Consider the following 230,686-nt stretch of genomic DNA (forward strand, 5'->3'; position numbering starts at 1 on the left):
TTGATCAACACGAACCGCACCAAACGAAATGCAGCGAGGGCCACCATGATTGATCATGCTGCCCTGACAGTTGTACCGCGCGACGGTGCCTTTGGTGCCGGAATACGCAACGTGCAGCTTGCGCCCGCAGTGACCGCAACGAAGCAGTCCCGCCAGAAGCGAGCTCCCGCGCTTGACAGCGCCGCGGACCATGCTGCCCTTCATGTTCGCGTTATTGGTAATCAATTTGCGGTTCGCCTCGTACTCGTCCCAGCTAATGTAGCCCGCGTGGTGCTCGATGATCAAGGCCTGCCATTCCTCGCGCTGAAGGGGGTTGCCCGCAAACACTCGCTTGCGTCCGTTCACAATGCGAGCAATAGTCCGGGTCTTGCCAAACGCGTATGCGCCGCCATAAGTCGGATTCGTCAGGATGTGCAGAAGGGTGTTATAGACGGGAAGCTTCCATACAATGTGGCGACCGTCCGGGCCGTAGTTCACCGCGGGTAGCTCAATGCATTCCTGTCGAATCCATAGGAGGACCTGCCTGACGCTACCAAACTCGCGAAACTTCCGGAACGCCAGATCGAGCGCTTCCCGGACGCGGGTATCAGGATCCTTCTCGATACGATTTCCTTGTGCACGCACATAACCGATTGGCACCGACGTGAACAGTTCACCGCGTTTGGCTTTCTGATCAAGAGCCGCCTGTGAGCGTTGGCGAAACGTCGAAAGCTCCATCTCGGAAAGCGTGCCCTTCATGCCTAACAGGAGGCGATCGTTAGGCTGTCTCGGATCGTAAATTCCATCTTCGTCAATCAGCAGGCATCCTACAAGACGGCAGAATTCCAGAAGCGTGTGCCAGTCACGACCATTGCGCGCAAGACGCGAGGCTTCGATGCAGAATACGGCACCCACTTCGCCGCTGCACAGTGCCACCAATAGGCGCTCGAATCCGGGACGATGATTGCCAGAGCCGGAGCGACCCAGGTCGTCATCGATAACCGTCGCATCTGGCCAGCCAAGTCCGCGTGCGCGATCGGCAAGCCCGTATTGGCGCAACTGGCTCTCGCGATTGTGGTGGACCTGATCCAGCGTTGACTGACGGACGTACACGTATGCACGACGGGAAAGGTGTTCAGCGCCGATCTTGCTCATCACGCGCCTCCGCTTCGATGACGTCGATCAACGCGAACATCAGCAGCGCCAGTTGCGTCACCAGCTCGGCTTGCATCTCCTCTGATACTAACGCCTCCGGCACAGTTTCCTCGAACAGATCCTTCTGCCTCGTCATCTGGTTGCGCATCTTTGCCTCCCTCAGGTGTTACCGCCGCAAAGCACGATAACGCCGTGTCGACCAGGCGCAGAAGTTCGATCAGCACCGCATGAGGCAACTCCGGCTGGACGACGACAGACATGCGGGCAGCATCCTCGCCTGCCATCCACGGCGGAAGATGCGTCAGAGTGCCATCGGGCTGCCTGATAGTCAGATACGACTCGCCCCGGTAATTGTTCATCCCGATGACGGTTATCCGTTCACCGCAGCGAGGGTGAAACGGATAGCGGATGATCACATCATCGCAATGATGATGGGCAGTGTGTAGTGGGTTCGCCGGGCACTGGCAAGACGCACCTTGCCTCGGCAATCGGAATCGAGGCCGTACAGCGCCACGGCAAGCGTGTGCGTTACTTCTCAACTGTCGAGCTGACCAACGCCCTGGAGCAGGAGAAATCGGCGGGCAAACAAGGCCAGATCGCACACAAGCTGATGTACGTCGATCTGGTGATTCTCGATGAACTTGGCTATCTGCCGTTCAGCCAGACCGGTGGCGCATTGCTGTTCCACCTGCTGTCAAAGCTGTACGAGCATACGAGTGTCGCGATCACCACCAATCTCAGCTTCGGCGAGTGGGCAACGGTGTTCGGGGATGCAAAGATGACGACAGCGCTGCTGGACCGGGTTACGCATCATTGCCACATCGTCGAGACTGGCAACGAATCGTGGCGCTTCAGGACCAGTTCTGCCAAAGCGAAGGCAACGAGAAAAAGGGCAGCAAAACCGGCTGGAAACGAAGAGTTATCCACACCGGAATAGATGTACTACGCTGTCTCGAGGTGGGTCAAATTTAGATGAAAACGGTGGGTTAAGACTCCGTGAAAATCAACAGGTGAGAAGTAGTCTGACAGCGCGTCCATGCGTTTCGGCCCGACGCGGTTGCCTAACCACTCGGCCACGTCGTTATCGAAGAATGGGAAGCTCTTCTTCGAAGGCCGATGGACGGCGATCGCCCTCAACTTCGTGGTATTGATGATGTCTGATACGTCGCCGTCAAAGCTCAGCACCTCCGCCACATAGAAGTCCACGTGAGGAGCCTGGTCGGGAGTCGCGGAGGTCAAGGCATCCAAGGCACGAGGAATATACATGTCCCAAGCGCAGTTTCTAACTAGAGCCAAGGGATTGCCATGGTTCTGGATCGAATTGAGCTTCTTTGAAATTCTCGATCCGTTGCTGCGACGTAGAATGTCACCGCAGACGATTAGTTCCCGCAGCATCATTGTGGACAGTTCTTCGTGCATGTAAGCAACCAACTGCGCCAGCTTGTGCTCCTTGGCCCGATTCGAACTCAGCTCAATAATCTGGCTCCGAACCAGAACGGCCTCCACCAAATCGAGCTGGTCCTCCAAGCCGGCGAACAGACCAGCCCTCAACTCCCGTTCAAATTCTGCAATCAGTCCGGTGGCAAAATTCTCCGCGCTCTGGCGAAACACCGCGCGATAGCGCCGGCCCCATTCCGCAGTCAATTTGCTGCCAGAGGACGATAGAGCATGAATAGCGGCGATTGACTCTGTACATCTGGCAACCGTCGCGCCGTTCCAGAATCTGAGCGACTCCCACAAATAGAGATATGGGTTGAGCTGTTGCAGCCGTGGTCCGATCTCGTTAATTAGATGAGCCCAGTTCAAGACTTCGGGAGATGGGTCATCTTGGTACGCAATCTTGCGAATATAGGAGGCAGCGTTGGAGTCTACGAACATGGCCGAGCCGCCGTGAAAGCCCATGGGTCCAGATTGCGACACAAATGGCGCGTCCATCAGCCAAAGCGATCTCCCGCGGAATACTGACGTCGCAACGCCTGATGAGCCTAGTGCTTTGTCGAGCAACTTAATGGACCCGGCATCACTCTCCTCCGCAAAAATGATCTGCCAATCCGCCAATGCTGCCACGTTCTTTTCAAACCGGCGGTGGGCTTCCAGCGCATTGGAAGCTGAACATATCTCCTGCACCAGTCGCTGCTCTGAGAACTGTTGAGATAGTGTTCCTTCGGTCGCTTTAGTCATTGGAAAGGGTCGGGAAAAGGTAGTTGAGGCCCAGCGATTCCTCGGCGGGGACGCCAGCCTGTCCAACATCGCCCTGTGATATACACCGACTCTTGTATCTGCGGCACATGGCCGAAGCCAGCGAACCTGACTGACGTCGAGATCGGATTTGTTTTCGCGGCCATCTAGCCGAGTTTCCGACAATGGCCAGTTTTTGTGCGTGCCTGGGCAGATCAGAAACAGCGACGGCATAGCCAACTGCTCGAGCTGTCGACCCTATGAGTACTTCGACAACGCCTCTCGGATCTTCATCCCACAGGGCCTGCGCGAAAAATAGATGTGTTGGTGGAACAAAAATGTCCTTGCATTTGCAAAGATAGGTGCTTTCCGACCCACTACTTTTCTTCCAAAAATCTTCCCTCCCATTCGGCGAAAAAGAGCGTGGAGCGATTATGCCCTCGAACTGAGCTCACATCCAAACCCCTAACGGCAGCACGCCCCGCGGCTCATCGCACCTGTGGTCCACTTCCTTCATCAACTTCGTGATGATGCGATGGATATCTTTGAGGCTAGACGCGCGCGCAACAGCTCTTCAGTCGTTGCCTTGGCTTCAAGGACATCATCGTATGAAAGGTACAACCTACGATAAAGTCGCAGCGAAGGCTGCAACTCTGGAGCTATCGCGACACGATCAAATTCGTCAGATTTTTCTGTAACGCTCATTTAGGCAAATCCCTAAAATTCCTAGGCTAAATGTCAACTACCTCTCCTACCAATTGAGGTCAGCCAACACTCAGCCACAACAGCCGCGAATCGGACGGCGTTAATGGATGCTCCGACGACGGGACAGAATAACGCGCGAATTTTCAGCGGTTCGGTGCCGCCGCCAGCCAGTCCAACAGCACCCTATGAAATTCCTGCGGATCCTGCATCTGCGGCGCGTGCCCAAGTCCCGCGAACTCGACGAGCGTCGCATGCGGAATCGCCTTCGCGGCCGCGCGGCCCAGTTCCGGATAATGGCCGAGCTTCGCGCGAACCTCGGGCGGCGCGGCATCCTTGCCGATCGCGGTGGTGTCCTTCTGGCCGATCAGCAGCAGCGTCGGCATGCTGAGCTGCCCCAGTTCATAAACGACCGGCTGCGTGTAAATCATGTCGTACAGCAGCGCGGAATTCCACGCGACGATCTGCTTGCCCGGCCCGCGATACATGCCCGCGAGCATCTGCACCCACGGTTCGTAGTCCGCGCGCCATTGCCCCGCGTAATAGGTCGCCTGTTCGTAGCGGCGGATGCTGTCGGCGGTGGTCTTCAGCTCCCGCTGATACCACTGATCGACCGATAGCGACGGCACACCCTTCGCCTTCCAGTCCTCGAGTCCGATCGGGTTCACCAGCACCAGTTGCTGCGTTTCGCGTGGATACATCAGCGCATAGCGGACGGCGAGCATGCCGCCCGTCGAATGGCCGACCACCGTGACGTCGCTCACGCCGAGCGACTCGAGCAGCGCGTGCGTATTGCGCGCGAGTTGCTGGAAGCTGTACTGGTAATGCTCGGGCTTGCTCGATTTGCAAAAGCCGATCTGATCCGGGGCGATCACGCGATAGCCGGCATCACTCAGCCGGCGAATCGTCGCGTCCCACGTCGCCGAGCAGAAATTTTTGCCGTGCAGCAACACCACGGTGCGGCCGTTCGCATGCGCGGGCTTCACGTCCATGTAGGCCATCTGCAAAGGCACGCCCTGCGACGTGAATTCGAAGCGTTCAACCGGCGCCGGATAGTCAAAGCCCTGCAGCTGCGGGCCGTAGGCCGGGCCGGCATCGTCGGGCGAGGCCGCGGCCGCGGCGCTCGCGGCGGCCGGGCTCGTTTCGCTCGCCGGCGTGGCGGCCACCCCGACAGACGCCGCGCACAGCAAGGCACAGGCGCAGACACTCGACAAGGCAAGCACGAATGGGCGGCGAAGATTCATCGGGATGCTCTGGAAAAAAACGCAACAGGGAACGCGCGAAGCGCACGATTCTACGATGCGCCGCCGAACTCTGGCGCCAGTCGCGCATCGCGGGCCGGGCGATCGGTCGCGGCGATGTGGCATGCATATTGCGTCCTCCCGGATCAGGACAGCGTTCACGTACGAGCTGGTGGTCAATGTGTTGCGCCGCACCGAAAAACGCGCCGTAACAGGCGATCGTTCAGGATGGTCCGCTACGCGGCCCCCGCAATAAACATTATTCGCTCGCGTCCAATCGGTGCTAGAACTGACTGACGGACCCGCGAAAACAGGCAGCGAAGAACGGCAACGCAACACGACTGCCAGGCAGCCCAAATCATCAGCGGAGAGGACGCGACCAGATCATCCGGGGGTATACCAATCAGGCAACCATCTTGCATAAGATCGGCGTGAGTGCTGACGGGCCCACGCCGATCGACAGGAGACACAAATGAATACTCCGGCACGGCTGAACGACTTACAGCGCACTACCCTCGCGATCGTCCTCGCCGGCGGACGCGGCACCCGGCTCGGGCCGCTCACGAACAAGCGCGTGAAACCGGCGGTGCACTTCGGCGGCAAATACCGGATCATCGACTTTGCGCTGTCTAATTGCCTGAATTCCGGCATCCGCCGCATCGCGGTGGTCACGCAGTACAAGGCGCATTCGCTGCTGCGGCATCTGCAGCGTGGCTGGAGCTTCCTGCGCGGCGAGATGGGCGAGTTCATCGACCTGTGGCCCGCGCAACAGCGCGTCGAAGGCGCGCACTGGTATCGCGGCACCGCCGACGCGGTGTTCCAGAACCTCGACATCATCCGCTCGATCCGCCCGAAATACGTGGTCGTGCTCGCGGGCGACCATATCTACAAGATGGACTACACGCGCATGATCGCCGATCACGCGGACAGCGGCGCCGACTGCACGGTCGGCTGCATCGAGGTGCCGCGCATGGACGCGGTCGCGTTCGGCGTGATGGCGGTCGACGAAAATCGCCGCGTGACCGGCTTCGTCGAAAAACCCGCCGACCCGCCCGCGATCCCCGGCCGCCCCGACACGGCGCTCGCCAGCATGGGCATCTACGTGTTCAACGCCGACTACCTGTACACGCAGCTCGAAGAGAACATCGCCGCGATCGATACCGATCACGACTTCGGCAAGGACATCCTGCCGCGCGTCGTCACCCAGGGCGTGGCGATCGCGCATCCGTTCAGCATGTCGTGCGTGTCGTCGGACCCGAGCGTCGAGCCGTACTGGCGCGACGTCGGCACGATCGACGCTTACTGGGCCGCGAACCTCGACCTCGCGTCGACGATCCCGACGCTCGACCTGTACGACGAGTCATGGCCGATCTGGACCTACCAGGAGCAGTTGCCGCCCGCCAAGTTCGTACGCGACATGAAGGGGCTGCAGGGCTCGGGCAACAATCTGATCGTCTGCGGCGGCTGCGTGATCTCGGGTTCGCAGATTTCGCGCTCGGTGCTGTCGTCGAACGTGAAAGTGAGTTCGTTCTGTAATATCAATGAGGCAGTCTTGTTGCCGCAGGTCACGGTCGGCGCGAGTTGCCGGCTGCAGAAGGTGGTGATCGACCGTGGCTGCACGATTCCGGAAGGCACGGTGATCGGCGAAGACCCGGCGCGCGACGCCGAGCGCTTCTATCGCACCGACGAAGGCGTCGTGCTGGTCACGCCGGAGGCATTGCGCAATCATCCGAAGTAGCGCGTGCGCCGTAGGCCCGCGCCGGCGGTCGCGTGCCGCCGGCCGCGCGCGGCCTGGCTTCGCCTTGCTTCACCTTGCTTCACCTGCATCACCGCCCAACCCCGAGCAACCCTGCCACCCCGACAGAGACCCGGCCTATGACGATTCGCGCCCTGCACGTCGCAAGCGAGCTGTATCCCCTCCTCAAAACGGGCGGTCTCGCCGACGTCGCCGGCGCGCTGCCGTCCGCGCTGATCGAGCGTGGCGCCGACGTACGGGTGCTGCTGCCGGGCTTTCCGGCCGTGCTTGCCGGCCTGCACGATCTGCAGCCGGTGGCGCAGCTGGGCAGCCGCTTCGGCGCGCCGAACGTGACGCTCGAACGCGGCACGCTGCCCACCAATGGGCTCGCCGTCTACGTGATCCGTGCCGCGTCGCTGTACGACCGGCCCGGCAACCCGTATCTGAACGACCAACACGTGCCGTATCACGACAACGCGCAGCGTTTCGCGCTGCTCGGCTGGGTCGCCGCGCAACTCGCGCAGCAGCTGGACCAGACGTGGTCGCCGCAGATCGTCCATGCGCACGACTGGCATGCGGGTCTCGCACCCGCGTATCTGAAGGCCGCCGAGCGTGAGCACGGCCGCGCGCCCGCGCGCAGCGTGTTCACGATCCACAACCTCGCCTACCAAGGGATCTTTCCCGCGCACCAGTTCGGCCTGCTCGGCCTGCCGCACGATTTCTTCAACATGCACGGCGTCGAATTTTATGGACAGCTGTCGTTTCTGAAGGCGGGGCTCTACTACACCGACCGCATCACGACCGTCAGCCCGACCTATGCGCGCGAAATCCAGACTCTGTTGCACGGCGGCGGGCTCGACGCGCTGCTGCGCCATCGCGCGCACGATCTGAACGGGATCCTGAACGGCGTCGATTACACGGTGTGGAATCCCGCCACCGATGCACTGCTCGCGTCGCGCTACAGCGCGTCGCGGCTGGCCGGCAAGCTCGCCTGCAAGGAAGCGCTGCAAAAGCGCTTCGGCCTCGCGCAGAAAAGCGACGCGCTGCTGTTCGGCGTGGTGAGCCGGCTGACCGAGCAGAAGGGCCTCGATCTGCTGCTCGGCGCGGTGCCCGAGATCGTCAAGCGCGGCGGCCAACTGATCGTGTTCGGCACCGGCGATCCGGCGCTCGAGAACGGCCTGAAGATGGTCGCGCAGGCGCATCCGGAGTCGGTCGCGGTCGAGCTCGGCTTCGACGAAACGCTCGCGCATACGATCATCGCCGGCAGCGACGTGGTCGCGGTGCCGTCGCGCTTCGAGCCGTGCGGGCTCACGCAGCTCTACGCGCTCGCCTACGGGTCGCTGCCGCTCGTGCACTGGGTCGGCGGTCTCGCGGATACGGTCGCCGACGCATCGCTCGAAAACCTCGCCGACGACTTCGCCACCGGCTTCGTGTTCGAACGCTTCGATCCGAAGGGGCTCGCGGGTGCGATCCGCCGCGCGTTCGCGCTCTACGCGCGCCGCACCGAATGGAAGGCCACACAGCGGCGCGCGATGCGCCAGGACTTCGGCTGGGGCGCGTCGGCCGACCGCTATCTGGACTTGTATCGCGAGCTCGTCTGAAGCATCGGCCGCGGGCGGAACTGTCAGGTTTCGCAAATCTTCAGGCGTGTTTGATGGTTCGACGCAACAGCAGGGGGACGGATCGACTCGCGGCCGTGAAACTCCTGTATCGTTTGCTGACTTGCCGACTATGCAGTTCGTGTGTTTTTCCTGCACCATCTGTATCAGGCATGTCTGCCGCGCGGCGCCAGGGCCATCGGCTCGCACGCGCGGGCCTCCCCTTCCTGATTTGTTGATCGCGCATGACCGGTTGCGCGAGCCTTACCATGACGAAAAACGTTCTGAGCATTCAGTCCCATGTCGTGTTCGGTCACGCCGGCAATAGCGCGGCGGTGTTTCCGATGTGCCGGCTCGGCGTCAACGTGTGGCCGCTGAACACCGTGCAGTTCTCGAATCACACGCAATACGGGCACTGGAGCGGCAGCGCGATCGAAGCCTCGCAGATCGAAGAGCTCGTCGACGGCATCGGCGCGATCGGCATGCTGCCGCGCTGCGACGCGGTGCTGTCGGGCTATCTCGGCACGACGGAACAGGCGCGGGCGGTGATCGAAATCGTCAAGGCGGTGAAGGCGGTCAATCCGCGCGCCTGGTACTTCTGCGATCCGGTGATGAGCGCCGCGGGCGGCTACAAGGTCGAGCCGGGCATCCAGGAATTCCTCGTGCGCGAGATGCCGGCGGTCGCCGACGCGATCGCGCCGAATCACATCGAATTGCAGCGCCTCGTCGGCCGCGAGATCGAGACGTTCGAGGAAGCGGTGACCGCGTGCCGTGAAATACTCGCGCGCGGCCCGAAACTCGTGCTCGTCAAGCATCTGCTCGATCGCAACAGTCTCGCCGATCGCTTCAACATGCTCGTCGTCACCGAGCGCGAAGCGTGGATGGGACAGCGCCCGCTCTACCCGTTCGCGCGCCAGCCGGTCGGCGTCGGCGATATGACGAGCGCGGTCTTCGTCGCGCGCACGCTGCTCGGCGATTCGATTCGCGAGGCCTTCGAGCACACGCTCGCCGCGGTCAACGCGGTCGTCAAGGCGACCTGGCAGGCCGGACGCTATGAACTCGAACTCGTGGCGATGCAGAACGAAATCGCCCAGCCGCGCGAGTGGTTCGATGCGTGGGTCGCGGAGACGGCTTAATTTCCGTCAGTCGTCGCCCGTTGGCGAGCGCCCTCGCCAGCGCCGCGCCAGCCGTCGTCCTATAATGCGTGCCGCGTGGACCAGGGCTTGCGCCCGTGCTCCACGGCATTTTCAGCATCCGGCATATAGCAGACGAGGCATCGATGGACGGTCATATCCGCAGCGAGCGGGAAGAATTTTTTGAGCAGTTGTGCATCAGCGTCGATGCGGACGAAGCGCACGAACAGGAAGCGATCGAGTTCTTCGAGAACCAGTTCGACCAGCCCGACTTCGATCCCGCGCAATGGCTCGATATCGCGCTCTACTACTCGGCCGCCGTCGCGCGCGGCATCGTCGACATGGTGACGGCCGACGACAAGGCACGCAGCAATATCGCCGAAATCATCGCCGACAATCTCGACATCTCCTATGGCGAGGACGAGTGCCAGCAGTTTGCCGAGACGATCGAATTCGCGCTGAACAACGGCGTGCCGGTCGATCTCGACGTGGTGCTCGACGGCTGCCAGCGCGCGATCGACGATCTCGATACGTGGGCCGACGAAGACACCAAGGCACCGCTTTTGCGTCTGCGTGAAGAGCTGCTGCGACAGCAAGGCGAGCGCTAGGCATAAGGCTCGAATCTCTCCGCGCGCAAAACGCAACTGCGCAACCCCCGCAACCCCGCAACTCCGCACCACCGGCCGGCGCGCTCGCGCCGGCTTCTTAAGCATATGCCGTAATCCGCAGCACAGGCGGACCTTCGCACGGCAAGCCAGCTTGCATCCCTCGCGCACGCTCCATGTGCACGTGATGCACCTGTCGCGGCCTATGCCGAAATGCTCATCCAAAACGCCACGAATTGCCAAGACGACGGCAATTTGGCTTTCTATATTCGCCCCAGATTGATCGCGTGAGCACGCTGCGAAGCGCAACGCCAATGGGCGTATTCCAGCATTGTGAGCGGCGAGAGATCCTTCGTAGCCTTGCGATGCGCGAGGGCTTTGCCCGGCCTCACGTGTCGTACCGCATTGCTGTCGTACCGCTTTCATAACAACCGTCGATGCAAGGAGAGACCATGAGTCTTCGCAACACGCTCAAACCGCTGGCCATGCTCGTGGGCGCGATGTTTGCCGTCGCGCCTGTTGCCAGTTTCGCCGACGACCTGCCGGTCAAGATCGGTTTTGCCGCGCCGCTGACGGGCGCCAATGCCGGTTACGGCAAGGATCTGGAAAACGGCGTGCGGCTCGCGATCGACGAAGCCAACGCGCAGAAGATCAAGATCGGCGGCAAGGTCGCGCACTTCGAGATCGTCTCGCAGGACGACCAGGCCGACCCGCGCGTCGGCGTGCAGGCCGCGCAGAAGCTGGTCGACTCGGGCGTCGCGGTGGTCGTCGGGCACTTCAACTCGGGCACGACGATCCCGGCCTCGCAGGTCTACGAGCAGGCCGGCATTCCGGTGCTCGATCCCGCCGCGACGAACCCGATCATCACGGGCCGCGGCTTCGCAAACACCTTCATGGTGATTTCGACCGACGCGCAGAACGCCGGCAACGCGGGCGTCTATGCGGTCGACGTGACGAAGGCCAAGCGCATCGCGATCATCGACGATCGCACCGCGTTCGGCCAGGGCGAGGCCGACGAGTTCGAGAAGGCCGTGAAGGCGCACGGCGGCACGATCGTCGCGCGCGACTACACCGACAACCATGCGGTCGATTTCAGCACGCAAATCACCAAGTTCAAGGGCGCCAATGCGGACCTCGTGTTCTTCGCCGGCCTCGACAGCCAGGCGGCGGGCTTCGCGCGGCGCATGAAGCAGCTCGGCCTGAACGCACAGCTGGTCGGCGGCGGCGGCGTGATGGACGAGGACTTCATCAAGCTCGCGGGCGATGCATCCGACGGCGCGATGGCCTGGGAATACGGCCGCCCGCTCGCGCAACTGCCGGGCGGCAAGGACTTCAACGCGAAGTTCAAGAAGCGCTTCGGCGCCGATGTGCTGTCGTATGCGCCGTTCGGCTATGACGGCGCGTGGGTCGCGATCAAGGCGATGCAGCAAGCCAAATCCGACTCGCCGAACGTGTACCGTCCGGTGCTCAAGACGATCGACTACGACGGCGTGACCGGCAAGATCTCGTTCGACAGCACCGGCGCGTTGAAGAGCGGCGCCTCGACGCTGTATCAGGTGAAGAACGGCGCATGGGTGCCGGTCGTGACGAAGAGCGGCACCTAAGCTCCGCGTCCGGTGAAGCGTAGCGGCCCTGCACGGCTTGCGGCCGGCGCGGGGCGCGCTACGGCTTTGCGCTCGCCGCCCTGACGACCACCTCGGCATCGAGATCGCGCTCGATGCGCACGAGGTCGTCGCGAATCGCCGCGAATTCGTTCGGCGTACACATCTGATGGCCGAACGCGGCGCGCAGATGCCGGTTGACCTGCAAGGTGCGGGTTGCCGGATCGAAGACGTAGCGCGACGCAAACGTCAGCAACGGGTCTTCGACCCTGGCGTCGGTCGGCAGGTCCATCACGCGCACGAAGCGCGGCAAGCTCATCTCCAGCGTTTCATCGAACTCCCCGCCGATGCACGCCCACGGCTGCGTTCTGACGGGCTCCGCGAGCCACGCCTCGACCTGCGAGCCCATGCCGCCGGCGAAGCTCGTCAGCGCCGGCACGGCGGTCGTGCCGTCCGGCCAGATCAGATGCGGCACGCCGCCTTGCATCGACGTCGCGAACGCTCCGCCGGTCACGGCGACGTCGTCGGTCTCCAATTGCGCGGTGCCATGCAAGCCCGTTTGCAGCAGACGGCTCGCGGCAAGCTGCTGCGCGCCCTGACGCGTCGCGCGCCGGAACGTGTTGCGTTCGAGCTCCGCGGTATAGCCCCGATCCTCGACGCGATACGCGTAATGCGCGGTGCCGTTTTCATCGATGTCGATCTGCACGCGCGCGTTGCGTTCGCGCCGTTGGGTCGGCGGTGTGCGCGCGAGCTCGCCGGCGTCGACCAGCAGCACCGGCCGGTCCATCACGCCGCCCGGCAGATAGCCGAACGCGGTGCCGCCCGCCGACGTGTCCGCGAATTGCGCCAGCTCAGGAATCCAGATGATCGCGTGATTGATCGCGCTCGCGCCGTAGCCGGGCACCTCGGGCAACGAATAGTACGGGCCGAGATTGAGCAGCACCGGCTCGCTGCGAATGCCGGCCGCCGCGAGCAGCGCGCCGTACAGCGCGACGTGGTCCTTGCAGTCGCCGTAGCGGTTGCGCAGGATGTCGGCCGCCTTGTGCGGAATCGCCGCCGTCTCGCCGAGAAAAAGCGCCACGTAGCGGATGTTCAGACGCATCCAGTCGTACAGCGCGCGGGCTTTGTCGCGAGGATCGGTGAGGCCGGCCGTCAGTTGCTGCGCAAGACTCACGATCGCGGGATCGTCGCGGGTCGCGTCGTTGTCGGCGGGACCGCGATAGCGGGCGGCGAAGCTCGCGAAGTCGGGCACCGTCGACACCATCAGCCGGTCGCCCCAGTTCGCGTAGCCGACCGCGCCCGCTTCCAGCCGCGCATACGGACCGTGGTGGTAGTCGAACTCGTAGCGGGTGCGGCCGTTCGCGGTGACGGGCGGCACCGCGACGTAGCCGCGCGCGTCCGCATAGAGCGGCACGTCGGCGGGCAGATCGAAGATCAGACGCTGCTCGTCGACGGGCTCGAGCGTCGGTTCGACCAGATACGCGAAGGTGCCCGCCTGCAGCGCCTTCGCGCGTGTTTTGCGAAACGCGAGATGCACGCGCGAACCGGTCTGCACGCCGGGGAAGATCACGGTGCGCAACACGCCGTCCTCGAAGCTCGGCGCGCCCGCCGAGCGCGGCTCCTGCACGTCGCGGATCGCCTCGGGTCCGACCGCATGCGCGGTGCCGTCGGGATCGATCGTTTCGGCGGCCAGCAGTTGCACCTGCTCGATGTCCTTGTTGAACCACACGTAGCGTTGCGCGATATCGTCGACACCGCTGGCCGTGTCCGCGCGCATCAGCGTGTCGTCGTGTTCCTCGATGGAGCCGTCTTTCTGGATCACGAACAGATGGACGTCGCGCTCGATCGTCGCAGGGGCGCGGTCGTCGGCGGAGGTGGCGATCTCGCTGGCGGCCGCGCCAAGAGGCAACGCGATGCCGCCGGCGGCAGATAACGCGGCAAGCAACGCCGCGGCGCGCACGCGGCGCTCGCGGCGCTCGCGGCGCGCGTGCGCGTCGATGCGCGCGACGAGCCCGCGTGTGCGCGTCATGAGCGACGCGCCCCGCTCCATGCATGCCATTCGCGGCACGCGAGCCCGATCCCCTCGATCGACGTGTGCGCCAACGTGACGACGATGTTTCCCAAGATTGACCCCGGTCAGATTCGTGTCGTCGTTGTAGCACATCGCCGGCCCGTGCGCGTCGGGGTTGGGGTCGGGAGCGGGGCCGGCATTGCCGCGTCGAGTTCGAGCGGCCCTCGCCTCAGCGGCACACCTGCGACGCAGCGGCCACCGTCACTCGCAGTCAGTCGCCGTTGTCGAGCTGACTCAGCAGCGCCTGCAGCTTTTCCACGTGCCGGAGCAGCATGTGCCGGTGCTTGTCGATCTGTTCGAGCCGGCCTTCGAGGTCGGCCTGAATGCGCTCGTCGAGTTCGGCCGCGGCCATGACGTCCTCGACCTTCGCGCGCATCGACGCGAGCTCCACCGGCGCATGCAGCAGATGGCGCTCGAAGCGCCGCACTTCCTGCGTCGCGAGATCGCGCACCTTGCGAAAATGCGCTTGACGGCGGTGCGCTTCGACATCGAGCGTTTCTTCCTCGACGCGTCGCGCGGGCCCCGGCTGGCCAAAAATCGGCTCGGGCCGCAGCACCGTCTTCTTGCGCACCGGATGCGCGGTGCCGCGAAAGCGCGCGAGCGGCTGCTCGTTGTCGATCGCTTCGCGCGCGTTCGGCGGGATCTCGTGGTCGGTATGCGGCACGTTCATCCAGCCGCCCGGCAGACCGGTGACGGCCTCGACGCCGCGCACGAATTCCTCGCTGAATTCGCGCTGGCCGGACAGCATCAGCTTCAGATAGCTCGCGGAAAACGTCATCATGCGCGCGAGCCGGCTCGCGGCGCCGACCTCGCTGGTCAGCAACACCAGGTTCGCGCGCCAGATTGGCAGCAGCAATTCGTCGGAATCTTCCATCGCTGGGTCTTCCATCTTTTCGCCTGATGAATCGATGAACGCGACGCGCACGTCATCGTTTTGAAAGGGTAGTCGTCTCGCGGTGTCGTATGCAATGCCGGTATGTCGCTTTGCGTGCGGTGCGACCCAGTGCCGAAGGTACACGCACGACACCGCCCGCACCGGCGAATTCAGCGCAAAGCGCGTTAAAACAGGGCTTACGACACATCGCGTGTTGCATTGACACACGCATTCGCGCGCCGTTCCTACCAGCGGCCACGTGATGTGGCATGCTTACACGCCGATGCGGCACACGTCGTGCTGCATTGGTTGCTCCACAACACTGACTTAAGGGTTTTGTAATGAAGAAAATCGTTCTCGCCATCGCCGCAGCCGTCGCCACCCTGAGCGCGATCGCTCCCGCTCAAGCTGATGAGCATCACCACGAATGCCACAAGGTGAAGGTTCATCATCATTGGGAAAAGCGCTGCCACTAATGGCGGTGAAATCGCGTCCAACGGGCGCGGTGCACATCAAAAAGCCCCGCTTTCGCGGGGCTTTTTTTCATGGCGCGCCGCGTCGTGAAACAGCCGGCGCACGATACGCTGTGCGCGCTCGACGCTCAAACCATTCCATATGAACGCGCCGGCACGCAATCACGGACACATGCTGTTACACCTTCGCGATACGCTAACTGATGCAGGCCGACGCGGACCGCGGTGCCGCGCGTTCTTGCAGCGATCGTGATCCGCGTGGTGACGGAGAAGTAGAAGAAGCGAAGCGGCGCGTTTTCGTAATAGACCGTCTTCGCGGCGCCTGTCAGGGCGCCTTTGCGTCAGGCCGCGTTCACGCGAGCGAGAGCCGTCGTCAGCAGCGCTTCGAGTAGCGGCTCGACCTTCGCGGCGAGGTCCTCGTCGTACGCATAAGGCAGGCGCTCTTCCATGTACGTGATCTGCGACAGTTCGAGTTGCACCGCATGCACGCCTTGCTCGGGCTGCCCGTATTGCCGCGTGATATAGCCGCCCTTGAAGCGGCCATTCGCGACCGCCGTGTAGCCGCCGTGGCGGGCGACCAACGTGGCCAGTTCGTCGGCCATGCCCGGCGCCGCGCTCGCACCGTTCGACGTGCCGAAGTTGAAGTCCGGCAGACGTCCGTCGAAAAAGCGCGGCACGTGCGAGCGGATCGAATGCGCTTCCCACAGCAGCACCTTGCCGTGCTTCGCTTTCAGCGCCGCGAGCTCGCCGGCGAGCGCGTCGTGATACGGCTTCCAGTACGCATCGCGACGGCGCGCGACTTCGGCGTCGTCGGGCAGATGGCCGTCGCGATAGAGCGGCTCCTTGTCGAACGTATCGACCGGCAGCAGACCCGTGGTGTCCTGCCCCGGGTACAGGTTCGCGCCGTCGGGCGGACGGTTCAGGTCGACCACGTAGCGCGCGTAGGTCGGCGTCAGGATCGATGCGCCGAGGCGCTTCGCGAATGCATACAGGCGATCGAGGTGCCAGTCGCAATCGTCGGTGCGTGGCGCGACCGGCGTCATCGTCGCGGCGATGTCGGCGGGGATCTGCGTGCCCAGATGCGGGATCGAGATCAGCAGCGGCAGGCTTCCCTGATGCAGCGAGAAAACCGGCGTGAGGTTCGAAGCAGTCATGTCAGTCCGGAATCAGTGGAATCGGAGAATCGGTTCGGCAGTCATCGCCGCTATTTGAGCAGTTCCGCGAGCGCCACGCGATAGCGCGCATACGCGCCCTCTTCGTCGCGATGCCGGCGATCGTCGACGACCTTGACGCCGCCCGCATAGACGTCGCGGATCGGCGTGTCGCCGTGCTCGCAGAATACGACGCCCGACAGCCACGCCTGTGGCGCATGCTCGGCGATGCTCGAATGATCGGCGTCGAGCACGAGCCAGTCCGCGCGATGGCCGGCCTGCAACGCGCCGACCGCGCGGCCGCTCGCGTGCGCGCCGCCGTCGAGCGAGGCCGCGTACAGACGATCCGCGACGTGCGTGGCCTGCGCGGACGCCAGCACGTTGCGCTGCCGGCGCGTCAGACGCTGGCCGTATTCGAGCAGACGCAGCTCCGCGCGCCAGTCGACGCCGATATGGCTATCCGAGCCGACGCCAATGCGGCCGTGCGCGTCGAGATACTCCTGCGCGGGGAAAATGCCGTCGCCGAGATTGGCCTCGGTGGTCAGACACAAGCCCGCCACCGCCCCGCTCTGCGCGAGCGCGAGCGTTTCGTTCGCATCGACATGGGTCGCGTGCACGAGACACCAGCGGCTGTCCACATCGAAACGATCGAGCAGCCATTGCACCGGCCGCGCGCCTTCGGTTTCGATGCACGCATCGACCTCGGCGGTCTGTTCGGCGATATGGATATGCACGGGCGCGCTCGCGTCGATGCCGCCAAGCAGCGCGCGCAACGACGCCTCCGACACCGCGCGCAGCGAATGCGGCGCGACGCCGTAACGCAGCGCCGCATGCTCGGGGCGCGCGGCGCGCAGCGTTCCTAGCAGATCGAGCAGGCTCTCCGGCGTATTGATGAAGCGCCGCTGATCGTCGCGCGGCGCACGCGCGCCGAAGCCGCTGTACTGATACAGCACCGGCAGCATCGTGATGCCGATGCCGCTCGCCCCTGCCGCATCCACCACGCGCTGTGCAAGCTCGGCCTGATTCGCGTAGCGCTGGCCGTCCTGCGCGTGATGCACGTAGTGAAACTCGCACACCGACGTATAACCCGCCTTCAGCATCTCGATGTAGAGCCACTGCGCGACGCTCGCGAGGCCTTCCGGCGTGATGCGCGCGGCGAAGCGATACATCAGGTCGCGCCAGGACCAGAAGTTATCGGTGGCGTTGGCGCGATATTCGGTGAGCCCCGCCATTGCGCGCTGAAACGCATGCGAGTGAAGGTTGGGCATGCCAGGCATCAGCGGGCCCGCCGCCTTTGGCACACCGGCCGGCGCTTCGGCTTGATCCGGCGTGACGGCGCTCAGCGTGCCGTGCGCGTCCCATTCGAGCAGCACGTTGCGGCGCCAGCCGTCGGGTAAATACGCGTGTGCGGCGAACAGCGATTGTTTGGATTGGGTCATCTCTCAGGCTCTAGTTCAGATCACGCTCGACTCGCGCCGCGTATAGACGGTTTCGCCCGCGCGCACGACGCGCGCGCACAGCGGCCGGCCAATCCAGTAAGCGAGCTCGGCCAGCGAATCGACCGACCACACCGCGAAGTCGGCCGCGCGCCCCACCTGCAGCGCGCCGTGCCGATCGTTCTTGCCGAGCGCGCGCGCCGCATGCGTGGTGACGCCTTGCAGCACCTCCGGCACGGTCATGCGAAACAGCGTGCTCGCCATGTTCATCATCAGCAGCAACGAAGTCGCCGGCGACGTGCCCGGGTTGCTGTCGGTCGAAATCGCGATCGGTACCTCGTAGCGCCGCAGCAGTTCGAGCGGCGGCAACTGCGTCTCGCGGATGAAGTAATACGCGCCCGGCAGCAGCACTGCAACGGTGCCTGCTTCCTTCATCGCGGCGACGCCGGCCTCGTCGAGAAACTCCAGGTGATCCGCCGACAGCGCGCGATGCCGCGCCGCGAGCGCGGTGCCGCCGCCGTTCGACAACTGCTCGGCGTGCATCTTGACCGGCAGCTTGTAGCGCGCGGCCGCGTTGAACACGCGCTCGCTTTGCTCCAGCGAAAAACCGATGCGCTCGCAGAACACGTCGACCGCATCGACGAGGCCTTCGTCCGCGAGCGCGGGCAGCATCGTATTGCAGACTTCGTCGATATACGCGTCCGCGCGGCCCGCGAATTCGGGCGGCAGCGCGTGCGCGCCGAGAAACGTCGTATAGACCGTGACCGGATAGCGCTCGCCAAGTTGCCGCGCGACGCGCAGCATCTTGCGCTCGCTCGCGAGGTCGAGGCCGTAGCCCGATTTGATTTCGAGCGCGGTCACGCCTTCGGCGAGCAACGGTTCGAGCCGCGCAGCCGCCTGGCGCAACAGCGACGCTTCGTCCGCCGCGCGCGTCGCGCGCACCGTCGACACGATGCCGCCGCCCTGGCGCGCGATTTCTTCGTAGCTGACGCCCGCGAGCCGCTGCGCGAATTCGTCGGCGCGCTGGCCGCCATACACGAGGTGCGTATGACAATCGATCAGGCCCGGCGTCACCCACGCGCCGCGAAGGTCTTCGCGCGGCCATGCGGCGTATTGCGCGGGCAGTTCGCTCGCAGCGCCGAGCCACGCGATGCGGCCGTCTTCGACCGCGATCGCGGCATCGGCGAGCGTGTGGTGAGGATCGCCCTGCGGGCACAAATTCAGGTGATGCCAGACGGTTTGCTTCATCGCGTGCTCATTGCCGCTGGTTGCGTGTCGGTGGAAGGGTTGTCCGTGATGGAGCGCATGCGATCACGGTTGATTCGTCAGCGCGTGTAGCGGATGGTGATCGCGAGCACCGCGCCGTCGCCCGCTAGCGTGCAAGCGAGCGCGTTCGGCCCGTCGATGCGCAACGTGTCGCCGGTGTCGAGCCGCACGGCTTGTGCGTGGTCCGCCGCCAGCGCGACCGTGACCGCGCCGCCCGCGCAAAACAGCAGCGCCACGTCGCCGTCGAGTACGCGCGGCGCATCCGGCTGCGCGCCGGTGAGCCACACGTTCAACTCGCCCTGCGCCACGTCGCGCCTCACCATCAGGTTGAAGTCGCGCGTCGCGCCGTCGACGAGCCGCGTGTCGATGCGCGTCTCGCCGCTAAAGCGCGCGAGCTCGAGCGGCTGCCGCAACGCATGCGTCGCGACCGCGCCCGCGTCGCCCAGTTCGTCGAGCAGCATGCCCGCGCCGGAGAGCAACACGAGCGTCCGGTCGACGCCGTCGAAGCGCGAGAACGGCCCCGCCTGCGCGACATCGGCGACGCTCACGCGCCACACGAAGTCGGCGCTCGCCGCGCCCTGCCCGCCGCTCGGCGGCGGAAACGCGGCTACCTCGCGCGTGACGCCGCCGCCGTTTTTCCACGGCGCCGCCACGAGATCGGCGCCGCGGATCAGCGTGACGCTTGCCATGCTGCCCGCGTCGTTGGCAACGCTCACGATCAGCGGCCCAGCATCGGCAGGTTGAGACCGGCCTCGCGCGCCGTTTGCTGCGCGAGTTCATAGCCCGCATCCGCGTGACGCATCACGCCGGTGGCCGGGTCGTTCAGCAGCACGCGGCCGAGGCGCTTGTGCGCGGCTTCCGTGCCGTCCGCGACGATCACGACGCCCGAGTGCTGCGAGAAGCCCATGCCGACGCCGCCGCCGTGATGCAGCGAGACCCACGACGCCCCGCCTGCCGTATTCAGCAGTGCGTTCAAGAGCGGCCAGTCGCTGACCGCGTCCGAGCCGTCCTTCATCGATTCGGTTTCGCGGTTCGGGCTCGCGACCGAACCCGTGTCGAGGTGATCGCGGCCGATCACGATCGGCGCCTTCAGTTCGCCGTTCTTGACCATTTCGTTGAACGCCTGGCCGAGGCGATAACGATCCTTCACGCCGACCCAGCAGATCCGCGCCGGCAGACCCTGGAACGCGATGCGCTCGCGTGCCATGTCGAGCCAGTTGTGCAGATGCGGATCGTCGGGGATCAGTTCCTTGACCTTCGCATCGGTCTTGTAGATGTCCTCGGGGTCTCCCGACAGCGCGACCCAGCGGAACGGGCCCTTGCCTTCGCAGAACAGCGGCCGGATGTACGCCGGCACGAAGCCCGGGAAGTCGAACGCGTTTTCCACGCCCATTTCGAGCGCCATCTGACGGATGTTGTTGCCGTAGTCGAGCGTGGCCGCGCCGCGTTCCTGCAGCGTCAGCATCGCCTGCACCTGCTTGGCCATCGACTGCTTGGCCGGCGTGACGATGCTTTCCGGCGCGGTCTTCATGCGCTCGCGCCAGTCCTGCACCGTCCAGCCTTGCGGCAGGTAGCCGTGGATCGGGTCGTGCGCGCTGGTCTGGTCGGTCACGCAGTCCGGCGTGATGCCACGCGCGACGCACTCGTTGAACACGTCGGCGGCATTGCCGAGCAGACCGACCGAGATCGGCTTGCCCGCCTTCTTCGCTTCGTCGAGCATCGCGAGCGCTTCATCGAGCGTCTTCGCTTTCTTGTCGACGTAGCGCGTCTTCAGACGGAAGTCGATGCGCGTCTCGTCGCATTCGACCGCGATCATCGAGAAGCCCGCCATCGTCGCCGCGAGCGGCTGCGCGCCGCCCATGCCGCCGAGACCGCCGGTCAGGATCCAGCGGCCCTTCGGGTCGCCGTTGAAGTGCTGGTTCGCGACCGAGAAGAAGGTTTCGTAGGTGCCCTGCACGATGCCCTGGCTGCCGATGTAGATCCAGCTGCCCGCGGTCATCTGGCCGTACATCATCAGGCCCTTGCGGTCGAGTTCGTGAAAGTGTTCCCACGTCGCCCAATGCGGCACGAGGTTCGAGTTCGCGAGCAGCACGCGCGGCGCATCCGCATGCGTGCGGAACACGCCTACCGGCTTGCCCGATTGAATCAGCAGCGTTTCGTCTTCGTTCAGGTCCTTCAGCGACGCGAGGATCTGGTCGAAGCAATCCCAGTTGCGCGCGGCGCGGCCGATGCCGCCATACACGACGAGCGCGTGCGGGTGCTCGGCGACTTCGGGGTCCAGATTATTCTGGATCATCCGGTACGCGGCTTCCGCGATCCAGGTCTTGCAGGTCTTTTCCGCACCGTGCGGTGCGCGGATCGTGCGAGTCGGATCAAGACGCGGATCGATGTGTTTCGGATTGTTCATGGTGTCCCTCGGAATGCGTGAAGATGTTCGATAAAGGTTCGGCGAAGACGAAAAAAGGCGAATTCAGAAATGCCCAGTGAAGCGGTAACGGGTGCCTGGATGCCACAGATTCGCGATCGAGGCGACCTCGCCTTGCGACCACGTGCGCCGGTGCAGCACCAGACACGGCTCGCGTTCACTCATGTTCAACAGCTCGCGCGTCGTGTCGTCGGCGGCGAGCGCCTCGATGCGGTACTCGACGCGCTGCAGCGGCGCGACGCGCACGAGGTACTGGTTCGGCGTAGTGTTCGTGAAGTCCTGCAAGGCGTATTCGGGCGCGACCGCCGGATTGACCCAGCGTTCCTCCAGCTGCACCGGCTCGTCGTTTTCGAAATGCAGCAGGCGCGAATGAAACACGGGGCTGCCCTCGCTCACCTGCATCTCTTCGGCGAGCGCCGCATCGGCGATGCTGGCGCCGACGTTCAGCACCCTCGCCTGATAGCGATGACCGCGCGCGACGATTTCATCGGAGATGCTGCGGATCGCCACCAGCGTCGACTCGTACTTGGGACGGGCGACGAAGGTGCCCGAGCCCTGGACGCGTGTCAGCACCTGCTCCGAGGTCAACTCGCGCAACGCGCGGTTGACCGTCATGCGCGCGACGCTGAACTCGCGCGCAAGCTCGTTTTCAGAGGGCACCTGGTCGCCTTCGGCCCATTCGCCCGCATGAATGCGCGCGAGGATGAAGTCCTTGATGCCCTGATAAGCGGGTGCGTTCATCGGTGTGATCCGCGCTCTCGACGAATTATTGTTCCGACGCGAACGAGAACGGGCTCAGCTTCGCGACAGCGCCGGCCTGCACGAGCTTCGTGACCGCTGCGATATCCGGTGCGAAGTAGTGATCGAGCTCGTAGTGCGGCACGTCCTTGCGCACGAGGTCCATCACCTTCTGCAGGCTCGGGCTGGTCTTGTGCGGTGCGCGCAGATCGACGCCCTGGGCTGCGGCCAGCAGTTCGATCGACAGGATGTTCGCGGTGTTGTCGGCGATATCGCCGAGCTTGCGCGCGGCGAACGTCGCCATCGACACGTGGTCTTCCTGGTTCGCCGACGTGGGCAGCGAATCGACCGAAGCCGGATGGGCGAGCGTCTTGTTCTCCGACGCAAGCGCGGCGGCCGTGACGTGCGCGATCATGAAGCCGGAGTTCACGCCGCCATCCTTGACGAGGAACGGCGGCAGGCCCGACAGCGTCGCGTCGATCAGCAGTGCGATGCGACGCTCGGCGAGCGCGCCGATTTCCGACACGGCGAGTGCGAGGTTGTCCGCCGCGAACGCGACCGGCTCGGCGTGGAAGTTGCCGCCCGACAGCACTTCGCCGGTGTCCGGGAAAATCAGCGGATTGTCGGAGACCGCGTTCGCTTCGAGCAGCAGCGTTTGTGCGGCCTGACGCATCTGGTCGAGACACGCGCCCATCACCTGCGGCTGGCAGCGCAGGCTGTACGGGTCCTGGACCTTGTCGCAATCGGCGTGCGACACATTGATCGCCGAGCCTTGCAGCAGCGAGCGATAAGACGCCGCCGCGTCGATCTGGCCTTGATGGCCGCGCAGTTCGTGGATGCGCGCATCGAACGGCTTGACCGAGCCCATCGCCGCGTCGACCGACAGCGCGCCGGCGACGAGCGCCGTGCGGAACAGGTCTTCGATCGCGAACATGTTGTACAGCGCGAGCGCGGTCGAGGCTTGCGTGCCGTTCAGCAGCGCCAGACCTTCCTTCGCCTGCAGCGTCATGGGCTTCAGACCGACGAGCGCGAGGCCTTCGGTGGCCGGCATGCGCTCGCCCTTCGCGAACACTTCGCCGACGCCAAGCAGAGTCGCCGACATATGCGCGAGCGGCGCGAGGTCGCCCGAAGCGCCGACCGAGCCCTTGACCGGGATCACCGGCAGTACGTCGGCGTTGAACAGCGTGATCATCGCTTCCATCACTTCGCGGCGGATGCCCGAGTGACCGCGGCCGAGGCTCGACAGCTTCAGCGCCATCAGCAGACGCACGACCGGACGCGACATCGGCTCGCCGACGCCGACCGCGTGCGACAGCACCAGATTGCGTTGCAGCAGTTCGAGCTGATCGCGCGGAATGTGCGTGCTGGCGAGGCGGCCGAAGCCGGTGTTGATGCCATAAGCCGGCTCGCCCTTGGCGGTGATGTCGGCGACGGCCTGCGCGCACGCGTCGATAGCGGCGTGGCTCGCGGGATCGAGTTGCAAGGTGACCTGCTCACGCGCGATCTGGCGCAGTTGCGGGAGGGTCAGGTAGCCGGGCTTCAGAATCATGGTTGTCTTCCTGTCTATACAAGTTCAAATAAGTCTAGCCGGCGCGCCTTGTATATACAACTTATTTTTCGAGATTTCGTGCCTGGGGATTTCCATTATTCGGCACGTGGCTCGGCGACAGATCGGCGGGCGTGGCGGCGGATCGCAGGCGGCGACTGCAGGGCGCAGGAGTCGGCCTAGCTGCCGTGGTTTCGCCCACAGTTGTATATACACCTTCGTGGCGCGGGCCGCCATCTGGCCAGAATTGGCGCGCCATGGATGGCGGGAAGCCGGACACGCGAGCCCGTCCGATCTCTGAGTTATAGGAGAGAAGGCTTTGCGGCGCGGCTCAGAGCTTGACCCGCGTGGCGATGAAATCCAGAAAGCACTGCACGCGCCCCGCGAGCGATGCGCTCTGGTAGTACACCGCATGCACCGGCTGCCGTTCGTCGACGAGCAGGTTGCCGAGAATCGGCACGAGGCGCTTTTCGCGTACGTCGGCGGCGGTCATGAAGTCGGCCAGACAGGCGATGCCCCAGCCGGACAGCGCCAGTTGCCGCAAGGTTTCGCCGCTCGACGCGGTGATCGACGGCTCGATTTTCAGCAAAGCGGCTTCGTCCCGCTGTCCGTTGGCGCGCTTCATTGCCCTGCCCCCTTCTCTGAGTGGCCAGCGATTCAGATGCTCCGGCGCCGTAAAACCGATCAGCCGATGCGCGCGCAACGCGTCGAGCGTGGTCGGCTCGCCGTGCTCGGCCAGATACGCCGGACTCGCGAGTACGCGCAGCCTGCTTTCGCCGAGCGCACGCGCATGCAGCGTCGAATCCTGCAGCGCGCCGATGCGAATCGCGATGTCGACTTTCTGTTCGAGCAGGTCGACGATCCGCTCGTTGCTGGTCAGTTCGAGCCGGATCTCCGGATACAGCGCCGAAAACGCGGTCATATGCGGAGCCACGCAATGCAGCATGAACGGCGACGCCGCGTCGACGCGCAAGCGTCCCGACGGCCGTTCGCGGCCGCGCGCGACCGATTCCTCGGCCTCTTCGAGCGCGTCGAGAATCGCGCGGGCGCGCCGCAGGAACGCGTCCCCCTCTTCGGTCAGATGCAGACGCCGCGTCGTGCGCCGCACCAGCGCGGTGTCGAGCTTCTGCTCCAGACGCGTGAGCGCGCGGCTCACGCCGGACACGGTCTGCCCCAGCTTCTCGGCCGCCGCCGTGATCGAGCCGCTGTCGATCACGGTGACGAACACCAGCAATTCGTCGGTGGAGGTTTTCATTGTTGACTTCAAATCAAGATTGATTTGAGACTAACACGCTTTTTGCGAGAATCCGCGCGAGCGATACTGCGTGCCTGTCGATCGGTGTTGGAGCAAAGCTGCTACTCCGATCCCACGCAAGAAATTGCGGTTCAGCATTTCCCTCAGGAGAACGTCTTGAAGATTTTCATTACCGGTGCAAGCGGTTTTATCGGCGGCTCGGTCGCGGCGCATCTGGCGCGCGCCGGCCATCAGGTCCGCGGGCTGATCCGCAAGCCCGAACACAGCGCCGAGTTGCAGCGGCTCGGCATCGAGCCGGTTCCCGGCACGCTCGACGATCGCGCGTTGCTGATCGCCGAGGCGCAAGCGGCCGACGCAGTGATCAACGCCGCGAGCAGCGATCACGAAGGCGCGGTGCGCGCGCTGATCGACGGGCTCGCGGGTTCGGGCAAGGTGTTCCTGCACACGAGCGGGTCGAGCATCGTCGGCGATGCGTCGGGCGGCGAAGCGGGTGAAGCGCGCATCTATCACGAAGACGCGCTGCCCACCCCGACCGCCGACAAGGCCGCGCGCGTCGCGATCGATCAACTGGTGCTCGACGCCGCGCAACGCGGCGTGCGCTCGGCCGTGCTGTGCAACACGCTGATCTACGGTCACGGCGCGGTGGCCGGCAGCGCGAGCGTGCAGTTGCCGCGGCTGGTACGCCAGGCGCAGAAAAGTGGCGTGGTGCGTCATGTGGGCAGCGGCGGCAACATCTGGTCGAACGTGCATATCGACGACGTCGCCGAGCTGTATCGGCTCGCGCTCGATAAAACCCCTGCCGGCACGTTCTATTTCGTCGAAAGCGGCGAAGCGTCGTTTCGCGACATGAGCGCCGCGATCGCGCGCGCGATGAAACTCGGCACGCCGCAGGACTGGCCGCTCGAAGAAGCGAAACAGGAATGGGGCTACGAAATGGCCTCATACGGTCTCGGCTCGAACAGCCGCGTGCGCGGCGAACGCGCGCGCAAGTTGCTTGGCTGGCAACCGCGGCGCACGTCGGTGATCGAATGGATCGAACGCGACATGATGGTGCCGCAAAGCACCGTTTGACGCGGCTTTGCGCGCCGCGCGCCGTAAGCTGTGTAAGGGCGGCCGTTGCGAATCCGTAAGCTCTGTTCGATAAAATGACATCGACCCGACGGTGCGATTCGCACCGTCGCACATGAGCCTGGATTCGACCGATGACCCTCGCGCTGAACTTCTACTGGCTGACGAACTTCCTCGCGATTCTGTTCGTCATCGCATGTCTGTACGACACGCGCTACGACGAATATGGCGTATTGACGCTCTCCGCCGCGGCGATGAGTCTGATCGTGATGGCGATCGAGGTGTTTCTCAAGCCCGCCTTCGAGATGGCGCTATAGCGCGCTCGCGCGGCGCTCATGCCGCAAGGCGGCGGCGCCTGCCGGTGCGGCGCGCGCCCCTCGCTCTCTTCAACTACCCGCGTCACCACTTCACACCGTGTACGATCCGCACGCCGGGCAGGCGCCGCGCGCATGGTCGTCATAGCGGTCGTGATGCCTGACCCAGTCGGTCAGATTGCTCTGCTCGTTGCGGCCTTTCGGCGCGATATCCAGCAGCGCGTAGGTGTTCACGAAGCGCTCGTCGCCGCGCCCGTAGCACGAGTACGTGTGGTACACGTCGCCGTTTTCGTCCTTATAGAACACGCTGTGGCCATGCTGTTCGTCGATACCGACGTCCTGCTCGGTGAAGTTGTAGAACGCCTTTTTGCTCGCCAGCTGTTCGGGTGTGAACGACACGTGGTAGTCGAAATTGAAATCGCTGCCGCTCGACGACACCCACGGGAAGGTCCATCCCATGCGCCGTTTGAACGCGTCGATCTTCTCGATCGGCGCGTGTGACACGGTCACATAGCTGACGTCGTGATGGACCAGGTGCGTGAGAATGCCGGTCATATGATCCGACAGGAACGAGCAGCCGACGCACCCCTCCTCCCAGTCCGGGCCCAGCATGAAGTGATAGACGATCAGCTGGCTGCGGCCGTCGAACAGCTCCGCGAGCGTCTTGCGGCCTTCCGGCGTATCGAACGTATAAGGCTTGTCGACCTTGACCCACGGCAATTCGCGACGCTTGCGCGCGAGTTCGTCGCCGGCGCGCATATGCGCTTTTTCGTCGGCGAGCAGCGCGCGGCTCGCGGCGAGCCACTCTTCCCGGCTGCCGATGTGATGTTGCGGTTCCATCTGCGTCTCCTTTCCTGCCGATGCAGGACTTGACCATAAGGTTATGGTTTAGAAACGCTGGCGCGAAAGTCAAGGACAGGTGGGCGCTTTCGTGAAACGTGCCGAGCGCGCGCAAAGCGCGTGGCCAAAAAAAGATACGCGGCACACCGCGGATCGAACCGCGACGCGCCGCGTCAAGGTGGAGACCAACGACTACCTGCAACGAAACTCAGATCGCCCAGCCGCCTACATAAAAACCGACCAGCACCACCGCGATCGCCACGGTGCCCACATTGAGCTTGCGATACTCGCCGCTGACCACGCGACCGATCACGAGCGTCGCGAAGCCGAGCATGATGCCGGTCACGATGTTCGCGGTCAGCACGATGAACACCGCGCACACGAGCCCCGCCATCGAGTCGACCATGTCGTCCATATGCAGCTTGCTGACGTTTGACAGCATCAGCAGCCCCACGTACATCAGCGCGGGTGCGGTCGCATACGAAGGCACCAGCGCGGCGAGCGGCGAGAAGAACATCACGACGAGAAACAGCAGACCGACGACCGCCGCCGCCATCCCGGTCTTCGCGCCCGCGGCAACGCCGACCGTCGACTCGATATAGGCAGCCGCCGGCGCGCCGCCGAGCAGGCCCGAGAAGATCGAGCTCAGCGAATCGGCGGTAAGCGCGCGGCCGCCGTTGATGATGCGACCGTTCTCGTCCAGTTGCCCCGCCTGGCCGGCGACCGCGCGGATCGTGCCGGTCGCGTCGAACACGGCGGTCATCACGAGAGCCAGCACGCTCGGCAGCACCGCCATCGAGAGCGCGCCCTTCACGTCCATCGCGCCGATCAGCGACGCATGACCCGGCGCGCTCAACGACGGCACCGCGAACACGCCGTGATACGCGACGGCCGGATCGATCGCGAGGCCGATCGCCGAGATCGCGACGATCACGATCAGGATCGAGCCCGGCACGCGCCGCCGCACGAGCCCGAAGATCGCCGCGAGGCCCGCGACCGACATTAGCGCCGGCAATGCCGTGATATTGCCGAGCGACACCGGCAAGCCCGCGCCCGGATTCTTGACGACGAGGCCGACGTCGTTGGCGGCGATCAGCAGCAGGAACAGGCCGATGCCGATTCCGGTGCCGTGCGCGATGCCGGTCGGCAGATTGCGCAGGATCCACGAACGCACGCCGGTCACCGAAATCGTGGTGAACACGACGCCCATCAGGAACACCGCGCCGAGCGCGACGGTCGGATGCAGGCCCTTGCCGAGCACGAGGCCGAACGCGGTGAACGCGGTCAGCGAGATCGCGCAGCCGATCGCGATCGGCAGACGCGCCCACACGCCCATCAGCAGCGAGCCGAACGCGGTGGTCAGACACACGGCGACGAACACCGCGCTGGTATCGAAGCCCGCCTTGCCGAACATGCCCGGCACGACGAACACGGAATAGACCATCGCGAGGAAGGTCGTGATGCCCGCGACGATCTCCTGGCGCTGGGTGCTGCCGCGCGCGGAAATGTCGAAGTAGCGGTCGAGAAAGCCCTTACCGGGTAGTGACTCGGTGTCGAAGGATTCGCTCGCGACGTCGGAATTCGCGAGGGCCTGGGGTTCCATCATGATGAGTACCTCCTTTATCAGCGTACTGAAACGGCCGCTAGAGCGGCCGTCATCAGGGTTCGTCTCGTGGATTTGTTGGTGTGGGTAACGCTTTTCTGAGTCGAAATGTAGGTGAAGAGAACTATGTGTCCAATCGCATGAATGGCATGCCGGACATGTCGCGCGACTTATAACTTTTGCGCGACGGCCGCTCGCGTGAGCGCTGCGCGCGTTTACACCTACGGCATTCGAGCGGCCGCAAGACGTGCCGAACTCACTTCGGCGACGGCATTCCGGGCACGCGGCGTGCAGCGCAATCCCGCCAGAGCATCGGCGAAACCGCCTTCCACGAAGCCCGCGAAAGCCTGTCCGCGCGGCCGCGCGGGTTAAACTCTGGGCCGTACCCCATCTAACAGCGGCGGCTCAACGCGTCCGTCCGCACCTGCTCGTGGAGTTTTTCCTGATGACTGGCGGTTTTCCGCGCCCCGCCCGGCGCCTGCCGATTGTCCCGTTTGGACCGCTTGGACCGCTTGGATCGCTTCGCCCACTCGATTCGCCTGATTCGCCTGATTCGCTCGATGTGCTTCGACTGTTGCGCTGGCTGTGCACCGTGGCCGCGCTGTTCGCGCTCGCCGCGCTGTCCGGTTGCAGCAGCCTGCTGTGGGGTACGCAGCAGGCGCCGATCGTCGACGCGACGGTGATGCCGGTCGAGCCGGCGAGCGCGCCGGTCGCCGCGTCCGCGCCCGAGCCGGTCGAGACCGAGGCGAACGCGGGGCCCGAGGAGCCGAAGAAACCGAAGAAGCCGGTCGTGAAGCCGCACAAGGTCGAGCCGCCGCCGCCCGTCGTCGCGCCGGCTCCGCCGCCTCCCCCGCCGCCGCCGCCGCTGATCGTGCTGCGCACGATCGAGCGCAGCGACGCGCACACGCTGCTCGACAGCCAGGTGCAGAAGCCCGACGGCAAGGTGGTCGGCCGCGCGATCGACATGACCGCCGACGCGGCCGGCAAGCCGCGCGAGATGATCGTCAATCTGCAGGGCTTCCTCGGCGTCGGCGACCGCAAGGTGAACTTCCCGTGGGGCGCGTTCCATTTCACGCCGTCCGCGAAGGGCGCGCCGATCACACTGAACGCGGCGGCCGTGCCGGCCGGCGCGAACAAATCGAACGCGCTGGAACTGGCGCTGCTCGATGCGACCGTCGAGCGCGCGAACGGCGCCAAGGTGGGCCGCGTGGTCGACGTGCTGATCGACGGCAACGCGCAGCCGCAGGCGGTCGTGCTCGACGTCAGCGGCATGGTCAGCACCGACCGGCGCACGATCGCCGCGAACTGGTCGGCGCTGCGCTTCGTCACGCGCGACAAGGAACTGCATCCGCAGATCGATCTGAGCGACGCGCAGATCAACGCGACGCCGCCCTACGCGAGCGACAAGCCGATCCGCGCGGTGTCGCCGGCGCCGCCGCCCGCTCCCGCGGCGAGCGCCGCGCCTGCCGCCTCGGCGCCGCAGACGGCGTCGACGGCCGTCGCGGTCTCCAACGCACGGGCGGTCCGATGACGGTCCGCACTATGGTCACGGCGCGAAGTCTGCGCGCGCTCGATTGGCTCAACTTCTTCGTCGCCAACGTGCAGACGGGCTTCGGACCGTTCATCGCGTCGTATCTCGCATCGCACAAGTGGACCCAGGGCGAGATCGGCATGGTGCTGTCGGTCGGCACGATCAGCGCGATGGTCAGCCAGGTGCCCGGCGGCGCCGCGGTCGACGCGCTGCGCAACAAGAAGGGCGCGGCCGCGTGGGCGATCGGCGCGATCATCCTGAGCGCGATGCTGCTCGCGGTCAGCCCGACCGTGTTGCCGGTGATCGCCGCCGAGGTGTTCCACGGCTTCGCGAGCTGCATGCTGACGCCGGCGCTGGCGGCGATTTCGTTTGCGCTGGTGGGTCGCGCGAATCTCGGCGACCGGCTCGGGCGCAATGCGCGCTGGGCGTCGATCGGCAGCGCGGTCGCGGCCGGTCTGATGGGACTGTTCGGCGAGTATTACTCGCCGCGCGCGGTGTTCTTTCTGACCGCGGGCCTTGCGGTTCCCGCGCTGATCGCGCTCGCGATGATCCAGCGCACCGACACGATCGAGCTGCCGCAAGCGGCGCCCACCCCCGAGCAGCTCGAGCGGCGCGAAAGCCTGCGCGCGTTGCTGCGCGACAAGCGCATGCTGCTGTTCGCCGCGTGCATCGTGCTGTTCCATCTGTCGAACGCGGCGATGCTGAACCTGGCCGCCGGCGAAGTGACGGCCGGCATGGGCGACAACGTGCAGCTCGTGATCGCGGCGTGCATCATCGTGCCGCAGGCGATCGTCGCGATGATGTCGCCGTGGGTCGGGCGCTCGGCCGAACGCTGGGGGCGCCGGCCGATCCTGCTGCTCGGCTTCTCCGCGCTGCCGATTCGCGCGCTGCTGTTCGCGGGCATCAGCAGCCCTTACCTGCTCGTGCCGGTGCAGATGCTCGACGGCCTGAGCGCCGCCGTGTTCGGCGTGATGCTGCCGCTGATCGCCGCCGACGTCGCCGGCGACAAGGGCCGCTACAACCTGTGTATCGGCCTGTTCGGACTCGCGGCCGGCATCGGCGCGACGCTGAGCACGACGGCGGCCGGCTTCATCGCAGATCGTTTCGGCAACATGGTCAGCTTCTTCTGCCTCGCGGCGGCCGGTGCGCTCGCGGTGCTGCTGGTGTGGGCGGCGATGCCCGAGACGCGTGACGCGGCGACGGCCAGCAACGGCGATGGCAATGGCGCGACGGTGCCCGGTCGGGGCAAGTCGGCGGCGAGGTGAGTCGCGTGAGCTGGATGAGTCGGGGCGTGATCTGACAGTCAGAGTCGGATCACGTCGCAAGCGGCTTGACCGTTCCAGAGGCTGAACGGTCAAGCTCGCCGCTTGCCGTCTTAAGAGCCTTCATGACTGTGGCTTGCCCCGACAGCACAAGAAGTTCTTTGCTCGAAGGCGGCGGTGCGCGCAGCGACTTTCCGGGAAGCGGCGCCGCGAGAGCGAACTCTTTTCTTTTTCGCAAACGTTTGCCGTCAGGTATCAAGTCTCAGCTTCCGCAGCCGAAAACCCGTACATCGCCCCGAAACTTTGGAGACTCCGACGTGACGCGCGTTGTGCTTTTACTTGCCGTAATGTTGATAACAGGCTGCGCACAACTGCCGCAGCCCACTACGGCTCAAGCCGAGAAACCTGCGGTGTCGAACGTGATCATGAAGTTCGACATTCCCGCCGATGCACTCGGCGCGCGCGATCCGCAACTGAGTACGGTGCTCGCCAAGGCGGGCGCGCTCGCCGCCGCGCAAAAGCAGCCCACCGTGATCCGCGTGACCGCGCTGGGCCAGGACTTCAAGTACATCAACCAGGCGATCTGGCGGGGCGTGCCGCAGCAGGGGCTCAAACCCACGCTCGAAAATCTGACGACCGGCGCGAACCAGACGTACAGCGTCTCGATCCAGCCGCTACATGCGGGGAGCTGACACGATGCGCCTGATTGCTTTCGCCGCGGCATCGCTATGCTTAAGTTCGGCCGCATGGGCGACCCAGCCCGCCGCCGGCGCGCCTGCCACCGCGGCCGCCGCTGCCGCCACGGCGACCACGGCCTCTGCGGACAAGGTCTACCCGCCGCTGCCTACGCTCGCCATGCTGCCGCCCTCCACCGGCGACGACGACGACCTTCCCGCGCCGCGCTCGACGTCGCGCAACAAGAAGAAGACGCGTCAGCACGATTGCCACTGCGCGATGCCGACACCGCGCTTCGTCGTCTCCGATGAGTCGCGCACCTATCTGAAGGACATCGAGCGCCAGCTCGATTCCGCGCTGGCACAGTAAAGCAGGACCCGGAGCCCTGACCCATGCACGAGTACAAGACCGACGCCTTCCGCTTTTTGCGGTCGTGGACGATATGCGCCTGGACGGCGCTGCTGGCGCTCGGCAGTTCGGCCGCGCAAGCCGCCCCGTCCGCCGACGATTGCTTCGACAAGGCCGGCGCTTATCAGGGCGTCAATCCGCTCGTGCTGCGCGCGGTGGCATGGCATGAATCGAAAGGCGACGCGAGCGCCATCAACCGCAACGCCAACGGTTCGATCGACGTGGGACAGTTGCAGATCAATTCGATCCACTTTCCGGAACTCAAGAGCCAGGGCATTCCGCACCGCGCGTTGACGGACCCGTGCGTGAATATTTTTGTGGCCGCCTGGCTGCTCAAGCAGAAGATGGTGCGATACGGCAATACGTGGCGGGCGATTGGCGCGTATCACTCGGAGTCGCCGCACGAGCGCGATGCTTACGCGCATAGCATCCAGACGATTCTTGTGAGTTGGGGGTTGTTGCAGCCGGAGCGGTGAGGGTCGGGCGTGGGACCGGCGAGGTCGTTGCCGGCACGGTGGGCTTGCTGGCCGCGCGGCTGGGTCGGTGGCTTGAGCGCGTGCCGCGCGACGGCCGGGTAAAGCTCGGTGCACTTTGGCAAGGCACCGACCGAGGCTGGGGTTTTGCCACTTGCAAACCGCCCACTTCAGTCAGACAGCTTTCTCCAAATCGGTCAGTCAGCCAAATCCAGATTTTGCAAACTGGAGTGCACTAAGCGTGCCGTTGGCGACCTCACCCAATCGGCCACGTTCTGCCGTTCACCGTACACGGAAGACGGGCATTCAAGCGGCCGCTACTTTTCGGACAATGGACGCTCGTGCAAGGCCACACATCCGATCTGACGGATATGTGCGCTACAGCACACTTGGGCTCCCGTAGCGAGAATAGGCTGGGAGTCAAAAATTTGCGACCGTCTAATTTGCCACGCAACACAGATCCCGAGATCCAATTTGCGTTCTCGGCAATTGGTCGCGAATTCCAGTCTTCGCAGAAATATCGTCTTTGATATTCGATGCGGCCCGTGGTATTGCCGTGGTGACGGCCCCCCCACAAAGTTGATAAGCCTCGCTGGAAGGCGTCGAATCGCTGTGGAGGCGGCAAACGTCGAAGCAGTCCGTAGCGGAGGACGAAATGTCATACCTGCCCTGGCTTTCGCAATATCCCTCCGGCGTTGCGGCGGACATAAGCCTCAATGACTATCCTTCAATGGCAGCCCTCCTGGAACAGGCCGTCGCACGCTACGGTAACCGCGTCGCCTTTCATCAGTTCGGAGTGGATCTCACATATCGCCAACTGGACGAGAACTCCGCTCGCCTTGCCGCCTATTTTCAGAAAGACCTCGGGCTCAAACCCGGGGACCGCATCGCGCTAATGTTGCCGAACTCCCTGCAACACCCCATCGCAATGTTTGCCGCGCTCCGGGCCGGGCTCACCGTGGTCAACGTCAACCCACTCTACACCGCTCCCGAGCTGGCGAATTTGATCAAGGATTCCGGTGCGCGTGCGATCGTGGTCATGGAGGTTTCCGCGGCCACTGTCGAGCAGGCGCTCGTCCATGTCACCATTGAACACGTTATCGTCGCGCGCGTCGCGGAGATGCAGAACTTCCCGAAGTCCGTCCTTGTGGACTACGTCGTTCGAAAAAAGAAAAAACTCGTCCCGGACTGGACGATCGCCGGTGCGATCGCTTTCAGGACCGCCATGACCGCGCGCCTGGCGGCGGACTTCACCCGGCCGGCGCTGAACCGCGAGACAAGAGCGTTCCTGCAATACACCGGGGGCACTACTGGTGACCCCAAAGGGGCCGTGTTGACACATGGCAACGTACTCGCGAACGTGCTGATGTTTGCGGCATGGATGAAGCCGGCGTTCCGGGAGAGCGGCGAAATCTCACTCGTCGCGCTGCCCCTGTACCACGTGGCGGCCCTGGTGTGCCAATGCCTGGTCTCGCTTCACATGGGAAACCGCTCCGTTCTGGTGATGAACCCACGAGACATTCCCGCCCTCGTGAAGGATTTTGCGACGCACCGGCCAACCTTCGTTGGCGGCCTCAACACGCTATTTACGGCGCTGATGAACAACCACGATTTCGGAGCGCTCGATTTCTCGGCATTGCGCAACACCTTCGCGGGCGGTACCGCGACCCAGCCTGCAGTTGCCGAGCGCTGGCAGAAGCTTACTGGCAGCCGGGTGCTGGAAGTCTACGGGCTGTCGGAAGCCGCCGGCGCGCTGACGGCCAATCCCGTAACGCTTACGGCTTTCGAAGGTACGATCGGTGTGCCGTTGCCTTCCATCCGCATTGAAATCCGCGATGAAAGCGGCTTGGCCGTACGCACCGGGATGCCAGGTGAAATCTGCGTCGCCGGGCCCGTCGTCATGCAAGGCTACTTCAACCGGCCCGAGGAAACGGCGCATGTGATCGGCGAGGATGGATTTTTCGCGACCGGCGATATTGGGATCATGGACGAGCGTGGCGTGATCAGGATTGTCGATCGCAAGAAGGACATGATTCTGGTCTCCGGCTTTAACGTCTACCCGAACGAGGTGGAGGGCGCGCTCTTTCGACATCCGGACATTCTGGAGGTCGCAGTGGTTGGTGTGGCGGATCCCCAATCCGGCGAGACTCCCGTCGCCTTCGTGGTGAAAAAGGAACCGGGGCCGACCGAGTCGGAACTGATCGAGTTTGCGCGGACGAGCCTGGCTGCCTATAAAGTGCCGAAGCATGTGGTCTTTGTGAACGATCTGCCGAAAACCCCGGTCGGCAAAGTGCTGAGGCGACAATTGCGAGAGCGACTGGTGAATCGAATCTGACGCAGAGTGCCTACGTCTGATGACCGGAGGATGTTGTGTAGACCGACGGTCCTTGTGGAGCCTCGCTAACAGCCGCCAAACGCTCAGGCTTATCGCAAGGCAAGCAGCGTTGAGTGATTGCCGGAACTCGATAATCTGCCTATGACATCGCATAGGCTCCAGTGGCCGCCCAGGGTCGGCTGCGGGCGCTCGCCAGTCGAGTCGGGCGCGCCGCACATTGGCTTGCGCTGGACTTCCGGGTTCGGGCGAAGAGTTCATAGCCGGAAAGCGGCCAGTCCGCAGTGCGTACTCCCGACCCGTTTCGGCCGACCACCGTTCCACAAAGCGGACGCTCAGTGTCCACCTTCAAGGTGTCGCTCGACGTGCACGAGGTCGTGCCAATCGCCGTGCAAATGCATGCTGCGTTTCGCAACACCGTATCGGACGAATCCATTGCGCTCCAGGACGCGAGCGGAAGCGCGATTTTGAGGACGGACAGTCGCCTCGATTCGCCACAGCCGCAGGTCCAACCGAGCCGTTTCCAGCACGAGCCTTACCGCTTCGGATGCGTATCCATGCCCCGCGAAACGCTCGCCAATGCGATATCCAAGTACGGCTTTGTTGAAATACGGACGTACGACCCCGACAAGATTCACCCTCCCAACGATGACCCCCTCGCATTTCACAAGGAACTGATACGCCTTGTCGCCTTCGATATCGGTCTGTGCAGCCTCTATCGCGTTTCGCACCGATCCGATGTTGTAGTAACTGTCCTCGCGGGCGTTGATCCAATGCTCGAAGTAGGCGCGATTGTCAACTTCAAACTGTAGCAACGCTTGCGCATCGCTCAATGTCGGGTGGCTGATTTCTACCATGTGCGAATGAAAATGAATGGATTGGAAGACAGGTCACGCGGTGACTTTGCTTCATGTGTCCGTCGATTGTCGGCCATCTACCGCCCGAAGTCGAACGTCCCTTCATGGCCGAACGCCGCAAACCAATCAGCCGCTGCTCCCTGCTTTCGCCTTCGTCCAGCCCGGTTAAGCAGACGCGAAAACAACCCCGCCAGAAGCAGCTCAGTTCCGGAAGTTTTCCTCGCAATCTTCCCAGTACCGAAGCGGGTCGAGATGTTGTGGATAGCGCGACTTTAGCCACGCTGAGAGCCTGGTCCAATCTGGATGGTTGGTACCCGTTTGAGCAGACCAGATCGACGACCTTTCCAGAATCTGGCCGTTCCCGCGATCACGGACCAGCAAACTGCCTAGTCCGCTTAAACTGTTCGCCTGCGTCTCAACCAGATACCTTGGCAGGACCCTGAGCTCAGCATCTTCGGCCCATCCGTATAAGGCGCGGACCACTCCGGAGGGATCTCGCAGCTCTATGGGTCCGCTTTGCGGGCGAATGGCCGTCCATCCTTCAGGGAACTCGGTGACAACCTCGTTTTTGCCTTCCCTCACCCACTTCACGCGCCATGCGCGCACCAGCGACTCGCGCATGCGAGACACCGACTCGTAGCCAGCAGGCAACTCGATCGCCATCGGAAGAGTAATGAGGTTGTCTTTCCAGAGTTTGGTTTCGTCGTCGACGCGCTCAGCCACGTCGAACATCCCAGGCTCGAACGGGTTCTCGGGCCGGCTGGATACGCTTGCCTTCCCTTCGGGCAATCCCTCGAAAAGGCGCTCAGCATCATGCCGGGTAAGTTTCGTCTTCCCTTTTTTCATTGTGTGTCCCTACAGTAAGGATGTCGCTAGTGCCTGGGCCCTCACGACCGAAATCAGGCGCCACTTTCTCTCACGCGCTTTTGAACTGGCTCGCGATCTTATTGTGCGCCATTCGCTTGTTAATGGATGAACGGAGGGAGTAAGGTGGGCGTCCGAAGCTAGTCCGTTACACCCACTGTTAGAATCGCGAACTTTTTCCCGGGAGCGACGAATGTCTTGGTTCATCTATGAAGTGCCTGAATACAACGAAGACGGGGCGCGCATCGAACCCTTCAGCGACCTTCGCAGCCGCGTCCTGAAAGTCAGCGGGCAGGCAATGGCTGACGAACTGGAAAGCGTCCGCGAGAACGCCGCGACGACGGCGGACACGCCCACGCGCCCGCTCCGCGCCCCGGAAAATCCTCACGTATTCCCGATCCCCTATGCCGACTCCATGATCCTGGTCGGCTTCATTTTCGAACTGAAACGTGAGTTGCGACATCTTGTGGTGTCACCCGTGGAAATGCCTTGGCTGAAAGACGCGTAAAAAACGGGACCATCGAGGCAGCCCCAACCCGGCGAGGCAAACCACACCGAACTGAACCGGACGATCCAACATCATCTGCACGATCCAGTCCAAACTTCCAAAGGCGAGCGATGCCGGCGTTCGTTCAAACGCCGCGTAGCAAATGACAAAAGAGGCGCGATCAAAAAAATCGCGCCTCTTTTTTTGAGCCGATCGCGGCCCCGGTCACATCAATCGATCGCCCTGCCCGCCGTCTCCCGCATAAACGGCAACGGCAGTAACGACACCACACTGCAGCCAATCAGATACCAAGCCGGCGCAAGATTACTGCCCGAAATCTGAATCAGCCAGGTCGCGAAAAACTGCGCGAACCCACCAAAAATCGACACCCCAAGGCAATACACGATCGACATACCCGTCGCGCGAATCGCGCGCGGAAACAGCTCAGGCAGCATCACGATATTGGGCACCGCGGTGAACGTGACGAGCAGCGCGAGGCCCGCAACCACCGCGAGCAGCACCGGCACTGTCGGCGACGCGTTGATCGCCATGAATGCCGGGTAGACCGCGAAAATCAGCAGCACGCGCGACACCCACAACACGCGCTTGCGGCCGATCCGATCGGACAGCGCGCCCGCGAACGGCGAGCAGATCACCGTGACCACCGCGCCGGTCCACGCGGCCCACAGCGCGGTCCCCATCGGCAGATGCAGAATACGGATCGCGTACGTGGACAAATAGAACAGCACGATGTAATTCGCCGCGGTGCCGCCGATCGTCGTCAGCACACCGGTCGTGATCGAGCGCGCGTGATCGCGGAACAGGTCGCGCACCGGCAGCGACGGCGCTTGCGCGGGGGACTTCGCAACAGTATTCGAGGCGGCCTGCGCAACAGCGCCGCCAGCCGCGGGAGGGCCATCCTCAATACCGGGAAGCGTCTCGTCGAGATGCCGCCGGATATAGATGCCAATCGGCCCCATCGCCATGCCGATCACGAACGGCACGCGCCAGCCCCAGCTTTCGAGCGCCGCCGGCGACAGCGTCGCGGCCAGCGCGACGCCGAGCAGCGACCCCACCACCGTGTTCATCCCCTGGCTCACGAACTGCCAGCTGCCGTAAAAACCGCGCGTGCGATCGCTGCCGTATTCGAGCAGCAGCGCCGTCGATGCGCCCACCTCGCCGCCCAACGCGAAACCCTGGATCAACCGCGCGAGAATCACCAGCAGCGGCGCCGCGACGCCGATCGCCGCATAAGTCGGCGCAAACGCGATGATCGCGGAGCCGAGCGTCATCAGCCACAGCGTCAGGCTCATTGCGGCCTTGCGTCCCGCGCGGTCCGCGTAGCCGCCCAGCACGACGCCGCCCACCGGCCGCATGATGAAGCCGACGCCGAACGTGCCGACCGCGAGCATCAGTTGCACGAGTTGTCCTTCGACCGGGAAATACAGCTTGCCGATGATCGTCGCGAAGAAGCTGTAGATCGTGAAGTCGAAAAACTCGAGGCCGTTGCCGAGCGTGATCGCGGCGATCGCCTTCGCGTGGCCGAGGCGCTTGCGGGGCTCATCGGCCACGCGCTGCGCATCGAGCGCATCTGGCACTTCGAGCCCATTGGCGCTCGCGCGCCGCGGTGTGGCGGAATAGTCCATCTGTGTCTCCATCGTGATCTTGTTGCTGCCAGGGCAAAGCGCTCGCGCGCCGCCGCCGCGTCAAACGAGGAACGTCTGCGCGAGCTTGACCCAGTAGGCCGCGCCGGTCGCGAGGCAAGCGTCGTTGAAGTCGTAGCCGGGGTTGTGGACCATGCAGCCGCCCTCGCCGTCGCCATTGCCGATGATCAGATAGCTGCCCGGGCAGCGTTCGAGCAGGAACGCGAAGTCTTCACTGCCGGTCAGCGGTTGCATGTCGCGAATCAGTCCGTCGTCACCGAGCCAGTCGAGCGCAACCTGGCGCGCGAGCGCGGTCATGGCGGCATCGTTGACGAGCACCGGGTAGCGGCGCTGATAGTCGACCTCGGCACGCGCGCCGAACACGGCCGCCTGGCCGGTCGCGACCTCGGTGATGCGTTGCTGAAGGTGGTCGCGCACCTCGGGCCGCAGCGCGCGCACCGACAGACGCATCTCGGCGGTTTCGGGTATCACGTTCGGCGCTTCGCCCGCGTGAATCGCGCCGACCGTGATGATCGACATATCGAGCGGCGCGATGTTGCGCGACACGATCGACTGCAACGCGAGCACGATCTGCGCGCACACGACGACCGGATCGACCGCCTTGTGCGGCACCGCGCCATGACCGCCGCGGCCGATCACCTTGATGATGACCGTATCCGAGGACGCCATGAACGAGCCCGGCAGGAAGCCGAACTTGCCGGTCGGAAAGCCCGGCATGTTGTGCATCGCGAACACGGCGTCGCAGGGAAACTGCTCGAACAGGCCGTCGTCGAGCATTTTCTTCGCGCCGGCAAGGCCTTCCTCGGCCGGCTGGAAGATCAGATTCAGCGTGCCGTCGAAGCTCTTTTCGCGCGCCAGATGCTTCGCGGCCGCGAGCAGCATCGCCGTGTGGCCGTCGTGACCGCATGCGTGCATCTTGCCGGGCAGCTTGCTCGCGTACGGCAAGCCGGTGGTCTCGTGGATCGGCAGCGCGTCCATGTCGGCGCGCAGACCGAGCCGGCGCGTACCGTTGCCGAGCTTCAGTTGCCCGACCACTCCGGTCTGGCCCAAGCCGCGATGCACGGTATAGCCCCACTCCTCCAGCCGTTCGGCGACCAGATTGCCCGTCGCGAACTCCTCGTAGGCCAGCTCCGGGTGGGCGTGGATGCTGCGTCGCAGCGCGATCATTTCCTGTTCGACTTCGGCGATGCCCGCCGGAATGACCATCGTATTCATGCCGTCTCTCTCCATGTGAGCGTGAACCGAGCATAGCCGCGCCGATATTCGAGCGGCAGGCGTAGAATCGTTGCCGGTGCCAACTACTGGTTGCCCCCATCACCCGCCTAATGCCGATGAAACTGCATCAGCTCAATACCTTGGCAGCAATCGCGGATACCGGAAGTATCCGGGCCGCCGCCCGTTCGCTGGGGCTGTCTCCGGCCGCCGTGACCAAGGCGATGCGCGAGCTCGAAGCCGATCTGCACGCGCCGCTGATCGTGCGCAGCGCGAGCGGCGTCGCGTTCACCGAGTTTGGCCGCGCACTCGTCGTGCATGCTCGGCTCGTGCTCGGCCAGTTGCAGCGCGCTCAGGCGGAAATCGAGGCGTTGCGCGGAGCCGCGGCCGGCAAGCTGTCGATCGGCGTCACGCCATGGATCGCGCTGACCTTTCTGCCGCCCGCCGTGCAGCGCTTTCGCGAGCGGATGCCGGAGGTGCAGCTGGAATTCTTCGAAGGCCTGCTCGCGGTCGTGCAGCCGCGTCTGCGCGACGGCAGCCTCGATTTTTCGATCGGTCGGCCGCCGCCCGCATCGCCGCAGTCGGAGTTTCAGAACGCGCCGCTCTTTTCGACGCATGCGGCGGTGGTCGCGCGGCGCGACCATCCGAAGGCCGGATGCCGCACGCTGCTCGACCTGCAAGACGAGGAATGGATCCTGAACTGGGACCCGGCGAGCCGTGAGTCGATGTCGAACAATCTGTTCGTCAAGCGCGGCATGCGGGTGCCGCACACGATCGTGCTCGCGCATTCGCTCGCGATCGTATTGGGCCTGCTCGCGCACACGGACATGGTCAGCATCTTTCCGTGGCCGCTCGTCGAGGTGATACGCGCGAAAGAAAACCTGTGGGCGCTGCCGCTGCGCGAAACGCTGGACGAAACCATCATCAGCATCACGTCGCGGCGTGGCGCGCCCACCAGCCCGGCGGCCGCCTGCTTTCTCGACTGCCTGCGAGAGACGATCGACGAAGGCGCGCGCTCGCAAGACCCCGAGCAGCGCCGGCTGTTTCATTCGATCGAGCTGTTGCTCTAGGGGTCGGCGCGTTCGTGCCTGCGGCACCGCCGCGCAGTCAATCGAGAAACTCCCCCGCCCGCTTTCTGAGCATCGCGCTGAAATCGTCGAGCCAGCCGATCGACAGCCGCCAGCTCTGCCAGTACAGATCCACGTCGATTTGCTTGCCCGGCGCGACCTCGACCAGCTCGCCGCGCGCCAGATGCCCGGCGATCATCCGCTCTGGGCACATGCCCCAGCCGAGGCTCATCACGCACGCGCGCAAAAAACCGGCGACGTGCGGAATCCAGTGCAGCGGCGGATCGAGTTCCGCGCGCGTGATGCGTCGCATGAAACGCTTTTGCAGCTGATCCTTCGGATTGAAGTCCACGCACGGCGTGCGCCGCAGGCTGTCGCGCGTGACGCCGTCGGCGAAATAGCGCGCGAAAAACGCGGGCGAGCACACCGCGAGGTAGCGCATGCGGCCGAGGCGCGTCGAGCGGCAGCCCTGCACCGGTTCGGCCTGGGTCGTGATCGCGCCCTGCACGCTGCCGTCGCGAATGCGCTGCGCGGTGTAGTCCTGGTCGTCGATCACGAGGTCGAGCAGCATCTCGCGTTCGACGCAAAACGGCGCGACCGCGTCGATGAACCAGGTGCCGACGCTGTCGTCGTTGACCGCGACGCGCAGCGCCGGCCACTGCTCGACCAGCGCGCCGGGCAGTGCCGGCAGTCGACCGTTCAGCTCCGCTTCGAGCAGTTGCACGCGCTCGGTATGGCGGCACAGCAGCGCGCCCGAGGTGGTCGCCACGCACGGCTGACCGCGTTTCACGAGCACGCTGCCGACGCGCTCCTCGAGCAGCTTGACCCGCTGCGACACCGCGGACGGCGTGATATTGAGCTCGCTCGCGGCACGGTCGAACGAGCCGTGGCGGACCACGGCGGCCAGCGCGTCCAGCAAGGCGTAGTCGAGCATTAGCGCTCCTTAATCGGCATTAAGTAAATTAGCTTCTCTTATGAGATGCCAACACGCAGACTAGCGCTGTTGGATTTTCCCGTCTATCCCCGCTGCTTCCCTTTTTCGGACCATCTATGAACTGGTTGTCTTTTTCCCACGGCGCGGCGCTGTGCGCGTCGCTGATCGTGACGATCGGCGCGCAGAACGCGTTCGTGCTGCGGCAAGGCATCATGCGCTCGCACGTCGGCAAGATCGTGCTGTTGTGCACACTGTCGGATTTCATTCTGATCGGCGCCGGCGTCGGCGGCGCCGCGGTGCTGATGGAGCGCTTCCCGAACTTCGTGCACGCGATGCTCTATGTCGGTCTCGCGTATCTCGCCTGGTTCGGCATCAGCGCGCTGCGCCGCGCGGTGCGGCCCGGACACGCGGTGCTCGATGCGTCGAGCGGCGCGTCTGCCGATCAGGCACCGCCCACGCAACGCGCGCTGCCCATCATCCTGATGACGCTCGCATTCACGTGGCTCAATCCCCACGTCTATCTGGACACGTTCCTGCTGATCGGCACGGCTGGGGCACGCGAGCCTGAAGGTGCGCGCGTCGCCTTCGCACTCGGCGCGATGGCGGTCAGTGCGGTGTGGTTCGTCGGACTCGGTTATGGCGCGCGCATGCTTGCGCCGCTGTTTCGCCGCGCAAGCGCATGGCGTGTGCTCGATGGTGCGATCGGCAGCATGGTGTTGCTGCTGGCGGTCACGCAGTTGCGTTGAGACCGCGACACAGGGCTCATTTCACTTCAGATTCATGCGGCGCACCGCGCGGCGCTTGCACATCGGCTACATCGCGCGGCACCAGATTCATCAGCCGCGCGAGCACCGGCCACTTCAGCAGCGACTGCTGGTAGGCCCCCTGCGCCTGAGCATCGAAATAGCGGCGCGGCTCGACCTCCGGCAGACGCAGCGCAAGGCCGCTGATATCGTCGACGGGCCAGCCCCGCGCGGCGTTTTTCGAGGTGTTCCGCGCATTCGTCATTTGCCGTCCACCCACACGCCGTCCGGCGTCTTCACCACATAGCCGGACGCGGTCTTCATCGTCACGGTCCCCTCGTTTTCGCCGACCATCTGCGTTTGCGGTAGATTCGTCGCGTACTGCGACAGGCTCACACCCGGCTTGAACGGGCTATTCGATACGAGATTCGACAGCAGCTGCGCGAGCGCGAGGAAGCTCGACGGATTGTCGATCACCGTGGTCGCCCCATGACTGCCCTGGAAGCCGACGACGCGCACGCCGACCGGCCCATGCACGATGCGCGGCGTCGGAATTTCCCGCAGGCCCGCGATCTGGTTCGTGTCGCCGCGCAGCGCCGCACCGTGCTCGGGCACGAACACGATCACCGCGCGCCGCCCCGACGACGCGATCAGATCGGCAAAGCGGTCGAAGTCGCTCATCAGCTTGTTCACGCGCAGCGGATACGAATCGATACTCGACAGATTGTTGTTCGGCAGCCGGTTGCCGTCGTGCAGGCTGATCGTGTTGTAGTACAGCGCGACCGGCCCCGCGATGCTCGCGCGCTGCGCGTACCACGCCGCGAGCGTCTCATAGTCGTCGCGGATCGGCGAGCCGTCGAACGCATGCATCGCGACCGGCACGCTCGTGTTCGGAATCAGCGGTACGTTCGGCATCCCGGCGTTGTCGCGGATCAGCTCCAGGAAGTTGTCGAAGTGGCCGTCGTGGTTCAGCATCGTCTGCGGCGTGTAGCCGGCCTGCGCGAGATCGGCGAGCAGATAGCACTGCTGCGGCGCGTTCTTGTACAGGTCCGCGTGCGCCTGCTGCCCGCAGCTTGCGCGCAGCACGCGAATCGCGGCCGGGCCGCTGTAGCTCGCCGCGGTGCTGAAGTTCGTGAACAGATAATCGAAGTGAGAGAGCAGCGGATGGTTGCGCGCCTTCGCGACGTCGAGGTCGTCCCACGACAGCGAGCAGATATGCAGCACGATCACGTCGAACTGCGTGTTCGGGTCGGCGGCGAGATGGCCGAAGCTGACCTGCCGTTGCGACTCCTGGGTGCGGAACGCGGCGAGCGTCGCGTTGTGGTCGAGCGGCTGCGCGGCGAGCGGGTTGTTCGTTCCATTCGCGCCGGGATTCGTTGCCGCGTTCGCTGCTGCACCGCGCAGTTGCGCGAGCACCACCCCGCCCTCGTGCCACAGCGGAATCGCGACCAGCGCGATCAGCACGAAGGTCGCCACACGCACCCAGCGATTCACGATCAGATAGCCGACCAGCGCGCCGAGCGCCGCGAGCAGCAGCATCGGCGGCAGGAAGCGCTGCGCCAGTTCGAGCCAGTAGCCGAAGCTGAAGGTGGTCAGATTGCCGAACTCCTCGGTCAGACGCGAGAACGGCGGCACGTTCGCCTCGTGGTACATCAACGGCACGCCGAGCGCGAGGCCGACCAGGTTGCGCACGATGCGCAGCGCGCGCCGGCGCAGCGTCGAACTCGCGACGAGCGCGAGCGCCAGGCCGAGATTCGCGAGCCACAGCGGCTGCAGATGGCCGCCCGCGAACAGGTACAGCTTCAGGATGAAATACAGGTTCCACAGAGTCATCAACGGGTTCTCTCATTGGCCTGTGCGCAACACGTCGCGCACAGGCGCCATCAATATCGGGTCCGGTCGAGCGCGAGCAGCGTCTGGCAGGCACGCGCGAGCCCGCCCCACAGCCGCGAGTAGCCTTCGACACCCATCTCGAGCACTTCCTTCAAGCCGCGCAGCGGCGCGTCCTCGGTCGTTTGCTCATCCCAGTCGAGCCACGCGTCGGCGCGGCCGAACGTGCACTGCACCAGCTGCCGCTCCTGTTCGAGCGTGAGGCCGTCGAAGCGCACGCCGAGGTGCCGGCCGGCGCAGCGGCTCACGTACACCGGAAAATGAAACTGCCGATCGCCGCGGCTCAGGCACACGCCGAGGCTGTCGCCGGGCGCGAGGTTCAATCCCGGTTCGACATCGAGACCGAGGCCGCCGGTCGAATAATCGCTGGTCGTGCACGCGAGCGTCGTGCCGTCCGCGAGCAGCAGCGTCGCCGCCGCGCGCATCGCGATCCGATGCGTGACCCGCACCTGCTTCGCCTCGCGCGCGACGCTCGCGGCCGCGCCGAGCATCACGAGGTTGTAGAGCGTCCAGAACACGTTCATCAGGATCGTCGCCGTTTCGCCGCCCTGCCCGAACGTCAGCCGGTATACGCCGGCGGCGAGCGCGCCGGTGTTCAGCGCGAGCAGCACCAGATACGGTTTCGAGGTCGACCAGTCGAAGTAGCCCTCGCTGATGCGCCCGCCCTTGTCGGTCACGTTGAACTTGCCATGCTTCGGGCTGAAAAACGCGATCGTGGTCGGCAGCGCGATGTACCACGCGAGCACCGACTCGTAGACTTCGGCCCAGAACGAGTGACGGTACTTGCCCTGCATCCGCGAGTTCGCAATGTTCGCGAGCACGATGTACGGCAGCACGAATCCGGCGATCGTCGTCGCCGATGCGTTGATGAAGTACATCTGGAAGAACAGGTACGCCATCGGCATCGTCAGGAACACGAGCCGCGGCACGCCGTAGAAGAAATGCAGCATCGCGTTGCCGTAGCACAGCCGCTGAAAAAAGCTCAGCCCGCGGCCGACGAACGGATTGTCGATGCGGAAAATCTGCGCCATGCCGCGCGCCCAGCGCGTGCGCTGCCGGATATGGCTCGCGAGGCTTTCGGTCGCGAGACCGGCGGCCTGCACGGTCGGCAGATAAGCGGTCGTGTAGCCGCGCCGGTGCAGCTTGAGCGCGGTGTGCGCGTCTTCGGTGACGGTCTCCACCGCGATGCCGCCCACTTCTTCGAGCGCCGCGCGTTTGAGGATCGCGCACGAGCCGCAGAAGAACGACGCGTTCCACAGATCGTTGCCCGACTGCACGAGCCCGTAGAACAGATTGCCTTCGTTCGGCACGCGGCGGAACGTGCCGAGGTTGCGCTCGAACGGGTCCGGCGAGAAGAAGTGATGCGGCGTCTGCACCATCGCGCAGCGCGCGTCGCGCAGGAACGTGCCCATCGTCGTTTGCAGGAACGAGCGCGTCGGCACGTGATCGCAATCGAAGATCGCGACGTACTCGCCTTGCGTGCTGGCGAGCGCGCTATTGATGTTGCCGGCTTTCGCATGACGGTTGTCGGCGCGCGTCAGATAGCCGATGCCGCAGGCCTGCGCGAATGCTCTGAATTCCTCGCGGTGGCCGTCGTCGAGCAGATACACGCGCAGCTTGTCGGCGGGCCAGTCGATGCCTTGCGCGGCGAACACGGTCGGCCGCACGACGGCCAATGGCTCGTTATAAGTCGGGATATAGATGTCGACGCTCGGCCAGCTCGACGTATCGGCGGGCAAACTGGCGACCGCGCGCTTCAGCGGCCACGCGGTCTGCACGAAACCGAGCAGCAGAATCACCCACGTATACGCTTCCGCGCCGAACAGCAGATAGCCGAGAATCGCCTCGCCCGGCGTCTGGAACGACAGCGTCTGCGTGACGCGCCACCACACGTAGCGCACCATCGCGAGCAGCGCGAGCGTCGTCAGGATCAGCACCGGCATGCGGCCCGGAAAGCGCCGCACGATCAGCGCGACGACCACGAGGACTGCGAAGAACTCGAACTGACCTTCAGATTGCAGCGGTGACGTGCCGATCACCGCCCACAAACCCGCACCCGCGACCACCACGAGCGGCAGCAGCCAGCGAACGTGGCCGACGCGCTGTGTCGCAGCTTCGAGCCGTGCGCCCCAGCGCTGCCACGGCAAGCTCGCCAGCAGCGCGTCGACGCGCTCGCGCCCGCGCCGCCCGAGCAACCAGAGCGGCACGAGCCAACGGTCGATCCAGGCGCCCAGCGCCCGTACCGTCGCCGCCGCGCTTCGCGACGACGAGCGTGGCGCGCGCACGAACGCGCGCCACAGCCATGCGCGCAGTCGATGCGGTTCGAGCACACCCCATTGCAGCGCGAAATGCAGCACGGCCGCGCGAATCCAGCGACGTACGTAGTCGGGCTTGCCCGGCGCGGGTGGCTGGAAGAACAGCCGCACGAACCAGTCGAGCGGCGTGCGCGTCGCGGGCACGCCGAGGCCGCGCGCGAGCCAGTCGAGCGCACGCTCGCGCAACGAACGCGTTTCGCGCGCGCTCATCACGCGCCGTCCTGCCGATCGAGCGGCGCCGCGGCCTCGGTGAGCCACGCGTCGAGCCAGTTCGCGAGCCCCTGCAGATCGTGCGATGCCTGCGAATGCGGGGCGTCGTCGAATGGCCACGTGCCGCGCGCGAACGACTCGGGCAACGCGACATCGAGATGCACGCGCTGCGCGAGCGGCAGGTTATCGCCGAGCGCCGCGCCGAGCATCGCGAGCACGTCGCGCTGCATGTCGCGCGCGGGGTTCAGCCGGTTCACGATGACGCGCAGCTGCGCGCAAGCATCGCGCAGCGCGGCGAGCCGCGCGACCAGCGTCGCGCAGGCGGCCGGCTCGGGCGGCGTCACGCACAACGCGAGGTCCGCGCAACGCAGCGCGTGCTCGGCCTGCTGCGACGGATAGCGCGCGGTGTCGATCAGCACGACGCCATCGCGCGGCAGATCGAGTTCGGCGAGCGCATCGGCGAGCCAACGCGGCTCGGCGGCGAGACGCGCGTCGCATTGCGTGCTTTGCGCGGCGGATACCGCGCCGTACGGCACGAACAGCACCCCGTCCGCATTGCGCCACGTGTACGCATGCCATGCGGTGTCCGCATCGAGCAGCGCTTGCGACAAACCGGTCGCCGCGAGCCCGTCGATGCCGAGCTGCGCGCCGAGCATGTTCTGCGGATCGAAGTCGAGCGCGACGACCTGGCGGCCGCGGCGCGCGAGCAATACCGCGAGCGTGGCAGTCAAGGTGGTGCGGCCCGTGCCGCCCGCGGTGGAGACGACGGCGATCGTTTTCATCGCGCCACCTCGTCTGGCGGCGTATCGAGCGCGGGCAGCAGACGCGCGCGCAGCGCGACCGGCTCGATCCCGCACGGCACCACGTCGCGCGGATCGAAGCCGCGCATCGCCGCGAGACCGCGCCGTGCGCCGACGCGCTGCCAGACGATCCACACCGGCAGCGCGACGACCATGCCGGCCACGAAACAGATCAGAACCAGTTCGATCATTCGATGCTCCTCGCGCGCACCGGCATCGCGCTGGGTTCCGCGCGACGGCGCGGCGGCGTGGGTTGGATTGGGGAGCGCTGCGTAACCAGCGGCTTCGCTGTCGTTACTTCGACATGCCTGGCAGTTGCGTTCGCCGGCACGGGCGCGCGGGGCGCCACCTCGCCATCGGCTGCGTGTTCGGTACGCGCATGAACCAGCGCTTCTTCAACCTGCGCCAGACGCACGGCGGCCACGTGCGCCGCTTCGCGCGCGGCGTCGTCCGGCGAAGCGGCCAGCGGCGAGCGCAAAGGCACGCCGTCGCGCGCGGATGCCGCAAGCGCGGATGCCGCAAGCGCGGACGCCGCGAACATATCGCTGTAGTCGGCGATCCGCGTGCGCCGGTTGGCGGCGTCCAGCGCGTCGAGTTCGGCGCCGATGCTCCCCTCAGCCAGATGCACCAGCGTATCGGCGAGCCGTTCGACCGGCACATCGATGATCCGCGCCAGCGCGGCGTCCGCATCGGCGAGCCGGCAGGCGAACAGGAACACGTACAGATGCGACCCGTCGACGGTCAGCACGTCGCCCGCGCGGCGCGGCACGCAGTGCTTCAGCGCATCGACGTGCGCGCATTGCGGCAGCAGCGTCAGCTTCACGAGCACATGCGGCAACTGCAGCACCGCGCTGCGTGCGAGCACGAGGCGCACGCGCTCGCAGAACGCGCCGGCCGGCAGATAGCCGCGCACGTCGTCGCTCAACGCGGCGCTCAAGGCGCTGCGATAGTCGGCGGCGACGGGTCGCGTATGGAGCTGCCCCTGCAGCGACTGCAGCAGCGACTGCATGCGCGAGAACGGCAGGTCGCGGCCGAGCACGAGGTTCGCGCCGAGCGTCAGCACGAGCAGCTCGTATTGATGGCGCAGCACTTCTCCGCGCTCGACGACGACGATCTTGAGCGCGCGCCCGGCCTGGCGGCGCAGCGCATGAATCGTCGCGCACAACGCGTCGAGCTGCGCGCCGCCCGCGTAATCGAGCACCACGGTGGCGGCCTGCGCATGTGCGCACGCGCTCAGCACCGCGGCCTGATCGGCGCACACTTCCCAATGCGGCGGCAGCCACGCCTCGTGACCGCGCACCACCGCGCGGCTCACGACGACCCGCTGCTCATCGCGCGCGAGCAGGCGTTCGCCGCGCGCGACGCCGCCGGCCGGTGCAGCGGGCGCGACGCTCAGGCGACCGCTATCGGTAAAGCGCAGCGAGCGGACTTCGCCCGTCACCAGCGTGCGATCCGCGCGCCAGAAGTCGGCATGCCACAGCAACTCGCCGTGCGTGCGCTCCATCCGCGCGACGCCCGCGCATGCCGCATGGAACGCGTTGCGGCGTGGCGCATCGACGACGCCATTCGGCGCGCCGCGCGGGTCGAGTGAATCGGCGTCGCCATTTCCATCGACGCCGAGCAGCAACACCAGCGTGATACCCCTTGCTGCGCACCAGTTCGCGAGCATGCGGCCTTCGTGCGCGAGCGCGGCGGCGTCGTGCCAGTTGAACCAGCGTTCGGCGCCTTCGATGAAATACAGCGAGCGCGCACGAAAACCGAAGCGCTTCAGCGCGCGCAGACCGCCGAACAGTTTGCCGTGCGTCGCGGCGCCGTCGGTGTGCTGTTCCAGCGCTTGCGAGTCAGCGGCGAGCGGCATCGCGAGCACGTTCAGATTGCGTGGCCAGCCGGCGGCTGGCGCGCCGGCGCTAAAGCCCAACTCGCGCAAACGCCGGGCAACGGCCGCGCGCTCACGCGCGAGCACGAGCGTCACGTCGCGTGTGAGCGCGGCGCGCGCGCTTTCCCAGATCAGTATGTCGACGCCCAGCGTGTCGACGCCCGGCGTATCGACGCCCGACGTGTCGACGCCCGGCGTATCGACGCCCGGCGCATCGCCCCCTGGCGCGCGCGGCGCCGCGTAGATCGCATACAGCTTGCCCGCTTCGAGCGCGGCCCATTCGTCGGGCAATGCCTCGATCGCCAGACGGCCGACCTGCTGCGCGCGACGCTGCGCGGCACTGCCGCCGAACACGCGCAGCCAGCGGCGCAGCAAAGCGCGCACACGCGGTTGGGTTGGATTCGAAACGGTGTTCACGTCTGCTGTCCCCGATCTCGTTGCATCGCCGTTCAATAGCTCGAATAAAGCCGTACCGGCTGCGGCGACAGACGGTTGTCCTGCTTGCGCGCATCGAACGTGTAGCGCAGATAGACGAGCGCGGCGCTCGGTGCGTAGTCGTGCGAACGGTCGATGCTCAACTGCGCGCCCAGCACCAGATGCGGATCGAAGCGATACTCGACGATGCCCGCGAGTCCGTACGAAAACGCGACGCCGCGTGTCGAGCTGCCCGCGTTGACGAGACTGTCGAGCCCCGGCGCCGCGCCGAGCCCGGCGGGCAGACCGTTCGGGTAGTACGGCGAACTCCTCTCGTACGAGTTCGACACGCCGACGGTCGCGCTCAGATCCCACTTCAGCGCGCCGCTGCGCCCCAGCCATTCGACCGGCACGCCGAGCGACAGATAGCGCTGCGGACTGTAATAGCCACCCTGCCCGAACGAATAGAAGCGCAGGTTGTTCGTGTAGTGCCACGCATTGCCGACGAGGCCGGTGCTCACCAGCGAATTCGCGCGCCGGTACACCGGCATCGTGAAGCCGGTGCGCAGCGTCAGTTCCTGATTGCCGGCGACGTTGCGCCCGCTCAGCTCGCCCGCGCCGAGATCGGCGAACAGGTTCGCCGCGCCGAGATCGAATGACGAATGCAGGTCGATGCCGTCGCGTCGCACACCGCCCCACACCGTGCCGGTCACCGGATCGTGCATGCCCGCATAAGACAGCTGACTGCCCGTTTCCGGACGGCGCGAGCCGCTCAGCGAAAAGCTCGCCGGTCCCGCATCGAACCGATAGCGCACGCCGCCGACGAGGTAAGACACGGGGAAACCGAGCGGCGTCGTGCCGAAGTCGAAGCGCCACGCGTCGGATGTGTAGCCCGCTCCGAGCGCGACGCCGGTGGCCGTCTGATGCAGATAAGGCAGGCTCGCGGCCAGCGTGGCGAGTTGCTGTGGCGTAAAGCCGAGCGACGTCCCCAGTTTGTCGGCCGCGCCGAAGGTACCGAAGGTATCGCGCGTGAACGCATTGGCGTCGCTGACGTCGAGCGTGCCCGCGTCGAGACGCACGGTGTCGATGTGCGCGAAGAAATGGCCGTCGTAGCGATACGGCATCTGCACGTATACCGGCACCTGCCACGCGCGCAGTTGCGAAATGCCCGCGTCGCCTGACTTATACGCGGGCAGCCAGCCGGTCTCGATCGACGGATTGCGGCGCTGCTCGAGATCGTCGAGCGCGGCTCGCGCGGGCGTGCCATCGGGTCCCGCGCTCACCCCCGCGGAGCGTTCCTGCGCAAGCGACAAACGGTACAGCGAAGCGGCATCCTCGTACTGCCCGAGGTCTTCGGCGATGCGGCCGCTTTGCACCGTCACGTCGGGCCGCGTCGGATACGCGACGCGCAGCGCCGCCGTGATCTGCTGTGCGTCGCCCGCCTCGTTCAACGCGGCGAGCCGGCGCGCGGCGGACAGGCGCGTGTCGATGTCGTCGGGCGCGGCGCCGTCGAGCACGTCGTGCACGACCCGCAGCGCGGCGCCGCGCTCGCCGCTCTGCTCCAGCACGCGCGCCAGCGCGAGTTGCGCGTCCGCATCGTTGGGCTGCGCGGCCAGCAGTGGCGCCAAGGTCGCCCGCGCGGCCGCGTAATCGCCCTGCACGCGCTGCAGATCGGCGAGTTCGAGCGCGTAGCGTTTGTCGCGCCGACCGGCCGCGCCGACCGCCGCGAGTCGCTGCCGGGCCGCTTCGTAGTCTCCATGATCGATCGCGTCGTCGGTTTGCCGTAACGCCACGCGCAGCGCCTGATCCTCGAGGCGTGCGCGTTGCGCGGCGTCCAGCTTCAACTGCGGATCGTCACGCAACTGCTCAAGCCACAGGGACAGTTCCGCGTCGCGTCGCGCGCTGCCGAGCAGGTCGCCATAACGCAGCCGCACGTCCGCGTCGGCCTCGTGCGGATGCGCATCGATCCAGTCGCGCAGCAACGCGAGTCCGCGTCCGGCGTCGCCCGCATCGATCCACTGCGCGGCGACCGACGCGAGCAGATTCGGATCGTCGCCGGCCAAAACACGCGCCTCGTCGACGAGGCGCACCGCGTTGGCGCGATCGTCGCGTGCGAATGCGGCGCGCGCGTCGGCGAGCCTTCGTTGCGTTTGCAGATTGCGATCGAGCGCGCGCATCCCATCGGTGCGGTCTTGCTCCGGGATCAGCGCGAGCACCGCTTGCGCGCCGCTCAGGTCGTCGAGCGAATTGCGGTAGAGCGCGCTCGCGTAGCGCATCTCGGGCGACGGCGCGTGCGCGAGACCTTCGTCCATCACGTTGCGGCCGAGTTGCGGCAGACCCAGATCGCGGTACAAACGCGCGAGCGCGAAACGCGTCCACGGTGCGTCGGGCTCGGCGCGCAAGGCCGCTTCATAGCGCTGCGCGGCAGGACCGCGCTCGCCGTCGGCGAGCAACCGGTCGGCCTGTCCGCCGAGCAGATCGGCGCGCAGACGAGCGATGCTCTGGCGATCGTCCGCGGCGGTAAAGCGGCTTTGCAAAGCGTCGATCAACGGCTCGACCTGCGCCGCCCGGCCGGTGTTTTCGTAAAGCGTCTGCGTGCTGCGCAGCGCCGCCACGCTCGGCGCATGGCCGTTCAGCATGTCGCGCAGCAGCGGTTCGGCCGCGCTCCAGTCGTGCTGCGCGAGCAGTGCGTCGGCGAGCATCAGCTTCGCGTCGGCGTTGTCCGGCTCCATCGCGAGCGCCGCGCGCGCCGCCCGCTCCGCATCCTGCGCGTGGCCCGTCGCGGCGGCCGCGCGGCCTTGCGCGAGCGTTCCCCAGAATTGCGCGGTGCGCGCGAGGCTCTGCCATTTGGCGCGATTGTCGGGCGAGAGCGCGGCCGCGCGCAGAAACAGCGTGCGTGCTTCGTCGTGCCGCCCGGCCCGCATGCGCGCGACACCGAGTCCGCCGACTGCGTCGGCATCGTCGGGACGCGCGCTCGCCGCGCGCGCGAGCAGCGGCTCGGCGGCCGCGAGATCGTTGCGTGCAAGCGCCTGCAGACCGCGCTGCTGTGCGATGTAGTCGGGGTTGCGTTCGAGTTGGCGTTGCGCGTCGAGCCGCGCTTCGAGCGTGGCAACGCGCTCGCGGAACTCGGTGTCGTCCGGCACGAGTTGCAGATACGCGCGCAACGCCGGCAGATACGCGAGGTCCACGCCCGCCGATTGCAGCACGTGACGCCACGTATCGAGCGAGGCCGTGCGATCGGAGTCGGGCCGCGTCGCCAGATTCCACGCGATGCGGTTAGCCTCCGCGCGCGTATCGCCGCGCGAGTTCAGCAGATTCGCCAGCACGAGCGCGGCATCGACGTCGGACGGATCGGCGGCGACCCGCCGATGCAGTGCGACGAGCGACTGCTCGCGACCCTCGGGTGTACCCGCGAGGATCTGGTAGTACTCGGCGCCGAGCGAGCCCGACGGCGCGCCATGCGGAAACAGCAGTTGCAAACGCCGCGCCGCTTCGGCGGATTGGCCGCTACGCGCGAGCAGACGCACGGTCGCGAATTCTTCGCGGCCGTTGGTGGCGACGCGGTATTCGTCGTCGAGCTGCTGGATCACAGCGCTGTCGGGCGCTTTGGCGCGCAAGCGCGCAAGCGTCGTCTGCGCGGCTTGCGCATGGCCGAGACGCAATTCGATGCGCACCTGCTCGGCAAGCAAGGCCGGATCGCCGGGCGCGGCTAGCAGCGCCTTGTCGATCGCCTGCAACGCGAGGTCGTCGCGATGTTTGGTCGACCACATGCGCGCGGTCGCGAGCAGCCGTTGCGCAGCGGCGTTTTGTGGCAGCGCCATGGCCGGAGAAGCAGCGGGCGCCGCCAGCGTGCCAGCGACTGCCGTGCGCGCGGCCGTCGGACGCGCCGCTTCGGATTCCCTGGTGTTGCCCAATGCGTGTCCCGTCATCGCCGCGGCGGCCGCGCACGCGAGCACGCCAAGGCGCGCCGCGCGCGTCACTGCGGCGCCGCGCGGCACGACGTGCTCCACTGCGGATCGAGGGTGCCGTCGGCCGCGAAACGGTAGCGGCCTTCGCGCCAGCCGAGCGCGAACAGGCTCAGCACGCTCGTGTAATAGCCGGCGGCCGTCTCGCGATCGAGCGCCGCGACGCGCGCGATCTGCGCGTCGGCGAGCGCGCGTTGGCCACGCGCATCGAGAAACGGCGCCGCCGCCGCCGAGAAACCCGCGTTGCCCATGTTGATGTCGGCACGGCCGTTCGTCGCGTCGACTTTCTCCGGCGGCGCGCCGTGCGCCGCGATGAAGCTCGCGAACGGTGCGAAGCGCGCGAGCAGGGTCGGCGCGAGCGGATCGCGCCGGTCGAGCATGCCGGCCCACAGATACACCCGAATCGCGTTATAGGCGCTCTCGGCGTGGGTCTGCGCGTCGGGCGCGAAGCCGCGGTTCGCGCGGTACAACGCCCAGTCCGGCGCGAAGCCATGCGGCGCGGTATCGATCAGGATGCGGCTTGCGCTCGCGAGCAGGCGCGGCCAGCGCGGATCGTCGGGCAGCCGCGTGGCGAGACCGCGCAGCACTTGCGGCGGCGTATAGCTCGGGTTGACCCGCCACACGTCCGCTTCCGGATGAAAGCCCACCGGGCCCGGCAGCAAGGTCAGGCCGAGCCCCGGCGCGTTGGCCGTTTCCTCGTCGAGCACGCGCCGGGCGAGCACCGCGCCGCGCGCCGTATAGCTGCGCTCGCGCCACGCGTCGCCCGCTTCGAGCAGCGCATAGGCGATCCACAGATCGGCATCCGACGACGCATTCGCGTCGAGCACCGCCCAGTTGCCGTCGTATGAGCGGCCCCACAGCCACGCCGGCAGCCGCGCGGTCAGATCGCCTTGCGCGAGATGCTGCTCGGTCCAATGCAGGATCGTGTCGAAGGCCGCGCGGTCGTCGGCGACCAGCGCGAAAAACAGTGCATACGATTGCCCCTCCGACACCGTGCGCTCGTCGGGTGAGCCGACATCGATCACGCGGCCATCGGCGGACAGGAAATCGCGCTTGAATTGCTGCCAGCGCGGCCAGGGCGTCGCGGTGCAAGCGGCGACGTCGGCGCGGTTGGGCTCCGGCGCTTGCGTGGCGAACGCGTCGTGACTGCCGGCGAGCGTCAGCATCGTGGCGAGTACCGCGGCCGGCACGCTTGCGGCTAGCACGCTCGCCGCTGTTCGCACGCGCCCGCTCGCAAGCTTCGCGCGCAGGCCTGCTCCACTTGCGGCGCTCAGCCCCTCGCGCGTAGCGATTCGCACGCCCACCCCGCCGCGCGCTCCGCACCGCGGCGCCCCGCCCTTCGTCTGACTCATCGATCAGACTCCCCGGCGCCGCGCGGCCAGTTCCTGCAACGCCGTGAACGCGCCAATCGCGAGAGCCAGGCCGGCGAGCGCGCCGAGCACGCCGAGCAGCACTGGATGCTGGATCGCCTTACTCCACAACCGCGCATACCAGGGCACGTAACCGACCAGATAGGTGTCGCCGACGCGCATGCTGTCGACCTTGCCATCGCGCAGCAGCGCGACGTCGCCCTGCAATTGCGCGACGCGGTCGGGCTTTTCGAGCATGTCGAGCAGGTGCGACAACTGCTGTTGATCGGTGGCGCTCAGCGCGACGACGCTGCGTCCGTGGCTGCCCGGCAGTTCGAAGCCCATCAGCGCGGCGAGCGGTCCGTCGCGTTCGATGCGCGCGCCGCCGTCCGACCGATGCGCGTCGTTGCGCCGGGCGCCGCCGCGCCACTGCTCGTCGACTGCGAACGAGGCGCGCGCGAGCGGGCTCGGCGCGGCGGCGCCCGAAGCATCCGCGTCGCCCGACTGGGCGCCGATCGTCAGCGGCAATGCATGCGGCCAGCGGGCGAGCCACGGCGCCGAGCCGTTGCCGCCGATCACGAGCAGATCCTTGCCACTCAGCTGCGCGAGCTCGCGCGGCCGCGCAACCTGCACGCGCAGCGCCGGATAGCCGGTCCACTGCCCCATGTGACCGAGCATGGTCAGCAGGCTTTCGAGCTCCTGCGGCGCGGGATGCTCGGGAATCACGACGGCCGTCTGCGACAGGTCCGCGTAGCGCGTGAACGGAAAGCCGCTGTTCGCGAAGAACGCGAGGTTCGGCATCTGCGCGAAGTGGACGAAGTCCGAGAAGTCGATCGTCGAATCGGGATCGACCGCGGCCTGCACCGGGTTCGTCGCGACGCCCTGGCATAGCCCGGTTTTCTGCGAATCGAGATTGAAGCGCAGCTGCAACTGGTTCGAGCTGCCGACGCGGAATGCCGGAATGTCGAGCGCGCTCGTCGAACGGTTGGCGCTGTTCGACAGCACCGGCAGTTGCAGGCGGCCCTGCGCGTCGTCGGCGCTCGCGAGCGCGAGCCGGTACGACTTGACCAGCTGCTCGTTGATCTGCACCGCGAGCGCCGAATTGTTCTGTACGGTCGGCGCCGTGTAGCGGTATTTCAGATTCAGCGGCACACCCGCGCCGTTCCATGAGTACAGATCGGCGGGCACGCGCAGGTTCAGGCGGATCGCGTCGGGCGTGCTGCCGCGCACCTGCAGTTGCGACGGATCGTCGATCAGCTCCTTGAACGCGACCGGCCGGTCGACCGGCAGCCAGCGCGGCGCGTCGTACGGCTTGCGCGGCGCGCCGGCGGCGAGCTGCGTGATACGCACCGCGGGACCCGCGAGCGCGGTCGTGCCGAGCACGAGCGCGGTGCTCGCTTCGTCGACTTCGGCGGCGCTGCGGCCGGTCACGATCAGCAGCTTGCGGTTGGGCGCGACGGGATTGTCGGCGACGATCAGCATCGGGCCATTGATCGGCGGCAGCGTGAGGCCGGCGGGCAATTGCTCGCTGCGCGCGACGACGACCGCGTGCGAGTCGGTGGGCAAAGTCGACAGCGCCGGAAAGCGCGCCTGCCGGTAATCGGCCTGCGCGCCGAACCACGAAGCGAGCACGCCCGCGCTGCGCAGCGTCGCGTTGTCGGCGGCGGCCGGCAGCACGAACGGCAGACGCAACCGCGACGCATCGCGGTGATCGAAGAACGGCGCGGGCAGCAGCGCGAGATCGTCGGGCAAACGGATCGGCGCGGTATCGACGATGAATTCGCTCGACGGACTCACGTCGGCCCACAGCGCCGAGTTCTCGGGGTCTTCGCAATGCTCGAGGGTGTAATGCGCGATCAGGCGCAGACCGATCTGGTTGTAGTCGGTCAGAAACCGCGGATCGAGCGCGATGTCCTGCGTGACGAGCTTGCCGGCGTGCTCGCGGTCGAACGGCACGGTCGCGACGACTTCGTTGTTGACCGACACTTTCAGATGTGACATCGCAAACACGAGCGACGGCGAATACGTGTAGCGCAAGCGCAGGCGCGCGGCCGTGACCACACGATCGAGCCGCACGCCGAGATTGACGGTGCGTGCGTCTTCGACACCGCGCAGCGTCAGCGGCTGATACGCGCCTAGCGTCGCGAACGAAACGCGCGACGTGCTGGAGCCGGATGCGGGCGTTGGGATGCTGGCGTCGTGCTCGACGTAGTTGGCGTTGGCGTTGGCGCTGGCATTGCCGTTAGCGGCAATCGTGCTAACGATGGTCGGCGCGGCCGGCCCATTCGCCGCCGCGACGGCGACAGGCATCGACGGCGCGGCTCCCGACCCAGCCGCGTATAGCGCGACGACGACGGCGGTCAGCGAAAGGCACAACGACACAACTGGTTTCATGAACAGCTCAGCTTGTTGGACCTCGACCGTGCGCGCCCGAGCGCGCCGATGACGGTGCGAATCCGGTCTGCCGCGCGAGCGCGCGAAGTGGGAAAACGGACTGCCGGGCGCACGTCGCAGCAGTGACAGGCGGCGGCGCACCATTCCTCGTATACGGAAAATCCGGCGAAACCTTGAGCGGAACGAGCGACGGGGATGGCCAGCACATGAGCGCAAGCGGCAGCAGCCCTAACCGGTTATGCGTTCTGTTTGTTTTTCCGAAGCCGGTCGGTCAGGCGAGAAGGTGCCAGGCGCCTGCCGCTGTTGGGCGGCGCCAAGATATCACAATTTGCAACGTTATTGACATCTTGTAACATTTACGGTCATTTGCTGCACTTCAAAAGCCATCCCGAACCATGCAAGAACCGGCCGACTCCTCCGCGTCCCCCTGCACCGCGCATTCCCCCGCGCATTCCCCCGCTCACTCCATCGCATCGTCCACGAAGCGCAGCGGCCCGCTGCGCGGGTTGTTCGCGTTGCGGCATTCGTACGCTGGCGTCGTCGCGACATTGCGCGCGGAAAGTGCGTTCCGTCAGGAAGCCGCGCTCGCGGCGATCCTCGTGCCGGTCGCGTTCGCGATACCGGTCGACCCCATCGCGCGCGTGCTGCTGATCGGATCGGTGCTGCTCGTGCTGCTGGTGGAGCTACTGAATTCGGCGATCGAGGCCACCATCGACCGGATCTCGTTCGAACGGCACGAATTGTCGAAACGCGCAAAAGACTGCGGCAGCGCGGCCGTGACAATCGCGCTGCTCATCTGTGTGCTGAGCTGGGGTGTGCTGTGCGGGCCGCTTGCGTATCACTGGCTGCGCGGGTGAGGCACGACGCGTTCTACCGTTCTGCGTAGTCCCTGCCATGGTTGGCGTGTTGCGGGTCCATTGACGCGGGTGCAAACGTTGGTGCGGGCTTGACGGCCATTTCGCGCGCCGCGAAGCATCCCTGCCGCAAACGTTGGCGGCAATAAAACGATGGCACGTCTATTGCTGAATTCCGCTCGCCGGCATCTCACCCGCGAAGCCGCGTGACGTACGCAACGGGGCGCCGTTCAAGCGTCATTTCAACAATCCACCGGTGGAGGCACCATGCTTCGATACGCTGTGATTTTCTTCATCATCGCCATCATCGCCGCAGTGTTCGGCTTTGGAGGCATTGCCGCGGGCGCGACCGAAATCGCCAAGGTCTTGTTCTTCATCTTCCTGGTGATCTTCCTCGTCACCCTGCTGATGGGCGTGATCCGACGCTGACGGCTGCACACAGCGTTCGGAGAATGCACGCCTCGCCCGATGCGAACCGGCGGCGCCGCGGTGGTGCCACGTCGCGGTTTGCGTCGCCGTTATCGCCATTGCAATACTTGCCGCAGCATATTGCAATTGTTGCCGACGCATCGGGCGCTTCACTTCTCATCCTGCTCCGCTACTTTTCTTCGCATGCCGCAAACCGCGGCGGCATCGCCTCAGGCCGCACGCGCAATCGGCGGCGTCGCGTGTAGACGGCGCGACCAGTTCGCGAGCGCGCGCATCGCAATCGGCGGCTTGCTCAGAATCGCGCTGTCGTAGCGCTTGCCCGCGAAGCGCATGAAATCGACGATACGAAACCCCTGCCCGCGATAGAACGCGATCTGCCGCGCGGCCGGTTGCGGCGTATCGAGCGCAAGTTGCGCATAGCCGCGCGTCGCGGCCCAGTGTTCGGCGAACGCGATCAGCAACGTGCCGATGCCGCGCGCCTGCCACGCCGGATCGACCGCGAACTGCCGCAAGCTCGCGACATCGCCGTGCCGGTACAGCTCGCACGATGATTCGTCATCCGAAGCATAAAGCGTCATCGTGCCGACGATCTGTCCTTCGCATACCGCGACATGGCAGTCGCCGCGCAGCGCGCGTTCGCGGGTCGTCCCGATGGTCTGATCGACGCACGTGCAATTGAGCCCCTGCGCGCCGAGCGGTGCGAACGCGCGATGCAGCAGCGCCGTCAACGCGACGAACGAATCGCGCGACGCGTCGAAGCGTCTGAGTTCGACGTGGCCGGCGCCACGATACACATAGCGGACTGGAACGGATTGCGGACGGCTTGTGCGACGCTTCACGTTGAGCACCTCGTGCTGACTGGATGCCCGAAGTGTAGGGACGGCCCGTGAGCGTCTCAAGAAAAAATGTCGTAAAAACTCGGGCCGCTCACCGGTCGTTCAAGAGATGTTTTCCGCTTCGTACAGGCGTCGACCGGCCGCGTCCTTGCTGCCGAGGATCGGCTGAAAGTCGATCGGCCACTCGATGCCGATGTCGGGATCGGACCACAGCAGGCAGCGCTCGAGTTCGGGAAACCAGTACTCGGTGGTCTTCCACACGCACTCGGCGACATCGGACAGCACGACGAAGCCGTGCGCGAAACCGGGCGGCACCCAGATCTGCCGCTGGTTGGCTTCGCCCAGATACTCGCCGCACCATTTGCCGAAGCTCGGTGAGTTCAGACGCACGTCGACCACGACGTCGAAGATCTCGCCGCGCACGACGCGCAGCAGCCGTCCCTGCGGACGCTGCACCTGGTAGTGCAAGCCGCGCAGCACGCCATGCACGGCGCGCAGATGGCGATCCTGGACGAAGTTGAAACCTTGCGCGACGTCGTCCGCAAACTCGTCCGCGCTGAAACTCTCGAAGCAGAAGCCGAACTCATCGACGAACACTTCCGGCTCGATGAGTTTCACCTCCGGCAATGCCGTCGCCATGACCCTGTTGCCCATCGCCACTGTGCTCGTAAAAAGGCTGGCCATTGAAGATACGGCCGCTCTCGCGACCGCGTCCGACAGACGAGGCGCGCCCGCGACGCGGGCGCACTATCGCATGCTAAAGCGACATCCTACGCCTCAGTGGCCGCCCTGCTACGGGCGCGATACTCGGTTGGTGACAATGCCATGCGTTTGCGGAAGATTTTCGCGAGACGATCGCCGTTGCCGGTGCCGCTGCGACGCGCGATCTTGTCGACCGGCAATTCGGTCTCGGTCAGGAAGTTGCAAGCGATGCGCAGCCGCACCTGCAGCAGGTAGTCCGACGGCGTGACCTGCATCTCGTGCTTGAAGCGGCGCAGGAAATTGCGCTCGCTCATTGCGGCGACCTGCGCGGCATCGGCGACCGATACTGGACGGTCGCAGTTCGCCTCCATCCAGCGCGCGGCCGCGCGAATCTTTTCGGCGACGCTCAGCGTGCCGCCCTCCGCCGGCAGCGGCACCCACGTCGCGGCCATGCCGGGCATCACGCGATCGGCGACGCTGCGCGCAAGCTCGGCGCCCAGGTCGCGCTTGATGAACATCAGCGCGCTGCGGGCGCAGTCGTGACGGTCGTTGGCCGCGCTGAACGCGCCTTCGCTCGCGCTCGCACCCGGATAGCGGCTCATCAGGCCGTCATGCTCGGTCGGGCCGGCCGCTTCGAGCACGAGGCGTCCCTCGCCGATCGTTTCGATCGCGCGTGTGCGCGATTGCACCGCGCGCAGCCAGTTCAGCAGACGTTCGTCGCGCGCGGCCACATGGGCGCCATAGCCGCCGGCGATGAACAGCACGTCGAAACCACCGCCAAAGCGCGTATCGATGCGGTCGGTCCAGATGCGCGCCGACGACGAACTGGCGACATTGCCGCCGTCCATCGACAGGAACTGCACGTCGTAGGGCGGATCTTCCCCGTCGCGCGTGCCCGCGAACTCATTGGCGGTCTGGAACATTTCGACGACGGTACCCGGGCCGAGCAGCCAGAATCCATCGAACAGCAGAATGCCGATTCGCCGCGCTGCAGTACGGACGTTCAAGGCGGGCGTGTGCAGCCACGTAATTCTCGTTGTATCAAGGTGCATGTGCGGCATGATCTATCCCCAAACGGTCATACGTTGCGGACCCCGATTTGCCCCGTCATCAGACGAAACAAGAGAATGCACTTATTACGGCGGAAAAAGAGACTAACGCCGCATAAAGGATTAATCGTGATGTTAGCGGAATGGACCGCTATAGTAAATTTGAAAAGCAAATTTCATCACGACGGCCCTTGTCTGAGGAAAAGTTGTTATTGAGCGATTGATATGAGCGCTCGACAAGTCAAACAACTATGCCAGGCCGCGTGGAGAGCTTATCGACATCTTACCGCAAAGCCTTGATGGACGGCACTCTCGCGCATTCCGGCAAAGTTACCGATAATGCGAAGCGTTTGATTCCGCGTTACCGAGTACGTTTCTTGCCCGGTTCAAAAATGTTTCAATTATGAACTGCTTATCGCCCCGTTAATACCAGTGCCATTCGGTATTTTATTCGCAAAGCGTAAATTTATCGCCCGTGGCATTAGGCATTTCGGCGGCATTCGTTCCGAACCTCAAATTAATATATAAATGCAGATTTATTGCGGGTTCTGAAAATGTTTCGATATTGAAACATCGCCGGATCTTTTCGTATGATTTAAAGACTCGCCTGCGCCGCTTTGGTCGAACCCGGGGTGATTGGATGCAGTGCAGCAATCACGTCTGACGGACACGCCAGAAGGCGCGCGCGTCGCAACCTGCGAGGTTGCAACGGCAGATCCGAAGCGCGCGCCTGGAATGCGGGCAAACCGCTGGCTGGTGAGCGGAATCGCGGCGCGCCGCCGCGCCGCCGCTCGTCACCCGCTCGTCACCCGCTCGTCACCCTGCCTCAGCCATTCGTGCCTTCGCCGGCCAGCGTCGCCGTAGCCGCCGTGCGCGCGAGCACCGGCCGCAAGGCCGCGCCCGTATGGCTCGCGGCAACGCGCGACAGGCTTTCCGGATCCGTTGCCGCGACGATCGTACCGCCGCCCACGCCGCCCTCGGGACCGAGGTCGATGATCCAGTCCGCCTCGGCGATCACGTCGAGATCGTGCTCGATGACGACGACGCTATGCCCGCCATCCACGAGCCGATGCAGCACCCGAATCAGCTTCGCGACGTCCGCCATGTGCAGGCCGACCGTCGGCTCGTCGAGCACGTACAGCGTGTGCGGCGGCTTCTGGCCGCGCCGCGTGATGTCGTCGCGCACCTTGCTCAACTCGGTGACGAGCTTGATGCGCTGCGCCTCGCCGCCCGACAGCGTGGGCGACGGCTGGCCGAGCGTCAGATAGCCGAGCCCGACGTCCTTCATCAGTTGCAGCGGATGCCCGATGTTCGTGATCGACGCGAAGAACTCGACCGCCTCGTCGATTTCCATCGTCAGCACGTCGCCGATGTTCTTGCCGCGCCACGTGACCGCGAGCGTCTCCGGATTGAAGCGTTGACCGTGACAGACGTCGCACGGCACCTTTACATCGGGCAGGAAGCTCATGCCGATCGTGCGCACGCCCTGGCCCTCGCACGCCGGGCAGCGGCCCTCGCCGGTGTTGAACGAGAAACGCGACGCGGTATAGCCGCGCGCGCGCGCCTCCAGCGTGCCCGCGAACAGCTTGCGGATCGCATCCCACACGCCGATGTAGGTGGCGGGACACGAACGCGGCGTCTTGCCGATCGGCGTCTGATCGACTTCGAGCACGCGGTCGATGCTTTCCCAGCCGGTGACCGAGTCGCACCCCTGCCACGCGTGCGTGACGTTCAGCGGTGCGCGCGGCGCCGAGCGCGCGAGCACGCTCGAACGCCGGTTGGCGGCCGGCTTCTGCTCGGCGGCCGCACGCGCGCGCCGCGTGGCCGGCGACGACAGCACCGAGCGCCCGACCGCATCGAGCAGATTGGTCATCAGCACGTCGCGCGCGAGCGTCGACTTGCCGGAACCGCTGACGCCCGTTACCGCGACGAGCCGCGCGAGCGGAATGCCGACCGTCACGTCGCGCAGGTTGTGCAGCTTACCGCCGTGCACGGTCAGCCAGTTCTCCGGCGCCGCGGCCGCACGCTTGCCCGGCGCGACGACCTCGCGGCGCGGCTGCAGCGGATGCACGATCGGCTGCGCGAGGAAACGCCCGGTCAGCGAATTAGGCTGCGCGGACAGGTCCGCGACACTGCCCTGCGCGATCAGCGTACCGCCGCGCTTGCCCGCGCCCGGCCCGATATCGATGATGTGATCGGCGCGCCGGATCGTGTCCTCGTCATGCTCGACGACGACGAGCGTATTGCCCTTGTCGCCGAGCTTGCGCAGCGCGTTCAGCAGGATCTGATTGTCGCGCGGATGCAGGCCGATGGTCGGCTCGTCGAGCACGTAGCACACGCCCTGCAGGTTGCTGCCGAGCTGAGCGGCGAGCCGGATGCGCTGCGCTTCGCCGCCCGACAGACTCGGCGCCGCGCGATCGAGGCTCAGATAGCCGAGCCCGACTTCTTCGAGGAACTGCAGCCGGCTGCCGATTTCGCTGACCACGTCGCGCGCGATTTCGGCGTCGCGGCCCGTCATGCGCAGCGTATCGATCCACGCGCGCGTGCCGGACACGGTCCATTGCGCGACATCGACGATCGCCTGCGAGTCGAACGTGACCGCGCGCGCGACCGGATTCAGACGCGTGCCCGCGCAATCCGGACACGGCTCGTCGACGAGCCCTTCCGGTTCCTGTTCCTCCGACGGCAAGCTCTGTTCGCGGCCGCGATTGTCGTCGACGACGATCGTGTCGTCGTACGCGGCGCGCTGCTCGCGCGTGAGCGACAGCCCCGTGCCGACGCAGCTCGTGCACCAGCCATGCTTGCTGTTGTACGAGAACATGCGCGGGTCGAGCTCGGGGTAGCTGGTGCCGCACACCGGACACGCGCGCTTGGTCGACAGCACCTTGACGTCGCCGAGCTTCGCGGTGGACCGACCGCCGTTGATCGCGTCGTGCAGACCGTCGAGCGGCGCGAGCAGATGCATGATGCCCTTGCCGATGTCGAGCGTCTGATCGAGCGCTTCACGCAGCTCGGCTTCATGATCGGCCGAGATGACGAGGTCGGCGACCGGCAGTTCGATCGTGTGCTCGCGAAAGCGGTCGAGCTTTGGCCACGGATCGACCGGCACGAACTCGCCGTCCACACGCAGATGCGTATTGCCGCGCGCTTTCGCCCATTTCGCGAGGTCCGTATAGACGCCCTTGCGGTTCACGACGAGCGGCGCGAGGAAGCCGACATGCTGGCCCTTGTGATCGCGCAGCAACTGCGCCGCAATCGATTCGGCGCTTTGCGCCGTGACCGGCGTGCCGTCGTGAATGCAGTGCTGCAAGCCGAGCTTCACGTACAGGAGACGCAGGAAGTGCCACACCTCCGAGGTCGTCGCGACGGTACTCTTGCGGCCGCCGCGCGACAGTCGCTGCTCGATCGCGACGGTCGGCGGAATGCCGTACACCGCGTCGACTTCGGGCCGTCCGGCCGGCTGCACGATCGAGCGCGCGTACGCGTTCAACGATTCGAGGTAGCGCCGCTGACCTTCGTGGAACAGGATGTCGAACGCGAGCGTCGATTTGCCCGAGCCCGACACGCCGGTGATCACGCTGAACTTGCCGTGCGGAATATCGACGTCGAGCGCCTTCAGGTTGTGCTCGCGCGCGTTGACGATGCGCACGACGTCCTCGCCCTCGATCGCGCGACGGGCGCGGGCCGCGCTCAGGGCTTTTTGCAGCGGGATGCCCTGGGGCTCCGCTTCGGCCGCGCTGTCCATCGCGCGGTCGTATTGCAGCAACGCCTCGCCGGTATGCGACTCGGCGCACGCTTTCACTTCGTCCGGCGTGCCGGCGCACAACACGCGGCCACCGCCGTCGCCGCCTTCGGGACCGAGGTCGATGATCCAGTCGGCTGCGCGGATCACGTCGAGATTGTGCTCGATCACGATCAGCGAATGACCGCCCGCAAGCAGCTTGCCGAACGCCTGCATCAGCTTCGCGATATCGTCGAAATGCAGACCCGTGGTCGGTTCGTCGAACATGAACAGACGCTTCGCGACCACCTGCTTCGCGCCACGCGTGCTGCGCGCCTGCGCCGATTCCGCGAGAAAGCCCGCGAGCTTGAGCCGCTGCGCCTCGCCGCCCGACAGCGTGGGCACCGGCTGGCCGAGCTTCACGTATTCGAGCCCGACGTCGACGATCGGCTGCAGCACGCGCAATACTTCGGCGTCCCTGGCAAAGTACGCGGCGGCTTCGCTGACGGTCAGTTCGAGCACGTCGGCGATGCTCAACGCGCGCGCGGGCTCGCCACGCTCGATCTTCACCTCGAGGATTTCCGCGCGATAACGACGCCCGTCGCAATCGGGGCAGCGCAGGTACACGTCGGAGAGGAACTGCATTTCGATGTGCTCGAAGCCCGAGCCGCCACAGGTCGGGCAGCGGCCGTCGCCCGAGTTGAAGCTGAACATGCCGGCGCTATAGCCGCGCTGTTTCGCGAGCGGCGCCTTCGCGAACAGCTTGCGGATTTCGTCGAACGCGCCGACATAGCTGGCCGGATTCGAGCGCGCGGTCTTGCCGATCGGCGACTGGTCGACGAACACGACGTCGGTGACCTGGTCCGCGCCCTTCAGCGCCTTGAACGCACCCGGCGCTTCGGTGGCGAGGCCGAAGTGGCGCGCCATGGCCGGATACAGCACGTCCTGCAGCAGCGTCGACTTGCCCGATCCCGACACACCGGTCACGCAGACGAGCCGCTGCAATGGAATTTCCACCGTGACGTCGCGCAGATTGTGCTCGCTCGCGCCTTCCAGCACGATGCGCGGCGTGCTCGCGTCGACCGCGCGACGCGACCAGTGCGCGGCATCCGCGACGTGACGCCGGCCGCCGAGGTATTCGCCGGTCAGCGTGCCAGTGGAACGGATCGCTTCGGGCGCGCCGTCGAAAATGATCGAGCCGCCGCGCTCGCCCGGTCCCGGCCCCATGTCGATCAGCCGGTCCGCCGCGAGCATCACCGACGGATCGTGCTCGACCACGACCAGCGTATTGCCCGCGTCGCGCAGCCGGTGCATGGCCTCGACAATGCGGTTCAGGTCGCGCGGATGCAGGCCGATGCTCGGCTCGTCGAGCACGAACAGCGTCTTGGTCAGCGACGTGCCGAGCGCGGTGGTCAGGTTGATACGCTGCACCTCGCCGCCCGACAGCGTGCGGCTTTGCCTGTCGAGTGTCAGATAGCCGAGACCGACGTCGCAGAGATACTTGAGGCGCGTGCGCACCTCGGCGAGCAGCAGCTTCAGCGCGTCGTCGAGCAACGTGCTCGGCAGCGTGATGTCGTCGAAGAAACGGCGGATGCGCTCGATCGGCATCAGCATCAGGTCGTGCACGGTCAGGCCCGGCAACGTTTCGAGCTGCGCGCGCGACCACTGCACGCCGCGCGGCATGAAGCGTTGCGCCGGCGCGAGCACTTCGTTCGCGTTGGCCTTGCTGCCGAGGCGCCACAGCAGCGATTCGGTTTTCAGACGCGCACCGCCGCAGGTTTCGCATGGCGTGTAGCTGCGGTACTTCGACAGCAGCACGCGGATATGCATCTTGTACGCCTTCGACTCGAGATAGTCGAAGAAGCGTTTGACGCCGTACCAGTGCGTCTGCCACTTGCCGTTCCAGTCCGGCGAGCCGTTGATGACCCAGTCGCGTTCGCGCTCGCTCAGCTCGCCCCAAGGCGTGTCGCGGCGGATGTCGGCTTTGGCCGCGTAGCGCATCAGATCGTCCTGGCACTCCTTCCACGCGGGCGTCTGCATCGGCTTGACCGCGCCTTCGCGCAGCGTCTTGCGGGCGTCCGGAATCACCAGACCGAGATCGACGCCGATCACGCGGCCGAAGCCGCGGCAAGCGTCGCACGCGCCATAGGCCGAGTTGAACGAGAACAGCGCGGGCTGCGGATCGGCATAGCGCAGATCGCTTTCGGGGCTGTGCAGGCCGGTGGAGAAGCGCCAGATGCGCGGCTCGGCGGCTTCGCCCTGTGGTTCGTCCGAGGTAGCCGGCAGCACGTAAATATTGACGCGCCCACCGCCGCGCTTCAGCGATGCTTCGATCGCCTCGATCGCGCGCGCTTTATCGACCGAGCGCAGCCGGAAGCGGTCGGCGACGACGTCGAGCAGCTTGCGCTTGCCGGTGGGTGAATCGACTTCGCGCTGCGCCTGCACGCGCGTATAGCCGCTTGCCGACAGCCACTGCTCGACCTCCTGCTCGGACGCCGACTCCGGCAGCTCGACCGGGAACGTGACGACGAGCCGCGGCTCCTCCTGCACGGTGCGCTCGAGCAGTTCCGCGTAGATCGTCTCCGGGGTGTCGTGCCGCACCGGATGCGCGGTCTGGCGGTCGAACAGCTCGGCCGCGCGCGCGTACAGCAGCTTCAGGTGGTCGTTGAGCTCGGTCATCGTGCCGACCGTGGAGCGCGAGCTGCGCACCGGATTGGTCTGGTCGATCGCGATGGCGGGCGGTACGCCGTCGACGCGGTCGACCTGCGGCCGATCCATCCGGTCGAGGAACTGGCGCGCGTACGCACTGAAGGTTTCGACGTAGCGGCGCTGGCCTTCCGCATACAGCGTGTCGAACACGAGGCTCGACTTGCCCGAGCCCGACGGCCCGGTGACGACCGTCATTTCGCCGGTGCGCACGTCGAGGTCGACGTTTTTCAGGTTGTGCTGGCGGGCGCCGCGAATGCGGATCGTGCCGTGGATCTTGTTGCTGCTCGGGTTGCCGCCGTGGGGGGTGTCAGCGAGGGTGTCAGGGGTTGCGTCGTTGGAGGACAATTTTTCCGACCGTCTGAAGGAGTGGGTCACCTCTCACGGCCGGCTCTCGCGACCGCGCAAGTTCGGTGCAGCCGGGTCGGCGCGGAGGCGCCCGGAAGCCTGGCTGTAGGGGGATACTATACTGTATGTTTATACAGTTTTCCATGACCGGCGCGGGCGCGCCTCGGGTCTGGATCGACGGGGATGCGCAAATCGCCGCGCCGCGGCCACGAAGCCCGACTAGCCGAGCGCGCTTTCCATCGGCGACGGGCACCCTGCCGCCGCCAGCATTGCCGGGCTCGCCTGCGTGTCGCGCGCGGCACCGTCGCCGAGCGCATGCGCGACGCAGCGCCTCGCCAGCACGTCGGTCGGATCGACGAGCCGCACCATCCGCCCGCCCTGACACGCGAGCACCGGCTCGCGCAACAGCAACGGCAGTTCGGTGCACGCGAGCACGATGACCTGCACGCCCTGCGCGACCAGATCGTCGACGGCCGCCGCGAGGTCGTCGCAGCATTGGCCCGACGTATGACCGGCCTTCGCGCCCTGCGGCCCGTAGATCGCGTTCATCAGACGCGCCTGCGCGGCCGCGCGCGGCGCGATCTGCACGAAGCCGCACGCGTCGAGCGCCTGTTCGTAGACGCGGCTCGCGAGCGTGCCCGAGGTGGCCAGCACGCCCACTTCGCGCAGATCCGGAAAGGTCTCGCGCAGATAGCCGGCGGTGCAACTGAGCATATTGACGATCGGCACGCGCAGCGCCGGCTGGAGCCGTTCGACGAACGCATGCGCGGTATTGCACGGAATCGCGATCAGATCGGCGCCGCCCTCCTCGAGCGTCTTGCAGGCCGCGTACAGCGCGAGCGTCGGGTCGTCGCCGCGCTCGAGCAGCGCCGCGGTGCGATCGGGGATCTGCGGGTTTTGCTCGACCATGATCCGGAGATGGTCCTGGTCGCGCGCGGCCGGCGTGTTGCGCACGACCTTGGCGAGGAAATCGACGGTCGCGGCCGGCCCAATGCCGCCGACCACGCCGAGCCGGAACGCCCGCTCCGGCTGCGTGTACTGCGCCTGCGCGACGTAGCCCGCGTACACCTGGTTCGTATCGACGAGCGGCACCTCGATGCGCCCGAGCGCGCGCAGCACGAGGCCGATCTCCGCCAGCCCCGGCACGATCACGTCGACGCCCTGCGCGACCAGGTCCGCGCACGCCGCGCGCAGCAACTCCAGGGGACGCTCGTGCAGGCGGCCATCGCGAATGCCCTCGTCACCAAACACGGCGCTCGTCACACCGTCGACACCGGTGTCGTCGCGCGGATGGCACACGTCGAACCGACTGGCTTCGAAGTAACGCTCGAACAGGCCGTTCGCGCGAATCGCCGCCGACGTCAGCACGCCGATGCGCCGCGCCGACGGATACGTGCGCCGCACGTGCGCGGACAGCGCGGTCATGATGTTGGCGACCGGCACGCAGAGGTTTGCCGTGAGTTCGTCGATGAAGGTGTGGCTCAGAAAGCATGGCAGCACGATCGCATCGACACCGCGTTTTTCGAACGCGCGCATCGTGTCGAGCATGTGGATCTTGAACCGCGCGTCCGTCGGATCGGGCGCGGCGGGCCCCTGCCAGGCGCGCGGTTCGAGGATCAGGTCGAACGGGCACCCCGCGCCTGGCCGGCGCGACGCCGTGCTCATCCTGCTGAGGATGTCGGCGCTGGCGAACTGCGCCGCGCCAGCCGCCACACCCAGCGAACGAAATCGATTCATGATCGGATCCCCCGGTCGTTCTTTGCGTCCACCCTCGATCTCGGGTGGCTTTCTGCGCGCTTGAGAATGACATTATGCGAGGCGCAGATGTTCTGGGGTTAACCACGAAATAGCATTACCTTGCGTTTGCTCAGGCGCGAGGCCACGACGCGCCCGCGACGGCGGCGCTCAAACCGCCTCGGCCACCCCCGGCGCCAGATTGCGCTTGCGTCGCTCGAGCGTGCCGATGCAGACCAGCGACACCCCGGCGAGGCACGTATAGAACACCGCGAGCGGCCACCACGCGCCCGGATACTGATGCGCGAGCAAGGCGCCGATCAGCGGCGTCAGACCGCCGGCCAGCGCCGCGCACACCTGATACGACAGCGAAATCGCCGAATACCGGACCCGCACCGGGAACGCGGTCGACATGAACCCGGCCATCACCGCGTACGAACTCGACATGCACATCACCGCGAGCGCAATGCCGACGACGATCGCCACCGGCCGCCCGGTCGACACCAGCGCGAACATCGGATACGGCGACAGCATCGCGAGCGCGGCCGCGCCCTTCAGAAAACGTCCGGTGCCGATGCGCTGCGCGAACCAGCCGGAGCCGAGTTGCGTGAACAACTGGATGAACGCGACGACGAACAGGCAATCGAGAATCAGCGAACGGTCGAGGCCGAGCGTCTGGGTCGTGTAATTGAGCATGAACGTGTTGACGAACCACGCGCCCGCCACGCCGATCACGTTCGCGCCGAGGCACAGCAGCACGGTGCGCCACGCGTCGCGCAGCACTTCGGCGATCGGCAACGCGGCGACGCGGCGCTGCTCCTTCACCGCGCTGAATTCCGGCGACTCGCTGACGCCCGCGCGGATCACTAGACCGACCAGCAGCAGCACCGCGCTCGCAAGGAACGGCAGACGCCAACCCCAGGTGAGAAACACGTCTTTATCCATCGACGCGACCGCGCGAAACGCGAGCAGCGACAGGATCAACCCCGCCGGGCTGCCCAACTGAGCGAACGACGCGAAGAACGTGCGCTTGCCCTGCGGCGCGTGTTCGCTCGCCATCAGCACCGCGCCGCCCCACTCGCCGCCGATCGCGATACCTTGCGCGACGCGCAGCAGCACGAGCAGAACCGGCGCCATCACGCCGGCGCTCGCGTAGGTCGGCAGAAAGCCGATCCCGACCGTGCCGACACCCATGATGATCAGCGTCGCGACGAGCGCCTTCTTGCGGCCGATGCGATCGCCGAGGTGGCCGAACACGAGGCCGCCGAACGGCCGCGCGAAGAAGCCGACCGCGAACGTGCCGAACGACGCGAGCGTCGCGAAGAACGGATCGCTGCCGGGGAAGAACAGCTTGCCGAAGATCAGCGCGGACGCGGTGGCGTAGATGTAAAAGTCGTACCACTCGATCGTGGTGCCGACGAACGCGGCCGCGGCCGCGCGCGTCGGTTGCCGCGCGTGGTGAACGTGATGGGCGTGATGGGCGTGATGGGCGTGCTGGGCGTGGTCGTCTGGCTCGCGATGCATGTCTGTGTCTCCTGTCCGCGGCAACGGGATTGCCGGGTCCTGCTGATGAATGGCGCGGCTTCTGCGTGCCGTCGCCGGAAAGAACGCGGCAAGGCGTCAGGTTTTGAGCGCGTGCGCTTCGGCTTCGGCTTCGGCACCGGGCACCGCCGACTTCAGCACGCCCGCTTCGAACAGACGCCGCTGCGTGTCGCCATCGATACCGAGCGCGTCGAGCACCTCGCGCGTGTCGGCGCCGAGCGTCGGCGGCGCGCTGCGGTAGGTGGCCGGCGTGCGCGACAGCTTGATCGGCGACGCGGTGCCGCGGTACTCGTCCATCTCGACCACCAGGCCGCGATGCAGCGTGTGCGGATGCCGCGCGACGACGTCGACGGTCTGCACCGGTCCGCACGGCACGCCGAGGTGGATCAGCTGCTGCGCGAGCGGCTCGCAATCGTGCTGCACGAGCAGACTCTCGAGCGCCGCTTTCAGCGGCTCGCGATGCGCGCAGCGGCTGCGGTTGTCGGCGAAACGCGGATCGCCGGCGAGTTCGGGGGCGCCCAGATGCGCGCACAGTTTGGCGAACTGCCGGTCGTTCCCCACCGCCAGAAAAATCGGCGCGCTCGCCGTGCGGTAGCTGTCGTACGGCGTGATGTTCGGATGCGCGTTGCCGGTACGCTGCGGCGTGCGGCCCGAGCCGAAGTAGTTCGGCAGATGCGGATGCAGCAGCGACACGCCGCAGTCGTACAGCGCGATATCGATCGACTGGCCGCGCCCGCTCTTCGCGCGCTCGGCGAGCGCGAGCAGGATGCCGGCGAGCGCGTTCAGACCCGTGACCATATCGACGACCGGCAGGCCGACGCGCGTCGCGGACCCGTCGTGCTCGCCGTTCACGCTCATCAGGCCGGTCATCGCCTGGATCGCCGCGTCATAGCCCGGCAGGCCGCCGAGCGGGCCGTCGGGGCCGAAGCCCGACACCGCGCAATGAATCAGCTTCGGGAAGCGCTCGCGCAGCACGCCTTCGTAGTCCATGCCCCAGCGCTTCAACGTGCCGGGCTTGAAGTTTTCGACCAGCACGTCGGCATCTTCGAGAAGCTTCCACAGAATCTCGCGGCCTTCGTCGCGCGACAGGTCGACCGCGATGCCCTGCTTGTTGCGATTCACGCCCGCGAAGTACCACGCGGTGTCGCCGTAGAACGGCGGGCCCCAGCCGCGCGTTTCGTCGCCGTCGGGCGGTTCGAGCTTGATCACCCGCGCGCCGTGATCGGCGAGTGCCTGGGTGCAGTACGGGCCGCCGAGCACGCGGCTCAGGTCGACCACCTTGATGCCTTGCAGCGCGCCGTCGCAACGCTGCTTGCCGTGATGCGCCGCGACCGTCATTGCGCACCTCCGGCCGGCAGCACGCGCAGCGCCTGATCGAGCGTGACCGGACGGTCGTTGACGAGCGCGTCGATCACTTCGACTTCACCTTCCGCGCCGCGCAGATCGAGCGGATCAGCAGGCAGCAGCTTGTGCCGCACGACCAGATGCGCGAGCGCGAGACGGCGGTAGTCGGGACCGAGTTGCGCGCCTTCGCACGCCATCAGCACGGCGGTGCTTGCGTTGTAGAGCGCCGAGCCGGCCTGGCGCACCCATTCGTCGCGGCCTGAATCGGCGACACCGGCGAGCGCGTCGCAGGCGCGTGTCAGCGTCCAGCGCAGCAGCGCGAGGCTTTCGGCGGGCAAGCCGGCCGCGCCGAGCAGATCCTGCAGATACGCGCGCAGCGGTTCGAGCGCGCCGTCGCGCTTCGCGGCGCGCGCGATGTCGAGCGCGACGATATTGCTCGTGCCTTCCCAGATCGAGCCGAGGTGCGCATCGCGCACCAGCCGCGCGTCGCTCCACTCCTCGATGTAGCCGGTGCCGCCGCGGACTTCCATCGCGTCACCGGTCACCCGGCGCGCGTCGCGACACGCACGGAACTTGATCAGCGGCGTGAGGATGCGTACGCACTTCGCGGCCTGGCGATCGCCCGCATCGGCCTGTTGCAGCAGCAGCGCGATGCGCATGAACATCGAACGCGCCTGCTCGGTGGGCAGCATCATCTTCGTGAGCTGCCGCTGCATCAGCGGCATCGTGATCAGCTTGCGGCCGAACGCCTCGCGATGGCGCGCGATGTGCAGCGCCTCGGTCAGCGCGCGCCGCATCAGACCGGCCGCGCGCACGCCGTTCGACAACCGCGACATGTTGATCATGTCGGCCATCTGGTGGAAGCCGCGCCCCACTTCGCCGATCAGATACGCGAGCGCGCCTTCGAGCACGATCTCGCCACTCGCCATCGAACGGCTGCCGAGTTTGTCTTTCAGACGCACGATCCGGTAGCTGTTGCGCGAGCCGTCCGGCAGTGTCTTCGGCAGCAGGAACAGACCGAGGCCGTTGATGCCGTCGGGCGCGCCCTCGGGGCGCGCGAGCACCATCGCGAGATCGGCATCGGCGTTCGAGCAGAACCACTTGTCGCCATACAGACGCCACTGCTTTTCACCGTGCGCGTCGGCTTCGAGCGCGGCGCGCGTCGCGATGCGCGCGACATCGGAGCCCGCCGCCTGCTCGGTCATGAACATCGCGCCCTGGTACAGCGTGTCGAAATCGCGCGATGCGAGCATCGGCAGAAAGCGTGCGACCAGTTCCGGCGCGCCGAACTTGCGCAGCGTGCGCGTCAGTGAATCGGTCATGCTGACCGGGCAGCACAGGCCGAACTCGGCCTGCACGAACAGGAACGTCAGCGCGTATTTGACGAGCGGCGGCGAGGTCTGTTTGCCGTCGCGCGTGTCGTGGCTCATCGACGCGAGGCCAAGCTCGGCATAGGCGACGCGTTCGAGCGCGACGTAGTCGGGATGCTTGTCGATGCTTTGCAGCGCCTCGCCGCGCCGCGTGCGGTGGCGCAACGTGGGCGGGTTCTTGTCGGCCGAGAGCGCCCACAGATCGAGTTCGTCCGAGGCGCGCTGGCCGAGCGAGACGAACTGGCTTTCGAGTTCCTGGTAGAGCGTATCGCCCAGATGCAGCCTCAACAGGCGCGCGAGTTCGGGATCGCTGGAGAAGAAGTTGATGCCGCGGCTATCGGGGATGTTGGACGAGCCGTGGGCCGGCTCGGCGATGATTTCGCTCATGCTTGTCTCCTGTTGTGGAAAGCAGCATAGGAGCGGCTTCGATAATCGTCTAATACAACTTATATCCGGTACGATAAGTGGCACTTATCGATAAAAGAACGGAGACGACGATGGATCTGAAGCAGTTACGCTATTTCGTGGCGGTCGCCGAGGAGCTGCATTTCGGGCGCGCGGCGAAGCGGCTGTTCATTTCGCAGCCCGCGCTCAGTTTCGATATCCGCAAGTTCGAGGAGCAGCTAGGTGTCCAACTGCTCGCGCGCACCAACAAATCGGTCGCGCTGACCAACGCGGGCCAGGCGCTGCTCGGCGAGGCGCACCGGCTGCTGCTGCAGGCGAGCGAAGCCGAGCGCATCACGGTGCGCTCGGCGCACGGCCTCGCGGGCCGGTTGCGGATCGGCTTCGTCAACTCGATGCTGTACCGCGGCATGCCGCAGGCGGTGAGCCGTTTCGAGGCCGATCATCCGGGCGTCGAGATCGTGCTGAAGGAAATGAACACGAGCGAGCAGGTGCAAGCGATCCAGCGCATGCAGATCGACATGGGCTACGCGCATTGGGGCAACTTCCCGTCGGACGTGACGTCGACGACGGTGTTTTCGGAGCCGTTCCTGTGTTGCCTGCCCGTCGATCACGCGCTCGCGCGCAAGCGCAAGGTCGATCTGCGCGCGCTCGCGCAGGAGCCGTTCATCCTGTTTCCGCGCACCGTGTCACCGCATTATCACGATCTGATCATCGCCCAGTGCGTAGGCGCGGGCTTCAGTCCGCTGATTCGTCACGAGGCGCGGCTGTGGCAGACCGTCGTCACGATGGTCGGCTTCGGCATGGGCGTCGCGCTCGTGCCGTACACGTTGCGGCAGATCCACGATCCGCGCGTCTGCTTTCTGCCGCTCAATGGGCCGACGCTGCTCTCCGAAGTGCTGCTGCTGCGGCGCAGCGGCGACACGGAGCCGGTGGCGGACCGCTTCATCGAATATCTGCGCGACGCGGGGCATCGTGCGCCGGCACGGTCCGCCTGAACGCGCGGTTTTGTTGCTTCAACTCACCGCTTCGAAAATCTCCCGCAGCCACTGCGCGAACACCCGCACCCGCGACGACAACTGCCGGTTCTGCGGATACAACACCGACACCGGCATCGGCGGCGGCGGATAGTCTGCCAGAATGACCCGCAGCCGCCCCGTGGCCAGCTCGCCATCGACACGGTAGCGCGGCACCTGCACGATGCCGAGCCCGGCGATGGCCGCGCCCGCGTACAGGTCGGCGCCGCTGACCGACACCGCCGACGGCAGCACGAGCGCGGTATCGCGCCCGTCGACGCGGAATTCGAGCGGCACCGGCTTGCCGGTCGCGCTCGACACGTAGTTGACCGCACGATGCGTCGACAGCGCGGCGGGATCGGCCGGCTCGCCATACGCGGCGAGATACGTCGGACTCGCGACCGTGACCTGCTGCAATTGCGCGACGCGCCGCCCGACCATCGACGAATCCTGCAGCACGCCCGCGCGAAGCACGCAATCGATGCCCTCGCGCACGAGGTCGACGAGCCGGTCGTCCTCGCCGATCATCAGCTCGATGTCGGGAAAGCGCGCGAGAAACGCGGGCAGTTCCGGCACCACGAAGTGCCGCGCGAGCGTGCCTTGCACGTTCACGCGCAACAGCCCCTTCGGCGCGAGATTGGAAAACGCCCCCTCGGCCTCCTCCATGTCGGCGATCAGGCGCACGCAGCGCTGGTAGTGCGCTTCGCCGTCGGGTGTGAGCCGCACCGTGCGCGTCGTGCGTTCGAGCAGCCGCGCGCCGAGCCGCTGCTCGAGACGCTTCATCAGGTTGGTGACGGTGGCGCGCGGGATTTGCAGATCGTCCGCGGCGCGCGTGAAGCTCTGGCGCTCGGCGATCCGCACGAATACCCGCATTTCCTCGAAACGGTCCATATCGGCGGATTATTAAAGCGAATGGAATGATGATGGCCAGTCTAACCGGATTATCTCAACGCGGAAAGCGCTCATGATCCATCTCACCGAACCACCACCCTTCTGTGAGGAAACGAATCATGAGCACGAACCAACAACCGAAAGTCGCCATCGTGACCGGCGCATCGCGCGGCATCGGCACCGCGATCGCACAGCGGCTCGCGAAGGACGGCTTCGCGGTCGCCGTCAACTACGCATCGAGCGCGGGCGAAGCCGACGCGCTCGTCGGCAAGATCCGCGAAGCCGGCGGCAAGGCGGTCGCGGTGCAAGCGGACGTATCGAAGCCCGACGACGTGCGTCGCATGTTCGAGATCACCGAACGCGAACTCGGCCAGGTCGACGTGCTCGTCAACAACGCCGGCGTGATGAAGCCCACGCCGCTCGCCGACACGCCCGACGCGCTCTACGACCAGACCTTCGACATCAACGTGCGCGGCACCTTCAACACGCTGCGCGAAGCGGCCGCGCGCCTCAACGACGGCGGACGCATCGTCAATTTTTCGACCAGCGTGCTCGCGCTGAACCTGCCGGGCTACGGCATCTACACGGCGACCAAGGCGGCCGTCGAAGCGTTCACGCGCGTGTTCGCGAAGGAGCTGCGCGGACGCAACATCACGGTGAATGCGGTCGCGCCGGGACCGATCGCGACCGCGCTGTTCCTCGAAGGCAAGACCGACGAGCAGATCGAGACGTTCGCGAAGATGCCGCCGCTGCAACGCCTCGGCGAGCCGGAAGACGTGGCGGGCGTGGTCGCGTTTCTGGCCGGCCCGGATGCGGGCTGGGTCAATGGGCAGACGTTGCGGGCCAATGGCGGTCTGGCTTGATGCGATACGGTGGCCCGGCGCAATGCGCTGGGCCACCGCATTGCGCCGGCTACGGCGCGTGAAGCTCGATGACCTCGCCGCTCAAACCGCCTTCGGATTGCGTTCCGCGAAGCCTTCCTGATGCCAGTACGGATACGCGGGGCGCACCGTGCTTGCCGCGTCGAGCTTCGCAACCTGCTCGGGCGTCAGATTCCAGCCGACCGCGCCGAGGTTCTGCCGCAGTTGCTCCTCGTTGCGCGCGCCGATCAGCAGCGTCGCGACGGTCGGCCGTTGCAGCAGCCAGTTCAGCGCGATCTGCGGCACGGTCTTGCCGGTTTCGGCGGCGACTTCGTCAAGCGCGTCGAGCACGCGGAACAGATACTCGTCCGGCACCGGCGGGCCCATGTCCACGGTCTTGTGCAGACGGCTCGTCGCGGGCAGCGGCTGGCCGCGCTTGAGCTTGCCGGTGAGACGCCCCCAGCCGAGCGGACTCCACACCACGGCGCCGACGCCCTGGTCGACGCCGAGCGGCATCAGTTCCCACTCGTAGTCGCGCCCGACCAGCGAGTAGTAAGTCTGATTCGCGACATAGCGCGGATAGCCGTAGCGCTCGGCGATATCGAGCGACTTCATCAGATGCCAACCGGAAAAATTCGACACGCCGATATAGCGGATCTTGCCCGCGCGCACGAGGTCGTCGAGCGTGGACAGCACTTCGGGGATCGGTGTTTTCGCGTCGAAGCCGTGCAACTGGAACAGGTCGATGTAATCGGTTTGCAGACGCTTGAGCGCGGCATCGACCGCACGGATCAGATGGAAGCGCGAGGAGCCGACGCCGTTCGGATCGTCATCGAAACGAAACGTCGCCTTGGTCGAGATGATCGCCTTGTCGCGCTTGCCCTTCAGCGCCTCGCCGAGCACCGACTCGGACGCGCCCTTCGAATAGATGTCGGCGGTGTCGAACATCGTGACGCCCGCGTCGAAGCAGATGTCGATCAGACGCCGCGCTTCGGCGACGTCGGTCGCACCCCATGCCTGAAAAAATTCACCCTTGCCGCCGAACGTACCGGTGCCGAAACTCAGCACCGGCACCTTGAAACCCGATGCACCCAGATGTCTGTATTCCATTGAAGAATCTCCGTGGCCTTGCCGTCGATGAACGGAGGTTCAGTCTACGCGCGTGCGCGAAAACTCGTCACGAAGACGACGCGCTCAACTCGGTCAATGCATCGCGCGCGGCGTCGATCACGCTGGCCCAGTTGCCGAGCGCCGGTTGACGGAATAGCCGCGCGCACGGATACCACGGCGTGTCGCTGCGTTCGAGCAGCCAGCGCCAGCAGGTGTCGAAGCGGTTCAGGATCCAGACGGGTTTGCCGAGCGCGCCGGCCAGATGCGCGGTGGACGTGTCGACCGAAATCACCAGATCGAGACTGGCGACGAGCGCGGCGGTATCGGCGAAATCGTGCAGCAGCTCCGTGTAATCGGCGACGCGTTCACGGTGTGCGCTTTCGGCTAGTTGCGCTGCGGCCGCGCCCTTCTGCACGCTGAAGAAGCGTACGTTCGGCACATCGAGGAGCGGCACGAGTTGCTCGAACGCGAGCGATCGACGCGCGTCGATCTTGCGCAATTCCGCGACATGCGCGCGATTCTCGCCGGCCCACACGAGGCCCACTTTCAGCGGCCTGATTGCGTTGGTATTCGCGTTGTCGTCGAGGTCGTGTTCGATACGCTCGCGCCATTCGCTGACGGCCGCTGGCTGCGCAAAAAGATACGGCGTCGCCGCCGGAATGCTCGCTTCGTTCGTCGCGAACGCAAGCGGCAAGCTCAGCAGTGGGCAATGACAATCGAACGGCGGCAACGGCTGCCCCGCTTCGACCAGCTGATCGACACCATCGAGCGTCGACAGCAACCGCAACAACGCGCGCGGCACTTCGAGCACGACCTTCGCGCCGAGCTTCGCGACGAGCGGCGCATAGCGGCAGAACTGCAGCGTGTCGCCCAGGCCCTGCTCCGCATGCAGCAGGATCGTTTTGCCGTCGAGCGGAAATTCGCCGAGCCACAGCGGCTGTGCGAACGCACGCCTGCCGGCCTTGATGCGGCTGCGCTCCCAACGCCATTCGTATTCGCGCCAGCCGGTATCGAAGCGCCCCATCTGCAGCAGGCACAGCGCCTGGTTCCAGTGCGTTTCGACCGACGCCGGATTCAACGCAAGCGCGCGCTGATAGCTCGACAACGCTTCGTCGCGTTGATTCAGATCGATCTGCGTGAGACCGAGGTTGTTCCATGCATCGACGAAAGCAGGCGCGAGTTCCAGCGCGCGTTGGTAGCAGCGCTGCGCTTCATGCGGCTGGTTCAGATCGCCGAGCACGTTGCCGCGATTGCTCCACGCGTCCGGATAGTTCGGCTGCAACGCGAGCGCCTGGTCGCAGCTATCGAGCGCATCGGCATAGCGGCCGAGATCGCGCAGCACGCACGCGCGGTTGCTCCATGCCGGCGCGAACTCCGGCACGAGCGAAAGCGCGCGTTCGTAGCTTGCGAGCGCATCGAGCGGACGGTTCAGCGCCGCCAATGCATTGCCGCGATTGTTCAACGCATCGGCGAATTTCGGCTGCAGCGCGAGCGCCCGCTCGACGCAGGCGAGCGCTTCATCGTGACGCTGCAATGCGTTCAGCGCATAGGCGAGATTCGAATGCACGGCCGGCTGTTTCGCGTTCACCGCGAGCGCTTTTTTCAGCAGATCGACGCCTTCCTGCAAGCGGCCCGTTTGCAGCGCGAGTTCGCCGAGCCAGCGCAACGCGTCGCCATGCTTCGGCTTCAGTTCGAGAATCTCGCGATACATCTCCTCCGCTTCGACGAGCGCGCCGTTCTGCTGAAGCGCGACGGCTTGTCGAAGCAGGTGGTCCAACTGTTGCGGCAGACTGGCTTGCTTGCTCATGCGGTACCCGGAATCAAGGCGCGGAGAATCGTCGAAGGAAGCGCACGATTATCGCCGAAATGCCCGGCTTCGAAGTACCGCCGCTGCCGCGTGGCGACGCAACGCCGCTTACTGCGCGGTCACCGAAAGGTGCTTGCGCTTGGCGAGCTCCTGCGCCATCGCATAGTGCTGCTGGATCGTCGGCAGCGCCTCCTTCGCGGCGGCCTTCAACTGCTCGTCGCGGCCCGACGCGATCTCCGCCTGAAACGCGGACAGCGCTTTCTGTTCACCCGCAAGCGCGACCTGCTCGATGTACTTCTTGTCGAAGTCCGCGCCGCGCAGATTGTTGATGCTGGCCAGCACGGCCGCATCGGGATCGTTCTTCGGCACGTCGACACCACGCGGACTCGCCGCGCGCAACGCGTCGGTGATCTTCGCGTCGTCGTTCGACACGCGTTCGGCGAAGGCCTTCACGTCGCGGTCGGCCGACCGCGCGGTCGCGATACGCGCGGCATCGCGCTGCGTAGCGACGGCTTGCGTGCCGTCCGCGATGAAGCTCTGGTCGGCGGCATGCAGGCGGGCCGTGTCCGCGGGCGCGGCGCTCTGCGCGCTGGCCACCGAAGCGACCGTCAGAAGACCGCCGAAGCAGGCAGCGGCGGCGAGGCGGGTCAAAGCAACGGAAGTGGCGGAAGGCAGGCGGATCATACGTTCTCCTTGAGGTGAAAGCATCTGAAAGCAAAACGAGAGGCACGTGTGCGCCGCGAACAAAGCGTGCGATGCAAAACGCGCTGCGGACTGCTTGCGAGCCCAGCGCGGCGCCACGCTTTTATCGCTGCCGATTCTAGAAGCCACGCCGTCGCGCAGGTGAAACGCTGCTGTCGCTTCTGTAACCTTAGGTAACCTTCATATGATTGCGCATACGTTTGCCTTATTCGCGTGAATCACGTGCCGCTCGAAACTGCCACGCAGTGCTGAATTTTTCGCCGTCGACGCCGATAACCAGAAACAGGCACCGCTCAGCACCGCCGCTCAGCACCGCAATTCTGGAGAACGATTCCGATGGCAGACGATCACCGTGCCAATCACGAGCGCAACACCGAACGCAGCAATCTGACGAGTTCCAACAAGTTCGAGCTGCTGCTATACCGCCTCGGCCGCGTGCCGGGCAGCGACGCGCACGAGCTGTATGGGATCAACGTGTTCAAGGTGCGCGAAATCTCGACGATGCCGACCGTCACGCCGATCGCCGGATCGTCGCCGTACGTGATGGGAGCGGTCGACATTCGCGGGCAGATCATCCCCGTGATCGACCTGCCGCGGCTGATGGGCTGCGAGCCAACGCGCGGCCTGAACATCCTGCTCGTCACCGAATTCGCGCGTTCGACCCAGGCCTTCGCGGTCGAGGAAGTCGACGACATCGTGCGGCTCGAATGGAACCAGGTGCTGTCGGCCGATGGCTCGGCGGGCGGCAAGCTCGTCACCAGCATCGCGCGGATCGACGGCAACACCGGCGACTCGCGGCTCGCCCAGGTGATCGATGTCGAGCAGGTGTTGCGCGACGTGTTCCCGTCGCAGCATCCGAGCGTCGATCCGACCTCGGTCGGCGAAGCGCTCGGCATCCGCCGCGGCACGAAGATCCTCGCCGCCGACGACTCCGGCTTCGCGCGCAAGCTGATCGAGCAGGCGCTCGCCGCGATCGGCGCCGACTACATCATGACGAAGACCGGCGAAGAGGCGTGGCAAACGCTGCAGCAGGTCGCACGCGAAGCGCAGCAGAAGGGCGCTCGCGCGAAAGACAGCATCGCGCTGGTATTGACCGATCTCGAGATGCCGGAAATGGACGGCTTCATGCTGACGCGCCAGATCAAGGCCGACGAACGCACGCGCGATATTCCGGTGATCATTCACTCGTCATTGACGGGCGCGGCGAACGAGGCGCATGTGAAGAACGCGGGCGCGAACGGCTATGTCGCGAAGTTCGCGGCGAGCGAGCTCGCCGATGCGATCCGTCAAGCGCTGGGCGCCGCGCCGGCGAAAGCGGCGGCGGCCTGAGGGTTGGCCGCGTCGAGCAGTCGATCGGAGCGCGGCAGCCGGTGCTAACGGGCCGTACGCCGTGTCCCGCCGCGCTTAGCGATGCGCGGCAAGCTCGATCGAGAAGTCCATCCGGCCGATCTCGACGCCCATCGTATTGAGCCGCTTCGGTGCATGAAAGCCGTCGAGCGCCGCGCGTTGTTCAGGCGTGCCGATGTCGAGCACGGCGAGCAACTCGGCGGTGAGCGCGTAGAGCGCGGCGAGATTGCCGTCCTCGACCTTCAGCGCGATGCCTAGCGCGCCCTTCGCGCCGAGGCGCGCGGTCTGCCGCGACGCGCGCACGCCGATCGCATAGCTGCCGTCCGCGCCGACCTTGCCGACCAGCGCGCCATCGAAAGCCTGCATCAGCAGTGTGCAGAAGCGCCCTTCCCCACCGACCAGTTCCGGGTACGACGTCATCGCGCGATAGATGCGCGCGAGCGCGGCCGTGCGCGGCGGCAGCGCGGCAGTGTCGGCTTGCTGTTGATCCTGCGCCGCCGCGAGCTTCGCGAACAGACGCGCGAGCCGGTCGAGCGGAAACGCCGGCGTCGGCAGATTGCAGCCGTCGATCGCCCATTGCACGCCGTCGTCGGGCAAATCGCACACGCTCGCGACCGTCTGCTTCACGCGCACCTGCAACGGATGCCCGGGCAACTCATAGCCGGCGAGCGCCGCGCCGATCGAACCCGCGCCGGCCAGCATGCCCGCGTGCTTGCCCGAACAGTTGCTGCACACGCCGGTGGGCGTAAAGCCGCGCCGGATCCAGTCGACGTACACCGCGTCCGACAACGGCGGATGACCGCCGCACCGCAAATCGGCCTCGCTCGCCTGCGCCTTCGCGAGCATGCTGCGCGTACGTTCGATATGACGCGGTTCGCTGCTGTGCGATGCGCACATCAGCGCGAGGTCGGCCTCGTCGAAGCCGCAACGCTCGAGCGCGCCGGTTTCGAGCACTGCGAGCGCCTGGGCCGGTTTCGCCGCGGAGCGCGCGAGCGTCATGCGCGCGGCGTCGCCGAACGAATACAGCAGACGACCATCCGCATCGACGACCGCGACGTGCGCGAGATGCGTGTTCTCGATCGACTCGCCGCGATAGATGGTCGCCGCGACCGGCGCGGCGGATTGCAGTTCGGACTGGCTCATCGGTATCGTCTCCTCGTCATGTCGTTGATCGGGCGCTGGCGCCCAAGGCCTCGCGATCAGGCGCTCGCCGCGAGCGCCTCTTCACGCTCGAGCGTGCGCGTGTGCCGTAGTTCGGGAAAGAACCGCATCCACAACAGCGCGATCGCGATCGTCGCGACACCGCCGACCAGCACCGCCGGCTGCGCGCCCCACCAACCTGCCGTCAGGCCCGATTCGAACTCGCCCAATTGATTCGACGTCCCAATGAACAGCGAATTGACCGCGCTGACGCGGCCGAGCATTTCATCGGGCGTACGCAATTGCACGAGCGACAGCCGCACCACCACGCTGATCGTGTCCGATGCGCCGAGCACCATCAGCGCGAGCAGCGACACGAGGAACTGATGCGACAGCCCGAACACGATCGTCGCGAGGCCGAACGCGATCACGCCGCCGAACATCGCCGCGCCGGGCCGATTGCGCAACGGAAAATGCGCGAGCCAGATGGTGCCCGCGAGCGCGCCGATCGCCGTGCCCGAGCGCAACAGGCCGAGTCCGATCGGGCCCGCGTGCAGCACGTCGCGCGCGAAGATCGGCAGTAACGCGGTCGCGCCGCCGAACAGCACCGCGAACAGATCGAGCGACAGCGCGCCGAGAATCACCGGCTCGCGGCGAATGAACGCGATGCCCGAAAAGATCGATTCGAGCGTGACGGGCGCGCGGCTCGCCGGTTTCATCTGCAGCGGAATGCTCCATACCGATGCCGCCGCGGCCGCGAACGACAGCGTGCACGCGAGATACGCGGCACCGGGACCGATGCCGTACAACAGACCACCGAGCGCGGGCCCGGCGATCTGCGCGGTCTGATTGGCGGACGTGGCCCATGCGGTCGCCTTCGGCAGATAGCCGCGCGGCACGACGGCAGGCAGCAGCGACGCCACCGCCGGAGATTCGAACGCGCGCGACGCGCCCACGCAGGCAGCCAGCACGTAGATGACCGGTGCGCTGATCCAGCCGCCGAAGGTGCCGATCGCGAACAGCAAGGCGGCGACGCTTTCGAGGCTCTGGCAGACGGCGGCGATGCGGCGGCGATCGTAACGATCGGCGACATGGCCGACCACGAGCGTCAGCAGGAACATCGGCAGAAACTGCGCGAGACCGACGAGACCCAGTGCGAACGCGCTATGCGTAAGCGCGTAGACATGCCAGCCCATCGCGACCGCGAGCATCTGGAACGACAGCGACGACAGGATGCGGGTGCACCAGAAACGCTGGAACGGCGGGTGTTTCGGCAGGCTGAAATTCGGGGAATCGGCGGGATCGGGGGAGGCTGGGGGCATCGGTTGTTGCTCGTGACGGGGCGCATCGGGGCGTGGGTTGGGCGGGCGCTAGTTTAGAGCAAGATCGGAGGGCCTGCAGAAAGCGGGCTGGCACAGGCGGCGCGATGGCGAGGCGGCCGGTGCCGGCTTGATGGCGGCTAGAGGCGGGACGACCCGAGCGTCGCGCGCAGAGGCTGATCGGCGTGGGGGCGCTCGAACGTGCATGCTCCGGTGGAGGCGGAACGTCAGCCTGCACGGAAGCCTTTGCGCGCGACGTCGCACGCGAAGGCGTGCGACACGCATTAGCGTCGATTTTGCCGAAGCAGGCCCGCCCTCGCCTGCCTCGGCGCCATGCGCGACTACGGGCGCAGCGGCCGGCCCTCGGCGCGGCCGAACTCGACGAAGTGATCGATCGCGTCGACCCCGGCCGCGGCGACGTCGGGATTCGCTTCGAGATAGAGCTTCGGATCGAAACCGTCAGGCAGTTCGGCGAGCCGCGCCTTGCGTTGTAACGATGCGGCGCTGTTCAACGGGCGGCCTTCGAATCGACCGTAGTAGATGTAGTGCTGCAATGCATTGCCGCCGCTCGCCGCCACGTCCGGATTGGCGTCGAGGTACGCATCGCCGTCGAAGTTGACGATTGGCGTGAGGCTCGACGGCATGCCGGTCAGGTCGTGATAGCACAGACAGCCATCCGCGAAGAAATGGCAAACCAGTGCCTTGCGGCTCACGTGCTCCGGATCGCGGATCTTGCTGCCGCCGTGCAGCAGGTTCGCGTGCCACAGCAGCACATCGCCCTTCTTCGGGTAGAAATACTTCGGGCCCGACGAATGTTCAGCGATCTGCTTCTGAATCGCAGGTTCGTAGATGTCGTGATAAGCGGAATAACCGCAACCGAACGGCATGCCGAGTTCCGTCGACATCAGATACGGCAGCTTGTGCGTGCCGGGGTGATAAACGAGCGGGCCCGAGTCCGGATGAATGTCCTCGAAGGCGATCCAGTTGGCGACCAGATAGCCGTTCGGATAGGTCGACATGTGAATCGAATCCGAATGCTCGAGCTGCTCGCTGCTCTTGTGACCGCCGATCGTCTGGAACGGCGCCGATTTCGCGCCCAGCAACAGGCTCACGATCTCATTCATGCGCGCGTCGAACAGCATTTCGCGAACGGCCGGCACGTTGAAATGCGGATTCAGCGTGCGCCCGGGCAGCGTATCGCCTTCGAAAAGCGGCTCGTGCGGCGGCCGCAGCGTGCCGTCGGCGATCGCGCTTTCATAGGCTTGCCACGTCGCATCGAGCTGTTCGTCCTTGAAGAAACCTTCAATGATCAGGTAGCCGTCGTTCACCCATTTTCGGCACCATTCGGCTTGCTGCTCGTTGATCACTTCCTGGGACAACAACTCGGCGACGCGCTCCAGCGCATCCGGTCGATCGAGCCAGGGAGTCGGCCCCGCCGCGGGAAATTTTTCGAATTTGAAAACCTGAGTCTGACTGTCGATCGGAACGTCCGCGACTACGGGCTGATCGAAAAAGCGCTGATTCTCGAGAGTATCCATGTTTTTACGGAAAGCTTTCCAGGTTCGCGTTTCAGGGTAGCTGGTTTGAACAGGACGCGCGCCGTGCGGTGTCGATCACCCGAACGAGCGCCCTTCCGCACGGCCATAGCGGATGTAGTGTTCCGCGCCAGAGCCGATGTGCTTTTGCGCTACGGCTTCTGCTACGTCGGGGTTGAGCTGAAGATATTTCGCTTCGTTGAAATTCGGAATATGCGCAGCATAAAGAAGAATTGACGGGCCGGCCGGATGTTGATCGCGATCGTCGAGACCGACGATCACCGTCATACCGAGGGCGTCGAGCACCGCCATCAGACTCTCGCGGGTCATCCAGTTCGCTTGCGGCGCGGTCCCGCCGATAAATTTCGCGTTGTTGACACTGTCGAAATAGCTATACCGATGGGTATGAACTTCGCGGCCGCGAAACTCCGAGATGGTTGGCGTCGGATCGACATGGTTCTGCATGTTCGAATTCGTGCGCGCGACCTCGGCATCGTAATAGTGAGTCCAGATGCAGATCGAGTCCGACGCGTGCGCCATGTTTTCCAGTAGCGATACCGGATCGATCATGTGATAAAGCACGCCACTGGCGAGAATCATATCGAATCGCTGATCTCGCTTTTTCAGCAATTCTCTGAAATCGCCATACATGAATTCTGCATTGAACTTCAATGCATTCTGCACGAGCAGGCATTTCAGAAAGGACTTGGAATTCGCCTCGACCGCAAGGACACGAGAAGCGCCGCCTTTGGCCATCATGAACGTGTGGCCGCCTTCCATGGGGCCGAGTTCGAGCACGCTTTTTCCGGAGAATCCGCCGCACACTGTCTCGAACCAGTGCAGCCGCCCGTCGTCGAAATGGGGTGCCGTGCCTAAACCGTAACCCGGCACGTCCGACACCCATGTGCCATTGAAAAGATTGAAAGCCAGAGCGTGGTCTGGTTCTTCGGTGGAGTACAGATCCAGTTCAGTTCCTGTCAATTTGGCGCCTCGATCAGTCGTCAAGTTTGCCGATTATGGCACGATCGAAACTCGCCTTAGGAAAGAATGGGCCGCGGCGCCGCGGCTCGCACGCCGAGAGTCGCGAACGGACGGCCGGTTGGCGCTCTGGCGGCAAACGCAGCCTCGAACCCGGTGCCGATCGGGTCGATACCGGGCGCCAACGCGCCCGGATCGTTTGGCTTGCGTGATTGCGTGGTCTGCGTGGCTTGCGCTATGGGCTGGGCAAATCAAAGATCACTGATTTCTTTTTGAAGAAGTACTGCATGCCCATCGCATAGGGTCCGCCTTTGCCATCGCCTTCGACAAATGCGCCGGCTGGCAGATCGTAGCTGCCCGCGATTCTGGCAGGCGGCATTGGCGAAACAGTCATGCTGTCACCCGACGATAATCCGGACTCCCACATGGCGATGCGGGCATCCATAATCGCCCGGTAGTGTCGATAATCGTTCGCGATGCCCGATATTTCCGTCGATAAGGGCAGCAAAACGGAGACGATCAACAACCAGAGTCCAGCACGCGGTGCGCGCACTGGACGGAACCTTGCCGCAAAAAGACCCAGCGCACCAAGTGCGATGTAAAAATAAGCCTGCCGCATGGTCGCATGACGTTCACAACAAGCCATGCCGAATTGGAAATAAGCCGCCGCGAGCATCAGGAAGGCCGCGCCGATCAGCGAAATAGCGAGCCCGAGCCGCATCAACTGGCTTCTGCCGAGAGTCGGCTCTTTCTCCAGAGAGAAAAGGAAATACGTACCGCAGAAAAACGCGAGCTTCGAATGGTAGACGGCCAATGTAGTGAGGGTTGACGCATTCTGCACGTCGGTACCGAACAGTTCCCCCCAGAAGTTGCTGGCTGCGGCCCACAAGGCTGCGGCTGGATGATGAACGATGGAATGATCGCCGAACATCTCGATGTTCTTTTCCACTCTTCCCGTCACCATCATGTAAAGCACACCGAGCGAGATCGCGAAAGGCACCAACCACCACAGCTTGAGCCGGTCTTTGGTGATGACCGAAACGACCAGGGCAAGCACGCAATAGCCCGCCGCGAACAGCGCGCCGATTTCGGTCGACGTGGCCGCCGTCACGAGCGCAATCAGCGTGACGACGCGGCCCGCGGTCGTATCGGCAAACCCGGCGAAATCGATCGACAGAAGAATGGCCATGGCCGCCACGGTCGGCACATAGGCCAACGCGCCGACAGGCCAGTAAAAAACCTCGTCGACTTTGTGACCGACGAGAAGAAGTATCAACAGAACCGCTGAAGCAACGAAGCCCTTGCGCGTTTTCGCCGATGGGCCGAGCACGGCGCAAAAAAGCAGCACCCAGGTCGGCAGCAATGCGGTGGCGATCAAAGGCCGATTGGTTTTTTCGACTGCTATGCCGTACGCCCAGAGGAACATTTCGGACAGTGGACGTGGGCTCCAGTGCAGAAGACGCTCCCTGATGATCCCAAATCCGTCTTCCCTGACGTGACCGAGCGTGATGAATTCATCGTGCCAGACGCCAAGCGGCGTGAGCCCTAGATAAGCGAGGAATGTAACGGCACAGACGAGCAGCGCGACAACGATCAGCGAATTGTTATTTTGATTGGTATTTTTCATCGATTGAAATTGCTTCGGGAGTTTCTCCGCCTTTGTAGAAGTTGCGCACGATATAAACGGGGCGCCGTTTCGATTCAACGTACATCCGCCCGACGTACTCTCCGATGACGCCGATACCGATCAGTTGCATGCCGCCGAGAAACAGGATCGCCGTGATGATCGACGCATAGCCGGGCACATCGATACCGTGTACGACGGTCCGGACGATCAGATAAGCCGTATACAGAATGGCGAGCAGTGCCGTGGCGCCGCCAATGTAGGTCCATACCCGCAGCGGCAGCGTGCTGAAACTGGTGACGCCTTCCAGTGCGAAGTTCCATAGCTTCCATCCGGAGAACTTGCTCGCTCCTGCCGCTCTTGGCTGCCGCACGTACTCGATGGCCGCGGTCTTGCCTCCCACCCAGGCGAACAGGCCCTTCATGAACCGACGCGTCTCTGGCAACTGCTTCAGCGCATCGACCGTGCTGCGCGACATCAGGCGAAAATCGCCCGCATTTTCGGGGATCGGCAACTCCGATATCGCGTTGTGGACGCGATAGAACATGGATGCCGAATTGCGTTTGGCGTAGCTGTCGGTAGTGCGCTCGGCGCGCATCGCAAGCACGACGTCGTATCCTTCGCGCCACTTGCTGACCAGATCCGGAATCGCGCCGGGTGGGTCTTGCAGATCCGCATCGAACGGTATGACCGCGTCACCGGTCGAATGGTCGAGGCCAGCGGTCAACGCAGCTTCCTTGCCGAAGTTGCGCGAAAGGTCGATGACCTTGATTCTGGAGTCGTGCGCAGCCTGCTTGAGCAAAAGAGGAAGCGTCGCGTCACGGCTTCCGTCGTTCACGCAGACGATTTCGAACCTGCTATTGGGCACTGTCTCCATGACGGAGCAGACTTCGCGGAAGAACCGACCGATCATTTCTTCCTCGTTGTAGAACGGAACGACGATCGACAGCAGGTCGGTGTGGCTCGATTGGTTTGCCACGGGTTACGCCCCCTTTCCGAAGAGGCGCCGAGCCGATCCAGATTGCATTGGACTAGTGGCTAGCGAGGCGCCGACGGGGTTCAACAAATGTGAACCGTTAATTTTCATTTTTAAATTGGCATTTGTTTAATAGCCGGTTTTCGAATGATACCCCCAAGCAGATGTCTCGAAATTAAGCTGCCTATCGACACCGAAACGTCATCTGCCGCTGCCGAAGCTCAGGCCACGCGAGAGTTGGTTGCGGCTATGATTGTGTGCCTTGGGCAGCCGTCCGGAAGGCGAGATTCCCGCCTGCCCCACCGGCCAGCCACACCGTCTGACACGCACCGGAACTCCCGGAGGGGATCGAATGGCACTGGGGTGGCTCGTCGCAATTCCATTCGTAGCAGCGGCACTGATTGCGCTCACGCGGCGCCACGCTGACGCGCTCTCTACCGGGATCGCGTTCGCGGCGGCGCTGTTCGGCTGCGGGCTGCTGCTGAGCGAACGCGTAGGCATGGCCGACCACGACGTGCTGCAATGGCGCCATCAGTGGGTGCCCGATGTTGGCCTCGCGCTATCGCTGCGCCTCGACGGCCTGTCGTTCATGTTCGCGCTGCTCGTGCTCGCGATCGGTCTGCTCGTCTTCATCTATGCACGCTACTACCTCGCCGGCAGCGATGCGTTGCCGCGTCTGTACCTGCTGCTTCTGCTGTTCATGGGCGCGATGCTCGGCGTCGTGCTGTCGAACAACCTGTTGCTGCTCGTGATCTTCTGGGAACTGACGAGCCTCGTCTCGTTCCTGCTGATCGGCTTCTGGCCTTCGCGGCCCGACGCGAGGCGCGGCGCGCGCATGGCGCTCACCATCACCGGCGCGGGCGGTCTCGCGCTGCTTGCGGCGGTGCTGCTGCTCGGCCATGTCTGCGGCAGCTACGAGCTCGACGAGGTACTCACGCAGGTCGGCAAGGTGCAGCACGATCCGCTCTACCCGGCGATCCTGCTGCTCACGCTGTTCGCGGCGTTCACGAAGTCGGCGCAGTTTCCTTTCCACTTCTGGCTGCCGCACGCGATGTCGGCGCCCACACCCGTCTCGTCCTATCTGCATTCGGCGACGATGGTGAAGGCCGGCGTGTTCCTGCTCGCGCGTCTCTATCCGGTCTTCGAAGGGACCCAGCTATGGGCATACACGGCGACAGTGGCCGGGCTCGTCACGCTCGTCGGCGGCGCGGGGATGGCGTTGGTCCAGCGCGATCTGAAGGGCCTGCTCGCCTATTCGACCATCAGCCATCTCGGCCTGATCGTGCTGCTGTTCGGCCTCGACACGCAGCTCTCGACCGTCGCCGCGCTCTTTCACACGGTGAACCATGCCGTGTTCAAGGCGTCGCTCTTCATGGCGGCGGGCATCATCGATCACGAAACCGGCACGCGCGATCTGGGCCGTCTGCGCGGCCTGCGCCGCTACATGCCGCATACGGCCGCGCTCGCGAGCGTGGCGTCGCTGGCGATGGCCGGCGTGCCGCTGCTCAACGGCTTTCTCTCCAAGGAAATGTTCTTCGGCGAAACCCTGGCGCAAAGCATGTTCGGGCCGCTGAACCTCGCCGTGCCGGTCATCGCGATCGTGGCGGCCGCGCTCTCCGTCGCGTACTCGCTGCGTTTCGTCTGGGGCGTGTTTTTCGACGGCGAGACGCCGCGCGATCTGCCGCACTATCCGCCGCACGAGGCGCCGCGCTTCATGAGGCTGCCGGTCGAGATTCTGGTGGCGCTGTGCCTGCTGATCGGCCTGTTCCCGCAGCAAAGTATCGGCAGGCTGCTCGAATCGGCGGCGTGGATCACGCTAGGCGGCAAGCTTCCCGACTACAGCCTGAGCCTGTGGCACGGCATCAACACGCCGCTCGTGATGAGCGTGGTGTCGTTCGCGGCGGGCGCGGCGCTGTTTTTCCGGCGCCGCAATGCGTTCCGCCATCACCGCACGCTGCTGACCGAGCTGAACGCGAGCGAGATTTTCGACCGCCTCGTACAGCGGCTCGAACGAAGCGCCGGCGTGATCGTGCGCATGTTCGAGACACGCTCGTTGCCGGCCTACCTCGCGTGGATGATCGCGGCGACGCTGATCGTGCCGGGCGTGTCGCTGATCGCGCTCGACGCCTGGAGCGGCAGCCACGCGCGCCTGCCGCTCGATCCGTTCACGCTGGTCGGCCTCGCGCTGATGTCGCTGCTCGCCATCGGCGTGGTGCTCGTGCGTGCGCGCACGCTTTACGCGCTCGTGATGCTGAGCACCTGCGGACTGCTCGTGTCGCTTGCCTTCGTGCGCTTCTCCGCGCCCGATCTCGCGCTCACCCAGATTTCCGTCGAAGTGGTCACGATCCTGCTGCTCGTGCTGGCCGTCTATTTTCTGCCCGCACTGCAAGGCGCCGTCGAGCCGCTGCCGGTGCGGCTGCGCAACGGCGTGCTCGCGCTCGCGGGCGGTGCGCTGCTCGGCGGCGTGACGTACCGGATCATGACGAGCGCGCCGCTGCCGGGCATCGCACCGTACTTCCTCGCCAACGCGCTGCCCGGCAGCGGCGGCCACAACGTCGTCAACGTGATCCTGGTGGATTTCCGCGGCTTCGACACGATGGTCGAAATCAGCGTGCTCGTGGTGGCGGGGCTCGCCGTCAAGGCGCTGCTGCGCGGGCTGCGCCTGAAGTCGCCCGATGCGGGCCCGGACGGCCGGCCGTGGTCGTCGCAATCGCATCCGCTGATGCTGGCGATCCTCGCGCGACTGATGCTGCCGCTCACGATGCTCGTCGCCGTATTCGTGTTCCTGCGCGGCCACAACCTGCCCGGCGGCGGCTTCATCGCGTCGCTGATCGTCTCGATCGCGCTGTTGATGCAGTACGTCGCGAGCGGTGTGCTGTGGACCGAGTCGCGCATCCACCTCAACTACCGCGCGCTCGCGGGCCTCGGCATTCTGATCGCGGCGACCACGGGGCTCGGCAGTCTCGCGTTCGGCCAGCCGTTTTTGACCAGTGCGTTCGGGCACCTGCACCTGCCGCTGATCGGAGAAGTCGAACTGTCCACGGCGATGCTGTTCGATCTCGGCGTGATGGGCGCGGTGGTCGGCACGACGCTCACGATCGTCTCGCACCTCGGCGTGCGCGACAAAGACATGCAATCCGTGGAGAAGAGCTGATGGAAGCCGTCTTTGCCGTCGCGATCGGCGTGCTTTGCACGTGCGGCATCTACCTGCTGCTGTGCGCGCGCGTGCTGCCCGTGATTCTCGGCATCACGCTGTTCTCGTATGCCATCAATCTGTTCCTGCTCGGCATGGGACGGCTTGCAATCGGCAAGCCCGCGGTCATCGCGGCGGGGGCGCAATACGTCGATCCGGTGCCGCAGGCGCTCGTGCTGACCGCCATCGTCATCGGCTTCGCGATGACGGCCTTTACCGTGGTGCTCGCGCTGCGCTCGTTTTCGCTCACGGGCAACGATCACGTCAATGGCGAGGAGACGCGCGGCGAATGAACCACGTTCTCCTGCTCCCAATCCTGATTCCGCTCTTTACCGCGGGTGTCATCGTCGCGCTGCCGCTGCGCGCAAAACGCCTGCAGCGTGCGCTGAACGCGGTCGCGATCGTCGCGCTGCTGCCCGTCGCGTGCCTGCTGATGGCGCGCGCGGCGCAAGGCGAGATCGTCAGCTACGCGCTCGGCGCCTGGCCCGCGCCGTTCGGCATCGTGCTGGAACTCGACCGGCTCGGCGCGCTGATGCTAGTGCTCACCGCCGTGCTCGCGGTCTGCTGCCTGCTCGGCACCTCGAGCGAGGACGCGAGGCGCGGCCGCTATTTCCGCGCGCTGTTCCAGTTCGAACTGATGGGCCTGAACGGCGCCTTCCTCGCGGGTGATCTGTTCAACCTGTTCGTGTTCTTCGAACTGCTGCTGATCGCGTCGTACGCGCTGCTGCTGCATGGCGGCGGCGCGCGACGCGTGCGCAACGGACTGCACTATCTGTTGATGAACCTCGTCGGCTCATCGTTCTTTCTGATCGGGATCGGCGTGCTCTATGGCATCACGGGCACGCTCAACATGGCCGACATGGGCGAACGTCTGGCGCGTCTGGGCCCAGAGTCGCTGCCGCTCGCGCAGTTCGCGGGCGCGACGCTGATGCTCGTGTTCGGCCTCAAGGCCGCCGTGTTTCCGATGTCGTTCTGGTTGCCGCAGGCCTACCGCAGCGCCATCGGCCCGGTGGCCGCGCTGTTCGCGATCATGACCAAGGTCGGCATTTACGCGATGCTGCGCTGTGACGCGCTCGTGTTCGGCGCGGCGGGCGGGGTGCTCGATGCATTCATGCAGCAATGGGCGTGGTGGCTCGCGATCGCGACGATCGTGTTCGGCGCGCTGGGTGCGCTCGCGGTATCGAGTCTGAAGACCACGACGGGCTATCTGGTGCTGGTGTCGGTTGGACTGCTGATCGCGGCGATCGCGCAACAGACGCCGCTTGCATGGAGCGCACTGCTCTACTACCTGATCAGCACGACGCTCTGCACGGGCGCGTTGTTCCTGCTCGCGGACACGCTCGAACCCGAGCAGGCGCCGGCGCCGCGCGCCGCCCATGCCGCGGTTTTCGCCGATGCCGATGTGAGCGAGCCCGGCTCGCTCGAAGCACTCGACGACGCGTCCGGAGCGGCCATCTCGCCCGCCCCGGACGGCGAAGCGGTGGCGACGCTTGCGCGCGTGCAGCCGCTGGAGGTCGAGGCGGCCGACGCGCTCGCCGTGCTTGCCGAGGAGCCGGCCCACACCGAAGCCGAAGCTTCCGTTGAAGCGGTTCCGCGCACGCATACAGCGTGGCCGTCGAACCTCGCCGCGCTGCTCTATCTGATCGCCGCGGTGGGCGCCGCGGGCCTGCCGCCGCTGTCGGGCTTCCTCGGCAAGGCAATGGTGCTGGCCGCCACGCCGACCGGCGCGGCAGCCGTGCTATGGCCGGCCGTGCTGCTGTCGAGCCTGCTGTCGATCGTCGCGCTGAGCCGCACCGGCACGCGCCTGATGTGGGCCGCGCCGGCCGCGCGCGCCGCCGCCGGCAAGGAGGAGCGCGCACCGCGCGGCAGCAATGCGAAGCTCGCCGCCTGCGCACTGCTGCTCGGCTGCGTCGTGGCCATCACGCTCGGCGCCGGCGCGGTGCGGCACTATCTGACCGATACGGCGACTCAGCTGTTCGATCGCGCGGCCTACGTGCACGCGATCCTGCCCGCGGCGCGATCCTCGCCGCCAGCGGCCGCTGCGCCCACGGCCGATGCTCAGGGGAACTGATGATGCTGAAAAGGCTCTTCCCGCACCCCTGGCTCACCGTCTTGCTGATCATCTGCTGGGTGCTGCTGATGAACGACGTCTCGCCGGGCAATCTGCTGCTCGGCGCCGTGCTCGGCTGCGTGATCTCTTATCGCGTAGCCGAAGGCTTGTGGCTGCGGCCGGTGCATTTCGGCCGGCCGTGGCTGCTCGTGCGGCTCGCCTGGCATGTATTGGTCGACATCATCGTGGCCAACGTCGAGGTCGCGCTGCTCGTGCTCGGCCCCACGAAGCGGCTGCGCCCGGCGTTCATCGAAGTGCCGCTCGACAGCACCCACGAGATCGCGCTGACGATCCTCATCAGCGTAGTCTCGCTGAGCCCCGGCACGCTGTGCGCCGAACTCAGCGACGACCGCACGCGCCTCGCCGTGCACGTGCTCGACCTCGACGACGAAGCGGCGCTCGTCGCGCTGATCAAGTCCCGCTATGAAGCCCCTTTGATGGAGATCTTCGCATGCTAGCCATCGTGATTTCGATCTCGCTCGCGATCCTCGGCCTCGCGTTCCTGCTCACGTTGTGGCGCCTCGTGCGCGGGCCGTCGCTGCCCGATCGCATCGTCGCTCTCGATACGCTCAATATCAACGCGATCGCGCTGATCGTTGTCTACGGCATCAGTCTGCGCTCGACAGTCCTTTTTGAAGTTGCGTTGCTGATCGCGGTGATGGGCTTCGTGGGCACTGTCGCGCTGACCAAGTACCTGCAGCGCGGCGACATCATCGAACTCAACTAGCGGAAGGTATCGCGATGCAAACCTTTGTCGAAGCGATCGTTTGTGTGCTGCTGCTCGTCGGTAGCCTGTTTACGCTGATCGGGGCGGTCGGGCTCGCGCGGCTGCCTGACTTCTTCATGCGGCTGCATGGTCCGACCAAGTCGACTACGCTCGGTGTGGGTGGCATCGTGCTTGCGTCGGTGGTGTATTTCAGCGCGCAGCAGGAGTTCGCGAGTCTGCATGAGTTGCTGATTCCGGCGTTTTTGTTTCTTACCGCGCCGATTAGTGCGCATATGCTGGCGAAGGCTGGGATTCAGCAGGGGCTGCCGTTGTCGGAGGCTACGCGGGGGCGGCCGCCTGCTACGGGAGCTTGTGCTGAGCACGGGGACACAAGGCAGGTGCGGGAGGGAGATGAGGGTTGAGAGTTGTCGAATCTCGGGCTTTCCATGACCTTCCGGCGTGTGCAAATCCATCACTCACCAGATTGGAAAGTAAATTGACGGCCGAAATAAAAAGCCCTTGATTCCGAAACCGGCCCTCCAATCACCCCACCACCGCCTGGTCATAACTGGACCTAAAGCTTTTCGAATGGTCGCCGTAATACAGAGGAGCATAAAGTCAATTCGACTTGACTCAAATACACGCGAGGACCAATTGAGAAACTTTAGAATGACTGCCGTTGCAGGTTGCATCGGATTAGCCGCTGTGACTTTGCTCTCCGGTTGCCAAACCACCAATGCGTCGATTCCCTATGAGGTTTCGACAGAGAATGTTGTAGCAATCCAATCCGGGTTGCAAACCAAAAAGGTCAGTGTGAGCAACATCACGCTGGCTGAGGGCGTCAGCGAGCATCTGATGTGCCGCATGAATGGCGACGTTATTGTCTCACCCGGAAAAACACTGTCGCAGTACGTTAAAGACGCTTTCCAGAAGGAGTTGTTCACGGCCCAGGCCTATGATGTGCATGGTGCGAAAATCGAAGGCCGTATTGAAGAACTGAGCTTCAGCTCGGTTACTCCGGCCAGCTGGACGATTAAGATGCGCGTGAACTCTCCGACATCCAAGGGGTATTCCGTTTCGATCAAGTACCCTTTCGAGACAAGCTGGATCGCGATGGAGGCTTGCAAGAATACGGCGAATGCGTTCGCGCCTGCCGTTCAGGCTCTCCTCAAGGAAGTCGTCACTAATCCCCAATTCTCGGCATTGGCTGGTAGTTGATTTAATGCGCACTGGAGCCACGTGGTATATGGCTCCAGTCGGCGTTGGAATGACTCATTGAAGCCTTCAATGGTTATCCGTTGGCTCGCGGGATTCTGATGCCGCGAGCATTCAGACATCACCAATTGTCGGGCTGCAGAATCGCTAATTCAACCGCAGGCAATTGCAGCGGTGTACATGAGCCGGCAAAGGCAGTCACCAAGGAAGCAAGGCCGTGCACGAGGACACTGAATTGATCAACGATGCCTCACGGGTTTCTCGCCAGGCTCTTCGCCGCGTCAACCATGTCCAGCTTGTTTTCGCTCGCTTGTGGACATAATGGGCGAACGACGAAGATGGGCCAATTGATCGGGCCCAAAAACAAAAACCCCGTAAGCCTTTGAACTTACGGGGTTTTTGGCGATCTTTTCTGGCGGAGAGAGGGTCCGCCAAACTGTACTCCAAGTTAATCTAGCTTCACCTTGAACTCCCCATGCCAGACGGGAGTTTCAGGGGATCGTCGCCTTGATTTACCCCAGTTCGTCTAATAGAATCTAGCGAATAGGTGGGGGTAAAAGTGAGGGTAGATTATGGCGTCCAAAGCGGGTAAGGGAATTCACAAGCTGGCGGCAGTCAGCGTCACGAAGCTCAAGGAGCCGGGCTATTACGGGGACGGCGGTGGCCTTTATCTGCAAGTCTCGCCGAGTCTTTCGAAGTCGTGGATCTTCCGGTTCAAGCTGCACGGACGATCGCGCGAGATGGGCCTGGGCTCGCTCAATGCCCTGAGCCTGTCGGAAGCACGCGAGAAGGCGGCCGACTGCCGGCGGCAGTTGCTCGATGGGATTGACCCGATCGAGGCCCGGAGGTCGAAGAAGGATCAGGAGCAGCGCGATGCGGCCCTCAGGGTCGCCACGTCGATGACGTTCGCGGCGTGCGCGAAGGCCTACATCGAAGCGCACTCGCCCGGCTGGAAGAACGCCAAGCACGCCTCCCAGTGGACGAACACCATCGAGACCTATGCCAATCCGGTGTTCGGCTCGCTCGCAGTCCAGGACGTCGACACGGGGCTCGTGCTGCGCGCGCTCGAAGCAATCTGGACAGAGAAGCCCGAAACCGCCAGCCGCGTGCGCGGCCGTCTTGAGAACGTCCTCGACTGGGCGACCGTGCGCGGATTCCGCCGCGGCGAGAACCCGGCACGCTGGCGCGGGCATCTGGAAGCACTCCTGCCGTCGCGCGAGAAGGTGCGCGCAGTGCGCCCTATGCCGGCCCTCCCATTCACCCAAGCCGGCGCATTCATGAGCGAGTTACGCGCCAGGGAAGGTCTCGCAGCGCTCGCGCTCGAGTTCCAGATCCTGACGGCTGCGCGTTCCGGCGAAGTGCGCGGCGCCACCTGGGAGGAGTTCGACCTAGAGGCGAAGGTTTGGACAGTGCCGGCCGCGCGCATGAAGATGAAGGCTGAGCACGCGGTGCCGCTCTCGCCGCGCGCCGCGACGATCGTCGAGCGGATGAGCAAGACGAAAACGGGGCCGCTGGTCTTTTCTACGGGGACGAAACCACTCTCTGACATGACGCTGGCGTCCGTCATCAAGCGCATGAATGCAGACAGTGAGCCGCCGACGTGGCGCGATCCGAAGCAGCAGAATGCCGCAGTTGTGCCGCACGGGTTCCGGTCGACGTTCCGCGATTGGGCGGCCGAGCGCACGAGCTACGCGAGCGAGGTCGTCGAAATGGCGCTCGCGCACGCGATCGGCAACAAGGTGGAGGCCGCGTATCGCCGCGGTGACCTGTTCGAGAAGCGTCGTCGACTGATGAACGAGTGGGCTCGCTTCTGTGCCGAAACGACTCGCGCGGCAGCAGTCACCCCGATCCGCAAATCGGCCGCCTGAAAGCGCATTTTTCCTGTGTCCGCCGACGAGTTCCCGCCTGGAGTTTTGCTGATTTATACTTTCTCCACGTTACTACAGTAAGCACCGCGGAGCATCACAGTATGTTGAAACAGAGGGCCTTAGCGGGCCTTAAAGGAGAGCTGATGAATAAATAACGTTGGGAGATTAACAAGATGAGTATCAATCACGCATGGCTGCGGCCTAAGCAAGCTGCAAAGCACATTGGCCGTTCAGCGAGTGGGTTTTGGCTGCTATGGAAAGATGACCCGGATTTTCCTCGGGGCGTTCTCCTGTCACCGCGTTGCCGCGTATTCGATTCTGTTGAATTGGACGCGTATATCGCGCGAAAGGCGGCGGCACTGTGAGCGCACGTCTGCCTGTGGATCTGTCGGGATCGGCACCGACAAATAAAAAGGGCGCCCCTGACAAGCGCCCTTCCCGTGCAACCCGGAACAACAAACTACCTGGTAATTGTAGCATCAAGCTGCCTAGAAATTTCGGCGGCTGTGTTGAGATAAGCACAACTAAATTTATCCGTGCGGTAGGCGGGAGCTTGATCGCCGCTGGCGGCGGGATTGTGTGCCTTGAGTTCGTGCGTGTGCTCAGCGCTCTGATCGTTCGGGGGTTTGCATCATGACCCTTGATAACGCACTCCGGGCACTGAAGAACACGCCGGACAACGGCTTCGAATCTCGCATGCGTGCTGGCCTAGCCGCGCGCAAGGCGGGGCTCGATCTTGACGATTGGGCCGCGTGGATGGTCAAACATGGCCATGCAATCGATCTGGTCGAGCTAGAGCGCAAATGGTGGCTCTTTGGGCTGGTGTCCGATCATGCCTTTCGATGCCTGTTCCTGATGCCCGAGTTTGCGGAGGCCGCATGACTGACGACATGATGATGCCTCCGCCGGATGACTTCCCGCGAGACTACCTATACGACGATGAGCCGATGCTCCATGCTGAGAAGTTACGCACTGAACTGGTGACGGCCGAGTCACATTCGACGCCGGCGAAAACGAAGCGCAGGAAGGCAGAAATCGTAGAACCTCCGACGCACGGGAAAGACGGTAGAGCCGTGATTATCTTTGCGCAAGGTGAGCGCGCACGGGTAACACGCGGCCTCGCCCAGGCACTGGCGAACGGCGGAGGTATCTACTTTTCCCGTGGTGGCGGCCTCGTACGACTGTCGCTGCGTGAAGACGATGACGACGTCGACGCTCCGGTCCGGAAGTTCAAGGGCAGTGTGTCGATTCAGGAACCGACCGTGCCGGCGATCATTGCGGATGCCTCGCGCGTTGCGACGATGTACAAGCTCGACAGCCGCACCAATAGTTGGGTTCCGACCGACATTCCGGACAAGGTGGCTCAGTCGCTTATCGCGATCGGTCCGGAAATGGCGGAGTTTCCTTTGCTAACGGGGATCACCCAGTGTCCGATCATTCGGGATGATGGTTCGATTCATGGGGCCGCCGGCTACGACCGCGACTCGAACCTGTATCTGAGTTCTGATGAGGACTGGTCACGGCTCAGGGTGCCGGCCCGTCCTACGCGCACGGATGCCTACGGCGCAATGATGCGGCTCATCGTGACCACCCTCAACGACTTTGCATTCGATAGCGAGGTGTCGCTGTCATCAATGCTATCCGCGATCCTTACTGCGGTAATTCGTCCTACGCTCGACGCGGCACCCCTGCATGGGTTCTCCGCGCCTACATTCGGCGAAGGCAAGTCGCTGCAGGCGTTCGCAGTGTCAATGATTGCTACGGGCGGCATGGGAGCCGTTGTCAGCCCCGGGCACAATCAGGAGGAGTTCGAGAAACGCGTCGATTCCGTGATCCTGTCGGGCTCGCCGGTTGTCACGCTGGATAACGCGTCACGTGCGATCACGGGCGACAACCTCTGTATGGCGCTCACGTCTCCGTCGGCCACTGTTCGGATCTTCGGTACTCAGGTGCAGCGCACGATCGAGACGTCAGCTTTCTGGATGACAAGCGGGGCGAATCTGACGATTAGCGCGGACATGGTGCGGCGTACGGTGGTCTCGTATATGGACGCAAGTTTGCGCGGCGGGAAGGACCGAAAATTCCTTCGCGCAGACCTACTTGCCTATATACGCGAGAACCGAGTCGATATATTGGAAGCCGTGTTCACGATGCTCCGGGCTCACGCCCAGGCCGGCTACCCTAACGTGACCGGCGATAAGCCGCTCGGAAGTTTCGGGCAATGGTCGAGACGAGTTGTCAATCTGCTTACGTGGCTTGGCATGCCGAACCCTGTCGAGTCTCAAAAAGGCTTGCTGGAAAACGATCCGTACCTCGAAAAGATCGGCGACATGCTCGATGCGCTGTACGAGTGGCAGGTGCTCGTTCACGAAAAATGTACGGGTCGCGCAACGTGGAAAGTGAAAGACGTTCGCGAAGCTGTTTCCGTGCATTCAGTCGACGAACGCGTTAAGGAGATGCGTTATGCACTGGAATCCAACAGCAAGGATGGCGTGAAAGCGCTGCCGTACTGGCTTCGTAAAAACCGGAATGTCCAGGCCCGAGGAAAGCGTCTCGTGTGCGCGTCGGAAGACGGTTCAAACGGTTCGTCTTGGATTGTCGAGCTGACATAGGGGGATCAAAGGGGGATCAAAGGGGGATAGTTTGACCCATCCCCCTAAGCGCAAACCCAATGCAGAAAAGGCGTTTATGAATTTTTAGGGGGATCAGGGGGATACTTCAAACTCCTACGCGAGAAAGTGTCAGAGGGTGAATGCGTGTTGCCAGTTTAGGTAGGGTGGGGTTAAACATCCCCCTTATCCCCCTGATCCCCCTATGAGTCGAGACGCACACCAAAATCTGCCAATTCAACAGCTCACAGTAAGGAGTACGAAATGGCGACCGCTGAAGAAGAAATGAATATCGCTTCGAACGCCGCTCTCAAGGCGCGTCAGGAGGGGCTTCGGTCCGACGCGAACGTGCTGGTCAAGAACATCATTGCCGAGCTCGCGAGATCGGGCGACGAGATGCCGGAATCGACGCGGGATGTGCTGCGCATCGCGGCGATGATGACGCTCATGCTGAAGATGGAAAACTGAATGAACGTGAACAGTCAACGCGACGAACTGCTCGGCGCACTACAGGAGCGACTCGAAATGATTGACGGGCTGCTTGCCGTGCCCCCGAAGCGTCGGTAGAGCCATCCTCAGGCGGACGCACGCTCCGCCGCACAGCCTTATCTGGAGCTGGTTTCCGGCCGGCTGCCCGCCCCTACCCACGTTCCTACCCACTGCCCGCGCGCTCGCATGGGCTCGAAACAATCCCCTAATAACTCGCCTTTTATTGCGCGTAAATCATTGGAATTCGAATTTTATGCTGTAACATAACCTTATTACGACGCATTTGTTCGGAGATTGACATGGCGCGACCACGACTTCCGCGCGACCCGGCGGGCAACCCGATCCGCGACAGCGAGGACCCGTACCTCATGGCGCGTCAGACCGTTCGTGACAACTTCAACGATCTGTTGCGGGTCGCACTTGAGCAAGCCAAGTCGGGGGACAGTGCGTTCCTGGTGCGCCTTTTGGGCCATTTGGAATCGCAACCGACCCGCGTGCCTGGAGTCAGCGCTGACGGCGATCCTGCGAATATCGCATCGGACATTGCACGCTGGGCTGCCGTCGGTGGTGTGAGCGTCGAAACTGCCCGCAAGATGATTGCCCTGCTGCGCGAGACGCAAGCGTTCGTGAAGCGATCGAAGACCATCGACGCGCTGATCCACGCCTATGAGACGTCCGGACAGACTGTCCCGCCGCGCGTGGATGCGATGAGGGGCGTCGCGTGAACGATCTGACCGCACTCGATCTGGAGATGGCCCGGCGCGCCCTAGAGACGGCCCGTGCGCCCGTGTTCAGCCTTGCCGCTGCGATCGAAGCTGCACGCAAACGTCACCTGCGTGGCGAGGCCCAATCGCTCACGCTGCTGGATCCGTCGACACGTCCGAGCAACGCCGCAGATGCCGCGCTGTGGGATCGCATACAAAGCGCACGTGCTCGCGTGATGGCCTGCCTCGCACAGCATCCACAAGCAGCCGCCGCGCGTCCCGATGAGCCGATCGAACAGATGACAGACGACGAGCTGCGTGCGCGCATTGCAGCCCTTCGGAGAGGTCAGCAATGACCGAACTCGAACGGCTCGAAGCCGAGCTTGCCGCACGGACAACGCCAGTCAGGCCCGCCGCGGCTCGCGCCGAACAGGAGCGCCTGGAGCGGGACGAACGCAACCTGCGCGCGAAGCTGCATCGCGATCTGGAGCGCCAGAAGATGCTCGACGCGATGACCATCCGACACGCCGAAGAACGCCGCGCCCGCGAAGCTTTTTTCGATGAATCACCTTACTGGAGAGACACATGACCCCCGACGACATCGCTATGCAGGCGATCTTTGGCAAGGGCTTCCGCGCTGACCAATCCGCCGTTGCTGCCGAAGAGTCCGCGCGTAGTGCTGCCGATCCAACGCGCCGCACCGTAGTGGAAAACGTCAACGCTGGCTCGGGCTGGTACAAGCCGTCCCGATCAATCCAGGGTGCCGACGTCGACGAGGGCCTTGGTTTGCGCCCCGGTGTCGCCGGCCTTCATCCGGACGACGATCCGGATCGCCATGACCACGTCGAGATGGTTGTCGACGATCTGCCCGAAGTCGAAGCCGCGCCCGCCATCGATGCGGACATTTGCGCCTACATCGAATCGAACCCCGAAGCCGTGCTGACGACCGCGACGCTTCTCACTGGCGCGCTGCATATGGACGCGGAACACATCGGCCGAGGCGACGAAATGGAACTGGCCGAGGCCATGGGCCGCCTTGGCTACGAGAAAACGCAACGTCGCATCGACGGCGCGCGCGTATGGGTGTGGGTGTCACGGACCCTGACCGACGCTGTCACGAACCCCAACGACGAGGAATAAGCACCATGGAAATCCCCCGCCTTCAACACGCGCTCGCCGTGCTCGAAAACATGTACGAGACGCAGTCCCATCAACTCACTGAGCGCCAGGCCGCCGAGCGGGAATTCTTCAATGCCGCCGCAGCAGCCATCGAGGCGTTGCAACCCGTTGCAGGAGACGCGCAATGACCACTCCGACACTCGAACAACTTCGTGCCGACCTCCAGAAGCTCCAACGCGAGGCCGTCGCGGCTCATAGCCGCGCTGCCGGTGGCGACAAAACCGCGTCGACGCGCCGCGCGCAGCTCATGGACGAAATCGCATTCGCGAAGGTCCAGATCGCTGAGGCTGAAGTCGCCGAGCAAGCAACGCAATCCGATCGGGAGTTGCGTCGACTGAAGGAAGCCGCGGAGGCATCGCGCGCACATAGCGCCGCGGTTGAAGCCATTCTGGTGCCGCGGGTTGCCCTCGGCCAGAAAGCGGACACCCTGATCCGCGAACTCGGCGAGACGCTGGTAGCACTGCAACGCACGTATGACGAGGCGCAAGCCTCTGTCGCGCGCGGGATGCACCCCACCGAGTCCCTGGCGTTGATCTGGAATCACGAGGCGATCGGGCACGCTGCCATCGGTGCACTGTTCCGCGCGACCGGCTGGGACGCGGCGGTGCTTCAGGGACTCAGTTCGAACGGGCTTTCGCTGCTGCCGCAGGCCGACCCGCTGGCGGTCGTTGCAGGTCATCAAAACGCACTCTTGACCTCGATCCGCGGCCAGCGTGACATGCAATACGCGATGGCGCTTGAGCAGGCCGAAGAACGGCACCAGGAGGCCGCGTAATGGATGCCCTTGCTGCCCTGTATCCATCGAGCAGCTCGGGCGTGGGCGCGACGATCAGTCCGCTCGCGACGCCTGCGCCGGCGGTGGCGCCCGTGACCGTTGCGCCCGCAACAGCAGCGCCAGCCGCCGCTACGCAAGCCCCGGAATCATTCGACTTCGATGCCCACGACCGCGAACTCGGAGTCGGGAACTACGTGCATGGGGATGGAGGTTCCGACGTCGACGAAGGTCTGCACGATGCCATCGACACTCGCGTGGAGCAGCCCGTGATCGACAAGCGCGATCGCATCGAAAGCGCGCTGCGTGACATTCGGGACACTGAGCCCGCAGCCACCAGCACGACGGATTTGAACGCTGCGACGAGCCGATATCCCGACGGCATCACGCCCTATCCGGCAGAGCGCGAACAAGCGCTCGCTGCATTCGTTCATGCCGGCATCGGCGTCAGCGCCGCGGGGGCGCTGTGGAGCGCAGGCATGGCCGCCCTTAAGCAGCCCGTCACGACGAATCAGGCTGGGGCCATGGCGGCCCTGGGCGATAACGCTGATACGACCGTGGCGGCTGCGAGAGCAGTCGTTGCGCAAGCGTCGACAAAGTATCCCGGCCTGAAGGATTTCTTGAACAGGACCGGCTTGGGCAACGACCCGAGCGTGATCCGCTATCTCGCGAGCAAGGCGAAAACCTAAGGAGTTTCACCATGACACGTGGCACATTGAACAACGTCGGCAAAGCACCAGCGGGCATTCAACCGGGCGAGCCCGGCGAGGACTCGCACACTTACAGCCGATTGATGGCGAAGAAACCGGCCGCGCCAATCGTCGGCAACACTGCGACGAAGCAGGGTCCGCACGAGAACGGCAAGTCGAACGCCGCGGGCAAGCAGAGAACGGACGGCGGCAAGCCCAACGGCAGCCTGAAGGCCAAACCCAAGCCCGCAGGCGGCACGACGCGCACCGAGTCGCCGATGGGCCACGCGGCGAAAAAGCTGTATCCGTCAGCAAAATGAGTCTCGCCTTTGACGACGTGCACAGGGAATTGCACACGACCTGCGACGCCTCCAATTGCCTACGATTTTTGATTGACCGATGGCCGTACATGGATCGTGACAAATGGCTGTACCTGCTCACGAGCATATGGCACAGGATGAACGGCATTACGGCGGCCGACGACGACGCAATCCGTGAAACGCCGTTCGGTGAGTGGCTCGACGGCCGGCCCGATCGCGAGATGTGGTCGGATGAAGCTCAAGGGCTTTACGACCGGTTGCCGGATGTCGTCACGATCTACCGGGGTGGCTACGAGACCAACATACGCGGACTGTGTTGGTCGCTCGATCGTGAAATCGCCGAGAGCTTCCCTACTCTCAACGGACACAGGAAACCCGGGCAGCCGCTGCTCGCGGAAGCCCGTGTTCGAAAGCAGGACATCGCCCTGATTGTCTTGGAAGCGGATGAGCTTGAAATCGTGACGGCTCGCGCAAGAGTCGTTTCGACTTCGCATATCGTGGCGCGAGGTGTAGCGCTAGGCCAGGACGACAAATGACCGACGACAAACGCAGGCTGTTGCTGGCCGAACTGGCTGAGACGCGGGCCGCGCTGGAGACGATCTGGAAGGCGCGGGTCTGCATTGCCGATGAACTACCGACGGCGGACAGGGAGCGCGCGCACCGGCTCAGGCAGAGGGATGCTGCGTTGCTGGAACGTGAGGTTTCGCCGACGTGGCGACTGGTCGAGTTGGAGTTTCAACTGAGCGTTGCCGTGTCGAGGTAAATCGGATTTGAAATCGGATTTTCCAACCCGCGTTTCAAACGCGACTTGGCCAGCATAGGAGCCGCCGTGGACTGGACCGTATTCGTGAAACTGATGATGCAGCAGATCGAAGCCGGCAAGCGTGAGCAGGCGGAGCGCGATGCCGTGCTGCAGAAGATTAACGACCGAGCCCGACGGATCAGAGAGGCTCGCCTCCGGACGATGGCGGCCAAGAGGGAAAAGACCGCAGCCAAGGGCGCTGCGAGCGCTTGTTGATCTGGTCAACGCTTACTCAGAAGCTCGCGCACGAGAAGCGGCGCCGCGATCCATCCAAAAAGAATTCCGACCAAGAGATCAGCGAGGGTCACGCGCCCTTCGCGAAAATCCTTGATTCCGATGATCAACACAGTCACGACGCCGACGACAATCCAAGCGAACAAGCAGGCGGCGAACGTCATGAAAATCGCGCGATCTAACCACGGCGGGCCAAATGCCATCGCGAGCATCACCGCGATCAGGGGGACGTATATCGTCAAGAGCGCCTTTTTCATTGACTACCCCGCGTCAATCATTCGAGAAAATTCCCAGAGCGTACTGGCTTGGATGGCCAAGGCTTTCGATTTGATCTTCGTTTCTGTGACGGTCCGCCCCCAATTGTAACGCCTTTCAAACGCGACTTGGCCGGCGCAGGAGTGGCCCATGAACTGGGCAGTGATCGTGGAGCAGGACGTGGTAGACGATGGCGGCCAAGAGGAACCACACGAGGCGGCGTATCGCTTCTGCTTCTACGTCGACAAGCGCATGGCCGGTGTGCTCGCCGCCGGAGGCTGCATCATCGCAAAACGCCTTGTGCACGGTCTGCGGGCTCACGGGAGGCTGCATATCAGAAGCACGAACGAGCTATTGCGAGCCTGCCAGAGGCACCTGAAGCGGTTTTGACGAACTCGGGCATCGGACAAGCAGCTACCGACGTTTTGGGAATCCCAACAACCTCAATTGGAGTGCTATAGTTACCTCACAGGTGCGAATTTGGTGCGCTTTTGGTGCCAAACCGCCAGTCCTGAGGAGGCATAATCATGGCAAAACTGACGTTAAACGTATCGGATGAAGTGGTTACGCAAATCGAAAGATTCGCGGAACGCGAAGGCGTGACCAAAACGGAGGCTATGCGGCGCATTCTGTCGCTAGTGAAGGTGTCAAACGAAGAGGCGAGCAAGGGACGAAGTCTTGGGGTAATACAGGATCAGGCAGACGGGAAAATGGCTGTTGTCGCCAAATTAATTGGCGTGTAAATGGGAACGCCCGGCGTGGAGAAATCGCTGGATCTGACTGAAGCCGGTGATGCTGGGTTCAGTTCCGGGTCCGTGAAGAACTTTGACATCGAAAAAGAGAAAATCTATCTCGCCCGATGGGTTCTCGCCGGTCTTGCCAGCCTTTTCTTGATGGCTTGTCTGCTCTATATCGCAAAGAGCGATTACATCGACAATGCTGCGGCCAAGGAAATTTTCGACTTCGTGAGAGAAGCTTTCCCACCGATTGTTACCCTCGTCCTGGGTGCCTACTTCACCCGCAAGAGCGAATAGCCCCGCCCCGATCGGGGCTTTTCATTTGCCCCCCGCGAAGTCTCTTTGCCGAGTCGCGCCCGGAAAACCCGATCTATGATGCTCTTCGCAGACAACGCACTCAGCGGCGACTCTCCGGCTGTGCCGTGCAACAAGAATGGAGTGATGCCTAGCAGTACGGCTTCGACGGCATGCCTCTGCTCCAGCGCGAGCCCAATGAGTCGACGGTCGCCTATCTGGTGCGTATTTCCTACGCGATGAGGTCATGACCATGGGTGAGAGGAAGAGTACCTTTACGCGGCACGAGGCCGCCATCATTAGAACGCTGTTGGTTGAACTTCGGGACGCCGGTTCACAAGGTGAGCAAAAGAGGATACGAGACAAGCTGCGTGCGATGGGCTTCTATATCTCCGAGTTCAGCGCCTCGAAGAAGGGCTTCACGGAGGCCGCCTTCATCAAGTTGGTTGAGGACGGAACGGTTACGGTCCTGACGTCGCCAAACACCTAAAAATCAGCCTGATACCTTCGAACCAACTTGATCGCGGTTGCATGTCGCACGCCGACGCCACGCGCGATCCTCGAAGTGCATACGATGTTTTGCGGCGAGGAGTTGATGGCACAACGCAGACGGGAAGCTCGGCTAGTCGCGTAACGGCGTAGCGAAAGGACTAGGCCCGGTTCTCGGCGATGCGACGTTCATAAGCATCTCGCGCGTCGTCGATCTTCTTTATCACGTTCCGCAATTCTTCGTCCCGGCACCACTCGCCCGGCTTCGGCTCTTCGAATGGCATGCCAGCAAGCTTGCGAAGTCGGCGCGCCAGATCTGAAGCGAGGAGCCCCAGTTCGGCGTAGTCGCGTCTTCTGGCCCAGAAATACTCCGTGTGGTAAGGGTAGTCGTCGTCGTAAAGTGCGATACCCGCGAGCCTGTTCTCGATTTGCTCGCGTTGGTCGGGAAGTTGCAGGATCGCGTACATGAGGTCGCGCTGCAGCACCTTCCATTCGACGTCGATGTCCAGCGGCTGAAACTTAGGCGGTTTTGTTGTCGGCGCGTACTCTTCGCCATTGTCACCGGCAGGGCCGTACTCCTCGGTACCGTCATCAAGCGCGACATGGAAGCAGCCATTGGCGAACCGGTCGAGATGGGAGACGACGATGATCGCGAGGTATGCCGTGTCCTTGCGACGCTTGGACCGACTTACCAGCCACTCCTTGACGGCAGCGAACGAGTTGCCAAGCAACACACCGGTGATGCCCGCTGCAGCAGAGATGACGGCAGAGACGTTGCCAGTGTCCATAATTCGCATGCGGGCGCGCTACGTGTGGGTAGCGGTGTGGGTAGAAACGAAAAACGGGCCGAGAGGCCCGTATTCATTAATGTCCTGGCGGAGAGAGGGGGATTCGAACCCCCGATAGGCTATTAACCTATACACGCTTTCCAGGCGTGCGACTTAAACCGCTCATCCATCTCTCCGGCGGGAGTCGAATTATAGCAAACTTCGCGCCGTGCGCTACACCCCCGCCAAAGCCACCCGCAAACCGCCTACGGATGCCGGATATAGTCGACCAGCGCGATCGTATAAGCATCCGCCTTGCGATCGATCAAACTCACCCCGATCGCCACGAGAAACCCCGCCGGCACGCCGAACACGCCCGAGCTGATCGGCTCGATGCCGAACCAGCGCGCGCCCGTGAAGCCCGTCATCTGCGTGAAGAACGGATACGTCGACACGATGTAGTAGATGCACACGACGAGCCCCGCGATCATCCCCGCCACCGCGCCGAGCCGCGTCGTGCGTTTCCAGAACACGCCGAGCACGAGCGCCGGAAACAGACTCGACGCCGCCAGCGAAAACGCCGCCCCGACCAGAAACAGAATATTCCCCGTATTCAGCGACGCCACGTACGACGCGAACAGCGCGACACCCAGCAGCAGAATCTTCGAGATGGTCACGCGCCGCTGGCTCGACGCGTTCGGATCGACCATGTGGTAGTACACGTCGTGCGACAACGCATTGGCGATCGTCAGCAGCAGACCATCCGCGGTCGATAGCGCCGCCGCCAGCGCCCCCGCCGCGATCAAGCCCGACATCACGTACGGCAGCCCTGCGATCTCGGGTGCCGCGAGCACGACCATATCAGGCTGCATCTGGATCTCGCTCCAGCGCACAATGCCGTCCCCGTTCGTATCGGCGAGGCTGATCAGGCTCGGTTCGACCTTGCGCCATTGCATCAGCCATTGCGGCAGATCGGCAAAATGATGGCCGACCAGATTCGACAGCATCTCGTACTTGATCAGCACCGCAAGCACCGGCACCGTCAGATAGAACAGCGCAACGAAAAAGAGCGTCCAGCCGACCGAGCGGCGCGCCGACGCCACCGAAGTCGTCGTGTTATAGCGCGTCAGGATATGCGGCAGGCTCGCCGTACCAAGCGACAGGCACAGCAGCAGCGACAGAAAGTTACGTGCATGCGTGCTCCGGTCTTCATCGCCGACAGCAGGAAACGGCTCGTGCATCGGCACCGGCGCGGTCGCGCGCATCAGCATGTCGTCGCGCTGCTGGCTCCAGACGATCTGCGCGGCGGCGGCGTCGCGTGGAAACTGTTCGAGCGCGCGCTCGCGCTCCTTGATCTCGCGCAGCGGACCGTTATGGCGGCGCAGATCGCCGACCTCTTGCGTGAGCCGGTGCTTCTCGTCGATGAACGATTGCGGCAGCGTATCGAGCCGCAGTTGCATCAGCTCGGCACGGCGTCGATAGTCGTCGCGCACACGCTCCTCGAGCGGCGCGTCGCGCACCTGTTTCTCGAGCCCTTCCATGCGCTCCATCAAACGTCCGTAGCTGAACTGCGGCACCCAGCCGAGGCCGTCCTTGTGCGCGATCATCGACACCGGTATCAGCATCGCCAGGATCAGGATGATGTACTGCGCGACCTGGGTCCACGTGACGGCACGCATCCCACCGAGAAACGAGCACACCAGAATGCCCGCCAGTCCGCAGAAAATGCCGACCGCGAAATCGACACCGATGAAACGTGTCGCGATCAGCCCGACGCCCTGGATTTGCGCGACCAGATAGACGAACGAGCACAGGATCGCGGAGAGCGCCGCGAGGCCACGCACCGCATTGCTCGAATAGCGCGTGCCGAGAAAGTCGGGAATCGTGTAGCGCGCGAGCTTGCGCACATACGGCGCGAGCAGGAACGCGACGAGGCAGTAGCCGCCGGTCCAGCCCATCAGGTACGCGAGGCCGTCGTAGCCGGTCGCGTAGATCGAACCCGCCAGACCGATGAACGACGCGGCCGACAGCCAGTCGGCCGCGGTCGCCATGCCGTTGAACGCCGACGGCACGCGCCGCCCCGCCACGTAGTATTCGACCAGATCGGAAGTGCGCGACAGCACGCCGATCACCGCATACACCGCGATCGGCACGAACAGGAACACATAGCCGATCCACACACCGGGACCGGTGCTGCGCTCGATGCGCCACATCACGTAGATGAACAGCAGAAAGCCGAGCGTATAGAGCGCGTACGAGCGGATCAGCCGATGCGTGAGCTTCATCGGCTCAGCGTCCGCGCGCGGCCGGCGCGTCTGTGCCGATCTTGACGTCGTCGTTCGCGCCGCTGGTGGAAACCGCGGCGGGACCGCTTGCGGCATCGCGCTGCGAATCCGCTTCGAACGCGCGCTGCAACTGACGATCGGCGCGCTGCATCAGCACGATATAGACGACGATCAACGCGAGGTAGATCAGGATCGCGCCTTGCGCGCCGAAGTAGAACGGCAGACTGAAGCCGCCGACCCGCACCTGCGCGAGCGCGGGCGCCAGCAACGGCAAGACGAAGGAGACGAAGAAGCCGAGGGTCATCAGCGCCGCAATCAGCACGAGGTTGAAACGCCAGTACCTGCGATGCGCGAGCGCCATCGCCGCCGAGACCGGTGGCGGTTCGGGCGCGGGGTTCAACGTGGCATGGGAGGATCGGTGCGGCGCGGCCATGCGCCTATGTATCAAAAAGGCATCGGCGAGGCAATTGGGATTGTCCGCGCAACACCGTGATGTCAGCCATCCGCTCGAACGACGGGGCTGCGCAAGACGCCTGCAAGCGTGTCGATCGACACACCGCCGCCATCCGCGCAGCCCCGCTTACAACGCTTTAAATCGACTCGCCGAGCTGGTCGAGAATCGCCGGGTTCTCCAGCGTCGACACGTCCTGGGTGATCTCCTCGCCCTTCGCGAGCGAGCGCAACAGTCGACGCATGATCTTGCCCGAACGTGTTTTCGGCAGGTTCTCACCGAAGCGGATGTCCTTCGGCTTCGCGATCGGACCGATCTCCTTGCCGACCCAGTTGCGCAGTTCGTTCGCGAGCTTGGCGGCCTCTTCGCCTTGCGGACGCGCGCCCTTCAGCACGACGAACGCGCATACCGCCTCGCCGGTCGTCGCATCGGGGCGACCCACCACCGCGGCTTCCGCGACGAGCGGATTGGCGACCAGCGCCGACTCGATCTCCATCGTGCCGAGACGATGGCCCGATACGTTCAGCACGTCATCGATGCGGCCCATGATCGTGAAGTAGCCGGTCTCCTTGTCGCGCACCGCGCCGTCGCCGGCGAGGTACAGCTTGCCGCCGAGTTCTTCGGGGAAGTAGCTCTTCTTATAGCGGTCAGGATCGCCCCACACGTTGCGCAGCATCGCCGGCCACGGACGCTTGACCACCAGAATGCCGCCCTGCCCGTTCGGCACGTCCTGCCCGGTTTCGTCGACGACCGCGGCCATGATGCCCGGCAGCGGCAGCGTGCACGACCCCGGCACGAGCGGCGTCGCGCCCGGCATCGGCGCAATCATGTGACCGCCGGTCTCGGTCTGCCACCATGTATCGACGATCGGGCAGCGGCCGCCGCCGACGTTCTCGTAGTACCACACCCACGCTTCCGGATTGATCGGCTCGCCGACCGTGCCGATGATGCGCAACGTCGACAGGTCGTAGCTCTTCGGATGCACTTTCGCGTCGGCCTCGGACACCTTGATCAGCGAGCGGATCGCCGTAGGCGCCGTATAGAACAGCGTGACCTTGTGCTTCGCGATCATCTGCCAGAAGCGCCCTGCGTCCGGATAGGTCGGCACGCCTTCGAACACGACCTGAGTGCCGCCGAGCGTCAGCGGTCCGTAGGTGATGTAGCTATGACCCGTGATCCAGCCGATGTCGGCGGTGCACCAGAACACGTCGGACGGCCGCCAGTCGAAGGTCCACTTCAGCGTTTGCGCGGCCCACAGCAGATAGCCGCCGGTGCTGTGCTGCACGCCCTTCGGCTTGCCGGTCGAGCCCGACGTGTAGAGGATGAAAAGCGGATGCTCGGCGTCGACCCATTCGGGCGCGCACTGGTCCGACTCGCCCTGCGTGAGTTCGTGCATCCACAGGTCGCGTCCCGCATCCCACGCGACCTTGCCGCCGGTGCGCTGGTACACGACCACGCTCTTGACCTTCTCGCAGCCGCCGAGCGCGAGCGCTTCGTCGGCGATGTTCTTCAGCGGCAGTGCCTTGCCGCCGCGCATCTGTTCGTCGGACGTGATCAGCGCGACCGCGCCGACATCGACCAGCCGCTCGTTGAGCGACTTCGACGAGAAGCCGCCGAACACGACCGAGTGCGTCGCGCCGATCCGCGCGCACGCCTGCATCGCGACGATGCCCTCGATCGACATCGGCATGTAGATGACGACCGGGTCGCCCTTCTTCACGCCGCGTTTTTTCAGCGCATTCGCGAAGCGCGATACGCGTTGCAGCAGGTCCTGATAGGTGACGTTTGTGACGGTGCCGTCGTCGGCTTCGAACACGATCGCGACGCGCTCGCCGTTGCCGGCCTCGACGTGACGGTCGAGGCTGTTATACGACGCGTTCAGCTGGCCATCTTCGAACCACGTGTAGAACGGCGCCTTCGATTCGTCCAGCACCTTCGTGAACGGCTTGTGCCAACTCAGCGTCTCCTTCGCGAGACGCCCCCAGAAGCCTTCGTAGTCGCGCTCCGCCTCGGCGGCGAGCGCCCGGTACGCATCCATGCCGGAGATCGTGGCACCCTTCGCAGTGTCAGCGGAGGGCGGAAAAACGCGGTGTTCCTGAAGAACCGATTCAATCGCAGACATCGACAACCCCTTGGTGAAGATGAAAAACGTAAAACCTGTACCGGCGCGGGTCGCGCGCGGGCCTTATCCTGTTCGAGCCGCCGCGAGCGGCGCTGTCTCCCACCTCGCCATGCCGACAAACGCGTGTGCGTGCGGCATCGCAACATCCGTGCATGCGGGCGCCCTGCTCGATCTCATCCCGCGTTAAGGCCTAACCATAAGCGCTGCAACTTACCGGCCACTTACGCGCATCGTGTTGATCTGCAAGCGAAAACCCTTAGAGCGCGCGAGCCATTGACGCGCTTACGCGTTGATCAGACGAGACGCGCGCGGAAAAGATCGCCCGTGCTATCGAACGTTTTACGTTCACTCGCAGCACATCGCATACCGCTGATGGCGACTCGACGCACCGCTCGTGCGCAAGCTTTCATACCCTTACGCTCTGTCGCACGGCCTCTTACAATGCTAACTGAACTAGCCGTCCGGATTCCAGCTTGAATCGCTACGCCCTGCTTCTCATTACCTCGATGCTGCTGGTCGGCAGCAATGTCGGAATCGGCAAATCGATCGTCGCCTTCGTCCCCGTCCCGCTGTTCGCGCTGCTGCGATTCGTGATCGCGATGGCCGTGCTATGGCCGCTGTTGCGCGTTGCCAAACTGCGCCGCGTCAAACGCGATGAATGGATCAACCTGTTTTTGCAGGCGCTATTCGGCACCTTCGGCTTCACATTGCTGATGCTCAACGGCGTCGCCCGCACGAGCGCGGTCGCGGCCGGCGTGATCACGAGCACGATCCCGGCGGTCGTCGCGCTGCTGTCGTGGCTGATCCTGAAGGAGCGGCCGGATGGCCGCTCGCTCGCGTCGATCGTGCTGGCGATCGTCGGCGTCGTCGTCATCAATGTCGCGCACGCCGAAGCGGGCGCAGATGCGACGGTCGGCACCGGCTCGCTCGCGGGCAACCTGATGGTGCTCGGCGCCGTATGCTGCGAATCGATCTATGTGATCCTGTCGCGCCGTCTCACGCAAACGCTCGCGCCGATCGACATCTGCGCGTACACGCACCTGTTCGGCCTGCTGCTGATGCTGCCGCTCGGTGCCGGCGCGCTCGCGCATTTCGACTATCGCGCGGTGCCGTCGAGCGTCTGGATGCTGGTGCTGTGGTACGGGCTGTCTGCCAGCATCTTCTCGTTCTGGCTGTGGATGAAAGGCATCCGTCACGTGCCGGGCAGTCTCGCCGGCGTGTTCAGCGCGGTGCTGCCGGTCGCTGCGGCGCTTTACGGCATGGTGTTCCTCGGCGAGCGGCCCACGCTCGCGCACGGCATCGCGCTCGCCTGCGTGATCGCCGGCATCGGCCTCGCGAGCCTGAAGGCGCGCAACGTGCCGCCGGTCGCATCGTAAGTCCGGTGCGGCGGCAGGCTGCCCGCCGCAAAGCAGCAGAATCGAGCGACGCTGTACAATAGCGCGCCTGACGCGAGTCTCGCGACCCTTCGATGGCCGCACCCCGCACCACCGTGGGCGCCTGGCCCCGTGTTCCGTCACCCGCGCTTCATCTGACCGTTGCCTATGTCCGCTCCGCGACCCGCCTCCGCCCCTTCGCGCCGCCCGATGCGCGCGCTGCCCCACCTCATTTTCATGAGCCGTTGGCTGCAGGTGCCGCTGTATCTCGGGCTGATCGTCGCGCAGGCGGTCTACGTCGTACTGTTCCTGAAGGAAGTCTGGCATCTGGTCACGGACGCGATGCGGCTCGACGAAACCAGCATCATGCTCGTCGTGCTAGGCCTGATCGACGTGGTGATGATCTCGAACCTGCTGATCATGGTGATCATCGGCGGGTATGAAACGTTCGTGTCGCGCCTCGGCCTCGACGGACATCCGGACGAGCCGGAATGGCTCGATCACGTGAACGCCGGCGTGCTGAAAGTGAAGCTGTCGATGGCGCTGATCAGCATCTCGTCGATCCATCTGCTGAAGACCTTCATCAGCCCCGACCAGAACACGACGCACACGATCATGTGGCAGGTGATCATCCACGTCGCGTTCCTCGTGTCGGCGCTCGTGATGGCGGCGGTCGACCGCCTCACCACGCACTCGCAGCCCAAACATTTCGAAGAGCCCGCGGCGCTGCACGCCGTGGGCGGCATCAAGGTTTCCACTCCCATGAAGGCGCAAGACTGACCGCACCGCGCTGCGATCCGACAACAAGCGCCACTCCCCACTGAGCTAGCCATGACCGTCATCAAACAGGAAGACCTGATTCAGAGCATCGCTGATTCGCTGCAGCACATCAGCTACTACCATCCGCTCGACTACATCGAAGCGCTCGGCCGCGCGTACGAGCTCGAACAGAGCCCCGCAGCGAAGGACGCGATCGCGCAGATCCTGACCAACAGCCGCATGTGCGCCGAAGGCAAGCGCCCGATCTGCCAGGACACCGGCATCGTCACGGTGTTCGTGAAGGTCGGCATGGACGTGCGCTGGGACGGCGCCACGATGAGCGTCACCGACATGATCAACGAAGGCGTGCGCCGCGGTTACCTGAACCCGGACAACGTGCTGCGCGCATCGATCGTGAGCCCGCCCGAAGGCGCGCGCAAGAACACCAAGGACAACACGCCGGCCGTGATCCACTACGAGATCGTGCCGGGCAACACCGTCGACGTGCAGGTCGCGGCCAAGGGCGGCGGCTCGGAGAACAAGTCGAAGTTCGCGATGCTGAACCCGTCGGATTCGATCGTCGACTGGATCCTGAAGACCGTGCCGACGATGGGCGCGGGCTGGTGCCCGCCGGGCATGCTCGGCATCGGCATCGGCGGCACCGCTGAGAAAGCGATGGTGATGGCGAAGGAATCGCTGATGGACCCGATCGACATTCAGGACGTGATCGCACGCGGTCCGCAGGACTGGATCGAAGAGCTGCGCGTCGAACTGCACGAGAAGGTCAACGCGCTTGGTATCGGCGCCCAGGGTCTCGGCGGTCTGTCGACCGTGCTCGATGTGAAGATCATGGCCGCGCCGACGCACGCCGCGTCCAAGCCGATCGCGATCATCCCGAACTGCGCGGCGACGCGCCACGCTCACTTCACGCTCGACGGCTCGGGCGTCGCCAAGCTCGAAGCACCGTCGCTCGACGCGTGGCCGAAGGTGCACTGGGAACCGAACACGGAAACCAGCAAGCGCGTCGACCTGAACACGCTGACGCCGGAAGAAGTGGCCGGCTGGAAGCCGGGCCAGACGCTGCTGCTGTCGGGCAAGATGTTGACCGGCCGCGATGCCGCGCACAAGCGCATCGCCGACATGCTCGCGAAGGGCGAGAAGCTGCCGGTCGATTTCACGAACCGCGTGATCTACTACGTCGGCCCGGTCGATCCGGTGCGCGACGAAGCGGTCGGCCCGGCAGGCCCGACCACCGCGACGCGGATGGACAAGTTCACCGAGACGATGCTCGCGCAAACCGGCCTCATTTCGATGATCGGCAAGGCCGAGCGCGGCCCGGTCGCGATCGAGTCGATCAAGAAGCACAAGGCTGCTTACCTGATGGCCGTCGGCGGCGCCGCCTACCTCGTGTCGAAGGCGATCCGCAGCGCCAAGGTGCTCGCGTTCGAAGACCTCGGCATGGAAGCGATCTACGAGTTCGACGTGCAGGATATGCCGGTGACGGTCGCCGTCGATTCGACCGGCACCTCCGTGCACCAGACCGGCCCGAAGGAATGGCAAGCCAAGATCGGCAAGATTCCGGTCGCCGCGGCTTGATGGGTCGCGATTAACGCCGCTCAGGTCAGTCGAAAAGCCGGGACCGCGGTCCCGGCTTTTTTATTGCCGTGCGTCATGCGTGGACAGGACGGCGCGCGAAGCCAGCAACCCGACCAAAAGTTGTGTCGGATTTCTTGGCTTTTTTGGGTGAGGCGTTTATTGTTGTTGGAAATTCAAGGTCCCCGAAAAAGGAAATAACATGCAAGGCGACAAGAAAGTCATCGAATATCTGAACGCGCAGCTGAAGAACGAGCTGACCGCGATCAACCAGTACTTCCTGCATGCGCGGATGTACGGCCATTGGGGCCTCGAGAAGCTCGGCAAGCACGAGTACGACGAGTCGATCGGCGAAATGAAGCATGCGGATCTGCTGATCGAACGCATTTTCATGCTCGACGCCCTGCCGAATCTGCAGGACCTGCACAAGCTGCTGATCGGTGAGGAAACCAAAGAGATCCTCGAATGCGATCTGAAGCTCGAACAGGTTTCGCAAAGCACCTGCAAGGAGGCGATTGCCTACTGCGAATCGGTGCGCGATTTCATCTCGCGCGAAATCTTCACGAAGATTCTCGACGACACCGAAGAGCACATCGACTGGCTCGAAACCCAGCTCGACCTGATCGACAAGGTCGGTATCCAGAACTACCAGCAAAGCGCGATGGGCTCGGTCGAGTCCTGATCGAGGCACGCTGAAACATCCCGCGCGGTGGCGGCACGACGCCTGCCCGGCAGGCATTCGCGCCGGACCGCAGCGCGCGGGCGATATACTTGCGCGCTTGCTCGCGCATCACCCTGGCTTCGCCCCTTTTTCGCCGACCGCCACGTCACGCTCGTTTTCTTCGCCTATGCCCGCCCCCTCGCCGTCCCCGACTATCCGCAGTGTTGCCGCTGGCGCCGCGTCGCAGGCGCCTATCGGTATTTTCGATTCGGGGCTCGGCGGACTGTCGGTGCTGCGCGCGGTGCGCGCGCAACTGCCTGACGAGACACTGCTGTATGTCGCCGATTCGCTGTACGCGCCCTACGGCGAGCGCGACGACGACTTCATCACCGACCGCACGCTAGCCATCGGCGAATGGCTCGCCGCACAGGGCGCGAAGGCGCTCGTGGTCGCGTGCAATACGGCGACCGCGCAATCGATCGCGCTGGTGCGCGAAAAGCTGCCAATTCCGCTCGTCGGCGTCGAACCGGGCGTCAAGCCCGCGGCACTGCAATCGAAAAGCCGCGTCGCCGGCGTGCTGGCGACCCAGGCGACGCTGCGCAGCGCCCGCTTCCAGGGGCTGCTCGAACGCTACGCCACCGATTGCCGCTTTCTGTGCCAGCCCGGCCACGGGCTCGTGCAGGCGGTCGAGCGCTGCGACGTCGGTTCAGCCGAACTACGCGCCCTACTGCGCAGCTATCTGGAACCGATGCTCGACGCGGGCGCCGACACGCTGGTGCTCGGCTGCACCCATTACCCGTTTCTCGATGCGGCGATCCGCGACATCGTCGGCGAGCGGCTCGCGCTGATCGACACGAGCGTGGCGATCGCGCGTCAGCTCGAACGCGTGCTCGAGCAGCACGGCCTGCGCGCTGCCACGTGCGCCGGGGCCACGCCGCTGCCGCGCTTCTACTCCACCGACGACGGCGTCCACCAGCAACAACTGGCCGCCACGCTGCTGCAGATCGAAGCCGCGGTCGAGCAGGTGCTGATTCCGTCTCCCCGCACCGCCACCCCGGATTCGCGGGCTGCCTAGAAGCGGCAGCCGACGCGCACGACGCGCCCGCTGGCGGCCCGCGCCACCCTTCCGTCCGACGAAATCCATTCTAAGCGTCTGGTTTTGTTACAAAAAAGCGCACGGAACGCTTGCCAAACCGACCAAACAAAATGATAATAATTCGCATTAACGTTAGCTATGACGCCCGCCATGATCGTCTGTGTCTGCAAATCCGTTTCCGACCGAACAATCCGCTCCTCGATTGCGGACGGCATCGACTCGTTCGACGAGTTGCAGTTTGAACTCGGCGTCGCCTCGTGCTGCGGCAAATGCGAGGAAACCGTGCGCGACGTGATGCTGCAAAGCGGCGTGTGCGCGAGCCGTTGCGGTGTCGGCATGGTCGAGCATCAGCAGGTGCAGAGCGTCGCCGAGGTCGTGCAAGTCACGTTCTACGAGCGCAAGGCGGCCTGAGTTCAGCTTGCGCGGTACGGCGTGAGCCGTGCCCTCCGCGTCCCGGCGCCCTATGTTTCACTTACATTTAATGCCACGCTTGAACCGGCATTGAATGTCCAGCATGCCTGCAACACAACCGCGGTACAGTCCGCCGTACTGCGCGCCGTACTGCGTTATCCCACTGCCGTCAGCAAGCCAGTATTCGTACCAGCCAGCTACCCCACTCACCCCTTGGAAAGGAGTTCGAGATGGAATTGCTGATTGGTTTCGTGACTACTTTGTTCATTTCGCTGCTGATTTTCCGAACATGACGATGCCCTGTCCGACGCGCCGCCGTGGCAGCGCGCTGCCACACTGACCATGCAGGCTCCGCATCCCGTTTCCGCCGGCGCCCCGCTGGCGTCGTCCACCCGACCGAATTCCCGCGCACTGACGGCCACTGCCATGGTGGCCGTGGTTCACGTCGCGCTGCTCGCCGTGATCATGACGCTGCGCCACGAGCCTCCGCCAGTAGCACTCGAATCGCACGTGATGAGCGCCGAACTGCTGCCGCCCACGCCGCTCGCCGCGCCGGTCGCGCTGCAATCGATCGCACCGCCGCCGCCCCAGCCGACGCCGCCCGTCCATACGAAACCGAAAGTCCAGCCGAAGCCAGCGCCGACGCCAAAGCCGACGCCGACTCCGTTGCCGCAGGCCGCCGCGCCGTCGCCGACGCCGGTCGCGGCACCCGATCCGACGCCACCCGCGCCCGCCGCACCGACGACGCCGCCCGCCGCGGCGGCACCCGCGACTGGCAAGCCGACGATGGAGATCAGCGCGCCGAAAAACGTGTCGCACCTCGATTGCAATATCACCCAGCCCGACTACCCGGCGCTGTCGCGGCGCCGTGGCGAATCGGGCACCGCGTACGTGCACTTCGTGGTCGGTCTGACCGGCAAGCTCGAGAGCATCGAGTTGAAAAAAAGCAGCGGCTTCAGCCGTCTCGACGACGCCGCCGTCGCCGCCGTGCGCGCAAGCACGTGCAAGCCGTATCTCGAGAACGGTGAGCCCGTCAGGGCCGCATACACCCAGCCTTACAACTTCAATCTGACCGACTGAAGCAGGATTTCAAAAACAAGGAATTGCGATGCAAAACTACGGATTGGCGCACGTGTGGGCGCAAGGGGATTTCGTGACGCGCGGTATCGCGCTCGCGCTGTTGATCATGTCGGTGATGTCGTGGAGCGTGATCGTCGTCAAAGGCTGGAACGTGATGCGCCTGAAGCGCCTGACGAAGAACGCCGAGCAGGCGTTCTGGCATTCGGACGACCTCGCCGACGGCGTGAAGAAGCTCGGCGGCGGCGCCTCGACGCCGCATGACAATCCGTTCCTCGCGCTCGCTCGGTCGGGCCAGGAAGCGGCCGACCATCATCACCAGACGCAGCCGCATCTGCATGACCGCATGGACGTGTCGGACTGGATCACTCGCTGCCTGAAGGACACGATGGACGAAAGCGTCGCGCGCATGCAGAGCGGTCTCGCGATTCTCGCGTCGATCGGCAGCACCGCGCCGTTCGTCGGCCTGTTCGGCACCGTGTGGGGCATCTATCACGCGCTGCTCGCGATCGGCGCAAGCGGCCAGTCGTCGATCGACCAGGTCGCCGGCCCGGTCGGCGAAGCGCTGATCATGACCGCGTTCGGTCTGTTCGTCGCGATTCCGGCAGTGCTTGGCTACAACGCGCTGACGCGCGCCAACAAGGCGATCGTCGCGAAGCTGAGCCGCTTCGCGCACGGCCTGCATGCGTTCTTCGTGACGGGCGCGCGGCTGTCGTCGATCAAGCGCGGCGACGGTCTGCGTCTCGCGACCCGCGCCAACTGATCGACGAGGCATTCCAATGGCAATGAGCCCTTTCGCCGGAGACGATGACGACGGCCTGATGAACGAGATCAACATGACGCCGCTCGTCGACGTGATGCTGGTTCTGCTGATCGTCTTCATGGTGACGATTCCGGTGATCCGTCACGCGGTCAAGATCGATCTGCCGCACGCGAGCAGTCAGAAGGAAGACACGAAGCCCGCGCAGGTGACGGTGTCGGTCGACGCGGACGGTGACGTGCTGTGGGACGGCACCAAGGTCGACGACGCGGCGCTCGCCGCGAAGATCGCCGCGGCCGCGCAGGCAAGCCCGCAGCCGGAGCTGCATCTCGATGCGGACCGCAAGGTGCCGTATGAGAAGGTCGCGCAGGTGATGTCCGCCGCGCAGGCCGGCGGGCTGACGAAGATCGGTTTCGTCACGCAGCCCAAAGCGAAGTAACGGGTAACGTGGCACGCGGAGCAGGACGCTCGTCCACGCGAAAAACCCCTTGAAACAGGGCCAAAAAGTAAAAGGCCTTCATCGTCGGATGAAGGCCTTTTTTTGTGCGCGCTCGGCGCCTTCGGGCGGCGGGATCATTTGCCATCGGCCGAAGACTGATAGCTTGTATCACCGCATGCGAGGGCCGTGGTCGACACGGACAACGCGGTCAGCCCTATCAGGCCCGCTATGATAGCGGCCATGAGTTTTCGCATAGGAGACTCCGTTGCGAAAGGGATTTCACTATATTCCTGTGCGTGCGCGCATTCAAGCAAACGGCCATTGAAAGTAATCATGACAAGCCACGCTTAAATGCTAAAAACGATTTGCGCCGCGCGATAGCAGGCGGCGGCGCAGCTTGTCCCCCTCAAGTTGCCACAGAGTCTTAGGAAACCGCCGCCGACGCAACCACGGAAGCCGCCGCCACCGATCCCCGCGCCGCCGCTTTCTCCGCGCGCACAGGACACTCGCCCATGATGTGCTTGCCTTCATCCGGATCGAGCATCTCGACCAGATAATCGACGAACGCGCGCACGGCCGGCACCATCCCCTGACGCGATACGAACACCGCGTACAACTGCGGCGTCGGAAAACTCCAGCCCGGCATCACGGGCGACAGTTGCCCCGCTCGCAAAGCGGCTCCGTACATCATCTCGGGCAAGGCGGCGATGCCGACGCCGGCGAGCACCGCCTCGCGGATCGTCATCAGATCGGCGGTCACGAGGCGCGGCTCGTGTTCATGAGCATGGCGCGTGCCATCCGGGGAGATCAGGTTGTACACGTGGCGGCCGTCGCTCGTCGGCACGTCGAGTGTTTCGAAGCGGTTCAGGTCGGCCGGCGTCAGCGGCGGCGCATTCTGCTGCAGCAGGCTCGGCGCGCCGACCAGCATCTGCTCGGTGCGCCACAGCGGCCGCACGACGATGTTCGCGTTCTCCGGCGGATCGGAACGCACGCGCAGCGCGACGTCGATCGAATCCTCGAACAGATCGACCACGCGATTCGTCACGCGCATCACGACGCGCACCTCCGGATAGCGGTGCATGAACTCCGGCAGGATCGTCGACAGAATCGTCTGCGAGATCGTGACCGGCACGCTGACTCGCACCGTGCCGCGCGGCGATGAGCGCAGCTGCTGCACGACGTTGACCGCCGCCTGCGCTTCGCTGAGCATCGCCTGACAGTGCTGGTAGAACAACTGCCCCGCTTCGGTCAACGCGAGCTTGCGAGTGGAACGCTGCAACAGGCGCACGCCGAGCGACGCCTCCAGTTCCGTGAGCCGGCGCGAGAGCCGCGACTTCGAGATGCCCAACACCCGCTCGGCAGCCGAAAATCCGCCATGTTCAACGACCTGCGAAAAGTACATCAGGTCGTTCAGATTGTGTGAATCGATCTTCATCTCATCGTTCCATTAACAGAACAATCCATTGCTGAGGGGCGGCTGGCACCGCGAAAAACGGTCCCTATAATAGCTCCATGTTTCAAAAATAACGCTATTCCCCATTTTTCGAGGTGATATTGATGACTACGTCACGCACGATCGAACGCACGTTCCCGTCGGTTCGCACAGTGGAAGGCGGCGGATTTATCGTTCATCGACCGTTTCCCACGCGTCTGCTGATGGACTTCGATCCGTTCCTGCTGCTCGACGAAATGGGCCCGGTCGACTATGCGCCCGGCGAGGCCATCGGCGCGCCCGATCATCCGCATCGCGGCTTCGAGACGGTCACCTATGTGCTAGAGGGCCAGTTCGGCCACAAGGATTCGGCGGGCCATTCGGGCACGCTGCACGCCGGCGACGTGCAATGGATGACCGCAGGCGCGGGGGTCGTGCATAGCGAAATGCCGGACCCGGAATTCACGCGCACCGGCGGTCGTGTGCACGGCCTGCAGCTATGGGTCAATCTGCCGCGTCGCGACAAGATGATCGCGCCGCGCTATCAGGAGATCCCGTCGACGCGCATTCCGGTTGCGACGTCCGAAGACGGCCAGGTGCGCGTGAAGGTCATCGCGGGCGAAGCGCTCGGCGTCAAGGCCGCGGTCGAAACGCGTACGCCGATCCTGTATCAGCATTTCTCGCTGCAGCCCGGCGCGACGCTCCGCCAGCCGGTGCCGGCCGACTATCGCGTGTTCGCGTATGGGCTGTCCGGCAAGGGCGTGTATGGCGAAGGCGACGCGCGCGCGGAGATCGACGCGCGCACGATGGTCGTGTTCGCCAACGACGGCGACGCGGTGACCATCACGGCTGGCGACGAGCCGCTCGAAGTGCTGCTGCTCGGCGGCGTGCCGCTGAAGGAGCCGGTAGTGCGCTATGGTCCCTTCGTGATGAATACCGAGGACGAGATCCGTCAGGCGGTGCTCGACTATCAGGCCGGGCGGATGGGCGCGATCACGCACTGACGGGCATTGACAGACTGAAGCACACCGCGGGCAATTCGCGCCTGTCGACGCGAGTCAAAACACGCGGCCGGCTGCCCACGCGCCGCGAAACCCCTCACCTCGGGGCGCGAACGCCGGTAAATTCGTTCACAATACTGGCTCATGTCGCGCGGCACGCGCTGATTGCCACGGGCCGCGGCGCGCGACGTACTTCCTTTCCCCCATAGGAGCGCGCATGGCAGAGGCCACCGTCACCGCCCACATCGGTTCGACGAATTTCCAGGTCGTGTTCGACGACGGCAAGCACACATGGCTTGCCGACGAGCCCGAATCGTTAGGCGGCGGCGACCGCGGCCCGACGCCGGTCTCGCTGCTGCTGTCGAGCCTCGGCGCGTGCACGTCGATCACGCTGAAGATGTACGCGCAGCGCAAAGGCTGGCCGCTCGCGAGCGTACGCGTCAAACTGTCGATGGAAACCGGCGACGCAGGCTCGACGATCGACCGTCAGATCATTCTCGATGGCGATCTGTCCGATGAGCAGCGGGAACGGCTTTTGCAAATTGCCAATGCGTGCCCGGTGCACAAGATCCTCACGAACACGATCTCGATCCGCTCCGCGCTCGCCGTCGCTTAACTGGCGCGGCAGACCAGTTCGGGACGGTCGGATGCCGCCCGATCGGGCCACGGGTATTGCAACATTTTCATAGGACGCAGTCGTCTTGAATTTCGAACACCTCATTCAGATCAACGATCCGTTGAATCCCCTCGTCGAATCGATGACCCGCGAGCAGTTGTGGGAAGGGCTCGTGCTGCGCGCCGAACAGCCGCAACTGTTCGTGATGGGTCTCGACAGCTGCACGATCCTGTCGCGCGACGGCAATGTGCTCGAGCGCGAGTTGCACTATGGTCAGGCCACCGTGCGCGATCGCGTCACGCTGCAGGATAGCGAAAGCGTGCGCTACGACATCCTGCCGACCGCCGAGCACGTCGGCGGCTCACTGACGATGACGATCGAGCAGCCCGACGAGTTGCAGCTATTCTTGCGCTTCGAGTACGCGACCACACTGCCCGTCTCGACCGATCAGGACGCCGTGCGGACGCAGGAGATCGTCAAATCCGCGTATCGCGAGAACGATATCGACACGGTGCGTCTGATCCGCCAGTACGTTGCGGCGGGGCAGGAACCGGGACCGTTGCACTGAGATGCCGCGCGGGCGCCCTGCCCGCGCTGTCGCGGGGCCATGTCCAGGATGGCCCCCATAGTCGTCGTCTGCCCGCACTTTCATTCAGCTATCAGAAGTCGAATCCGATCAATTTCTCGATCTTGTAAATAGGAATAGTTATCATTTAGAATCATCACATCGAATCGACGAACAAGCTAAAACGAATGACCGATATGACTCGCCCTTCCACGCTCAGCCTGCGCCGCTCGGCTGCCGCGCTGACCAGCCGCCCGAAATCGACGACGGCCGTGCCGGCGGCCAAACCCGCCGCGGAACGCACCACCGGCCAGGGCGAGACATCGGAACGGGTCGTGCGCAGCGACGCGCTGCTGCAAGGCCATAGTCACATCAGCATCGTGCACAACGGCGAGACGTACCAGCTGCGTGCGACGCGCCTCGGCAAGCTGATCCTGACGAAGTAGCACCGCAACACGAAGTACGTACCGGGTATTGTGGGGACCACCTCCCAGAGAGGTGTTAGGCATTAGCCAGCCACGACGGCTTGCACGCGAGAACTAGACCCCTTCGTGCAGACACCAAGCCAGCCGTCGCAGCAAGCCAGGCCGTTTTTTTGGTTCTCACTCGGAAGCGGATGCGCGCAACGGCGTACATCGCTGAAAATGAAAATGAAAAAGCCGTGGGATGTCACCATTCCACGGCTTTTTTTGCTTGCGCCTGCGTTCGCAGCGGTGACAGGCCAAAGACTTACTTCGACGCCCAGCCCCAGAACATCAGCCACCACGCGCTATTGACGACCGCCAGCGCCGCGACGAACCACAGCATCGCCAGCGCGCGCTGCACGAAGCGTTCGCTATAGCGGCGCGTGACGAGCCACGCAAGCCATGCGCTCCACGCGCTCGCAATCACCAGAATCGCGATGCGCAGATCCGACGCCCACCACAGCGCAACGTGCTCGGCGCGCAGCAGCGACAGCGTCGTCGCCGACAAACCGAGGAACACACCCGCGCCCGCGATCGGAATAAGCCCCTGTGTCAGATGGTGCAGCCGGGTGGCGCTGAAGCGCCCGAGCATGCGCGTCGCGCCCGTCAGCAACAGCAGCAGCGCCGTGCCATAGACGAGTGCCGTCGCAAGGATATAGCCGATCAGCAGTGAGCCGTCGAGCCACGAGAACACATCGTTCTGGTCGGGGTAATGCGTGAACAGGAACCACGGCGCGTTGGTGTCGAGCGGCCACGTGATGTCGTGATCGACGAGCCACGTCGCGGAGAACATCTTCAGGTCGATGAACCAGCGCGACGCGGTCCAATGGAATGCGCCGATCGCAATGCCGAGCAGGCCGTACAGGATCAGCGCGGTGTCCCACGGATTCGCCTGCTTGTCGCCCAACTGCACGACTTCGGTCGACGGCTTGCGCCACGTCAGCGCGATAGCGTCGCGGTGTCCGCTGCAGCGGCCGCACATATGGCAGTCGGCCGCGCCCTTCATGTTGCGCAACGGCACGAGCGGCGCGCAGTTGATCGGAATCACACGATGCCCATGCTCGCCGTTCTTATATGAGCGGCGCCATGCGTCTTCGTCAACCTTGTAGTGAAACGGCGCAAGCCGTGACAGAAGCGAAAAAACCCCGTTGACGGGGCACAGGTATTTGCACCAGACGCGCTTCTCGCGCCCGTAAAGCAGTCCGATCACGATCGCCGCGAAGGTCGAGCCGCCGAGCACCAGCAGCACCGCTTTCGGATACTGATAGACGCTGACCATCTGCCCGTAGATCGTCGTGATGCCGAACGCGACGAAGGGCCAGCCGCCCCAGCGCATCCAATGCGGAATCGCGCGACCGCGCCCGAACTTGCTGGCGAATTCGGCGAGCGCCCCCTCCGGACACAGCACGCCGCACCAGACGCGGCCGAGCATCACCATCGACAGCAGCACGAACGGCCACCAGATGCCCCAGAACACGAACTGCGCCGCGAGCGTCAGGTTGTTCCACAGGTGTGCGGTGTCGTCCGGCAGCGGCAGCAGCGCGGGCACGATGATCAGGAACGCGTACACCGCGACCACGATCCACTGGATGCCACGGATCACCGTGCCGTGGCGCTGCATCCACTGGCCGGCCGCCGCGAGGCGCCCCGGCCGCGGAGCCATCACGGCGCTCATGCGGCGCGCCCTGCCGTCTGCTGCGCGGGCTTGCGACCAGCGCGGCGTACCAGCAGATAAACGACCGCCCAGTACACGGCATAGGCAAGCAGATTCATCAGCGCCGGATGCGCACGGTAGCCGGTCAGCGTCGCGACGAGCGAACCGAAGGTGCTCGAATCATCGAGGATCGCCGACGAATTCCACAGCTGGTCGACGAGCGTCGGCAGGAATTCCTTGTCGATCAGCTTGTCGACGCCGGTCTGGAACAGGCCCGCACCGAGGAACAGCAGCATGATTTCGGTGACGCGGAAAAAGAGCCGCCACGAGATGATCTTGCCGCCGAGTTGCAACACATAGAAGGTCAGGAACGCGAGCGCGAGACCGATCACGACAGCGAGCATCTGGCTGCCGTCGACATGACCCGACTGGCCGAAGCCGAGGCCGTACAGGAAGATCACCGTTTCGCTGCCTTCGCGCGCAATCGCCAATGCGACCAGCAGCGCGACGCCCCACCAGTTCGAATCGCGCTGGCTCTTCTGCAGCGACTGTTCCATGTCGCGCTTCAGCGTGCGGCCGTGTTGCTTCATCCACAGCACCATCTGCACGATCAGCACGCAGGCGACCAGCACCATCGCGGTCTGAAAGTAATCCTGCGCGTCACCGGAGAGCACCTCGGTGAACCCCACCAGCGCCGCGCCGAGTGCGACCGCCGCGATCACGCCGGCCGCCACGCCGCCCCACAGGTACGGCAGGCCGCGGCGCGCGTCGTCGTCGCCATTTTTCAACCACGCGTACAGGATGCCGACGACCAGCAGCGCCTCGACACTTTCCCGCCACACGATGAACAGAATCTGACCCATTCAAGCTCTCCCTTCGATCCTTCTACTGCCCGCATCCGTTGCCTCGCGCGACCGACAGCGCCCGCTTGCCGCGGCGCTTGCGGTCGATCGAGATCACGGCTTACTTCGCGACGATCACGCCCTGCGCCTGCTGGTGAAAGTCGTCGAAAAACTTGTATTCGCCCGGCTCCAGCGGAGCGATCACGACGAACGAATCGGCGCCCGGCGCCAGCACCTTCTCTTTACGCAACTGCACGCTTTCGAATTCGGCCGCGCCCTTGCCGGTGTTGCGCACTTCGATCTTGATACGCTGCCCCGCGGGTACTTCGATGCGAGCCGGGTTCAGCTTGCCGTCGTTCATTTCGAGCTTGAAGGTCGGCAGGTCGGCTGCATGAGCCGTGGCCGCCAGGCAAAACGTGGCGGCGAGCATCGCGATCTTTCGGTTGATTCCCATTGGCCTTTCCGGAAAACGCGACGCGCCGACGCCGGGTATTACACCGACCGTCCGCGCGCCGTCTGCTGCATTCACTGTTACGTTGATCGACCGCATTGGCACCATGCGCCGATCAGTAACCGCCCTTCTTGCCGATGCCAGCGAAGGTGAAGTCATATTCGAGCGTGATCGGCTTGAACCACGGACCCACGCCGGTTTCCTTGTCGACGTGGCGGCCGAATGCCATGTGGCCCATTTGCATCGGCGCTTCGACGATCAGCTTCAGGTGGTACTTGCCCGGGCCTTGCAGCTTGACGTTGTCGCCGTAGTGCGGGCCATCGTTCGCGACCATCGGCATCAGGTCGCCCTTCAACGGCTGATTCGAGCCGGCCTTCGTCAGCTCGTAGTGCACCTGCAGATACGGCATCCAGTCGCCTTCGGCGAAACCGGTCGGATTGTTCTTGACCGCGTGGATGTCGGACTCGAGGTGGATGTCCGAATCCGACGCCTTGCGCATCATGCCTTCGGGTTCCATCGTGATCGGCTGCAGATAGACCGCGCCGATTTCCATGCCGCCCTGAATCTGCTGCTTGCCGATCGGATATTCGGCGGCCGAGGCCGACAGCGCCGCGACAGCCGCTACTGCTGCCGCGCCGCCGCGCGCAAAGGAAGAAATCCGCATTGAAACTCCTTGTTTTTATCAGACTGGAATCGATTTCATTGGAATACTGCGTCCGCAAGCCAGATGCATATTTAAATGCGAACCATTCTCAATATTAGATGAGTTTATCATCGATCGCTGATCAGAACAAACCTGCCAGCACGCTCTGCCTGAAGGCAGCAGGGTCTTAAGGCTCGCTTAAGAAAGCCTTCGTGCGGCGGTGAACAGGGACCGAATTCGCGACGGCCAGGTTGGCCGCGCCGACGGCTGAAGCAGGAGCTTAAGCGTCAGCCGATGTGAACAGGCGCGGCGGATGGCCGCGCCTTTCGTGGTGGACGTAGGCGGTGGAGAGAGGCGGTAGTTATTCGAGGCCCGACACGTGGTCGCCGACGTTCGCGCCGAACACGCGCTGACGCAACAACGCCAGCTGATCGCGAGTCTGCGCGGCCTTCTCGAATTCGAGATTCTTCGCGTGCTCCATCATCTGCTTTTCGAGGCGCTTGATCTCCTTGGCGAGTTGCTTCTCGGACATGTCCTCGAACTTCGCGCGGGTCTGCTGCTCCTTCAACTCGGCGCGCGCTTCGTCGACGTTGTACACGCCGTCGATGATGTCGCGAATCCGTTTCACGACCCCGCGCGGCGTGATGCCGTTTGCGGCGTTGAACGCGATCTGCTTCGCGCGGCGGCGCTCGGTTTCGTCGATCGCGCGACGCATCGAGTCCGTGATCTTGTCCCCGTACAGGATCGCCTTGCCGTTCACGTTACGCGCCGCCCGGCCGATGGTCTGGATCAGCGAGCGCTCCGCGCGCAGGAAGCCCTCCTTGTCCGCATCGAGAATCGCGACGAGCGACACCTCCGGAATATCGAGCCCCTCGCGCAGCAGGTTGATGCCGACCAGCACGTCGAACGCGCCGAGACGCAAATCGCGGATGATCTCGACGCGCTCGACCGTGTCGATGTCGCTGTGCAGATAGCGGACCTTGATGCCGTGGTCGGCCAGGAACTCGGTCAGCTGCTCGGCCATCCGCTTGGTCAGCGTCGTGACCAGCACGCGATCGCCGGCCTTGATGCGCTCGTTGATTTCGCCGAGTATGTCGTCGACCTGGCTGCGCGCCGGGCGCACCTCGATTTCGGGGTCGACGAGTCCGGTCGGGCGCACCAGCTGTTCGGCGACCTGCCCCGCGGTCTTCTTCTCGTAGTCGGCGGGCGTCGCCGACACGAACACGACCTGGCGCATCTTGCGCTCGAACTCGTTGAATTTGAGCGGCCGGTTGTCGAGCGCCGAAGGCAGCCGGAAGCCGTAGTCGACGAGATTTTCCTTGCGCGCGCGGTCGCCGTTGTACATGCCGTTCAGCTGGCCGATCAGCACGTGCGATTCGTCCAGCATCATGATCGCGTCGGGCGGCAGGTAGTCGACGAGCGTCGGCGGCGGCTCGCCAGGCGCCGCGCCCGAAAAGTGCCGCGAGTAGTTCTCGATGCCCTTGCAGAAACCGAGCTCCTGCAGCATTTCGAGGTCGAAGCGGGTGCGCTGTTCGAGCCGCTGCGCCTCGACGAGTTTGCCGTCGCTATAGAAGAATTCGAGCCGCTCGCGCAACTCGGCTTTGATCGTTTCCACCGCGCGCAGCACAGTGTCGCGCGGCGTCACGTAGTGCGACGACGGATACACGGTAAAGCGCGGAATCTTCTGCCGCACGCGGCCGGTCAGCGGATCGAATAGCTGCAGCGTTTCGACTTCGTCGTCGAACAGCTCGACACGCACCGCCATCTCGGCGTGCTCGGCCGGGAAGATATCAATCGTATCGCCACGCACGCGGAACGAGCCGCGCTGGAAGTCGGCTTCGTTGCGGCTGTACTGCATCGCGATCAGCCGCGCGATCACGTCGCGCTGACCGAGCCGGTCGCCGGTGCGCAACGTGAGAATCATCTGGTGATATTCGGACGGATTGCCGATACCGTAAATCGCCGACACCGTCGCGACGATCACCACATCGCGCCGTTCCATCAGGCTCTTGGTCGCCGACAGCCGCATCTGCTCGATATGCTCGTTGATCGACGAGTCTTTCTCGATGAACAGGTCGCGCTGCGGCACATACGCTTCAGGCTGGTAGTAGTCGTAGTACGAGACGAAGTATTCGACCGCGTTGCGCGGGAAGAACTCGCGGAATTCCGAATACAGCTGCGCGGCGAGGGTCTTGTTCGGCGCGAACACGATCGCCGGGCGGCCGAGCCGCGCGATCGTGTTGGCCATCGTGAAAGTCTTGCCAGAGCCGGTTACGCCGAGCAGCGTCTGGAACGCGAGACCGTCCCCGACGCCTTCGACGAGCGTCTCGATGGCCGTGGGCTGGTCGCCGGCGGGCGGATACGGCTGGTAGAGCTTGAACGGCGAACCTTCGAACGTGACGAATTTCGATTCGTCGAGCGTATCGTCGGCTTCAGTCAGATGGTGTTCGGACATGAGGGGCGGGACCGGGCCTTGGGCAAAGAATCATTCTAACGGGTTGCGGAAAGCGAAGATCGAGCGGGGTTACGTAGGGCGGCGCCGGGCGCCCGGGAGGTCGTGTGTTATGGCCCTTTACAGACTTGTGCGCCGTGAGGCGTCGACCGGGGACTCACGTGCCGGGCTGTGTGCCGCATGCCATGCGGCATCGTGGCTCAGCGAGCGCCAATGCATGGTGCACTTCGTCCGCTTCGTGCCGTCGCCATCGCCACGCCCGCTCGAATTCCTTACTGCCACATGGCTCCCAGTGCCTGTTTTTCAAGCAAATAATTGCCGTTCGCCCGTCTGGTCGTCCGAAAAAAGTGCCCGGATTCGTTACAATGCGAAGTTGCGCTCGCTCGCCGCTGTCCATAGGCCGTCCCTGTTTTTCGCGTTTGGTCGAACTCACGCCGCACGCCCAAAACGCCGCCGACGCTCCAGATGAGGCCGCCCGCGCGCGAAGCCGCCCTCTTTTCACTACTGCTGCCCACCCATCATGTCTCTGTTCTCCGCCGTCGAACTTGCTCCCCGCGACCCGATTCTGGGCCTGAACGAAGCTTTCAACGCCGATACGCGCGCCACCAAGGTCAACCTCGGCGTTGGCGTGTACTTCAATGAAGAAGGCAAGATTCCGCTGCTGCGCGCCGTGCGCGAAGCGGAAAAGGCCCGCGTCGAAGCCGCGCTGCCGCGCGGCTATCTGCCGATCGAAGGTATCGCCGCCTACGATGCCGCCGTGCAAAAGCTGCTGCTCGGCAACGACTCGCCGCTGATCGCGGCCGGTCGCGTCGTTACAGCACAGGCGCTGGGCGGCACGGGCGCGCTGAAGATCGGCGCGGACTTCCTGAAGCGCGTGAATCCGAACAGCAAGGTCGCGATCAGCGATCCGAGCTGGGAAAACCACCGTGCGCTGTTCGAAGGCGCGGGCTTTGTCGTCGAATCGTATCCGTACTATGACGCGCAAACGCACGGCGTGAATTTCGACGGCATGCTGAGCGCGCTGAACAGCTATGCGGCGGGCACGATCGTCGTGCTGCACGCTTGCTGCCACAACCCGACCGGCGTCGACCTGAGCGTCGAGCAGTGGAAGCAGGTCGTCGAGGTCGTCAAGGCGCGCAACCTCGTGCCGTTCCTCGATATCGCCTACCAGGGCTTCGGCGACAACATCGAAGCGGACGCGGCAGCCGTGCGTCTGTTCGCCGCGCAGGAACTGAACGTGTTCGTGTCGTCGTCGTTCTCGAAGTCGTTCTCGCTGTACGGCGAGCGCGTCGGCGCACTGTCGATCATCACCGCGAACAAGGAAGAAGCGGCGCGCGTGCTGTCGCAACTGAAGCGCGTGATTCGCACCAACTACTCGAACCCGCCGACGCACGGCGGCTCGGTGGTCGCGGCCGTGCTCGCGTCGCCGGAACTGCGCGCGACGTGGGAAAGCGAACTGGGCGAAATGCGCGACCGTATCCGCGCGATGCGCAATGGTCTCGTCGAGCGTCTGAAAGCAAGCGGCGTCGATCGCGACTTCGGCTTCGTGAACGCGCAGCGCGGCATGTTCTCGTACTCGGGTCTGACGGCCCCGCAAGTGGACCGTCTGCGTGAAGAGTTCGGCATCTATGCGGTCGGCACGGGCCGTATCTGCGTGGCTGCGCTCAACACGCGCAACCTCGACGTCGTGGCCAACGCGATTGCGCATGTGCTGAAGTAAGGCGATTCAAGGCGCGGAGGTTTGCCGCGCCGGTGCAGCAGGTTCGCCGCTGCCACCGCCTGTAAAAACGGCGCCCTTTTGTGAAAAGGGCGCCGTTTTTTATTTCCTGACTGTTCGGCCGGACCGGGCGCTGCGACGGCTCTCTTCGCGAGGAATCAGCGCGAGTCCCGATGAATATCATGCGTGACGAACCCGGCATCGTTCTCCGGCATCTCGAGCCAGTCGGGCTGCTCGAGCGAACGGAGAATATCTTCGAGACCGCTCCTCCAATGCTCGCGCATCGTCGATAGACCGAATTGAAAGTCCTTGTAGTGTCCTTCGTATTCCTTGTGCCGGTAGATCAGGTGAATCACGTTGTAGCGCTTCGAACACGACAGATCTTCGGCCAGCTTGCACCACGGATCGTCGCGTTGCTCTTCCGGCACGCGATCCAGAACCTCACGCAACACGTGGCGGAAACGCTGCGAGCGCTGCAGCATGTCGGTCACGAGACGCGTGCGGCTCGAATACTGAATGTCTTTCATGCGCCCCTGCACGTCGGTGATGTTGTCCGGCACCGGCCCGATCGCGCTCCATAGATCGACCTGAAACGCGAGCGTGTCGCGACGCGGCGTGGACTGGAGCACCTCGTAGAGCGGCGTATTCGACATCAGGCCGCCGTCCCAGTAGAACTGACCGTCGATCTCGACGGCCGCGAAGCCCGGCGGCAACGCGCCCGACGCTATGAAATGCTCGGGCCTGAGCGTGGTGTGCGTATTGTCGAAATATGCGAAATTGCCCGTGCCGCAATTGACCGCGCCCACCGACACGCGTATTTCGCCGGAATTGATCCGGTCGAAATCACACAGCGACTCGAGGGTGGCCTTCAGCGGCGTGGTGTCGTAGTAGCTCGCCAATTGCGGCGGACCGGACACCGTGGGCAACGGCGGGGGGAAACGCGGCACGAAAAAGCCCTTTTGCCCTTCGACGATCGCGCTCATCGCCTGCGCTGCGGTAAATGCCTTGCGCACCGCTTCGCTCGAATTGAACAGCACGTGTTCGATCGGCGCCGGCAACGGCGGTCCGAATGCCGGCTGGCAGATCGTTTCCCAGAATTGCTGCAGACGCTCGACGCGTCGTTCCGGCGGATTGCCCGCAATGATCGCCGTGTTCAGCGCGCCGATCGATATTCCCGCGATCCAGTTCGGTTCGATGCCGGCTTCGTAAAGCCCCTGAAAGACGCCGGCCTGATAGGCGCCGAGCGCGCCACCGCCTTGCAGCATCAGCGCGACGGTTTCGTAATTGGGTAACGGGAGATGACGGCGCGGGCGCGCGGCGACCGCCGGACCCGGACCCGCACCCTCCCCGTCGCCGGACACGCCCACGCGCGCCCGCTTCAGATTGCGTTGCGCCATGGGCCGCCCCTTAATGCATGTACCAGCCGTGGCTCACGACGAACGACTGGCCGGTCAGCGCCGCGCTCGGGAAGGTCGACAGGAACAGCACGGTCTGCGCGACGTCTTCGACCGTCGTGAAGATACCGTCGACGGTACCGCCCAGCATCACGCGCTTGATCACTTCCTCTTCGCTGATGCCGAGTTCCTTCGCCTGCTCGGGAATCTGCTTGTCGACGAGGGGCGTGCGCACGAAGCCCGGACACACGACGTGCGAACGCACGTTATGCGCAGCGCCTTCCTTGGCGAGCACGCGCGACAGGCCCAGCAAAGCGTGCTTCGCGGTCACGTACGCCGACTTCAGCGGCGAGGCCAGATGCGAGTGGACCGAGCCCATGTAGATCACGACGCCGCCGCGATTGTCCTTGTACATGTGCTTGAGCGCTGCCTTGGTGGTCAGGAATGCGCCGTCCACGTGAATGGCCTGCATCTTCTTCCAGTCCGAGAACGAATAGTTTTCGATCGGATTGACGATCTGGATGCCGGCGTTGGAAATGAGAATATCGATCGAGCCGAATTCCTCCGCGACCTTGTCGATACCCTGGTTGACGGCGTCTTCGCTCGTCACGTCCATTGCCACGCCGATCGCCTTACCGCCGCCCTTTCTGATTTCTTCAGCCACGGCGTTCGCGCCGTCCTGGTTCAGGTCGGCGATCGCGACCGCCGCGCCCGCGGCCGAAAGAGTCAACGCGATCTGTTTGCCGATGCCACTCGCGGCGCCAGTGACGACGGCGACCTTGCCGTTCAGATTCGAGTTCAGAGACGACATCCAGAACCTCCATGCAGTTGATGAGCAATGAGACCACGAGACCGCGCGCGGCGAGAAGTCGGCCAAACGGTATAGACCGTTCGGCGGATGCAGCGCGGCGGCCGACTTTGCTATTGTGCATGAACCCTGTGAACGACATAGGTAAAACGCACATCGAACCGTATCTCTTTACACTGGACGCTTTCGGGCTGAATCCGGGCTCAATTCCCGTGGCACAACCAATCAGGAGACATGCATGAACTATCGACGTCTGGGCCGCTCCGGCCTGCAAGTGAGCGAGTTGTCCATCGGCTCATGGGTCACGTACGGCAACCAGGTGGATCACCGCGCCGCGCGCGAATCGCTTGCCGCCGCGCGCGACGCGGGCGTCAATTTCTTCGACAACGCCGAGGTGTACGCGGGCGGCAAATCCGAGGAAATCATGGGCCATGCATTGAAGGAACTTGCCTGGCCGCGCGTGAGCTACGTCGTGTCGACGAAATTTTTCTGGGGACTCAACGAAGCGCCGAACCAGTACCACACGCTGAACCGCAAATACCTGATGAACGCGATCGACGGGTCGCTGAAGCGCCTGCAACTCGATTATGTCGATCTCGTGTTCTGTCATCGTCCCGACCCGAACACGCCGGTCGAGGAAACGGTCTGGGCGATGAGCGACATGATTGCGCGCGGCAAGGCGCTGTACTGGGGCACCTCGGAATGGAGCGCCGACGAGATTCGCGCCGCGTATGAGATCGCCGAGCGGCATCATCTGCACAAGCCGGTCATGGAGCAGCCGCAATACAACCTGTTTCACCGCAACCGCGTCGAGCAGGAATACAAGCGGCTTTACGAGGACCTCGACCTTGGCCTGACCACGTGGAGTCCGCTTGCATCGGGTCTACTCACCGGCAAATACCGTGACGGCGTACCTGCCGACAGTCGCGCGCAGTTGCAGGGCTATGACTGGCTGCGTCAGCAGCTCACCGACCCGACGAGGAACAACGTGGTCGGACAGCTCGGCGCGGTCGCCGACGAACTCGACTGCACGATCGGTCAGCTCGCGATCGCGTGGATTCTGAAGAATCCGAATGTCAGCACGGTGATCACGGGCGCCTCGCGAGTCGAACAGATCGGCGAAAACATGAAGTCCGCCGAGGTGGCCGAGCGCATCACGCCCGAGATCAAGCAGCGGATCGAGGAGATCATCGGCGACGCGCACGAGTAATCGCGCGCCACGCCCGGCACTGAGCGGATAACCGGGCACGCGCGGTCGCGTACAATACGCGACCGCGCGTCACCGGCTCCTTCGGGCCAGCCTGCGCTCTTTCAGCGTCCTCTCATCATGCTCAGCTACCGCCACGCCTTTCATGCCGGCAATCACGCCGACGTTCTGAAACACGCCGTCGTGTTGCAGCTCCTGCGCTACCTTGGCCAGAAAGACAAGGCCTACTGGTATATCGACACACACGCGGGCGCGGGCGTCTACTCGCTGAAGGAAGGCTACGCGACGAAGACCGGCGAGTTCGAAACGGGCATCGCGAAACTGTGGGGCCGCAACGATCTGCCGCCGCTGTTCGCCGAATACGTCGACGAAGTCAGCGCGCTCAATGCCGATGGCCAGTTGCATTTCTATCCGGGCTCGCCGTATCTCGCGTGGCGACAGTTGCGCGCGCAGGATCGCATGCGGCTATTCGAATTGCACAGCACCGAAATCGACGTGCTGCGCCACAATTTTCGCGACGCTGGCCGACGCGCGATGCTGTACGCCGGCGACGGCTTCGACGGCATTCTCGCGCTGCTGCCGCCGGCGCCGCGCCGCGCGCTGATCCTGCTCGACCCATCGTACGAAGACAAGCGCGACTACGGGCGCACGCTGCGCTGTGTCGAGGAAAGTCTCAAGCGGTTTCCGACCGGCACGTATGCGGTCTGGTATCCGCAGGTCAAGCGCCCCGAGTCGCAGCGTTTCCCCGATCAGCTCAAGCAGTTGCAGAAGGACAACTGGCTGCACGTCAGCCTGACCGTAAGCAATCCTCCGGAAGACGGCTATGGGCTGTTCGGGAGCGGCATGTTCATCCTGAATCCGCCGTACACGCTCGCCAAGACGCTGAAGGATCAGATGCCGTGGCTCGTCAAGACGCTCGGCGAGGACAAGGCTGCGACGTTCAAGGTCGAATATCGCGGCAATTGAGCGTGACGAGCGGCCCGTGAGCGGGCCGCGCCCGGTTCCCCTTCACCTGTCTTGCGCAGACCGATCTGCGCATACGCTCACTTGAATTGCGCGGCCGCCCTGGTCGCGAACTGGTTCGTATAGGTCGCACTCAAATCGATCTTCTTCGGATCGAGCCGACTGTCGAACGACGACAAAGCGCGCAGCGACGTAGCCGGCCCATCCGCCGGCATCAGTCCATCCGGCGAATAAGCGTCGCGCACATTGTGAAAGGCGTCGAGATAAAGCGTCGGGTCGCCCAGCAGATAGGCTTGCGGCACCATCTTCAACAGATCCGCATCGCTCGCGGTCTGCAGCCAATGATTGGCGCGCACGATTGCGTTGGTCAGCGCCTGCGTCGTCTTCGGATTTTTCTGGATGAAGCTTTCGGGCGCGTATAGCGTCGCCGCGGGCATCATGCCGCCGAACACCTCCTGCGTGCCTTTCACCGTACGCGTATCCACCAGCACCTTGATCGCGCCGCTACGCGTGAGCTTGGTCATCATCGGATCGACATTGGACAGCGCGTCGATCTGCCCGCTGCCCACCGCGGCCAGCACCGTCGCGCCGCTGCCGACGCCGATCGCCGAAATGTCACTGCGCTGCACGCCGGCCTTGCGCAACGCAACGGTGAGCACGAGATCCGTCGACGAACCCGGCGCGCTCACGCCGACCTTCGCGCCCTTGAAGTCCGCGAGCGACTTGATCTGATCGGCCTTCGACTTCACCACGCCGATCACGATCTGCGGTGCGCGCCCCATCAACGCGAACGCGCGATAGTGCTGCCCCTTCGCCTGCATGAACAGCGTGTGCTCGAACGCGCCCGCGCCAACGTCTGCGCTGCCGCCCACCACCGCTTCGAGCGCCTTCGAGCCGCCTGCGAAATCTTCGAGCGTGACGTTCAGCCCTTCGTCCTTGAAGTAGCCGAGCTGCTGGGCAGCGAGGACCGGCAGATAGTAGAGGCCGGGCAAACCGCCGACGGCCATCGTTAGTGTCGGCATCTCCGGCGTGTCCTTCGCGAACCCGGCGCCGGGGAAAGTGGCCAATGCGAGCAGCATCACGCAGGCGCGCATCGCACGCTGCATCCAGTGATTCGGCATGGTGACGTCTCCTTGTTGTGTTTTCCGTTCGAAGCGGTGACGCAGGCGCACATGCCGCGGTCGAAGCTCACGGCGACGAGGCGCGCAACGATTGTCGTCGGACGGTTTCACGGGCGCCATGCGCCCAAACCCGAATGGGATGTCGGGTGCGAGGCAAGCTGGCGGTGGGGCAGAAACGGGATCGGACAGGAGCGTCACCAACGCGCTTTCGCGCCGTCGCTCGCTATTGCGGAAGCGGCACCGGTCGGGGCATCGGCCGCGGCGGCATGCCACCGCCCGTCGGCAACTGGATATACGGCGCAACCACGAACGGCGGCGACGATTCCGCCGGCAGCTCGACCGGTGCCGCGATCGGTGGCGCGGCGACGATCGGCTCCGGCGCGGGCGGCGAGCTCAGCAGCACGGTGCCGCTTTGGCCATTGTTGACACCGCCGAGCGTATCGAGAATCACTGGAGGGCGGTCGTTATCGGAAACCGCAAATGCGTCCGACGCAATGCAGAGGGTCGCGAGCGTCGCCATCGTGGCCGCGGCCATCACGGATCGGAAACCTTGGAGCGAATGGACGGAGGACATGGGCAGCCCGATTGGTTATAAATGCCGTCTTGCGCGAAAAACGCCCTACCTTACCGCGGCCCGCGTTGCGAAGCTAGTCGATATTCACCATGAATAGCCTCGTTGCGCCGTTCACGCGAAAAACGCCGCCGGCACGTGCTTCTCGGTCTCCAGACATGACAAAGCCCCGCTTTGACGGGGCTCGACATTGGTACTGCAATGGCCGCGCGATAGCAGGCGCCGCCGGGTCAAACTCGAAGGGGAAACTTACAGCGAATAGCCGTTGGTTTCGAGCGAGCGGATCCGCTGCTCGAGCTGGACGATATCCGACGACGATGCCAGATATGCCTCACGACGGCTACGTTCCGCGGTTTCGAACCAGGTGCTCAGCTTCTCAAGAATGAATGCAAACATGATGTTCTCCAAGGATCAGATCGAATCCCCGGTGATTTGGCATCAGGGATTTCCCGTAAAAGGGTTAACCCGCATTATAGCCCTCCGGTGCAACCTGAACAGTGAAATGCCCGCATGACGTGCATTCCGTTTTGGAATGATGCACCAGCTCGGCGCATTCTGATGTCTGATTTTATTGAGGTTGATCTCCACTCTCTAGGCGAACGTCATTGCCCTAATTTGTATTCGCACATTATCGGTGCATAAATCACGAGCCCGAATGAATCGGTAGCCTGGGTTGACTTTCGCTCCGTGAGCAGCCGCTAAAGCGGATGGCAACCTTGCCCCGAAACAAGATCGGTGTCCGCGAGCCGCTCGATAATCGGGCAGTCTGGCCGGTCATCGCCGTGACAATGGTCGGCCAGATGTGCGAGGGTGTCGCGCATGTCGGTCAACTCAGCGATGCGGCGATCGAGTTCGGCGACATGTTCCAGGGCGATTCGCTTTACTTCGGCGCTTGCACGCGAGCGGTCATGCCATAGGGCAAGCAGTCGCCGGATATCCTCGACCAGAAATCCGAGCCGCCGCGCCTGGCGAATAAAACGCAGAGAATGCACTTCCTGTGGGCCATACACGCGATAACCAGCGCTCGTGCGTGCCTTCGCAGTCAATAGACCGACACTCTCGTAGTAGCGAATCATTTTCGCCGTAACGCCCGACGCGCGGGCCGCTTCGCCTATGTTCATGACTGTTTCCCCCAAGGTTCGGCTGAAATCGAATCGATCCTACACCTTCCCATACTGGGAAGGTCAGCCGCCCAAACACGGAACGGCAGGCATAATTCAACTATCCGAAATCCGATTCCGCCGAGGTCTTTGCGATGACAATCGAACTCCACGTAGAAGGCATGAGCTGCCAGCATTGTGTTGCCGCCGTCACGAACGCGATTCGCGAGCACGACGCCGCCGCGCAGGTCCAGGTGGATCTCGCGACCGGCCGCGTGCTCGTCGAGTCGACGCAACCGGTCGAGGCGGTGAAGACCGCGGTTGACGACGCCGGATACACAGTCACGTCGGTGCGCTGAGGGCGCGGATCATGTTCAAGGTTGTCGTAATCGGTGGTTCGGGGCTGCTCGGCCGTGCGCTCAACGACGAACTCGCGCGCCAGACCGACTGGCAAATTGTCTCCACCGCATTTAGCCGGCCGTCTTCGCATATGGTCGCGTTGGATGTTCGAGATCGGCTCGCGGTCGAGCGCTTCATCGACGACGTGGTACCCGATGCCGTTGTGATTGCCGCGGCGGAGCGCCGTCCCGACGTATGCGAGCGCGATCCAGCGCTCGCTCGCGCGCTGAACGTCGATGCCGTGCGGACGATCGCGGGAGCGGCGAACCGACACGGCGCGTGGACGCTGTCGATCTCGACCGACTACGTGTTCGATGGCACACACCCGCCCTATCGTCATGACAGCCCACCAGCGCCACTGAACGCGTACGGACAGAGCAAGCTCGAAGGCGAGCGAGCGCTGAGCAAAACGGCCGAGCGCGGATGTGTGCTGCGCCTGCCGCTGCTGTATGGGCCGATTGTCAGTTGGTCAGAGTCGGCCGTGACCAGCCTTGTGCCTGCAATCGCGGCGTCGGCCGCGCCGGCCGCGCCGGCTGCCAGGATGGACGCTTGGGCGATCCGGTATCCCACGTTCACGCCCGATGTCGCAGTCGTGATCCGACAGATGCTCGAGCGGCACGCGCGCGGCGAAACGATTTCCGGCATCGCGCAATGGTCGGGCGACGAACCGATGAACAAGTACGAGATCGCCGTGCGCCTCGCGAAAGCACTACAACTCGACGCGTATCTAACGCCCCAGCGTACGCCGATCGACTCGACGCCGCGCCCGTACAACTGTCATCTGGCATCGAGCCGCCTGGAGGCACTTGGAATCGGCCGGCGCACGCCCTTCGACGTGGCGATCCGGCAAATGCTAGCCGCGTTTCCCTGGCGCGGGCAAACGACTTCCGCTTGATCCAGTGGATTGCGTGCAGAGGGGATTGCCGAAGCAGGAGGCTGGATAGAAGAAAGAAGAAATGACACTGAAAAGTCATCTCTTCCGATTTCGGCCGCGTAAACGCAGAAACCCCACCGCGGTGGGTGGGGTTTCTGACTTGGGAGGAGCCTGACGATTACCTACTTTCACACGGGCAATCCGCACTATCATCGGCGTGGAGTCGTTTCACGGTCCTGTTCGGGATGGGAAGGGGTGGGACCGACTCGCTATGGTCATCAGGCATGACGGGTTGCTGCGTCGCAATGGTATGCGCCACAGCCAATCGGGAAGAAGCGTAAAGGATTCGTGTGTGGGGGTTGCGTTGTTTCTGGCACAACACCGATCTCAACCGTGTGCGTGTCGCTCCCCCTGCTGGGGGTAAAACACACCGGTTATAGGATCAAGCCTTACGGGCAATTAGTATCAGTTAGCTCAGTACATTACTGTACGTGCACACCTGACCTATCAACGTCCTGGTCTTGAACGACCCTTCAAGGGGCTCGAAGCCCCGGGGATATCTCATCTTAAGGCGAGTTTCCCGCTTAGATGCTTTCAGCGGTTATCTCTTCCGAACATAGCTACCCGGCGATGCCACTGGCGTGACAACCGGTACACCAGAGGTTCGTCCACTCCGGTCCTCTCGTACTAGGAGCAGCCCCCTTCAAATATCCAGCGCCCACGGCAGATAGGGACCAAACTGTCTCACGACGTTTTAAACCCAGCTCACGTACCTCTTTAAATGGCGAACAGCCATACCCTTGGGACCGGCTACAGCCCCAGGATGAGATGAGCCGACATCGAGGTGCCAAACACCGCCGTCGATATGAACTCTTGGGCGGTATCAGCCTGTTATCCCCAGAGTACCTTTTATCCGTTGAGCGATGGCCCTTCCATACAGAACCACCGGATCACTATGACCTGCTTTCGCACCTGTTCGACTTGTCAGTCTCACAGTCAAGCACGCTTATGCCATTGCACTATCAGCACGATTTCCGACCGTACCTAGCGTACCTTCGTACTCCTCCGTTACACTTTGGGAGGAGACCGCCCCAGTCAAACTGCCTACCATGCACTGTCCCCGACCCGGATTACGGGCCAAGGTTAGAACCTCAAACAGATCAGGGTGGTATTTCAAGGACGGCTCCACGCAGACTGGCGTCCACGCTTCATAGCCTCCCACCTATCCTACACAGACCGGTTCAAAGTCCAATGCAAAGCTACAGTAAAGGTTCATGGGGTCTTTCCGTCTAGCCGCGGGGAGATTGCATCATCACAAACACTTCAACTTCGCTGAGTCTCGGGAGGAGACAGTGTGGCCATCGTTACGCCATTCGTGCAGGTCGGAACTTACCCGACAAGGAATTTCGCTACCTTAGGACCGTTATAGTTACGGCCGCCGTTTACCGGGACTTCAATCAAGAGCTTGCACCCCATCATTTAATCTTCCGGCACCGGGCAGGCGTCACACCCTATACGTCCACTTTCGTGTTTGCAGAGTGCTGTGTTTTTATTAAACAGTCGCAGCCACCAGTTTATTGCAACCCTTTCACCCTCCTGGCGCAGGCCAGTCAAGCTACAAGGGCGTACCTTATCCCGAAGTTACGGTACCAATTTGCCGAGTTCCTTCTCCCGAGTTCTCTCAAGCGCCTTAGAATACTCATCTCGCCCACCTGTGTCGGTTTGCGGTACGGTCACTGTGAAACTGAAGCTTAGAGGCTTTTCCTGGAACCCCTTCCAGTTGCTTCGCTTCCGAAGAAGCTCGCGCCACACCCTTGAGTCCTGTGCCCGGATTTGCCAAAGCACCCTCTTCAATGCAGCGACCGGGACTTCCAACACCCGGACAACCTTCCGCGATCCGTCCCCCCATCGCATTTCACAATGGTGCAGAAATATTAATCTGCTTCCCATCAGCTACGCATTTCTGCCTCGCCTTAGGGGCCGACTCACCCTACGCCGATGAACGTTGCGTAGGAAACCTTGGGCTTACGGCGAGGGGGCCTTTCACCCCCTTTATCGCTACTCATGTCAGCATTCGCACTTCCGATACCTCCAGCACACTTTCCAGTGCACCTTCGCAGGCTTACGGAACGCTCTCCTACCATGCGTGCAAAGCACGCATCCGCAGCTTCGGTATATGACTTAGCCCCGTTACATCTTCCGCGCAGGACGACTCGATCAGTGAGCTATTACGCTTTCTTTAAAGGGTGGCTGCTTCTAAGCCAACCTCCTGACTGTTTTAGCCTTCCCACTTCGTTTCCCACTTAGTCATATTTGGGGACCTTAGCTGGCGGTCTGGGTTGTTTCCCTCTTGACACCGGACGTTAGCACCCGATGTCTGTCTCCCGTGATTGCACTCTTCGGTATTCGGAGTTTGCTATGGCGTAGTAATCCGCAATGGACCCCACAACCATGACAGTGCTCTACCCCCGAAGGTGATACACGAGGCACTACCTAAATAGTTTTCGGAGAGAACCAGCTATTTCCAGGTTTGTTTAGCCTTTCACCCCTATCCACAGCTCATCCCCTAACTTTTCAACGTTAGTGGGTTCGGTCCTCCAGCACGTGTTACCGTGCCTTCAACCTGGCCATGGATAGATCACCTGGTTTCGGGTCTACACCCAGCGACTGAACGCCCTGTTCGGACTCGCTTTCGCTACGCCTGCCCTAATCGGTTAAGCTTGCCACTGAATGTAAGTCGCTGACCCATTATACAAAAGGTACGCCGTCACCCCTTGCGAGGCTCCGACTGTTTGTATGCATGCGGTTTCAGGATCTATTTCACTCCCCTCCCGGGGTTCTTTTCGCCTTTCCCTCACGGTACTGGTTCACTATCGGTCGATCACGAGTATTTAGCCTTGGAGGATGGTCCCCCCATCTTCAGACAGGATTTCACGTGTCCCGCCCTACTTGTCGTACACCTAGTTCTTCCTCGCTGTTTTCGTCTACAGGGCTATCACCTGCTATGGCCGCACTTTCCAGAGCGTTCGACTAACAATGAGAATAAAGAGTACAGGCTGATCCCATTTCGCTCGCCACTACTTTGGGAATCTCGGTTGATTTCTTTTCCTGCGGTTACTTAGATGTTTCAGTTCACCGCGTTCGCTTCACATGACCTATGTATTCAGTCATGGATACTCCATTAGGAGTGGGTTTCCCCATTCGGACATCTCCGGATCAAAGCTTGTTTGCCAGCTCCCCGGAGCTTTTCGCAGGCTACCGCGTCCTTCATCGCCTGTGATCGCCAAGGCATCCACCACATGCACTTGTTCGCTTGACCCTATAACGGGTGTGTCTCTCAATGATTGCTCACCGCAGATCACTTCCGCTACAGGTTGAGTATTCGTGTTGCGCCGTATTCCAAAGCAATCTTTCGATCACTTAAAAATACATCGATACAATCACAACCCTGATTCACCTACTCACGTACCCATCTCTAAGTACGCTTTCGTGAATCTCTTTACTACTTCTTCCTGATTGTTAAAGAACGACAGCCGATATCACAGTCACACTGTGTACCGCTCTGACTGGCTCAATCGCCAATGCAAAGTACTCAGCATCCCACTTCGTGCTGAACCCTTGGCATTGAGGATTGGTGGAGGATGACGGGATCGAACCGACGACCCCCTGCTTGCAAAGCAGGTGCTCTCCCAGCTGAGCTAATCCCCCTCTCATAGCCACGCAAACTTAGCTCATTCGCTTAACCCCCTTCGGGGGTGAGATGCTCGTAAGTGCTAAAGCACTAACGATCATCGCAAAGGATGGTGGGTCTGGATGGATTCGAACCATCGACCCCCGCCTTATCAAGACGGTGCTCTAACCGACTGAGCTACAGACCCCTGAGCCTGTCTGCGTTGCTTCTACTAACCACAGCCGATAAGCGTGAGCGCTTGCGCAGCAATGCAAGCTCTGGAAAGGAGGTGATCCAGCCGCACCTTCCGATACGGCTACCTTGTTACGACTTCACCCCAGTCATGAATCCTACCGTGGTGACCGTCCTCCTTGCGGTTAGACTAGCCACTTCTGGTAAAACCCACTCCCATGGTGTGACGGGCGGTGTGTACAAGACCCGGGAACGTATTCACCGCGGCATGCTGATCCGCGATTACTAGCGATTCCAGCTTCACGCACTCGAGTTGCAGAGTGCGATCCGGACTACGATCGGTTTTCTGGGATTGGCTCCACCTCGCGGCTTGGCAACCCTCTGTTCCGACCATTGTATGACGTGTGAAGCCCTACCCATAAGGGCCATGAGGACTTGACGTCATCCCCACCTTCCTCCGGTTTGTCACCGGCAGTCTCCCTGGAGTGCTCTTGCGTAGCAACTAGGGACAAGGGTTGCGCTCGTTGCGGGACTTAACCCAACATCTCACGACACGAGCTGACGACAGCCATGCAGCACCTGTGTTATGGCTCCCTTTCGGGCACTCCCACCTCTCAGCAGGATTCCATACATGTCAAGGGTAGGTAAGGTTTTTCGCGTTGCATCGAATTAATCCACATCATCCACCGCTTGTGCGGGTCCCCGTCAATTCCTTTGAGTTTTAATCTTGCGACCGTACTCCCCAGGCGGTCAACTTCACGCGTTAGCTACGTTACCAAGCCAATGAAGGCCCGACAACCAGTTGACATCGTTTAGGGCGTGGACTACCAGGGTATCTAATCCTGTTTGCTCCCCACGCTTTCGTGCATGAGCGTCAGTATTGACCCAGGGGGCTGCCTTCGCCATCGGTATTCCTCCACATCTCTACGCATTTCACTGCTACACGTGGAATTCTACCCCCCTCTGCCATACTCGAGCGATGCAGTCACCAATGCAGTTCCCAGGTTAAGCCCGGGGATTTCACATCGGTCTTACATCACCGCCTGCGCACGCTTTACGCCCAGTAATTCCGATTAACGCTCGCACCCTACGTATTACCGCGGCTGCTGGCACGTAGTTAGCCGGTGCTTATTCTTCCGGTACCGTCATCCCTCACGGATATTAGCCACGAGGTTTTCTTTCCGGACAAAAGTGCTTTACAACCCGAAGGCCTTCTTCACACACGCGGCATTGCTGGATCAGGCTTGCGCCCATTGTCCAAAATTCCCCACTGCTGCCTCCCGTAGGAGTCTGGGCCGTGTCTCAGTCCCAGTGTGGCTGGTCGTCCTCTCAGACCAGCTACAGATCGTCGGCTTGGTAGGCCTTTACCCCACCAACTACCTAATCTGCCATCGGCCGCCCCTTGAGCGCGAGGTCCGAAGATCCCCCGCTTTCCTCCATAGAGCGTATGCGGTATTAATCCGGCTTTCGCCGGGCTATCCCCCACTCCAGGACACGTTCCGATGTATTACTCACCCGTTCGCCACTCGCCACCAGGATTGCTCCCGTGCTGCCGTTCGACTTGCATGTGTAAGGCATGCCGCCAGCGTTCAATCTGAGCCAGGATCAAACTCTTCAGTTCAAACCTGTTACTGTTTTCGGTCTCTCTCGAGACCGGTCGCTCACTCAACGTACTGACGATGATCAATCCGTCTTTCGACAGATAAACCTTCCTCTAATACTGTGTGAGGCTTCTGATACTTTTGCCTTGCAGCAGACTCCGGAGAATCCGCCGCCGCATTCCGCATCAAGCGCCCACACTTATCGGCTGTTAGTTTTTAAAGATCGATCCGCCAACCCGCAGCACCTGAACCACAACCACCCGGCACCGCTTCGTTTGCGTCGCTGCGTCTGCAGCAGAGAAACGAGATTATGGAGAACTTTCACCGGATCGTCAACAGGTTTTTATCACTCGCTTAACCTGCCCACACCGCTGAAACCCTCGCCATCCAAGGCTTCCCGCTTCTCCGCGCCCCGGTGTCCGGAGCACGAAAGAGCGAAATTCTAGTCGCAGCAACGGAAACTTGCAAGCGAAATCCTAGGGTTTTCCTTAGGGGGTCTTTCCGATACGGCCCGGATCGTCGATCGCTGGTGTTTTCACTTCGGACGCCAGGGTCTGGGTGGCGGATGCGCCGATCGTCCAATCATGCAGCACGGTATAAGCGACTGCCAGCAACGTCGGGCCGATGAAAACGCCAAGGAAACCAAACGCAAACGCGCCGCCGAGGATGCCAAGCATGACCAGAATCAACGGCATGTCACTGTTCTTGCCAATCAGGATCGGCTTGATGACGTTGTCGGCCATGCCGACTACCAGCAGACCCCATATGACCAGAAAAATCGCCCACCCAGTCGATCCACCCTGATACAGCCAGATCGCTGCGGGTAACCAGACAATGACTGGACCGCCCGGAACCACCGACAGAAAAAACGTCACCAGCCCAAGCAATGCCGGCGCCGGTACGCCCGCCATCCACAAGCCGAATCCCGCGAGAACCCCCTGTACGAGGGCCGTACCAAGAATCCCGTAGACCACACCCTTCACCGTGCTGCCCGCCAGTGCGAGCAGATACTCGGCGCGTTCACCAGCGACTCGACGCATGCCGGCATTCAGCCACGCAGCCGCCCCCTCGCCCCCGGTATAAAAGAAGAACGCGAGCACGATGCTCAACGCCAGCAGCCCGAGCCCATGCGTCACCGCAAGCGCCGCCGCCAGAATCCACTTGCCGGCCGGCGCGGCGAGCGTGCGTAACTGCGCGATCAGCTCAGAATTGCTGCTGGTCAAGCGCTCCCAAAATGCCTCAAGACTAGAACCAACCAGCGGGATCCGCTGCACCCACGGCGGCAGATCGGGCAGCCCCGAATCGAAGAGTCTCTGCACCAGCGCCACGATTTCGTGAACATGCGCGCCGAACGCAAAACCCGCATAGACGAACGGCCCGAGCACCACGACCAGAATAATCAGCACGATCAACGTCGCGGCCAGTTTGCGCCGCCCGCCAACCACACCAGTGAGTCGCCGGTAGAGACCCCAGGAACTGTAGCTGAGGATGGCGCCCCACAGCAGCGCAGTCGTAAATGGCGCCAGCACCAGCAACGACCCGCCAACGAGCACAATCAATGCGAATACTGCGGCGAGCCGTTCGATCAGTTGGTCCGATTTCACGATGGATCTCCTATTGCGCCAGACCGTGGCAATGACTTGACACACACGCCCGTCAGGCGCCCGCCGAACGCCGTCAGTATAGAAGCGAGTCGGGCGTCCGGGGTGTCTTATACCATCCGGCCAGCGCGGCGTGCGTCGCCTGCGACCGTGCCGGCGGCGAACGCAATTTTGAGATGAAAGCGCCCGAATCGACCGGAGATTGCCGACCAACCGATATAGCCGCCTGGAAAAGACTAGAATATAAGGTTCCGTGCCCCCAATTTTTCTGGATTTATGCGCTCGCGAATCGCCAAACGTCTCCCTCCCGACGCTGACAAGCTCGTCGGTCTCTCGCTCGCGCTTTTCGCGTCGGGCAGCCGTACCGAAGATCGCTTCTGGGAAGCGAAGCTCGACGCGCTGCTGGCCAAAGTCGTGCGCAACGCCAACCAGACCACGCTGGACGCCGCGCTCGACCATCTGCAGCAAAACCATCCCGATGCCTACGGCGCGCTGGCCGACATGGCGGAAACGCACAGCGAATCGTTCGTGATCGAACACGAAGGCGTGTCTTACGAAGCGCTGCTGATCGCCGCGCCCGTGCTCGCGTGGACCCGCTACGTGATTCCGTCCGGCCCGCTCAAGTCCGACGCCGCCGACGCGCTGCGTGCGCACCTGCAAGCGCACGTGCTCGCCGCGAACACGCGCGTGGCAATGGCTCCGTTCCTGTACAGCATCGACCAGTTGCCGCGCCATCACGTCGAAACGTGGCGCATCGCGCAGCAACTCGCGCAAGCCGCGGTCAGCGGCGGCAACGCGAAGCTGAACTACGGCGAGTTGCCGGACACCTCGCCGATTCTGGCGGACCCGCGCTTCTTGCTCGCCGTCGTCGCCTCGCCCGTCGGGGAAGCGACGTTCCGCTGGCAGGAAGAAGAGCACGGCACTCGCATCGAGCGCGGCCAATGTCTCGAGCAGTGGGCCACGCAAGGCGGCGCCAATCTGTCGGTCGTGCTGCCGGGCTGCGAATTCGAATGCCTGCTGCCGGATGCGTACTACTCGGCCTGCCGCGACGCCGACGAAAGCGTGCGTCCGCACACCGTACGTACCGCCGTGCGTTATCTTTTCGACACAATTGGCGCGGCGCCGCAGGACCTGCGCGCGGTGGTCGCCGGCTTCGGCGAACGTCGCATCGACGAGTACCGCGTCGGCTTCACGCGCAAGGGCAGCAACGACGTGATCTACGGGGTCGTGTGGCCACTCTACGGCCGCGAAAACGGCGAGGCGGGCATCGACGAGGAGCCGGAGGAAATCACCGGCTCGGACGAACCGCTCGAGGAAATCGTCGCGCTGCTCAAGGAAACCGGCATCACTGACGTGCGCCGCCACGCGGGCCGCTTCGAGCCGGAATATTGCGACGACTGCGGCGTGCCGCTGTACGCGGACCCGCTCGGCGAAATCGTCCATGCGGAAATGCCTGAGGACGCTGAGCCCGCGCAACCGCATTTCCACTGACCCCGACGTCGACATCCACGCCTTATCGCGAAAAAGCCCCGTATATGCGGGGCTTTTTTCATTGAATGTCCGCTTTTCTTATGCCTTTTGGACAGCCGTCAAAACGAAGGGAATTTGTCATCATAGGCACGGTGACGCATCGCCGTGATCGAGTCATTTTCACGAGCCGCACAGATGCGTCGCGCCATTTCGCCCGATACATCTGGAGACATGCATGCGCTTCGCGATTCTCAATTCAAACGCAGAACGACGTGATGGACTCAAAGCCTTGCTGCGGCAGATCGACCGGCTGGCGCGCTTCACCGAAGCCGATGAATGGCGTCTACTCGAACGTCCGTTCAAGCGTTACCGGCCGGATCTCGTCGTGATCGACTGGGAAGACTGGATGTCGGTTGCGCAGGTTCGCGCGTTGCTGAGCCATTTTCCCGACCTACGCGTCAGCGTGCTCACCGACGGGACGTTGCCAGCGCTCGTGCGCGGGCTGATGGACGAGGGTGTGCTCGGTGTCGTTCCGCGCGACACCGATCCGTGCCTGATCGTGCGCGCATTGGAAATGGTCCTGCTCGGCGGACATTACGTGCCGCCCGGCGCGCTGGCGATCGACCCGCCGCTACCCACCGACACCGCGATCCGTACGTTCGATGAAGAAAGTCCGCCGCCCCGCCGCAATAAGCTCTCGAGCGGACTGTCACCGCGGCAGGAGCAGATCATGAGATGCGTGCACATGGGCAGCACCAACAAGATGATCGCGCGCACGCTCGGCATTAGCGAAGGCACAGTCAAGATCCACCTGACGAGCATATTCCAGCAACTCGGCGCGCCCAACCGCGCCGCCGCGGTCGCGCTGTACAACGGCTGGCTCACGAATCATTTGCAGGTTCTGCGTAACAACGGCGAGAACAGCGTGCGGCCCGTCATCCGTGGGCAGCCTGGCCCGGTTCCGCTCCGGCGTCACAAGCGCGCGCGCTTCCAGTATCCGTTGCCCGCCAGCGACACCAGCAGCGCGCTGCCGATGGCCGCGGAGCCCGCCACGTCGTACGGTGAAGCGCCGCACGGCCAGCCCGCGCGGAAGTCGGTCAGGCCGGGCTCCGCCTGACGCGGGTCGCGCCGCGGGTCTCGGTTCGAACATCCGAGTGCGCGCAGCGTTGACGGTGGCTGGCATGGAATCCGCTCACACCTTTTGCCGTCCAACGAGTAATATGAGACTCATGGGTTTCCTCTACACACCGCTTCCGTTCTGGGTCGCTGTCGGTGGCTGGATTGCCACCGCCATGGTGATCGCGCTCGCGCTGTGGAAAAATCCTTTCAAAAGACTTCAGGACGGCACGCTCCAGCACGTCTGGCTCGCGATAATCGTTGCGGTGTCGGTGCTGTGGGCGAGCAACGCCTGGCTCGACGACGGCACCGTGATGCACCTGCTCGGCGCCACGCTCGTCGTCACTCTGTTCGACTGGGGACTCGCCCTGATCGCGATGGCAGTGGTCACGGGTCTGGCCGCCGTCGTCTTCGATGCGCCGTGGCAGGGCATCGCGTTGACGTTCCTCGTGTACGGCGCGCTACCCGTCGCCATCTCGACCTTGATCCAGCGCATCTGCACCGCGTGGCTACCGCGCAATCTCTTCATGTTCATCTTCGGCCAGGGCTTCGTTTCGCCCGCCATCGCCGTGTCGTTCACTGCCGCGGCGGCGCTCGGCATTCATATCGCCGTGTCCGGCGGCTCGATGACCGTGGTGCCGGTCGGCTACGCGCTCAGCGTGCTGTTGCTCGCCACCGGCGAAGCCTGGTTCACTGGCATGGCGACCGCGCTGATCGCAGTCTACCGTCCGGCATGGGTCACCACCTACGACGTGCGGCGCTATCGCCTGGGCGGCCCGCGCACCTGAGAACGTGCGCTTTGACGTCGCGTGCGGCGCACCTGTGGTAATCAGCGCTTCGTCGCTGGAGGCTTCCCGGGCGCTCCGACCAGGACAGACAGAATATTTGCGGCAACATTGAACTCAACCCTTGCGCGGGGCATCTTATTTGCCTCATCTCCCATTTGCGTCTAAAGAACTAGATGGATCGCACCAACGTACCGCGCGGGTTGCTGCGGGTGATCGGCCGGTTGGCAGCCTGCGCAGCGAGCCTCTCGCTCATCTGCGCGACTCCCGCATTCGCTGATCAGCTCGAACAGCACAACGACCTCGTCAAAAAATTTATCACCGACATGCACGCGGACCCGCTCGTCGCGGACTGCGCCGCGCACGGCGACTTCGTCGCGAGCACGTCGACCGCGTTCGACCACGTTGAATTTCCATCCAGTTCGTTCGACAGCGCGCACTCGTCGGTCACGCCGTGGAACGATTCGTTCGACGAAGGCAAGCAGCGCGTCAAGGTCGACAGCATCGTCACCGTCGAGGGCGTCGGCGTGCGCCAGAACAACTCGGGCGAGCCGGCCGATCTTAAATTCCGCTGCGGCTACGTCGGCTCGCAGATGCTCGCGTTCAGCTGGAACGATCCGGTACCGCCGAACCGCGCGCACAGCGAGGGATCGGGCAAGCACAAAGGCGGCAAAGGCAAGCACGCGGTCGGCGGCAAGACGAAGAATCCGTCGAAGACGGGCTCGGGCAAATCGTCGCGCGCGACATCGAGCAAATCGGCGAACAAGAGCTCGAAGAAAAAGAGCCAATGACATCCGGCGCCGGTGGGCTTGCACCACAGCCCGCTGCGTCGCCCCAATAAAAACGAGGCCCGCACTCTTTCCGTGCGGGCCTCGTCTTTTGGGGTCCATCCGTGCGCGTGTTTAAGCGAACGTCTCCACGTGACGCAGAATCGCCTGCAGCATCGCGGCACCCAGCGATGCGCTGCGCTCGCCGTTCCAGCCCACGCGCTCGTCGGGCAGATTCGCGTTGTCCTTGAACGGCATTTCCAACGTCAACGACAGACAGCCGAATTCGTTGCCGATGTACTTCGACGCGAGTTTCAACGCGTCCTCGCGATACTTGCTCGCCGCGTAGCCATACTTGTCCTGAAAATCCGGACTCGCGTGCTTGAACGCCTCGATGAACGCCTTCTGCTCGCGCCCCTGCCGCTCGGTAAAGCCCGGCAGCATTTCGGAGCCCGCCACGAACACATACGGCAACGCTTCGTCGCCATGAATATCGAAGAACAGGTCGCAGCCCGTCGCATGAATCGCGTCGCGCACCACCAGCACCTCGGGACTGCGCGCGGCGTCCGGCTCCATCCATTCGCGATTCAGGTTCGCGCCGGCCGCGTTGGTGCGCAGATTGCCGCGCACGCTGCCGTCCGGATTCATGTTCGGCACGATGTGGAACACCGCGTGATCGTACAGCTTGCGCGCGACCGGATCGCCCGCCCAATCGCCCCAGCCCGCGAGGCGCTTCACGAACCCCTCGATAAACCATTCGGCCATCGTCTCGCCCGGATGCTGGCGGGCAATCAGCCAGATGTTCTTTTTCGGCGCGACGTTGGCGGCATCGTCCGCGGGCGGTGTGCCGAGCGTGAGCAGCGAAATCGGCCGGCCTTCGACCGTCTTGCCGAGCTCGGTCAGCAACGCGTGCGGCATCTGCTGCACGGCACCGAGAAACTCGGCATGGCGCTCCTCGCTGTACGGTTCGAAGTACGCGTAGTAGATGCTGTCGAAATCGGGCGTATGGTCGATCGTCAATACCTTGCCGTCGTACGACGTCGGCACGCGAAACCAGTTCACGCGGTCATAGCTCGCAACCGCCCGATAGTCGCGCCAGCCCTCCGCGAACGCGCATGCGGCGGCGTTCTCGAAGTTCATCACGCAGCGCTCGCCCGCCGCGCCCGACAGACGGAAATAGAACCACTGCGCGAACTCGGCGTGGCTGTCTGGCCGCACGCGCAGGCGTATATTGCCGGCGTCCTCGCAGGACAGCACATCAATTGCGCCTGCGTCGAAATTGCTCGTAATCGATAACGTCATCAGAATCTTCCCTGCCTGTATGCACGCCGCCTTCCTGGCGCAGCGACGCGCTTATTCCGCAACGCGGCGGCGAAATACGAAAGTGGAGTCGTTCGAAGCTTCAGCGGTGAACGCATAGCCTTCGGTGTCGAAGTCCTTCAACTGCTCGGGACGATCGAGGCGGTTTTCCACCGCGAAGCGCGCCATCAAGCCGCGCGCGCGTTTTGCATGGAAGCTGATGATCTTGTAGCGGCCGCCCTTCCAGTCTTCGAACACCGGTGTGACGACCGGGGCGTCGAGCAGCTTCGGCTTGACCGACTTGAAGTACTCGCCCGACGCGCAATTGACCAGCACGCGCGAGGCCGCCGCGTTCTTCTTCAGCTGCGCGTTCAACGCGTGCGTGATGCGTTCGCCCCAGAACGCGTACAGATCCTTGCCACGCGGATTGGCGAAGCGCGTGCCCATTTCGAGCCGGTACGGCTGCAGCAGATCGAGCGGGCGCAGCAGGCCATAGAGACCCGAAAGCACCCGCACATGTTTCTGCGCATAGTCGAGATCGGCCGACGACAAGGTCTTCGCATCGAAACCCTCGTACACATCGCCATTGAAAGCGAGCACCGCCTGCTTGGCGTTGTGCGTGCCGAATTGCGGCGACCAGTCCGCGTAACGCTGAAAATTGAGGTGCGCGAGCTGATCGGAGATGCTCATCAGCGAAGCGATCTGTTGCGGCGACAAACGGCGCAGGTCGCCGATCAGTTCGGCGGCATCGTCGACGAAATCGGGGATCGTGTGCTTTTTGACGTGCGGCGGGGTGTCGTAGTCGAGCGATTTCGCCGGCGACAGAACGATTATCATAGAGGCTTGCAGGCACGCCGTGCCTGGCGGTCAAAGACGAAAGCCCGATTGTAACGAATGCCCGGTTCCCTCGCCTCAAGCGGCGCATTGCGCGTCGTACTCGATTCCAACGTATGGATCGATATTCTCGTATTCGACGACCCGCACACGCGGCCGATCGCCGCCGCGCTCGAAAGCGGCACGCTCGCCGCGCTGATCGACGCGCGCTGCCTCGCCGAACTCACCTACGTACTCGACTATCCGCAGTTCGCGCACCGCAACGTCGACAAAGCCGCGGCGCTCGCGGTCGTCGCGCGGCTCGCGCAACTCGTCGAGCCACCCGCGCCGACCGAGTCCGCCGACAACGTACGACCGCTGCCCCAATGCAAAGACCGCGACGACCAGAAGTTTCTCGAGCTTGCGCATGCGGCGCAGGCCGACTGGCTCGTATCGAAAGACCGCGCGGTGCTGAAGCTCGCGAAGCGGATCGCCCGCGATTTCGGCTTTCGGATCGCGCAACCGGCGCCGTTCGTCGCGGCGGTCGGTATCGAGCAGAAGGCCGCAGACGTGCCCGTCACCGTGTGAATCCGGTCATCCGTGCGCCGCTGCGAGCCGGCCGCACGTTGACGGCTCACCTCGGGCCGGCCAGATGGTCAACGTGAAACTCGCGGCGCGCACAGCGTGTCGCGATTCCCTACAATCAGACTTCGCCCTTCGCAACGACAGTTCGAGACTCGTCCCACCTTATCGCCCTGCTACCCACGACGCCATGAACGCACCGCACGACACGCCCACGAGCCCCACGTTCCCATCTCGCCTGCCGGACGTCGGCACGACGATCTTCACCGTGATGAGCGCGCTCGCCGCGGAAAAAGGCGCGGTGAATCTGGGTCAGGGCTTTCCCGACTTCGCCTGCGATCCGCGCATCGTCGACGCGGTCGCGAACGCAATGCGCGACGGCCACAACCAGTATCCGCCGATGGCCGGCGTGCTGCCGCTGCGTCAGGCGATTTCGGACAAGATCGCGAATCTGTACGGCCGCCGCTACGACGCGCATAGCGAAATCACCGTGACCGCGGGCGCCACCCAGGCGTTGCTGACCGCGATTCTTTGCACCGTCCATCCGGGCGACGAAGTGGTCGTGGTCGAGCCGACCTACGACAGCTATCTGCCGTCGATCGAGCTCGCGGGCGGCAAGCCGGTTTTCGTCACGCTCGACGCACCCGACTACGCGATCCCGTTCGACAAGCTCGCCGCCGCGATCACGCCGAGGACGCGGCTCATCATGATCAACACGCCGCACAATCCGACCGGCACCGTGTGGCGCGAACAGGACATGCGCAAGCTCGAAGAGATCGTGCGCGGCACCAACGTGCTGATCCTGTCCGACGAGGTGTACGAGCACATGGTCTACGACGGCGCGCCGCATGAAAGCGTCGCGCGTTATCCGGAACTCGCGCAGCGCAGCTTCGTCGTGTCGAGCTTCGGCAAGACTTACCACGTGACCGGCTGGAAAGTCGGCTATGTGGCCGCGCCCGCCGCGCTCACCGCCGAGTTCCGCAAGGTGCACCAGTTCAACGTGTTCACCGTCAACACGCCGATGCAAATCGGCCTCGCTGATTACATGTTGGACCCGGCGCCGTACGTGGATCTGCCGGCGTTTTATCAGCGCAAGCGCGACTTTTTCCGCGCCGGCCTCGCGAATTCGCGCTTCAGGTTGCTGCCCTGCACGGGCACGTATTTTCAATGCGTCGACTATTCGGCGATCAGCGATCTGCCCGAAGCCGAATTCGCGCAATGGCTGACCGGCGAGATCGGCGTCGCGGCGATTCCCGTGTCGGCTTTCTACCACGAGGCGCACGAGTCGGGCGTGGTGCGCTTCTGCTTCGCCAAGCAGGAAAGCACGCTCGCCACCGCGCTCGAACGGCTCGCGCGACTCTAGGACGCTGCGCGTGATGTCACGAACGAGCCCACGTTCCTTGCCATCGCGCGTTGCGGCACGGGTGTGCGCTTCACACCCTCGCGCGCTTCACGGCACTGCGCTCACTCCCTCAGGACGCACGCGACGCCGCGACGCAGGCCTTGCGGTCCTCGGTCACGCGCTGCGCGGCCGGCCGCGCGTTGATCGTCTTCACGTAGCTCTTCCAGTCGACTCCCGCTTCGAGCAGAAAATCACGGCCGTAAATGGTCTGCGTCGCCATTCCGACAAGCGGCAGGCTCACGTAGCCGGCGGTATCGGCGATGCTGAACTGCTCGCCGCACAGATACGGCGAGAACTTCGCGATCCGTTTGAAGCCGGCGATGTGATGCGTGAGCAGTTTCTCGACGCGCCCTTTCGTCGCGTCCGTGATCGTTCCGCCGAAAAACGCTTCCTTGTACAGATTGCGCGCCGTCAGCTCGAGATGCACATCGACGAAAAAGATCATTTCGCGCTCCTTGGCGGCCTGCCACGGATCGGCGGAGAAGATCGGCTTGTCGGGAAAACGCGCGGCCAGATATTCGACGATGCACTGCGACTCGCACAGATCGCCGTGTTCGGTCTGCAGATAAGGCACCTTGCCGAGCGGCGAATGCTCGAGCAGCGCTTCGTCCTGGCTCGGCTTCACGAGATGCTCCTCGAACTCGATGCCATGTTCGAGCAGCACGAACTTGACCTTGTTGTAGTAGTTGGAAAGCGCAAAACCGCACAGCTTGATCATCGGGTGTCTCCTTGTGTCATGGTGTGTGAGACCGCGCGTCGAAGTTGAAGCAGCGGCTTTCCATCAAATCATCCAGGAAATTGCACGATCGTGCTATTCTAAAATAACCATGGAGTCAGGCATCGCAATGAACTCTCGCAATTTCAGTATCGAGACCATCGGCATCGTCGGCACCGGCGCGATGGGCCGCGGCATCGCGCAGATCGCGGCGCTCGCCGGCCTGCGCGTGCGGCTCTACGACACCAACGCGGCCGCCGTCGGCGCCGCGCGCGACTATCTCGCGGAGACTTTCGCCAAATTGACGGCCAAAGGCAAGCTCGAGCAGTCACGCTCGCTCGCCGCGCTCGCCAATGTGAGCGGCGTGCAGGCGGTGAGCGAACTGGTCGGCTGCGATCTCGTCATCGAGGCGATCGTGGAAAAGCTCGACGTGAAGCAGGCGCTCTTTCGCGAGCTCGAAACCGTGGTCAGCGGCCGCTGCATCCTCGCGTCGAATACGTCGTCGCTGTCGATCACCGCGATCGCCGCGGGTTGCACCGACCCGTCGCGCGTGGTCGGCTATCACTTCTTCAATCCGGTGCCGCTGATGAAGGTCGTCGAAGTAATCGACGGCCTGCGCAGCGACCCCAAGGCCGGCGACGCGCTGATGGATCTCGCGCGCCGGATGGGCCACACGCCGGTGCGCGCGAAGGACATGCCCGGCTTCATCGTCAATCACGCGGGTCGCGGCATGAATACCGAGGGCTTGCGCGTGGCGGGCGAAGGCGTCGCGAGCTTTGCGGACATCGACCGCATCATGCGCGAACAAGCCGGCTTTCGCCTCGGGCCGTTCGAGCTGCTGGACCTGACCGCGCTCGACGTTTCGCATCCGGTGATGGAGTCGATCTATCACCAGTTCTACGAGGAACCGCGTTACACACCGTCGCCGATCACGGGCACGCGGCTGTCGGGCGGACTGCTCGGCCGCAAGAGCGGCGAAGGTTTTTATCGCTACGTGGACGGCAAGCAGCAGGTTCCCGCCGAAGCGCCCGCGCCGGCCGCGCTGCCGCAAAGCGTATGGGTCAGCCAGCGCTATCGCGACGCGTATGAGGCCGTCGTGCAGCTGGTCGGCAACGCGGGCGTGAAGCTCGACGAAGGCGCGACGCCCGCCGCCGGTTCGCTGATTGTCGTCACGCCGTTCGGCCACGACGCGACCACCGCCGCGGTCGACGAAGCGCTCGACGCGAGCCGCGTCGTCGCCGTCGACGCACTATTCCCGCTCGCCGGCGCGCAACGCCGCACGGTGATGACCACGCCGGCCACGACACGCGCCGCGCGCGACAGCGCGCATGCGCTGTTCGCCGCCGACGGCATCCCCGTCACCGTGATCCGCGATTCGACCGGCTTCGTCGCGCAGCGGGTGGTCGCGACGATCGTCAACATCGGCTGCGACATCGCGCAAAAGCAGATCGCGACGCCGCAGGACATCGACCTCGCCGTCACGCTCGGCCTCGGCTATCCGCGCGGACCGCTCGCGCTCGGCGATGCGCTCGGCGCCACCACCATTCTCACGATCCTGCGCAACATGCACAGCGTGCTCGGCGAGCCGCGCTATCGCCCGTCGCCGTGGCTCGCCAGACGCGCGCAACTCGGCCTCTCGCTCACGCAGCGCGACGCCGCCGACACTCAATCGGAGACCCAGGAGACCCAATCATGAGCGCCGCCCTGCTCGCTTCACGCCCGGCCAGCAGCGAATCCACGCTGGTCCTCACGCTCTCGAACCCCGGCGCGCGCAACGCGCTGCATCCGGACATGTACGCGGCCGGCATCGAGGCATTCGATACCGCCGAGCGCGATCCGTCGATTCGCGCTGTCGTGATCACCGGTGCCGACAACTTCTTTTGCGCGGGCGGCAACCTGAACCGCCTGCTCGAAAATCGCGCGAAAGATCCGTCCGTGCAGGCCGATAGCATCGACATGCTCGCTCAATGGATTTCGGCGCTGCGGCTGTCGTCGAAGCCGGTCATTGCCGCGGTGGAAGGCGCCGCGGCCGGCGCGGGATTTTCGCTCGCGCTCGCCTGCGATCTGATCGTCGCCGCGGACAACGCCAAATTCGCGATGTCGTATGCGCGCGTCGGCTTGACGCCCGACGGCGGCGGCTCGTGGTTCCTCGCGCAGTCGCTGCCGCGCCAGCTGGCCACCGAGGTACTGATCGAAGCCAAACCGATCGGCGCCGCGCGTCTGCACGAACTCGGCGTCGTCAACCGGCTTACCAAAGCCGGCACCGCGCTCGACAACGCGCTCGCCTGGGCCGACGAACTCGGCACGATTTCGCCCAATTCGGTCACGCGCATCAAGGGGCTGATCGCCGCGGCCGGCACGCAGTCGCTCGCCGATCACCTGGTCGCCGAGCGCGATAACTTCGTCGCATCGCTGCACCATCGCGACGGCCTCGAAGGCATCACCGCGTTCCTCGAAAAGCGCGCGCCGATCTACAAATAAGCGACGGGAGAGCCGCCCGACATGTCCGACTACCAACTGCCGAAACGTCGCCGCATCTTCCTGATGCGTCACGGCGACGTCACCTACTTCGACGATTCCGGCCGCGCGATCGATCCCGAAACCGTGCCGCTGAACGCGAACGGCCGCGAGCAGGCGAGCGCGGCGGGCCGCGTGTTCGCCGAACAGCAACTGCGCTTCGACCGTGTGATCGTCAGCGGCTTGCCGCGCACGATCGAAACCGCGCGGCGTGTGCTGGCCGAAACGGGCCAAGAGATCGAACCCGAGATCGACCCCGCTTTGCAGGAGATTCGCGGCGGCCGGCTCGGCAGCATTCCGCCGGGCGATATCGAGGCGGCGTTTCTCGGCGTGTTCGACGGCATCGTGCCGGAGAGCATGCGCTTTCTCGATGGAGAGACGATCGGCGAGCTGTTCGATCGCGTGTTGCCGGCCGTCGCGGCGCTACGCGAGGACACGTCGTGGGACACCGCGCTGCTGGTGCTGCACGGCGGCGTCAACCGCGCGATCCTGTCGCACGCGCTGACTGCCGGCGGCCGCACGTTCTTCGGTCATCTGTCGCAGGCGACCGGCTGCATCAATGCGCTCGACGTCGGCGCCGCGCCGCGCGACTGGGTGCTGCGCATGCTCAACTATTCACCGCCGTCGCCGTTGCACCGCGACGTTCGCAACACCACGATGGAAATGCTCTACGCACAATTCATCCGATACCAGCGTAGCTGACACCGAACTGGAGGAGACACATGGCGCAAGCCACGCAGACCGGCGAACCCGCACGCACACAGGACTACTCGGCTTTCGAAGGCACCCGCCCGGTCAACGAGCGGCAACGCTTCGACACCGACGCGCTGGCCGCGTGGCTGAGCGCGCACGTCGACGGATTCGAGGGGCCGCTGACGCTCGAGCAGTTCGCCGGCGGACAATCCAATCCCACTTTCAAGCTGATCACGCCGAAGCGCTCCTATGTGATGCGTGCGAAGCCAGGCCCTGCCGCGAAGCTGCTGCCGTCCGCGCATGCGATCGAACGCGAATACCGCGTGATGCACGCGCTCGCCGACACCGACGTGCCGGTCGCGCGGATGCTCGCGCTATGCGAGGACGAGAGCGTGATCGGCCGCGCGTTCTACGTGATGGAGTTCGTGGAAGGCCGCGTGCTATGGGATCAATCGCTGCCGGGCATGACGTCCACCGAGCGCGCGGCGATCTATGACGAAATGAATCGCGTGATCGCGGCGTTGCACAGCGTCGACGTCGCCGCCGCCGGCCTCGCCGATTACGGCAAGCCCGGCAATTACTTCGCGCGCCAGATCGGTCGCTGGAGCAAGCAGTATCTGGCGTCCGAGACCGAGCCGATCGACGCGATGCACCGCCTGATCGACTGGCTGCCGCAGCATATGCCCGCGCAGACGAGCGGCCGTACCTCGGTCGTACATGGCGACTACCGGCTCGATAACCTGATCTTCGATCGCAATGAGCCGCGCGTGCTCGCGGTGCTCGACTGGGAACTGTCGACGCTCGGCGATCCGCTCGCCGATTTCGCGTATCACTGCATGGCGTGGCACGTCGACCCCGCACAGTTCCGTGGCATCGCGGGACTCGATTGGGCCGCGCTCGGCATTCCCGATGAAGCGCGCTACGTCGAGCGCTATTGCCAACGCACCGGCTTCGAGATTCAAGGCGACTGGAACTTTTACCTGGCGTACAACATGTTCCGCATCGCCGCGATTCTGCAAGGGATCATGAAACGCGTCGTCGACGGTACCGCGTCGAGCGCGCAGGCGCTCGACGCCGGCCGGCGCGCGAAGCCGATGGCCGAACTGGCCTGGCATTACGCGCAGAAGGTTCTGTAGAGACAAGAGCGCGCCCTGCTCCCCACCATTCGCAGTCCGTTACCCGCGAGGTTTTCAGATGAATTTCGATTACACCCCGAAGGTCCAGGCGTTGCGCGAAAAACTGCTCGCCTTTTTCGACGAGCACATTTACCCGAACGAACAGGCGTTCTACGCGGAGATCGCGCGTAATCGCCAGAACGGCAACGCATGGGTGCCGACCGAGTTGATCGAGCAACTCAAGCAGAAGGCGCGCGACGCCGGCCTGTGGAATCTGTTCCTGCCGCAATCGGAGCGCGGCGCCGGCCTGACGAATCTCGAATACGCGCCGCTGTGCGAGATCATGGGCCGCGTGCCCTGGGCGCCGGAAGTGTTCAACTGCAATGCGCCGGACACCGGCAACATGGAGACGATCGAGCGCTACGGCAGCGAAGACAACAAGCGCGAGTGGCTCGAACCGCTGCTGCAAGGTCAGATCCGTTCGGCATTTCTGATGACGGAGCCGGAGGTCGCGTCGTCGGATGCGACCAATATCCAGACCAGCATCGTGCGCGATGGCGATCACTACGTGATCAACGGTCACAAGTGGTGGTCGTCGGGTGCGGGCGATCCGCGCTGCAAGGTCTATATCGTGATGGGCAAGACCGATCCCGACGCGCCGCGCCATCAGCAGCAGTCGATGATCCTCGTGCCCGCCGACGCCACCGGCATCACCGTGCATCGCCCACTCACGGTGTTCGGTTACGACGACGCGCCGCACGGCCACATGGAGATCACGCTCGACAACGTGCGCGTGCCCGCCACCAACATGCTGCTCGGCGAGGGCCGCGGCTTCGAGATCGCGCAAGGCCGTCTCGGCCCGGGACGCATCCATCACTGCATGCGTCTGATCGGTCTCGCCGAGCGCGCGCTCGAATTGATGGCGAAGCGCTCGCTGCAACGTGTCGCGTTCGGCAAGCCGGTCGCATCGCAGGGTGTCACGCAGGAACGTCTCGCCGAGGCGCGCTGCATGATCGAGCAGGCCCGTCTGCTCACGTTGAAGACCGCATACATGATGGACACTGTCGGCAACAAGGGCGCGCGCGGCGAAATCGCGATGATCAAGGTGGTCGCGCCGAACATGGCGTGCCAGGTGATCGACTGGGCGATTCAGGCGCATGGCGGCGGCGGCGTCAGCGACGATTTCCCGCTCGCGTATGCGTATGCATCGGCGCGCACGCTGCGTTTCGCCGACGGCCCCGACGAAGTGCACCGCAACGCGATCGCCAAGCTCGAACTCGCGCGTCACATGGATGCGGGCGCGGCGGCTCGCGTGGAAATGCCGGTCACCCGCGTTTGAGTGCCTCGACTCGGGGTGAGCGCGGGGCCCGAGGCCATCGCAAGCAGCATCGCGCGTTCTATGCTCTAATTTTCGGCAACCGCGGCGCCCTCTTTGTGGCGCCGCTTTGACGAAAAGGAGCCAGGATGATCGACGTCTATAGCTGGGCGACCCCGAACGGCCACAAGGTTCACATCATGCTCGAGGAGACGGGCCTACCCTACAACGTGCATGCGGTGAACATCGGTGCCGGCGACCAGTTCGCGGCCGAATTTCTCGCCATCAGCCCCAACAACAAGATTCCCGCGATCGTCGATTCCGAAGGGCCGAAAAGCGCCGACGGGCGACCATTCGCGCTGTTCGAATCAGGGGCGATACTGATTTATCTGGCCGAGAAAACCGGCAAGTTTCTACCCACCGATCCGGCCGCGCGCTACGCGACACTGCAATGGCTGATGTTCCAGATGGGCGGCCTCGGTCCGATGCTAGGACAAACGCATCACTTCCGCGTGTATGCGCCCGAGCGGATCGAATATGCTGTCAATCGCTACACCAACGAAGCGCGACGTCTGTACGGCGTGATGGACACGCAACTCGGCAAGACGCGTTACCTCGCCGGCAACGACTATACGATCGCGGACATCGCCGCGTTTCCGTGGACCCGTTCGTGGCAAAACCAGGGCATCGAACTCGATACGTTGCCGAACGTGAAGCGCTGGCATGAAGAGATCGCCGCGCGCTCGGCGGTAGTGCGCGGCGTCGACGTGCTGGCGTCCGCGCGCGTGCCGCTGATGGACGACAAGGCGAAAGAAATTCTGTTTGGCGCGACGCAGTACGCGAAACACTAGTTTCGGGCCGTCGCGCTTAGGCGGCTACACACCAACAGAAAGCGCGAGCGGCATCCCTGCCGGCTCGCGCTTTTTTTATTGGACCTGTGAAGGGGCAAACGCTAGAAGTAGTGCCGCGTGATGAACTCCGCGACGCACACCGGTCGATCGCTGCCCTGACGCTCCAGCGTCACGTTCCATGCGAGTTGCACGCCGCCGTTGTCTACATCGGTCACCGACTCCACCGCGAACTTCGCACGCAACGACGACCCCACGAGCACCGGCGACATGAACCGCACGCGGTTCAAGCCGTAGTTGACGCCCATACGCTGCTCGATTCTCAGCGTCTTGCCGAGCAAAGCCGGGATCAGCGACAGCGTCAGAAACCCATGCGCGACCGGGCCGCCAAACGGCGATTCGCGCCTGGCCCGCTCGGGATCGATGTGAATCCACTGATGATCGCCGGTCGCCTCGGCAAAACGGTTGACCCTGTCCTGATCGACGCTCAGCCATTCGCTGACGAGCGGCGCCGCGCCGACGAGCGCGCGCAAAGCGTCCACATTGTCGAAAGCGGCGATCGTCGCCGCGCTTGCCGTCATGCCGTAACTCCCGGATGACGCAGGCCGAACATGCCATTCGAGCGCACCGTGACCACCAATTCTCCGTGCTGATTGATGCCCTCCCAGCGCGTCGACACGATGCCGCGATCCGGCTTGCTCTGCGACACGCGCTTGTCGACGATGACGTTCATCATCGTGATCGTATCTCCGACTCGCACCGGTTTGAGCCAGCGAATCTCATCGAGACCGGGCGAACCCATCGACGTCGAATTCGCCAGCACCTTGCGCACGAGCATGCCCATCATCACCGAGCAGGTGTGCCAGCCGCTTGCGACGAGGCCGCGGAACGGCGATTCGGCCGCGGCGGCTTCGTCGAGATGAAACGGCTGCGGATCGAACTGTTGCGCGAACTCGACGATCTCCTCGCGTGTAAACGTATGCTTGCCGATCTCGTGGCTCGTGCCCACTTCCATGTCTTCGAAACTGATTTTCATCAGTGCACCTCCTTTGTCCGTTGGAACGGCCCGATCAGTCTCCGGCGACGGCAAATCCGGGCAGCGTGGCAAACCGCGCGAGATGATGATCGACGTCGCCGAGCGTGGTCTCGATGATCGCGAGGCGCTTGAACAGATGCGCGGCCGCCACTTCGTTCGTGACACCCATGCCGCCGTGCAACTGCACCGCCTGTTGACCGACGAAACGCGCGGCCTGGCCGACCCGAACCTTTGCCGCGGAGATTGCGCGCCGGCGCTCGTTCGCGTCTTCACTCGCGTAGCGCATCGCGGCCAGATACGTAATCGAACGCGCCTGCTCGGCGTGGATCAGCATCTCGACCATGCGATGCTGCAGCACCTGGAAACGCGCGATCGGCTGGCCGAACTGCTGGCGCGTTTTGGTGTATTCGACGGTGGCGTGATTGAGCGCGTCGAGCGCGCCGATCGCTTCCGCGCACAGCAGCAGCGTGCCGTAGTCGGCGATATGCTCCAGGGCTGCCGCTCCCGCATGTTCGCCGGCGAGACGGCGCGCGGGCGTGCCGCTGAATTCGAGCGTCGCGGCGCGTTGACCGTCGATCGTGCGGTACCCGGTGATCGCGACGCCAGCCGCGTCACGTGCGACGACAAAGAGTGCAATCTCGCCATCGAGGCGCGCCGGCACGATCCAGTGGTCCGCCTGCGCGCCGTGCAGCACGACAGATTTGGTGCCGCTGAGCGTATGCTGAGCGCCCTGCCCGGTCGCGGTCGTCGCGATGTCGAACAGATCGTAGCGGGAATCCGGCTCATGAAACGCTACGGCCAGCCTTGCTTCACCCTGGGCCACCCGTTCGAGCAGCGCGGCATCTTCGCCGTCGCCGGTTCCGGCAAGGCGCAGCGCCTCGATGCCGACCGCCGTCGCCCAATACGGCTCGACGACGAGCGCGCGGCCGAGTTCCTGCATGACCACGAGCATGTCGATCGGCCCACCGTTGAAACCGCCCTGCGCTTCAGGCACCGGCAACGCGGTCAGCCCCAGTTCGGTGAACGCAGCCCAGTGTGCAGCCGATACGCCCGCCTCCGAGCGCACGATCTCCTGACGCGCTTCGAAGCCATAGCTCTTCTCGAGATAGCGGCGCAACGCATCGGCGAATTGCTGTTGTTCGTCGTTAAAAGTGAAGTCCATGCGCCGCTCCTCAAAGTCCGAGAATCATCTGCGCGATGATGTTCTTTTGAATTTCGTTCGAGCCGCCATAAATCGACGTCTTGCGGAAGTTGAAGTAGTACGCGGCAAGCGGCGCGGCATCGTCGGCGCCGGCCAGACTGTGCTCGCGTTCGCCTTCGAGGAACGGCACGTCGAACGGCGCGGCAAGCGGGCCGATCGCCTCGAACATCAGTTCGGTGAGTCCCTGCTGCACTTCCGTGCCCTTGATCTTCAGCATCGACGCTTCCGGGCCCGGGCCGCGACCGCCCGCCTCGTTGGCCACCACACGTTGCACGGTGACTTCGAGGGCCATCAACTCGATCTCGAGACTCGCGACCTTCGCCGCAAACACCGGATCGTGCAGCAGCGGCTTGCCGTTCTTTTTCTGATTCAGCGCAACACGCTTGAGAAACGCCAGTTCGCGCTTCGACCCACCGACTCGTGCAATGCCGGTACGCTCGTGCCCGAGCAGATACTTCGCATACGTCCAGCCGCGATTTTCTTCGCCGACCAGGTTGTCGACCGGCACTTTGACGTCCTCGAAGAACACTTCGTTGACTTCATGATCTTCGTCGAGCGTGATGATCGGGCGCACCGTAATGCCCGGCGTTTTCATATCGATCAGCAGGAACGAGATACCCTCCTGCTTTTTGGCGCCGCCGTCGGTGCGCACGAGGCAGAACATCATGTCGGCGTGCTGGCCGAGCGTGGTCCAGGTCTTCTGACCGTTGACCACGTAATGATCGCCGACGCGCTCGGCGCGGGTGCGCAGCGACGCAAGGTCGGAACCCGACCCTGGTTCCGAATAGCCCTGACACCACCAGTCCGTGCCGTCGAGAATACGCGGTAGATAGTGGCGCTTCTGCGCCTCGTTGCCGTACTTCATCAGCACCGGCGCGACCATCGACACACCGAAAGGCAAGACGGAAGGTGCGCCGATACGCGCGCACTCTTCTTCCCAGATATGTCGTTGCGTCGCGTCCCAGCCGGGGCCGCCGTATTCGCGCGGCCACGCGACCACCGACCAGCCTCGTGTGCCAAGCAGCCTGTGCCAGCTTGCGAAGTCTTCGCGGGAAAGACGTTTGTGATTGAGAACCTTGTCGCTCAGCTCGTGAGGCAAATTCGCTTCGAGCCAGGTGCGGATGTCGGCGCGGAACGCGTCTTCAGCGGGGGAATAGTCCAGATTCATGCGTAGTGTCTCCTGGCCGCCACCACCACCCGGCCGCCTGGAGCCACCGCGCTACTGCAGTGGTTCCTTCAGCGCAGCCGGGACCGGCAGCGGCATCACTTCGATGCCTTCCTCGACCAAGGCACGCGCATCCTCAGGTGTCGTGACACCGCGAATGCTGCGCGCGGGCGCTTCGTTGTAGTGAATGCGCCGCGCTTCCTCGGCGAAGCGGTCGCCCACGTTCTCAGTCTTCTCCAGTACCTCGCGCAGCGCTCGCATCATGTGCGCCTGCACTTGCTCCGCGCCCGCCGGCAGCTTTGAGTCGGTCGCGCCCGACAGATTCAGACGCGGTGCCGACGGCAAACGGCTCACCTCGTTCGCACCGCAGATCGGACATTCGACGAGCTTGCGGGACTGCTGCGACTCGAAGTCATCAGCCGAAGCGAACCAGCCTTCGAACCGATGGCCATGCGGACACTGTAAATCGAGGACCTTCATGTGGAATCAGGGCTTGCGTGCCAGTTTAGCGCAAAATGGAAATTTGTGAACGATCGTTCGTAAAACTTTAGGGCCGTCGCCCAGCCGCCAGATGCTGCAAGGGAATGCAACGTAGGTGGGCGATTTTAACGCTTTACGGCATGTGCTGCCGAAGGCGGACCGGCCGGTAATCGGTGCCGCATTTGCTCCGTTCTCCAGCCCGCTTGCGGCGCATTGCTACGCCACGAGATTGCCGAGTTGACGACTCACCCGCGGTTCAATCTGACGGGCCTCCTTCGTCAGATTGATCTGCTTCGCCAGCTTTGCGACATCCGCCACACCGATCTCGATCTCATACCCGCCGCGCGCCGTCAGCCATTCAAGCACGTCGGCAAGATGCCACACCGACGCACTGCCTTCGTGGACCGGCGGCGGGAAGTCGATGGCGTTGTTCAGCATCAGCTTGCGCATGTTTTGGCGGGACACGCCGGCCATTTCCGCGACGTCGGTCAGCCCCACGAAGTCAGGTCCTGCCTCGACCAGTTGCGCGGACGGCACAGTGCGTTTCACGTCCTTGAGCGCGCTGGTGACAGCCTCGAATGCATTGGGGCCTTCGCGGGTAAAAAGCAGCCCGAGGCGCCCCGGCTGCCCGACGCCGATCGTGGCATCGTCGCACCCCGCTTCGCCCAACCGTTCGACGATTGCGTCTGCATCGCAATCTTCCGCGGCGAGGCGGTATTTCAACGTGAACACATATTCCATACGTTACTCCTGTCTTTGTTGAGCCCAGGTTATTGCGATTGCTGTTTGCTACCCACCAACCCACTAGCGCCGTGCCGCGCAGTTGCCGACGATCCGCCGCAAGTGTCTGGCGTGATTGCTGGGATTCCTCGGGCTACTCCAGACGCTCGATATACAGAACTCTCCGCAACGGCATTCGGCGTCTTTGTACGGGCAAAAGATCTTTCCCCACGCATGACCTCTTCCGCCGTCCTGAACGCGCCAGCCATGCTGCTCCGCGTACACCAATGCGGCCTCGATCTCTTTCTTCGTGTGCCTTCCTCGAACCATCGACACCTCCAATGTAGTTGGTCAAGATAGGGTTGTCAACTGACAACCCTATCTTGACCGGAAATCAGATCACTCCGATGACCAAGGTCAGTTATCCAAAACAAAATCGACGACGAACCCGGTAACCGAGAGGTCCATACTAGCCGGCCGCCGCCGCCGAGACGAGCCAGCCAGATGGCATAGGAAATGGTCTATTTTTTCGAGTCAGTAAGAAGCCGCGAACCCAATAACAAAGCCCCTGCCGGTCATCGACCAACAGGGGCTTCGTTAAACCGCAACGCGGATCAGCTGGATCAGCGATCAGGCAGAAGTGAACCTATACCGTTTCGGGCGTCTGCGTCGGCCACGTACCCGACAGCACTTTCTCGAGCCAGAAGGTACCAATGATCGTCTTCACATCGGTGATCTTGCCAGTGCGTACCCACTCGGACACCTGCTCCACGGTTGCCGTGAACAGTTCGAGAAACTCGCCGTCGTCGAGCATGCGCTCGCCAGCGGTCAAGCCTCGCGCGAGATAGATATCGATGAATTCGGTCGAGTAAGAAATGATCGGGTGAATCCGGGTCAGGTACACGTACTCGCGCGCGGTATAGCCGGTTTCTTCGCGCAGTTCCCGCACCGCGCAGGCCAGCGCGCCCTCGTTCGGGTCGAGCTTGCCGGCCGGATATTCGACCATCACCTTGCCCATCGGATACCGATACTGACTTTCGAGCAGCACGCGACCGTCATCGAACATGGGGATCACCATCACGGCACCCGGATGTTGAACGTACTCGCGCGTCGCATGTTTGCCGTCCGGCAGTCGAACCGTATCGTATTTGACTGTCATGAACGGCCCTTGGTGGACCGTCTTGCTGTCGATACAAGTTTCAGTGAGCGCGGCGTCGTGATTGGGGAGTTCAGCCATGTACGGACCTCGGAACAGCCAGGCGCGCGACGGCGGGACGCCGTCAGCGGCGTTTGACGAGATATTGGAAGGTAAAGCCGGGAAAAGCGAACACCACGAACAGCGCGAACGTGATCGCGTAGAACTGCCAGCCCTGCTCGAAACGGTTTCCCGCGCGCGCTTCCAGCAGAAAGCCCAGCGTGCCGACCACGAAATACAGCACGATCAATTCGGCAATCCGGAGCCAGGCGCTTTTCTTCGCCGCCTTCAGCGGCACGGCGGCGAAGAGGCGCTGATTCAGGAACGGCAAGTTGGCGCCGACCAGCGCCAACAGCACGATAAACCAGCCTGCAGCGGACATCAGAGCAGCAGCGTGTGCTGGATCGCCTGCAGGCAGGCGCGCAACAGCGGATCCGGCACGATACCGAGCACCAGCACGGCGACGCCGTTCAACGCGAGCAACGCGCGTGTGCTCGTGTCCGCCAGGATCGGCGACTTGTCTTGCGGCTCGTCGAAGTACATCAGCTTGACGATACGCAGATAGTAGAACGCGCCGAACAGCGACGTGATCACGGCGAGCACGGTGAGCCAGGTCAGGCCGGCGTTCATCGTCGCTTGCAGCACGGCGAGCTTCGCATAGAAGCCGACTGCCGGCGGAATACCCGCGAGCGAGAACATCATGATCATCATCACGAACGCGAACACCGGGCTGCGCTGGTTGAGGCCCTTGAAGTCCTCCAGCGTGTCCGCTTCGAAGTCGCGGCGCGCGAGCAGCATGATGACGCCGAAGGTGCCGAGCGTCGTGATCAGGTAGATGATGCTGTAGAACATCGCCGAGCCGTACGCGCTCGCGGCGCCCGTGGTCTTCTGGTCGACCACGCCGGCGAGCAGACCGAGCAGCACGAAGCCCATGTTCGAGATCGCCGAATACGCAAGCATCCGCTTGACGTTGCGCTGCACGATACCGGTAATGTTGCCGACGATCAGCGACAGGGCCGCCAGAATCACCAGCATCTGCTGCCATTCCACCGCGAGCGGCAGCAGGCCCATCACGAGGAAACGCAGACCCCATGCGAATGCCGCGACCTTCGGCCCGCCGCCGACGATGAGCGTCATCGCCGTTGGTGCGCCCTGGTACACGTCAGGCACCCACATATGGAACGGTACCGCACCCATCTTGAACGCCACGCCGGCCACGATGAAGATCACGCCGAACAGCAGCACGGTCGGATCGTAGTGGCTGGTGCTGATCGCCTTGAACACTTCGTTCAGGTCGAGCGAGCCGGTCGCGCCATACAGCATCGACACGCCGTACAGCAGGAAACCGGAAGCCAGCGCGCCGAGCACGTAGTACTTCATCGCCGCTTCGTTCGACGAAGCAACTTCGCGACGCAGCGCGATCACCGCGTACAGCGACAGCGACATCAGCTCCAGACCGAGGTACAGCGTCAGGAAGTTGTTGCCCGAGATCATCACGATCTGGCCGAGCAGCGAGAACATGCCGAGCAGGAAGAAGTCGCCGCGGAACAGGCTACGGTCTTCCAGGTAGCGACGCGAATAAACGATGGTCACCGCATAGCCGAGCGACACCACCGCCTTCATCACGTTGGCGAACGGATCGACCACATACATGTGATCGAAGAAGTAATGCACTTGCGGGTCGAACGCATTGACCGCGAACCAGATCCCGGCGACGAGCGTCGAGAAGAACGCGATGAAATACGTGGTACGGCGACCCTCCTGGCCGACGAACGTGTCGTTGAGCCACGCGATCACAACGGCGAACATCACCAGTGCGTCGGGCAACAGAGCAGTCATAGGGGCGTTTTGCATGGTCTTAAATTCCTCCGCTCGTCGTTACTGAGACAACGGCAGCTTCGATTGAGCAACGTGGGAGAGGAGGTTTTCCACGGATACGTGCATCACATCGGTAAAGGGCTTCGGGTACAGGCCCATGAACAGCGTCAGTGCGGCGAGCACTGCCAGCATGAAAAATTCGCGACGGCTGATGTCGAGCAGGCTCTTCACGTGGTCGTTCGCTACCGCGCCGAAGTAGACGCGCTTGTACATCCACAGCGTGTAGGCCGCGCCGAGAATCAGCGTGACTGCCGCGCCACTCGCGATCCAGAAGTTGTACTGGACGGAGGCCAGAATCACCATGAATTCGCCGACGAAACCGGAAGTGCCCGGCAAGCCGCAATTCGCCATCGCAAACAGCATCACGAACGCCGCGAACTTCGGCATCACGTTGACGACGCCACCGTAATCGGCGATCTGACGCGAGTGCATGCGGTCGTACAGCACGCCGATGCAAAGGAACATTGCGCCCGACACGAAGCCGTGCGAAATCATCTGCACGATCGCGCCTTCCGCGCCGAGCTGATTGAAGATGAAGAAGCCGAGGGTGACGAAGCCCATGTGCGCGATCGACGAATACGCGACCAGCTTTTTCATGTCAGCCTGCACCATCGCGACGAGACCGATATAGATCACCGCGATCAGCGACAGCGTAATGACGACCGGTGCGAGGAAATGGCTCGCATCAGGCGTGACGGGCAGCGAGAAGCGCAGGAAACCGTACGCGCCGAGCTTCAGCATGATGGCGGCCAGCACGACCGAGCCGCCGGTCGGCGCTTCCACGTGCGCGTCCGGCAACCACGTGTGCACCGGCCACATCGGCACCTTCACCGCAAAGGCCAGGAAGAACGCGATAAACAGCAGCACCTGCGGCGTCATCGCGATTTGGGCGTGCTGCCACGTGGCGATGTCGAACGAACCGGTCTCGTTGTACAGATAGATCAGCGCAACCAGCATCAGCAGCGAGCCAGCCAGCGTGTACAGGAAGAACTTGAATGCCGCGTACACGCGGTTCGCCCCGCCCCACACGCCGATGATGATGTACATCGGGATCAGCGTCGCTTCGAAGAACACGTAGAACAGCATGCCGTCGGCCGCGCTGAACACGCCGACCATGATGCCCGACAGGATCAGGAACGCCGCGAAGTACTGGCCGACGTTCTTCGTGATCACTTCCCACCCGGCGATCACGACGATCACCGTGATCAACGCGGTCAACACGACGAACCACATCGAAATGCCGTCCACGCCGAGGTGGTACGCGATGTGGAAGCGCTCGATCCAGCTCGCGTGCTCGACGAACTGCAGGTCGGCGGTGCTCGAATCGAAGCTGGTGATCAGCGGCAGCGTGACGAGGAAGCTCAGGACCGAGCCGATCAGCGAAATCCAGCGCGCGGGGGCTGGGTTCTCGTCGTTGCCGATCGCGAGGACCAGCAGACCGAAGAGGATCGGCAACCAGATCGCGATGCTGAGAATCGGATAAGCGTGCATGAGTGTCCCTCGCCTTATTTGCCGCCGAGCGTTACAAACAGGGTCAGGAGCCCCAGCATGCCGATGATCATGGCGAACGCGTAGTGATAGATGTAGCCGGATTGGAGGAAGCGGATCACGCTAGCGAACCAGCCGATAAAGCGTGCGCTGCCGTTGACGATGCCGTCGATCACGACCACGTCGCCTTCCTTCCACAGTCCCCGGCCAATGGCCACCGCGCCCCGCGCAAACACGACTTCGTTGATCTTGTCCATGTAGTACTTGTTATCGAGCAACGTGTAGATCGGACCGAATGCACGCTTGACGACAGCAGGCAGATCCGGACGGACCAGATACAGGAACCATGCGACTACTACGCCTGCGAGCGCGAGCCACACCGGCAGGCCCGACACCGAGTGCAGACCCATCGACGCCCAGCCCTGGAATTCTTCGGCCATCTCATGCAGCGCCGGATGGTTCTCGCTGATGTAGATCACCTTGTCGAACGCGACGCCGTGCTGGAAGAAGTCGCCGAACAGCATCGGGCCGACGCCGATCGCGCCGATCACGATCGACGGAATCGCCAGCAGCACCAGCGGCACCCATACGACCCACGGTGTTTCGTGCGGCTCGTGAGCGTGGTCGTCGTGACCATGACCATGGTCGTCGTGGCCGTGAGCATTATGTCCATGCGACGCGGCTTCGGCGCCCATCGGCGATTCCGGGTGCTTGGGACCGCGGAAGCGCTCTTCGCCGTGGAACACCATGAAATACATACGGAACGAATACAGCGCGGTCACGAACACGCTTGCGACCACCGCGAAGTAAGCGAAACCCGAACCCGGCAGATGCGACAGCTTCACCGCGTCGATGATCGAGTCTTTCGAGTAGAAACCCGAGAAGAACGGCGTGCCGATCAGTGCGAGTGAACCGATCAGCGACGTGATCCACGTGATCGGCATGTACTTGCGCAGGCCGCCCATGTTGCGCATGTCCTGATCGTGGTGCATGCCGATGATCACAGAACCCGCGCCGAGGAACAGCAGCGCCTTGAAGAACGCGTGCGTCATCAGGTGGAACACGGCGACCGAATAAGCCGACGCGCCGAGCGCGACCGTCATGTAACCGAGCTGCGACAGCGTGGAATAAGCCACCACACGCTTGATGTCGTTCTGCACGATCCCGAGGAAACCCATGAACAGCGCGGTAATCGCACCGATGACCATGACGAACGACAGCGCCGTATCCGACAGTTCGAACAGCGGCGACATGCGCGTGACCATGAAGATACCGGCCGTCACCATGGTCGCCGCGTGAATCAGCGCCGAGATCGGCGTCGGGCCTTCCATCGAGTCCGGCAGCCACACGTGCAGCGGGAACTGCGCCGACTTACCCATCGCGCCGATGAACAGGCAAATGCAGGCCACCGTCAGCAGGCCCCAGTCGGTACCCGGGAAGCTGAGCGCAGCGAGTTCGGTACGCTTCGCGAAGACTTCGCCGTAGTTCATCGAACCGGCAAACGCGAACAGCAAACCGATGCCGAGCAGGAAACCGAAGTCGCCGACGCGGTTCACGATGAACGCCTTCATGTTCGCGTAGATCGCGCTCTCACGCTTGAAGTAGAAGCCGATCAGCAGGTACGAAACGAGACCCACCGCTTCCCAGCCGAAGAACAGCTGCAGGAAGTTGTTGCTCATCACGAGCATCAACATCGAAAACGTGAACAGCGAGATGTACGAGAAGAAGCGCTGGTAGCCGTCGTCGTCGGCCATGTAGCCGATCGTGTAGATGTGCACCATCAGCGACACGAAGTTGACCACGCAGATCATCATCGCGGTCAGCGAGTCGACCAGGAAACCGACTTCGAGCTGCGTCTTGCCGATCGACATCCATTGATAAATGGTCGCGTTGAAGCTCGCGCCGTCCATCACCTGAAAGAACACCATGACCGACAGGATGAACGAAATCGCGACGCCGAGGATCGTGACCGAATGCGCACCCGCCCGCCCTATCGCCTTGCCGAACAGCCCTGCAACCAGGGAACCGGCGAGCGGCGCCAGCGGAATTGCCAACAGCAGGTTTTCATTGAGTATCGTGGACATAACCGCTTTTCCTGAAATTAACCTTTGAGCTGATCGAGATCCTCGACATTGATCGTGTCGAGACTACGGAACAGGGTCACCAGAATTGCGAGACCGATCGCCGCTTCGGCTGCCGCAACCGTCAACACGAAGAAGACGAAAATCTGGCCGTGCACGTCGCCCAGGTAGTGCGAGAACGCGACAAAATTGGTGTTCACCGCAAGCAGCATCAGTTCGATCGCCATCAGGATGATGATGACGTTACGGCGGTTCAGGAAAATGCCGACGATGCTGATCGCAAACAGGATCGCGCCGAGGACAAGGTAATGGGCAAGGGTCAACATGATTTCTATCTCCTGTCCGCTCAGCTGTTCTTGGCTGCTGCCGAGTCGGCTGCTGCTGCGGCTGCCGCGGCAGCCGCTTCTTCCGCCGCGATGGTCGCCGCGGTTTTCTCTGACGGCATCTTCACGACGCGCACGCGGTCCTGAGCTCGCACCTTGACCTGCGCACTGACGTTCTGACGCTTGCTGTCCTTCTTGTGACTCGTGGTCAGCGCGATCGCAGCGATGATGGCGACCAGCAGAATCAGGCCGGCGATTTCGAACGCGAAGATATAGTCGGTGTAGATGACCTTGCCGATCAGGCGCGTATTCGACCAGTCGCCCATGCCGGCGGCGGCCGCGGCCGTATCGTGTAGCGCCGTGGTGGTCGCGCCGTAGCCGTGCCACAGGATCAGCGCGGTTTCGACCACGATGATCGCGCCTACCGCCGAGGCCATCGGCACGAAGCGTTTGAAGTCCTTGCGCAGCACGTCGAGATTGATGTCCAGCATCATCACGACGAACAGGAACAGCACCATCACCGCGCCGACGTAGACCAGCACCAGCAGGATCGCGAGGAACTCAGCTTCGAGCAGCATCCAGATCGCGGCTGCGTTGAAGAACGCCAGCACCAGAAACAGTGCGGACGCCACCGGGTTGCGCGAGGTGATCACCTTCAGTCCTGAAAGCACCAGGAGCAGCGCGAAGATGTAGAACAGTACGGTCGTGAATTCCATGATTACCGGTTCATCGTTAGGCCATCGTCAGGCATTGTTCTTTGGCACGCGTGGCTGGCAAAAGCGGACGAAACCGCCAGAGCCGCCACACAGGTGCGCCGTGCCGCGGCGTTCAGGCCGCGGCGATCGGCCCGACAGCAGGCCGTGTTACTGCTTTTACTGCCGCAACTACTGCATCAGCGGGAAAGCGCGCTTCAACGATACGGTGCGTCGGCTGCCTTGTTCGCGGCGATTTGTGCTTCGTAGCGGTCGCCAACGGCCAGCAGCATTTCCTTCGTGAAGTACAGGTCGCCGCGCTTCTCGCCGTGATACTCGAGAATGTGCGTCTCGACGATCGAGTCGACCGGGCAGCTCTCTTCGCAGAAACCGCAGAAGATGCACTTGGTCAGGTCGATGTCGTAGCGCGTCGTGCGGCGCGTGTTGTCCGCGCGCGTTTCCGATTCGATCGTGATCGCGAGCGCCGGGCACACTGCCTCGCACAGCTTGCACGCGATGCAGCGCTCTTCGCCGTTTTCATACCGGCGCAGCGCATGCAGACCGCGGAAACGCGGCGAGATCGGGGTCTTCTCTTCCGGGAACTGCACGGTGACCTTGCGCTGGAACGTGTAGCGTCCGGTCAGCGCGAGGCCTTTCAGCAGTTCCGTGAGGAAGAAAGTCTTGAAGAAGTTTTGGATTGCGGTCATAGGTTCGTCCGCCCTTTATTTCCAGATGTTCAACGGCGACATGATCCAGAAGCCGACCACGACGAGCCACACCACGCAGACCGGAATGAACACCTTCCAGCCCAGACGCATGATCTGGTCATAGCGGTAGCGCGGGAATGTGGCACGCGCCCAGATGAACACCGACAACAGCAGGAAAACCTTGAGGACGAGCCAGAAGATGCCCGGGATGAACGACAGGAACCCGAACGGAGCGCTCCAGCCCCCAAGGAACAGTGTTGCAGCCAATGCCGAGATCACGATCATGTTGATGTACTCGGCGAGGAAGAACAGCGCGAACGCCATACCCGAGTAATCGATCATGTGACCCGCGACGATTTCCGACTCACCTTCCACCACGTCGAACGGATGGCGGTTCGTTTCGGCGATGCCCGAGATGAAGTACACGACGAACATCGGCAGCAGCGGCAGCCAGTTCCACGACAGGAAGTTCAGGCCGTGCGAGGCGAAGAAGCCCTGCTCCTGCGAGCCGACGATGCCCGACAGATTCAGCGTGCCGGCCGTCATCAGCACGACCACGAGCGCGAAGCCCATCGAGATTTCGTACGAGACCATCTGCGCGGCGGCGCGCATCGCGCCGAGGAACGCGTACTTCGAGTTCGACGCCCAGCCGGCCAGAATCACACCGTACACACCGATCGACGAGATAGCCATCGCGTACAGCAGACCGGCGTTGATGTCGCCGAGCACCGCGCCCGCCTGGAACGGGATCACCGCCCACACCGCGAACGCCGGCACGACCACCATGATCGGCGCGATGAGGTAAATCCAACGGCTCGCCTGGGCGGGCTGGATGACTTCCTTGAGCAGCAGCTTCAGCACGTCGGCGATCGGCTGCAAGAGCCCGGCGGGGCCGACGCGGTTCGGACCGAGACGCACGTGCATCCAGCCGATCAGCTTACGCTCCCACAGGATCAGGTAAGCGACGCACAGCAGGATCACGACGGCCACCACCAGGATGCGCACGAGCGCCCACACCGTGGGCCATGCCACACCGAGAAGCTGGGCGCCGCCCGAGTTGATCGTATCGAACAAGCTCATTTACGCCTTCTCCACCACCAGTTCACCGAACAGGCTGCCCAGCGCTGCACCGGCAGGCGTAGCCGCCGACACGCGGACGACCGTCTCCGCAAGATTCGCGTCGCGCACGGCCGGCAACTGCACCGCTTGCTCGCCCTGACGAACGCGCACCGCGTCGCCCTCTTTCAAACCCAGCTTGTCGAACAGCGCAGCCGGCAGGCCGACCGAGTTCGCCGTACGGGCCGCCGCGGTCAGATGCAGCGAGTCCGCGCGACGCACGAGCGCATCGGCATGATAGATCGGTACGTTCGCGAGACGCTCGAACTTACCTTCCGTGGCCTTGACAGCGTTGCCGCGCGTCACCGCGACGCCGGTGCGGTTCGACAGACGCGAACCCAGCTCGCCGTCGCCGAGCGCAGCAGCGCGCACTTCTTCGACCGTGTCGTATTCGAAGCCCGGCGCACCGAGCAGGCTGCCCAGCACGCGCAACACCTTCCAGGCCGGACGCGTATCGCCGAGCGGACGCACGACGCCGTTGAACGCCTGCACCGTGCCTTCCGCGTTGACGAACGCACCGCCGGTTTCCGTGAACGGTGCGATCGGCAGCAGCACGTCGGCATACTCGGCGCCCGTCTGGAACGGCGACATCACGACGACCATTTCGGCCTGCTTCAGCGCGGCAAGTGCCTGCGCCGGATTGGCCGTGTCGAATTCCGGTTCGAGGTTCAACAGCAGGTAGCCCTTGCGCGGCTGCTCGAACACTTCGCGCGCGTTCAGACCGCCTTCGCCCGGCAGCGCATTCACGAGGTGCGCGCCAACCGTGTTGGCCGCTTCGGTCAGGAAACCGAGCGTCGCGCCGGTCGTCTCGGCAATCCATTGCGCCGCGGCATGGATCGCTGCGAAGTCCGGGTGACGCACCGCTTCGTTGCCGAGCAGCACGATGCGCTGTGCGCCGTTGCCCAGCGATTTCGCGATCTGCTTTTGCGCGTCGGTCGGCTGTGTGCCGGCGAATGCTTCCGGCAGCGCGACGCCCTTCGCTTCACCCACCGCGCCGGCGATGCCCGCGAGCGTGTCGAGCCATGCCGACGGTGCCGCTACCACGCGTTGCGCCTGCGGGATCATCGCGTCGTCGTTGGTGGCCTGGATCAGCGTGAGCGCCGAACCGCCGCGTGCGACCTGGCGCAGACGCGCGGCGAACAGCGGATGATCGCGGCGCAGATCCGAGCCGATCACGAGCGCCGCATCGACGTTCGACAGATCGGCGATCGTGCCGCCGAGCCACGGCGCGCCGGTAACGGGCGCCGAGAAATCCGACTGACGCAGACGGAAGTCGACGTTTGGCGTGCCGACCGCCTGCGCGATCTGCTTCAGCAGGAACAGCTCTTCGACCGTGCTATGCGCGCTCGACAGCGCCGCCAGCGCGTTCGCGCCGTGGTCGCCCTGGATGCCGTTCAGACCCTTGACCACGTAGTCGAGCGCGGTCTGCCAGTCGGTTTCGACCCACTGGCCGCCCTGCTTGAGCATCGGTTTGGTCAGACGCTCGGGGCTGTTGAGGCCTTCATACGAGAAGCGGTCCTTGTCCGAAATCCAGCACTCGTTGATCGCTTCGTTTTCGAACGGCAGAACGCGCATCACGCGATTGTTCTTCACCTGCACGATGAGGTTCGCGCCGACGGAATCGTGCGGGCTCACCGACTTGCGGCGCGACAGCTCCCACGTGCGGGCGCTGTAACGGAACGGCTTGCTCGTGAGCGCGCCGACCGGGCACAGGTCGATCATGTTGCCCGACAGCTCGGAGTCAACCGTCTTGCCGACGAACGAGGTGATTTCCGAGTGCTCGCCGCGGCCCAGCATGCCGAGCTCCATCACGCCGGCGATTTCCTGGCCGAAGCGAACGCAACGCGTGCAGTGAATGCAGCGCGACATCTCTTCCATCGAGATCAGCGGGCCAACATTCTTGTGGAACACCACGCGCTTTTCTTCGCTATAGCGCGACGACGACTTGCCGTAACCAACCGCCAGATCCTGCAATTGGCATTCGCCGCCCTGGTCGCAGATCGGGCAATCGAGCGGATGGTTGATCAGCAGGAATTCCATCACGGCTTGCTGGCCCTTCACCGCCTTGTCCGACTTGGTGCGCACGATCATGCCGGGCGACACCGGCGTCGCGCACGCGGGCACGGCCTTCGGCATCTTTTCGACATCGACCAGACACATCCGGCAATTGGCCGCAATCGACAGCTTCTTGTGATAGCAGAAGTGAGGAATGTAGGTGTCGACCTTATGCGCAGCCTGGATCACCATGCTGCCTTCAGGCACCTCGACTTTCTTGCCGTCTATTTCCAGTTCAACCATGATGGTCAATCTTCCTTAACCTGTTACCGCTCAATCGTTCGCCTGCTCATCGCCCGCTTCGGGCGATGAATCCTGCGGTTGAGGTGTTCGTCTGGTAGTTATTCGTCAGCCAAACCTGTCGGCCCGACTCAGGCTGCCACTGTTTCGGGCGCCGCCGCCGTGCCGGCATGACCGCCGACGAGGCAATGCTTGTGGGCGACGTGATATTCGAATTCGTCCCAGTAGTGCTTGAGCATGCCCCGAACCGGCATGGCTGCCGCGTCGCCGAGAGCGCAGATCGTGCGGCCCATGATGTTTTCCGCGACGGAGTTCAGCAGATCCAGATCTTCCTGGCGGCCGAGACCATGCTCGATACGGTGCACGACGCGATACAGCCAGCCCGTGCCTTCGCGGCAAGGCGTGCACTGACCGCACGACTCTTCATAGTAGAAGTACGACAGGCGCAGCAGCGAGCGCACCATGCAGCGCGTCTCGTCCATCACGATCACCGCGCCCGAGCCAAGCATCGAGCCGGCCTTCGCGATCGAGTCGTAATCCATGTCGGTCTGCATCATCATGTCGCCCGGAATCACCGGCGCCGACGAACCGCCGGGAATCACGGCCTTGATCTTCCTGCCACCGCGCATGCCGCCGGCGAGTTCCATCAGCGTCGCGAACGGCGTGCCGAGTGGAATTTCGTAATTGCCCGGACGCTCGACGTCGCCCGACACCGAGAAGATCTTCGTGCCGCCGTTGTTCGGCTTGCCGATTTCAAGGTAATTCTGCGGGCCGATGGCGAGCAGAAACGGCACCGCCGCGAACGTTTCGGTGTTGTTGATCGTGGTGGGCTTGCCGTACACGCCAAAGCTCGCCGGGAATGGCGGTTTGAAGCGCGGCTGCCCCTTCTTGCCCTCGATCGATTCGAGCAGCGCGGTCTCTTCGCCACAGATGTAGGCGCCGTAACCATGATGCGCATGCAGCTGGAACGAGAAGCCCGAGCCCATGATGTTGTCGCCGAGGAATCCGGCGCGGCGAGCTTCTTCCAACGCTTCTTCGAAGCGCTTATAGACTTCCCAGATTTCGCCGTGAATATAGTTATAGCCGACCGTGATGCCCATCGCGTACGCACCGATCGCCATACCTTCGATCAGCGAATGCGGATTGAAGCGAAGAATGTCGCGGTCCTTGAACGTACCAGGCTCGCCTTCGTCCGAATTGCAGACGAGATACTTCTGGCCCGGGAACTGACGCGGCATGAAGCTCCACTTCAGACCGGTCGGGAAGCCCGCGCCGCCACGACCGCGCAGCCCCGACGCTTTGACGTCGGCGATCACCTGCTCGGGCGCGATCTTTTCTTCCAGGATGCGGCGCAGCTGGGCGTAACCGCCGCGCGCCACGTAATCTTCGAGATGCCAGTTGTCGCCGTTCAGGCCGGCGAGAATCAGCGGTTTGATGTGACGATCGTGTAAAGACGTCATTTCGAAAGTTCCTCGAGCAGCTGGTCGATCTTCTCGCGGCTCATGAAGCTGCACATGCGTTGGTTGTTCACCAGCATCACCGGCGCGTCGCCGCACGAACCCATGCACTCACCCTCTTTCAGCGTGAATTTGCCATCGGGCGTGGTTTCGCCGAAGTCGATGCCGAGCTTCTGCTTCAGGTATTCAGCGGCGCTTTCGGAACCGCCGTCCGGGCCGAGCTGGCACGGCAGGTTCGTGCAGAGCGTGATCTTGAACTTACCGACCGGCGAAGTCTCATACATCGTGTAGAAGGTCGCTACCTCCTGCACGGCGATTGCCGGCATGCCGAGATAATCCGCGACGAACTGCATGAGTTCGGGCGACAGCCAGCCATGCTCCGTTTGGGCAGTAGCCAATGCCGACATCACGGCGGACTGTTTCTGATCGGCGGGGTACTTTGCGACCGCACGATCGATTTCTTTCAGGCCTTCAGCTGAGATCATTTTCAGACACGACTCTTTCAATTCCTACCGAACGAAAACCTGTCGCTCACGTCATACTGCGACAGACCCGGCGTTCCTTTGCTTGACGCGCGTGGCGATGCGACGACCGCAGACGCGCGTCGATGAATACGTCCTAGCGATCCACTTCGCCGAACACGATGTCCTGCGTACCGATGATCGTCACGGCGTCGGCGATCATGTGGCCGCGCGCCATTTCGTCGAGCGAGGACAGGTGCGCATAGCCCGGCGCGCGGATCTTCAGACGATACGGCTTGTTGGCGCCGTCCGAGATCAGATAGATGCCGAACTCGCCCTTCGGATGTTCGACTGCGGCGTACGCCTCGCCTTCCGGAACATGGAAGCCTTCGGTGAACAGCTTGAAGTGATGGATCAGATCTTCCATGTTTGACTTCATGCCGACGCGCGACGGCGGCGCAACCTTGTGATTGTCCGTCATCACCGGGCCCGGATTTTTACGCAACCACTCAATGCACTGTTTCGCGATACGCGTGGACTGACGCATTTCCTCGACGCGCACCAGATAACGGTCGTAGCAGTCGCCGTTGACGCCGACCGGAATGTCGAAATCGAGCTTGTCATAAACTTCATACGGCTGCTTCTTGCGCAGGTCCCACTCGATGCCCGAGCCACGCAGCATCGCACCGGTCATGCCGAGCTGCAACGCGCGCTCCGGGCTGACCACGCCGATGCCGACCAGACGCTGCTTCCAGATCCGGTTGTCGGTGAGCAGCGTTTCGTATTCGTCGACGCACTTCGGGAAGCGCGTGAAGAAGTCGTCGATGAAGTCGAGCAACGAACCCTGACGGTTCTCGTTCATCTTCGACAACGCCTTCGCATTGCGGATCTTCGACGCCTTATATTGCGGCATTGCGTCAGGCAGATCGCGATAGACGCCGCCCGGACGATAGTAAGCCGCGTGCATGCGCGCGCCCGACACCGCTTCGTACACGTCCATCAGGTCTTCGCGCTCGCGGAACGCGTACAGGAACACCGCCATCGCACCGACGTCGAGCGCGTGCGCGCCGATCCACATCAGGTGATTCAACACGCGCGTGACTTCGTCGAACAGGACGCGAATGTATTGCGCGCGCAGCGGCACGTCGATGCCGAGCAACTTCTCGATGGCGAGCACGTAGCCGTGCTCATTGACCATCATCGACACGTAGTCGAGACGGTCCATGTATGGCACAGACTGGATGAACGTCTTGCTTTCGGCGAGCTTCTCAGTCGCGCGATGCAGCAGACCGATGTGCGGATCGGCGCGTTGGATCACTTCGCCGTCGAGTTCGAGCACGAGACGCAGCACACCGTGCGCTGCCGGGTGCTGCGGACCAAAGTTGAGCGTGTAGTTCTTGATCTCTGCCATGACGTTCTCTTAGTGTTTCAGACCGCCATAGCGATCTTCGCGGATCACGCGCGGCGTGATTTCCCGCGGCTCGATCGTCACCGGCTGATAAACGACGCGCTTCTCTTCCGGGTCGTAACGCATTTCGACGTAGCCGGAGACCGGGAAATCCTTGCGGAACGGATGACCGATGAAACCGTAGTCGGTCAGAATGCGGCGCAGGTCCGGGTGACCTTCGAAGACGATGCCGTACAGGTCGAACGCTTCGCGCTCGTACCAGTTGACCGAATTCCAGATATCGACGACGGACGGCAGGATCGGCATGTCGTCGTCCGGCGCGAACACGCGCAGACGCAAACGCCAGTTGTTCTGCACCGACAGCAGATGCAGCACTGCAGCAAAACGCGGGCCGTCGTAGGCGCCTTCGGCATAGGTCTGATAATCAACGCCGCACAGGTCGACACACTGCTCGAAACCGAGCGTGCGGTCGTCGCGCAGACGCTTTGCCACATTGAGGTAGTCGCCTGCCTTGACGACGATCGTCAATTCACCGATCGACTCAGTCACGCTCAACAGGAGGCCGCCAAAGGCCGCCTCGATGTTCGCTTTCAGGGTCTCGAGTTTGCTTGCCATATTATGGGGAGGCGTTGGCCTTATTGACGGGCGATGGTGTTGGTGCGGCGAATCTTGGCTTGCAACTGGATCACGCCGTATACCAGCGCTTCCGCTGTGGGCGGACAACCCGGCACGTACACGTCGACCGGGACGATGCGGTCGCAGCCGCGCACCACCGAGTACGAGTAGTGGTAATAGCCGCCGCCGTTCGCGCACGAGCCCATCGAGATCACCCAGCGCGGCTCCGCCATCTGGTCGTAGACCTTGCGCAGAGCGGGCGCCATCTTGTTGCACAGCGTGCCGGCGACGATCATCACGTCCGACTGACGCGGACTCGGACGGAACACCACGCCGAAACGATCGAGGTCATAACGGGCGGCGCCCGCATGCATCATCTCGACCGCGCAGCACGCAAGACCGAACGTCATCGGCCACAGCGAACCGGTGCGCGTCCAGTTGATCAGTTTGTCTGCCGTAGTGGTGACAAACCCTTCTTTCAAGACCCCTTCGATACTCATTTGCTTTCCACTCCAGACGGGGCGGCAAGCCTGGCCACCCACGCAAACCGGCGATTAATCCATCATTCCCAGTCGAGGCCGCCCTTCTTCCAGATGTAGGCAAAGCCAAGCAGGAACTCGAGCAGGAAAATCATCATTGCCATGAAGCCGGTCCAGCCGATGTCACGCAATGCCACGCCCCACGGGAACAGGAACGCGGTTTCAAGGTCGAAAATGATGAAGAGAATGGCGACGAGGTAGTAGCGCACGTCGAATTTCATGCGCGCATCTTCGAATGCTTCGAAGCCGCACTCGTACGGTGCGTTTTTCTCGGTGTCGGGCTTGTTGGGACCGAGGATCTTGCCAATGCTGACCAGTGCTACGCCTAAACCGGTGCCCACAATAAGGAACAACAAAACGGGGAAATAGGCTGCGAGGTTCAAGACAATCCTCAATCGGTTGGTTCTGAGTGCCGTCAGGAGCATAGCACCCCTGACGCTAAATCACTTCCTCAACGCGCACGACGCAAGCCATACAGCCATACGCCAGAAGTGAAAATGCCAGCCGAAGCGAAGCAAACGGCTGGCATTTAGATAACATTTGGTGCCGACGGCGAGACTCGAACTCGCACAGCTTTCGCCACTACCCCCTCAAGATAGCGTGTCTACCAATTTCACCACGTCGGCACTATATGCAATCCGGGAAAACAACTTGTAAAACCCGCGAATCGCTTCAAGACTTGAATTGTAACTTGTTTAAGCGGATTGTTCAACGCACAAGAGTACGTCTGCCGAAAATTTATTTCGGCACGCCCGTCGCCGGAACCGACGCAGGCGAAGCCGGCGCTGCCGCCGCCGGAGCCGAGCTCGCGGCTGGCACCGAAGCAGGCGAAGCCGCGACCGGAGCAGTAGCTGCCACGCCCAGCACGCCTGCCGACGGCTTCACGTGATACGCACCAAGGTAAGTGAGCGCCAGCGTCGTTGCAAAGAACAGCGCTGCGAGCACTGCCGTGGTACGCGAGAGGAAGTTCGCTGAACCCGTCGCGCCGAACAGGCTACCCGACGCGCCGCTGCCGAAAGCAGCGCCCATGTCGGCACCTTTGCCGTGCTGCAGCAACACGAGTCCGATGACCCCGAGCGCCGACAACAACTGAACGACGATAATCAATGTTTTCAAATACAGCATCACACTCACCTGAGTCTTTATTTAACCGCGCCGCACACTGTGTGTTGCGCAAAATGGAGTCATCCTCGCCGAGACGCCCTGCTCAACCGGCCACGCTGGTCGCTGCGGCCGCTTTGCAGATTGCCAGGAAATCCTGATCTTTCAACGACGCGCCGCCGATCAGGCCGCCGTCGATATCGAGCTGACGGAACAGTTCTTCCGCGTTCTCCGGCTTCACGCTGCCGCCGTACAGCAACGGCACGTCCGCCGCGCCCTTTGCCGCGAGACGTGCGCGCAGGAACGCATGCACGGCCTGCGCCTGTGCCGCCGATGCGCTCTTGCCGGTGCCAATTGCCCACACCGGCTCATACGCGACGACAAGGCGAGCCGCTTCCTGAGCCGACACCTTCGCGAGCACTTCGTCGAGCTGGCCACCGACGACCTGCTCGGTCGAGCCAGCCTCGCGTTCTTCGAGCGTTTCGCCGACGCACACGATCGGCGTCAAACCCGCCTCAAGCACGCGCTGCGTTTTCACCGCGACCAGTTCGGCGCTTTCGCGGTGATACGCGCGACGCTCCGAGTGTCCGACGATCGCAAACGTTGCGCCGAAGTCGGTCACCATTGGCGCAGCCACTTCGCCGGTATAGGCACCGTGCGTGAACGCGGACACGTCCTGCACGCCCCACACGACCGGACTACCGTCGAGCAACGACTGCGCCTGGGCGAGATAAAGGCTCGGTACGCACACACCGACGCGCACATCGGCCGGCAATTCACCGGAGCCCTGCGCCACGGCCTGCAACAACGCGGCGTTCGCGGCGAGCCGCCCATGCATCTTCCAGTTACCGACTACCAGTTTGGCTCGTTGTTGATTCGACATCGTCTCGTGTTGTCCTGTCTTGCCAGTCCTGCCTGCTCTGCCGGCGAACTTCGGTTGCGCCTCGCTACAACTCGTTGCGGCGCTCGTGGCCCGCCCGTCGGATTGATCCGGCGCACGCAAAACGCGCAATTTTACTGCGTGGGGTGGATCGGGTCAAACCGACGACGTCAAGCCTCCTGACCCCACGTCAACACGATCTTGCCGACGTGCGTGCTGCTTTCCATCAGCGTATGCGCATCGGCGGCCTGGGCGGCCCGAAACACGCGATGCACGACGGGCTTGATGCGCCCAGCTTCGAGATGGGGCCACACGCGCTCTTTCAGTTGCGCGGCGATCTGCGCCTTGAACTCGATCGGCCGCGGCCGCAGTGTCGAACCGGTAACCGTCAGACGCCGGCGCAACACTTCGTTCAGGTTCAGTTCCGCCTTCGCGCCGCCGAGCAGCGCAATCAGCACGATGCGACCACCGTCGGCGAGCGCCGACAGTTCGCGCGGCACGTAGCTGCCGGCCACCATGTCGAGGATCACGTCGACGCCGCGATCATTGGTCAGCGACTTGATGACTTCGACGAAATCTTCAGTCTTGTAGTTGATCGCCCGTTCGGCGCCGAGCGCTTCGCACGCGCGGCACTTTTCGTCCGAGCCCGCAGTGGCGAACACACGGAAGCCGAGCGCGTGCGCAATCTGGATCGCCGTCACGCCGATGCCGCTCGAACCGCCCTGCACCAGCAGCGTTTCGTTCGCGCCGCCTTCGCCCTGGCCGAGTTGCGCGCGATTGAAGACGTTGCTCCACACCGTGAAAAACGTCTCGGGTAGCGAAGCCGCTTCAACATCCGACATTCCCGCCGGCACCGGCAGACATTGCAGCAGAGGCGCGGCCGCATACTCAGCGTAACCGCCGCCCGCGAGCAGCGCGCAAACGCGATCGCCGATCTTCAGACCGAACGGATTGTTCTTCCCGTCGATGGTGCCGCCGACGATCTCGCCCGCCACCTCCAGCCCCGGCAGATCCGACGCTCCCGGCGGCGGCGCGTAGCCGCCCTTGCGCTGAAACACGTCCGGACGATTGATGCCTGATGCCGCCACCTTGATCAGCACCTCGCCCGCCTTGAGCTGCGGCGTCGGACGCTCCGCCAGCTTGAGGACTTCCGGCGCACCGAATTCAGTGATTTCGATCGCTTTCATCTGCGTCAACTCCAAGATTGGATTGCGTTGCCTACCCGTTGCTGCCGTGTGCCTTAGCGCCGCGCTGCGATTCGAATTCGCAACGCAATCCATCCTGCATGAAAAACGGCCGGCGTGCATGACACGGCCGGCCGTTTGTCCGTTACCGCATTACTGCGGCGTCGGTTCGCCTTGCGGCGCGTCGTTCAGCAATGCCTTCGCCGACAGACGCACACGACCCTTCTCGTCCGTCTGGATGACCTTGACCTTCACTTGCTGGCCGTCCTTCAGGTAGTCGTTGATGTCCTTGATGCGCTCGTTGGCGATTTCGGAGATATGCAGCAGACCATCCTTACCCGGCAGGATGTTCACGATCGCGCCGAAATCGAGCAGCTTGAGCACGGTGCCTTCGTACACCTGGCCCACTTCGACCTCCATCGTGATCGCTTCGATACGACGCTTCGCTTCGGCCATGCCTTCGCTGTTCGTGCTCGCGATGGTGACGACGCCGTCGTCCGAAATGTCGATCGTCGTGCCGGTTTCTTCGGTCAGCGCGCGAATCACCGAGCCGCCCTTGCCGATCACGTCGCGGATCTTTTCCGGGTTGATCTTGATCGTGATCATGCGCGGTGCGAACTCCGACAGCTGCGTATTCGCGCCCGACACGGCCGAGGTCATCTTGCCGAGGATGTGCATGCGGCCTTCCTTCGCCTGCGCGAGCGCGACCTGCATGATTTCCTTCGTGATGCCCTGGATCTTGATGTCCATCTGCAGCGCGGTCACGCCTTGCTCCGTACCCGCGACCTTGAAGTCCATGTCGCCGAGGTGATCTTCGTCGCCGAGGATGTCGGTCAGCACCGCGAAGCGGTTGCCTTCGAGGATCAGGCCCATCGCGATACCGGCGACGTGCGCCTTCATCGGCACACCGGCGTCCATCAGCGCGAGGCAGCCGCCGCACACCGAAGCCATCGACGACGAACCGTTCGACTCGGTGATTTCCGACACGACGCGGATCGAGTAGCCAAATTCGTCGGCGCTCGGCAGACACGCGACGAGCGCGCGCTTGGCGAGACGGCCGTGACCGATTTCACGGCGCTTCGGCGAACCGACGCGGCCCGTTTCGCCGGTCGCGAACGGAGGCATGTTGTAGTGGAGCATGAAGCGCTCGCGGTACTCGCCTTCGAGCGCGTCGATGTTCTGCTCGTCGCCCTTCGTGCCGAGCGTCGCGACCACCAGTGCCTGCGTCTCGCCGCGCGTGAACAGCGCCGAGCCGTGGGTACGCGGCAGCACGCCGGTGCGGATTTCGATCGGGCGCACGGTGCGCGTGTCGCGGCCGTCGATACGCGGCTCGCCGTTCAGGATCTGCGTACGGACGATCTTCGCTTCGATGTCGAACAGCACGTTGCCGACCGACGCCTTGTCGGCCGCCACGGTGCCCGCTGCCGCCGCCTCTTCCTCGAGCTTCGCCGAGGTTGCCGCGTAGACTTCCTTCAGCTTGGCCGAGCGAGCCTGCTTGTCGCGGATCTGGTAGGCGGCGAGCAGATTGGCTTGCGCGAGTTCGGTCACGCGCGAGATCAGTGCTTCGTTCTTCGCCGCCGGCTGCCAGTCCCACTCGGGCTTGCCGCCTTCGCGGACCAGTTCGTGGATCGCGTCGATCGCGGTCTGCATCTGCTCATGACCGAACACGACGGCGCCGAGCATCACTTCTTCGCTCAGTTGCTGCGCTTCCGATTCGACCATCAGCACCGCGCGTTCCGTACCGGCGACGACGAGGTCGAGGGCCGACTCTTTCATCTGCGGACGCGTCGGATTCAGCACGTATTCGTTGTTGATGTAGGCCACGCGTGCCGCGCCGACCGGGCCGTTGAACGGCAGACCCGACACTGCGAGTGCCGCCGACGCGCCGATCAGCGCGGGAATGTCGGCGGGGATTTCCGGATTCAGCGACAGCACGTGAATCACGACCTGCACTTCGTTGTAGAAGCCTTCCGGGAACAGCGGACGCAGCGGACGGTCGATCAGGCGCGAGATCAGCGTCTCGCCTTCCGACGGACGGCCTTCGCGGCGGAAGAAGCCACCCGGAATCTTGCCGGCGGCGTAGGTCTTTTCGATGTAGTCGACGGTGAGGGGGAAGAAGTCCTGGCCCGGCTTCGCGGTCTTCGCGCCGACCACGGTGGCGAGCACCACGGTGTCTTCGACGTCGACGATCACCGCGCCGCCCGCCTGGCGAGCGATTTCACCGGTTTCGAGGCGAACGTTGTGCTGCCCCCACTTAAACTCTTTGACGATCTTGTTGAACATAGTCATTGCTTTTCCTCATCGTAATGCCGCGCGGACCGGAAGCGGCGCGGCAACGCCAGGGCCGGCGCCGCATGGGAAGAGTCGTGCTATGCCATTCCAGAGAGCCACGCGCTGCGTGTGCGCGCGAACCGCTGGAATGACACAAAACTCTGCCCTGAAGCCCGGCCGTGTTTCTGTTACTGCTTGTTCTACTGCTATTTTGCTACTGCTGCTGCGTTGCCCGTAGACTCCGCGCGAACCGGCATACGCCGCGGATCACGGGCGGAGCGCGTGATACGACGCGCACCGCGCAAAAACAAAATGCCTGTATCAGCGAAACTGACACAGGCATCTTGCTGAACGACTGGCCGATTACTTACGCAGACCCAGCTTCTCGATCAGGCTGCGGTAACGGTCCGCGTCCTTACCCTTCAGATAGTCGAGCAGCTTGCGACGGCGGCTCACCATGCGCAGCAGACCGCGGCGGCTGTGGTGATCCTTCGTGTGCTCCTTGAAGTGGGAGGTCAGTTCGTTGATGCGGGTCGTGAGCAGCGCGACCTGAACTTCGGGGGAGCCGGTGTCGTTAGCTGCGCGTGCGAATTGCGCGACGACTTCGGACTTCTTGCTTGCTTCAACTGCGGACATGTCAATTTCCTTGATAACTGGACAGGCGGTCACGGAAGAAAGGCCGTGCCGTGGGATACCCGTTTCATAAATTTACTGAGTCCCGTTCGTGGCTGAATTAGCTGAATCAGAACCCAGCCCAACAACGGGACGCGTATTGTAGCACAGCGCGCCCTGGCCGCGAACCCGGCCTGGCAAGGCGAATCGAGCGTCGCTCGAGCTCGTTCAGGGCCGCCGCATGCGGCAGACCGTCGGCAATACCGTGCGCTCGGCCGGTAGCGCCAGCACCGTGCGGAAGCCATAGCCGGAGCCTTCGTTATCGAAATGCACGCCCGGCGTACCGGCTTTGTCCATCTGCATCACGTAAAGGGGCTGGATCAGCTGATGGTCATCGGCGCGCATCCATGAAGCGTGGAAGCCGTTGTCGAAGCGGATGCCCTCGAGCGCTTTCGCGACCGCCGTCGGATCGGCGCTGCCTGCGCGGTTCATCGCGGCGGCGAGCGTGTCGATCATCAGTGGCATGCGCAGCACCGGATAGTCGTCCTGCGCGGCCGGAAAGCGCGCGCGGAACGCCGCGTACCGCGCATCGGAGGCCGCGCCGCCGACGTTCGGATGCCACTCCGCCACCGCGATCACGTGACCCACGCCCGCGTCGCCAAGCGCGGCGGGCGCGCCGAGGCTGTTGCCGTAGAACGTGTAGAACTTCGTGTCGAGGCCCTGCTCGCGCGCGGCCTTCACCAGCAACGTCAGATCATTGCCCCAGTTACCCGTGATCACGGCGTCCGCGCCGCTCGCGCGAATCTTTGCGATATACGGCGCGAAATCCTTCACGCGGCCGATCGGGTGAAATTCGTCGCCGACCACCGCGATGTCGGGGCGCTTCGCCGCGAGCGTCGAGCGCGCGAGGCTGCTCACGTCGTGGCCGAAGCTGTAATCCTGATTCAGCAGATAGACCTTTTTCACCGCCTTGTCGCGCTCGATCACATCGGCGAGCGCGGCCATCCGCATGCCCGCATGCGCGTCGAAGCGGAAGTGCCAGAAGCTGCAGTCCGAGTTGGTGAGCGCGGGATCGTCGGCCGAGTAATTGAGGAACAGTTCGCGGTTGTCCGGCTCGCGGCTGTTCTGCTTGTCGATCGCGCCGATCAGTGCCGCGGCGACGGCCGAGCTATTGCCCTGCAGGATGTAGCCGATATGGCGATCCTCGGCCGCCCGCAATTGCGTCAGCGCTTCCTCCGTGCTGCCCTTGCTGTCGAGCACGATGAGTTCGAACGGATGCGCGCCGTCCGCGAGCTTCACGCCGCCGTGCGCGTTGACCTGCTCGACGCCGAAGCGCAGATTGCGCTCGACCGCCGCGCCCGCGTTCGCGAACGGGCCGGACATGCCTTCGATCAGCGCGAGCTGGATTGGCGTGCCGCTGGGCATGCCGGCCGGCGGGCTCGCGGGCTTGCTTGCGGGACTACCGGCCGGGTTCGCGGCCAGCGTGGCTGCGCGACTCTCCAGCTTGCCGGTGACCGGCCCAGCCCCCTGCGCGGACGTTGGACTCGCGCCCGTCGCCCCCGGATTCGTCGCCGAACTCGCCGCCTGTGCCGCGCCAACTCCCGCCGTCATCGAAATTGCCGTCAGCGCAAGCGCCGCCGTCCGTTGCCACATCGCCGTCATGATCGTCCCGCCTGAATCTTTGAAGCGCGGATCATAGGACGACGCGCAAGGAATAGGCAAGCCGGCGCATCCGTTTCCGTTTGGAGGCGACGCGCGCTCAGGCAGCGCAATTCTTCGCCACAGCGCGTGTCAAAATAGTGCGTCTCGATGATAAGAACCGCAATTCAAACGCCATCGGAGGAATACATGTCGAACCGCCACCAACGCACGGCGGCCTCTTTCACGGGCCGGGCCGGCGCCAGTCTGCGCCGTGCCGCGCTCGTTTGCCTGAGCGCGCTCGCGCTCGCCGGCTGCGCGCAGCCGTGGCAACAGTATCAACAGGGAGCGGACGCATCGACGGTGATCGCGCGACTTGGTCCGCCGCGCGAAACCTATGACCTGCCCGACGGCGGCAAGCGTCTGATGTGGCCGACCCAACCGATGGGCGAGACCACCACCGCCGCCGACATCGACGCGGCCGGCAAGATCGTCAACATGCGCCAGGTGCTGCAGCCCACCGAGTTCTATCGCGCCGAGATCGGCAAATGGACGCGCAGCGACGTGCTGGTGAACTTCGGGCGTCCAGTCGAAACGTCGTACTTCCCGTTGATGCGGCGCGAAGTCTGGACCTATCGCTATCTCGAAGACAACGTCTGGTACATGCTGTACAGCTTCTACTTCGACGACCAGGGCATTTTGCGCCTCACGCAAAAGACCCCCGACCCGCTGCACGACCCCGACCGCCGCAGCCTGTTCTGAGCGTTGAGCGCCGTCTTCGGAGGAAGTGCCAAATCTCAAAAAGCCGCCTTTTGTAGGCGGCTTTTTTTATTCCTTAAGCATAAAGAAGAATTTTATCCTGTTTGCGTCAACCATCCGATGAAAGAAAGGTTATTGTAAACACCCGTTCGGGCACCGGCTCGCGATCAACCGCGCAGTCCCGCCTCAGTCCGATGCCCGGTCAATTGCCTTTCTTACGGAGTTGCTACGATGAACCGACCCAAACACCTGCTGGTCGCCAACGTCGCGTGGGCGCATGAAACCGCGGCGGGCAATCCGGCATTTTTTCGCGACCTCGTGCGCGGACAGAATCCGCACATTCTGTGGATCGGTTGCGCGGACAGTCGCGTGCCCGCCGAAACGATCACGCGTTGCGAGCCCGGCGATCTGTTCGTCCATCGCAACATCGCCAACCTGTTTCATCCCGACGACGACAACGCCGCGAGCGTCCTCGAATACGCGGTGCGGGTGCTCAAGGTCGGCCATGTGATCGTCTGCGGCCACTATGGCTGCGGTGGCGTGCGCGCCGCGCTGCTGCCGCCGGACCCGGCGCTGCCCCATGTGAATCGGCGTATCGCGCCGCTCTGCGCACTCGCGAAAACGCATCACCCGGAACTGGACGGCGCGCCAATCGGGCCGGATCGCGTCAACCGTCTTGCCGAGCTGAACGTGCTCGAACAGGTGCGGCAGTTACGGGCGAGCCCCATCGTGCACGAGGCTGATCCGGCGCCGCTCGTGCACGGCTGGATCTTTGCGCTCGACGACGGACGCATCAAGGTTCTCACCTCCGGCTATACCGCCGACGACGCGATGACCTGCACGACCGCTGCGCACAGCGCGGCCTAGCAAAGCGCGACGCCCGCCCCACTTGAACCGCGGACGAGCGCACAGCGGACTTGTTATCCAGCCACGCCATGTTCGTCGCCCGCCGCCCCACCTCACGCTTTTCGACACCATGAATCCTCAAACCTCTTTTTCCGCGCTCCAGCGCGACGTGCTCGCCGGCACGGCCGTTTTCCTGGTGGCCCTGCCGCTTTGCCTCGGCATCGCTCACGCATCGGGCGTCGACCCGTTTGCGGGGCTGGTGTCCGGCATCATCGGCGGGCTCGTCGTTGCCGCGCTGAGCGGCTCGCGCCTGAGCGTTAGTGGCCCGGCCGCGGGCCTCGTCGTGATCGTCGTCGACGGCATCGCGCGGCTTGGCGGCTTTTCCGCTTTTCTGCTGGCCGTACTGCTGTCGGGCGTCATCCAGTTCGGCTTCGGCATGCTCAAGGCCGGCCGCTTCGCCGCCTACGTGCCGTCGCCGGTGATCAAGGGAATGCTCGCTGCCATCGGCGTGCTGCTGATCCTCAAGCAGTTTCCCGTTGCGCTGGGCTTGTCCGGCATCGATCACTCGGTCCAGTCGGCGACCGTGGTCGCAACGCCGTTCGGCGCGATCTCGCTCACCGCCGTGCTGATCGCGCTGCTGTCGCTCGCGATCCTCGCCGGCTGGGAAACGCGCGCGCTGCGCCGCTTCGCTGTCGTGCGGATCATGCCTGCGCCGCTCGCGGTGGTGCTGCTCGGCATCGGCGCGACGCTCGCGCTGAATCTCGTGGCGCCATCGCTGGCACCGCCCGCCGAGCGACGGGTCGCGTTGCCGTCGTTCGAATCGTTCGCGGCACTGCAAGCCGCGCTCGCGTCGGCCGACTTCGGACCAGGGTTCGCCCAGCTCATCAATCCCGACATATGGCGCATTGCGATCACGATCGCGATCGTCGCCAGCCTCGAAACGCTACTGAGCCTCGAAGCGGTCGAGCAGATCGATCCGGAGCGCCGCCGCGCGCCCCCCGATCGCGAACTGAAGGCGCAGGGGGTGGGCAATCTGATCGCGGGTGCGATCGGCGGCCTGCCAATCACCGCGGTGATCGTGCGGAGCTCCGCGAACGTGCATGCCGGCGCAAAAAGCCGGCTCTCAGCGATCGTTCACGGCGTGCTGCTTCTCGTCAGCGTGTTCGCGCTCACGAGCGTGATCAACCTGATTCCGCTCGCCTGCCTTGGAGCGATTCTGATCTTCACCGGGTTCAAACTCGCCAGGCCGTCGTTGTTCGCCGGGCTCGCGCGGCAGGGATTCGCGCCGTTCGCACCGTTCGTCGTCACACTGGTCGGTGTGCTCGTGACCGATCTGCTGATCGGTATCGTGCTCGGCATCCTGTGCAGCATGCTGTTCGCGCTGTATGCGAACCTGCGCGGCCCGATCGTGCTCGCGCAGCATGGCGATCACTTTCTGCTGTCGTTTCGCAAGGACGTGTCGTTTCTCGGTAAGGTGCCGCTCAAGCACTATCTGCAGCAGATTCCGGATGGCGCCACGGTGATCGTCGACGCGACACGCGCCGATTTTGTCGATCACGACGTGCGCGAGCTGCTGGACGCGTTCGCCGCCGATGCGCCCCGTCGCGGGATCACCGTCGACGTCAGGTATCAGGTCCGCGAGCAGGCGCGCGCAACGCGCGGCTGGTCTCTGCGGCGCCCGGCGGCGGAGTAGTTCCGGAGCATCTCGCCACCGCCCGTGCGCGATGAAGGTGAAAAAAAGCCCCGTGTGCCAGGCACAGCGGGGCTTCTCCTTCGATCCACAGTCAAGCTTGCGCGCTACCGGCGCGCCCTGCTCGCGCTATTCCGAGCGCTGCGGATTCAATTTGTCCGCATTCGAGTAGAGCTTGTTGAGCGCCGAGAAATACGCCTTCGCGGACGCCGCGACGATATCCGGATCGGTGCCTGTTCCGTTGACGATGCGCCCGGCCTTCGACAGCCGCACGGTCACTTCGCCCTGCGCCTGGGTGCCGGTCGTAATCGCGTTGACCGAGTACAGCAGCAGCTCGGAGCCGCTGCCCACTTCCGTTTCGATCGCGTTGAGCGTGGCGTCGACCGGACCATTGCCGCGCGCTTCACCGGTGATCTCTTTCCCCTCAACCGAGAACACGACCTTCGCGTGCGGCTGTTCGCCGGTTTCCGAATGCTGCGCCATCGACAGGAACTTGTAGTGCTCCTTCTCGTGCGCTTCCGCCGATTCCTCGTTGACAATCGCGATGATGTCTTCGTCGAAGATCTCCGACTTGCGATCGGCGAGTTCCTTGAAGCGCGCGAACGCGGTGTTCAGTTCGGCTTCGCTGTCGAGCGCGATGCCGAGTTCCTGCAGACGCTGCTTGAACGCGTTGCGCCCCGACAGCTTGCCGAGCACGATCTTGTTCGCGGTCCAGCCCACGTCTTCCGCGCGCATGATTTCGTAGGTATCGCGCGCCTTCAGCACGCCGTCCTGGTGGATGCCCGATGCGTGAGCAAATGCGTTCGCGCCGACCACGGCCTTGTTCGGTTGCACGACGAAGCCGGTGATCTGCGACACGAGCTTCGAAGCCGGCACGATCTGCGTCGTATCCAGCCCGACTTCGAGTCCGAAGTAATCCTTGCGGGTCTTCACCGCCATCACGATTTCTTCGAGCGACGTATTGCCCGCGCGCTCGCCGAGACCGTTGATCGTGCATTCGACCTGGCGCGCGCCGCCAAGCTGCACGCCGGCGAGCGAATTCGCGACCGCCATGCCGAGGTCATTGTGGCAATGCACGGAGAACACCGCCTTGTGCGAGTTCGGAATGCGCTCGCGCAGCGTTTTCACGAGCTGGCCATAGAGCTCCGGAACGCCGTAGCCGACCGTGTCCGCGATGTTGATCGTGGTCGCGCCTTCGGCGATCACCGCTTCCAGCACGCGGCACAGGAAGTCCATATCCGAGCGGCTGCCGTCTTCCGGTGAGAATTCGACGTCGTCGGTGAACTTGCGCGCGAAACGCACCGCGAGCTTGGCCTGCTCGAATACCTGCTCGGGCGTCATCCGCAGCTTCTTCTCCATGTGCAGCGGCGACGTCGCGATGAACGTGTGGATGCGGAAATGATCGGCCGGTTTCAGCGCGTCGGCGGCCTTCTGGATGTCCTTGTCGTTCGCGCGCGCAAGCGAGCAGATCGTGCTGTCCTTCACGAGGCCCGCGATCGTATGGATCGCGTCGAAGTCGCCGTTCGAGCTGGCCGCGAAACCCGCTTCGATCACGTCGACTCTCATCCGCTCGAGTTGCTTGGCGATGCGGATCTTCTCTTCCTTCGTCATCGACGCGCCGGGCGATTGCTCGCCGTCACGCAGCGTGGTGTCGAAAATGATCAGTTTGTCGGACATGTCGGGCCTCCTCGGGAGTCGCTCAGATGTGGGAATTGGTTTTGGAATGGGACGATGGGCGCCGCCGCTGGCGAGGTAGGGCGATCGCAATGATCGCGGCCGGTGCGCACGGAACGCAAAAAGGCATAAAGGCGTGAACGAAGCATGTTGGCGCGGCGCAGCGAACGGTCTTGGCGACCCGGGAAAATCGGCCACGCCGACGCACTGATCCGACGACTATAGCGGCATTCCAGCCACCGCGCAATCCACGCGGAGTCGGCCTGGGGCGCGGTCCGAAGCACCCCTGTCACGGCACGCACCAACGAAAAACGGCAGCCCGTGGGCTGCCGTTTTTTCGTACATCGCTGCGATGCAGCGCGGTTCAAATCGTCAACGGTCGTGCGACATCGAACGCGCCGGATTGGCCCGGCCGCGCACCGCCTGATACGCCCAGAACACGTAGCCGGACAGACCGTACAGCACGAACAGACCGAACAGCATCAGCGGCGGATCGGACGACACGAGAACGAACGCGACGACCACCAGCAGGATCACGCCGAACGGCACGCGATGCCGTACATCGAGCGCCTTGCCGCTGTAAAACGGCGCGTTCGACACCATCGTCACGCCTGCATAAATGGTCAGCACGAACGCGACCCACGGCAGCCAGACGAGCTTCAGCGGCACGCGGTTGTCGGTGGCGAGCCACACGAATCCGGCGATCAGCGCCGCCGCTGCCGGGCTCGGCATGCCCTGGAAAAAACGCTTGTCGACTACGCCGATGTTCGTATTGAAACGCGCGAGCCGCAGCGCCGCGCCCGAGCAATAGACGAACGCCGCGAGCCAGCCCCATCGGCCGAGGTCTTTCAGGATCCACTCGTACATCACGAGCGCCGGCGCGACACCGAACGACACCATGTCTGACAGGCTATCGAACTGCTCGCCGAACGCGCTTTGCGTATGCGTCATGCGCGCGACGCGGCCGTCCATGCCATCGAGCACCATCGCCACGAAGATCGCGATCGCCGCGATCTCGAAGCGCACGTTCATCGCCTGCACGACGGCGAAGAAGCCGCAAAACAGCGCGGCCGTGGTGAACGCGTTCGGCAGCAGGTAGATGCCGCGTTTTCTGAGGAATTGCTGACGCTGCGCGCGCCGGCTGTCGGCGGCCGGCGACTCCGTGACCACCGGCTTGTTGCGGCGAAACGGACGCGGCAGCGGTCCGCTGGTGCGGGGTCGACGCGGTTTGAATGCGGCCATTCGGACAACCTCCTGTATGCCGCTTTACAGCTCGGCGAGGATCGTGGACGACGCCGACACCTTCTCGCCGATCGACACGCGCGGACGGCTGCCCACCGGCAGATACACGTCGACGCGCGAACCAAAGCGGATGAAACCGTAACGCTGCCCGCGGGTCAGCGGCTCGCCCGCACGGACGTAGCAAAGAATGCGCCGCGCGATCAGCCCGGCAATCTGCACCGACGTGACCGTCTGGCCGCCGGCCATTTCGATGACGACCGCATTGCGCTCGTTTTCGAGCGAGGCCTTATCGACCGCCGCGTTCAGATATGCGCCGGGAAAGTATTCGACCTTCGAGATCGCGCCGTCGACCGGCGAGCGCTGCGAGTGCACGTTGAACACGTTCATGAAGACGCTGATCTTCAGCGCTTCGCGGTTCGCATAGGGGTCGTGCGCGGTTTCGACCGCGACGATGCGGCCGTCGGCGGGACACAGCACCGCGTTGGCCTGCGTCGGAATCGGACGCGCCGGATCGCGGAAGAACTGCACGACGAAGATGAGGATCAGCCAGAAAAGCCACGCAATGCCGAACCCCGCGAAGGCGTGAACCAGTAATGCAACGACGGCCGCGATGGCGATGAACGGCCAGCCTTCTCGCGCGATGATCGGATGAGGGTAATTCATGGATGGCTTCTGTGTTTTTGGAGGGTAGCCCCCCTTCCTCGCGGAAGAAGGGCCCCCTAAGAACCGTACGTGCGAGTTTCCCCGCATACGGCTCAAATCTACGAACAAAACCCGGTCTCAGGACCGGGCCGGCTTAGTTACCGCAATTTTACCTGCGTGCACCTGCTGATGGCAGTGTGGATGAAGCAGAACCCGATTCGAGAGAACGTCCATACCACCATGCATCCGATACTCTAGATGATGGTCGTGCCAGCCAGTCTCCTTTGTCAGGGCACAGCCACAATGCGAGCAAAGCCCGTCTTGTGACATATACAGTGAGATCCATTGCTTACGGTATCGCATGGAATGTTCCATGCGTGCCTGTCGCAACTTCTCGCCGTATTGCTCCCACTCTGGATCAAAGGGATTGAACGCTCCTTTGACCTTTTTGTGTCGCTTAATTTCCGTTCCACTAGTCTGGTACAGGCTAAGCAACCCCTTACCACCGTCTTCACGAGCTACAGGAACGGCAAACACCCAGTGTCGATTGCCTTCCGAGTGAAAATACTTCTTTCTCACCCATTCGGCGCTCTTGTTCAGATGCCGCCTCCTCGACCACCGCCAAAGCCTTCGGAAAATCAAAGACTCCATGCGGCTGTACGCTTCTTTGGCGACCACAGGACTGTGATATTGCGCCCAGCCCCGCAGCATCGGGTTCAGCAGTCGAATCAAATTCTCCTGCTTCACCGTCTTGTGACCACTGATCGTATCCGCCACCTTGCGATAGAACGTTTGCACGTTCTTCTTGCTCGGCTTGATGAGTAGCGTCCCCGAGTACTTACGGAAATTCCACCCAAGGAAGTCGAAGCCATCATCAATGTGAGTAATCCGCGTTTTCTCCTCGGACAGTTGCAGACCTCGAACGGCAAGGAATGCTTCTACCCAAGGTCGGACTTCCTCCTCCAGTATCTCTTTTGAGTCACCGGTAACTACGAAGTCGTCCGCATAGCGCACTACATTGACTTTGAGCTTGTTGGCTTTCGCGATTCCAAACTTCGCACCAAGGTGCGCCAGCAGTTCTCGCTCCAGCCCATTCAGCGTCACATTCGCCAGCGTCGGAGAAATGATCCCTCCTTGTGGCGTACCGGCCTCAGGCGCCTGAAGCTGCCCCTTGTAAATCAGGCCAGCTTTCAACCATTTCCGCAGGATTGCCCGGTCCATGAGGACATGAGTTTCCAGCCAGTCATGGTTGATATGGTCAAAGCAGCCCTTGATATCCGCTTCCAGCACCCAGCGAGCAGAGCCCTTCTGAGACATGGCAACGAAAATCTGCGACATAGCGTCGGCCGTCGAGCGATTTAACCTAAACCCGTAAGAGTTCGGGTCGCTCGTCGATTCCGACACCGGCTCCAGAGCCAACAGATACAAGGCTTGCATCGCCCTGTCCCGCATGGTCGGAATGCCCAGAGGGCGTTCCTTCCCATTGGCCTTGGGGATAAAAACTCTCCGTAGAGGCAGAGGCTTGTATCCACGCCGCTTCAACCTGCCGACAGCAAGCCATCGGCTTTCAGGCGAGTCCCACAGTTCGCGATCGACTCCAGCCGTTCGCGCACCCTGATTCTGCGTAACACGTCGCACCGCGTACAGCTTCGCGGACAACGTGCGGGTCAACATTCGTTGCAGGGTCTTCACCCTGCGCCAGTCGTTGTCCCGCGTCGCCTTCGCAATTCGAATCTGCATCCCTCTCACGTTTCGCTCAACCCGTCGCCAATCTACGGCGTACCAGTTGTCCGGCGCGTGGGAGAGCGCAGATCCGTCCGTTCGGACGGATACTCTCATGCTGCTCTCCTACTCGAAGAAGTGAATCCCGAGCGAAGAGCAGATCGCCCCTTGCGGGAGCGATTTGCTCCCGCAAGGGGGTTAGAAACATCAGCGGATGGCTAACGAGCCACCGCAATCACCTTTCCGGCTAAAGGGCTAGTCAGCCATCTTGCGACGGTAGACCAGACGGAAGTCTGCCCGCTTTCGCGTGGGGTAATGTCCCAACCCCTATCCGACCCATTACAGACCGGCTTTCGCTTTTTCCGTCATCCCATACCTGCACAGTCAACAGCGTCCCTCACGGTTCGCCTGCCGGCCAAACAACAACCGGCAACCATACAGGCTTACCACGTTCCCGGCATGTCACACGACTGACTTAGGTTCTGCCTATTCCCCGGCGGTCTGATGACGACGTAACCCGAATTTACAGCGGGTTATCCGACCGCACACCCGTTTGGTTGATGCCTATCAGCAGCTTTGGCACCGTCCTACTTACGAGGTTTATCAGCAGTTCACTTCCGTTAACCGTATCAGCCAGCCTAGCGCCTCAACCCCTTTGCTGCTTGGAGTCTCCGAGCAAACACCTCACGGCATTCACTAGTTCGATACGTCCGAAGGCTACATTGTTAGAAGAGCTTCACACCCCACCGTTACCAGTGACGCATGTCTTCCTAGGCTACTGCTGGTCGTACAGCAGGTTCACTATCTTCGACAAAACGGCTGTCGAGTTCGAACAATGACATACCGAGCTTGCGCTCGTGTTCTCATAACAAAACCGTTGCCCGAAGGCGCGGGATTTACATACTCCACTCCGCTTTGTCAGCGGAGTTGAAGCCGCTGATTGGGCGGAACCTGACGGTAATCAGGTCAATGCAATGCGATGGCCGGAGAAGTAAAGCACACCAGTCGTCGCATATAGCGATGCCCGGCATACCCATACCGGGATCGCTTCGTTACAAGAAGTGCAAAGACTACGAGGCTTCGTGAGGCCCCACATTGCACTTTCGCGGTCGGTTAGGCTCGTAATGACGCCCTCCTGATACCGCTAGTCGATGTCCCCTTACGTTGGGGACGACCCGGACACGAGCGTGCGTGTCGCACGTAAAACCGTAGGATAGCAAAAGCCGCCCAGGGTTCAGCACCCTTGGACGGCTTTTTGACTGGTCCGGCCGTCGCGCCGAAGCGCCGCGCCCGACCTCGTTACGTCGAGACGCTTAGTTCTTCGACTGGTCGACGAGCTTGTTCTTCGCGATCCACGGCATCATCGCGCGCAGCTTCGAGCCAACCTGCTCGATCTGGTGCTCGGCCGTCAGACGACGACGCGATTGCAGCGTCGGCGCGCCAGCCTTGTTCTCGATGATGAAGCTCTTCGCGTACTCGCCGGTCTGGATGTCGGTCAGTACGGCCTTCATCGCCTTCTTCGTTTCAGCGGTCACGATGCGCGGACCCGTCACGTACTCGCCGTACTCGGCGTTGTTCGAGATCGAGTAGTTCATGTTCGCGATGCCGCCTTCGTAGATCAGGTCGACGATCAGCTTCAGTTCGTGCAGGCACTCGAAGTACGCCATTTCCGGCGCGTAACCCGCTTCGACCAGCGTTTCGAAACCGGCCTTGATCAGGTCGACGGTACCGCCGCACAGCACGGCCTGCTCGCCGAACAGGTCGGTTTCGGTTTCTTCGCGGAAGTTCGTTTCGATGATGCCGGCACGGCCGCCGCCGTTAGCCGCCGCGTACGACAGCGCGATGTCGCGCGCCGCGCCCGACTTGTCTTGCGCAACCGCGATCAGGTGCGGCACGCCGCCACCTTGCGAGTACGTGCCGCGAACCGTGTGGCCCGGTGCCTTCGGCGCGATCATGATCACGTCGAGGTCGGCGCGCGGGATCACCTGGCCGTAGTGAACGTTGAAGCCGTGCGCGAACGCGAGCGCTGCACCCTGCTTGATGTTCGCGTGGACTTCCTTTGCGTACACGTCGGCGATCTGCTCGTCCGGCAGCAGCATCATGACGACGTCCGCGCCCTTCACCGCTTCCGCGACTTCCTTCACTTGCAGGCCAGCGTTTTCAGCCTTGCTCCACGATGCGCCGCCCTTGCGCAGACCGACCGTGATGTTCACGCCGCTTTCCTTGAGGTTCAGCGCGTGCGCATGGCCTTGCGAGCCATAGCCGATGATGGTGACCTGCTTGCCCTTGATGAGGGAGAGATCGGCGTCCTTGTCGTAGAAAACTTTCATGTCGGTTCCTTGGCTAGATTCGATGATTCAGAGAAATTCAGGTACTGCGAATGTTGTTATTGCCGGCCGGGCGATGCCGCGTTGCCCGGCCTTTCGATCGTGACGTCAGACCTTCAGAATGCGCTCGCCGCGACCGATGCCCGAGCTGCCCGTACGGACCGTCTCGAGAATCGCCGTGGAGTCGAGCCCCTCGATGAAGGCGTCGAGCTTATCGCTCGCCCCAGTCAGTTCGATCGTGTAGGTCTTTTCGGTGACGTCGATGATGCGGCCGCGGAAAATGTCCGACATCCGCTTCATCTCCTCACGTTCCTTGCCGACCGCCCTCACCTTGATCAGCATCAGCTCGCGTTCGATGTGGGCTCCCTCGGTAAGGTCGACCACTTTCACCACCTCGATCAGGCGGTTCAGATGCTTCGTGATCTGTTCGATCACGTCGTCCGAGCCAACGGAGACGATGGTCATGCGCGACAGCGAACGGTCTTCGGTCGGAGCCACCGTCAAGGTTTCAATGTTGTAGCCGCGTGCCGAGAACAGCCCCACCACGCGAGACAGCGCGCCCGGTTCGTTTTCCAGCAGGACGGAAATGATGTGTCTCATGTTTCGCTTCTTCCAGATGTAGTGTCGATGTCTGCGAGCGGAGCGGCGCCGCTTCGTCTGCCCTCGCCTTTTGTGAAGGCGCGCATCACGAAGCCAGCGCTGGATTTAACCAAACGCCCCGTCGTTAAAGATCTTCCGAACCCATGAGCATCTCGGTGATGCCCTTGCCGGCCTGAACCATCGGCCAGACGTTTTCGGTCGGGTCGGTCTGGAAGTCGAGAAACACCGTGCGATCCTTCAGACGCAGCGCTTCCTTCAGCGCCGGTTCCACATCGGCCGTGCGCTCGATGCGCATGCCCACGTGACCGTACGCTTCGGCGAGCTTCACGAAGTCCGGCAGCGCATCCATGTACGAATGCGAATAGCGCTTGCTGTATTCGATCTGCTGCCACTGGCGCACCATGCCCAGATAGCGGTTATTCAGCGAAATGATCTTGATCGGCAGGTCGTACTGCTTGCAGGTCGACAGCTCCTGAATGCACATCTGGATCGAGCCTTCGCCCGTGATGCACAGCACATCGTCGTCCGGATGGGCCATCTTCACGCCCATCGCGGCCGGCAAGCCGAAGCCCATCGTGCCGAGGCCGCCGGAGTTGATCCAGCGACGCGGCTTGTTGAACTTGTAGAACTGCGCGGCCCACATCTGGTGCTGGCCGACGTCGGAGCAAACGAACGCGTTGCCGTCGGTCAACTCCCACGCCTTTTCGACCACGTACTGCGGCTTGATGATCTCGCTCTTGCGGTCGAACTTGAGGCAGTCTTTCGAGCGCCAGCCTTCGATATCCTTCCACCAGTCGGCGAGCGCCGCGGTATCCGGGCCATGCTCGGCCGTCTGCAACTGCTCGATCAGTTCCTTCAGCACTTCCTTCACGTCGCCGACGATCGGAATGTCGACCTTGACGCGCTTGGAAATGGAGGAAGGATCGATGTCGATATGGATGATCTTGCGCGGTCGCGACGCGAAGTGATTCGGATCGCCGATCACGCGGTCGTCGAAGCGTGCGCCGATGGCAATCAGCACGTCGCAGTGCTGCATCGCCATGTTGGCTTCGTACGTGCCATGCATGCCGAGCATGCCGAGGAATTTCTTGTCGCTCGAGCGGTAGCCGCCCAGACCCATCAGCGTGTTGGTGACCGGATAGCCGAGCAGATCGACAAACTGGTTCAGCTCACGCGACGCATCCGCGAGCACGATGCCGCCCCCGGTGTAGATATACGGGCGCTTCGCCGACAGCAGCAGCGATACCGCCTTGCGGATCTGACCGGAGTGGCCCTTCGTGACCGGGTTGTACGAGCGCAGCGACACGCTCTTGATCGGCTCGTATTGGCACGGCGCCTTCGACACGTCCTTCGGAATGTCGATCAGCACCGGGCCGGGACGGCCGGTACGGGCAATATAGAAAGCTTTCTTGACGGTGGCGGCGAGATCGCGCACGTCCTTCACGAGGAAGTTGTGCTTCACGCAGGGACGCGTGATGCCGACCGTGTCGCACTCCTGGAATGCGTCCTGACCGATCGCGGCAGTCGGCACCTGGCCGCTGATCACCACCATCGGGATCGAATCCATATAGGCGGTGGCGATGCCGGTCACCGCATTGGTGACGCCGGGGCCGGAGGTCACGAGACACACGCCGACCTTGCCGGTGGAGCGGGCGTAGGCGTCGGCAGCATGCACGGCGGCCTGTTCGTGGCGCACGAGCACGTGCTCGAACTTGTCCTGCTTGTACAACTCGTCGTAAATGTAGAGTACCGAGCCGCCGGGATAGCCCCAGATGAACTCGACGTCTTCGTCGGCCAGTGCCTTCATGAGCACGGTGGCGCCGATAGAGTCTGCTTCGTGATGGGGGGTCGTATCCGACGTGGAGAATTCCGCGCTGGGCATATTCATTGATTCACCTTTCGAATTTTCGGCAAAAAATTGATCGGGTGCTCTCTGCCGGGCTCGTGACTCGGGTTCAAGCGGCGCGTCCAGTTGACAGGTGGGCTTCTTGGGCCACACCTCAATTGAGACAACTCACTTATGTTGCGAACCAGCGACGATAGCTGCTGGCGCGCTCGCGGTCAAGAAAATATTGCCAGCGGCTCGCGCGTAGGAGCAGGCGATCGGACGGAATGTCAACCGTCAGGAAAATGCAAGCTCACGCATGTTTCGCCCCTATCGGAGCAAAAGTTTGTTAGCATCCGCGAGTTTTACGACATTTTTCGACCGATTACGCGCACGCTTGCTGCGCCGACCCCACACGGATGGCATCAGACAAGGAACTCGCCGATTTTCTGGCGGGCGTCGAAAGGCGCGCGTTCAAGCAGACGGTCTACGCCGTGCGGGACGACGATGCGTCCCTCGACGTCGTGCAGGACGCGATGATCAAGCTCGCCGAGAAATACGGCGATCGTCCGGCGGCAGAGCTACCGCTGCTGTTTCAGCGTATTCTGCAGAATGCGACGCACGACTATTTCCGTCGTGCCAAAGTACGCAATACGTGGGTTAGTCTGTTCTCGTCGCTCGGCAATGCCGACGACGACGAATTCGATCCGCTGGAAACCTTCGAGGCCGAGGCGGGTTCGGCTGGCTCCGAGAGCAACGAACAGAAGCTCGAACGCGAGCAGGTCCTTCAGTTGATCGACGACGAGATCCAGAAATTACCGGCACGTCAACGGGAGGCGTTTCTCATGCGTTATTGGGAGGATATGGATGTCGCCGAGACTGCCGCCGCAATGGGCTGCTCCGAAGGCAGTGTGAAAACGCACTGCTCCCGGGCCACCCACACGCTCGCGCAAGCGCTCAAGGCGAAAGGAATCACGCTATGAGCTCCCTCGAAAACACAGAACTCGAGTTTGCGCGTCAACTGCGCCGCGCGCTCGACGAAAACACCGCCAGCCTCCCTTCCGCCACCGTCGACCGGCTCGCCGCTGCACGTCGCGCCGCGTTGGCGCGCAAAAAGCCCGAAACCGTCAGCGCGCCGGTGTTCGTGCCCGCGTTCGCCGGCATGCCGGCCGGGATGGCGGGGCTGCCGCAGGGAGGCCTCGAGCCGCGCCGCCGCTGGCCGCTGCGCCGCTTCGCGCTCGCGTGGCCGCTCGCCGCGCTGGTCGTGAGCCTGATCGGCATCGCATACTGGGAAGACCACCAGCGCACCGCCGAACTCGCCGATATCGATGCCGCCATGCTAAGCGACGACCTGCCGCTCAATGCCTATCTCGACCACGGCTTCAACGCGTATCTTTCACGCGCCCACTGAGCGGGAGATTCCTCGGGTGAGTTACAAGCGCGGCCTGGCCGTTGTTTTCGGATGCACGATCGCGGCCCTGGTGTCGTTTGTCGCGACCTATCCGCGCTTTCATCCGAGCCCGTCGTCGGTGAGCAATCCGTCGCCCGGCGTCAACGTCGCTGCACCCGCTCCCGCTCCCGCACTTTCCGTCGAATTGCCCGGCCTGCCGGGCAGCAACAGCCCGCTCGCATGGTCGCGCCTGAGTGCGGCCGACCATGTCGCGCTCGCGCCATTCGAATCCCAGTGGGACTCGTTTAGCGACGAACGCAAGCGCAAATGGATCAAGATCGCGTCGCGATACGCAAAGATGTCGCCGGATGCGCAAAAGCGTCTGCATGAGCGCATGAGCGAATGGGTGCGGATGACGCCCGATCAACGCCGCGTCGCGCGCGAGAACTACCAGGTTTCGAAGGAGTTGCCGCGCGAAGCCCGCCAGAACGCATGGAAAGCGTACCAGCAGCTGCCTGAAGAAACGAAGGAGCGGCTCGCCGCGAGCGAGCACAAGCGCCGCCCCAGCGTCGTCAGCGCGCCACCGTCGGCTCGCAACGAGATCAAGGGTATCGACCGGCTTGTGAACGCGCGCGAGCACGGTGCCAGCGCTACCGCGGCGGCGAGCGCCGCGCCGGCTGCCTCCGCGCCGGCCGCGGCCTCGCTGCCGTCGCCGCCCGCGATTCCGGCGGCGGGCAGCTTCGTGCCGGCGACGCCGGTGCCGGTGTCGCCAGCCGAGGCGCCGGCGATCTTCCACGGCTCCTGATTCCGATCCCGAGCCCGTTACATGTCCCAGCCGCTCGCCACCCCTACTCTGCCCGCCGCCGTACCCGACGGCATGGCGCCCACCGTCCGGCGGCGGCTCGCGGCATTGCTGTATGAAGCAGTTATTCTGTTCGGCGTCGTGTTTCTCGCCGGCTATCTGTTCAGTACGCTCACGCAGCAGCGCAACGGGCTTGCGCATCACAACCTGCTAGCCGCCTGGATCGCACTCGTGGTTGGCGTGTATTTCGTCTGGTTCTGGACCCACGGCGGCCAGACGCTGCCGATGAAAACCTGGCGGTTGCGGGTTGTTGGCGCTGATGGCGCGCCGGTTTCTGGTGGACGGGCGATTGGGCGTTATGTGCTCGCCTGGTTGTGGTTTTTGCCGCCGCTGGCGTTGCATCCGATGCTTGGGTTGCGGGTGCCGCAGACGCTCGTTATCGCGGGCGTCTGGTTCGTCGCGTGGGCCGCGAGCGGGCGTTTTGATCCGCAGCGGCAGTTTTTGCATGACCGGCTCGCGGGTACGCGGGTGGTAGCGGTTGGGCGCTGAGCGCGCGGGCTTGTGTTGACACCTTGGGCGGGGGCGGGCTTTTTTTGTTGTTCTGGCTTTGTTGGCCGCTCCCTGCTGTCTTATCGGTCTATTAGCGTTGCCCCTGTGCGGGGCGGCGCTTTTGTCGTTGTTCTGGCTTTGTTGGCCTTTCCTTGTTGCGTTATCGGTCTATTGGCGTTGCCCCTGTGCGGGGCGGCACCTACTTTCTTTGCTGCTGCAAAGAAAGTAGGCAAAGAAGACAGCTCAAACCGCTAACCCTTAAGCGGGTCCCTCGCTCTGCATGAGGTAGTGGTGCATCTGGAATCCGTGCTCCCGCACATTCCGCACCAGTGACAAGGCCGTCATTCCTCCGGCGGCGCTGCGCGCGCCGAATCCCCCTTCAAAAACCACTGGTTATCCCGGCGCGTCGCCGAGGCGAGCCGACGGCCCCCGCTGCGCGGGCCAAACCATTGGTTCTCCTGGCAGACCCGTCCGCGACGCACGCAGTGCGGAGTGGGAGGGATGATGGCTTTGTCACCGGAGCGGAATGTGCGGGGGCACGGATTCCAGATGCACCACTGCCCCCTCCAAGCCAGGGGACCCGCTTATGAGCTGGCGGTTTGAGCTGTCTTCTTTGCCTACTTTCTTTGCAGCAGCAAAGAAAGTAGGTGCCGCCCCGCACAGGGGCAACGCTAATAGACCGACAACACACAAGGAAAGGCCAACAAAGCCAGAACAACGACAAAAGCCCCGCCCCGCACAGGGGGCCCGACAACACAGCAAGAAAGGCCAACAAAGCCAGAACAACGACAAAAAGCACCGCCCCGCATGGGGCACAATTTCCGGCGCACAATGCCACTGGTGCCCCCCCCCCGCGCCGCCAGGCGCCCACCCGCCGCATGAGGATCGCCGCCGATGACCCGCTACCGCGATTTCCACCGCCGCTCGATCGACAACCCCGAAGCCTTCTGGCGCGAAGAAGCCCAACGCATTCACTGGCACACGCCATTCGGCACCGTGCTGGACCGCTCGAAACCGCCGTTCGCACGCTGGTTCGTCGGCGGCCGCACGAACCTCTGTCATAACGCGGTTGACCGTCATCTGGCCGAGCGCGCGCAGCAGAACGCACTCGTCTACGTATCGACGGAAACCGGCATCGAGCGGCACTACACGTACGCCGAACTGCACGCCGAAATCAACCGGATGGCCGCGGTCATGCGCTCGCTCGGCGTGAAGCGCGGCGAGGTCGTGCTGATCTATCTGCCGATGATCCCCGAGGCACTGTTCGCGATGCTCGCGTGCGCGCGGCTCGGTGCGATCCACTCGGTCGTGTTCGGCGGCTTCGCGGCGCCGAATCTCGCCGCGCGCATCGACGACGCGAAGCCCGTGCTGATCGTCACCGCCGACGCCGGCGCGCGCGGAGGCAAAGTGGTCGACTACACGCCGCTCGTCGACGAAGCGCTCGCGCGCGCGATGCACAAGACCCCGCACGTGCTGCTGATCGACCGGCAACTCGCACCCGAGCGTCTGAATGCGCCGTACCTCGTCGCCTACGAGCCGCTGCGCGAACAGTTTTTCGACGCCCACGTGCCGTGCGAATGGCTCGAATCGAACGAACCGTCGTACGTGCTGTACACCTCGGGCACGACCGGCAAGCCGAAGGGCGTGCAACGCGATGTCGGCGGCTATGCGGTCGCGCTCGCGGCATCGATGGAATACATCTTCGAGGGCAAGCCCGGCGACACGATGTTCACCGCGTCCGACGTCGGCTGGGTGGTCGGCCACAGCTACATCGTGTACGCGCCGCTGATCGCGGGGCTGACCACCGTGATGTACGAAGGCACGCCGATTCGCCCGGACGGCGGCATCTGGTGGCGGCTCGTCGAGCAGCACAAGGTCAACCTGATGTTCACCGCGCCGACCGCGATACGCGTGCTCAAGAAGCAGGACCCGGCACTGATGAAAGCAGCCGATCTGTCGAGCCTGCGCACGCTGTTTCTCGCCGGCGAACCGCTCGACGAACCGACCGCCGCATGGATCTCGAACGCGCTGAACAAACCGGTGATCGACAACTACTGGCAGACCGAAACCGGCTGGCCGATGCTCGCGATTCCGCGAGGCATCGAAGCACTGCCAACCAAGCTCGGCTCGCCGGGCGTGCCCTCGATCGGCTATAGCCTGACCGTGCGCGACGAGCTGAGCGGCGAGCCCTGCGCACCCGGCGAAAAAGGTGTGCTGACGCTCGACTATCCGCTGCCGCCGGGCTGCATGTCGACGGTATGGGGCGACGACAAGCGCTTCGTCAGCACTTACTGGGAGAGCGTGCCGAACCAGCAGGTCTATTCGACGTTCGACTGGGGCGTGCAGGACGAGGACGGCTACGTGACGATCCTCGGCCGCACCGACGACGTGATCAACGTCGCGGGCCATCGCCTCGGCACGCGCGAAATCGAGGAGGCGCTGTCGAGCCACGCGGCCGTCGCGGAAGTCGCGGTGGTCGGCGTGACCGATCCGGTCAAAGGTCAGGCGGCGATGGCCTTCGTCGTGCTGCGCGGCGCGCAAGCCGAAGGCGACCCGAGCGAGCGAGCGCGGCTCTCGGCCGAACTGACGATGACGGTCGACCGCCATCTCGGCTCGATTGCGCGGCCCGCGCGCGTGGTGATGGTATCGATGCTGCCGAAGACGCGCTCCGGCAAGCTATTGCGCCGCGCTATCGCGGCGCTCGCCGAGGGGCGCGAGCCGGGCGATCTGCCGACGATCGAAGATCCGGCCGCGCTGCAGCAGGTGCGCGACGCGCTCGGCGACGACAGGAAGAAATAAGCGGACGAACGAGCGGACGAACCCGCGGGCGCTCAGCCCGCGGTGTCCCGCGTGCCGAGAAAGCGCGCGAGGATCGCATTCGAATACGTGCCCGCGATCCCGGTCAGGAACGCCATGAACGAGCCCGGCGCGTGGTCGTCGGCGGTATCGGAGATCGTGCGCACGACCGCGCACGGCACGCCGTACTCGTAGCAGACCTGCGCGATCGCCGCGCCCTCCATCTCGACCGCGAGCGCATCGGGCAGCGCCTCGCGCAACGCCGCGACGGCCGCCGCGCTCGCGACGAACTGATCGCCGCTGACGATCAGGCCACAATGCACGCGCGGCTCGCGCGTACCGAAACGCGCCGCGCAGGCCGCTCCCTCCTCGGCGACGAACTGCTCACAGGCGGCCGTGAGACGCTCGGCGAGCGCCGCATCGGCCGCGAAGCGCGACATGCCGAGCAACGGCACCTCGAAGCGCGGAAACAGCGGCGACGCGTCGATATCGTGCTGCATCAGCGTGCTCGCGACGACGATATCGCCGACGTGCACCTCAACGCCGACCCCGCCCGCGACACCGGTGAACACGATCGCTTCGACATCGAACGCGTGAATCAGCGCGCTGACCGTCGCGGCCGCCGCGACCTTGCCGACGCGCGCGAGCGTGACCACGCACGGCGTGCCGTGCACGGTGCCGACGTGATAATCGCGCTGGCCGTGCGTGACCGTGCGCACACCCGCCTCCGCGCGCATCGCTTCGATCAGGTCGCCGAGTTCCTGCGGCAACGCGGCCAGAACGCCGAGCGGCCGCCGCGCACCATGGCTGATGTTCAAGGGTGTGCTCATTCCACCGCCTGCAATTTAGCCACCGCCAGCGCCAGCCACTTCTCGCCGTGCCGCTTGAAGCGCACCTGCGCCTTCGCGTCGGTGCCGTTGCCTTCGAGCGCGGTGATCGTGCCTTCGCCGAACTTCGTGTGGAACACCTGTTGACCGACGCGGAAGCCCGTTTCGGCCGCACGCTGCGCGTTCGCGAACGCGGGTGCCGGCGCGGAAGTCACCGCCGCCGTCGACGCCGAACCGCCACCGTAACCGGGCCGCGCGAACCAGTCGCGCCCGTAGCCAGCGTTGTCCGAGCGGCCGCCCCAGCGCGAGCCCGCCTCGACCTTCGGCGTGAGCCACTTCAGCGTTTCCTGCGGCAATTCGTCGAAGAAGCGCGAGCGAATGTTGTAGCGGGTCTGGCCGTGCAGCATCCGGCTCTGCGCAAACGACAGGTACAGCCGCTCCTTCGCGCGCGTGATCGCGACGTACATCAGGCGCCGCTCTTCTTCGAGGCCGTCCGACTCCATCGCGCTGTTCTCGTGCGGGAACAGCCCTTCTTCGAGACCGGTGATGAACACCGCGGTGAATTCGAGGCCCTTGGCCGCGTGCACGGTCATCAGTTGCACCGCTTCCTGGCCGGCCTGCGCCTGGTTATCGCCCGCTTCGAGCGATGCGTGCGACAGGAAGCCCGCGAGCGGGGTCATCGTGTCGGGGTTCTGCGCCGGATCGGCGATGCCCGGCGCGTCGAGCACCACCGTGTTCGGATCGTCGGTTGCAACCGCGAGTTCGGGTGCGGCGCTCGCGCCCGGGCGCAGCGGAATCGAGCGCGCGGGCGTATCGATCCCGTAGCCCTCCTCGCTGACGAACGCGGCGGCCGCATTGACGAGTTCCTGCAGGTTTTCGAGGCGATCCTGGCCTTCGCGCTCGTTCTGATAGAAGTCGGCGAGACCGCTCGCGCGGACCACGTACTCGACGGTTTCCGGCAGGCTCATCTGCTGTGTGTCGGCGCGCATCTTGCCGATGAGGTTCGCGAACGCGACGAGGCTCGAACCGGCTTTGCCGGCGACGTACGGAATCGCCGCGGCCATCGCGCAGTTGTACAGACGCGCCGCGTCGGCAAGCTGTTCGATCGAACGCGCGCCGATGCCGCGGGTCGGGTAATTGACGACGCGCGCGAACGCGGTGTCGTCGTTCGGGTTATCGATCAGGCGCAGATACGCGAGCGCTTCCTTGACTTCCCGCCGCTCGAAAAAGCGCAGGCCGCCGTACACGCGATACGCGATGCCCGCGTTGACGAGCGTGTGCTCGATCGTGCGCGACTGCGCGTTGCTGCGGTAGAGCACGGCGATTTCGCTGCGCGACAGGCCGGTGTTGATCAGTGCGCGAATCTCTTCGACGATCCAGCCGGCCTCCTGCGAATCGGTTGCCGATTCGTAGACGCGCACCGGTTCGCCGTGGCCTGCGTCGGTGCGCAGATTCTTGCCGAGGCGCCGCGAGTTGTTCGCGATCAGCTGGTTGGCGGCATCGAGAATATGGCCGTGCGAGCGATAGTTCTGTTCGAGCTTGATGAGATTGCGCACGTTGAACTCGTGCTCGAAGTCGCGCATGTTGCCGACGTTCGCGCCGCGGAACGCGTAGATCGACTGGTCGTCGTCGCCGACCGCGAAGATTGCGTTGTGCTGTCCCGCGAGCATCTTGAGCCACGCGTACTGCAGCTTGTTGGTGTCCTGAAACTCATCGACGAGGATGTGCCTGAAGCGCGCCTGGTAATGCGCGCGCAGCGGCGGATTGTGCGCGAGCAGTTCGTAGCAGCGCAGCAGCAGTTCGGGGAAGTCGACGACGCCTTCGCGCTGGCACTGCTGATCGTAGGCTTCGTAGAGCTCGACGAACTTGCGATTGAAGTTGTCGGTGGCATCGACGTCTTTGGGACGCAGGCCCTGCTCTTTGGCGTTGTTGATGAAGTACTGGAGGTTTTTCGCCGGGTACTTTTCGTCGTCGATGTTGAGGCCCTTCATCAGGCGCTTGATCGCCGACAGCTGGTCCGCGGTATCAAGAATCTGGAAGGTGGCGGGCAGCCCGGCGTCGCGGTGATGCGCGCGCAGCATCCGGTTGCACAGGCCGTGGAACGTGCCGATCCACATGCCGCGCGTATCGATCGGCAAGAGCGCCGAGAGGCGCGCCATCATTTCGCGGGCGGCTTTGTTGGTGAAGGTCACCGCGAGGACGGTCGCGGGGGACGCGAGGCCTTGCTGGATCAGCCACGCGATGCGGGTGATCAGAACTCGGGTTTTGCCGCTCCCCGCGCCCGCCAGGATCAGGGCGGGCTCATTCGGGAGTGTGACGGCGGCGTGTTGTTCGGGGTTTAGATTCGAGAGGAGGTCAGGCATGTTTTTCGCGGAGCGCAGTTCGGGGGACATTATATGCCCCGGCGGGGGCTGGGCTTTTTTTGGTTCTTCTGGATGAGGGTTGGAGTTTTTCGTTGTTCTGGCTTGGTTGGCCTTTCCTTGCTGTGTTGTCGGGCCCCGGTGCGGGGCGGGGCTTTTGTCGTTGTTCTTGCGTGGTTGGCCTTTCCTTGTTGTGCTATCGGTCTATTAGCGTTGCCCCTGTGCGGGGCGGCACCTACTTTCTTTGCTGCTGCAAAGAAAGTAGGCAAAGAAGACAGCTCAAACCGCTAACTCTTAAGCGGGTCCCCCGCTCCGCATGAGTTAGTGGTGCATCTGGAATCCGTGCTCCCGCACATTCCGCACCTGTGACAAGGCCGTCATCCCTCCGGCGGCGCTACGCGCGCCGAATCCCCGTTCAAAAACCACTGGTTGTTCCGGCGCATCGCCGAGGCGTAGCCGACGGCCCCGCTGCGCGGGCAAAACCGTTGATTCTCCTGGCAGACCCGTCCGCGACGCACGCAGTGCGGAGTGGGAGGGATGATGGCTTTGTCACCGGAGCGGAATGTGCGGGGGCACGGATTCCAGATGCACCACTGCCCGCTCCGAGCCAGGGGACCCGCTTATGAGCTGGCGGTTTGAGCTGTCTTCTTTGCCTACTTTCTTTGCAGCAGCAAAGAAAGTAGGTGCCGCCCCGCACAGGGGCAACGCTAATAGACCGCTAACACAACAAGGAAAGGCCAACCACGCAAGAACAACGAAAAAAGCGCCGCCCCGCACAGTGGCAACGCCAACAGACCGATAACACAACAAGCAAAGGCCAACCAAGCCAGAACAACGAAAAAAACGCCGCCCTGCCCAAGGGCACCATCCAAACCCAGCCGCCGGCCGGCAAAACCCCCTCCCCAGCTATAATCAACCATTCTCCGCCTCCAAAATCCTGCCTTTAACCAGAAACATGAGCGACACCCCGAGCGACCCCACCTCGACGCTTGCAAAAAGCTTCGAACCCCACACCGTCGAAGCCCACTGGGGCCCTGAATGGGAAAAGCGCGCCTACGCCGCACCCTCCTTCGACGCGAACCGCAAGGATTTCTCGATCCAGCTGCCGCCGCCGAACGTCACGGGCACGCTGCACATGGGCCACGCGTTCAACCAGACCATCATGGACGGCCTCACCCGCTATCACCGCATGCTCGGCGAGAACACGCTGTGGGTGCCGGGTACCGACCACGCGGGCATCGCCACGCAGATCGTCGTCGAACGGCAGCTCGACGCGCAGGGCGTGTCGCGCCATGACCTCGGCCGCGAGAAGTTCGTCGAGCGCGTGTGGGAGTGGAAGCAGCAGTCCGGCTCGACCATTACGAATCAGGTGCGTCGTCTCGGTGCGTCGATCGACTGGTCGCGCGAATACTTCACGATGGACGACAAGATGTCGGCCGCCGTGCGCGACGTGTTCGTGCGTCTGTATGAACAGGGTCTGATCTATCGCGGCAAGCGCCTCGTGAACTGGGACCCGGTGTTGCTCACCGCCGTGTCCGACCTCGAAGTCGTCAGCGAGGAAGAAAACGGCCACCTGTGGCACATCCAGTATCCGCTGACCGACGGCTCGGGCCATCTGACCGTCGCCACCACCCGTCCGGAAACCATGCTCGGCGACACCGCCGTGATGGTGCACCCGGAAGACGAGCGCTACGCGCATCTGATCGGCAAGACCGTCACGCTGCCGCTGTCGAACCGCGAAGTGCCGATCATCGCCGACGACTACGTCGACCGCGAATTCGGCACCGGCGTCGTCAAGGTCACGCCCGCGCACGATTTCAACGACTACCAGGTCGGCCTGCGCCACAAGCTGCCGCAAATCGAAATCCTGACGCTCGACGCGAGAATCAACGACAACGCGCCCGAAAAATACCGCGGTCTCGACCGTTTCGACGCCCGCAAGCTGGTGGTCACCGATCTCGAGACGCTCGGCGTGCTCGAATCGGTCAAACCGCACAAGCTGATGGTGCCGCGCGGCGACCGCACCGGGGTCGTGATCGAGCCGATGCTGACCGACCAGTGGTTCGTCGCGATGAGCAAGCCCGCACCCCAAGGCACGTTCAATCCGGGCAAGTCGATCGCCGAAACCGCGCTCGACGTCGTACGCAACGGCCAGATCAAATTCGTGCCGGAAAACTGGACCACCACCTACTACCAGTGGCTCGAAAACATCCAGGACTGGTGCATCTCGCGTCAGCTGTGGTGGGGACATCAGATTCCGGCGTGGTACGGCGAGAGCGGCGAGGTGTTCGTCGCGAAGACCGAAGAGGAAGCCCGCGCGAAGGCCGCCGCGGCCGGCTACGCCGGCTCGTTGAAGCGCGACGAAGACGTGCTCGACACGTGGTTCTCGTCCGCTCTGGTGCCGTTCTCGTCGCTCGGCTGGCCGAACGAAACAGAAGAGCTGAAGCACTTCATGCCGTCGTCGGTGCTCGTCACCGGTTTCGACATCATCTTCTTCTGGGTCGCGCGCATGGTCATGATGACCACGCACTTCACCGGCAAGGTGCCGTTCGACACGGTCTACGTGCACGGCCTCGTGCGCGACGCCGAAGGCCAGAAGATGTCGAAGAGCAAGGGCAACACGCTCGACCCGATCGATATCGTCGATGGCATCGAGCTCGACGCGCTGGTCGCGAAGCGCACCACCGGCCTGATGAATCCGAGGCAGGCCGCATCGATCGAGAAGAAGACCCGCAAGGAGTTTCCGGACGGCATTCCGGCGTTCGGCACCGACGCGCTGCGCTTCACGATGGCGTCGATGGCCACGCTCGGCCGCAACGTCAATTTCGACCTCGCTCGCTGCGAGGGCTACCGCAACTTCTGCAACAAGCTGTGGAACGCCACGCGCTTCGTGCTGATGAACTGCGAAGGCCATGACTGCGGTTTCGGCCAGCCGGCGCAATGTGGTGAATGCGGGCCAGAAGGCCATCTGCATTTCTCGCAGGCCGACCGCTGGATCGTGTCGCAACTGCAGCGCGTGGAAGCGGAAATCGCCAAGGGCTTTTCCGACTATCGTTTTGACAATGTGGCCAACGCCCTATACAAGTTCGTATGGGACGAATATTGTGACTGGTACCTCGAACTCGCCAAGGTCCAGATCCAGACGGGTCAGCCGAACCAGCAGCGCGCCACGCGCCGCACGCTGTTGCGTGTGCTCGAAACGGTGCTGCGCCTCGCGCATCCGGTGATCCCGTTCATCACTGAAGCGCTGTGGCAGAAAGTGGCGCCGCTCGCGGGCCGCTACCCCGAAGGCAAGGCCGACGGCGAGGCGTCCATCATGGTGCAGCCGTACCCCATCGCGGAGCCGTCGAAGCTTGATGAAGACGCCGAGCAGTGGGCGGCCGACCTCAAAGCGATGATCGATGCTTGCCGCAATCTGCGCGGAGAAATGAACCTGTCGCCGGCGGTCAAGGTGCCGTTGCTCGCCACCGGCAACGCGGAGCGCCTTGGTACGTTCGCGCCCTATGCTCAAGCGCTGGCGCGTCTGTCGGAAGTGCAAATCATCGCCGACGAGGCCGCGCTCGACGCCCAGGCGGATGGCGCGCCGATTGCTATCGTAGGAACCGACAAGCTCGTGTTGAAGGTCGAAATCGACGCGGCGGTCGAACGCGAGCGCCTGTCGAAAGAGATCACGCGATTGAGCGCCGAAATCGTCAAATGCAACGGTAAGCTGCAGAATCAGGCGTTCGTGGCGAAGGCGCCGGCCGCGGTCGTGGAACAGGAGCAGAAACGGCTTGCGGATTTCGAAGCCACCGTCGGCAAGCTGAAAGCCCAACTGGCCCGCCTGCCGGCCTGATCGACGCGCCCGCCCTCCTCAACGGCGGGCAAAGATTTAACCAGAGGACTCAGGGTATTCACATGCTAAAAGTTACGAAGGCGGTTTTTCCGGTAGCAGGTCTTGGCACCCGCTTCCTCCCCGCCACCAAGGCTAGCCCGAAGGAGATGCTGCCGATCGTCGACAAGCCGCTGATTCAGTACGCTGTCGAAGAGGCCATGGCGGCCGGCATCACCGAAATGATCTTCGTCACGGGCCGCAGCAAGCGCGCGATCGAAGACCATTTCGACAAGTCCTATGAGATCGAGGCCGAACTCGAGGCGCGCGGCAAGGACAAACTGCTCGAACTCGTGCGCAGCATCAAGCCGAGCCACGTGGACTGCTTCTACGTGCGCCAGGCAGAGGCGCTGGGCCTCGGCCACGCGGTGCTGTGCGCCGAGAAGCTGGTCGGCGACAACCCGTTCGCCGTGATCCTCGCGGACGACCTGCTGTACGGCACGCCGCCCGTGATGACGCAGATGATCGAGGTGTTCGATCACTATCACAGCTCGGTGATCGGCGTCGAAGAGATCCCGCCGCAGGACACGAAGTCGTACGGCATCGTCGACGGCAAGGAGTGGGAAGACTCGATCATCAAGATGTCGGGCATCGTCGAAAAGCCGGAGCCGAGCGTGGCGCCGTCGAACCTCGGCGTGGTGGGCCGTTATGTGCTGAAGCCGCGCGTCTTCGATCATCTGCGCTCCATCAAACCGGGCGCAGGCGGTGAGTTGCAGTTGACGGACGCGATCCAGTCGCTGCTCGCCGACGAACAGGTGCTCGCGTACAAGTATCACGGCACGCGTTTCGACTGCGGCAGCAAGCTGGGCTATCTGAAGGCGACTGTCGAGTTCGCGCTGCGTCACCCGGAAGTGGCCGCCGATTTCGAAGAATATCTGCGCACCCGCTCGCCGGTCCTCGAAGGCTGACACCAAAACCCAGGCTGAAACGAAGAAGGCGCTGTGCCCCGAATAATGGGGACAGCGCCTTCTTTTTTACATCGGACGGACGGATTTACCGAATGCCGCTCAACGACGCCGCATCAGAAACGTAAATACCTTGTCATGCGCCGAACTTTCGACGATCTCGTTGCCGGTCTGCTTCGCGAACGCGGCGAAATCGCGCTGCGAGCCGGGATCGGTGGCGAGCACCTTGAGAATCTGGCCGCTTTCCATGTCGGCGAGCGCCTTCTTGGCGCGCAGGATGGGCAGCGGGCACATGAGCCCGCGCGCATCGACTTCCTTGTGAATCTGAATTTGCATCGACGATGACCTTGGGGACGGGGCGTCGCTGACGACGCCGGACAGAGCGTCAAATTCTACAGCAGGCGGAGCACCGCCGCCGGGCAGTGCGCGACACCGCACGGCGGCGAGCGGTGCGATCGCCGCCCGACTCCCGATCGCCGATCGCCCGATTCCGCGCGCACGCAGTGCCGCGCGCCGTTACAGCGTCACCGCCTCGCCGCTTTGCAGGGACTCGCGCAGCGCCACGCCGATGCGCGTCGCTTCGAGCGCATCGGCAAGCGTCGCGCCGCTCTGCGCCGCCTCGCCCTTGCCCGCCCCGTCTTGCACCGACGCGACGAACGCGCGCGCCTCGTGCAGAAACGCGTCCTCAAAGCGGTCGAAAAAGTTCGGCGTGCATTCGTTGCGAATGCCGTTCGCGTCGTAGATCTCGACGCGATTCGCGCGCGGATTGCGGCCGATCGTCAGCGCGCCCGCCGTGCCGATCACTTCGCTATGCGTATCGTTGCCGTGCGCCTGCGTGCGCGACGCGTAGAACATCGCCAGCTTGCCGCCCTCGAACTCGCAGATCGCAACGCCGTTGTCGACATCACTGAATTCGCGCAGCCCCTCGTGCAGCGCGATCGTGCCCGCGGCGAACACGCGCGTCGCGCGCGGCTTGCCGAGCAGCCAGCGGGCCACGTCGATGTCGTGCACGGTGCAGTCCAGAAAGATGCCGCCCGAGGTCGCCGCGAAGCGCACGAAGAAACCGTCGGTGTCGTTTTTATCGGTGGTTTGCGAGCGCACGAGGAACGGCCGGCCGATCTGGCCGGCGGCGATTTTGTCGAACGCGTCGCGGTAGCTCGGATCGAAGCGGCGCATGAAGCCGATCGTCGCCTGCAGATGCGGATAGCGCGCCGCCTCGGTCAGCACGCGCTCGCATTCGGCGACATCGAGCGACAGCGGCTTTTCGCAGAACACATGCTTGCCGGCCTGCAATGCGTCGACGATCTGCTGCGCGTGCAGCGACGACGGCGTGACGAGCCACACCGCGTCGACGTGCGGATCGGCGAGCAGGTCCGCGTAATCCGCGTAAAGACGCGGCTCGGGTAGCGCATCGCGCGCCCATGCGAGTTCGTCTTCGAGCGGGCTGCACGCGGCCGCGAGCGTCGCGCCCGGCACGCGATACGCGAGATTTTCCGCATGCCGCTTGCCGAGCCGCCCAAGGCCGACCACACCGAGCCGCAAGCGTTCCGTGGCGGGCTTCATCACGCTGCCTCGCCGAGTTTGACCGCGCGGCCCTCGCGCCACGAACGCGTCGCGGCGTCCGCCAGTTCGAGCGCTTTCAGGCCGTCGGCGACTGTCGTGCGCACCGGCTTGCCGTGCGTGAGCGCATCGAAGAAATGCGCGATCTCGAGCGCGTAGGCCGCGCGATAACGCTCGAGAAAGAACGCCTCCGGCACGTCGGTCGACACTTCCGTCTTCGAGTAAGCGGTGACCTCGGTCGGCCGCACGTTGCCCGCCTGCAGCATGCCGGCGCTGCCGAGCACTTCGAAGCGCTGGTCGTAGCCGTACGCGGCGCGCCGCGTGGTGTTGATCTGGCACAGGCGCCCGCGCTTCGTGCGGATCGTCACCGCGGTCGAGTCGACGTCGCCCGCGTCGGCGATCGCGTGGTCGGTGAGGCAACTGCCGGTGGCGTGCAGCGTGTCGGCTTCGTCGTCGAGGATCCAGCGGCAGATGTCGAAGTCGTGAATCAGCATGTCCTTGAAGATGCCGCCGGAGCGCCGGATGTACTCGACCGGCGGCGCGCCTGGATCGCGGCTCGTGACGACGAGCATCTCGGGCGTGCCGATCTCGCCCGCGTCGAGGCGCGCCTTCAACGCGGCAAACGTCGGATCGAAGCGCCGCTGAAAGCCGATCATGCACACGACACCCGCGCGCTCCACCGCCTGCGCGCACATCCGCGCACGCTCCAGCGTGAGATCGACCGGCTTCTCGCAGAACACGTGCTTGTTCTGCGCGGCCGATTTGACGATCAGGTCCGCATGCGTGTCGGTGCTCGAACAGATCACGGTCGCGCCGATCGACGCGTCGCCGATCGCGCCGTCGATATCCGCGACCTGCGCGCCATGCTGCGCGGCGAGCGCGGCCGCTGCCTCGCGATTCACGTCGACCACGTATTTGAGCCGCACGCCGGGCTGTCGCGCCAGATTCGCCGCATGGATCCTGCCGATGCGTCCCGCGCCGAATACGGCAACGTCGATCGTGTTTACCGCGTCAGTCATCGTAGCCTCCAGTGTCGTTGGATTCTTCAACGTTCAGTTCGAGCTTGTACGCGAGCGCGATGAAGAGCGCCTGGCACAGGCAGATCGTGCTGGTGAGCGAGCGGAACGCGAACGCGCTGCCCTCTTTCACGTAGAGTTGCGTGCTCGCGTAGCGCGCGAGCGGCGATAGTTGGCTGTCCGTAATGACGAGCGTCTTCGCCTGATGATGATGCGCGACGCGCAGGCAGTACTGCGTCTCCTTGCCGTACGGCGCGAAGCTGATCGCGATCACCACGTCGCCCTTCCTGACGCTGCGGATCTGCTCGCGATACATGCCGCCGAAACCGGACACGAGATGCACGCGCTTGTGCGTATGCTGCAGCGCGTAGACGATGTAGTTCGCGACCGGAAACGAGCGCCGTACGCCGATCACGTAGATGTTGTCGGCCTGCTGCAGCATCTTCACGGCGGCGTCGAACTGCTTGTCGTCGAGGCCCGCTTCGAGTTCTTCGAGCCCGCCGCGCGACGCGGCGATGAACTCGCGGGCGACCGAGCCGCCCGACAACGTGCCGGGCTTCTCGTCGATCAGCTTGCGGATGCGCTGCTGATAGCTCGGCGACGACACGCCCTGCCCGGTATAAGCCTGACGAAACACCGCCTGCAGATCGGAGAAGCCAGAAAAACCGAAACGCTGCGCAAAGCGCACGACCGCCGACGGATGCACGCCGCAGCTCGCGGCGATATCGCTGGTGCGATCCATCATCACGCTCGAGCGATGTTGCTCGATATACGTCGCGACGCTCTTGAGCTGACGCGGCAGCGACTCGTAGGTATCCGCGATGCGCTGCATCAATTCGTCGACGCTCGGCAACGCTTCTTCGGTGATCTGTTCCGCCATGACTGCCTCTCGGGGTTTCCTGCAATGCGGCAGACGCGCCCGCGGCCCGCCGCAGCACACATCCGACGATGCGGAGTATAGGCGGCCGACCCATCAAATGGAACGTATTTTCCATTTTTATTTCTCATGAAATTTTCTTTGCAAGGCATCGGAAGATGACCTACTCTTGGTCGTGAGCGATGGCGCTTCGGCCTCGTTATGCCGCTCAGCATCGGCATGGAAAGCCGCCCGTCAGGCGCTCCCTCAATAACGAACGACAGACCGAGAAAGGTGGAGACAATGAGACTTTGCAGAGGCAAGGCAACGCTCAGGATTCTGGTGACGGCGTTGACGTTGGCGACCGGATTCGGCGCGGCGTCGGCCGCCCGCGCGGCGGACGCCCACTTCGTGCTGATCAGCCACGCGCCGGATTCGGACTCGTGGTGGAACACGATCAAGAACGCGATCAAACAGGCCGACGAAGACTTCAACGTTCAGACCGACTACCGCAACCCGCCGAACGGCGACATCGCCGACATGGCGCGTCTCGTCGAGCAGGCGGCCGCGCGCAACTACGACGGCGTGATCGTATCGATCGCCGACTTCGACGTGCTGAAGAACTCGATCGGCAAGGTCACCGAGAAACACATTCCGCTCGTCACGATCAATTCGGGCACCGAGGAGCAAAGCGCGAAGCTCGGCGCGATCATGCACGTCGGCCAGCCCGAGTTCGCGGCCGGCAAGGCGGCGGGCGAAAAGGCCAAGGCCGCCGGCATCAAGTCGTTCCTGTGCGTGAACCACTACGCGACGAACCCGGCCTCGTTCGAACGCTGCCGCGGTTTCGCCGAAGCGATCGGCGCCAACTTCAAGACCTCGACGCTCGACGCGGGCCAGGACCCGACCGGCGTGCAGTCGAAGGTCAGCGCGTTCCTGCGCAACCATCCGGATACCCAGGCGGTGCTGACGCTTGGTCCGCTGTCGGCCGATCCGACGTTGAAGGCGCTGCAGCAGATGGGCCTCGCGGGCAAGATCTGGTTCGCGACGTTCGACTTCGACAGCGACATCGCAAAGGGCATCCAGGACGGCACGATCCAGTTCGCGATCGACCAGCAACCGTATTTGCAGGGCTACATTCCGGTTGCCGTGCTGGCGATCGTGAAGAAGAACAACACGACCGATCCCGTGAAGATCCGCGAGATCCTGCAGGCGAATCCGAAGTTCAAGGAGCGTCTCGCGACCTATGGGCTCGCACCGTCGTATGGGCCGCGCAATATCGGCTCGGGTCCGGGCTTCATCACCAAGGAAAATGTCGACAAGGTGCTGAAGTACGCGGGTCAGTACCGCTGAGCGGCCGGCAACCCATCGCGAGAGCAGGCCGCCGCGCTGGCGGCAAGGTTGAAAGAGGCGGTGACCGGCCGGACGCATTCCGTCTTGCCGGCACTCGCCCGCCGGGCAGATTTTATTGGCGGCTGGTTGCGCAGATTGTGTTGCGCTGCTGAGTTGCGCGACCTATCGCGCTGCGCTTATATCGCGCCGATTTTATTGCATTGCTTCTTCGTTCGCCTTCACGCATTCCGCGTAGCAAACGCCCACGGCATCGCGCCGACCCGCCTGTCGCGGGCGTCTCAAGGAGAGCTTCAATGGGTGTCGCCGACCTGTTTCATCCCCATCACCGCAAGCAACCGCCGCCTGATCCGCAGGACCCGGCGAAATCCGCTGCAACGAGCGCCTCGCAATCCACTGCCAGCGACGAACGCGTGCGCGAGGAATCCTGGTTCCGCCATCTGCTAGGCCGACCCGAATTCGCGGCGCTCGCCGGCACCGTGATGGTGTTCATCGTGTTCGGCATGGCGGCCGGCAACTCGGGGATGTTCAACCTCGATGGCGTGATGAACTGGTCGCAGGTCGCCGCCTATCTCGGTCTGATCTCGGTCGGCGCGTGCCTGCTGATGATCGCCGGCGAGTTCGATCTGTCGATCGGCTCGATGATCGGCTTTGCCGGCATGATGGTCGCGCTGCCCACCATGTACTTCCACTGGCCGATCTGGCTCGCGATCGTGTTCGCGTTCGTCGGCTCGATGCTGCTCGGCGCGCTCAATGGCTACCTGGTGATGCGCACGCGCCTGCCGTCGTTCATCGTCACGCTCGCATTCCTGTTCATTCTGCGCGGTCTCACCCTCGCGCTATCGGTGATGTTCGCCGATCGCACGATCATCTCCGGCGTCGGTGACGTCGCGCGCCAGGACTGGTTCGCGCACACGTTCTTCCAGGGCGTCGCGTTCAGAGGCCTGTTCGTATGGCTCGGCCACCTCGGTCTCGTGAAGATGCTCGACAACGGCACGCCGCTCGTGCCGGGCATTCCCAAGGTGCTGCTGTGGTGGCTCGTGCTCGCCGTGGTCTGCGCGTTCACGCTCGCCAAAACGCGCTTCGGCAACTGGATTTTCGCGGTCGGCGGCGACGCCAACGCGGCCAAGAACGTCGGCGTGCCGGTCCGTCGCGTGAAGATTTCGCTGTTCGTGCTGACCGCGTTCTGCTCGGCGCTGTACGCGGTGCTGCAGGTCTGCGACATCGGTTCTGCCGCGGCCGACCGCGGCTTGCAGGCCGAGTTCGAGGCGATCATCGCCGCGGTGATCGGCGGCACGCTGCTGACGGGCGGCTACGGCTCGGTGATCGGCGCCTGCTTCGGTGCGCTGATCTTCGGTGTCGTGCAGATCGGCATCACCTACACCAACGTCGATTCCGACTGGTTCCGCGTGTTTCTCGGCGTGATGCTGCTGTTCGCCGTGCTGTTCAACCACTACGTGCGCGGCCGCGTCGCGGCCTCGCGCTAGAAGGAGGTTCACGATGAGCACCCCCGAACAGAACGCGGACGACATCATTCTTTCGCTCGAAAACGTCAGCCGGTTTTTCGGCAATATCATCGCGCTGAACGACATCACGCTCCGCCTCAAACGCGGTGAAGTGCATTGCCTGCTCGGCGACAACGGCGCCGGCAAGTCGACGCTGATCAAGACGCTCGCGGGCGTGTATCAGCCCAGCAAGGGCATCTACCGGGTGGACGGCAAGCCGGTCCATTTCACGTCGCCGAAAGACGCGCTCGATCTCGGCATCGCGACCGTCTACCAGGATCTCGCGCTGGTGCCGCTGCTGTCGGTCGCGCGCAATTTCTTCATGGGCCGCGAGCCGCAGAAAAAGCTGTTCGGCATTCTGAACGTGATGGACCTCGAAACCTGCGCCACCACCGCGCGCGACAAGCTCGCCGAAATGGGCATCAACGTGCGCGACCCGCATCAGCCGATCGGCACGATGTCGGGCGGCGAGCGGCAATGCCTGGCGATCGCGCGTGCGATCCACTTCGGCGCGCGCGTGCTGATTCTCGACGAACCGACCGCCGCGCTCGGCGTCAAGCAGAGCTTCAACGTACTGAAGCTGATCCATAAAGCGCGCGCCAAAGGCATCTCGGTGATCTTCATCACGCACAACGTGCATCACGCGTATCCGATCGGCGATTCGTTCACGCTGCTCAATCGCGGCCGTTCGATGGGCACGTTCACCAAACAGACGATCAGCAAGGACCAGGTGCTCGACATGATGGCCGGCGGCGCCGAGATGCAGAAGATGATCGGCGAACTCGAAGGCGCGACGATCTGACCGATTCGCGCGGCACCTCCGGCCACCGCGCATTTCGCCCGGCCGGCCACCGCGCACTGTTACTCAGGACTATTCATGGCTCACTCCAGCACCTCCAGCGGTTGCGCAGGCAGCCGGTTCGCGCCGGGCCGCGCCCGCGACATCGTGTGCCTCGGCCGGCTGGCCGTCGATCTGTACGCGCAGCAGGTCGGCGCGCGGCTCGAAGACGTGTCGAGCTTCGCGAAGTATCTCGGCGGCTCGTCGGCGAACATCGCGTTCGGCTGCGCGCGGCTCGGCCTTGACGCGGCCATGCTCGCGCGCGTCGGCAACGATCACATGGGGCGCTTCCTGACCGAAACGCTCACGAAGGAAGGCTGCGACGTGAGCCACGTGCGCATCGATCAGGAACGGCTGACCGCGCTCGTGCTGCTCGGCCTGAAGGATCGCGACACCTTCCCGCTGATCTTCTACCGCGAGAACTGCGCGGACATGGCGGTCGACGAGGCCGATTTCGACGAGGCGTTCATCGCGTCGTCGAAAGCGCTGCTGATCACCGGCACGCATTTTTCCACCGCGCAGGTCGATCGCGCGAGCCGCCGCGCGCTCGAATACGCGCGCCGCAACGACGTGCGCACCGTGCTCGACATCGACTATCGGCCAGTGCTGTGGGGACTCACGGGCAAGGCCGACGGCGAGACGCGTTTCGTCGCGAGCGAGGGTGTGAGCGCGCATTTGCAGCGGATTCTGCCGCTGTTCGATCTGGTGATCGGCACCGAGGAAGAGTTTCGCATCGCCGGCGGCAAGACCGACCTCGCCGACGCGCTCGCGATGGTGCGCGCCGTGACACCGGCCACGCTGGTGGTCAAACGCGGGCCGCTCGGCTGTCAGATCATCGACGGAGCGGTGCCTGCATCGCTCGACGATGCGCCGATTCATGGCGGCGTCGAAGTCGAAGTGCTGAACGTGCTCGGCGCGGGCGATGCATTCGCGTCCGGCTTCCTGTCCGGCTGGCTGCGCGATCAGCCGCTCGATGCCTGCGCGCGCGCCGCCAACGCGAGCGGCGCGCTGGTCGTGTCGCGGCACGGCTGCGCCCCCGCGATGCCGACCCCGGCCGAACTCGACTACTTCCTGCGCGAAGCGCAGGCCGATCCGCAGCGCATGCGCCGGCCCGATCGCGATGCGAAACTCGCACGACTGCATCGCGTGTCGCCGGCGCGCAAAGCGTGGCACGAAGTGCTCGGCTTCGCGTTCGATCATCGCAACCCGTTCTTCGAACTCGCGCAGCAGACCGGCGCCGACGAAGCGCGCATCGCGTCGTTGAAGGGCCTGTTCGTCGAAGCGGTCGCGCAGACCGAACGCGCGTTGCATCTGCAAGGACGCATCGGCGTGCTGATCGACGACCGCTATGGTCAGGACGCGCTGAATGCCGCGACCGGCCGCGGCTGGTGGATCGGCCGCCCGGTCGAATTGCCTGGCTCCGTGCCGCTCGTGTTCGATCATGGCCGCTCGATCGGCACCACGCTGATCGCGTGGCCGCAGGAGCACGTCGCCAAATGTCTGGTGCAGTTTCATCCGGATGAGCCGATCGAGCAGCGCCTCGAACAGGAGGCGCAACTGCGCACGCTGTACGACGCGACCCAGGCAAGCGGCCACGAACTGCTGCTCGAAGTGATTCCGCCGAAGCATGCGTCGCTGCCACAGGGGCCGGACATCGTGTATCGCGCGTTGAAACGCATCTACAACCTCGGCATCTACCCCGAATGGTGGAAGCTCGAACCGATGGACGCCGCGCAATGGCAGGCCATCGACGCGCTGATCGCCGAGCGCGATCCGTATTGCCGCGGCGTCGTGCTGCTCGGTTTGTCGGCGGCGGTCGAGCAGTTGAGCGAAGGCTTTCGCGCGGCCGCGCAAGCCGCGACGTGCCGCGGCTTTACGGTCGGCCGCACGATCTTTCACGAGCCGAGCC

The 230,686-nt window shown here is 63.7% G+C and carries 203 protein-coding genes, 4 tRNA genes, 3 rRNA genes and 2 pseudogenes (2 of these 212 running past the window's edge); 93 read left to right on the forward strand and 119 right to left on the reverse strand.

Translation table 11 applies throughout. From position 1 onward, the window contains the following. Positions 1-1,134, reverse strand: the 5' portion of a protein-coding gene (locus tag L0U84_RS12905; RefSeq protein WP_233845960.1) for a recombinase family protein. The gene continues 924 nt to the left of window position 1, outside the view; only the first 1,134 of its 2,058 coding nucleotides appear in the window; it begins with the start codon at positions 1,132-1,134; its stop codon lies beyond the left edge, outside the window. Then, the gene (locus L0U84_RS12910; RefSeq protein ID WP_011493047.1) at positions 1,115-1,282 is read right to left on the reverse strand and encodes a hypothetical protein; all 168 of its coding nucleotides are present in this window, start codon (positions 1,280-1,282) and stop codon (positions 1,115-1,117) included. Before L0U84_RS12910 ends, L0U84_RS12905 begins: the two co-directional genes overlap by 20 nt. A gap of 294 nt (positions 1,283-1,576) precedes the next feature. On the opposite strand from L0U84_RS12910, the pseudogene L0U84_RS12915 reads away from it, so the two are divergent. Further along, positions 1,577-2,071: pseudogene (locus L0U84_RS12915) on the forward strand (ATP-binding protein); the annotation flags it as partial. Positions 2,072-2,076: 5 nt separating this feature from the next. Here the strand turns inward: L0U84_RS12915 and L0U84_RS12920 are convergent. Both L0U84_RS12920 and L0U84_RS12925 read right to left on the reverse strand, forming a co-directional pair. Beyond that, complete coding sequence (locus L0U84_RS12920) at positions 2,077-3,315, reverse strand: hypothetical protein (RefSeq protein ID WP_233850344.1); 1,239 nt, start codon at positions 3,313-3,315, stop codon at positions 2,077-2,079. An 845-nt stretch (positions 3,316-4,160) separates the two neighbouring features. Further along, positions 4,161-5,258, reverse strand: a complete 1,098-nt coding sequence (locus L0U84_RS12925; RefSeq protein ID WP_233850345.1) for an alpha/beta fold hydrolase — start codon at positions 5,256-5,258, stop codon at positions 4,161-4,163. A gap of 469 nt (positions 5,259-5,727) precedes the next feature. Here L0U84_RS12925 and glgC point away from each other — a divergent pair, with 469 nt between their 5' ends. The 5 genes from glgC to L0U84_RS12950 all read left to right on the forward strand — a co-directional run bounded on the left by glgC (position 5,728) and on the right by L0U84_RS12950 (position 11,930). Then, positions 5,728-6,993 (forward strand): glucose-1-phosphate adenylyltransferase, encoded by a 1,266-nt coding sequence (glgC, locus tag L0U84_RS12930; RefSeq protein ID WP_233850346.1) that lies wholly within the window; start codon positions 5,728-5,730, stop codon positions 6,991-6,993. Positions 6,994-7,130: 137 nt separating this feature from the next. Next, the gene (gene glgA, locus L0U84_RS12935) at positions 7,131-8,591 is read left to right on the forward strand and encodes a glycogen synthase GlgA (RefSeq protein WP_233850348.1); all 1,461 of its coding nucleotides are present in this window, start codon (positions 7,131-7,133) and stop codon (positions 8,589-8,591) included. A 266-nt stretch (positions 8,592-8,857) separates the two neighbouring features. Beyond that, positions 8,858-9,724, forward strand: coding sequence for a pyridoxal kinase PdxY (gene pdxY / locus L0U84_RS12940; RefSeq protein ID WP_233850350.1), 867 nt, complete (start codon positions 8,858-8,860; stop codon positions 9,722-9,724). Positions 9,725-9,867: 143 nt separating this feature from the next. Then, complete coding sequence (locus tag L0U84_RS12945) at positions 9,868-10,329, forward strand: hypothetical protein (protein WP_233850352.1); 462 nt, start codon at positions 9,868-9,870, stop codon at positions 10,327-10,329. A 449-nt stretch (positions 10,330-10,778) separates the two neighbouring features. After that, positions 10,779-11,930, forward strand: a complete 1,152-nt coding sequence (locus L0U84_RS12950) for a branched-chain amino acid ABC transporter substrate-binding protein (protein WP_233850354.1) — start codon at positions 10,779-10,781, stop codon at positions 11,928-11,930. 58 nt (positions 11,931-11,988) lie between these two features. Here the strand turns inward: L0U84_RS12950 and L0U84_RS12955 are convergent, their stop codons facing one another. Both L0U84_RS12955 and L0U84_RS12960 read right to left on the reverse strand, forming a co-directional pair. Then, complete coding sequence (locus L0U84_RS12955; protein ID WP_233850356.1) at positions 11,989-13,956, reverse strand: DUF3857 domain-containing transglutaminase family protein; 1,968 nt, start codon at positions 13,954-13,956, stop codon at positions 11,989-11,991. A 253-nt stretch (positions 13,957-14,209) separates the two neighbouring features. After that, positions 14,210-14,872 carry a hypothetical protein gene (locus tag L0U84_RS12960; RefSeq protein WP_233852015.1) on the reverse strand — a complete coding sequence of 221 codons (663 nt, stop codon included), beginning with the start codon at positions 14,870-14,872 and terminating at the stop codon, positions 14,210-14,212. 341 nt (positions 14,873-15,213) lie between these two features. On the opposite strand from L0U84_RS12960, the gene L0U84_RS43805 reads away from it, so the two are divergent. Next, positions 15,214-15,348 (forward strand): hypothetical protein, encoded by a 135-nt coding sequence (locus tag L0U84_RS43805; RefSeq protein ID WP_267939618.1) that lies wholly within the window; start codon positions 15,214-15,216, stop codon positions 15,346-15,348. A 338-nt stretch (positions 15,349-15,686) separates the two neighbouring features. Here L0U84_RS43805 and hutG read toward each other — a convergent pair whose 3' ends face one another. The 8 genes from hutG to L0U84_RS13000 form a co-directional block, all read right to left on the reverse strand. Continuing rightward, positions 15,687-16,499: an N-formylglutamate deformylase gene (hutG, locus tag L0U84_RS12965; protein ID WP_233850358.1), complete on the reverse strand. Its 813-nt coding sequence runs from the start codon at positions 16,497-16,499 to the stop codon at positions 15,687-15,689. Positions 16,500-16,549: 50 nt separating this feature from the next. Next, positions 16,550-17,935 carry a formimidoylglutamate deiminase gene (locus L0U84_RS12970; RefSeq protein WP_233850360.1) on the reverse strand — a complete coding sequence of 462 codons (1,386 nt, stop codon included), beginning with the start codon at positions 17,933-17,935 and terminating at the stop codon, positions 16,550-16,552. Between the two features lie 15 nt (positions 17,936-17,950). Continuing rightward, positions 17,951-19,180 (reverse strand): imidazolonepropionase, encoded by a 1,230-nt coding sequence (gene hutI, locus L0U84_RS12975; RefSeq protein ID WP_233850362.1) that lies wholly within the window; start codon positions 19,178-19,180, stop codon positions 17,951-17,953. Positions 19,181-19,257: 77 nt separating this feature from the next. Then, on the reverse strand, positions 19,258-19,887 hold the full coding sequence (locus L0U84_RS12980) for a HutD/Ves family protein (protein WP_233852016.1): 630 nt from the start codon (positions 19,885-19,887) through the stop codon (positions 19,258-19,260). 29 nt (positions 19,888-19,916) lie between these two features. Continuing rightward, the gene (gene hutU, locus L0U84_RS12985) at positions 19,917-21,605 is read right to left on the reverse strand and encodes a urocanate hydratase (RefSeq protein ID WP_233850364.1); all 1,689 of its coding nucleotides are present in this window, start codon (positions 21,603-21,605) and stop codon (positions 19,917-19,919) included. Positions 21,606-21,668: 63 nt separating this feature from the next. Then, positions 21,669-22,364, reverse strand: coding sequence for a histidine utilization repressor (gene hutC / locus L0U84_RS12990; protein WP_233850366.1), 696 nt, complete (start codon positions 22,362-22,364; stop codon positions 21,669-21,671). Positions 22,365-22,389: 25 nt separating this feature from the next. Continuing rightward, on the reverse strand, positions 22,390-23,910 hold the full coding sequence (gene hutH, locus L0U84_RS12995) for a histidine ammonia-lyase (protein WP_233850367.1): 1,521 nt from the start codon (positions 23,908-23,910) through the stop codon (positions 22,390-22,392). Between the two features lie 328 nt (positions 23,911-24,238). Continuing rightward, entirely contained in the window at positions 24,239-25,162 is a 924-nt protein-coding gene (locus L0U84_RS13000) for a LysR family transcriptional regulator (protein ID WP_233850368.1), read from the reverse strand. Positions 25,163-25,318: 156 nt separating this feature from the next. On the opposite strand from L0U84_RS13000, the gene L0U84_RS13005 reads away from it, so the two are divergent. Then, complete coding sequence (locus L0U84_RS13005) at positions 25,319-26,233, forward strand: NAD-dependent epimerase/dehydratase family protein (RefSeq protein ID WP_233850369.1); 915 nt, start codon at positions 25,319-25,321, stop codon at positions 26,231-26,233. Between the two features lie 131 nt (positions 26,234-26,364). Beyond that, entirely contained in the window at positions 26,365-26,547 is a 183-nt protein-coding gene (locus tag L0U84_RS13010) for a hypothetical protein (RefSeq protein WP_233850370.1), read from the forward strand. Positions 26,548-26,637: 90 nt separating this feature from the next. Here L0U84_RS13010 and L0U84_RS13015 read toward each other — a convergent pair whose 3' ends face one another. Together L0U84_RS13015 and L0U84_RS13020 are read right to left on the reverse strand one after the other, a co-directional pair. After that, positions 26,638-27,384 (reverse strand): DUF899 domain-containing protein, encoded by a 747-nt coding sequence (locus L0U84_RS13015; RefSeq protein WP_233850371.1) that lies wholly within the window; start codon positions 27,382-27,384, stop codon positions 26,638-26,640. A 208-nt stretch (positions 27,385-27,592) separates the two neighbouring features. Next, positions 27,593-28,918, reverse strand: a pseudogene (locus L0U84_RS13020) (NCS2 family permease); the annotation flags it as partial. A gap of 514 nt (positions 28,919-29,432) precedes the next feature. On the opposite strand from L0U84_RS13020, the gene L0U84_RS13025 reads away from it, so the two are divergent. The 6 genes from L0U84_RS13025 (at position 29,433) to L0U84_RS13050 (ending at position 35,671) form a co-directional block, all read left to right on the forward strand. Next, positions 29,433-30,518 carry a PRC-barrel domain-containing protein gene (locus L0U84_RS13025; RefSeq protein ID WP_233850373.1) on the forward strand — a complete coding sequence of 362 codons (1,086 nt, stop codon included), beginning with the start codon at positions 29,433-29,435 and terminating at the stop codon, positions 30,516-30,518. Continuing rightward, positions 30,515-31,783, forward strand: coding sequence for an MFS transporter (locus tag L0U84_RS13030; RefSeq protein ID WP_233850374.1), 1,269 nt, complete (start codon positions 30,515-30,517; stop codon positions 31,781-31,783). Before L0U84_RS13025 ends, L0U84_RS13030 begins: the two co-directional genes overlap by 4 nt. Positions 31,784-32,097: 314 nt before the next feature. Beyond that, positions 32,098-32,472 (forward strand): hypothetical protein, encoded by a 375-nt coding sequence (locus tag L0U84_RS13035; RefSeq protein WP_129956545.1) that lies wholly within the window; start codon positions 32,098-32,100, stop codon positions 32,470-32,472. Positions 32,473-32,476: 4 nt separating this feature from the next. Beyond that, positions 32,477-32,824, forward strand: coding sequence for a hypothetical protein (locus L0U84_RS13040; RefSeq protein ID WP_233850375.1), 348 nt, complete (start codon positions 32,477-32,479; stop codon positions 32,822-32,824). A 23-nt stretch (positions 32,825-32,847) separates the two neighbouring features. Continuing rightward, a complete protein-coding gene (locus L0U84_RS13045) occupies positions 32,848-33,339 on the forward strand; it encodes a lytic transglycosylase domain-containing protein (protein ID WP_233850376.1) in 492 nt (163 codons plus the stop codon). Between the two features lie 652 nt (positions 33,340-33,991). Next, on the forward strand, positions 33,992-35,671 hold the full coding sequence (locus tag L0U84_RS13050) for an AMP-binding protein (RefSeq protein WP_233850377.1): 1,680 nt from the start codon (positions 33,992-33,994) through the stop codon (positions 35,669-35,671). 332 nt (positions 35,672-36,003) lie between these two features. Here the strand turns inward: L0U84_RS13050 and L0U84_RS13055 are convergent, their stop codons facing one another. Both L0U84_RS13055 and L0U84_RS13060 read right to left on the reverse strand, forming a co-directional pair. After that, on the reverse strand, positions 36,004-36,525 hold the full coding sequence (locus L0U84_RS13055; protein ID WP_233850378.1) for a GNAT family N-acetyltransferase: 522 nt from the start codon (positions 36,523-36,525) through the stop codon (positions 36,004-36,006). 201 nt (positions 36,526-36,726) lie between these two features. Beyond that, positions 36,727-37,371: a hypothetical protein gene (locus L0U84_RS13060; protein WP_233850379.1), complete on the reverse strand. Its 645-nt coding sequence runs from the start codon at positions 37,369-37,371 to the stop codon at positions 36,727-36,729. A 211-nt stretch (positions 37,372-37,582) separates the two neighbouring features. Between L0U84_RS13060 and L0U84_RS13065 the strand changes: the two genes are divergently transcribed. Further along, positions 37,583-37,897 carry a helicase gene (locus L0U84_RS13065; RefSeq protein ID WP_129956550.1) on the forward strand — a complete coding sequence of 105 codons (315 nt, stop codon included), beginning with the start codon at positions 37,583-37,585 and terminating at the stop codon, positions 37,895-37,897. A 209-nt stretch (positions 37,898-38,106) separates the two neighbouring features. On the opposite strand, the gene L0U84_RS13070 is transcribed toward L0U84_RS13065, so the two are convergent. Together L0U84_RS13070 and L0U84_RS13075 are read right to left on the reverse strand one after the other, a co-directional pair. After that, on the reverse strand, positions 38,107-39,522 hold the full coding sequence (locus L0U84_RS13070) for an MFS transporter (RefSeq protein ID WP_233850380.1): 1,416 nt from the start codon (positions 39,520-39,522) through the stop codon (positions 38,107-38,109). A 60-nt stretch (positions 39,523-39,582) separates the two neighbouring features. Beyond that, positions 39,583-40,755 (reverse strand): M20 aminoacylase family protein, encoded by a 1,173-nt coding sequence (locus tag L0U84_RS13075; protein WP_233850382.1) that lies wholly within the window; start codon positions 40,753-40,755, stop codon positions 39,583-39,585. Between the two features lie 116 nt (positions 40,756-40,871). On the opposite strand from L0U84_RS13075, the gene L0U84_RS13080 reads away from it, so the two are divergent. After that, positions 40,872-41,822 carry a LysR substrate-binding domain-containing protein gene (locus L0U84_RS13080; protein WP_233850383.1) on the forward strand — a complete coding sequence of 317 codons (951 nt, stop codon included), beginning with the start codon at positions 40,872-40,874 and terminating at the stop codon, positions 41,820-41,822. Between the two features lie 37 nt (positions 41,823-41,859). On the opposite strand, the gene L0U84_RS13085 is transcribed toward L0U84_RS13080, so the two are convergent. Then, the gene (locus tag L0U84_RS13085) at positions 41,860-42,753 is read right to left on the reverse strand and encodes a LysR family transcriptional regulator ArgP (RefSeq protein ID WP_233850384.1); all 894 of its coding nucleotides are present in this window, start codon (positions 42,751-42,753) and stop codon (positions 41,860-41,862) included. A 116-nt stretch (positions 42,754-42,869) separates the two neighbouring features. Between L0U84_RS13085 and L0U84_RS13090 the strand changes: the two genes are divergently transcribed. After that, on the forward strand, positions 42,870-43,499 hold the full coding sequence (locus tag L0U84_RS13090) for a LysE/ArgO family amino acid transporter (protein ID WP_233850385.1): 630 nt from the start codon (positions 42,870-42,872) through the stop codon (positions 43,497-43,499). Between the two features lie 16 nt (positions 43,500-43,515). On the opposite strand, the gene L0U84_RS13095 is transcribed toward L0U84_RS13090, so the two are convergent. From L0U84_RS13095 to bcsB, 9 genes are read right to left on the reverse strand one after another with little or no spacing between them, the layout of a single operon-like run. Then, the gene (locus tag L0U84_RS13095; protein WP_233850387.1) at positions 43,516-43,761 is read right to left on the reverse strand and encodes a hypothetical protein; all 246 of its coding nucleotides are present in this window, start codon (positions 43,759-43,761) and stop codon (positions 43,516-43,518) included. After that, a complete protein-coding gene (gene bcsG, locus L0U84_RS13100; protein ID WP_233850388.1) occupies positions 43,758-45,329 on the reverse strand; it encodes a cellulose biosynthesis protein BcsG in 1,572 nt (523 codons plus the stop codon). The genes L0U84_RS13095 and bcsG overlap by 4 nt, the downstream gene beginning before the upstream one ends. 50 nt (positions 45,330-45,379) lie before the next feature. Next, on the reverse strand, positions 45,380-47,911 hold the full coding sequence (gene bcsA / locus L0U84_RS13105) for a UDP-forming cellulose synthase catalytic subunit (protein WP_233850389.1): 2,532 nt from the start codon (positions 47,909-47,911) through the stop codon (positions 45,380-45,382). Further along, complete coding sequence (gene bcsQ / locus L0U84_RS13110) at positions 47,911-48,693, reverse strand: cellulose biosynthesis protein BcsQ (protein WP_233850391.1); 783 nt, start codon at positions 48,691-48,693, stop codon at positions 47,911-47,913. The genes bcsA and bcsQ overlap by 1 nt, the downstream gene beginning before the upstream one ends. Further along, complete coding sequence (locus L0U84_RS13115) at positions 48,690-48,902, reverse strand: hypothetical protein (RefSeq protein ID WP_233850393.1); 213 nt, start codon at positions 48,900-48,902, stop codon at positions 48,690-48,692. The genes bcsQ and L0U84_RS13115 overlap by 4 nt, the downstream gene beginning before the upstream one ends. Beyond that, positions 48,899-51,004 (reverse strand): cellulose biosynthesis protein BcsE, encoded by a 2,106-nt coding sequence (gene bcsE, locus L0U84_RS13120; RefSeq protein ID WP_442794000.1) that lies wholly within the window; start codon positions 51,002-51,004, stop codon positions 48,899-48,901. Before bcsE ends, L0U84_RS13115 begins: the two co-directional genes overlap by 4 nt. 32 nt (positions 51,005-51,036) lie before the next feature. Beyond that, on the reverse strand, positions 51,037-54,999 hold the full coding sequence (locus L0U84_RS13125) for a cellulose synthase subunit BcsC-related outer membrane protein (protein ID WP_233850394.1): 3,963 nt from the start codon (positions 54,997-54,999) through the stop codon (positions 51,037-51,039). Next, positions 54,978-56,318 carry a cellulose synthase complex periplasmic endoglucanase BcsZ gene (gene bcsZ, locus L0U84_RS13130; RefSeq protein ID WP_233850396.1) on the reverse strand — a complete coding sequence of 447 codons (1,341 nt, stop codon included), beginning with the start codon at positions 56,316-56,318 and terminating at the stop codon, positions 54,978-54,980. Before bcsZ ends, L0U84_RS13125 begins: the two co-directional genes overlap by 22 nt. A 3-nt stretch (positions 56,319-56,321) precedes the next feature. Further along, positions 56,322-58,709, reverse strand: coding sequence for a cellulose biosynthesis cyclic di-GMP-binding regulatory protein BcsB (gene bcsB, locus L0U84_RS13135; protein ID WP_233850398.1), 2,388 nt, complete (start codon positions 58,707-58,709; stop codon positions 56,322-56,324). Between the two features lie 395 nt (positions 58,710-59,104). On the opposite strand from bcsB, the gene L0U84_RS13140 reads away from it, so the two are divergent. Then, entirely contained in the window at positions 59,105-59,566 is a 462-nt protein-coding gene (locus L0U84_RS13140) for a diacylglycerol kinase (RefSeq protein ID WP_233850400.1), read from the forward strand. Between the two features lie 264 nt (positions 59,567-59,830). After that, positions 59,831-59,992 (forward strand): DUF1328 domain-containing protein, encoded by a 162-nt coding sequence (locus L0U84_RS13145; protein WP_013089029.1) that lies wholly within the window; start codon positions 59,831-59,833, stop codon positions 59,990-59,992. A 209-nt stretch (positions 59,993-60,201) separates the two neighbouring features. Here L0U84_RS13145 and L0U84_RS13150 read toward each other — a convergent pair whose 3' ends face one another. The 8 genes from L0U84_RS13150 to L0U84_RS13185 form a co-directional block, all read right to left on the reverse strand. Beyond that, positions 60,202-60,831, reverse strand: a complete 630-nt coding sequence (locus L0U84_RS13150; RefSeq protein ID WP_233850401.1) for a GNAT family N-acetyltransferase — start codon at positions 60,829-60,831, stop codon at positions 60,202-60,204. A 99-nt stretch (positions 60,832-60,930) separates the two neighbouring features. Next, complete coding sequence (gene rfbC, locus L0U84_RS13155) at positions 60,931-61,482, reverse strand: dTDP-4-dehydrorhamnose 3,5-epimerase (RefSeq protein ID WP_233850402.1); 552 nt, start codon at positions 61,480-61,482, stop codon at positions 60,931-60,933. A gap of 116 nt (positions 61,483-61,598) precedes the next feature. Beyond that, the gene (locus L0U84_RS13160; RefSeq protein WP_129956565.1) at positions 61,599-62,591 is read right to left on the reverse strand and encodes a GlxA family transcriptional regulator; all 993 of its coding nucleotides are present in this window, start codon (positions 62,589-62,591) and stop codon (positions 61,599-61,601) included. 814 nt (positions 62,592-63,405) lie between these two features. Further along, complete coding sequence (gene uvrA, locus L0U84_RS13165; RefSeq protein ID WP_233850404.1) at positions 63,406-69,354, reverse strand: excinuclease ABC subunit UvrA; 5,949 nt, start codon at positions 69,352-69,354, stop codon at positions 63,406-63,408. Positions 69,355-69,573: 219 nt separating this feature from the next. Beyond that, positions 69,574-71,091: an amino acid racemase gene (locus L0U84_RS13170; RefSeq protein WP_233850406.1), complete on the reverse strand. Its 1,518-nt coding sequence runs from the start codon at positions 71,089-71,091 to the stop codon at positions 69,574-69,576. Positions 71,092-71,259: 168 nt separating this feature from the next. After that, complete coding sequence (locus L0U84_RS13175) at positions 71,260-72,612, reverse strand: MFS transporter (RefSeq protein ID WP_233850408.1); 1,353 nt, start codon at positions 72,610-72,612, stop codon at positions 71,260-71,262. Between the two features lie 96 nt (positions 72,613-72,708). After that, the gene (locus L0U84_RS13180; RefSeq protein WP_233850409.1) at positions 72,709-73,968 is read right to left on the reverse strand and encodes a CaiB/BaiF CoA transferase family protein; all 1,260 of its coding nucleotides are present in this window, start codon (positions 73,966-73,968) and stop codon (positions 72,709-72,711) included. After that, positions 73,965-75,731: an acyl-CoA dehydrogenase family protein gene (locus tag L0U84_RS13185; protein ID WP_233850410.1), complete on the reverse strand. Its 1,767-nt coding sequence runs from the start codon at positions 75,729-75,731 to the stop codon at positions 73,965-73,967. Before L0U84_RS13185 ends, L0U84_RS13180 begins: the two co-directional genes overlap by 4 nt. 110 nt (positions 75,732-75,841) lie before the next feature. Between L0U84_RS13185 and L0U84_RS13190 the strand changes: the two genes are divergently transcribed. Then, the gene (locus tag L0U84_RS13190) at positions 75,842-76,744 is read left to right on the forward strand and encodes a LysR family transcriptional regulator (protein WP_233850411.1); all 903 of its coding nucleotides are present in this window, start codon (positions 75,842-75,844) and stop codon (positions 76,742-76,744) included. Positions 76,745-76,762: 18 nt separating this feature from the next. Here the strand turns inward: L0U84_RS13190 and L0U84_RS13195 are convergent, their stop codons facing one another. Next, on the reverse strand, positions 76,763-77,653 hold the full coding sequence (locus tag L0U84_RS13195; protein WP_233850412.1) for a LysR family transcriptional regulator: 891 nt from the start codon (positions 77,651-77,653) through the stop codon (positions 76,763-76,765). Positions 77,654-77,772: 119 nt separating this feature from the next. Here L0U84_RS13195 and L0U84_RS13200 point away from each other — a divergent pair, with 119 nt between their 5' ends. Further along, positions 77,773-78,516, forward strand: a complete 744-nt coding sequence (locus L0U84_RS13200; RefSeq protein WP_233850413.1) for an SDR family oxidoreductase — start codon at positions 77,773-77,775, stop codon at positions 78,514-78,516. 81 nt (positions 78,517-78,597) lie between these two features. On the opposite strand, the gene L0U84_RS13205 is transcribed toward L0U84_RS13200, so the two are convergent. From L0U84_RS13205 to L0U84_RS13215, 3 genes are all read right to left on the reverse strand, one after another. Beyond that, on the reverse strand, positions 78,598-79,623 hold the full coding sequence (locus tag L0U84_RS13205) for an aldo/keto reductase (protein WP_233850414.1): 1,026 nt from the start codon (positions 79,621-79,623) through the stop codon (positions 78,598-78,600). Positions 79,624-79,690: 67 nt separating this feature from the next. Next, on the reverse strand, positions 79,691-81,430 hold the full coding sequence (locus L0U84_RS13210) for a tetratricopeptide repeat protein (RefSeq protein WP_233850415.1): 1,740 nt from the start codon (positions 81,428-81,430) through the stop codon (positions 79,691-79,693). A 108-nt stretch (positions 81,431-81,538) separates the two neighbouring features. Continuing rightward, positions 81,539-82,114, reverse strand: coding sequence for a DUF4142 domain-containing protein (locus L0U84_RS13215; RefSeq protein ID WP_233850416.1), 576 nt, complete (start codon positions 82,112-82,114; stop codon positions 81,539-81,541). Between the two features lie 354 nt (positions 82,115-82,468). Here L0U84_RS13215 and L0U84_RS13220 point away from each other — a divergent pair, with 354 nt between their 5' ends. Beyond that, positions 82,469-83,461, forward strand: coding sequence for a chemotaxis protein CheV (locus tag L0U84_RS13220; protein WP_233850417.1), 993 nt, complete (start codon positions 82,469-82,471; stop codon positions 83,459-83,461). A 75-nt stretch (positions 83,462-83,536) separates the two neighbouring features. On the opposite strand, the gene L0U84_RS13225 is transcribed toward L0U84_RS13220, so the two are convergent. The 6 genes from L0U84_RS13225 to L0U84_RS13250 all read right to left on the reverse strand — a co-directional run bounded on the left by L0U84_RS13225 (position 83,537) and on the right by L0U84_RS13250 (position 91,054). Next, the gene (locus L0U84_RS13225) at positions 83,537-84,622 is read right to left on the reverse strand and encodes an asparaginase (RefSeq protein WP_233850418.1); all 1,086 of its coding nucleotides are present in this window, start codon (positions 84,620-84,622) and stop codon (positions 83,537-83,539) included. Positions 84,623-84,678: 56 nt separating this feature from the next. Beyond that, positions 84,679-85,941 (reverse strand): MFS transporter, encoded by a 1,263-nt coding sequence (locus tag L0U84_RS13230; protein WP_233850420.1) that lies wholly within the window; start codon positions 85,939-85,941, stop codon positions 84,679-84,681. A 338-nt stretch (positions 85,942-86,279) separates the two neighbouring features. Beyond that, on the reverse strand, positions 86,280-87,476 hold the full coding sequence (locus L0U84_RS13235; RefSeq protein ID WP_233850422.1) for a phytanoyl-CoA dioxygenase family protein: 1,197 nt from the start codon (positions 87,474-87,476) through the stop codon (positions 86,280-86,282). Between the two features lie 75 nt (positions 87,477-87,551). Next, positions 87,552-88,478 carry a class I SAM-dependent methyltransferase gene (locus L0U84_RS13240; RefSeq protein ID WP_233850424.1) on the reverse strand — a complete coding sequence of 309 codons (927 nt, stop codon included), beginning with the start codon at positions 88,476-88,478 and terminating at the stop codon, positions 87,552-87,554. A gap of 208 nt (positions 88,479-88,686) precedes the next feature. Continuing rightward, positions 88,687-90,078, reverse strand: coding sequence for a hypothetical protein (locus L0U84_RS13245; protein ID WP_233850425.1), 1,392 nt, complete (start codon positions 90,076-90,078; stop codon positions 88,687-88,689). Next, the gene (locus L0U84_RS13250; protein WP_326491175.1) at positions 90,056-91,054 is read right to left on the reverse strand and encodes a glycosyltransferase family 2 protein; all 999 of its coding nucleotides are present in this window, start codon (positions 91,052-91,054) and stop codon (positions 90,056-90,058) included. The genes L0U84_RS13245 and L0U84_RS13250 overlap by 23 nt, the downstream gene beginning before the upstream one ends. A 349-nt stretch (positions 91,055-91,403) precedes the next feature. Between L0U84_RS13250 and L0U84_RS13255 the strand changes: the two genes are divergently transcribed. From L0U84_RS13255 to L0U84_RS13360, 22 genes are all read left to right on the forward strand, one after another. Continuing rightward, positions 91,404-94,205 (forward strand): monovalent cation/H+ antiporter subunit A, encoded by a 2,802-nt coding sequence (locus tag L0U84_RS13255; protein WP_233850428.1) that lies wholly within the window; start codon positions 91,404-91,406, stop codon positions 94,203-94,205. Continuing rightward, the gene (locus tag L0U84_RS13260) at positions 94,205-94,537 is read left to right on the forward strand and encodes a Na+/H+ antiporter subunit C (RefSeq protein WP_129962882.1); all 333 of its coding nucleotides are present in this window, start codon (positions 94,205-94,207) and stop codon (positions 94,535-94,537) included. Before L0U84_RS13255 ends, L0U84_RS13260 begins: the two co-directional genes overlap by 1 nt. Next, the gene (locus L0U84_RS13265; protein WP_233850430.1) at positions 94,534-96,315 is read left to right on the forward strand and encodes a monovalent cation/H+ antiporter subunit D; all 1,782 of its coding nucleotides are present in this window, start codon (positions 94,534-94,536) and stop codon (positions 96,313-96,315) included. The genes L0U84_RS13260 and L0U84_RS13265 overlap by 4 nt, the downstream gene beginning before the upstream one ends. A 2-nt stretch (positions 96,316-96,317) precedes the next feature. Next, positions 96,318-96,812, forward strand: coding sequence for a Na+/H+ antiporter subunit E (locus L0U84_RS13270; RefSeq protein ID WP_233852020.1), 495 nt, complete (start codon positions 96,318-96,320; stop codon positions 96,810-96,812). Further along, positions 96,806-97,081, forward strand: a complete 276-nt coding sequence (locus L0U84_RS13275; protein ID WP_233850431.1) for a K+/H+ antiporter subunit F — start codon at positions 96,806-96,808, stop codon at positions 97,079-97,081. Before L0U84_RS13270 ends, L0U84_RS13275 begins: the two co-directional genes overlap by 7 nt. Positions 97,082-97,095: 14 nt before the next feature. After that, entirely contained in the window at positions 97,096-97,482 is a 387-nt protein-coding gene (locus tag L0U84_RS13280; RefSeq protein WP_233850432.1) for a Na+/H+ antiporter subunit G, read from the forward strand. A gap of 247 nt (positions 97,483-97,729) precedes the next feature. Beyond that, on the forward strand, positions 97,730-98,278 hold the full coding sequence (locus tag L0U84_RS13285; RefSeq protein ID WP_233850433.1) for a hypothetical protein: 549 nt from the start codon (positions 97,730-97,732) through the stop codon (positions 98,276-98,278). 569 nt (positions 98,279-98,847) lie between these two features. After that, positions 98,848-100,143, forward strand: coding sequence for a tyrosine-type recombinase/integrase (locus tag L0U84_RS13290; RefSeq protein WP_233850434.1), 1,296 nt, complete (start codon positions 98,848-98,850; stop codon positions 100,141-100,143). 633 nt (positions 100,144-100,776) lie between these two features. Then, positions 100,777-101,025 carry a hypothetical protein gene (locus tag L0U84_RS13295; protein WP_233850435.1) on the forward strand — a complete coding sequence of 83 codons (249 nt, stop codon included), beginning with the start codon at positions 100,777-100,779 and terminating at the stop codon, positions 101,023-101,025. Beyond that, on the forward strand, positions 101,022-102,755 hold the full coding sequence (locus L0U84_RS13300; RefSeq protein ID WP_233850436.1) for a hypothetical protein: 1,734 nt from the start codon (positions 101,022-101,024) through the stop codon (positions 102,753-102,755). Before L0U84_RS13295 ends, L0U84_RS13300 begins: the two co-directional genes overlap by 4 nt. A gap of 261 nt (positions 102,756-103,016) precedes the next feature. Continuing rightward, on the forward strand, positions 103,017-103,220 hold the full coding sequence (locus L0U84_RS13305) for a hypothetical protein (protein ID WP_233850437.1): 204 nt from the start codon (positions 103,017-103,019) through the stop codon (positions 103,218-103,220). 320 nt (positions 103,221-103,540) lie between these two features. Next, positions 103,541-103,966 (forward strand): hypothetical protein, encoded by a 426-nt coding sequence (locus L0U84_RS13310; protein WP_233850438.1) that lies wholly within the window; start codon positions 103,541-103,543, stop codon positions 103,964-103,966. Further along, positions 103,963-104,301, forward strand: a complete 339-nt coding sequence (locus tag L0U84_RS13315) for a hypothetical protein (RefSeq protein WP_233850440.1) — start codon at positions 103,963-103,965, stop codon at positions 104,299-104,301. Before L0U84_RS13310 ends, L0U84_RS13315 begins: the two co-directional genes overlap by 4 nt. Then, entirely contained in the window at positions 104,298-104,534 is a 237-nt protein-coding gene (locus L0U84_RS13320) for a hypothetical protein (RefSeq protein ID WP_233850442.1), read from the forward strand. Before L0U84_RS13315 ends, L0U84_RS13320 begins: the two co-directional genes overlap by 4 nt. Continuing rightward, the gene (locus L0U84_RS13325) at positions 104,531-105,085 is read left to right on the forward strand and encodes a hypothetical protein (RefSeq protein WP_233850444.1); all 555 of its coding nucleotides are present in this window, start codon (positions 104,531-104,533) and stop codon (positions 105,083-105,085) included. The genes L0U84_RS13320 and L0U84_RS13325 overlap by 4 nt, the downstream gene beginning before the upstream one ends. A gap of 5 nt (positions 105,086-105,090) precedes the next feature. Next, positions 105,091-105,252 (forward strand): hypothetical protein, encoded by a 162-nt coding sequence (locus L0U84_RS13330; protein ID WP_233850446.1) that lies wholly within the window; start codon positions 105,091-105,093, stop codon positions 105,250-105,252. Between the two features lie 119 nt (positions 105,253-105,371). Further along, on the forward strand, positions 105,372-105,899 hold the full coding sequence (locus L0U84_RS13335) for a hypothetical protein (RefSeq protein ID WP_233850448.1): 528 nt from the start codon (positions 105,372-105,374) through the stop codon (positions 105,897-105,899). A 41-nt stretch (positions 105,900-105,940) separates the two neighbouring features. Further along, positions 105,941-106,585, forward strand: a complete 645-nt coding sequence (locus L0U84_RS13340) for a hypothetical protein (protein WP_233850450.1) — start codon at positions 105,941-105,943, stop codon at positions 106,583-106,585. A gap of 11 nt (positions 106,586-106,596) precedes the next feature. Beyond that, positions 106,597-106,905: a hypothetical protein gene (locus tag L0U84_RS13345; RefSeq protein ID WP_233850451.1), complete on the forward strand. Its 309-nt coding sequence runs from the start codon at positions 106,597-106,599 to the stop codon at positions 106,903-106,905. An 89-nt stretch (positions 106,906-106,994) separates the two neighbouring features. After that, entirely contained in the window at positions 106,995-107,441 is a 447-nt protein-coding gene (locus L0U84_RS13350; protein ID WP_233850452.1) for a hypothetical protein, read from the forward strand. Beyond that, entirely contained in the window at positions 107,438-107,668 is a 231-nt protein-coding gene (locus L0U84_RS13355) for a hypothetical protein (RefSeq protein ID WP_233850453.1), read from the forward strand. The genes L0U84_RS13350 and L0U84_RS13355 overlap by 4 nt, the downstream gene beginning before the upstream one ends. 66 nt (positions 107,669-107,734) lie before the next feature. Then, on the forward strand, positions 107,735-107,923 hold the full coding sequence (locus L0U84_RS13360) for a hypothetical protein (RefSeq protein ID WP_233850454.1): 189 nt from the start codon (positions 107,735-107,737) through the stop codon (positions 107,921-107,923). 5 nt (positions 107,924-107,928) lie between these two features. Here the strand turns inward: L0U84_RS13360 and L0U84_RS13365 are convergent, their stop codons facing one another. Next, positions 107,929-108,198: a hypothetical protein gene (locus tag L0U84_RS13365; RefSeq protein ID WP_233850455.1), complete on the reverse strand. Its 270-nt coding sequence runs from the start codon at positions 108,196-108,198 to the stop codon at positions 107,929-107,931. A 148-nt stretch (positions 108,199-108,346) separates the two neighbouring features. Here L0U84_RS13365 and L0U84_RS13370 point away from each other — a divergent pair, with 148 nt between their 5' ends. From L0U84_RS13370 to L0U84_RS13385, 4 genes are all read left to right on the forward strand, one after another. Further along, the gene (locus L0U84_RS13370) at positions 108,347-108,586 is read left to right on the forward strand and encodes a hypothetical protein (RefSeq protein WP_233850456.1); all 240 of its coding nucleotides are present in this window, start codon (positions 108,347-108,349) and stop codon (positions 108,584-108,586) included. Positions 108,587-108,723: 137 nt separating this feature from the next. Beyond that, positions 108,724-108,939 carry a hypothetical protein gene (locus tag L0U84_RS13375; RefSeq protein WP_233850457.1) on the forward strand — a complete coding sequence of 72 codons (216 nt, stop codon included), beginning with the start codon at positions 108,724-108,726 and terminating at the stop codon, positions 108,937-108,939. Then, positions 108,940-109,230 (forward strand): hypothetical protein, encoded by a 291-nt coding sequence (locus L0U84_RS13380; protein WP_233850458.1) that lies wholly within the window; start codon positions 108,940-108,942, stop codon positions 109,228-109,230. It begins immediately after the preceding gene. Positions 109,231-109,474: 244 nt separating this feature from the next. Beyond that, positions 109,475-109,717, forward strand: a complete 243-nt coding sequence (locus tag L0U84_RS13385; RefSeq protein ID WP_233850460.1) for a hypothetical protein — start codon at positions 109,475-109,477, stop codon at positions 109,715-109,717. A gap of 160 nt (positions 109,718-109,877) precedes the next feature. Here L0U84_RS13385 and L0U84_RS13390 read toward each other — a convergent pair whose 3' ends face one another. The 5 genes from L0U84_RS13390 to acs form a co-directional block, all read right to left on the reverse strand. Beyond that, a complete protein-coding gene (locus tag L0U84_RS13390) occupies positions 109,878-110,504 on the reverse strand; it encodes a hypothetical protein (RefSeq protein WP_233850461.1) in 627 nt (208 codons plus the stop codon). Between the two features lie 85 nt (positions 110,505-110,589). Next, positions 110,590-110,680, reverse strand: a tRNA-Ser gene (locus tag L0U84_RS13395). A gap of 69 nt (positions 110,681-110,749) precedes the next feature. Beyond that, on the reverse strand, positions 110,750-112,768 hold the full coding sequence (locus L0U84_RS13400) for a sodium:solute symporter family protein (RefSeq protein ID WP_233850462.1): 2,019 nt from the start codon (positions 112,766-112,768) through the stop codon (positions 110,750-110,752). Positions 112,769-112,772: 4 nt separating this feature from the next. Further along, complete coding sequence (locus L0U84_RS13405; RefSeq protein ID WP_233850463.1) at positions 112,773-113,201, reverse strand: DUF4212 domain-containing protein; 429 nt, start codon at positions 113,199-113,201, stop codon at positions 112,773-112,775. 157 nt (positions 113,202-113,358) lie between these two features. After that, positions 113,359-115,341: an acetate--CoA ligase gene (acs, locus tag L0U84_RS13410; RefSeq protein ID WP_233850464.1), complete on the reverse strand. Its 1,983-nt coding sequence runs from the start codon at positions 115,339-115,341 to the stop codon at positions 113,359-113,361. Positions 115,342-115,814: 473 nt separating this feature from the next. On the opposite strand from acs, the gene L0U84_RS13415 reads away from it, so the two are divergent. The 9 genes from L0U84_RS13415 to L0U84_RS13455 all read left to right on the forward strand — a co-directional run bounded on the left by L0U84_RS13415 (position 115,815) and on the right by L0U84_RS13455 (position 123,510). Beyond that, positions 115,815-116,717 (forward strand): DMT family transporter, encoded by a 903-nt coding sequence (locus L0U84_RS13415; protein WP_233850465.1) that lies wholly within the window; start codon positions 115,815-115,817, stop codon positions 116,715-116,717. Positions 116,718-116,882: 165 nt separating this feature from the next. Next, positions 116,883-117,494: a TIGR00645 family protein gene (locus L0U84_RS13420; protein WP_442794001.1), complete on the forward strand. Its 612-nt coding sequence runs from the start codon at positions 116,883-116,885 to the stop codon at positions 117,492-117,494. Positions 117,495-117,545: 51 nt separating this feature from the next. After that, the gene (locus L0U84_RS13425; RefSeq protein ID WP_233850467.1) at positions 117,546-119,069 is read left to right on the forward strand and encodes a fumarate hydratase; all 1,524 of its coding nucleotides are present in this window, start codon (positions 117,546-117,548) and stop codon (positions 119,067-119,069) included. Positions 119,070-119,268: 199 nt separating this feature from the next. Beyond that, on the forward strand, positions 119,269-119,748 hold the full coding sequence (gene bfr, locus L0U84_RS13430; protein ID WP_233850469.1) for a bacterioferritin: 480 nt from the start codon (positions 119,269-119,271) through the stop codon (positions 119,746-119,748). Between the two features lie 166 nt (positions 119,749-119,914). Continuing rightward, the gene (gene murI / locus L0U84_RS13435) at positions 119,915-120,802 is read left to right on the forward strand and encodes a glutamate racemase (RefSeq protein ID WP_233850471.1); all 888 of its coding nucleotides are present in this window, start codon (positions 119,915-119,917) and stop codon (positions 120,800-120,802) included. A 171-nt stretch (positions 120,803-120,973) separates the two neighbouring features. After that, complete coding sequence (locus L0U84_RS13440; RefSeq protein ID WP_129962896.1) at positions 120,974-121,234, forward strand: (2Fe-2S)-binding protein; 261 nt, start codon at positions 120,974-120,976, stop codon at positions 121,232-121,234. A 342-nt stretch (positions 121,235-121,576) separates the two neighbouring features. Continuing rightward, the gene (locus tag L0U84_RS13445; protein ID WP_233850474.1) at positions 121,577-122,314 is read left to right on the forward strand and encodes an energy transducer TonB; all 738 of its coding nucleotides are present in this window, start codon (positions 121,577-121,579) and stop codon (positions 122,312-122,314) included. 28 nt (positions 122,315-122,342) lie between these two features. Next, positions 122,343-123,074: a MotA/TolQ/ExbB proton channel family protein gene (locus L0U84_RS13450; protein ID WP_233850476.1), complete on the forward strand. Its 732-nt coding sequence runs from the start codon at positions 122,343-122,345 to the stop codon at positions 123,072-123,074. A gap of 16 nt (positions 123,075-123,090) precedes the next feature. Then, entirely contained in the window at positions 123,091-123,510 is a 420-nt protein-coding gene (locus tag L0U84_RS13455; RefSeq protein WP_233850477.1) for an ExbD/TolR family protein, read from the forward strand. Between the two features lie 424 nt (positions 123,511-123,934). On the opposite strand, the gene L0U84_RS13460 is transcribed toward L0U84_RS13455, so the two are convergent. Further along, on the reverse strand, positions 123,935-124,945 hold the full coding sequence (locus L0U84_RS13460) for a LysR family transcriptional regulator (RefSeq protein ID WP_233850478.1): 1,011 nt from the start codon (positions 124,943-124,945) through the stop codon (positions 123,935-123,937). A gap of 122 nt (positions 124,946-125,067) precedes the next feature. Here L0U84_RS13460 and L0U84_RS13465 point away from each other — a divergent pair, with 122 nt between their 5' ends. From L0U84_RS13465 to hemP, 4 genes are all read left to right on the forward strand, one after another. After that, positions 125,068-125,946 (forward strand): pirin family protein, encoded by an 879-nt coding sequence (locus L0U84_RS13465; protein ID WP_233850479.1) that lies wholly within the window; start codon positions 125,068-125,070, stop codon positions 125,944-125,946. Between the two features lie 214 nt (positions 125,947-126,160). Further along, positions 126,161-126,559 (forward strand): OsmC family protein, encoded by a 399-nt coding sequence (locus L0U84_RS13470; RefSeq protein ID WP_233850480.1) that lies wholly within the window; start codon positions 126,161-126,163, stop codon positions 126,557-126,559. Positions 126,560-126,644: 85 nt separating this feature from the next. Next, on the forward strand, positions 126,645-127,127 hold the full coding sequence (locus L0U84_RS13475; protein ID WP_233850481.1) for an SRPBCC family protein: 483 nt from the start codon (positions 126,645-126,647) through the stop codon (positions 127,125-127,127). Between the two features lie 185 nt (positions 127,128-127,312). Beyond that, the gene (hemP, locus tag L0U84_RS13480; protein WP_233850482.1) at positions 127,313-127,570 is read left to right on the forward strand and encodes a hemin uptake protein HemP; all 258 of its coding nucleotides are present in this window, start codon (positions 127,313-127,315) and stop codon (positions 127,568-127,570) included. Positions 127,571-127,853: 283 nt separating this feature from the next. On the opposite strand, the gene L0U84_RS13485 is transcribed toward hemP, so the two are convergent. The 5 genes from L0U84_RS13485 to uvrB all read right to left on the reverse strand — a co-directional run bounded on the left by L0U84_RS13485 (position 127,854) and on the right by uvrB (position 133,633). Next, positions 127,854-129,263 carry a 4Fe-4S binding protein gene (locus tag L0U84_RS13485; protein WP_233850483.1) on the reverse strand — a complete coding sequence of 470 codons (1,410 nt, stop codon included), beginning with the start codon at positions 129,261-129,263 and terminating at the stop codon, positions 127,854-127,856. Further along, positions 129,260-130,105, reverse strand: a complete 846-nt coding sequence (locus tag L0U84_RS13490; protein ID WP_233850485.1) for an FTR1 family iron permease — start codon at positions 130,103-130,105, stop codon at positions 129,260-129,262. Before L0U84_RS13490 ends, L0U84_RS13485 begins: the two co-directional genes overlap by 4 nt. Positions 130,106-130,205: 100 nt before the next feature. Beyond that, positions 130,206-130,538: a cupredoxin domain-containing protein gene (locus L0U84_RS13495; protein ID WP_008922656.1), complete on the reverse strand. Its 333-nt coding sequence runs from the start codon at positions 130,536-130,538 to the stop codon at positions 130,206-130,208. Between the two features lie 112 nt (positions 130,539-130,650). Then, a complete protein-coding gene (locus L0U84_RS13500; protein ID WP_233850487.1) occupies positions 130,651-131,199 on the reverse strand; it encodes an iron transporter in 549 nt (182 codons plus the stop codon). Positions 131,200-131,539: 340 nt separating this feature from the next. After that, positions 131,540-133,633 (reverse strand): excinuclease ABC subunit UvrB, encoded by a 2,094-nt coding sequence (gene uvrB / locus L0U84_RS13505; protein ID WP_233850489.1) that lies wholly within the window; start codon positions 133,631-133,633, stop codon positions 131,540-131,542. A gap of 517 nt (positions 133,634-134,150) precedes the next feature. Here uvrB and L0U84_RS13510 point away from each other — a divergent pair. Next, positions 134,151-135,350 (forward strand): amino acid aminotransferase, encoded by a 1,200-nt coding sequence (locus L0U84_RS13510; RefSeq protein ID WP_233850491.1) that lies wholly within the window; start codon positions 134,151-134,153, stop codon positions 135,348-135,350. A gap of 155 nt (positions 135,351-135,505) precedes the next feature. On the opposite strand, the gene L0U84_RS13515 is transcribed toward L0U84_RS13510, so the two are convergent. Both L0U84_RS13515 and L0U84_RS13520 read right to left on the reverse strand, forming a co-directional pair. Further along, positions 135,506-136,744, reverse strand: a complete 1,239-nt coding sequence (locus L0U84_RS13515; RefSeq protein WP_233850493.1) for a DUF3734 domain-containing protein — start codon at positions 136,742-136,744, stop codon at positions 135,506-135,508. A 10-nt stretch (positions 136,745-136,754) separates the two neighbouring features. Further along, positions 136,755-137,552 carry a 3-hydroxybutyrate dehydrogenase gene (locus L0U84_RS13520; protein WP_129962911.1) on the reverse strand — a complete coding sequence of 266 codons (798 nt, stop codon included), beginning with the start codon at positions 137,550-137,552 and terminating at the stop codon, positions 136,755-136,757. A gap of 235 nt (positions 137,553-137,787) precedes the next feature. Between L0U84_RS13520 and L0U84_RS13525 the strand changes: the two genes are divergently transcribed. Both L0U84_RS13525 and L0U84_RS13530 read left to right on the forward strand, forming a co-directional pair. Further along, positions 137,788-138,759, forward strand: coding sequence for a potassium channel beta subunit family protein (locus tag L0U84_RS13525; RefSeq protein WP_233850495.1), 972 nt, complete (start codon positions 137,788-137,790; stop codon positions 138,757-138,759). 117 nt (positions 138,760-138,876) lie between these two features. Continuing rightward, entirely contained in the window at positions 138,877-139,722 is an 846-nt protein-coding gene (locus tag L0U84_RS13530) for a 23S rRNA (adenine(2030)-N(6))-methyltransferase RlmJ (protein WP_233850497.1), read from the forward strand. Positions 139,723-139,799: 77 nt separating this feature from the next. Here the strand turns inward: L0U84_RS13530 and L0U84_RS13535 are convergent, their stop codons facing one another. From L0U84_RS13535 to cueR, 4 genes are all read right to left on the reverse strand, one after another. Continuing rightward, a complete protein-coding gene (locus L0U84_RS13535) occupies positions 139,800-140,840 on the reverse strand; it encodes an ABC transporter substrate-binding protein (protein WP_233850498.1) in 1,041 nt (346 codons plus the stop codon). A gap of 223 nt (positions 140,841-141,063) precedes the next feature. Further along, positions 141,064-141,414, reverse strand: coding sequence for a hypothetical protein (locus tag L0U84_RS13540; RefSeq protein WP_442794002.1), 351 nt, complete (start codon positions 141,412-141,414; stop codon positions 141,064-141,066). Positions 141,415-141,660: 246 nt separating this feature from the next. Further along, positions 141,661-141,807, reverse strand: coding sequence for a DUF3563 family protein (locus tag L0U84_RS13545; RefSeq protein WP_018418650.1), 147 nt, complete (start codon positions 141,805-141,807; stop codon positions 141,661-141,663). A gap of 302 nt (positions 141,808-142,109) precedes the next feature. Next, a complete protein-coding gene (gene cueR, locus L0U84_RS13550) occupies positions 142,110-142,532 on the reverse strand; it encodes a Cu(I)-responsive transcriptional regulator (protein WP_008922667.1) in 423 nt (140 codons plus the stop codon). Between the two features lie 134 nt (positions 142,533-142,666). Here cueR and L0U84_RS13555 point away from each other — a divergent pair, with 134 nt between their 5' ends. Together L0U84_RS13555 and L0U84_RS13560 are read left to right on the forward strand one after the other, a co-directional pair. Beyond that, positions 142,667-142,870 carry a heavy-metal-associated domain-containing protein gene (locus tag L0U84_RS13555; protein WP_233850499.1) on the forward strand — a complete coding sequence of 68 codons (204 nt, stop codon included), beginning with the start codon at positions 142,667-142,669 and terminating at the stop codon, positions 142,868-142,870. Between the two features lie 11 nt (positions 142,871-142,881). Beyond that, positions 142,882-143,805: a dTDP-4-dehydrorhamnose reductase family protein gene (locus tag L0U84_RS13560; protein ID WP_233850500.1), complete on the forward strand. Its 924-nt coding sequence runs from the start codon at positions 142,882-142,884 to the stop codon at positions 143,803-143,805. Positions 143,806-143,953: 148 nt separating this feature from the next. Here the strand turns inward: L0U84_RS13560 and rrf are convergent. From rrf to L0U84_RS13590, 6 genes are all read right to left on the reverse strand, one after another. Continuing rightward, positions 143,954-144,067: ribosomal RNA gene (rrf, locus tag L0U84_RS13565) — 5S ribosomal RNA — on the reverse strand. A 155-nt stretch (positions 144,068-144,222) separates the two neighbouring features. Beyond that, a 23S ribosomal RNA gene (locus tag L0U84_RS13570) occupies positions 144,223-147,103 on the reverse strand. A 313-nt stretch (positions 147,104-147,416) separates the two neighbouring features. Further along, a tRNA-Ala gene (locus L0U84_RS13575) sits at positions 147,417-147,492 on the reverse strand. Positions 147,493-147,585: 93 nt separating this feature from the next. Then, positions 147,586-147,662 (reverse strand) — tRNA-Ile (locus L0U84_RS13580). 74 nt (positions 147,663-147,736) lie between these two features. Then, positions 147,737-149,267, reverse strand: a 16S ribosomal RNA gene (locus L0U84_RS13585). The 16S, 23S and 5S rRNA genes sit together here with 2 tRNA genes alongside, the layout of an rRNA operon. A gap of 468 nt (positions 149,268-149,735) precedes the next feature. Next, positions 149,736-150,851, reverse strand: a complete 1,116-nt coding sequence (locus L0U84_RS13590; protein WP_233850501.1) for an AI-2E family transporter — start codon at positions 150,849-150,851, stop codon at positions 149,736-149,738. 273 nt (positions 150,852-151,124) lie between these two features. On the opposite strand from L0U84_RS13590, the gene L0U84_RS13595 reads away from it, so the two are divergent. The 4 genes from L0U84_RS13595 (at position 151,125) to L0U84_RS13610 (ending at position 155,010) form a co-directional block, all read left to right on the forward strand. Continuing rightward, on the forward strand, positions 151,125-152,339 hold the full coding sequence (locus tag L0U84_RS13595) for a DUF2863 family protein (protein WP_233850502.1): 1,215 nt from the start codon (positions 151,125-151,127) through the stop codon (positions 152,337-152,339). Positions 152,340-152,553: 214 nt separating this feature from the next. Beyond that, positions 152,554-153,435, forward strand: a complete 882-nt coding sequence (locus tag L0U84_RS13600) for a response regulator transcription factor (protein WP_233850503.1) — start codon at positions 152,554-152,556, stop codon at positions 153,433-153,435. Positions 153,436-153,547: 112 nt separating this feature from the next. After that, the gene (locus tag L0U84_RS13605; protein WP_233850504.1) at positions 153,548-154,222 is read left to right on the forward strand and encodes an energy-coupling factor ABC transporter permease; all 675 of its coding nucleotides are present in this window, start codon (positions 153,548-153,550) and stop codon (positions 154,220-154,222) included. 173 nt (positions 154,223-154,395) lie between these two features. Next, positions 154,396-155,010, forward strand: coding sequence for a BspC domain-containing protein (locus tag L0U84_RS13610; RefSeq protein ID WP_233850506.1), 615 nt, complete (start codon positions 154,396-154,398; stop codon positions 155,008-155,010). A gap of 111 nt (positions 155,011-155,121) precedes the next feature. On the opposite strand, the gene L0U84_RS13615 is transcribed toward L0U84_RS13610, so the two are convergent. Beyond that, positions 155,122-156,288 carry a M14 family metallopeptidase gene (locus tag L0U84_RS13615; protein ID WP_233850507.1) on the reverse strand — a complete coding sequence of 389 codons (1,167 nt, stop codon included), beginning with the start codon at positions 156,286-156,288 and terminating at the stop codon, positions 155,122-155,124. Between the two features lie 51 nt (positions 156,289-156,339). Further along, positions 156,340-157,122 (reverse strand): peroxide stress protein YaaA, encoded by a 783-nt coding sequence (gene yaaA, locus L0U84_RS13620; protein ID WP_233850508.1) that lies wholly within the window; start codon positions 157,120-157,122, stop codon positions 156,340-156,342. 57 nt (positions 157,123-157,179) lie between these two features. Here yaaA and L0U84_RS13625 point away from each other — a divergent pair, with 57 nt between their 5' ends. After that, a complete protein-coding gene (locus tag L0U84_RS13625; protein WP_233850509.1) occupies positions 157,180-157,686 on the forward strand; it encodes a putative toxin-antitoxin system toxin component, PIN family in 507 nt (168 codons plus the stop codon). Between the two features lie 184 nt (positions 157,687-157,870). Continuing rightward, the gene (locus tag L0U84_RS13630) at positions 157,871-159,043 is read left to right on the forward strand and encodes a pyridoxal phosphate-dependent aminotransferase (protein WP_233850510.1); all 1,173 of its coding nucleotides are present in this window, start codon (positions 157,871-157,873) and stop codon (positions 159,041-159,043) included. 109 nt (positions 159,044-159,152) lie between these two features. On the opposite strand, the gene L0U84_RS13635 is transcribed toward L0U84_RS13630, so the two are convergent. After that, positions 159,153-159,800 (reverse strand): glutathione S-transferase family protein, encoded by a 648-nt coding sequence (locus tag L0U84_RS13635; RefSeq protein ID WP_233850511.1) that lies wholly within the window; start codon positions 159,798-159,800, stop codon positions 159,153-159,155. 127 nt (positions 159,801-159,927) lie between these two features. Between L0U84_RS13635 and L0U84_RS13640 the strand changes: the two genes are divergently transcribed. The 6 genes from L0U84_RS13640 to L0U84_RS13665 all read left to right on the forward strand — a co-directional run bounded on the left by L0U84_RS13640 (position 159,928) and on the right by L0U84_RS13665 (position 166,288). After that, positions 159,928-161,493, forward strand: coding sequence for a 3-hydroxyacyl-CoA dehydrogenase (locus tag L0U84_RS13640; protein ID WP_233850512.1), 1,566 nt, complete (start codon positions 159,928-159,930; stop codon positions 161,491-161,493). Then, positions 161,490-162,278, forward strand: coding sequence for an oxepin-CoA hydrolase, alternative type (locus tag L0U84_RS13645; RefSeq protein ID WP_233850513.1), 789 nt, complete (start codon positions 161,490-161,492; stop codon positions 162,276-162,278). Before L0U84_RS13640 ends, L0U84_RS13645 begins: the two co-directional genes overlap by 4 nt. A 21-nt stretch (positions 162,279-162,299) precedes the next feature. Continuing rightward, complete coding sequence (locus L0U84_RS13650) at positions 162,300-163,016, forward strand: histidine phosphatase family protein (RefSeq protein ID WP_233850515.1); 717 nt, start codon at positions 162,300-162,302, stop codon at positions 163,014-163,016. A 20-nt stretch (positions 163,017-163,036) separates the two neighbouring features. Beyond that, a complete protein-coding gene (locus L0U84_RS13655; RefSeq protein ID WP_233850517.1) occupies positions 163,037-164,143 on the forward strand; it encodes a phosphotransferase in 1,107 nt (368 codons plus the stop codon). A 58-nt stretch (positions 164,144-164,201) separates the two neighbouring features. Next, positions 164,202-165,461, forward strand: coding sequence for an acyl-CoA dehydrogenase family protein (locus tag L0U84_RS13660; RefSeq protein WP_233850519.1), 1,260 nt, complete (start codon positions 164,202-164,204; stop codon positions 165,459-165,461). 125 nt (positions 165,462-165,586) lie between these two features. Next, entirely contained in the window at positions 165,587-166,288 is a 702-nt protein-coding gene (locus L0U84_RS13665; RefSeq protein WP_233850521.1) for a glutathione binding-like protein, read from the forward strand. Between the two features lie 101 nt (positions 166,289-166,389). On the opposite strand, the gene L0U84_RS13670 is transcribed toward L0U84_RS13665, so the two are convergent. From L0U84_RS13670 to L0U84_RS13815, 30 genes are all read right to left on the reverse strand, one after another. Continuing rightward, positions 166,390-166,866 (reverse strand): MaoC family dehydratase, encoded by a 477-nt coding sequence (locus L0U84_RS13670; protein ID WP_233850523.1) that lies wholly within the window; start codon positions 166,864-166,866, stop codon positions 166,390-166,392. Then, a complete protein-coding gene (locus L0U84_RS13675; protein WP_233850525.1) occupies positions 166,863-167,321 on the reverse strand; it encodes a MaoC family dehydratase in 459 nt (152 codons plus the stop codon). Before L0U84_RS13675 ends, L0U84_RS13670 begins: the two co-directional genes overlap by 4 nt. 34 nt (positions 167,322-167,355) lie before the next feature. Further along, on the reverse strand, positions 167,356-168,483 hold the full coding sequence (locus L0U84_RS13680) for an acyl-CoA dehydrogenase family protein (protein ID WP_233850527.1): 1,128 nt from the start codon (positions 168,481-168,483) through the stop codon (positions 167,356-167,358). A gap of 10 nt (positions 168,484-168,493) precedes the next feature. Next, positions 168,494-169,690, reverse strand: a complete 1,197-nt coding sequence (locus tag L0U84_RS13685; protein WP_233850529.1) for an acyl-CoA dehydrogenase family protein — start codon at positions 169,688-169,690, stop codon at positions 168,494-168,496. 51 nt (positions 169,691-169,741) lie between these two features. Next, positions 169,742-170,167: a DUF1178 family protein gene (locus L0U84_RS13690; protein WP_233850531.1), complete on the reverse strand. Its 426-nt coding sequence runs from the start codon at positions 170,165-170,167 to the stop codon at positions 169,742-169,744. 216 nt (positions 170,168-170,383) lie between these two features. Beyond that, positions 170,384-170,908, reverse strand: a complete 525-nt coding sequence (locus L0U84_RS13695; protein ID WP_233850533.1) for a helix-turn-helix transcriptional regulator — start codon at positions 170,906-170,908, stop codon at positions 170,384-170,386. 63 nt (positions 170,909-170,971) lie between these two features. Continuing rightward, the gene (locus L0U84_RS13700) at positions 170,972-171,217 is read right to left on the reverse strand and encodes a hypothetical protein (RefSeq protein ID WP_233850535.1); all 246 of its coding nucleotides are present in this window, start codon (positions 171,215-171,217) and stop codon (positions 170,972-170,974) included. 316 nt (positions 171,218-171,533) lie between these two features. Next, positions 171,534-172,124, reverse strand: a complete 591-nt coding sequence (locus L0U84_RS13705) for an NUDIX domain-containing protein (protein WP_233850537.1) — start codon at positions 172,122-172,124, stop codon at positions 171,534-171,536. 43 nt (positions 172,125-172,167) lie between these two features. Beyond that, positions 172,168-172,464 carry a DUF2818 family protein gene (locus L0U84_RS13710; RefSeq protein ID WP_013088947.1) on the reverse strand — a complete coding sequence of 99 codons (297 nt, stop codon included), beginning with the start codon at positions 172,462-172,464 and terminating at the stop codon, positions 172,168-172,170. Next, positions 172,464-173,936, reverse strand: coding sequence for an NADH-quinone oxidoreductase subunit NuoN (nuoN, locus tag L0U84_RS13715; protein ID WP_233850539.1), 1,473 nt, complete (start codon positions 173,934-173,936; stop codon positions 172,464-172,466). Before nuoN ends, L0U84_RS13710 begins: the two co-directional genes overlap by 1 nt. Positions 173,937-173,960: 24 nt before the next feature. Beyond that, positions 173,961-175,451 (reverse strand): NADH-quinone oxidoreductase subunit M, encoded by a 1,491-nt coding sequence (locus L0U84_RS13720; protein ID WP_129959671.1) that lies wholly within the window; start codon positions 175,449-175,451, stop codon positions 173,961-173,963. A 14-nt stretch (positions 175,452-175,465) separates the two neighbouring features. Next, entirely contained in the window at positions 175,466-177,532 is a 2,067-nt protein-coding gene (nuoL, locus tag L0U84_RS13725) for an NADH-quinone oxidoreductase subunit L (protein WP_233850541.1), read from the reverse strand. Positions 177,533-177,549: 17 nt separating this feature from the next. Continuing rightward, the gene (gene nuoK, locus L0U84_RS13730) at positions 177,550-177,855 is read right to left on the reverse strand and encodes an NADH-quinone oxidoreductase subunit NuoK (protein WP_006052894.1); all 306 of its coding nucleotides are present in this window, start codon (positions 177,853-177,855) and stop codon (positions 177,550-177,552) included. A 20-nt stretch (positions 177,856-177,875) separates the two neighbouring features. Further along, complete coding sequence (locus tag L0U84_RS13735; RefSeq protein ID WP_129959663.1) at positions 177,876-178,568, reverse strand: NADH-quinone oxidoreductase subunit J; 693 nt, start codon at positions 178,566-178,568, stop codon at positions 177,876-177,878. Between the two features lie 194 nt (positions 178,569-178,762). Next, positions 178,763-179,251 (reverse strand): NADH-quinone oxidoreductase subunit NuoI, encoded by a 489-nt coding sequence (gene nuoI, locus L0U84_RS13740; RefSeq protein ID WP_013088942.1) that lies wholly within the window; start codon positions 179,249-179,251, stop codon positions 178,763-178,765. Between the two features lie 15 nt (positions 179,252-179,266). Beyond that, positions 179,267-180,331, reverse strand: coding sequence for an NADH-quinone oxidoreductase subunit NuoH (gene nuoH / locus L0U84_RS13745; RefSeq protein ID WP_233850543.1), 1,065 nt, complete (start codon positions 180,329-180,331; stop codon positions 179,267-179,269). Further along, positions 180,332-182,665, reverse strand: a complete 2,334-nt coding sequence (nuoG, locus tag L0U84_RS13750) for an NADH-quinone oxidoreductase subunit NuoG (RefSeq protein ID WP_233850545.1) — start codon at positions 182,663-182,665, stop codon at positions 180,332-180,334. A gap of 128 nt (positions 182,666-182,793) precedes the next feature. Beyond that, a complete protein-coding gene (gene nuoF, locus L0U84_RS13755; RefSeq protein ID WP_233850547.1) occupies positions 182,794-184,122 on the reverse strand; it encodes an NADH-quinone oxidoreductase subunit NuoF in 1,329 nt (442 codons plus the stop codon). Beyond that, the gene (gene nuoE / locus L0U84_RS13760; protein ID WP_013088938.1) at positions 184,119-184,604 is read right to left on the reverse strand and encodes an NADH-quinone oxidoreductase subunit NuoE; all 486 of its coding nucleotides are present in this window, start codon (positions 184,602-184,604) and stop codon (positions 184,119-184,121) included. The genes nuoF and nuoE overlap by 4 nt, the downstream gene beginning before the upstream one ends. A gap of 133 nt (positions 184,605-184,737) precedes the next feature. Further along, on the reverse strand, positions 184,738-185,991 hold the full coding sequence (locus tag L0U84_RS13765) for an NADH-quinone oxidoreductase subunit D (protein ID WP_062126294.1): 1,254 nt from the start codon (positions 185,989-185,991) through the stop codon (positions 184,738-184,740). A 9-nt stretch (positions 185,992-186,000) separates the two neighbouring features. Then, positions 186,001-186,603 (reverse strand): NADH-quinone oxidoreductase subunit C, encoded by a 603-nt coding sequence (locus tag L0U84_RS13770; protein ID WP_233850549.1) that lies wholly within the window; start codon positions 186,601-186,603, stop codon positions 186,001-186,003. A 20-nt stretch (positions 186,604-186,623) separates the two neighbouring features. After that, positions 186,624-187,103 (reverse strand): NuoB/complex I 20 kDa subunit family protein, encoded by a 480-nt coding sequence (locus L0U84_RS13775; protein WP_006052903.1) that lies wholly within the window; start codon positions 187,101-187,103, stop codon positions 186,624-186,626. A gap of 62 nt (positions 187,104-187,165) precedes the next feature. After that, on the reverse strand, positions 187,166-187,525 hold the full coding sequence (locus tag L0U84_RS13780; protein ID WP_025496704.1) for an NADH-quinone oxidoreductase subunit A: 360 nt from the start codon (positions 187,523-187,525) through the stop codon (positions 187,166-187,168). 158 nt (positions 187,526-187,683) lie between these two features. Next, positions 187,684-187,768: transfer RNA gene (locus tag L0U84_RS13785), tRNA-Leu, on the reverse strand. Positions 187,769-187,880: 112 nt separating this feature from the next. After that, on the reverse strand, positions 187,881-188,267 hold the full coding sequence (secG, locus tag L0U84_RS13790) for a preprotein translocase subunit SecG (protein WP_233850551.1): 387 nt from the start codon (positions 188,265-188,267) through the stop codon (positions 187,881-187,883). Positions 188,268-188,349: 82 nt separating this feature from the next. Next, positions 188,350-189,126 carry a triose-phosphate isomerase gene (gene tpiA / locus L0U84_RS13795; protein ID WP_233850553.1) on the reverse strand — a complete coding sequence of 259 codons (777 nt, stop codon included), beginning with the start codon at positions 189,124-189,126 and terminating at the stop codon, positions 188,350-188,352. 167 nt (positions 189,127-189,293) lie between these two features. Next, a complete protein-coding gene (locus L0U84_RS13800) occupies positions 189,294-190,310 on the reverse strand; it encodes an NAD(P)H-quinone oxidoreductase (RefSeq protein ID WP_233850555.1) in 1,017 nt (338 codons plus the stop codon). A gap of 150 nt (positions 190,311-190,460) precedes the next feature. After that, on the reverse strand, positions 190,461-192,596 hold the full coding sequence (gene pnp, locus L0U84_RS13805; protein ID WP_233850557.1) for a polyribonucleotide nucleotidyltransferase: 2,136 nt from the start codon (positions 192,594-192,596) through the stop codon (positions 190,461-190,463). Positions 192,597-192,941: 345 nt separating this feature from the next. After that, the gene (gene rpsO, locus L0U84_RS13810) at positions 192,942-193,214 is read right to left on the reverse strand and encodes a 30S ribosomal protein S15 (protein ID WP_008920609.1); all 273 of its coding nucleotides are present in this window, start codon (positions 193,212-193,214) and stop codon (positions 192,942-192,944) included. A gap of 204 nt (positions 193,215-193,418) precedes the next feature. Continuing rightward, positions 193,419-194,852, reverse strand: coding sequence for a branched-chain amino acid ABC transporter substrate-binding protein (locus L0U84_RS13815; protein ID WP_233850559.1), 1,434 nt, complete (start codon positions 194,850-194,852; stop codon positions 193,419-193,421). A 186-nt stretch (positions 194,853-195,038) separates the two neighbouring features. Here L0U84_RS13815 and L0U84_RS13820 point away from each other — a divergent pair, with 186 nt between their 5' ends. From L0U84_RS13820 to L0U84_RS13830, 3 genes are all read left to right on the forward strand, one after another. After that, positions 195,039-195,590 carry a hypothetical protein gene (locus L0U84_RS13820; RefSeq protein ID WP_233850560.1) on the forward strand — a complete coding sequence of 184 codons (552 nt, stop codon included), beginning with the start codon at positions 195,039-195,041 and terminating at the stop codon, positions 195,588-195,590. Between the two features lie 228 nt (positions 195,591-195,818). Next, entirely contained in the window at positions 195,819-196,454 is a 636-nt protein-coding gene (locus L0U84_RS13825; RefSeq protein WP_233850561.1) for a carbonic anhydrase, read from the forward strand. Between the two features lie 109 nt (positions 196,455-196,563). Then, entirely contained in the window at positions 196,564-198,126 is a 1,563-nt protein-coding gene (locus L0U84_RS13830; protein WP_233850562.1) for a SulP family inorganic anion transporter, read from the forward strand. Positions 198,127-198,252: 126 nt separating this feature from the next. On the opposite strand, the gene L0U84_RS13835 is transcribed toward L0U84_RS13830, so the two are convergent. The 7 genes from L0U84_RS13835 to L0U84_RS13865 all read right to left on the reverse strand — a co-directional run bounded on the left by L0U84_RS13835 (position 198,253) and on the right by L0U84_RS13865 (position 208,218). Continuing rightward, positions 198,253-199,800, reverse strand: a complete 1,548-nt coding sequence (locus L0U84_RS13835; RefSeq protein ID WP_233850563.1) for a 2-isopropylmalate synthase — start codon at positions 199,798-199,800, stop codon at positions 198,253-198,255. Between the two features lie 369 nt (positions 199,801-200,169). Then, positions 200,170-201,039 carry a CDP-diacylglycerol--serine O-phosphatidyltransferase gene (gene pssA / locus L0U84_RS13840; RefSeq protein ID WP_233850564.1) on the reverse strand — a complete coding sequence of 290 codons (870 nt, stop codon included), beginning with the start codon at positions 201,037-201,039 and terminating at the stop codon, positions 200,170-200,172. A 24-nt stretch (positions 201,040-201,063) separates the two neighbouring features. Beyond that, entirely contained in the window at positions 201,064-201,702 is a 639-nt protein-coding gene (locus L0U84_RS13845; protein WP_129959634.1) for a phosphatidylserine decarboxylase, read from the reverse strand. A gap of 117 nt (positions 201,703-201,819) precedes the next feature. Beyond that, the gene (gene ltrA, locus L0U84_RS13850; RefSeq protein WP_233850565.1) at positions 201,820-203,520 is read right to left on the reverse strand and encodes a group II intron reverse transcriptase/maturase; all 1,701 of its coding nucleotides are present in this window, start codon (positions 203,518-203,520) and stop codon (positions 201,820-201,822) included. Between the two features lie 1,196 nt (positions 203,521-204,716). Then, positions 204,717-205,733, reverse strand: coding sequence for a ketol-acid reductoisomerase (gene ilvC / locus L0U84_RS13855; protein ID WP_008920617.1), 1,017 nt, complete (start codon positions 205,731-205,733; stop codon positions 204,717-204,719). Positions 205,734-205,838: 105 nt separating this feature from the next. Beyond that, a complete protein-coding gene (ilvN, locus tag L0U84_RS13860) occupies positions 205,839-206,330 on the reverse strand; it encodes an acetolactate synthase small subunit (protein WP_008920618.1) in 492 nt (163 codons plus the stop codon). Positions 206,331-206,454: 124 nt separating this feature from the next. Continuing rightward, a complete protein-coding gene (locus tag L0U84_RS13865) occupies positions 206,455-208,218 on the reverse strand; it encodes an acetolactate synthase 3 catalytic subunit (protein ID WP_233850566.1) in 1,764 nt (587 codons plus the stop codon). A 356-nt stretch (positions 208,219-208,574) separates the two neighbouring features. Between L0U84_RS13865 and L0U84_RS13870 the strand changes: the two genes are divergently transcribed. The 5 genes from L0U84_RS13870 (at position 208,575) to L0U84_RS13890 (ending at position 213,695) form a co-directional block, all read left to right on the forward strand. Further along, complete coding sequence (locus L0U84_RS13870) at positions 208,575-209,138, forward strand: RNA polymerase sigma factor (RefSeq protein WP_233850568.1); 564 nt, start codon at positions 208,575-208,577, stop codon at positions 209,136-209,138. Next, on the forward strand, positions 209,135-209,566 hold the full coding sequence (locus L0U84_RS13875) for a DUF3619 family protein (protein WP_233850570.1): 432 nt from the start codon (positions 209,135-209,137) through the stop codon (positions 209,564-209,566). Before L0U84_RS13870 ends, L0U84_RS13875 begins: the two co-directional genes overlap by 4 nt. A 16-nt stretch (positions 209,567-209,582) precedes the next feature. Beyond that, on the forward strand, positions 209,583-210,350 hold the full coding sequence (locus L0U84_RS13880) for a DUF3106 domain-containing protein (RefSeq protein WP_233850572.1): 768 nt from the start codon (positions 209,583-209,585) through the stop codon (positions 210,348-210,350). Between the two features lie 21 nt (positions 210,351-210,371). Next, positions 210,372-210,896 carry an RDD family protein gene (locus L0U84_RS13885; protein ID WP_233850573.1) on the forward strand — a complete coding sequence of 175 codons (525 nt, stop codon included), beginning with the start codon at positions 210,372-210,374 and terminating at the stop codon, positions 210,894-210,896. 894 nt (positions 210,897-211,790) lie between these two features. Continuing rightward, positions 211,791-213,695 (forward strand): propionate--CoA ligase, encoded by a 1,905-nt coding sequence (locus L0U84_RS13890; RefSeq protein WP_233850574.1) that lies wholly within the window; start codon positions 211,791-211,793, stop codon positions 213,693-213,695. Positions 213,696-213,727: 32 nt separating this feature from the next. On the opposite strand, the gene L0U84_RS13895 is transcribed toward L0U84_RS13890, so the two are convergent. The 3 genes from L0U84_RS13895 to L0U84_RS13905 form a co-directional block, all read right to left on the reverse strand. Further along, positions 213,728-214,522, reverse strand: a complete 795-nt coding sequence (locus tag L0U84_RS13895; protein WP_233850575.1) for a 5'-methylthioadenosine/adenosylhomocysteine nucleosidase — start codon at positions 214,520-214,522, stop codon at positions 213,728-213,730. Then, positions 214,519-216,882 (reverse strand): UvrD-helicase domain-containing protein, encoded by a 2,364-nt coding sequence (locus L0U84_RS13900; protein ID WP_233850576.1) that lies wholly within the window; start codon positions 216,880-216,882, stop codon positions 214,519-214,521. The genes L0U84_RS13895 and L0U84_RS13900 overlap by 4 nt, the downstream gene beginning before the upstream one ends. A 704-nt stretch (positions 216,883-217,586) precedes the next feature. Continuing rightward, the gene (locus L0U84_RS13905) at positions 217,587-217,799 is read right to left on the reverse strand and encodes a hypothetical protein (RefSeq protein ID WP_233850577.1); all 213 of its coding nucleotides are present in this window, start codon (positions 217,797-217,799) and stop codon (positions 217,587-217,589) included. A 35-nt stretch (positions 217,800-217,834) separates the two neighbouring features. On the opposite strand from L0U84_RS13905, the gene L0U84_RS13910 reads away from it, so the two are divergent. Both L0U84_RS13910 and galU read left to right on the forward strand, forming a co-directional pair. Then, a complete protein-coding gene (locus L0U84_RS13910) occupies positions 217,835-220,714 on the forward strand; it encodes a valine--tRNA ligase (protein ID WP_233850578.1) in 2,880 nt (959 codons plus the stop codon). 62 nt (positions 220,715-220,776) lie between these two features. Beyond that, positions 220,777-221,658, forward strand: coding sequence for a UTP--glucose-1-phosphate uridylyltransferase GalU (galU, locus tag L0U84_RS13915; protein ID WP_233850579.1), 882 nt, complete (start codon positions 220,777-220,779; stop codon positions 221,656-221,658). A 99-nt stretch (positions 221,659-221,757) separates the two neighbouring features. Here galU and L0U84_RS13920 read toward each other — a convergent pair whose 3' ends face one another. From L0U84_RS13920 to L0U84_RS13935, 4 genes are all read right to left on the reverse strand, one after another. After that, positions 221,758-221,985 (reverse strand): sulfurtransferase TusA family protein, encoded by a 228-nt coding sequence (locus tag L0U84_RS13920; RefSeq protein ID WP_026225937.1) that lies wholly within the window; start codon positions 221,983-221,985, stop codon positions 221,758-221,760. 186 nt (positions 221,986-222,171) lie between these two features. After that, complete coding sequence (locus tag L0U84_RS13925; RefSeq protein ID WP_233852022.1) at positions 222,172-223,218, reverse strand: Gfo/Idh/MocA family oxidoreductase; 1,047 nt, start codon at positions 223,216-223,218, stop codon at positions 222,172-222,174. Further along, positions 223,218-224,234, reverse strand: coding sequence for an inositol 2-dehydrogenase (gene iolG / locus L0U84_RS13930; RefSeq protein ID WP_233850580.1), 1,017 nt, complete (start codon positions 224,232-224,234; stop codon positions 223,218-223,220). The genes L0U84_RS13925 and iolG overlap by 1 nt, the downstream gene beginning before the upstream one ends. Further along, positions 224,227-225,111 (reverse strand): MurR/RpiR family transcriptional regulator, encoded by an 885-nt coding sequence (locus tag L0U84_RS13935; protein WP_233850582.1) that lies wholly within the window; start codon positions 225,109-225,111, stop codon positions 224,227-224,229. Before L0U84_RS13935 ends, iolG begins: the two co-directional genes overlap by 8 nt. 279 nt (positions 225,112-225,390) lie before the next feature. Between L0U84_RS13935 and L0U84_RS13940 the strand changes: the two genes are divergently transcribed. The 4 genes from L0U84_RS13940 to L0U84_RS13955 form a co-directional block, all read left to right on the forward strand. Continuing rightward, complete coding sequence (locus L0U84_RS13940; RefSeq protein ID WP_233850584.1) at positions 225,391-226,437, forward strand: sugar ABC transporter substrate-binding protein; 1,047 nt, start codon at positions 225,391-225,393, stop codon at positions 226,435-226,437. Between the two features lie 293 nt (positions 226,438-226,730). After that, positions 226,731-227,921, forward strand: a complete 1,191-nt coding sequence (locus L0U84_RS13945; RefSeq protein ID WP_233850586.1) for an ABC transporter permease — start codon at positions 226,731-226,733, stop codon at positions 227,919-227,921. Positions 227,922-227,934: 13 nt separating this feature from the next. Continuing rightward, complete coding sequence (locus L0U84_RS13950) at positions 227,935-228,741, forward strand: ATP-binding cassette domain-containing protein (protein ID WP_233850588.1); 807 nt, start codon at positions 227,935-227,937, stop codon at positions 228,739-228,741. Between the two features lie 75 nt (positions 228,742-228,816). Then, positions 228,817-230,686 carry the 5' portion of a bifunctional 5-dehydro-2-deoxygluconokinase/5-dehydro-2-deoxyphosphogluconate aldolase gene (locus L0U84_RS13955; RefSeq protein ID WP_233850590.1) on the forward strand. The gene runs 152 nt beyond the window's last position, so the window shows 1,870 of its 2,022 coding nt (coding positions 1-1,870); its start codon is at positions 228,817-228,819; the stop codon falls past the right edge of the window.

The organism is Paraburkholderia sp. HD33-4 (assembly GCF_021390635.1).
GTDB lineage: Bacteria > Pseudomonadota > Gammaproteobacteria > Burkholderiales > Burkholderiaceae > Paraburkholderia.

Coding starts and splice junctions, on each gene's coding strand:
- L0U84_RS12910 (WP_011493047.1), bottom strand. CDS start 1,282: ATGCGCAACCAGATGACGAGGCAGAAGGATCTGTTCGAGGAAACTGTG.
- L0U84_RS12920 (WP_233850344.1), bottom strand. CDS start 3,315: ATGACTAAAGCGACCGAAGGAACACTATCTCAACAGTTCTCAGAGCAG.
- L0U84_RS12925 (WP_233850345.1), bottom strand. CDS start 5,258: ATGAATCTTCGCCGCCCATTCGTGCTTGCCTTGTCGAGTGTCTGCGCC.
- glgC (WP_233850346.1), top strand. CDS start 5,728: ATGAATACTCCGGCACGGCTGAACGACTTACAGCGCACTACCCTCGCG.
- glgA (WP_233850348.1), top strand. CDS start 7,131: ATGACGATTCGCGCCCTGCACGTCGCAAGCGAGCTGTATCCCCTCCTC.
- pdxY (WP_233850350.1), top strand. CDS start 8,858: ATGACGAAAAACGTTCTGAGCATTCAGTCCCATGTCGTGTTCGGTCAC.
- L0U84_RS12945 (WP_233850352.1), top strand. CDS start 9,868: ATGGACGGTCATATCCGCAGCGAGCGGGAAGAATTTTTTGAGCAGTTG.
- L0U84_RS12950 (WP_233850354.1), top strand. CDS start 10,779: ATGAGTCTTCGCAACACGCTCAAACCGCTGGCCATGCTCGTGGGCGCG.
- L0U84_RS12955 (WP_233850356.1), bottom strand. CDS start 13,956: ATGACGCGCACACGCGGGCTCGTCGCGCGCATCGACGCGCACGCGCGC.
- L0U84_RS12960 (WP_233852015.1), bottom strand. CDS start 14,872: ATGGAAGATTCCGACGAATTGCTGCTGCCAATCTGGCGCGCGAACCTG.
- L0U84_RS43805 (WP_267939618.1), top strand. CDS start 15,214: ATGAAGAAAATCGTTCTCGCCATCGCCGCAGCCGTCGCCACCCTGAGC.
- hutG (WP_233850358.1), bottom strand. CDS start 16,499: ATGACTGCTTCGAACCTCACGCCGGTTTTCTCGCTGCATCAGGGAAGC.
- L0U84_RS12970 (WP_233850360.1), bottom strand. CDS start 17,935: ATGACCCAATCCAAACAATCGCTGTTCGCCGCACACGCGTATTTACCC.
- hutI (WP_233850362.1), bottom strand. CDS start 19,180: ATGAAGCAAACCGTCTGGCATCACCTGAATTTGTGCCCGCAGGGCGAT.
- L0U84_RS12980 (WP_233852016.1), bottom strand. CDS start 19,887: ATGGCAAGCGTCACGCTGATCCGCGGCGCCGATCTCGTGGCGGCGCCG.
- hutU (WP_233850364.1), bottom strand. CDS start 21,605: ATGAACAATCCGAAACACATCGATCCGCGTCTTGATCCGACTCGCACG.
- hutC (WP_233850366.1), bottom strand. CDS start 22,364: ATGAACGCACCCGCTTATCAGGGCATCAAGGACTTCATCCTCGCGCGC.
- hutH (WP_233850367.1), bottom strand. CDS start 23,910: ATGATTCTGAAGCCCGGCTACCTGACCCTCCCGCAACTGCGCCAGATC.
- L0U84_RS13000 (WP_233850368.1), bottom strand. CDS start 25,162: ATGAAAACCTCCACCGACGAATTGCTGGTGTTCGTCACCGTGATCGAC.
- L0U84_RS13010 (WP_233850370.1), top strand. CDS start 26,365: ATGACCCTCGCGCTGAACTTCTACTGGCTGACGAACTTCCTCGCGATT.
- L0U84_RS13015 (WP_233850371.1), bottom strand. CDS start 27,384: ATGGAACCGCAACATCACATCGGCAGCCGGGAAGAGTGGCTCGCCGCG.
- L0U84_RS13025 (WP_233850373.1), top strand. CDS start 29,433: ATGACTGGCGGTTTTCCGCGCCCCGCCCGGCGCCTGCCGATTGTCCCG.
- L0U84_RS13030 (WP_233850374.1), top strand. CDS start 30,515: ATGACGGTCCGCACTATGGTCACGGCGCGAAGTCTGCGCGCGCTCGAT.
- L0U84_RS13040 (WP_233850375.1), top strand. CDS start 32,477: ATGCGCCTGATTGCTTTCGCCGCGGCATCGCTATGCTTAAGTTCGGCC.
- L0U84_RS13045 (WP_233850376.1), top strand. CDS start 32,848: ATGCACGAGTACAAGACCGACGCCTTCCGCTTTTTGCGGTCGTGGACG.
- L0U84_RS13050 (WP_233850377.1), top strand. CDS start 33,992: ATGTCATACCTGCCCTGGCTTTCGCAATATCCCTCCGGCGTTGCGGCG.
- L0U84_RS13055 (WP_233850378.1), bottom strand. CDS start 36,525: ATGGTAGAAATCAGCCACCCGACATTGAGCGATGCGCAAGCGTTGCTA.
- L0U84_RS13060 (WP_233850379.1), bottom strand. CDS start 37,371: ATGAAAAAAGGGAAGACGAAACTTACCCGGCATGATGCTGAGCGCCTT.
- L0U84_RS13065 (WP_129956550.1), top strand. CDS start 37,583: ATGTCTTGGTTCATCTATGAAGTGCCTGAATACAACGAAGACGGGGCG.
- L0U84_RS13070 (WP_233850380.1), bottom strand. CDS start 39,522: ATGGACTATTCCGCCACACCGCGGCGCGCGAGCGCCAATGGGCTCGAA.
- L0U84_RS13075 (WP_233850382.1), bottom strand. CDS start 40,755: ATGAATACGATGGTCATTCCGGCGGGCATCGCCGAAGTCGAACAGGAA.
- L0U84_RS13080 (WP_233850383.1), top strand. CDS start 40,872: ATGAAACTGCATCAGCTCAATACCTTGGCAGCAATCGCGGATACCGGA.
- L0U84_RS13085 (WP_233850384.1), bottom strand. CDS start 42,753: ATGCTCGACTACGCCTTGCTGGACGCGCTGGCCGCCGTGGTCCGCCAC.
- L0U84_RS13090 (WP_233850385.1), top strand. CDS start 42,870: ATGAACTGGTTGTCTTTTTCCCACGGCGCGGCGCTGTGCGCGTCGCTG.
- L0U84_RS13095 (WP_233850387.1), bottom strand. CDS start 43,761: ATGACGAATGCGCGGAACACCTCGAAAAACGCCGCGCGGGGCTGGCCC.
- bcsG (WP_233850388.1), bottom strand. CDS start 45,329: ATGACTCTGTGGAACCTGTATTTCATCCTGAAGCTGTACCTGTTCGCG.
- bcsA (WP_233850389.1), bottom strand. CDS start 47,911: ATGAGCGCGCGCGAAACGCGTTCGTTGCGCGAGCGTGCGCTCGACTGG.
- bcsQ (WP_233850391.1), bottom strand. CDS start 48,693: ATGAAAACGATCGCCGTCGTCTCCACCGCGGGCGGCACGGGCCGCACC.
- L0U84_RS13115 (WP_233850393.1), bottom strand. CDS start 48,902: ATGATCGAACTGGTTCTGATCTGTTTCGTGGCCGGCATGGTCGTCGCG.
- bcsZ (WP_233850396.1), bottom strand. CDS start 56,318: ATGAGTCAGACGAAGGGCGGGGCGCCGCGGTGCGGAGCGCGCGGCGGG.
- bcsB (WP_233850398.1), bottom strand. CDS start 58,709: ATGAAACCAGTTGTGTCGTTGTGCCTTTCGCTGACCGCCGTCGTCGTC.
- L0U84_RS13140 (WP_233850400.1), top strand. CDS start 59,105: ATGCAAGAACCGGCCGACTCCTCCGCGTCCCCCTGCACCGCGCATTCC.
- L0U84_RS13145 (WP_013089029.1), top strand. CDS start 59,831: ATGCTTCGATACGCTGTGATTTTCTTCATCATCGCCATCATCGCCGCA.
- rfbC (WP_233850402.1), bottom strand. CDS start 61,482: ATGGGCAACAGGGTCATGGCGACGGCATTGCCGGAGGTGAAACTCATC.
- L0U84_RS13160 (WP_129956565.1), bottom strand. CDS start 62,591: ATGCCGCACATGCACCTTGATACAACGAGAATTACGTGGCTGCACACG.
- L0U84_RS13170 (WP_233850406.1), bottom strand. CDS start 71,091: ATGAATCGATTTCGTTCGCTGGGTGTGGCGGCTGGCGCGGCGCAGTTC.
- L0U84_RS13175 (WP_233850408.1), bottom strand. CDS start 72,612: ATGCATCGCGAGCCAGACGACCACGCCCAGCACGCCCATCACGCCCAT.
- L0U84_RS13180 (WP_233850409.1), bottom strand. CDS start 73,968: ATGACGGTCGCGGCGCATCACGGCAAGCAGCGTTGCGACGGCGCGCTG.
- L0U84_RS13185 (WP_233850410.1), bottom strand. CDS start 75,731: ATGAGCGAAATCATCGCCGAGCCGGCCCACGGCTCGTCCAACATCCCC.
- L0U84_RS13190 (WP_233850411.1), top strand. CDS start 75,842: ATGGATCTGAAGCAGTTACGCTATTTCGTGGCGGTCGCCGAGGAGCTG.
- L0U84_RS13195 (WP_233850412.1), bottom strand. CDS start 77,653: ATGGACCGTTTCGAGGAAATGCGGGTATTCGTGCGGATCGCCGAGCGC.
- L0U84_RS13200 (WP_233850413.1), top strand. CDS start 77,773: ATGAGCACGAACCAACAACCGAAAGTCGCCATCGTGACCGGCGCATCG.
- L0U84_RS13205 (WP_233850414.1), bottom strand. CDS start 79,623: ATGGAATACAGACATCTGGGTGCATCGGGTTTCAAGGTGCCGGTGCTG.
- L0U84_RS13210 (WP_233850415.1), bottom strand. CDS start 81,430: ATGAGCAAGCAAGCCAGTCTGCCGCAACAGTTGGACCACCTGCTTCGA.
- L0U84_RS13215 (WP_233850416.1), bottom strand. CDS start 82,114: ATGATCCGCCTGCCTTCCGCCACTTCCGTTGCTTTGACCCGCCTCGCC.
- L0U84_RS13220 (WP_233850417.1), top strand. CDS start 82,469: ATGGCAGACGATCACCGTGCCAATCACGAGCGCAACACCGAACGCAGC.
- L0U84_RS13225 (WP_233850418.1), bottom strand. CDS start 84,622: ATGAGCCAGTCCGAACTGCAATCCGCCGCGCCGGTCGCGGCGACCATC.
- L0U84_RS13230 (WP_233850420.1), bottom strand. CDS start 85,941: ATGCCCCCAGCCTCCCCCGATCCCGCCGATTCCCCGAATTTCAGCCTG.
- L0U84_RS13235 (WP_233850422.1), bottom strand. CDS start 87,476: ATGGATACTCTCGAGAATCAGCGCTTTTTCGATCAGCCCGTAGTCGCG.
- L0U84_RS13245 (WP_233850425.1), bottom strand. CDS start 90,078: ATGAAAAATACCAATCAAAATAACAATTCGCTGATCGTTGTCGCGCTG.
- L0U84_RS13255 (WP_233850428.1), top strand. CDS start 91,404: ATGGCACTGGGGTGGCTCGTCGCAATTCCATTCGTAGCAGCGGCACTG.
- L0U84_RS13260 (WP_129962882.1), top strand. CDS start 94,205: ATGGAAGCCGTCTTTGCCGTCGCGATCGGCGTGCTTTGCACGTGCGGC.
- L0U84_RS13265 (WP_233850430.1), top strand. CDS start 94,534: ATGAACCACGTTCTCCTGCTCCCAATCCTGATTCCGCTCTTTACCGCG.
- L0U84_RS13270 (WP_233852020.1), top strand. CDS start 96,318: ATGCTGAAAAGGCTCTTCCCGCACCCCTGGCTCACCGTCTTGCTGATC.
- L0U84_RS13275 (WP_233850431.1), top strand. CDS start 96,806: ATGCTAGCCATCGTGATTTCGATCTCGCTCGCGATCCTCGGCCTCGCG.
- L0U84_RS13280 (WP_233850432.1), top strand. CDS start 97,096: ATGCAAACCTTTGTCGAAGCGATCGTTTGTGTGCTGCTGCTCGTCGGT.
- L0U84_RS13285 (WP_233850433.1), top strand. CDS start 97,730: ATGACTGCCGTTGCAGGTTGCATCGGATTAGCCGCTGTGACTTTGCTC.
- L0U84_RS13290 (WP_233850434.1), top strand. CDS start 98,848: ATGGCGTCCAAAGCGGGTAAGGGAATTCACAAGCTGGCGGCAGTCAGC.
- L0U84_RS13295 (WP_233850435.1), top strand. CDS start 100,777: ATGACCCTTGATAACGCACTCCGGGCACTGAAGAACACGCCGGACAAC.
- L0U84_RS13300 (WP_233850436.1), top strand. CDS start 101,022: ATGACTGACGACATGATGATGCCTCCGCCGGATGACTTCCCGCGAGAC.
- L0U84_RS13305 (WP_233850437.1), top strand. CDS start 103,017: ATGGCGACCGCTGAAGAAGAAATGAATATCGCTTCGAACGCCGCTCTC.
- L0U84_RS13310 (WP_233850438.1), top strand. CDS start 103,541: ATGGCGCGACCACGACTTCCGCGCGACCCGGCGGGCAACCCGATCCGC.
- L0U84_RS13320 (WP_233850442.1), top strand. CDS start 104,298: ATGACCGAACTCGAACGGCTCGAAGCCGAGCTTGCCGCACGGACAACG.
- L0U84_RS13325 (WP_233850444.1), top strand. CDS start 104,531: ATGACCCCCGACGACATCGCTATGCAGGCGATCTTTGGCAAGGGCTTC.
- L0U84_RS13330 (WP_233850446.1), top strand. CDS start 105,091: ATGGAAATCCCCCGCCTTCAACACGCGCTCGCCGTGCTCGAAAACATG.
- L0U84_RS13335 (WP_233850448.1), top strand. CDS start 105,372: ATGGACGAAATCGCATTCGCGAAGGTCCAGATCGCTGAGGCTGAAGTC.
- L0U84_RS13345 (WP_233850451.1), top strand. CDS start 106,597: ATGACACGTGGCACATTGAACAACGTCGGCAAAGCACCAGCGGGCATT.
- L0U84_RS13350 (WP_233850452.1), top strand. CDS start 106,995: ATGGATCGTGACAAATGGCTGTACCTGCTCACGAGCATATGGCACAGG.
- L0U84_RS13355 (WP_233850453.1), top strand. CDS start 107,438: ATGACCGACGACAAACGCAGGCTGTTGCTGGCCGAACTGGCTGAGACG.
- L0U84_RS13365 (WP_233850455.1), bottom strand. CDS start 108,198: ATGAAAAAGGCGCTCTTGACGATATACGTCCCCCTGATCGCGGTGATG.
- L0U84_RS13370 (WP_233850456.1), top strand. CDS start 108,347: ATGAACTGGGCAGTGATCGTGGAGCAGGACGTGGTAGACGATGGCGGC.
- L0U84_RS13375 (WP_233850457.1), top strand. CDS start 108,724: ATGGCAAAACTGACGTTAAACGTATCGGATGAAGTGGTTACGCAAATC.
- L0U84_RS13380 (WP_233850458.1), top strand. CDS start 108,940: ATGGGAACGCCCGGCGTGGAGAAATCGCTGGATCTGACTGAAGCCGGT.
- L0U84_RS13385 (WP_233850460.1), top strand. CDS start 109,475: ATGACCATGGGTGAGAGGAAGAGTACCTTTACGCGGCACGAGGCCGCC.
- L0U84_RS13390 (WP_233850461.1), bottom strand. CDS start 110,504: ATGGACACTGGCAACGTCTCTGCCGTCATCTCTGCTGCAGCGGGCATC.
- L0U84_RS13400 (WP_233850462.1), bottom strand. CDS start 112,768: ATGAAGCTCACGCATCGGCTGATCCGCTCGTACGCGCTCTATACGCTC.
- L0U84_RS13405 (WP_233850463.1), bottom strand. CDS start 113,201: ATGGCCGCGCCGCACCGATCCTCCCATGCCACGTTGAACCCCGCGCCC.
- acs (WP_233850464.1), bottom strand. CDS start 115,341: ATGTCTGCGATTGAATCGGTTCTTCAGGAACACCGCGTTTTTCCGCCC.
- L0U84_RS13420 (WP_442794001.1), top strand. CDS start 116,883: ATGTCCGCTCCGCGACCCGCCTCCGCCCCTTCGCGCCGCCCGATGCGC.
- L0U84_RS13425 (WP_233850467.1), top strand. CDS start 117,546: ATGACCGTCATCAAACAGGAAGACCTGATTCAGAGCATCGCTGATTCG.
- bfr (WP_233850469.1), top strand. CDS start 119,269: ATGCAAGGCGACAAGAAAGTCATCGAATATCTGAACGCGCAGCTGAAG.
- murI (WP_233850471.1), top strand. CDS start 119,915: ATGCCCGCCCCCTCGCCGTCCCCGACTATCCGCAGTGTTGCCGCTGGC.
- L0U84_RS13440 (WP_129962896.1), top strand. CDS start 120,974: ATGATCGTCTGTGTCTGCAAATCCGTTTCCGACCGAACAATCCGCTCC.
- L0U84_RS13445 (WP_233850474.1), top strand. CDS start 121,577: ATGCAGGCTCCGCATCCCGTTTCCGCCGGCGCCCCGCTGGCGTCGTCC.
- L0U84_RS13450 (WP_233850476.1), top strand. CDS start 122,343: ATGCAAAACTACGGATTGGCGCACGTGTGGGCGCAAGGGGATTTCGTG.
- L0U84_RS13455 (WP_233850477.1), top strand. CDS start 123,091: ATGGCAATGAGCCCTTTCGCCGGAGACGATGACGACGGCCTGATGAAC.
- L0U84_RS13460 (WP_233850478.1), bottom strand. CDS start 124,945: ATGAAGATCGATTCACACAATCTGAACGACCTGATGTACTTTTCGCAG.
- L0U84_RS13465 (WP_233850479.1), top strand. CDS start 125,068: ATGACTACGTCACGCACGATCGAACGCACGTTCCCGTCGGTTCGCACA.
- L0U84_RS13470 (WP_233850480.1), top strand. CDS start 126,161: ATGGCAGAGGCCACCGTCACCGCCCACATCGGTTCGACGAATTTCCAG.
- hemP (WP_233850482.1), top strand. CDS start 127,313: ATGACCGATATGACTCGCCCTTCCACGCTCAGCCTGCGCCGCTCGGCT.
- L0U84_RS13485 (WP_233850483.1), bottom strand. CDS start 129,263: ATGAGCGCCGTGATGGCTCCGCGGCCGGGGCGCCTCGCGGCGGCCGGC.
- L0U84_RS13490 (WP_233850485.1), bottom strand. CDS start 130,105: ATGGGTCAGATTCTGTTCATCGTGTGGCGGGAAAGTGTCGAGGCGCTG.
- L0U84_RS13495 (WP_008922656.1), bottom strand. CDS start 130,538: ATGGGAATCAACCGAAAGATCGCGATGCTCGCCGCCACGTTTTGCCTG.
- L0U84_RS13500 (WP_233850487.1), bottom strand. CDS start 131,199: ATGCGGATTTCTTCCTTTGCGCGCGGCGGCGCGGCAGCAGTAGCGGCT.
- uvrB (WP_233850489.1), bottom strand. CDS start 133,633: ATGTCCGAACACCATCTGACTGAAGCCGACGATACGCTCGACGAATCG.
- L0U84_RS13510 (WP_233850491.1), top strand. CDS start 134,151: ATGTCTCTGTTCTCCGCCGTCGAACTTGCTCCCCGCGACCCGATTCTG.
- L0U84_RS13515 (WP_233850493.1), bottom strand. CDS start 136,744: ATGGCGCAACGCAATCTGAAGCGGGCGCGCGTGGGCGTGTCCGGCGAC.
- L0U84_RS13520 (WP_129962911.1), bottom strand. CDS start 137,552: ATGTCGTCTCTGAACTCGAATCTGAACGGCAAGGTCGCCGTCGTCACT.
- L0U84_RS13525 (WP_233850495.1), top strand. CDS start 137,788: ATGAACTATCGACGTCTGGGCCGCTCCGGCCTGCAAGTGAGCGAGTTG.
- L0U84_RS13530 (WP_233850497.1), top strand. CDS start 138,877: ATGCTCAGCTACCGCCACGCCTTTCATGCCGGCAATCACGCCGACGTT.
- L0U84_RS13535 (WP_233850498.1), bottom strand. CDS start 140,840: ATGCCGAATCACTGGATGCAGCGTGCGATGCGCGCCTGCGTGATGCTG.
- L0U84_RS13540 (WP_442794002.1), bottom strand. CDS start 141,414: ATGTCCTCCGTCCATTCGCTCCAAGGTTTCCGATCCGTGATGGCCGCG.
- L0U84_RS13545 (WP_018418650.1), bottom strand. CDS start 141,807: ATGTTTGCATTCATTCTTGAGAAGCTGAGCACCTGGTTCGAAACCGCG.
- cueR (WP_008922667.1), bottom strand. CDS start 142,532: ATGAACATAGGCGAAGCGGCCCGCGCGTCGGGCGTTACGGCGAAAATG.
- L0U84_RS13555 (WP_233850499.1), top strand. CDS start 142,667: ATGACAATCGAACTCCACGTAGAAGGCATGAGCTGCCAGCATTGTGTT.
- L0U84_RS13560 (WP_233850500.1), top strand. CDS start 142,882: ATGTTCAAGGTTGTCGTAATCGGTGGTTCGGGGCTGCTCGGCCGTGCG.
- L0U84_RS13595 (WP_233850502.1), top strand. CDS start 151,125: ATGCGCTCGCGAATCGCCAAACGTCTCCCTCCCGACGCTGACAAGCTC.
- L0U84_RS13600 (WP_233850503.1), top strand. CDS start 152,554: ATGCGCTTCGCGATTCTCAATTCAAACGCAGAACGACGTGATGGACTC.
- L0U84_RS13605 (WP_233850504.1), top strand. CDS start 153,548: ATGGGTTTCCTCTACACACCGCTTCCGTTCTGGGTCGCTGTCGGTGGC.
- L0U84_RS13610 (WP_233850506.1), top strand. CDS start 154,396: ATGGATCGCACCAACGTACCGCGCGGGTTGCTGCGGGTGATCGGCCGG.
- L0U84_RS13615 (WP_233850507.1), bottom strand. CDS start 156,288: ATGACGTTATCGATTACGAGCAATTTCGACGCAGGCGCAATTGATGTG.
- yaaA (WP_233850508.1), bottom strand. CDS start 157,122: ATGATAATCGTTCTGTCGCCGGCGAAATCGCTCGACTACGACACCCCG.
- L0U84_RS13625 (WP_233850509.1), top strand. CDS start 157,180: ATGCCCGGTTCCCTCGCCTCAAGCGGCGCATTGCGCGTCGTACTCGAT.
- L0U84_RS13630 (WP_233850510.1), top strand. CDS start 157,871: ATGAACGCACCGCACGACACGCCCACGAGCCCCACGTTCCCATCTCGC.
- L0U84_RS13635 (WP_233850511.1), bottom strand. CDS start 159,800: ATGATCAAGCTGTGCGGTTTTGCGCTTTCCAACTACTACAACAAGGTC.
- L0U84_RS13640 (WP_233850512.1), top strand. CDS start 159,928: ATGAACTCTCGCAATTTCAGTATCGAGACCATCGGCATCGTCGGCACC.
- L0U84_RS13645 (WP_233850513.1), top strand. CDS start 161,490: ATGAGCGCCGCCCTGCTCGCTTCACGCCCGGCCAGCAGCGAATCCACG.
- L0U84_RS13650 (WP_233850515.1), top strand. CDS start 162,300: ATGTCCGACTACCAACTGCCGAAACGTCGCCGCATCTTCCTGATGCGT.
- L0U84_RS13655 (WP_233850517.1), top strand. CDS start 163,037: ATGGCGCAAGCCACGCAGACCGGCGAACCCGCACGCACACAGGACTAC.
- L0U84_RS13660 (WP_233850519.1), top strand. CDS start 164,202: ATGAATTTCGATTACACCCCGAAGGTCCAGGCGTTGCGCGAAAAACTG.
- L0U84_RS13665 (WP_233850521.1), top strand. CDS start 165,587: ATGATCGACGTCTATAGCTGGGCGACCCCGAACGGCCACAAGGTTCAC.
- L0U84_RS13670 (WP_233850523.1), bottom strand. CDS start 166,866: ATGACGGCAAGCGCGGCGACGATCGCCGCTTTCGACAATGTGGACGCT.
- L0U84_RS13675 (WP_233850525.1), bottom strand. CDS start 167,321: ATGAAAATCAGTTTCGAAGACATGGAAGTGGGCACGAGCCACGAGATC.
- L0U84_RS13680 (WP_233850527.1), bottom strand. CDS start 168,483: ATGGACTTCACTTTTAACGACGAACAACAGCAATTCGCCGATGCGTTG.
- L0U84_RS13685 (WP_233850529.1), bottom strand. CDS start 169,690: ATGAATCTGGACTATTCCCCCGCTGAAGACGCGTTCCGCGCCGACATC.
- L0U84_RS13690 (WP_233850531.1), bottom strand. CDS start 170,167: ATGAAGGTCCTCGATTTACAGTGTCCGCATGGCCATCGGTTCGAAGGC.
- L0U84_RS13695 (WP_233850533.1), bottom strand. CDS start 170,908: ATGGAATATGTGTTCACGTTGAAATACCGCCTCGCCGCGGAAGATTGC.
- L0U84_RS13700 (WP_233850535.1), bottom strand. CDS start 171,217: ATGGTTCGAGGAAGGCACACGAAGAAAGAGATCGAGGCCGCATTGGTG.
- L0U84_RS13705 (WP_233850537.1), bottom strand. CDS start 172,124: ATGGCTGAACTCCCCAATCACGACGCCGCGCTCACTGAAACTTGTATC.
- L0U84_RS13710 (WP_013088947.1), bottom strand. CDS start 172,464: ATGTCCGCTGCAGGCTGGTTTATCGTGCTGTTGGCGCTGGTCGGCGCC.
- nuoN (WP_233850539.1), bottom strand. CDS start 173,936: ATGCAAAACGCCCCTATGACTGCTCTGTTGCCCGACGCACTGGTGATG.
- L0U84_RS13720 (WP_129959671.1), bottom strand. CDS start 175,451: ATGCACGCTTATCCGATTCTCAGCATCGCGATCTGGTTGCCGATCCTC.
- nuoL (WP_233850541.1), bottom strand. CDS start 177,532: ATGTCCACGATACTCAATGAAAACCTGCTGTTGGCAATTCCGCTGGCG.
- nuoK (WP_006052894.1), bottom strand. CDS start 177,855: ATGTTGACCCTTGCCCATTACCTTGTCCTCGGCGCGATCCTGTTTGCG.
- L0U84_RS13735 (WP_129959663.1), bottom strand. CDS start 178,568: ATGGAATTCACGACCGTACTGTTCTACATCTTCGCGCTGCTCCTGGTG.
- nuoI (WP_013088942.1), bottom strand. CDS start 179,251: ATGACCGCAATCCAAAACTTCTTCAAGACTTTCTTCCTCACGGAACTG.
- nuoH (WP_233850543.1), bottom strand. CDS start 180,331: ATGAGCTTGTTCGATACGATCAACTCGGGCGGCGCCCAGCTTCTCGGT.
- nuoG (WP_233850545.1), bottom strand. CDS start 182,665: ATGGTTGAACTGGAAATAGACGGCAAGAAAGTCGAGGTGCCTGAAGGC.
- nuoF (WP_233850547.1), bottom strand. CDS start 184,122: ATGACGTCTTTACACGATCGTCACATCAAACCGCTGATTCTCGCCGGC.
- nuoE (WP_013088938.1), bottom strand. CDS start 184,604: ATGATCTCAGCTGAAGGCCTGAAAGAAATCGATCGTGCGGTCGCAAAG.
- L0U84_RS13765 (WP_062126294.1), bottom strand. CDS start 185,991: ATGGCAGAGATCAAGAACTACACGCTCAACTTTGGTCCGCAGCACCCG.
- L0U84_RS13770 (WP_233850549.1), bottom strand. CDS start 186,603: ATGGCAAGCAAACTCGAGACCCTGAAAGCGAACATCGAGGCGGCCTTT.
- L0U84_RS13775 (WP_006052903.1), bottom strand. CDS start 187,103: ATGAGTATCGAAGGGGTCTTGAAAGAAGGGTTTGTCACCACTACGGCA.
- secG (WP_233850551.1), bottom strand. CDS start 188,267: ATGCTGTATTTGAAAACATTGATTATCGTCGTTCAGTTGTTGTCGGCG.
- tpiA (WP_233850553.1), bottom strand. CDS start 189,126: ATGTCGAATCAACAACGAGCCAAACTGGTAGTCGGTAACTGGAAGATG.
- L0U84_RS13800 (WP_233850555.1), bottom strand. CDS start 190,310: ATGAAAGCGATCGAAATCACTGAATTCGGTGCGCCGGAAGTCCTCAAG.
- pnp (WP_233850557.1), bottom strand. CDS start 192,596: ATGACTATGTTCAACAAGATCGTCAAAGAGTTTAAGTGGGGGCAGCAC.
- rpsO (WP_008920609.1), bottom strand. CDS start 193,214: ATGTCCGCAGTTGAAGCAAGCAAGAAGTCCGAAGTCGTCGCGCAATTC.
- L0U84_RS13815 (WP_233850559.1), bottom strand. CDS start 194,852: ATGACGGCGATGTGGCAACGGACGGCGGCGCTTGCGCTGACGGCAATT.
- L0U84_RS13820 (WP_233850560.1), top strand. CDS start 195,039: ATGTCGAACCGCCACCAACGCACGGCGGCCTCTTTCACGGGCCGGGCC.
- L0U84_RS13825 (WP_233850561.1), top strand. CDS start 195,819: ATGAACCGACCCAAACACCTGCTGGTCGCCAACGTCGCGTGGGCGCAT.
- L0U84_RS13830 (WP_233850562.1), top strand. CDS start 196,564: ATGAATCCTCAAACCTCTTTTTCCGCGCTCCAGCGCGACGTGCTCGCC.
- L0U84_RS13835 (WP_233850563.1), bottom strand. CDS start 199,800: ATGTCCGACAAACTGATCATTTTCGACACCACGCTGCGTGACGGCGAG.
- pssA (WP_233850564.1), bottom strand. CDS start 201,039: ATGGCCGCATTCAAACCGCGTCGACCCCGCACCAGCGGACCGCTGCCG.
- L0U84_RS13845 (WP_129959634.1), bottom strand. CDS start 201,702: ATGAATTACCCTCATCCGATCATCGCGCGAGAAGGCTGGCCGTTCATC.
- ltrA (WP_233850565.1), bottom strand. CDS start 203,520: ATGAGAGTATCCGTCCGAACGGACGGATCTGCGCTCTCCCACGCGCCG.
- ilvC (WP_008920617.1), bottom strand. CDS start 205,733: ATGAAAGTTTTCTACGACAAGGACGCCGATCTCTCCCTCATCAAGGGC.
- ilvN (WP_008920618.1), bottom strand. CDS start 206,330: ATGAGACACATCATTTCCGTCCTGCTGGAAAACGAACCGGGCGCGCTG.
- L0U84_RS13865 (WP_233850566.1), bottom strand. CDS start 208,218: ATGAATATGCCCAGCGCGGAATTCTCCACGTCGGATACGACCCCCCAT.
- L0U84_RS13870 (WP_233850568.1), top strand. CDS start 208,575: ATGGCATCAGACAAGGAACTCGCCGATTTTCTGGCGGGCGTCGAAAGG.
- L0U84_RS13875 (WP_233850570.1), top strand. CDS start 209,135: ATGAGCTCCCTCGAAAACACAGAACTCGAGTTTGCGCGTCAACTGCGC.
- L0U84_RS13885 (WP_233850573.1), top strand. CDS start 210,372: ATGTCCCAGCCGCTCGCCACCCCTACTCTGCCCGCCGCCGTACCCGAC.
- L0U84_RS13890 (WP_233850574.1), top strand. CDS start 211,791: ATGACCCGCTACCGCGATTTCCACCGCCGCTCGATCGACAACCCCGAA.
- L0U84_RS13895 (WP_233850575.1), bottom strand. CDS start 214,522: ATGAGCACACCCTTGAACATCAGCCATGGTGCGCGGCGGCCGCTCGGC.
- L0U84_RS13900 (WP_233850576.1), bottom strand. CDS start 216,882: ATGCCTGACCTCCTCTCGAATCTAAACCCCGAACAACACGCCGCCGTC.
- L0U84_RS13905 (WP_233850577.1), bottom strand. CDS start 217,799: ATGGTTGATTATAGCTGGGGAGGGGGTTTTGCCGGCCGGCGGCTGGGT.
- L0U84_RS13910 (WP_233850578.1), top strand. CDS start 217,835: ATGAGCGACACCCCGAGCGACCCCACCTCGACGCTTGCAAAAAGCTTC.
- galU (WP_233850579.1), top strand. CDS start 220,777: ATGCTAAAAGTTACGAAGGCGGTTTTTCCGGTAGCAGGTCTTGGCACC.
- L0U84_RS13925 (WP_233852022.1), bottom strand. CDS start 223,218: ATGAAGCCCGCCACGGAACGCTTGCGGCTCGGTGTGGTCGGCCTTGGG.
- iolG (WP_233850580.1), bottom strand. CDS start 224,234: ATGACTGACGCGGTAAACACGATCGACGTTGCCGTATTCGGCGCGGGA.
- L0U84_RS13935 (WP_233850582.1), bottom strand. CDS start 225,111: ATGGCGGAACAGATCACCGAAGAAGCGTTGCCGAGCGTCGACGAATTG.
- L0U84_RS13940 (WP_233850584.1), top strand. CDS start 225,391: ATGAGACTTTGCAGAGGCAAGGCAACGCTCAGGATTCTGGTGACGGCG.
- L0U84_RS13945 (WP_233850586.1), top strand. CDS start 226,731: ATGGGTGTCGCCGACCTGTTTCATCCCCATCACCGCAAGCAACCGCCG.
- L0U84_RS13950 (WP_233850588.1), top strand. CDS start 227,935: ATGAGCACCCCCGAACAGAACGCGGACGACATCATTCTTTCGCTCGAA.